This window comes from Herbaspirillum seropedicae (assembly GCF_001040945.1).
GTDB lineage: Bacteria > Pseudomonadota > Gammaproteobacteria > Burkholderiales > Burkholderiaceae_D > Herbaspirillum > Herbaspirillum seropedicae.
Genome location: NZ_CP011930.1, coordinates 4,735,271 through 4,963,446 on the forward strand (window position 1 = coordinate 4,735,271; position 228,176 = coordinate 4,963,446).

Below are 228,176 nucleotides of genomic sequence, written 5' to 3' on the forward strand. Positions count from 1 at the left end.
CGATGGCAAGCTCAACCAGGACAGCCGCCGCAAGTTGAAGCAGGTCTATCACCTCTACCAGTTCATCGAACCGCTGCTGCAGGAAGTGCTGGAGCAGCATCCCGATGTGAGCCTGGTGGACCATGGCGCGGGCAAGTCCTATCTCGGCTTCATCCTCTACGACCTGTTCTTCAAGGGACTGCCCGGCGCGCCGCACATCTATGGCATCGAGACCCGCGAAGAGCTGGTGCGCAAGTCCGAGGAACTGGCCTCGCGCCTGGGCTTTGGCGGCATGTCCTTCCTCAATCTGTCGGTGGCCGATTCGATCAGCTCGCCCAGCCTGCCGGAAAAGATCGATGTGGTCACCGCCCTGCATGCGTGCGATACCGCCACCGATGACGCCATCCATTTCGCCCTGGCCAAAGAGGCGCGCTTCATCGTCCTGGTGCCCTGCTGCCAGGCCGAGGTCGCTTCGGTCCTGAACCGCAACAAGGGCAAGTCGCTGGCCAACTCGCTCACCGAGATCTGGCGTCATCCGCTGCACACGCGTGAATTCGGCAGCCAGGTCACCAATGTGCTGCGCTGCCTGCAACTGGAAGCGCACGGCTACAAGGTCAGCGTGACCGAGCTGGTGGGCTGGGAGCATTCGATGAAGAACGAGTTGATCATTGCACAATATCGCGACCTGCCGCGCCGCCGTCCGGCCGAGCGTCTGCAGGAAGTGTTGCGCACGCTGGGGCTGGAAGAAATGGGCCAGCGCTTCTTTGCCTCGCAGGCCGCCTGAGGCGCGTCCACGGGGCTGGGAACGTTTCTTGCAAGGAACATGGCAGGCAGACGCGGCGCACGCGGCTTCAAGCTCGCGCCATTGCTGCCGATATAGTCGCATTGCAGTCCGGTTGCGCCTGAGCAAGACGCAACCGCAGGGAGACCGGTACCACCGGTTTGGGCGAGGGGCCGGCCATACGCCGGAAAATGCACAAGACACATGAGATCCGCCATCGATAGTGAAGCACTGATTGCCGACAACGAGCAGCTACGCGCCGAATTGCAGGACCTGCTGCAGCAGGCCCATATCAACCAGTCCATCATCGAACGCCACCAGGCCTTTGACCTCAAGCTGATCGGCGCAAGCGAATTCCGCGAACTCATCGAGGTCATGCTCACCGTCATGCCGGGGGTGTTCAGCCTGGAGACGGTGACGCTCTCGCTCATCGATGGCGACTACGCCATCCAGCGCATCCTGCGTGACCTGCAGATCGGCATCAACGAATTTCCCAAGCTGCTCTTCCTCAAGCAGGCGCTGGCCTTCCCCGACGACGACCTGACGCGGGCCGACGAAAAGCCGCGCCTGGGGCCCTATGTCGCGGCCTTGCACGGGCCGCTGTTTCCGCATTACGAGCCGGTGAGCGTGGCGGTGCTGCCGCTGGTGCGCCAGCATCGGCTGCTGGGCTACCTGGCGCTGGGCAGCGCCTATGGCGAGCGCTTCACGCGCAGCCTGGCCACCGATTTCATCGAACGCCTGGCGACCATCGCGGCGGTCTGCCTGGAAAACGTCATCAACAACGAGCGCCTCAAGCACATCGGCCTGACCGATCCGCTCACCGGCGTGAACAACCGTCGCTACATCGAGCAACGCATGCAGGAAGAAGTGGCGCGCAGCCAGCGCGATCGCTCGGCGCTGTCCTGCCTGTTCATCGACATCGACCACTTCAAGCGCGTCAACGACCAGTTCGGCCACCAGAGCGGCGACGATGTGCTGCGCGAAGTGGCTGCGCGCATCAAGAAGGAACTGCGCCTGTCGGATGCGCTGGGGCGCTTTGGGGGAGAGGAATTCGTGGTCCTGCTCACGCACGCCACCCGCGAAGATGCGGCCCGCATCGCCGAGCGCATTCGCGCCGGCGTCTGCAGCCGGGGGGTGATGATCGAGGGCTCACGCGATCCGCTCAAGATCACCGCCTCCATTGGCGCCGCCGCGCTCACCCCGCCGGATCGCAGCCGTCCTGCGGCCGAGGTCAAGCAGGCCATGCTCAAGGCCGCCGACCAGGCGCTGTACCAGGCCAAGGAAGCCGGCCGCAACCGCGTGATGCTGGCGGCGGGCGACTAGAACCCATTTCATCAATAGGCGTGAGATGCGTTCCAATCAGGCGCTCTGCGCTACCGGGCGGGAATCGCGCACCAGCCAGGGCGCGGCGATGATGAGGATGCCGCCGATGAGGTCCTGCGGCCGCAGTTCAGCCGCGCCGAACCACCACGCCGACAGGCTGGCCACCAGGATTTCGGCCAGCATGATCACCGAGGTGATGGTCGCCGGCAGACGCGCCACGCCATATTGCAGGCACAGGTTGGACACCAGGAACAGCAAGGCCCACACCCCCACCAGCGGCCAGGCCGTGGCCGGCACATGCAGCGGCCAGGCAATCGCCCCGGCCAACGCCAGCATCACCCCCAGGACGCCCGCCAGCAAGCCGCTGCCGGCCAGCATGGCGACGGCGCGGGCGCTGTCGGAGAGGCCCTGCAAGCGGCGCAGCAAGACATTGGTGATGGCAAAGAGCAGCCCGGCGGCCACGGCCATCCAGTCCGGCAGGCTCTGCGGCAGCGGCAGCCCCAGCCGAGGCTGGTAGAGCACGATGAAGGCGCCGCTCAAGCCCAGCGCTACGCGCGTGAGCGAACGCGGCGTGATGGCTTCGTGCAAGACCAGGCGCGCCAGGATCACGGTCCAGACCGGCATCAGGTAGAACAGCAGGATCACCCGCACCACATCGCCATAGGCGACCGCGACGTTGAAGGTGGAGTTGGTCAGGCCCGTGGCCAGTCCCACCCACAGCAGCGCCGGATGCCGCCACAGTTGCGGCAGGTCGCGGTAGCGCAGCGCCACCAGCAGCAGAGTGCACAGGCCGAAGATGGCGGCCGTGGTCCAGACCGGATGCAGGCCCATGCCTTCCAGGGCGCGGGTAGCGGTCCAGGAGAGGCCCCAGATGGTGGTATTGACGAGCAGTGCGGCGACGGCGGACTTGGGCAGGACTTGCATGTTCTTCCGTTACAAATGCAAGATGCCGTCCGGCAGGGCGCCGGACGGCATCGGGACGGGGTGGGGCCGGGCCGGCCTCAAGAGCGCTTGGCCTCGGCTTGCAGGCGTTCGTACTTTTCCATCAACTGCTCGCGGCTTTCGCGCCAGGCCGGGTTGAAGGGGATGCAGGCCACCGGGCAGACCTGCTGGCACTGGGGCTCCTCGAAGTGGCCGACGCACTCGGTGCACTTGTCAGGATCGATCTCGTAGATCTGCGGCCCCATGTAGATGGCCTCGTTGGGGCATTCCGGCTCGCAGACGTCGCAGTTGATGCAATCGTCGGTAATCATCAGCGCCATACGCCACCCTCACTTGCTTGAAACATCATGTTTTCCGCCTGGCCTCACTGCTTGGCGATTTTTTCCTTCAGCCACTTCTCGACCGAGGGAAACACGAACTTGGACACATCGCCGCCCAGTTGGGCGATTTCGCGCACGATGGTGCCCGAGATGAATTGATACTGGTCGGACGGGGTCAGGAACAGCGTCTCCACGTCCGGCAACAGATAGCGGTTCATGCCGGCCATCTGGAATTCGTATTCGAAGTCGGACACGGCGCGCAGGCCGCGCACGATGACGCGGGCATTGTTCTGGCGCACGAAGTCCTTCAACAGGCCGGAAAAGCTCTCCACCTGGACATTGGGATAGTGACCCAGCACTTCGTTGGCGATCGACAGACGCTCTTCGAGCGAAAAGAAGGGCTTCTTGTTCTTGCTGTCGGCTACGCCCACGACCAGCTTGTCGAACAATCCGGAAGCGCGGCGGACCAGGTCCTCGTGCCCACGCGTCAGCGGATCGAATGTCCCCGGATATACAGCTGTGACCATGGTGTCTCCTCACCGGCTATTCAATCAGAAGCCGCATTATGCCTCAATTCCTGCGCCGCTTTTGCGTTGCAATAAATGATAGAAGACCATGCCGGCCTTGTCGGCGCGCACCACTTCCCAGGCTTGCATCCATGCGGGGGCGTCGGCGCCGTCGAGGGCGAACTCGGCTTCGGCATAGACCAGGCCTGTGGGCGCCAGCAGTTGCTGGCAGGCCGGCAGCACCTTTTCCAGCCAGCCCTGGTGATAGGGCGGATCGATGAAGACCAGCTGGAAGCCGCCCGGCTCGCGTTGTGCTGCGTTCTGCGCCGCCGCCAAGGCGTCGCCGCGCAGGATGGCCAGGGTGGCGGCCTTGAGCTTGTCGCGGTTGGCTTCGAGCTGGCGCACGGCGGGGCCGCTGTGCTCGACCATGACCACGCGGCGCGCGCCCCGACTGGCAGCTTCGAAGCCGAGTGCGCCGGAACCGGCGAAGAGGTCCAGGCAGGACACCTCTTCCCAGTTGCCATCGATGAGATGGGTGATCCAGTTGAAGACGGTCTCGCGCACCCGATCCGGTGTGGGCCGCAGGCCTTCGGCGTCCAGCACCGGCAAGGGGGTGCGCTTCCACTGGCCGCCGATGATGCGCACCTGGTGCGGGCCGCCATTGGCGGGCTTGCTGGGCTTGCCGGGCTTGGCCGGCTTGCCGCCGGGACGGGAGGGACTGCTCTTGCTCATGGAATTCCTTGCTGCCTGCAACTTGGGGGATTAGGGGATGAAGGGTCTAGGGGGCGCTTTCGCCGACGATGATGGTGGACAATTCTTCCGGATGCACATGCTTGCGGAAGGCTGCGCGCACGTCCTGCACGCTCACGGCGCGGATGCGTTCGATCCAGTGATCCAGGTAATCCAGCGGCAGGCCATAGAAGCCGATCACCGAGAGGTTCTCCAGCAGCTTGGCATTGCTGTCGATGCGCAGGGCGAAGCCGCCGGCCAGGTTGTCCTTGGCCGCCTTGAGCTCGGCGGCAGTGGGGCCCTCCTGCATGAATTTGTCCAGCGTGACGCGGGTCACGCGCAGGGCTTCGGCGGTCTGTTCCTTCTTGGTCTGCAGGCCGATCTGGAAGGGCCCGGGCTGGGCCAGTGGCGAGAAGCCGCTGTAGACGCTGTAGCTCAGGCCGCGTTTTTCCCGCACTTCATCGGTCAGGCGCGAGACGAAGCCGCCGCCGCCCAGCACGTAGTTACCCACCGTGAGCGCGAAGAAATCCGGGTCGCCGCGCTGGATGGCCGGCGCGCCGATGAGGATGTGCGATTGCGAGGCGGGATGGGCAATGCGCTCTTCGCTGCCCTTGGGCGCCACCACCGGCGGCAGCGCGGGCAAGGCCGCGCCCTGCGGCAGCTCGCGCGTGAGGGCGCTGGCAATGGCGCGCGCCTGCTCGAGATTGATATCCCCGATCAGGGCGATGACCGCGCGATTGGCCACGTAGTGCGCCCGGTGGAAGGCCTGCAGATCCTCGCGGGTGATGGCCTGCATGCTGGCTTCGCTGGCGTCCATCGCATACGGGTGGCTGCCGTAGGCGGCATGCATGAAGGCCTTTTCGGCGATGACTTCAGGCTTGGTCAGTTCTTCCTTGATATTGGCAATGGCCAGCGCGCGGTCGCGTTCCAGGCTGGCCTGCGGGAAGCTGGGATGGGCCAGCATGCGCGCCAGCAGCGTCAAGGCGGCCTCCCGTTCGGCCGGCGAAGACAGCGTGCGCAGGCTCACCCCGGCGCGGTCCTGCCCGGCACCGTCGTGCTGCTGGGCGGCGACGTCGGCAAAGCCGTCCAGGATCTGCGCTTCGGTCAGCGTACCGCTGGCGTCGGTCACGCCGCGGGTGAGGCTGGCCACCGTCAGTTCGGCCAGGCCGGCCTTGCCGGCCGGGTCGCGGCGCTGGCCGGCGTCGAACTGCACGCTCACATCCAGCATGGGAATGGCGTGATTGGGAACGAACAGCACGCGCGCACCGTCGGGCTGGGTCCAGGACTGGATGGCCAGGGCGGCGGCGGCCGGCAGGCTGGCCAGCAGGCCCAGGGGCAGGATCAGGAGACAGAGAAATTTTTTCATGGAGATCGAGGATTGGACGGGCGCTTCAGTCGCCCTTGGAGTCAGCCTTGGGGCCGCCCTTGGTCTGGCCCACCCAGTCCAGCACCGGCTGCCACTGGTCGAGGTCGCGCTGCACGCGCGATGGGGCCACGTCCCAGAGCGTGAGGCCATGCGCGGCCAGTTGCACGTAGTTCTGCGTATCGCGCAGGTAGCCCAGCACCGGCAGCTTGAGGCCCTCGATGAAACGCTGCAGCTGCTCGGCCGAACGGGTGCGCGCATCCACGCGCATGCCGACGATGCCGACATCGATCTCGCCGGCGCGCACCGCCTTTTCATCGGCCAGACGGCGCAGGAAATCCTGGGTGGCGAGGATGTCGAAGATGGAGGGTTGCAGCGGTACCAGAATCTTGTCGGCCATCTTGAGGGCGTCGTTGAGTCGCCAGCCGTGCAGGCCGGCGGGCGTGTCGAGCACCACATGGGTAGTGCCCTTGGGCGGCTTGGCGACGTAGTCTTCGTTGATGTCCCAGGTGGCGATGGGGCGCGCCTGCTCGGGCCGGATGGACAGCCAGGCGCGCGAGGACTGCTGGCGGTCGATATCGCCCAGCAGCGCGCCGTGGCCCTGGCTGGCGAAGTAACCGGCCAGGTTGGTGGCCAGGGTGGTCTTGCCCACGCCCCCTTTGGGGTTGGCGATGACGATGACAGGCATGGTTCTCTCCGGAAACGTTAATGCAGCAGCCCGGCCGGCGGCGGCGCGGGCTTCTTGCCCGCCAGCGGCAGCGGCACCAGGGTGGCGACAGTGAGGGTGTCGTCCTGGAAGTACTGTTGCGCGACGGCCTGCACCTGGGCTGCCGTGACGCTCTTCAAGCGTTCGATGATGCGGTCGATGTTCTGCTGGCCCAGGCCGGCGGTTTCCATCATGCCGATTTCCATGGCCTGGCCGAAGACCGAGTCGCGCTTGTAGACCTGGGAGGCGATCAGTTGCGTCTTGACCCGCTGCAGCTCCTGCTCGGACACGCCTTCGCGGGCGATGCGCTCGACCTCGCCGCGCAGCAGGCCCTCGAGCTGCGCGGTCGTGACGCCCTCGGCGGGACTACCTTCCAGGGTGAACAGCACCGGCCCGCGCGCCACGCCGCTGTAGCTGGCGCCCACTGCAGTGGCCTTGCCGCCGGTGCGCACCAGGCTGGCGCTCAGGCGGGCGTTGTCATAGCCGTCCAGCACGGCCGAGAGCACGTCCAGGGCGTAGACGTCCTGGTCCTGCTCAACCTGGCGCAGGGCCGGCGTCTTCCAGGCCATCACCACATAGGGATTCTCGGCCGGGGCCTTGACGGTGACGCGGCGCATGCCCAGCTGCTGCGGCTCGTTCTGGGGCTTGCCTGCGGGCAAGCGGCGGGCGGGAATCTTGCCAAAATACTTGCGCGCCAGCGCCAGCACGCGCTGGGCGTCGACATCACCGGCCACCACCAGGGTGGCGTTGTTGGGGGCGTACCATTGACGGTACCAGGCGGCGATGTCCTGCACGCTCATGTGCTGCAGGTCGTCCATCCAGCCCACGACCGGGTGGTGGTAGGGGTGGGCGGTCCAGGCGGCGGCGTTCAGGGCTTCGTTCAGCAGGCCCATGGGCTGGTCGTCGGTGCGCCAGCGGCGCTCTTCCATGATGACGCGGATTTCCTTGGCGAACTCGGCGGCGTCGAACTGCAGGTTGGCCATGCGGTCAGCTTCCAGCGCCATCACCTTTTCCAGGTGGCTCTTCTCGATCTGCTGGAAGTAGGCGGTGAAGTCATTGGCGGTGAAGGCGTTTTCCTGGCCGCCCAGTTCGGCCACCAGGCGGCTGAACTCGCCGACCTTGTGGTTCCTGGTGCCCTTGAACATCATGTGTTCCAGCGCATGGGAGACGCCGGTCAGACCGTTGACTTCATCGATGCCGCCCACCTTGTACCAGACCATCTGCACCGCCGTGGGGGCGCGCCGGTCTTCCTTGACGATCACCTTCATGCCATTGCCCAGCACGAACTGGCGCGCCGGCTCGGCCTGGGCCAGCATCGGGCTGCTGGCGAAAAGGCCCAGCAGCGCGCTGGCCAGGAGGGCTCTGATCTTCAATTTCATGGGCTGTGCTCTGATAAAATGCTGGATTCATTGACCCTGGCGGCCACGCGCGGGTCTTGGGGATGGGGCATTGTAACCTGTCCCCTGCGGTTGTCAGGGTAGCCACGCCCGCCCCCATCCCGCCTTTCCGCCCGGCCGCAGCCCGAATCCAGCCTATCGCCACCCGATGTTCAGTTTCTTCAAGAGAAAACCCAAACCGGAAGCGCAGCCAGCGCTGCCGCCCCAATCCGAACCGGCGCCGCCAGCCGCGCCCCAACCTGCCGCCCCGGCGGCGCCGGCCCCTGCTGCTGCCGCACCGGCGGTGACGCCTCCGGCGGCGCCTGTCGCGCCTGTTGCTCCTACGCCTGCTGCTCCGGTTGCCCCGGTTGCCCCGGTCGCCGCCGTCGAGCCTGTGGCCGAGGTGACCGAACAAGCCGAGGAAGCCGAGATCGTCCCCGCCCCGGCCCCGGCGCCCGAAGCCAAGCGTTCCTGGCTGTCGCGCCTGAAGGCGGGCCTGTCCAAGACCTCCAGCAACCTGACCACGCTCTTCGTCGGCGCGCGCATCGACGAGGATCTCTACGAAGAGCTGGAATCGGCCCTGCTGGTCTCCGACGCCGGCGTCGAGGCCACCCAGTGGCTGCTGGACGAACTGAAGAAGAAGGTCAAGGCTGAACGCCTGACCGAAGCCGCCCAGGTGCGCACGGCCCTGCGCACCCTGCTCATCGAACTGCTGCAGCCGCTGCAGCGTCCGCTGGTGCTGGGCCGCGACAAACCGCTGGTGATGATGATCGCCGGCGTCAACGGCGCCGGCAAGACCACCACCATCGGCAAGCTGGCGCTGCATCTGCAGGCGCATGGCCAGTCGGTGCTGCTGGCCGCAGGCGACACCTTCCGCGCCGCCGCCCGCGAACAGTTGGCGGTCTGGGGCGAACGCAACAATGTCCAGGTGATTGCCCAGGAGTCCGGTGACCCGGCTGCGGTGGCCTATGACTCGGTGCATTCGGCGCAGGCGCGCGGCACCCATGTGGTGATGGTCGATACCGCCGGCCGTCTGCCTACGCAATTGCACCTGATGGATGAACTCAAGAAGATCAAACGGGTCATTGGCAAGGCGATGCACTCAGCGCCCCACGAAGTGCTGCTGGTCATCGACGGCAACACCGGCCAGAATGCCCTGGCCCAGGTGAAGGCCTTCGATGATGCGCTGGGACTGACCGGCCTGGTGGTGACCAAGCTGGACGGCACGGCCAAGGGCGGCATCCTGGCCGCCATCGCCAAGACCCGTCCGGTGCCGCTGTACTTCATCGGCGTGGGTGAACAGATCGAAGACCTGCAGGCCTTCAACGCCACCGAATTCGTCGACGCCCTCCTGAGTTGAAACGATGATTGAATTTACCCGGGTTTCCAAGCAATACGCGCGCGAGGTCTATGCCCTGCGCGACATCACGCTGTCGGTCAGGAAGGGCGAGCTGATCTTCCTGGCCGGTCCCTCGGGCGCGGGTAAATCGACGCTGCTGAAGATGATCGCCGCCATCGAGCGTCCGACCGCGGGCAAGCTCGCGGTGAACGGCACCGACATCGGCGGACTCAAGGCGTCCGGCCTGCCCTACCTGCGGCGCAACCTGGGGCTGATCTTCCAGCAACAGAAACTCTTGCTGGACCGCAATCTTCTGTCCAACGTGATGCTGCCGCTGATCGTCACCGGTTCCTCGCGCCAGGACGCCGAAAGGCGCGCCCGCGCCGCGCTGGACAAGGTGGACCTGCTGGGCAAGGCCATGTGCGAGCCGATGGAGCTGTCCGGCGGCGAACAGCAGCGCGTGGCCATCGCCCGCGCCATCGTCAACCGTCCGCAGATCATCCTGGCCGACGAGCCCACCGCCAACCTGGACCGGGCCAATGCCAACAAGGTGCTGGCGGCCTTGAAATCCTTCCATGGCGTAGGCGTGACCTGCCTGATCTCCACCCATGACGAACAATTCCTGACCGGCGCCGATCGCATCATCTACCTGGACCGTGGCCGCATCGTCGATGGCTGGCACAACGGCGTGGCCAATCCCGTGGAGGTGTCGCCATGAACTGGCTCCGACAGCATTTCGCCGCCATCGGCGACGCCCTGCGCCACCTGCTGCGCTCGCCCGGCAATTTCCTGCTGAACGTGCTGGTGGTGTCGATTGCGCTGGCCCTGCCCTTTGCCGGGCTGTCGGCGCTGGAGAATGTGCGTCCGATCTCGGACCAGATGTCGGTGGAACCCGAGATCAGCATCTTCATGAAGCCCGACGCCAGCCGCGAAGCCGCACAGGCCCTGGGCAAGACCATCAGCCAGGTGCTCAAGGACAGCAATACCGTGGGCAAGGTCGAATTCATCCCGCGCGAAAAGGCCTTTGATGCCTTGAAGAGCAAGACCGGGCTGGCCGATGTGCTCAACACGCTGGGCAGCAACCCGCTGCCGGACAGCTATGTGCTGCGCCTGCCGGGCTTCCAGAACGCCATGGATGCGGGCCGGGTGGATCAGATCGCCCAGCAGTTGCAGAAGCAGGCCGGCGTGGATACGGTGCAGATCGATTCCGAATGGGTCAAGCGGCTGGCGGCGCTGCTGCGCATCCTGCGGCTGGTGCTGCTGTTCCTGGGCATCACGCTGGGTGCGGTGGTGGTGGCGGTGGTGTTCAACACCATCCGCCTGCAGGTGATGACGCAACGCGATGAGATCGAGGTCTCGCGCCTGTTCGGGGCGACCAATTCCTTCATCTATCGTCCCTTCTACTACACCGGCGCCCTGCTGGGCGTGTGCGCCGGGCTGGTGGCGCTGGGGCTGGTGGTGGCGGCGCAGCAGCCGCTCAATGCGGCCATCCTGGATTTCGCCCATCTGTATGCCTCCGAATTCCAGCTGGCCCTGCCCAGCCCGATGGCCATCGGACTGCTGCTGGCAGTGAGCGCATTGCTGGGCTTGTTCGGGGCCATGTTGTCGGTGCGCAGGCAGATGGCGCGTGGGGCTTGAGCGTAACTACCCGCATCCCCATCAGAAATAGTAACGGTCGACAATTCGCCGTTTGTGCCGTTTGTGCCGTGTGCGCAGCGTAGGCATGGTTCCATTGGCCGGTGTGCGGGTCGCCTCCAGAAGACGGCGGTAAGTGCCAACTGCGCCCCCAAGCACGCGATAAGTTGCCAGCGCCTGCCGTTGAAGCAGGACCTGCAGTGACCACCAGTGGTCATTGTTTTGCATATAAGCCGAGATGCCCGGATCGATCCAGCCGCCAAACCAGGAGAGCTTTTCCGCAAACTTGCGCAGGCTGTTCACGGTGTGCCGGGGCCGGCGGGGGATGTGTCCCAGTACACCGAACACATTGAACTCCGGTGTGCTCCACAATGCCTCGTGATGACCGATGCGGTTGCGGATGTCGCGGATTCTCTTGAGCAGCTTGACCAACCGCATCCTGAAATCCTGACTGCCGTAGGGCGTAGTCGCCGTGTCAGCCGCGTAGGGAAAAGCCGCGGCCAGAATTGCCGCCTGCAACCCGGGCGGCTGGGACCGATGGGCCAGCCCGGCAATGAGCACTTCCCAGAAACCAAAGGGCAAGGCTGCGACGACATCATCCGGGCTCACGAGGTAGCCAGCCGGCTTGCGAGCCTTGATCTTTCCCATTGCCGAAACCACATCTTCGCGCGCCTTGGGCGTGAGCTTGTGGACAGGCGGCAACTGAACAGGAGCCGCAGGATTGATGCCGTGGGCCGGATTGGGCCGGGGCATCATCCAGTCTGATGAGTCGACCGCGTGAAAATACTGGGATAAAGCACGATGCAAAGCGTTTCGCAGAGAAACCTCGACATCAGCCAGAAGTGGCAGAAAGCCAGCGCTGACCGCCTGGTTCCAGGCATAGCATCCCAGCGCGTCGCGGTGCGAAGTGGTGACAAAGAAGCTATCGAGGGCCGCCAGACGCGGCGTCGAGAAGTGTTTCTGCATATGGGTTGAAAGCGCAAAACGCAGAGTGCTATACTTCGACGCATAGAGACAGGGGTTTTCCGGGCAACCGGTCGTGCCCCTGTAAATTGAGGACAAAGCCCGCAGCAGCGGGCTTTGGACTTTCTGGCGGGAAATTTTAGCGTTCGAACTGCGCTGCAACAATAATTCGCCTGCCCGACCGTCTTCTTCGCAGGGATATTCTCGTCTGTTGACGAGTCTGCTTGCTGACTGTGGGTGGCAGACATGGCCTCGCCACCCCTCATCCCCGCCCGTCCTTTTCCGCCACAAAATTTGTTACAAGTTTCTGGGCCGCGGTTGACCCGGATCGCAACTTTTGTCGCCCGAACACGACTAATATGGAGGGGAAAGAATGCAATGGTCATCGGAAGAGCAATAGCTTGTCGCTATTGAACCTTCACTTTCATGCTATTAGCACTCCTGGGTGACGAGTGCTAGAATACCTTATCGAAATGCTCCACTTTTGGGGTCATGCATCAAATCGCGTCGCAGCACAGACCAGTCTGGCTCTGGTGCGCGACTCTACCGCTTCACACTGTTTCCGTTAGGAACCAAGGAGAATCCATGAAAACTGCGTCTGCACAAACTGCACTCATGCCTGCCGAGTCCAATGCACTCGCGCTGGGTTTTTCCGGCAGCCTGGGCAACATCGACGCGTATATCTCGGCAGTGAACCGCCTGCCCATGCTGACCCACGAGGAAGAGGTCAAGCTGGCCCGCGACCTGCGCGAAAAGAACGATCTGGGCGCCGCCCAGAAGATGGTGTTGTCGCACCTGCGCCTGGTGGTCTCGATCGCCCGTGGCTACCTGGGCTACGGCCTGCCGCACGCCGACCTGATCCAGGAAGGCAATATCGGCCTGATGAAGGCCGTCAAGCGCTTCGACCCGGCCCAGAACGTGCGCCTGGTGTCCTATGCCATGCATTGGATCAAGGCCGAGATCCACGAGTACATCCTGAAGAACTGGCGCCTGGTCAAGGTGGCGACCACCAAGGCCCAACGCAAGCTGTTCTTCAACCTGCGCAGCCACAAGGAAGGTCTGGACGCGATGACGCCGGCCCAGGTCGAGGCCCTGGCCAAGACCCTGGACGTCAAGCGCGAGGAAGTGATCGAGATGGAAACCCGTCTGTCCGGTCGCGACATCGCCCTGGAATCGCCCACCGATGATGAAGATGACAAGTTCGCGCCCATCGCCTACCTGTCGTCGGACAATTCGGAGCCGACCCGCGTGATCGAGGCCAAGCAGTACGACCGCCTGCAGTCCGAAGGCCTGGAAGCCGCACTGTCCAAGCTGGATGAGCGCTCGCGCCGCATTGTCGAGGCCCGCTGGCTGGCCAATGACGATGGCTCCGGGGCGACGCTGCACGAGCTGGCTGACGAGTTCGGCGTCTCGGCCGAGCGTATCCGCCAGATCGAGGCGGTGGCGCTGAAGAAGATGAAGACCTCGCTTCAGGCCTATTCCTGATCGGCTCCTGGCGGCTCAGTACGAGTCGGCAGTACCAACAACAAAGGCGCCCGAGGGCGCCTTTCTTGTTATCCAGACCAACCAGACGATTGATATCGTTTCAAGCCATCAGGACAGCAACAGCTTGATGTCATGCGCCAGCGTCTGCGGCCCCTGGCCGTGCTTGACGAAGAGGCGGATACGGCCCTGCGGATCGAACACGTAGCTGCCCGCGGTGTGGTCCATGGTATAGCTGCCCGGCTGCTTGCCCGGGACCTTCTGGTAGAACACCTTGAATTCCTTGGCGACCTTCTCGGTCTGCTGCTGGTCGCCGCGCAGGCCGAGGAAACGCTTGTCGAAGGCTGGCACGTATTGCGACAGCACTTCCTGGGTATCGCGCTCGGGGTCGACGGTCACGAACAGCACCTGCACCTTGTCCGCATCCGGCCCCAGTTCCTTCATCACATTGGACATCTCGACCATGGTGGTCGGGCAGACATCCGGGCATTGCGTGTAGCCGAAGAACATCACCACCACCTTGCCCTTGAAATCGGCCAGGGTGCGCGGCTTGCCGGTGTGGTCGGTCAGGGCGAAGTCCTTGGCATAGTCCAGCCCGGTGACATCGGTATTGTTGAACTTCAGCTCAGGCTTGGACGGCCCGCAGGCGGCCAGCAAGGTCGCGCATCCGGCCAGCAGCAGGGCCGAGAGGAATCTTTTCATGGGTTCAGAAGCTACGGAACAGGAAATAGTGGTCCACCAGCAGCACCGCGAACAGGATGGACAGGTAGACGATGGAATAGGCAAAGGCCTTGCGCGCGATCAGGTCGGTGTAGCGACGGTACATCTGCCACGAATACCAGAAGAAGATCGCTCCCAGCACGACCGCCGTGCCCAGATAGATCAGCCCGCTCATGCCGATGGCAAAGGGCAGCAGGCTCACCGCGAAGAGCGCGATGGTGTACATGAGCACGTGCAGCTTGGTCACGTCCATGCCATGGGTGATGGGCAGCATGGGCAGGCCGGACTTGGCGTAGTCATCGCGGCGATACATGGCCAGCGCCCAGAAGTGCGGCGGGGTCCAGATGAAGATGATCATCACCAGCACCCAGGCTTGCATGGGCACGTCGTTGGCCATCGCCGCCCAGCCCAGCGCCGGCGGCATCGCGCCGGCCAGGCCGCCGATGACGATGTTCTGCGAGGTGGCGGGCTTGAGGACGATGGTGTAGATGATGGCGTAGCCGACGAAGGTGGCGAAGGTCAGCCACATGGTCAGCGGGTTGACCAGGTTGTACAGCACCCACATGCCCAGGCCGCCGAGCACACCCGAGAACACCAGGGTCTGGCCTACCGTGATCTCGCCCCGCGCCATGGGGCGGCGGGCGGTACGGGCCATGCGCGAATCGATCTCGCGCTCGACCAGGCAGTTGATGGCGAAGGCCGCGCCGGCCAGCAACCAGATGCCCAGCGTGCCGAAGATGACCTTGTGCCAGTCCGGCAGATCAGGCGTGGAAAGGAACATGCCGATCACGGCACAGAACACCGCCAGCTGCGTCACGCGCGGCTTGGTCAGTGCCCAGTACTGGGCGATGCGGTTGGGTTGGGCGGTCAATGTGGTCATGGCGTGACGGGCCGGGCGGTGGCTGGTGGAGCAGCGATGGCCTGGCCGGAGGGTGCGTAACGGACCTTGTAGTTTAACATGACCATCAGGATCACCAGCAGCGCCGCGCCGCCGTTGTGGACCACGGCAATGGCCAGGGGCCAGTTCAGATAGATGGTCGCCAGCCCAGTACAGAGCTGCAAACCCAGCACGGTCAGGAGCCAGCGGCCGGTCTTGCGCAGCCCTTCTTCACGCAGGGCGCGGTGTGCCAGCCATACAACATACAAGATGACGACAAAGGCAAAGCTGCGATGCACCCAGTGGATCGCCGTCAGCGCCTGGAAAGGCAGGTAGTCGCCGCCGGAAGTCATGCCCAGGTGGCGCCAGAGCGTAAAGCCATGCGCAAAATCCATGTCCGGCACCAGCTTGCCGTCGCACAAGGGAAAGTCGGTACAGGCCAGCGCGGCGTAATTGGTGCTGACCCAGCCGCCCAGCGCGATCTGCAAGCCCAGCAGCGCAGCGCCCAGGGTGGCCGGCACGATCAGCGCGCGGCCGGCCGGGGACACCGGCAGGTGCGGCTCCTGCCGCGCGGCCAGCCAGGTCAGCATGGCCAGCAGGTTCAGGCCCAGCAGCAGATGCAGCGTGACGATGATGGGCTGCAGCTTCATCGTCACGGTCCACGCGCCAAACGCGCCCTGCAGGCAAACAAAGCCCAGCAGCGCTGTCGGGAACCAGGGCCGGAACTGCAACTCGGTCTTGCCCGATCTGATCCAGCGCCACCACGCCGCCACCATCAGCACGATGATCAGGAAGCCCACGGCCATGGCGAAATAGCGGTGGGTCATTTCGATCCAGGCCTTGGCCCAGGTGACCGGCCCGGTGGGCATGGCTTCCTGGGCGGCATTGATGTGTTCATGCGCCAGCAGGGGATTGGCGTGGCTGTAGCAGCCCGGCCAGTCGGGACAGCCCAGGCCGGAGTCGGTCAGGCGCGTGAAAGCGCCGAACATGATCAGGTCGAAGGTAAAGAACAGCGTCACCCACACCAGCTTGCGGTATTTGTTGGCCGCGCCCTGGGCGCGCCACACCACGGCCAGCGGAATGAGGGCCACCACGAGCCCGGTCAGGCCCAGTTGTATCAGCATCGTTGCAGTCATCTTGAATCAAACTTACGTCATCGCACAGCGCCCGCTGCGGCCCTCATCCTATCGACGAGGCCCGCAGCAGCTTGGAAATGTCTTTCTTCATCTTGCCGGGATCAGGGTCCTTGGGAAAACGCATCATCAGGTTGCCCAGCGGATCGATCAGGTAGATATGGTCCTCTACCGAGGTCCCGGCATCCACCGGCAACCAGGACCTGAGCTTGCCGGCATCGACCCTAAGGATATCGGTTCCGTCGTATTCGCGCAGGAGCAGCGTCTCGATGGGCTGGCGATCCGTCACCAGCCAGACCCGCTCGATGCGCTCCATCTCCTTACCTTGCATCAGCCGCAGCTGGCGCAGGGTGAACAGTTTCTGCCGACAGGGTTCAGCACAGTCACCGCCATCGACCTGCAGCATCACCCACTTGCCCCGGTAATCGGCCAGCGTGGCCGGGCTGCCATCGATGGCGCGGCTGCCCAGGTCGGGGATCGGATACTGGCGCGGATCGATCAGCGCGCCATAGTTGTTGCGGCTCTGCGGCTTGATGACGTAATAGGTGAGATAGGACGCGATCATCGGCGCGGCACAGACCGCCACCACGGCCAGCATCTTCCAGCGGCCCATGCGGCGGCGGCGAGCGGCCTCGCCCGGATCGGTCTTGCTGGGGGCATCAGGTTTTGTCGTTACGGCCACGTCTGAATCCTGTCACGATGAAAAAGAGAACAGCCATCGCCGCCAGTGCATACCACTGCACGGCATAGCCTCGGTGCCGGTCGATGCCCAGCGAGGGCGCGGGCCAGTCGCGCAGCAACCCGTCGCTCACGTCCCCGCCCTGCTCGATCACAAAGCCCGACAGCGGCATCCCGGACGCCTGCGCCAAGGCCGCCAGGTCGAGATTCTGCAGGATGGCGCCGGGCCTGGGTGCATCGGCCTGTCCCAGTTGCAGGACATGTCCGGCATCCCGGCGCAGCAGGCCTTGCACTTCGGTCGTCCCCTGGGCCGGCGGCGACTGTGGCACCCGGGTGCGATCAACGGCGTCACGCGGCGCCCATCCACGCGCCACTACCACGGCCTGCGCGCTGCCCTCCGGCTTGAACAGGGTCAGGACATGGAAGCCGACGGCGCCCTGGTGGGGACGATTTTCCAGATAGAGCGTCCATTGCGGGATGAACTGACCACGCAAGCTGACCTGGCGGAATTCATCCTGCAGCGATTGATCATCAGGAGGCAGTGCAGACAAGGGCGCCTCGGCGGCGCGGGCTTGCATGCGCGCTTGCAGGGCCTGCTTTTCCTGCGCCCGATGGGTCTGCCATTGCCCCAGTGCGATGCCGGCGGCGGCCACGATGAGCATGGCGCAGAAAGGAATGATCCGGAAACGGAATCTGGTTGGCATTAGTTAGTTTGGACTTACAATGAACTAAGAAAACGCACTACAAAAACTAAGAAATCCAGGCAATCCACCGCAGCATACCGCAAGCTGCGCTACCGAGACAGGAAATCTGCCGCCATGAAAATCGTCGTCGCCATCGCCTTCATCCTGATCCTGGCCAGCCTGGCCTCGGCGCTGATCTTCCTCATGCGCGACAAGGGCAAGAGCAACCGCACCGTACAGGCGCTGACCTTGCGGGTAGGCTTTTCGGTGGCGCTGTTCCTGTTCATCCTGCTGAGCTACAAGCTGGGCTGGATACAGCCCACCGGCATCCGCTGAGCCCCCTCCCCGGCCAGGCCGCATGAAAAAGCCGCACCTCGGTGCGGCTTTTTCGCGGGACGGCAACGCCGGCAGCGGCAGCCTTACAGCCAGTACACCACCACATACAGGCCCAGCCACACCACGTCCACGAAGTGCCAGTACCAGGCCGCGCCTTCGAAGGCGAAGTGATGGGTGGGCGTGAAGTGCCCGCGCAGCACGCGATAGAGCACCACCGACAGCATGATGGCGCCCATGGTCACATGGAAGCCGTGGAAGCCGGTCAGCATGAAGAAGGTCGAGCCATAGATGCCCGAGCTCAACTTGAGGTTCAGCTCGCTGTAGGCGTGGATATATTCATAGGCCTGGAAGCCCATGAAGACCGCCCCCAGCAGGATGGTCAGGAACAGCCACACTGCCGTCTGCGTGCGATGGCCGGCGCGCATGGCGTGGTGCGAGATGGTCAGCGTCACGCCCGAGGTCAGCAGCAGCAGCGTGTTGATGGTGGGGATGGGGAACGGTCCCATGGTGGTGAAGTTTTCCACCGTGCCGGCCGGGCCGACATTGCCCCACTGGCCAGCGAAGTCCGGCCAGATCAGCTTGTGGTCCAGATCGGCCAGCCAGGGCATGGTGATGCTGCGGGCGTAGAACAGCGCACCGAAGAAGGCCGCGAAGAACATCACCTCCGAAAAGATGAACCAGCTCATGCTCCAGCGGTAGGACAGATCGATGCGCTCGCTGTAGAGGCCGGACTCGGACTCGCGGATGGCGTCACCGAACCAGTAGTACAAGACCACCAGCACCATCAGGATGCCGAGGATGTTGACATAAGGGGCCCACGACACACCATTGACCCAGGCCGAGGCCCCGATCATGGTGATGAGCATGGAAATGCCCGCCATCATCGGCCAGCGTGACGGGCCTGGAACGAAATAGTGGGGCGCCTTGGCTTGCTGAGAACTCATGTTCTTCTCCCGGTACGAAATCCGATGGTTGTGGCCTGGTCCTGCACGCTTTGGCTTTCCTTAGTTTTTGGAAAGACAAAACTAACTTCCAGGTCTTCAATGACTAAATAAATTGCTACTCGATCAAGCTGATCATCTATCCGGCCAAGCGCGCTGATCATTGCCCTGTTGCGCTGCCCACCACCAGCTTGACGATGATCACCAGCACCGCCACGAACAAGGCAGCGCCCAGGATGCCGGCGATGATCACGTGGACCGGATTCAACCTGGCCGCATCCGATTCATAATCCTTGCGCTTGCGCACGCCGAAGAAGGACCAGAACACCGCCTTCATCGTCGCCCCAAACGAGGCCCTGCGCTGCGCGGCCTGCTTCAGTTCATCTGTCAAACTGCCTCCTTGCAGAGCACTCCTGCTCAGCCTGCGGTCTTGTCCTTGCCATTGATCTCGAAGAAGGTATAGGACAGCGTGATAGTGGTCACGTCCTTGGGCAGCTTCGGATCGATATAGAACACCACCGGCATCTGCTTGGCCTGGTTGGGCCCCAGCGTCTGCTGGGTAAAGCAGAAGCACTCCACCTTCTTGAAGAACGCCGCCGATTGCTGCGGCGCGTAGCTCGGAATGGCCTGGGCATCGACGTTGCGCGATTGCGTGTTGACCACTTCGTAGGTCACCTGGGTCATCTCGCCGGGATGGACCTGCATGCTCGTCACCGTGGGGCGGAAACGCCACGGCCCCTGGGCATTGCCGTCGAACTCCACGGTGATGGTGCGCGACTTGTCGATCTGGGTATTGGCGGGCGCTTCCACCGTCACGTCCTTGGGCGTGAGGAAGTTCACGCCGGTCACTTCGCAGATCTTGCGATAGACCGGGATGAGCGCGTAGCCAAAGCCGAACATCAACACCGCCACCACCAGCAGCTTGCGCAGCATCACGCGGTTCAGGCCGCGTTCTTCCTGGTCCTGCAGCGGATCATCGTGTTGGCTCATTGGGCAAACCAGATGCGGTTGATGAAGATGCCGATGAAGAAGGCCAGCGCCACCAGCCCCAGCAGCAGGCCGGTGCGCAGGTTGTTGGGTTTCTTGCGTGCAGTCATGGCGTCGGCCTTTGCTTCACGAGTGCTTGCTTGTCTATCTTATCCACAGCGGATCACTTCACCACCGGCGGTTCTTCGAAGGTGTGGAAGGGGGCCGGGCTGGGCACGGTCCATTCCAGGCCTTCGGCGCCTTCCCAGGGCTTGGCCTCGGCCTGCTTGCCGCCCTTGATCGACGGGATCACGACGAAGAACAGGAAGTACACCTGCGACAGCCCGAACCCGAAGGCGCCGATGGAGGCGATCATGTTGAAGTCGGTGAACTGCGCCGGGTAGTCCGCATAGCGGCGCGGCATGCCCGCCAGACCCAGGAAGTGCATCGGGAAGAAGGTGATGTTGAAGGTGATCAGCGAAGCCCAGAAGTGGAACTTGCCGCGCCATTCGTTGTACATGAAGCCGGTCCACTTCGGGCCCCAGTAGTAGTAACCGGCGAAGAGCGCAAACAGGGAGCCGGCCACCAGCACGTAGTGGAAGTGGGCCACCACGTAGTAGGTATCCTGCATCTGGATGTCGATGGGGGTGACGGCCAGGATCAGGCCGGTAAAGCCGCCCATGGTGAAGACGAAGATGAAGCCCACCGAGAACAGCATCGGCGTCTCGAAGGTCATGGAGCCGCGCCACATGGTGGCGATCCAGTTGAAGATCTTCACGCCGGTCGGCACCGCAATCAACATGGTGGCGTACATGAAGAACAGCTGCGCGGTCACCGGCATGCCGGTGGTGAACATGTGGTGCGCCCAGACGATGAAGGACAGGATCGCAATCGAGGCGGTGGCGTACACCATCGAGGCATAGCCGAACAGCGGCTTGCGCGCGAAGGCCGGGATGATCTGCGAGACGATGCCGAAGGCCGGCAGGATCATGATGTAGACCTCGGGGTGGCCGAAGAACCAGAAGATGTGCTGGTACATCACCGGGTCCCCGCCGCCGGCAGCGTTGAAGAAGGAGGTGCCGAAGTGGCGGTCGGTCAGCGTCATGGTGATGGCGCCGGCCAGCACCGGCATCACGGCGATGAGCAGATAGGCGGTGATGAGCCAGGTCCAGCAGAACATGGGCATCTTCATCAGCGTCATGCCAGGGGCGCGCATGTTCAAGATGGTGACGATGATGTTGATCGAGCCCATGATGGACGACGCGCCCATGATGTGCATGGCGAAGATGCCCATGTCCATGCCCGGTCCCATCTGGGTGGACAGCGGTGCATACAGCGTCCAGCCGGCGGCTGTGGCGCCGCCCGGCACCAGGAAGGAGCCGGCCAGCAGCAACGCGGCCGGTGGCAGCAGCCAGAACGAGAAGTTGTTCATGCGCGCAAAGGCCATGTCGGAGGCGCCGATCTGCAGCGGGATCATCCAGTTGGCGAAGCCCACGAAGGCCGGCATGATCGCGCCGAACACCATCACCAGGCCGTGCATGGTGGTCAACTGGTTGAAGAATTCGGGGCGGAAGAACTGCAGGCCCGGCTGGAACAGCTCGGCCCGGATCAACAGCGCCAGCACGCCACCCGAGAGCAGCATGGTGAACGAGAACCACAGGTAGAGCGTGCCGATGTCCTTGTGGTTGGTGGCGAAGAGCCAGCGGCGCCAGCCATGCGGATGATCGTGCGCGTGGTCGTCATGTGCATGCCCATGCCCGTGATCGTGCGAATGATCGGGGGCGTGATCGACAGTGGTAGTCATGTCCGGTTCTCCAAACGATTACTTGCGGGCGGCCAGCACTTCGGCGGGCTGCACGATGTTTTCCTGGGCCTTGTTGGACCAGCTGTTGCGCGTGTAGGTGATCACGGCGGCGATCTCGGTGTCGTTCAACACACCCTTCCAGGGCGGCATGGCGTTCTTGCCGTTGAGCACAAGGTGGATCTGGCCATCCTTGGGACCGTTGACCACGGGGCTGCCGTCCAGCGCCGGGAATGCCCCCGGCACACCCTTGCCGTTGGCCTGGTGGCAGGTCACGCAATTGGCCGCATAGACCTTCTCGCCGCGTTGCTTCAACTCGTCCACGGTCCAGGTCTTGTTGGGATCATCAGCCTTGGCGGCCATTTCCTTTTTCTTGCCATCGACCCACTGCTTGTAATCGTCTTCGCTGACCACGTTGACCACGATGGGCATGAAGGCGTGGTCCTTGCCGCACAGCTCCACGCACTGGCCGCGATAGGTGCCAATCTTCTCGGCGCGGAACCAGGTGTCGCGCACGAAGCCGGGAATGGCGTCCTGCTTCACGCCGAAGGCGGGAATGGTCCAGGAGTGGATGACGTCATTGGCGGTGGTAACAATGCGTACCTTCTTGTTAACCGGTACGACCACCGGGTTATCCACTTCGATGAGGTAGTTGTCGTTCTTCTTCAGCGAGGGATCGGTGACCTGCTCGCGCGGCGTGGCCAGGTTGGAGAGGAAGGAGATGCCCTCGCCTTCGCCCTTGAGATAGTCATAGCCCCACTTCCACTGCATGCCGGTGACCTTGATGGTGAGGTCGGCATTGGAGGTGTCCTTCATCGCCACCACCGTCTTGGTGGCCGGCAGGGCCATGCCGATGACGATCAGGAACGGCACCACGGTCCAGGCGATCTCGACCGCCGTGCTTTCATGGAAGGTGGAGGCCTTGTGGCCAACCGACTTGCGGTGCTTGATGATGGAGTAGAACATCACGCCGAACACGGCCACGAAGATGACCAGGCAGATGATGAGCATGAGGATGTGCAGGTCATAGATCTGCTCGGCGATCTTGGTCACCGGGGGCTGGAAATTCATCTGCAACACGGCCGGTCCCCCCGGACTGTCCACCACTGCCCAGGCCGGCAAGCCGGCCGCCAGCAGCGAGGCACCAAGGATCAAGGATTGAAGGCGCTTCGCAAGTTTCATGGATTTCCTCTAAAGCCCAAAATTATAAGAATGAGACTGCAGCCATTGCGCCGGTCCTGGCCGAGAGTTCGCGCTGGAGTTCGCGGGCGAACTCGCGGCGCTGGCCTTCGTTCATGAACCGCCCCACTTCCACGCGCTGCCCCCGGCTCTCCAGGGCCACCAGCGCCTGGCGGCCCACAGGATAGTCAATGCGCATGCCCTGCCAGTGCAGCGTGCTGCGGCTGGACCGACTACCCTGCGTCACCTCGACGACCAGGCCCTCGTCGGCCAGCCTTACCACTTCGCGATCCGTGGCGTGACGGGCGTAGACCAGCATGGCCGCGCCCACCGCCGTTGACTCAATGAATGAAAAAACCAGAATGATCCAGGCGCCGTGCAGCGTGAAGCCCAGTGCGACTGTCAGTGAAACCGTACAAAGGATTGCGAAGACCCACGCCAACTGGCGTGGCGCAATCGAACAATTGCGCTTCAATATCCATTCCCGCGTCTCCATAGCACCTCGCCACCTGGATTGGGTCGAGCGTGTCTCTCTTTCGATCCGCAGCGGGATTCACTGGATGCGGCAATCGGTCCTGTACGGCTGGCTCGATCTGCCCGACAGGGGCGCTATCCGTGGCTATCCGTTTTGCGGTTTTTATTTATTCTTGCTATTTGTTCTTGCTGGAATTTCTTGCAGTGTATTTTTTTCCTGATTTGAGTATAAGGGCTAACGTCGACATGGATCAAGCACGCACCGCCGCATTGCCCATAGAGGCGTGGGCAGAGCCGCCCCTGGCGGTCCGCCTGAGTCCACCAACGGCCAGGGGGGCGGCCTTGCGAGGCGCGCGGGGCGGCGCTGGAGGGCCGGGAAGCGTCACGATGACGCAACGCCAGGGCGGGCTGGTCAGCTTCCTGACCATCTGACTAGCGCGGCGGACGATCGAAGCGGATGATGCTCTCGCCGGCTGCCGTGGTCTTGGGCACCGGACGGAAGGCATGACCATAGATGATCTCGAAGGTCAGCGGGATCTTGCCATCGGGCTTGCGCATGGCTTCGAAGGCGGCCAAAAGGCGCTGGTACTGGTCGCGGCTCATCATGCTGCGCCGCCGCGTCTCCAGCGGGTTGCCGCCCCAGGCACGCACATCTTCCAGCAGCCTTTGCGGAGTGTCATAGGTGACGGTGATGGTCTCCATATCCATGACTGGCGTGGAAAAGCCGGCATTGACCAGCATGTCGCCGAAGTCGTGCATGTCCACGAAGGGCAAGGTGTGCGGTGCAAGATCAATGCGTTCGAAAGCGCTGCGTACTTCGCGCAGCGTATCGGGACCGAAGCAGGAAAACATCAGCAAGCCCTCTACCCGCAAGACACGACGCCATTCAGCGAAGACGCGGTCTGGCTGGGGGTGCCAGTGCAGGGCCAGGTTGGACCAGACCAGGTCCAGCGCGTTGGCCGCCAGCGGCAGCCGTGCAAAGTCGGCGCAGGCCAGCTCGGGACCGCTCAGTGCAGGACCGGAACCCAGCCACTTGTTGATCGAGCCGAACAGGCGGTTCATCGCCGACTGCGCCCCGCGTTGATGCTCGGCGGCCACGGCCAGCATGCCATAGGCGCCATCCAGGCCGACCACCTGGGCTTCCGGGTAGCGCTTCTGCAAGACCGGCAGGTCCGCACCTTCGCCACAGCCGGCGTCGAGCACTTCACGCGGATGGATCTTCACCAGCGCCAAGCGCTCCTGCATGCGCGCCGATACCTCGCGCCGCAGGAAATCGGACTCGGCCACGCGCTGCGGATGGGCAAAGCGGCGGCGTACCAGGGGGAGGTCGATGGGAGCGCTCAGCTTGGCGCTGGCGGAAGGCGGCGGCAGGGACATGGGAGACAGACGGGTAGAAGGACCGGTGGGAACCGTTTGAACCAAAACGCAGCAACTCCACCGGAGCTGATGCGATAATGCGCGTAGTTTAGTCGAAATCCATTTTTACCGGGCGCACCACGCATGGATCGCACATCGCCGAAACCGGCCTCGTCACAGGCCTCGTCACAGGCCACTTCGCCGGCCAAGCCTGCCACCGCGGCGGCGGCGGCCGCCAAAGGCACCAGCAGCGCCGGCTATCGCCGTGCAGCCGCGCCTGCGCCCAAGAAGAACAGCGGTCCCCACTGGCTAAAGCGCCTGCTGGCGCGGGTGCCGCCCCTGCTGCCGAGCGCCTGCGCACTATGCGGAGCCGAAGGCCGCGAGATTCTCTGCGCGCCCTGCCACAAGCGTTTTTATACCCGCCAGCACCGCCGCTGCATCCAGTGCGCCATGCCCATGCCGGTCACCGGCAAGGAATTGCGCTGCGGCGCTTGTCTCAAGGACCGCCCGGCCTTCGACGCCACCATCGTCGCCACCGACTATTTCGCCCCGTCCGACCAGTTGGCGCTGGCCCTCAAGTTCGGCGGCGACCTGCGCCTGGCGCCGTTGCTGGCGCGGTTGATCCATGATGCCTCGCGCCGCAACCCGGTGCCGGGCAGCGATGTGGCGTTGCCCATGCCCAGCTTGCTGGCCCCGGTGCCATTGGGGCGCACGCGCTTGCAGGAGCGCGGCTTCAACCAGGCCCTGGAAATCGCCAAGCCGCTGTCGCAACTGATGGGCCTGCCCTTGCAGCCACAACTGCTGGAGCGCAAGAAGGAAACCGAAGCGCAATCAGCCCTGCCGGTGGGTGCGCGTGCGCGCAACGTGCGCTCCGCCTTTGCCCTGCCCTTCGCGACCATGGACCAGGTACGCGGCCTGCATGTGGGCATCGTCGATGACGTCATGACCACCGGCGCCACCCTGAATGAAGTGGCCATCGTGCTCAAGCGGCACGGCGCCCGGCGCGTGACCAACCTGGTCTTTGCGCGCACCCTGCCGGTCTGAATCGGGCCGGCCATCCTTTTTCTGCAGGAGATTTTTTTTGTTCCACGTCGTCCTGGTCGAGCCGGAGATCCCTCCCAATACCGGCAACATCATCCGCCTGTGCGCCAATACCGGCGCGCAACTGCATCTGGTGGAGCCGCTCGGCTTTCCGCTGGATGACGCCAAGATGCGGCGTGCCGGACTGGATTATCACGAATACGCCAACATGCAGGTCCACCAGGACTGGGACCAGTTCCTGGCGCACCGTCGCCAGGAACCGCTCTTCGACGAAGCGCGCATGTTCGCCATGACCACCCATGGCTCCACGCCCTTTGCGGGCCTGGCCTTCCGGCCGGGCGACACCTTCGTGTTCGGCTCCGAAACCCGCGGCCTGGCCCCGGAGCGGCGCGAATCCTTCCCCACGAGCCAGCGCATCCGCCTGCCGATGCGGCCGGGCAATCGCAGCATCAACCTGTCCAATACGGTGGCGGTGGTGGTGTATGAGGCATGGCGGCAGAATGGCTATGAGGGTGGTAGCTGAAGAGCAGTTGCGCCCATGAAAAAACGGCTCCCGAGGGAGCCGTTTTCGTTGGCAGGGCCGATCAGCCCAGCAGCAGGGCGTCGTCCGAAAGCTTCTCGCCGCGCGTCTGCTCGAACATCTTGAGCAAGTCCGGCACATCCAGCCCGGCGCGTTCCGGGCCGGACACATCCAGCACCACGCGGCCCTGGTGCAGCATCACGGTGCGGTCGCCATAGTCCAGCGCCTGGCGCATGCTGTGGGTCACCATCATGGTGGTCAGCTTGCTCTCGGAGACGATCTTGGCCGTCAGCTCCAGCACGAAGGCAGCGGTCTTGGGATCCAGTGCGGCGGTGTGCTCATCCAGCAGCAGGATGCGCGAAGGCTGCAGCGAAGCCATCAACAGGCTCACCGCCTGGCGCTGGCCACCGGAGAGCAGGCCGATGCGGTCGGTGAGGCGGTTTTCCAGCCCCAGGTTGAGGATGGAGAGCTTTTCGCGGAACAGCTCGCGCATCTTGCCGCGAATGGCGAAGTTGAAGCCGCGGCGACGGCCCCGCGCCATCGCCAGCGCCATGTTCTCTTCGATGGTCAGCGCCTCGCAGGTGCCGGCCATCGGATCCTGGAACACACGGGCCACCATGCCGGCGCGATCCCAGGCCTGCTTGCGGGTGACATCGGTGCTGTCGATCTCGATCTTGCCGGTGTCGACCAGCAGGTCACCGGAGATGGCGTTGAGGAAGGTGGACTTGCCCGCACCGTTGGAGCCGATCACGGCCACGAACTGGCCGGTCGGGATTTCCAGCGAGAGGCCGCGCAGGGCCGGGTTCTCGATGGGGGTGCCGGGATTGAAGGTGATCTTGAGATCGGTGGCTTTCAACATCTCAGGCTCCCTTCTTCAGCAGTTTCAGCTTGCGCTTGCCCATGGGCAGCACCAGCGCCAGCATCACCAGCACGGCCGTGACCAGGTTCAGGTCCTGCGCCTGCAGGCCGATGAAGTCGCTGTTGAGCGCCAGGGCAATGAAGAAGCGATACAGGATCGCGCCCAGGATCACCGCCAGCGTGGTCCACACCAGGCGACGCGCCGGCAGGATGTTCTCGCCGATGATGACGGCGGCCAGGCCGATGACGATGGTGCCGATGCCCATGGAGATGTCGGAGCCGCCCTGGGTCTGCGCAAACAGCGCACCGGCCAGGGCCACCAGCGAATTGGCCAGGGCCATGCCAGCCAGGGTGGCGCGGCCGGTGGCGATGCCCTGGGCGCGCGCCATGCGGGCATTGGCGCCGGTGGCGCGCATGGCCAGGCCGATCTCGGACGAGAAGAACCAGTCCAGCAGCAGCTTGGCGCCAATCACCACCACCAGCAGGATCAGCGGCCGGGCCACGTAGTCGGGGATCGCGTCGGGCTGCAGGATGGTGAAGATGGTCGGCTCCGAGATCAGCGGCACGTTGGGCTTGCCCATGACGCGCAGGTTGATCGAGTACAGCGCGATCATCATCAGGATACTGGCCAGCAGGTCCATGATCTTCAGGCGCACGTTCAGCCAGGCGGTGGTGAAACCGGCCAGGGCGCCGGCCAGCAGCGCGATGAAGGTGGACAGGAAGGGATTGTAGCCAGCGGCGATCATGGTCGCGGCGACGGCGCCGCCCAGCGGGAAGCTGCCATCGACGGTCAAGTCAGGGAAGACCAGAATGCGGAAGGAGATCAGCACTCCGAGGGCTACCAGGCTGAAAATCAGGCCGATTTCCAGGGCGCCCAAGAGGGTATACAGCGACATAAAAGGACTTTCTTAAAAAACACATTCGGCACGGCGCGGTACGCCAATGCCGAATGTCTTCTGCGTTGCGCCGGCCCTCCCACGGGTGATGGAAAAGCCGGCGGTGCACGTCTGCCGGGGCGACCCAGGCCTTAGTTGAGGACCTTGGTCGCCGACTTCAGGAATTCAGGCGAGAGCGTCACGCCCTGCTTCTGCGCGGCCGACGTGTTGACGTACAGTTCCAGGTTCTTGACCGGCGAGGAAGGGATATCGCCCGCCTTCTCGCCCTTCAGGATACGCACCACCAGCTTGCCGGTCTGGCGGCCCATGTCGTAGAAGTTCACCCCCAGGGCTGCGACTGCGCCACGCTTGACACTGCCGGTATCGGAAGCGATCAGCGGCAGCTTGGCATCGTTGCAGACCTTGGCCAGCGATTCGAAAACCGAGACCACATTGTTGTCGGTGGTGGTGTACATCACATCGATCTTGCCGATCAGGCTCTTGGCGGCCGGAGCCACGTCCACCGAACGGGGCGCGGCCGCTTCCACCAGGGTCAGGCCAGCCTTCTGCAGCTCGCCCTTGAGGTTGTTCAGGGCCGACACGGAATTGGCTTCGCCCGGATTGTAAACCACTCCGACCCGCTTGGCCTCAGGCACGACGCGCTTGATGACCTCGACCTGCTTGACCGGGTCCAGCATGTGCGACATGCCGGTCACGTTGGTGCCGGACGGCTTCCAGTCCTTCACCAGCTGGGCGGCCATCGGATCGGCGATGGCCGAATAGACGATGGGGATGGTCTTGGTAGCCGCCACCATGGGCTGGGCCGACGGGGTGCCGATGGCCACGATGACGTCGGGATTGTCGCCCACGAACTTCTTGGCGATCTGCCCGGCGGTGCCGGCATTGGCCTGGGCGCTCTGGAATTCCCACTTCAGGTTCTTGCCCGGCTCGAAGCCGGCGGCGACCAGTTCATCCTTGGTGCCGTCGCGCACCGCGTCCAGCGCAGGATGCTCGACGTAGGATGTCACTGCGACCACCTTCTCGGCGGCCAGCGCCGAGGCGCACACAGCGCTCAGCGCCAGCGCACCGGCGATGGCGCGCAGGGATTTGGATAGGGCCAGCATGTTCATCTCCTCATTCATGGGTGGTCGGCGCCTCGGCCTGGTGGTCGCCGGGCAGCCTGTTTATAGTGGGCGCGCTGGGGGCGGCGCCAGATGCGCCGATCCCGCCTGAAAGCGGGATCGACGCGGGTATCGCTTATTGCTTGATGACGGTCTTGGCCGAATTCACCAGTTCCGGCGACAGGGTCACGCCCTGCTTCTGGGCGGCGGCGGTATTGACGAACAGTTCCAGCTTGCTGCTGGTGGCCGAGGGGATGTCGCCCGGCTTTTCACCCTTGAGGATGCGGCCGACCACCTTGCCGGTCTGGCGGCCCAGGTCGTAGTAGTTCACGCCCAGGGCGGCGATGGCGCCACGCTTGACGCTGTCGGTATCGGAGGCCACCAGCGGGATCTTGGCGTCGTTGCCGACCTTGACCAGCGCTTCATAGGCCGAGACCACGTTGTTGTCGGTGTTGGTGTAGATCACGTCGACCTTGCCGATCAGGCTCTTGGCGGCCGAACCGACGTCCACCGAACGGGGCGCGGCGGCTTCCACCAGGGTCATGTTGGACTTGGCCAGCAGTTCCTTCAAGGCCTTGACCACCACGGCGGAGTTGGCTTCACCCGGGTTGTAGACCATGCCCACGCGCTTGGCGTTGGGGACCACGCGCTTGATCAGGTCCACCTGCTTGTCCAGTTCCAGCAGGTCCGACACGCCGGTGACGTTGGTGCCGGAAGCCTTCCAGTCCTTCACCAGCTGGGCGGCGACCGGATCGGTCACACCGGAGTAGACCACCGGGATGCTCTTGGTGGCGGCCACCAGGGCCTGGGCCGAGGGAGTGGCGATGGCCACGATGGCGTCGGGCTTGTCACCCACGAACTTGCGGGCGATCTGGGCGGCGGTGCCAGTATTGCCCTGGGCGCTCTGGTATTCCCACTTCAGGTTCTTGCCGGCTTCGAAGCCTTCTTCCTTCAACTCGTCCTTGACGCCATCCCGCACAGCGTCCAGGGCCGGATGTTCAACGATGGCGGTCACCGCGACCGACTTGTCCGCGGCCATGGCCGGGGCGGAGCAGACAGCTGCCAGGGACAGGGCGGCCACCATGGCGCGCAGTGTCAGCTTATTGTTGTAGGACATGCAGTCTTCTCCCTTGGAAAAAATGAATGGAATACCCGAAAAGACGCTAAGTCTAGCCTAGCGCTCCTGAACAATCAATTTGCATGGCGCCATTACCCGGCCGGCCAATGGCGAGCGCCGGTGCGGCTTTCCGGAACGCAAGGACGGTGTGGCGGGACGCTCGCATTTGTTCCTGTACAGAGCAGGGAGGCAGGTCAATGAGCCTGACGATCCCGGTTGCTATAATCAGGCCCCATGTCTTCCCGCCCTTCCCTGCGCCGCCTTACCGTCCGCCGCCCCTGGCTGCAGGTGTGGCTGGGCCTGTCGCTGATGCTGGCCATGGCCGCCGCGCCTTGGTGGCAACAGGCGCTGGCGCGCACGGTGCGCGACGTTCCGGCCATGGCCATCTGCAGCGTGGGCAATGGCTTGCCCGGCAATGCACCGCTGCACCTGGCCAGCGGCCACTGCCCCCTGTGCTGCGGCAGCCTGGGCGTGGGTGTGGCCAGCGATGCCTCGCAGGCGCGGCTGGCCGCGGTGACGGATGGCACCAGCTATCCACTGGTGCGCCCCGCCGGGCCGCTGCGCTCGGCCAGTCTTGCCCCGGGCAGTGCGCGGGCGCGCGCGCCACCGGCCTGATCCTGCTGCGCCATTCCCTCCGCATACGGGCCATCCCGGCCTGAACGATCAGCACGGGTCGCTGCACCCGCACCAAAAGGATACACAAGATGAAACTGCACCACTTCTTCCAACGCGCTGCCGGCGCCGCCCTGGCCACCGCTCTGCTGGCGGCCGCGCCCCTGTCGCAGGCACATGAATACAAGCTGGGCCAGTTGGAGATCGGCCATCCCTACGCACGCGCCACCGTGCCCGGCCAACCGGCTGCCGGCGCCTACCTGAGCATCGAGAACAAGGGCGCTACGGCCGATCGCCTGGTGGGCGTGTCCTCGCCGGCAGCCAAGTCCGGTGAAATCCACACCATGGCCATGGAAGGCAATGTGATGAAGATGCGCGAAGTCGATGGCGGCCTCGAGGTCAAGCCCGGCCAGAAGATCGCCATGCAACCGGGCAATGGCTACCACATCATGCTCATGGGCCTGTCCAAGCCGCTGCAGGCAGGCGACAAGGTGCCGGCCACGCTGACCTTCGAGAAGGCCGGCAAGGTCGAGGTGACCTTCAACGTCGAAGACGGCAAGGCGGCTGCCGCCGGCAAGGATGGCATGAAGGACATGAAGGAGCATATGCACCACTGAACAGGCCCGGCTGCCGCAGCCGCTTCCTGAAACGCCAAGGCCGGCAGCGAGCGATGCTCCTGCCGGCCTTGTTCTTTGCGGCTCCTGCGTCCTGCGATCAGCCGGCCAGCTTGCGCACCTTGGCCAGCAGCTTGGTGGTGGAGCGATCGTGCTCGAAGGCGATCGACAGCACCTGGCCGCCATAGGCCGCCACGGCCTGGCCTTCGGGGATGGCGTGCATGTCATAGTCGCCGCCCTTGACGTAGATCTCCGGACGCGCCTGCTGCACGGCTTCCAGCGCCGTATCTTCATCGAAGGGAACCACCAGCGCCACCGATTCCAGCGCCGCCAGCACTGCCATGCGATCGTCGCAGGTATTGATGGGACGGTCGTCGCCCTTGCCCAGGCGCTTGACGGAAGCGTCGGTATTGACCGCCACCACCAGCGCAGCGCCCTGGGCGCGGGCCTGCGCCAGGTAGGTCACGTGGCCGCGATGGAGGATGTCGAACACGCCATTGGTCATCACCACCGGCTTGGGCAGTTGGGCCACGCGCTGCTGGAGTTCGTCGCGGGTGCAGAGTTTGGATTCGAAGTCAGCCATCTTGATCGGGATCGGGTCGGGAAAACGGGGAATTGCAGGATGAAAAAAGCCGCAACCTCAGGTTGCGGCTTTGGTGATTGTACTGCCTTACTGCCTTAATGCCGGTGCAGGACGCTTCCCTCTCAGGCTGCGGCGGCGCCCGACGGCAGGATGCGCTGGGTCACTTCCTTGCGGTAGCGGTTCAGTTCCTGGACGTTGCTGAAGGTGCGTTCGAACAACAGCGACATATTGTGCAGGATGCGGTCGACGACCTTCTTTTCCCACTCGCCATCGAACTTGATCTGGTTGTCCAGCCAGCGTTCCAGCCATTCCGGGTCCGGCAGGCGGCTTTGCACGGTGTCGTTGGGGAACAGCGCCTGATTCACGTGCAGGTTGGTCGGGTGCAACGGCTTTTCGGTGCGACGCGCCGAGGCCATCAGCACGCCGATCTTGGCAAAGGCGGCGCGGGCCTTGTCGCCCACTTCGTTCAGGGCCTTCTTCATGTAGCGCAGGTAGGCGCCGCCGTGGCGGGCTTCATCCTGGCTGATGATCTTGTAGATCTGCTTGATGACCGGCTCGGTGTGCCAGTCGGCGGCGCAACGGTACCAGTGGTTCAGGCGGATCTCGCCGCAGAAGTGCAGCATCAGGGTTTCCAGCGGCGGCGCCGGATCGAACTCGAAGCGCACGTTGTGCAGCTCTTCTTCGGTCGGGCACATGTCCGGGCGGAAGCGGCGCAGGTATTCCATCAGCACCAGCGAGTGCTTCTGCTCTTCGAAGAACCATACCGACATGAATGCCGAAAAATCGCTGTCCCCGCGATTGTCGCGCAGGAACATCTCGGTCGCCGGCAGCGCGGACCATTCCGTGATCGCGTTCATGCGAATGGTCTGGGCCTGTTCGTCGGTGAGCAAGGAAGCGTCGAACTTGTCCCAGGGAATATCCTTATCCATATTCCAACGGACCTGCTCTAGCGATTTGAACAATTCTGGGTACAGCATCTCAGTATGGGCCTATATGCGTTAAGTGTTTGATTTTAACAAGATTTTCCCTGAGCATCCTAAAACCGCCAGGTTTCGGCAGTGTGACAAGACCCCGGCGCGAACGCGCCCGGGGGCCAGGCTCTGCCGTGGCGATGATCAGGGGGAGGTTGGCTTGCGGGAGGCTGGCTTCTTGTTTTGCCGGGATTGTACAACAGCCGTCCGGCCCGGCGCGCTCGTATTTGCGGCGCTGCGCGGCGCTTTCTTGACCGGTGGCTTCTTGGGCGCCGGCTTGGCTGCCTTGCCTGCCTTGGGAGCGCCTGCCGGCCTGACTTTGGGCGCGGCCTTGGGCTTGGCGGCGACTGTCTTATTTTCGCTACGCTTGGGGGCCTTGGGCGGCTTGGCCGGCTTGAGCAGCGGTTCCTGCTCAGGCTGACCGCCGGCCAGGGCATTGCCAACGGCCTGCTTGAACTGGTCCTGCAGGAGATTCCACCAGGCATTGGGATTGGCCATGGCGGCCTGCAGGTCGGGCGCCTCAGCGGCAGGCGCATCGGCCTCTCCGGCTGGGGCGGCGGCCTCTTCCTGCAGCTCGTCCTGCGGCTCTTCTTGCTCCTCAGCAACATCCTGGGCGCCAGCCGGCTCCTCGTCGGCCGCCTGCGACGCTCCTGCTCCCGGCCACATCGGGAAGCCGAACGGGAAGGGCGACGCGGCCTTGCCCTCCTCAGGGGCGGCGTCGTCGGCCGGCGCCTGCTGGCTGGCCATGATGGCGCTCATGGCTTGCAGGGTGGACAAGGTCGCGCTTTGCACCTCCAGCGTCTGGATGGTGGCCTTGAGCATGTTCAGGTTCAGCTCCAGCCAGGAGGCCACTGTCTTGAGGTCGCCGATCTTCTTGTTGATGTCCTCCACCGACAGCGAGGGCGTGGCCATGGCAGGTGCGCCCATGCTGCTCCACATGTTCTTCATGAATTCGAGGGTGTCGCCCACCGAGCCTGCGCCCGGCATCTTGTCCTGGTTCAGCATTGATCGCTCCTGTTGTTGTGTCCTGCAAATCTGTGCGCCGGCCCTCAGCGCGGCGGCCGCTGCATCCGGCAACTGCTGGGCAGCGCAGTCTGCTCGGCCGGGATGAAGCGCTCGGTGCGGAAACCGTAGCCGCTGCCTTCATTGTCGAAGCGGATGCCGCCGCTGTCGGCGCGCTGCATCTGCATCAGGTAGAGCGGCTGGATCAGCTGGTGGTCCTGGGCGCGCATCGTGGCCGAGTGGAAGGCGCTCTGATATTGCGCGCCTTCCAGGGCATATGCAACCGCCTTGGGATCGGCGCTGCCGGCTTTTTCGATGGCCTTTGCCAGCATGTCGATCATGACCTGCATGCGCAGGTAGAGATAATCATCCTTGGGCTGGGGATAGCGCTGACGGAAGGCCTGGTAATAGGCATCGCTGGGCGAGCCCGGATTGCCGCCGGCATTGGGATGCCATTCGGCCACGGCCCGCACCACGCCCACGCCGGCCTCACCAATGGCGGCCGGCGCTCCCAGGCTGTTGGCATAGAAGGTGTAGAACTTGGCCTTGAAGCCCGCATCGCGGGCGGCCTTCACCAGCAGCGTCAGGTCATTGCCCCAGTTGCCGGTGATGACAGCGTCGGCCCCGGCGCTGCGCATCTTGGCGATGTAGGGAGCGAAGTCCTTGATCTTGCCGATGGGGTGCAACTCGTCACCGACGATGGCGATGTCGGGGCGCTTGGCCGCCAGTTGCTCGCGCGCCGCCTTGGCGACCTGGCGACCGAAGCTGTAGTCCTGGCCGATCAGGTAGACCTTCCTGGTGGCGGTATCGGCCTTGATCGCTTCGGTCAGCGCCTGCATGCGCATGTCCGCGCTGGCGTCGAAGCGGAAGTGCCAGAAGCTGCACTTCTCATTGGTCAGCGTCGGGTCCACTGCCGAATAGTTCAGGAACAACACGCGGCGATCCGGCTCGCGCTGGTTGTGCTTGTTGACGGCATCGATGAGGGCGGCGGCAACGGCCGAACTGTTGCCCTCGATCAGGAAGGGGATGCGCTCATCGGTGAGCTGGCGGAACTGCACCAGCGAATCTTCCACGCCCAGCTTGTTATCGAAAGTGGAGAGTTGCAGCAAGTGCTTGCCATCGGGCAGCGTCACGCCACCGCGTGCGTTGACGCGCTCGATGGCATAGCTGATGTTGCGCACCACGGCTTCGCCGGCATTGGCGAAGGGGCCGGAGAGGCCATCGATCATGCCGATGCGGATCGGCGCCAGAGGCGCAGCGGCGCGGGCCGGTGACAGCGCGAGGGGTAGCGTGATGGCAAGAGCCAGGGACAGAAGACGGGAGGACAGGCGTAATTTCATCGTTGCGTCAGCAGGTGCAGCACAAAAGCCGCATTGTACGTTGTTTGGAAACCCCGCCCCGGTACGCGCGGCCACGCCACACTGCCGGATTGATCCGATACACTGCCGGCATGACCGATGTTTCCCACCCACCCCGGCGCTGGCCGCGCCTGCTGGTCCTGATCACGCTGACCCTGCTGCTGCACGCCCTGCTGGTAGGCTGGGGGCGGCGGCACATCATCGCCATGAACACCCCAGCGTCGGAAAACGTCCTCACGGTGCAACTCCAGACGCCGCCCCCAGCCTACCAGCAGGGGGAGGTATATAAGGGGCGCACACGCCCGGCACGCGCACCACGGCCCGCCCCCGAGCCGAGCATCGATCCGCCCGACGAACCCATCCGCGAGACCGTCGAACCCCTCTACACCGCCGCCCCCGAGGCGCCCCATGCCATGCCAGCCGCGCCCGGCGCCGCTGGTGAGGCAAGCGCAGCAGGCGAGGCTGCTCGCGCCAGCGCTGCCGACAAGAGCGAACCTGTTCTCGCCGATACCACCGGCAAGCAATACCGTACCGATGCGCCACCCAGCGCCGTGCTGGACTACGACGTCACCGGCACCATCGACCAGAAGCCCAGCTATGGATCGGCCAGCCTGGACTGGCGCAACAGCGGCCAGCATTACCGGCTGGAGGGCGAAGTCACCGCCATCTGGGTGACCTGGCTGAAGTTCTCCAGCGAAGGAGAACTGGACGCCTGGGGCGTATCGCCCACGCTCTACACGGAGAAGAAGAAATTCCGCTCCGCCACCAATACCCACTTCAACCGCAACGGCGACAGCATCAGCTTTTCCGCCTCCGAGACGCGCTATCCGCGCCGTGGCGGCGAACAGGACCGCGGCAGCCTGATCTGGCAACTGGCGGCCATCGGTCGGGGCGATCCGGCGCAATTCCAGCCGGGCGCGGTGATCGACCTGTTCGTGGCCGGCGTGCGTGATGGCGAGGTCTGGCGCATGCAGGTCATCGGCGAGGAAGCCATCAAGCTCCCCATCGGCACCTTGCAGACCTGGCACGTGGTGCGCGTACCCAAGCCCGGCGCCTATGAAGACCGCATCGATATCTGGCTGGCGCCCCAGCACGAGTGGTATCCGGCGCGGCTGCGCTATACCGATCCCCGGCCCAATGGCGATGTCACGGAACTGAGCCTGTCGGAACTGCGCCGGTGAGGCCTGCCGTATCTGGCAGGCGCTGTCAAAATCGGAAACAATTACGCACAATTACGTGAGCACGCAGCAGAACCGCCGGGCCGGGCACTTGTCGCACCAGCAATATGGCGCCGTGATGGCTGCCTCTAACTTATCCACAGAGACTTTTAAAAAAGACCGCCATGAACCGTTTCTCCCCTGCTTCCCTTCCCGCGCTGGCGCTGGCCGCGCTGACCGCCTGCGCGCCCGCCTGGGCCACCGATGGCCCGCACCCGGTAGACAAGCGCGCCTACAACCTGCCGCCTTCGGCTGAACTGAACTATTCCATCCAGGCCAAGCAGAGCGGCCTGGACGTCAAGGGCCAAGGCCTGGTGAAGTGGACCCAGAGCAAGACCAGCTACAGCGTCACCAGCGAGACCCGGGCAATGCTGCTGGGCAAGATCCTGGAAGCCACCAGCGAAGGCGCGGTGGATGCCTATGGCCTGGCACCGGACCGCTTCGTGGAAAAACGCCTGCGCCGCGAGCCCTCCACCACCACCTTCAACCGCGAACAGAACAAGATCACCTTCACCCAGTCCGCCGAGAGCTATCCGCTGCAGGGCGGCGAACAAGACCGCACCAGCATCACCTGGCAATTCGTCGCCATCGCCCGCGCCAACGCGGCCAAGATGAAGCCGGGTTCGGAGTGGAATTTCTTCGTGGCCGGCCAGCGCGACGCCGAGCAGTGGACCTTCAAGGTGGTGGGCCGCGAAAAGATCCGCACGCCCCAGGGCGAGACCGAAGCGCTGCACCTCTTCCGCGCCCCGCCGCCGGACGACCAGGGCCAGAAGCTCGATATCTGGCTGGCGCCCAAGATGGAGTGGTACCCGGTGCGCCTGAAGTTCACCGATCCGGATGGCGACTATATCGAGCAGACGCTGGATTCGCTCAAGAAAACCAACTAAGCTTGCCAACAGCCCGCACGGGGCCTGGACGGTAGCGATGCCGTCCAGGCCCCGTGCGCTTGCCCTTCTGGTTCACCGTTCTTCTCTTTGCCGCCATGTCCACCTCCTCCCCATCCCCTTCGCTGGCCCCTACCCTGAACACGCAGAGCGCCCTGGTGCTGTTTTCCGGCGGCCAGGATTCCACCACCTGCCTGGCCTGGGCCCTGTCGCGCTACCAGCGGGTGGAGACCATCGGCTTCGACTACGGCCAGCGCCACGCCATTGAACTGGCGGTGCGCCCGGCCCTGCTGGAAAGGATGCGCGCCTTCTCTCCCGACTGGCAGACCCGCCTGGGCGAGGATCACATGATCGACCTGTCGCTGATCGGCAAGATTTCCGACACCGCCCTCACCCGCGATGTCGAGATCGCCATGCAGGACAACGGCCTGCCCAATACCTTCGTGCCGGGCCGCAACCTGCTGTTCATGACGGTCGCCGCCACCCTGGCCTACCGGCGCGGCCTGAACGTGTTGGTGGGAGGCATGTGCGAAACCGATTTTTCCGGCTACCCGGATTGCCGCGATGACACCATGAAGGCCCTGCAGGTAGCGCTGAACCTGGGCATGGCCACCCAGCTGAAGGTGGAGACGCCGCTGATGTGGATCGACAAGGCCGGCACCTGGGCGCTGGCCGAATTGCTGGGTGGCGCGCCGCTGGTCGACCTGATCCGCACCGATACGCATACCTGCTACCTGGGTGAGCGCGGCGCATTGCACGACTGGGGACACGGCTGCGGGAAGTGCCCCGCCTGCGAACTGCGCGCCCGTGGCTATCAACAATACGCAGCGCGCAAAAGCCCCGCCTGATCGGGCACAATAGGCTCACCACGACAAGAACGAGCCTCATGCCCCACGCCCGCACCACCACCCTGCTCACCCGCAGCGCCGCCGCGCTGCTGGTGCTGCTGGCCGGCGCCGAAATCGGCCGGCGCATCGCCGACCTGCCCAGCCTGCCGGCCCTGGTCGACCTGCAATTCGACATCACTCCGCGCAGCCAGAGCTACAAGGTGTTCGAGGCCAATCGCATCGCCCGCTCGACGCATCCGCGCCCATGGCCCATGGCCTTGCGTGCGCTGGAGATCAGCGTTCCCTGGAAGGATGGCAGCCAGTTGCCGGTGATCGACTTCCTCAAGACCACCTCCGCCCACGCCTTCGTGGTGATCCAGGACGGCAAGATCGTCTATGAGCGTTACATCGACGGCTATGACGCCAACTCGCGCTTCACCTCCTTCTCGGTCGCCAAATCCTTCGTCTCGGCGCTGACCGGCGTGGCCCTACAGCAAGGCAAGATCCGCTCGCTGGACGAGCCCATTGGTCATTATCTGAACAGCGATGAGATCGCGCCGGCCTACGCCGGCATCACCATCGGCCAGTTGCTGGACATGCGCTCGGGCATCGATGTCGATGAGAACTACGGCGGCTCGCTGGCCTCGCCGGTGGTGCGCATGTTCGTCAGCACCGACCTGCACCGCTTCATCGCCCGCCGCAGCGGCCTGCGCTTTGCGCCGGGCTCGCGCTTCGAATACCGCAGCGTCGACACGCTGGTGCTCTCGCGCGTACTGGCGCACGCGACCGGCATGCGCCTGTCCGACTTCGCCCAGCAGGTCCTGTGGGAACCGCTGGGCATGGAGCAGGATGCCAGCTGGAGCGTCGACAGCGGCCAGCACGGCGTGGAAAAGGCCTTCTGCTGTCTCAACACCACGGCCCGCGACTTCGCCCGCCTGGGCTTGCTGTATCTGGACGGCGGACGCGTCGGCGACCAGCAGGTCGTCAGTCCCTCATGGGCTCACGAGCCGCGCCAGCCGGTCAACCATGGCGAGGTGCTGGACTACCGCGACGGCTGGTGGATTCCGCCCGGCAATGCCGATGACCGCGACTTCTCGGCTATCGGCGTGTTCGGCCAGTACATCTACGTCAACCCAGCCACGCGCACGGTCATCGTCAAGCTGAGCGACTACGGCGTGGAGCAGGATGAAGTGCTGACCATGCTGGCCATGCGCAGCATCAGCCATTACGTGGCGGGAAAGAACCAGGGCCTGTTCATGAACAGGCCCTGAATCGCACTGACGCGTGCGCAGCGCCCAAGAAAAAACCGCCGGTCTTGCAAGCGGCGGTTTTTCATGAAGTGCAGGCAGAGGGAAATAATATAAATCGTTTCCTTCTGGCGGCCATTCGGCCGTGGCAGATCAAATCAGATCAGATCAAATCAGAACAGCTCGTTCTTCATCTGCGTCTTGGCCTTCTCTTCCTCTGGCGTCAGGCCACTGCGGTCGCCCATGCCCAGGTCGCGCACCATGGCGCTGGGCGGGAACTCGGCATAGTAGTATTCGCCGCCCGACTCGATCAGGCCATCCGGCACCTTGCGATCCACGTTGGGCACATCCTTGAGCGCCTTGGACATGTAGCTGATCCACACCGGCAGGGCCAGGCCGCCACCGGTTTCGCGGTCGCCCAGGCTCTTGGGCTGGTCGTAGCCGATCCAGGCGATGGCGGTGAGCCCCGGCTGGTAGCCGGCGAACCAGGCATCCATGGAATCATTGGTGGTGCCGGTCTTGCCGGCCAGGTCGGTGCGCTTCAGGGACAGCGCCTTGACCGCCGTGCCATGGCGCACCACGTCACGCAGCATGCTGTCCATGATGAAGGCGTTGCGGGCGTCGATGACGCGGTTGGATTCATCATCGGCGGTGGCCGGCTTGGCCTGCGAGAGTACCTCGCCATTGCTGTCGGTGACCTTGGTGATCAGGTAGGGATTGATCTTGTAGCCGCCGTTGGCAAACACCGAGTACGCGCCCACCATCTGCAAGGGCGTGACATTGCCGGCCCCCAGCGCCAGGGTCAGGTAGGGCGGGTTCTTGTCGGCATCAAAACCGAAGCGGGTGATGTATTCCTGCGCATACTTCACACCCACGCGCTCCAGGATGCGAATGGAGACCAGGTTGATCGACTTCTGCAAGGCCCGGCGCATCGAGATCGGACCTTCGAACTTGCCGCCGTAGTTCTTGGGCTGCCAGACTTGGCCGCCGGTCTGGGTGAAGGTCAGCGGCGCATCATTGATGATGGTGGCCGGCGACAGTCCCTTTTCCAGCGACGACGAATAGATGAAGGGCTTGAAGGACGAGCCCGGCTGGCGCCACGCCTGGGTGACGTGGTTGAACTTGTTGCGGTTGAAGTCGAAGCCGCCCACCAGGGAGCGGATCGCGCCATCCTGCGAATTCACCGAGACGAAGGCCGATTCCACTTCAGGCATCTGGGTGATGATCCAGTTGTTGCCATCCTGGAAGACGCGGATGATGGCGCCGCGACGGATCTTCTTCTGCGGCGGCGCCTTGTCGGAGAGCAGGTTGGCGCCAAAGCCCAGGCCGGCGCCGGAAATGCTGATCTCTTCGCCGGTGGAGAGCATGGCGGTGATTTCCTTGGGCTTGGCTTCCAGCACCACGGCCGAGACCATGTCGTCGCTATCGGGGTGATCGGCCAGCTCCACTTCCACTGCATCTTCCACGGCATCCTTGGTGGCGTTCTCGGGCAGGTCCATGTAGCCCTCCGGTCCGCGATAGCCGTGCCGGCGCTCGTAGTCGATGATGCCGCGACGCAGGGCGATGTAGGCCGCATCCTGGTCGGTCTTGGTGATGGTGGTGAAGACATTCAGGCCGCGGGTATAGGTCTCGTCCTTGTACTGCGCATAGACCAGCTGGCGGGCCATTTCAGCCACGTATTCGGCATGCATGCCGAAGGCCGAGCTGTCGCCCTTGACCCGCAGCTCCTCATCCTTGGCGGCCTGGTATTGCGCGTCGGTGATGTAACCCAGCTGGCGCATGCGCAAGAGGATGTACTGCTGGCGTGCGTGCGCCCGCTTGGGATTGACCACCGGGTTGTAGGCCGAGGGCGCCTTGGGCAGGCCGGCCAGCATCGCCGCCTCGGCGATGGTGAGGTCCTTCAACTGCTTGCCGAAATAGATCTGGGCGGCCGAGGCAAAGCCATAGGCGCGCTGGCCCAGATAGATCTGGTTCATGTAGACCTCGAGGATCTGGTCCTTGGTGAGGTTGTTCTCGATCTTCCAGGCCAGCGGGATTTCATAGAAGAACTTGCGCGTGGCCTTCTGCAGGAAGGTCGGCTCGTTGCTGGTCAGGAAGAAGTTGCGCGCCACCTGCTGGGTGATGGTCGAGGCACCGCCGCCGCCGCCGGAAAGGTTGGAGAAGGTGGCGCGGGCAATGCCCTGGTAATCGACGCCGCCGTGTTCATAGAAACGGTCGTCCTCGATGGCCAGCACGGCCTTCTTCATGATCTCGGGGATGTCCTTGAAATGCACCAGGTTGCGCCGTTCCTCGCCGAACTCGCCGATGAGCACGCCGTCAGCCGAGAAGATGCGCAGCGGGATCTTGGGACGATAGTCGGTCAGGGTATCGAGGTCGGGCAGCTTGGGATAGGTCAGGGCGACGATGAAGGTCACGCCCAGCAGCACCATCACGGCCAGGCCGAAGATCGTGCCGACCAAGCCCAGGAGGATGCGCAGCGACCAGTGCATACGCTTGCGCGGTGCTTTCTGGGCTGCCTGATCGACCGGGGAATCGGCCGCGGAATCGGCTTGGGATTTGGCAGCCGGGCCCGGTTTGCGTGGACCGCCGCCGTTGGAAGGTGAAGACATTCGAAATAAGCGTTAAAGCAGGCCGGAGCCGGATTGGAAGAAACAAGCCCGCATTATAGCGGCTCGCCCCTGTGGGCCGCGTGGGCGGGTGTTGCAAATAGACCAAACCCGCTCAGGCCGGGTTCCGGGCCGCCCTGGCGGAATAGGCCGTACTGCCGTGATTTGGGCCGCTTTCTCAAGTTTTGGCGATTCCCGCATCGGCTTGCCCATCTGACAATCCCCCTTCCTTCCCACGATGAGGTCAGCGCCATGACCTGGACTCCCCTTCGCTGCCTGCGCCCGCGCTTGTGCATCGGCCTCGACCTGGCCCCGCAGCGGCTGCGGCTGGCACTGGCGCGCCGCCGTGGACGTCAGCGCGAAGTGCTGCGGCTGGCGCAGGCTGCGTTGCCCGACGGGTTGCTGCAGGACGGCCAGATCACCGATCTCGACGCAGTGGTGCAAGCCTGTCGTCCGCTGCTGGACCCAGCCTGTCCCGCCCAGGCAGCGCTGGTGCTGGGCATGCCGCGCACCTGCCTGAGCGTGCAGCGGCTGGTCCTGCCCGCCGGCTCGAGCGATTGGGAAAGGCTGGCGCAGGTCCGCGCCGAAATGAGCGCCTACGGCCTGGCCCCCGCCGACCACGTGATGGACTATCGCGTCGCCCCTGCCCGGGCCGGCCAGGATGTGAGCCTATGGGCCTGGGCCGCCTCCTCGCTGGCGGTGGAAGACCGGCTGGCGCTGGCCGCAGCGCTGCACCGGCCACTGGCCGCGCTGCCGCCCGAGGATGAATGCCTGGGCGACTTCCTGCGGCCAGCCGCCAGCGCAGCCCACGACGCCCTGCTGCATCTGGATCCCGATGACAGCTGGCTGATCTACGGCGACACACCCGCCCAGGGATTGCGCTGGCGTCCTGCCGTCGCCGGCCCGACTGCGCTGCTCGCCGAACTCGCCCCCTTGCTCAGGCCCAAGCCGCAACGGCTGCTGCTGGACTGCCATCCTGCCGCACTCCCGACCCATGACGCCCTGCCCATGCTGCGCGCTGCATTCGCACGCTATGCCGGCTTGCGCGCCCTGCCTGCGCCGCTCCCGGCTGACCTGATCCTGGCGCCATCGGCGCGACTGCCAGGGGCAAACCCAGTAGGCAGTTTCCACCTGGCCATTGCGCTGGCCTGGAGAGGGCTGGCATGAACAGCGTAATCGACTTTGCCCATCCGCCGGCGCTGCGTCGGCGCAGGCGCGAACAGCGCTTCCATGGCTGGCTGTGCGCCGCCGCCCTGCTGGGCGTGCTGCTGGCGATGGCGCCGGGTCTGCGCATCCATCTGCACCAGGGCCGGCTGGCAGCGGCCAACGCCTTGCTGCTGCAGGAAGCGCAAGCCCTGGCGTCGGCCACCAGACAGGCGGCAGAACTGCAGACACGCATCAGCGCATTGCAGCAACGACTGGCGCAACAGCAGCAGCTGGCGCGCCGCCGCACCCAGGCCGGTCTGCTGCTCAGGGGCGTCGCCCGGGCCAGCCTTCCGCTCGTCCACCTGGAACGACTGACGCTGCAGAAGGATCATGCCGAACTGCGTGGCCGGGCCGGCAGCATGGCGGCGATCCAGGAGCTGCAGGGGGCGCTGGCCGCCGCCGGCCTGGAGGGGGCGCATCTGCTGGACCTGCGCACCCAGGCCAGCGCGGCCGCCGAGGGCTATTCCTGGAGCCTGTCCATTCCGCTGCTGGCTGCCGGCGCGGCGTCGCCCCCATGAGGCGGCCCCTGTTACGCGGGCATCCGGCGCACTGGCCGCAGTGGGCCCAGGTGCTGCTATTGCTGGCAATCACCCTGCTGTGCGCCGGCAGCGGCCTGCTGCTGGCCGTCCAGGACCTGGAGGATCTCCGCCTGCAAGAACGCCAGCGCCAGCAGGCCCTGCGCATCCAGTTGCAGGCAGCCCTGCGGCAATCGGCCCAACTGGCCGGCCTGATCGCCCAGCAGCGTACGCTGGAGATGCAACTGCACCAGGGCCAGGAACAAGGCTGGAGCGCCGCCCAGGCCGAGGGTGACCTGCTGCACGCCAAGCTGGCGCGCCGCGCCGCCGAATGCGCGCTGGCGCTGGAAAGCTTCCAGCCCAATCCCGACCGGCAACGCGCCGCCATCAGCCTGCGCGGCCAGTACGCGGGACTGCTGTGCTTCGTCGAACTGGTCAGCCAGCCGCCGTTGCCCTTGCTGCTGGAAAGCCTGGAGATCGTCATCGATGCCCGCCCCGCTGACACGGCGCTCAGGATGAACGCCCAGGTCTTCCTCCCCCCTGTCGTCCCCTCCAAGGAGAATCCTCATGACACTGCTGTCGCTGCTCCTGCCCCTCCTGATCCTGGCCGCGCTGGGCCTCGCTTACCTCCTGCGTCCTCTGCCCGATGAACTGGCGAGCACCCGCCAGTGGCTGGCCGGTGCGCGCCAGTTGAGCAGCCAGGCTGGTGCTGCTCCCCCAGCGTCACTGGTCCAAGCCGCCAGCGAGACGCCCGCCCCGCCACTGCCCGACGTGGAGATCGTCGATCCCTTCCGGCTACGGCAAGACGCGGCCGCGCCGCCTGCCACCGCTGTCGAGCGCCCGCCACAGCGCGTGCGCCGCGACGCCAGCGAGGAGGAAGACGATGAGCCCGTCCCCTCGCCCCGGCCCACCGCGCCCTTGCCGAGGTTGCTGGGTACGCTACGCCAGCAGGATCTGATGCTGGCCCTGATCGACATCGGCGGCGCCACCCACCGCCTGCAAGCCGGCCAGCAACTGCCCGACGGACAGGGCCAACTGCTGACCATCAGCGAGACACATATCGAGATCGCCGATCCCCAGGGGACAAGGCAGACTCTCTCGCTGGAAAGCCCGGCACCACAGCTGGAGCCCTTAGCTGCCAGACGTGGCGCGCCACGGCGGGGAGCGAGACGATGAGAAGCCACTTGCTCCTGATGGGCGTGCTGATACTGAGCGCCCCCGCCCTCGCCGGTCCCCGCCTGCATGCGCTGGACATCGAGGCGCGCGACGAAGCCACCACCCTCACCCTGCGCCTGGACCAGACACTTCCGCTATCGCAGATTCATCATTTCCAGCTGCTCGACCCGCCACAACTGGTGCTGGACCTGCCCGACACCACGCTGGCCGCAGGCATGGCCCGCCAGTTTGCCGCCAGCGGCCTGCTCAAGCGTGTCACCCTGGCCAGCGATGGTGAGCGCCTGCGCCTGCTGGCCACGCTGAAACGACCGCTGCATTACCAGTTGCAGGTGCAGGATGAGCAAGTGCAGGTAGCGCTGTCGCCGCTGCCGCCGCAAGCGCCCACGGCGCTGGGCGGCATCGGTTTCCAGCGCGGCAGCGCCGGGGAAGGCCGGCTGGACATAGACCTGGGCAGCACCGCCCCGGTGGTCCAGGTCCGCCAGCAAGGGCAACGGCTGATCGTCGACATCGGCGGAACCACCTTGCCCACCGGCTCAGCCCGCCAGGTCGAGGTGGGAGATTTCGCCACGCCGGTCACGCAGTACCAGGCCTATCCCTACGAAAATGGCGTGCGGCTGGCCATCCACGCGCAAGGCCTGTGGCGCTACCAGGCCGTGCAGCGCGGCCAGCAGTTGCGCATCGATGTGCTGCCGGTCAGCGCCGATCCGCACCGGATCGCGCCGGACAAGGACTACCAGGGCGCCAGGCTGTCGCTGAACTTCCAGAACATCGAGGTGCGCACCGCCCTGCAGGTGCTGGCCGATTTCACGGGACTGAACATCATCGCCAGCGACGCCGTGACCGGGCAGTTGAGCCTGCGTCTCAAGGACGTGCCCTGGGAGCAGGCGCTGGAAATGATCCTGCAGGCGCGCGGACTGGCGCTGCAGCGCAGTGGCGGGGTCTTGTGGATCGCTCCGCGTGAAGAGATGGCTGCGCGCGAACGCCAGGAACTGGAACAGAAGGCGCTGTTGGCCGACCTCGAACCCCTGCATGCCGAGACCTTCCAGCTTAACTACCAGCGCGCCGACAACCTGCGCCGCGCCCTCGGGCTGGGCGAAGATGGCACGCCCCAGGCCAACCGGCGTGCTTCGCTGCTGTCGCGGCGGGGCAGCGCCATGATCGACAGCCACACCAACCAGTTGCTGGTCACCGATACCCTGGCCGCACTGGCCAATGTGCGCAAGCTGATCGAGCGTATCGACATCGCCGCCCGCCAGGTCATGATCGAGGCGCGCATCGTCGAGGCCGACGACAGCTTTGCCCGCAACCTGGGCGTCAAGCTGGGACTGGCCGCCCGCACCCAGGGCGCGGCGCTCGGCAACAGCTATGCGAGCGTAGGCGAACTGAGCGGCCAGACCCCGCCGGCGGCCGGCACCTACCTGCGCGAACCGGCGCTGGGCCTGGGCGCAGGAGCCCTTGCCGGCAGCGCGCCGGGCAGCTTTGCCTTCACCCTCTTCAACGCCGCCGCCCAGCGCTTCCTCAACGTCGAACTGTCTGCGCTGGAAGCGGAGGGACGCGGCAAAATCGTCTCCAGCCCGCGCCTGGTCACGGCCGACCAGCAGGCCGCCCTGATCGAGCAGGGCGAGGAAATTCCCTACCAGCAATCGATAGGCAGCGGCGCGACCGCCACCGCTTTCAAGAAGGCCAACCTGAAACTGGAAGTCACGCCCCAGATCACCCCGGACGGCAACGTGATCCTGGACGTCGATGTCAACAAGGACAGCCGTGGCAGCGCCACGCCGGGCGGGCTGGCCATCAATACCAAGCACATCAAGACCAAGGTGCAGGTGGAAGACGGCGGCACGGTGGTCATCGGCGGCATCTATACCCAGACCGACAACGAGCATGAGACACGGGTGCCGCTGCTGGGCGAGATTCCCCTCTTGGGAGCGCTCTTCCGCAGCCGCAACAAGGTGCGCGACAAGACCGAACTGCTGATCTTCCTCACCCCGCGCATCGTCGCCCCGCCGCGCCCATATTGAGCCCCGCGCGGGGGGCGGCCGGGATTTTTTCCCCGGCAGCCGGGCAAGGACGGTAAAATCGCTGTTCCAGGCCAGTGCTGGCGGGCGGCAAGTCCGCCGGCCAGCGGCCCGGACCTCGCCCGCCGGGCTCGGGTGACTGCGCCGGCAGATGCGCAGCACCATGGACATTTGCCAGTGGCGCACAGCGCACAATTCTGAGATATGACTGGAAGCATCTTCCTTGTCGGCCTGATGGGAGCCGGCAAGACCACCATAGGCCGGGCCCTGGCCAAGAAGCTGAACAAGCGTTTCATCGACTCGGACCACGAGATCGAAGCACGCACCGGGGCGACCATTCCGGTGATCTTCGAGATCGAGGGCGAGGAGAACTTCCGCCGCCGCGAGGCCGAGGTGATCCGCGAACTGACCGCCCTGCCCGATATCGTGCTGGCCACCGGCGGTGGCGCGATCCTGCGTGCCGAGAATCGCGACAATCTCAAGAAGGGCGGCACGGTGGTCTACCTGCGCGCCAGCATCAATCAGATCCTGCAGCGCACCGGTCGCGACAAGAACCGCCCGCTGCTGCAGACCGCCGATCCGCGCCGCAAGCTCGAAGAGCTCTCCCGCCAGCGCGACCCGCTGTACCGCGATGTGGCGGATTTCGTCATCGAGACCAACCGGCCCAACGTGCAATTCCTGGTGCAGACCATCATCAGCCATCTCGAGCTGTCGCCTCCGGAAAGCAGCTGGCAGAGCGCGCCGGCCGCCGACGAAACCATCGTCATCGAACGCAGCAGCGCACTGGTGACCAGCGCTGCCGATGGCGCGGTGGTGGTATCGACCAGCCACACCTCCCAGACTTTCCATGGCGCGGCCAGCGCCGAACCGACTCTTGCCCGCATGAACCAGAACACCGCTTCCGCCCCCGCGCCCATCACCCTCAACGTCGACCTGGGCGAGCGCAGCTATCCCATCCACATCGGCCGCGGCCTGCTGGACGACGCCGGCCTGCTGCCGCAATACGTCAAGGGCAAGCGCGTGGCCATCGTCACCAATGACAAGGTCGGGCCGCTCTACCTGGACAAGGTCGCCCAGCCGCTGCGCGCCGCCGGCAAACTGGTGACCGAGATCGTGCTGCCCGATGGCGAGGAAGAAAAGAACTGGGCCAGCCTGATGAAGATCTTCGATCGCCTGCTGGCCGACAAGTGTGATCGCAAGACCACGCTCATCGCCCTGGGCGGCGGCGTCATCGGCGACCTGACCGGCTTTGCGGCGGCCTCCTACATGCGCGGCGTGCCCTTCGTGCAAGTCCCCACGACCCTGCTGTCGCAGGTGGATTCGTCGGTGGGCGGCAAGACCGGCATCAATCATCCGCTGGGCAAGAACATGATCGGCGCGTTCTACCAGCCGCAGGCCGTCATCGCCGACACCGCCACCCTGCACACCCTGCCGCCGCGCGAGCTGTCGGCCGGCATCGCCGAAGTGATCAAGCACGGCGCCATCATCGATGCCCCCTTCTTCGACTGGATCGAAACCAATATCGCCCAGTTGGTCTCCAAGGATGACGCCGCCCTGGCCTACGCCATCCAGCGCTCCTGCGAGATCAAGGCCGAGGTGGTGCGCCAGGACGAGCGCGAAGGCGGCCTGCGCGCCATCCTCAACTTCGGCCACACCTTCGGCCACGCCATCGAGAACGGCCTGGGCTATGGCCAATGGCTGCACGGCGAAGCCGTCGGCTGCGGCATGGTGATGGCGGCCGACCTGTCGCATCGCCTTGGCTACATCGACGCCGGCGCGCGTGATCGCGTGCGTGCGTTGACGGCTGCGGCCGGCCTGCCCACGGTGGCGCCGGACCTGGGCGTGGCGCGCTGGCTGGAACTGATGGAAGTGGACAAGAAGAACGAAGGCGGCCAGATCAAGTTCATCCTGATCCGGCCGCTGGGCAGCCCCCTGATCACCAACGTGCCGCAGGACTTGCTATTGCAAACCCTGGCGGCCTGCACTGGAGAATGACATGCACACTGAAGCGCCCGACCATCTCGCTCCCTATGCCGCCCACTCGGCAAGTTCGCGGGGCCGGCGCTTCAGTGAAACCCCACCCGGATCGCGCAGCGAGTTCCAGCGCGACCGCGACCGCATCGTCCATTCCACGGCCTTCCGCCGGCTCGAATACAAGACCCAGGTCTTCGTCAATCACGAAGGCGACCTGTTCCGCACCCGCCTCACCCATAGCATCGAAGTCGCGCAGATCGCCCGCTCCTGCGCGCGCAACCTGCAACTGAACGAAGACCTGGTCGAAGCCATCTCGCTGGCCCATGACCTCGGCCACACGCCCTTCGGCCACGCCGGCCAGGATGAGCTGAACCACTGCATGAAGCATCACGGCGGCTTCGAACACAATCTGCAGAGCCTGCGCGTGGTCGATGAGCTGGAACAGCACTACGGTGCGTTCGATGGCCTGAACCTGAGCTTCGAGACACGCGAAGGCATCCTCAAGCACTGCTCGCTGCACAATGCCCGCCAGCTCGGCGAGATCGGCCTGCGCTTCCTGGAGAAAAAGCAGCCCTCGCTGGAAGCCCAGCTGGCCAACCTGGCCGACGAAATCGCCTACAACAACCACGACATCGACGACGGCCTGCGCTCGGGACTGCTGACCATGGAACTGATGAGCGAGGTGGATTTCTTTGCGCGCCATCTGCGCGAGGTGGAGCAAGCCTATCCCGGCATCACCGGTCGTCGCGTCATCCATGAGACGGTCCGACGCATGATCAATGCACTCATCGTCGACCTGATCCAGACTTCGCGCAGCCGCATTGCCGAAATCGCCCCGCGCGATATCGAGGATGTACGCAATGCACCGCAGCTCATCGCCTTCTCCGATCCGATGGCGGCAGAGGCGGCCGTCCTGAAGAAATTCCTGCGCGAGAAGCTCTACCGTCACTATCAGGTCAACCGCATGACGGCCAAGGCGCGCCGCATCATCGCCGAGATGTTCGAGGCCTTCGTCGGCCAGCCCAACCTGCTGCCGCCGGACTACCAGGTCCACGGCATTGTCGACGACGCCTTGCGTAGCGACAAGCAGGCGCGCAAGGTGGCCGACTACATCGCCGGCATGACCGACCGCTACGCCATCCGCGAGCACCGCCGCTTGTTCGTGATGGAATGAGCCGCCGCGTGCGCCAGCTCTCCCGGCGGCACTGAACGCAGCGTTCCGATACGCTGCGTTTTCCGCAAGCCGCTTTCGTTGCAGGCATGCAATGTAATGCGCTCATCCTTCGCCGCACCGACATTTCGTTACATTTTTTCTGAAAATTATTTTCTCGTCGCCAGCGACGAGACGGTGCGCACCGCATCGCCGCAAAGCCTTTCTGGCAAAGGCTTTTCGGCCGATTGCACAGATGCAATGGCAGGACGGCAAGACCCGCCACGGCGAAACTGGCAGATGTAAATTTCTGTCAATATCAAGTCGGCTTCGCAGCCGCCGTAATGCAGGAATGGCGTGAACGTCATGCGACGCTGCCGCGCCAGCGGACCCTTCTTCCCCCTTTTGCTGCCCGGGTCCTCTTTCTTTCCAGGAGATCGTCATGGCTATCGGCAACAACAACGGCGTGGACACCAAGTCCCTGCTGCCCAGCACCAAGCTCCCCAGCGTCAACGCTGGCTCCACCAGCGAGTCCGACAGGCAGTCGGCCAATGCTGCCAGCCCGGCCGTGAGCGACAAGATCGCCGAGGCCAAGAAGGCCAACCTGCTCACCGAAGCCGGCGCCAAGGCGCAGTTCAACCTGTCCATCGTGCAGGCCTCGCTGGAGGTCTCGCTGCAGACGCAGAATGATCCGCTCTCGCTGGTCTACAAGACCGCCATCGAGAACATCAACGATGTGCTGCGCCCGCAACTGGGCGACAACGCCATCCAGAATACGGCCTCGCAGGACAATACCCCCGAGGCGACGGCGGGCCGCATCGTCTCCTTCATCACCAACATGTTCGACCTGTTCAAGAAAAACAATCCGGACAAGGATGACAGCAGCAACATCGACGACTACATGAAGCTCATCTTCAAGGGCGTCGATCAAGGCTTCAAGGAAGCGCGCGGCATCCTGGAGAGCCTCAGCGTGCTGCAAGGCGATATCGCCGACAACATCGACAAGACCTATGACCTGGTGCAGAAGTCCCTGAACGACTTCATCAACAAGGTCAAGGGCGCCAAGCCGGACACGGAAGAAGGTCAGGGCCAGAACGATGGCCAGGGTGGGACCGTGGTGGCCAGCGAGACGACGGTCAGCATCTCGATCTCGGTGAGCCAGACGCGCATCAGCACCAGCGCTTGATGCGCGCCGGCGCATGGCTGGACGTCAATGCTGCCAACGGCCGCCCACGGGCGGCCGATTTTTATTTGTCCTTGAGAACGCCATCGAGACATTCGACGGATTCGCTGGACCCACTGTTCTCCCTATGGACGTTGGACGCCCTGAACATCAGGTAGTGAATGACAAGAGAGAGGATCTCGGCACCGAAGAACAACAGCCAAGTTCCCGGCCCACTGGAAAACTGGAATTCCGGCTCGAAGACAAGAAAGAGCTGGACCGCACTGACCACGCCTTGGACCACGCTCAGCAGCTTCATCACCTTGGCGCCGATGCCGCTGGGATACAGATAATGAACCCACGGTATAAGGGCAGTTACGACGAGCACCAGAAGTTCAACACCTATCGACGCGCCGTACGAACTGGCAATCAGGCGCACTATGGAATTGAAGGTGCCGATGGTAATGAGGGCGAGCAAGGCCTTCAGCAGGCGGCGATGAGTAAGTTGATACACGGGTGTTGATTCCAAATCAGGCTCCTGTAATGAATTGATACTTGCCATCAATATGGCCGTAGCCGCCATCTCGTTCGAGAGAAAGGAAATATTGATATGCCGGTGCAGAGAGGGGCACATAGTGTGCTCAAGGCTTACTGTTCTCTTCGACCATGCTTTGCTCGGTCACGCGTTTGACATGAAAAGAAACAAGAAGGAGTCCATGAAAGACCAACAGGGCCATGATGATGGCGATAAATTGAATCGATAGTAGGCTATTAGACGAGCTCGAAGAAAACAGCAAGGTGACCAGCACGAACGAACCGATGAGCAATAACAAAGACAACACAACGAGCACCTGAAGAACAATGGCGCCGGGGCGAGTGGGGAATCGGTAATGCAGGAAAACGGCGATGTCAGTCAGAAGGGAAATGGCCAGCGATGTCAACTTTTCTTCCCACCAGTAGACGCTCTGACCGAAGAGCGCAACCAAGAGCTGCAGTGATATTGATACCACAAGGCAGGCCAGGAGCAGCGACGGATATTTCAGTTGGTAATTCGTCCGAAAACGCATTGCATTTTCCTTTCCATGATCTGGATCGCTGCCACGAAGATGCAATCGAGGGAGGCCTCTTCTTGTCATCCGGGGTGGACCCGAAAGGCAGCTATCGTAATGAAACAAGCTGCAAGCGCATGGAAATGACGCGCTTTAACTAGAACAACTAAAAATAGTTTGAGAACAGGAATGCACGAGAATTGAGCTTGTGAACGGGAGCAAAAAAAAATGGCCGCTCCGCAAGGAGCAGCCATCTTCATGTCACCTCAATTCGCTGCAGCATCCGCAGGGCGGATACCGCGATAAAACCGGTCACCCGATCAAATCATCCACGCAACTTCGCAAACGCCGCCGCCATCGCATTGTTGGCCGGGGCCTGCTCGCGGCCGCGCTGGTTCTGGTGCTGCGACAGGCGACGCGAATCAGTGCGGTCGCCGCGCTGTTCGTTGCGCGCGCCCGGCGCCGGGGCGGTGTCGTTCAGGCGCATGGTCAGGGCGATACGCTTGCGCTTCTCGTCCACTTCCAGCACCTTGACCTTGACCACCTGGCCGGCCTTGACCACGGTGTGCGGATCCTTCACGTAGGTGTTGGACAGCGCCGAGATGTGCACCAGGCCATCCTGGTGCACGCCAATATCGACGAAGGCGCCAAAGGCCGCCACGTTGGTGACCACGCCTTCGAGGATCATGTCGGGGCGCAGGTCCTTGATCTCTTCCACGCCTTCCTTGAAGGTGGCGGTGGTGAATTCAGGACGCGGGTCGCGGCCGGGCTTGTCCAGTTCCTTGAGGATGTCGGTGACGGTGGGTACGCCGAACTTCTCATCGGCGTACTTGGCCGGCGACAGGCCCTTCAACAGCGAGGTCTGGCCCAGCACGCTCTTGACGTCCTTCTTGATGTCGGCCAGGATCTTTTCCACCAGCGGATAGGATTCGGGGTGGACCGCCGAGGCATCCAGGGGGTTCTCGCCATTCATCACGCGCAGGAAGCCGGCGGCCTGCTCGAAGGTCTTCTCACCCAGGCGCGGCACTTCGCGCAGCGCCGCGCGCGAACTGAACATGCCCTTCATGTCGCGGTACGAGACGATACTCTGCGCCACGCTCGCATTCAGACCCGACACGCGCGCCAGCAGCGGCGCGGAAGCGGTGTTGACATCCACGCCCACGGCGTTGACGCAGTCTTCGACGACGGCGTCGAGCGAACGCGCCAGCTGCGACTGGCTCACATCGTGCTGGTACTGGCCCACGCCGATGGACTTGGGATCGATCTTGACCAGCTCGGCCAGCGGATCCTGCAGGCGCCGCGCAATCGAGACCGCGCCACGCAGCGACACGTCCAGGTCCGGCAATTCCTTGGAAGCGAATTCGGAAGCGGAATACACCGACGCACCGGCTTCGGAGACCACGATCTTGGTGAGCTTCAATTCCGGACGCAGCTTGATCAGGTCTTGCGCCAGCTTGTCGGTTTCACGCGAGGCGGTGCCGTTGCCGATCGAGATCAGCGAGACATTATGCTTCTCGGCCAGTTGCGAGAGCGTGTGCAGCGAACCGTTCCAGTCATTGCGCGGCTGGTGCGGATAGATGGTGTCGGTGGCCACGACCTTGCCGGTGGCGTCGACGATGGCGACCTTGACGCCGGTACGCAGGCCCGGGTCCAGGCCCATGGTGGCGCGCGGGCCGGCCGGCGCGGCCAGCAGCAGGTCCTTCAGGTTGCGGGCGAAGACGTTGATGGCCTCAGCTTCAGCCTTCTCGCGCAGGTTGGTCATCAGCTCCGTTTCCAGGTGCATGAAGACCTTCACGCGCCAGGCCCAGCGCACGGTGTCGGAGAGCCACTTGTCGGCGGCACGGCCCTTGTTCGAGACGCCAAAGCGCGAGGCGATGCGACCTTCGCAGGGGTTGTGCGGGGCGTCCCACTTGGGCTTTTCTTCTTCGCTGTCCAGACGCAGGATGACGTTGAGCATCTCTTCGCGGCGACCACGGAACAGCGCCAGTGCGCGGTGCGAGGGGATGGTGGAATAGGTCTCGGAGTAATCGAAGTAGTCGGCGAACTTCTCACCGGCATCCTGCTTGCCCTCGATTACCTTGGATTCGACCACGCCATGCTCGGTCAGGTATTCGCGCAGGCTCTGCAGCAGTTCGGCGTCTTCCGAGAAGCGCTCCATGAGGATCTGGCGGGCGCCGTCCAGCGCAGCCTTAGTATCGGGCACACCGGGGTTGTCGCCGTTGTCGGTGGTGAAGGCGGGCTTGATGAACTTGGCCGCTTCTTCTTCCGGGTTCAGGGTCGGATCGTTCAAGAGCGCATCGGCCAGTTCGGTCAGGCCGGCTTCGGCGGCGATCTGGGCCTTGGTGCGGCGCTTGGGCTTGTAGGGCAGGTAGAGGTCTTCCAGGCGGGTCTTGTCTTCCGCGTGAGTGATGGCGTCCAGCAGCACGGGCGTCATCTTGCCCTGCTCTTCGATGGAGGCGATGATCGCGGCGCGGCGGCTTTCCAGCTCGCGCAGGTAACGCAGGCGTTCTTCCAGCAGGCGCAGTTGGACATCGTCGAGGCCGCCGGTGACTTCCTTGCGGTAGCGGGCGATGAAGGGAACGGTGGCACCTTCGTCCAGCAAGGCGATGGCGGCAGCGACCTGAACCGGCTTGGCGGCGAGTTCAAGGGCGAGTCGTTGTTCGATAGAAGGCAGCATGGTGAAACCCAGTCAACAGTTAAGCAATTACGCAGTGATGCGGTGAGGAAAAACAAGCGATGGATGATACGCAATTCAGCCACCCGCGCCAATCTTGACATTGCCAGATTACACGGGAAGGCCGTCGGAGCAGGCGCCATCGGGCCCGGCGGGGATTGGACGGCAGCCGCCAAAGCCGCGATAATCGCCGCTTCAGCCTCGCGCGTCCCCTCATTGTTGCATTATGTCCATCCGTCTCATCGTCGGCCTCGGCAATCCCGGCCCCGAATACGAACAAACCCGCCACAACGCCGGCTTCTGGCTGGTCGACAACCTCGCCGGCCCGGTGCGCCTGGCGCGCGAGCAGCGCTTCAATGCGCTGGCCGGCAAGACCAGCATTGCCGGCAGCGAAGTCTGGCTGCTCGAACCCCAGACCTACATGAACCGCTCCGGTCAGTCGGTGGGCGCGCTGGCGCGCTTCTACAAGATCAATCCGGACGAAGTGCTGGTGGTGCACGACGAGCTGGACCTGCCGCCGGGTGCGGCCAAGATCAAGAAAGGCGGCTCCTCGGGCGGCCACAATGGCTTGAAGGACATCACCGCCGCCCTCGGCACCCAGGATTACTGGCGCCTGCGCCTGGGCATCGGCCATCCGCGCACGCTGGGCTTGCAGCAGCCGGTGGCCGACTTCGTGCTGCACCGGCCGCGCAAGGAAGAACAGAACCTGATCAACGAAGCACTGGACCAGAGTCTCAACGTCATTCCCCTGCTGGTGCAAGGCAAGTTCGAACAGGCCATGATGGAACTGCATACCGGAAAGTGAGTACCTACCCACGGCGGTCACGCAGATAGACGAAGGGCGCCCGCCATGCGAGCGCCCTTTTTTCTTGATTCGCTTACTTCAGCGAAGACAGCTTCTGTTCCAGCGACTTGGCGTCGACCGCCCCGGGGATACGCGAGCCATCGGTGAAGAAGATGGTCGGCGTGCCAGTGACCTTGAGCTTCTGGCCCAGCGCCAGCACGTCTTCATGCGGCGCATTGCAGGAGGTGGCGGCAGCCGGCGCTTCCTTGCCGTTGACCATCCACTCGCTCCACGCGCGGCTTGGATTGGGCGCGCACCAGATGTTGCGCGACTTCACGATGGAGTCCGGCGAGAGGATGTTGTACTGGAAGGTGTAATAGGTGATGTTGTCCACTTCCTGCAGCGTCTTGTGGAGGCGCTTGCAATAGATGCAGTTGGGATCCTCGAAGATGGCGATCACCCGCTTGCCATTGCCCTTGACGGTCTTGATGGCCTTGTCCAGCGGCAGCCCCGAGAACGGGATCTGGTTCAGCGACTCGATCTTTTCCTTGGTGTAGTCGCGGTAGGTCTGCGAATCGACCACGCGGCCGATGAAGAGATACTGGGCCTTGGCATCGGTATAGATGACGTCGCCATCGATCTGGATTTCATAGAGGCCGGCATAGGGCGTCTTGGTGACGGCGTCGACCTTGGCATCCTTGCCCAGGCGCGGCTCGATCAGCTTCTTGATGGTGGCCTCGGTGCTCTCAGCGGCCTCGGCTTGCGCATGGGCGCTCACGCCCACGACGGTGGAGGCCAGCAGCAATGCTGCCATGCTCAGATGGCGCAAGGAGCTCGCACCTGCGGTCAAAAAATTTTTCATACTCGTCCTGATTCAAATCAAACGCGCATCCAATCTTTCAGGCATCGGCCGCAAAGCCGCTCCAGCACTGGACTTGCAGATGTCTTTCAACAATGTAGGGGGAGGTGTTTTCCGGCCAAGCCGGGCATCGATGCCATCCCGATGCCCTCTTGCTTGGCCAGGAGCCCTACCTTACCTGAAATCGCCGCGGCTTACTGCCCCAACGCATGGGCAATCAGCCGGCGTTTCAGGACGGGCAGGCGGTTGAGCAGGCTCATCCCGAGATTACGCACCAGGCGCACCGGTTCGGCCTCGGTCGAGAAGATCCGGTGCAGGCCATCGGTGGCGATCTGCATGAGCAGCACTTCTTCCTTGCGGGCGCGGGCGTAGCGGCGCAGCAAGCGCTCATCGCCGCAGTCGTACTGGGGCTCGCGCTTGAGCAGGATATCGATGAGCGCGGCCACATCCCCAAAGCCCAGGTTCATGCCATGGCCGGCCATGGGGTGGACGACATGGGCAGCATCGCCGATGAGGGCCACCCGCGGCGCAATCATTGCATGCGGCTTGATCAGCCGCAGCGGGAAGGCCTTGGCCACCTCCGGCTGCAGCGGCGTGAGCGCGCCCAGCACCGGTGCGGCCCACTGGGCCAGGCGCTCGGCCAGGGCCGAGAGCGGGAGCTTGAGCAGTTGATCCGCCAGCGCCTGCGGCGCCGACCAGACCAGAGAGACGCGATTGCCCGGCAGCGGCAAGAGCGCGATCACCCCTTCGGTCGGGCTGAACCACTGATAGGCCACGCCCCGATGGGGCAATTCGCAGGAGAAATTGGTGACGATGGCGTTCTGGCCGTAGGCGCGGTAATCCAGGCCGATATCGCATTGGCCACGCACCCAGGAATTGGCGCCATCAGCCCCAATCACCAGGGAGGCCGACAGCGACTGGCCGGATTCCAGCGTCAGGGTCGCGGTTTCACCAAGCACTGCCAGCGCGGTGGCGCGGCCCTGGACCACGCGGATGTTGGGCGCGAAGCGCAGCGCCGCGTCCAGGGCCTGGTCGAGGTTGCGATCCTCGACGATCCAGGCCAGGGCATCGGTACGCGCCGCGTAGGCATCGAAACTGAGCAGGCCTGGGCGGGCCTTGTCGGGTACACCGTCGCCGTGGACGGTCATGTTGTCGACCGCAGCAATACGTTCGCCCTCCATGGCATCCCAGACGCGCACCGACGACAGCAGCCGCTGGGCGGTATGGTTCAGGGCGTAGACGCGCACATCCCAGCTGGCCGTATCGGGCGGCGCAGCCTTGGGCGGCGGCGCCAGCAGCGTCACCTTGAAGCCAGCCTGCGCCAGCCCCAGCGCCGCCGTCTTGCCGACCGCGCCGTCGCCGACGATGCAGATATCAGTGCCGGCCCCGGCCGACGAAGAGGAATTGGGGTGTGCGTGGGTAGTCATGCTGGCGATTATAAACGGGGTGGCGAAAACTATTTTTCAAAAAGGACTTGCATAATTTTTTAAAGCGTCTATACTTGTCCGTCTTGGCCTGGTAGCTCAGTTGGTAGAGCAGAGGATTGAAAATCCTTGTGTCGGTGGTTCGATTCCGCCCCGGGCCACCAAGATCCGAAAGCCCGACCTGAAGAGGTCGGGCTTTTTGCTTTGGGCGCAGATATTTTAAGTTGGCGTAATGCTTCAAAGGCCAATGCGAAGGATTAGGAGTTGCAAGCGTATCAACCGCCGGAAATGCACATTAAATTCTCATTGGGCGAGTTTTAAAACCCGCATTAAATGTGGCACAATCTAGCCCGTCTCAAAAGACACTACGCTTGATCAGCTTCCATTGGAACGCTGCCCTACTTGTGAGGCCCACCCATCGCGCTTGCTGACCGCACCACAGCACTGCGGTAGCCTGCCCGGAGCACTAGCACTCTGCTCTCGCTGTCGAATCAAAAGCCTGGTCGCACCGCAACTAGCTCTCCGGTTAGCAAAGGCTGGCCGGGATGGCAGCCTCACGAGTCCCTACGCATCAATCTCGACCTTTCAAGCCTGGCCGCACCGCTCCAAGAGACGTCTGGGGCTTGATTTTCTCGAACTGAAAAAGACGACAGTTCTCATGACTTCTGCAAATATCAAGTTGGCCGTCATCGGCCTTGGTTACGTTGGCCTCCCGCTTGCGGTCGAATTCGGCCGAAAGCGCCCGGTGATCGGCTTCGACATTAATCAGCGCCGCATTGATGAACTAAAGAGCGGAAATGACTTTACTCTGGAAACAACTCCGGAAGAACTCTCCGCCGCGACAAAACTTTCCTTTACTACCAGTCTTGAGGACTTGCGGACATGCAGCTGCTACATCGTCACGGTCCCAACCCCTATTGACGAATATAAGCGTCCCGATCTACCCCCCCTGATAAAGGCCAGTGAAACAGTTGGCAAGGTATTGAAAAAGGGGGACATCGTGATCTACGAGTCCACCGTTTACCCTGGATGTACCGAAGAGGACTGCGTACCGGTACTGGAACTGCACTCCGGCCTGAAGTTCAATGAGGACTTCTTCTGCGGATACAGCCCTGAACGCATCAACCCTGGCGACAAGGAGCATCGGGTCACCACGATCAAGAAGGTAACATCGGGATCCACGCCGGCAGTAGCCGATATAGTCGACGCTCTGTATAACGAAATCATTGTCGCTGGCACACACAAGGCTGAAAGCATCAGGGTCGCGGAGGCCGCCAAGGTCATCGAAAATACCCAACGCGATCTCAACATCGCACTCATTAACGAACTTGCCCTGATCTTCAACAAGATGGGGATCGATACGGAGGCCGTCCTGAAGGCTGCCGGCAGCAAGTGGAATTTCTTGCCGTTCCGCCCCGGCCTGGTGGGCGGCCATTGCATCGGTGTCGATCCTTATTACCTCACGCACAAAGCCCAGGCAATTGGCTATCACCCCGAAATCATCCTCGCAGGACGGCGACTCAACGACAGCATGGGGACCTATGTCGTAGCGCAACTGGTCAAGGCGATGACCAAGAAGCGCATACAGGTCGAGGGCGCCAAGGTGCTGGTGATGGGCTTTACCTTCAAGGAAAACTGTCCGGATCTGCGCAACACCAGAGTCGTCGACATTGTTGCCGAGCTCAAGGACTATAACTGTGAGGTCGACGTCTACGATCCTTGGGTCACAACGGAAGAAGCCGAGCATGAGTACGGCATCACTCCGATCGCTGCCCCTCACCCCAGAAGCTACGATGCCATCATCCTTGCAGTGGCTCACCAGCAATTCAAGGAAATGGGTGCGCAAGCGATCCGCGCCCTCGGCAAGACCAGCACTGTCCTATACGACCTGAAATATGTGCTCAGCACGACTGAATCAGATTTGAGGCTGTAATGACAAGCGCTTACGAGACGTTGCAGCAAGAACTTCCCCTGACCCCGCGAACCTGGCTGGTCACGGGTGTGGCTGGATTCATTGGCAGCAACCTGCTGGAGACGCTGCTCAAGCTGAACCAGCGCGTCGTTGGCCTGGACAACTTCAGTACCGGTTTCCAACACAACCTTGATGAAGTCAAAGCGCTGGTGACTCCTGAGCAGTGGGCAAATTTCCGCTTTGTGGAGGGCGACATCCGCAAGCTGGACGATTGCCGCGCAGCCATGCACCACGAGGCTCTGGGCAGCAATATCGTTGAATACGTACTGCATCAGGCCGCCCTAGGTTCCGTTCCGCGCAGTATTGAAGACCCGATCACCACCAATCAGAACAATATCGACGGTTTCCTGAATATGCTGGTTGCTGCGAGAGATGCACGCGTCAAGCGCTTCGTGTACGCCGCCAGCAGCTCGACCTACGGTGACCATCCTGGTCTGCCCAAGGTAGAAGACCGGATCGGCAAGCCACTCTCCCCCTATGCGGTTACGAAGTTCGTCAACGAGCTCTACGCCGACGTGTTCGCGCGGACCTATGGCTTGCAAACCATAGGTTTGCGCTACTTCAATATCTTTGGACGCCGGCAAAACCCTGATGGCGCCTACGCGGCGGTGATTCCCAAGTGGATCGCCGCCGCCATCAAGGGCGAGCAGATTTACATTAACGGCGACGGCGAAACAAGTCGGGATTTCTGCTACGTCGACAATGCAGTCCAGGCCAATCTGCTGGCTGCATGCACGCTCCAGGATGAGGCGGCCAATCAAGTCTACAACGTGGCTGTGGGTGATCGCACGACGCTCAAGGAGCTCTACCAGTTCCTGCGAGACAATCTCAGTGCCACCTTCCCTCATCTCAGGGACGCTCAGCCCATCTTCCGGGAGTTCAGAGCAGGAGACGTCCGACATTCCCTAGCCGACATCGGCAAGGGCCGGCGCCTGTTGGGCTATGAACCTAGCCACAGGATCGGACGTGGCCTGAAGGAATCCATGAACTGGTACGTACAGCAACTGCGCAATCAAAGCGTAGAAAACCGATAGGCGGAGAAAAAGTTAATGAATAATTATCCCAAGATTACAGACCGGAAAATCAGGATCGGTATCGTCGGCTGCGGTCGCATATCGAAGAACCATTTTGGTTCGATCGAGAAACACGCTGATGAGATGGAGTTGATTGCTATCTGCGATATCGATCCGGTCACCTTGGCCGAACATGCGGAAAAGTACAATGTTCCGGCTTATAGCACCATGGAAGAAATGCTCGAAAAAGAGCAACTTGATCTGGTAGCGCTGTGCACCCCGAGCGGAAGCCATCCGGAACAGACCGTGCTGGCGGCCAAGCATCGTATCCACGTCATGACTGAAAAGCCCATGGCCACACGCTGGAAAGATGGCGTGAGAATGGTAAAGGCATGTGATGAGGCCGGCGTTCACCTGTTTGTGGTCAAACAGAACCGTCGCAATACGACGCTTCAGTTGCTCAAGCGCGCCGTCACCGAGAAGCGCTTCGGCAAGATTCATATGGTCCACCTGAACGTCTTCTGGACACGCCCGCAGTCATATTACGACCAGGGCAACGGCTGGCGCGGAACCTGGGAGTTCGATGGCGGAGCGTTCATGAACCAGGCGAGCCACTATGTAGACTTGCTGGACTGGCTTATCGGCCCAGTAGAGAAAGTCCAGGCCATGATGAGCACCACCCGGGACATCGAGGTCGAGGACACCGGGGTACTCAACGTCAAATGGCGCAACGGGGCACTGGGTTCCATGAGCGTCACCATGCTGACCTACCCAAAAAACCTGGAGGGCAGCATCACCATCCTGGGCGAGAAAGGTACCGTACGGGTAGGCGGCGTGGCAGTCAATGACATACAGCTGTGGCAATTCGAAGAACCCAGAGACTATGATCATCAGATCCAGGAGGCGAACTACGAGACCACCTCGGTCTACGGGTTCGGTCATCCTCTTTATTACAAGAACGTCATCGACGTCATGCGCGGATTGGCTGCCCCCGAAACCGACGGCCGTGAAGGGCTGAAGTCACTGGAGTTGCTCATCGCTGCTTACTTGTCGGCACGCGATGGAACAACGGTATCCCTTCCACTGGAATATTGATCTATGACCTATCACGCTCATGAAACTGCGCTCGTTGATGAGGGCGCGCAGATCGGTGAAGCAACACGAATATGGCACTGGGCGCACATCTGTTCCGGGGCTCGCATCGGAGAGCGCTGTTCGTTCGGCCAGAACGTCTTTGTCGGCAATGACGTGCTGATCGGCAACAATGTCAAAGTACAGAACAACGTTTCCATCTATGATGCAGTCACCCTGGAAGATGACGTTTTCTGCGGGCCCAGCATGGTCTTTACCAACGTCAATAATCCGCGCTCGGCAGTCAGCCGCAAGCACGAGTATCGTCGCACACTGGTAAGGCGCGGGGCATCCATCGGTGCCAATGCCACCATCGTCTGCGGGCACGAGATAGGCGAATATGCGTTCATCGGCGCCGGCGCGGTGGTAACGCGTGACGTGCCAGCCTATGCGCTGATGGTCGGAACGCCAGCACGACGCATCGGCTGGATGTGCCGTTGCGGCGAACGCCTATCCACCGCGGAGAGCGTGACCATCTGCACCGAATGCAATTCCCGATATCAAATCAGCGATTCCTTCTGCGAGCCACTATGAGCCAAAAGATCGACTTCATCGACCTTAAATCCCAATATCGCGCCCTGAAGGATGCGATCAATTCGCGCATTCAGAAAGTGCTGGATCACGGTCAGTACATCATGGGGCCAGAAGTTCGAGAGCTGGAAGCTGCGCTGGAAGCATATACCGGGGCTAAACATTGCATTACCGTTGCAAGCGGTACAGAGGCGCTCCTGATTAGCCTGATGGCGCTCGACATCAAGCCCGGCGATGAAATCATCACCACTCCTTTCACCTTCGTTGCCACCGCTGAAGTCATGGTGCTCTTGGGCGCCAAGCCGGTGTTCGTGGATGTGGAGCCGGATACGGGCAATATCGACGTCCGCCTGATCGAAGCCAGGATCACCTCCAAGACAAAAGCAATCATGCCCGTAAGCCTGTACGGCCAGGCTGCGGATATGGACGAAATCAACGCCATTGCGGCGCGCCACGGCAATCTCCCCGTCATCGAGGATGCCGCGCAGAGCTTCGGAGCGACCTACAAGGGACGCAAGAGCGGGAATCTGTCCAGCATAGGATGCACCAGTTTCTTCCCAAGCAAGCCGTTGGGATGCTATGGAGACGGCGGAGCGATTTTTACCAATGACGATGCAATCGCCCTCGCTTGCCGTCAAATCCGCGTCCACGGGCAGAGTCAGCGCTACGTCCATACGCGCGTTGGCGTAGGTGGTCGCATGGATACCCTGCAATGTGCCATTGTACTAGCCAAACTCGAACGTTTTGACTGGGAGATTGAACAACGCCTTGCCCTGGGCAGCCGCTACAATTCGCTCCTCGATGCGGCAGGAATCGCGCGCATCCAACAGCGCCCGGACCGCGACAGCGTATTTGCTCAATACACTGTGCTGCTCGACAATCGTGAAGCAGTGCAGGCAGCGTTGCAGAATGCAGGAATTCCAACCGCGGTGCATTACCCGGTCCCGCTGAACCGACAACCAGCGTACAGGCATCTCGGCGATCCCGACCAGACTCCAGTAGCGGATCAACTTGCCGCCCGGGTAATGTCGCTGCCGATGTCACCGGATCTTGAGCACACCGCGCAAGATTCCATCGTTGCTGCGCTGCGCAGCATATAAATTCGGCCGGATGCAGTTCAGCCTTCTCTGGCGCGCTGTGAGTAGCGCCAACTTCGTGATCACACTTTATTGAAGGGATACGTCAAATGGATTTGACTGGTAAGAAAATCGTTGTTATCGGCGGAGCAGGCCTCATCGGCTCCCACACGGTGGATCACCTGGTAAAAGAAGATGTCAAGGAAATCCTGATTTATGACAACTTCCTGCGCGGCAGCCGCGAAAATCTGCAAAACGCGCTGAAAGACCCGCGCGTCAAGATCTACGATGTGGGTGGTGACATCATGCAGACTGACATCCTGCAATCCGCCCTGGAAGGCGCGGACGGCGTCTTCCATCTTGCAGCGCTTTGGCTGTTGCAATGCCACGAATACCCACGCAGCGCTTTCGATGTCAACGTACGCGGCACCTTCAATGTCATGGAAGCATGCGTGGCAAAGGGCGTCAAGCGACTGGTCTATTCCTCGTCTGCCTCGGTCTATGGCGACGCAGTACGCGAACCCATGGACGAAGACCACCCGTACAACAACAAGAATTTCTATGGCGCAACCAAGATCGCCGGCGAGACCATGTTGCGTTCGTTCCATCATCGCTATGGCCTGAACTACGTTGGCCTGCGCTACATGAATGTCTACGGCCCACGCCAGGATTACCACGGCGCCTACATCGCTGTGATCATGAAAATGCTGGACGCTATCGACAAAGGGGAAAGCCCGACCATCATGGGTGACGGATCGGAAGCGTTCGACTTCGTCGCAGTGGAAGACTGTGGCCTTGCCAACGTATGCGCCATGAAGGCAGAAACTGCTGACCAGTATTACAACGTCGGCACCGGCAAGCGCACCTCGCTCAAGGAACTGGCCGAGTTGCTCCTGGAAATCACTGGTTGCGACAAGCCCATCACTTTCGCCCCGCGTAGCCAGGCCACCCTTGTGCGTAACCGCATCGGCTGCCCCAAGAAGGCCTCGTCCGAAATTGGCTTCACGGCTACCATCGACCTGCGCGAAGGCCTCAAACGCCTTATTGAATGGCGCGCGAATCACAAGGCAGAAGTCGCCGTACGTCGCCAAGCAGTGGGGTTGCCCGCATGAGTACTCCTACCAAGATGAATGTCCCTATCGCACGTACCAGTCTGACCGAGGCCGAGATCCAGAGTGTATTGGCGCCGCTGTCCAACGGTTGGCTGGTCCAGGGGCCCAAGGTCCGCGAATTCGAAGAAAAATGGTCGGCCTTCACCGGCGCACGCCACTCCATCGCCGTCACGTCCTGTACAACTGCCCTGCACCTGTCGCTGGCTGCGCTGGGTTTCGGTCCGGGAGACGAGGCCATCGTTCCCGCCTTCACCTGGATCGCGACAGCCAATGTGATCGAACACCTGGGTGGCAAGGTCGTTTTCTGCGACATTGACCTCAATACGTTCAATCTGGATGTCGCAGCCTTGCGCTCGAAGATCACCTCCCGCACCAAGGCGATCCTGCCCGTCCATCTGTTCGGCCTGGCTGCAGAGATGGATCAGATCAACGATGTGGCCAAGCAACATGGCCTGTGGGTCGTGGAAGACGCAGCATGCGGCTTCGGCAGCCGCTACCACGGCAAGCACGTCGGCGTACTGGGCGATACCGGATGCTTCAGCTTCCATCCCCGCAAAGCCATCACCACCGGGGAAGGCGGCATGATCACGACCGACAATGACGCCCTGGCCGAGAAGCTGCGTCGCCTGCGTGACCACGGCGCCGCCATGACCGATCTCCAGCGGCATCTGGGCGCTCGCCCCTATCTGCTGGCAGACCACCCTGACGCTGGCTACAACCAGCGCATGACTGATATCCAGGCGGCACTGGGCGCAGCCCAGATGGAACGGGCCGACGACATCATCGCAGAGCGCCGTCGCCTGGCCGAGCGCTATGATGCAGCGTTCGCAGACCTCTCCTGGCTCCGTACGCCAGCGCATGTGGATGGCTTGGAACACGGCTACCAGAGCTATCCCTGCCTGTTCCAGCCCGAACCCGTCAACACCGATTCCATCGAACGCATCAATGCCGCGCGCAATGCCTGGATGGATTCGCTTCAGCAAGCAGGTATTTCGACCCGACCTGCAACGCACGCGGTTCACATGTTGACCTTCTATCGCGAGAAGTACGCACTCAAGCCCGCTGACTTCCCAAACGCCTGGGCCGCCAATGATTGCAGCATCTCGCTTCCGCTGTTCCATGGCATGACGCAGGCGGAACAGGACTTCGTGATCGAGCAGGTACGGGGCCGTCAAATCTGATGTGCGGCATCACTGGCCTGATCAATTTCGACGGCAGCCCCGTCGCGCCCGAGGTGCTGAAGCGCATGACCAACGCGATCATGCATCGCGGCCCCGATGGCGAAGGACATTGGATTGAGGGCAATGTCGGGCTGGGGCATCGAAGGCTGTCCATCATCGACCTGTCCTCGGCCGGGCATCAACCGATGATCAGCACCGATCATCGGTTTCTGCTGACCTACAACGGGGAAATCTACAACTATCGCGAGCTGCGCACCGAACTGGAAGCCTTGGGCTACTGGTTCCGTTCGCAGACCGACACAGAAGTGGTCCTGCATGCATTAGAGTGCTGGGGACGTGACGCTCTGCTTCGTTTTAACGGCATGTTCGCCCTGGCGCTCTGGGACCGCAAAGAGCGCGAGCTCCTGTTGGCGCGAGATCGTTATGGTATCAAGCCGCTCTACTATGCGCGTCAGGCAGGCTGCCTGGCTTTCGGATCAGAACAGAAAGCCATCACAGCGGTACCAGCATTCCAGCGCAAACTGGATCTGCCGGCGCTGCTCGAGTATTTCACGTTCCAGAACATCTTCACTGATCGTACGCTGCTGGAAGATGTACGCATTCTCCCCGCCGGCCATTATGCAGTTCTCAAGCAAGGCCAGAACGATCTGAAACTATTCAGGTATTGGGACTACCGCTTCCGCGAACCAGAGGTTGCAGCTGATAAGCAAGCCTATCTGGAGGAACTGGACCGCCTTTTCAAGCAGGCAGTCAACCGACAACTGGTCAGTGACGTCGAATTGGGCGCATATCTTAGCGGTGGGATGGACAGCGGATCGATCACCGCAATCGCAGCAAAGTCCTTCCCGAATCTGAAGACCTTCACGTGCGGCTTCGATCTGAGTTCCGCCTCGGGCATCGAGCTGGCCTTTGATGAGCGTACCAAGGCCGAAGCCATGTCTGCACGGTTCAAGACTGAGCACTATGAGATGGTGCTCAAGGCCGGCGATATGGAGCGCTGTCTCCCACGACTTGCATGGCACCTGGAGGAACCGCGGGTAGGACAGAGCTATCCCAATTACTACGCGGCAAAACTGGCTGGCAAGTTCGTCAAAGTGGTCTTGTCTGGTAGCGGCGGGGACGAGCTCTTTGGCGGCTATCCGTGGCGCTATTACCGCGCTGCCATGAGCCAGGACTTCGAACATTATATTGATCAGTATTATCTTTACTGGCAGCGACTGGTAGATAACCGGCACCTGAAGCAGATGTTTGCTCCGGTGAAGCAGCAGGTCGACGGAGTATGGACGCGCGACATCTTCCGTGACGTGTTCGCCACTCACGACAATGCGCTGGATCGCCCCGAAGACTATATCAACCATTCACTCTACTTCGAAGCGAAGACATTCCTGCACGGACTGTTCGTGGTGGAAGACAAGCTTTCCATGGCGCACGGGCTGGAGAGCCGTGTTCCATTCATGGATAACGATCTGGTTGATTTTGCGATGCAATGCCCTGTGAACCTCAAGCTCAATAATCTCGCAGAGGTATTGCGCATCAACGAAAACGATGTCGGCGACAAGCAAACGGCCTTCTTCCAGAAGACCAACGACGGCAAGCAGCTGCTGCGGGACATGATGGCCCGCTATATACCCGACGACGTCACCAAGGCGGAGAAACAAGGTTTCTCCTCGCCAGACGCCAGCTGGTTCAAGGGCGACAGCATTGAATTCGTGAAACGCACACTGCTCAACGAAAACTCCGATATCTATGGGGTGCTTGACTATGGCGCCGTCAGACCCTTGGTCGAGCAGCATCTGAAGGGCGAGCAAAATCGTAGACTACTGATCTGGTCTCTACTGAACGTGGATGAGTGGATGAAAGCCTCTTTATGAGCACCTCAAACACCCCCGCAGACTCATCAACGCCATCTGCTCCCGATATGGGCCAGCCGTCAGATCTCATTTCTGATTTACGGGCTTTGTTCACCCGCGAAATGGAGGTAGTACGGAACCAGTGGAATCGGGCCCTGCCTTTCGCCGACTATATCGTAGACCGCTGGGAAAAAGCCCGCCTTCTTGGATTCGGTGAGGGGAGCAGCGTCTATGACAGCGCGCTGATCCTGGGAAATGTAAAGGTAGGAGCCCATACCTGGATCGGCCCATTTACCGTACTTGACGGATCAGGTGGCCTGGAAATCGGAGCATACTGCTCTGTCAGCGCGGGGGTACAGATATACACCCACGATACTGTACAGTGGGCTGTCAGCGGTGGGAAACGGGGACCTGAGCGCGCAACTGTTCGCATCGGAAACCGCTGCTATATCGGCCCCAACGTAATCATCAGCAAGGGAGTATCTATTGGTGACGGTTGCGTGATAGGCGCCAATAGCTTCGTCAATCGGGATATTCCCTCAGGTATGAAGGCATGGGGCAGCCCGGCCCGCTTGCGTGGGCCGGTCCCTCATCCAGAAGAAAGTTGAACGTGCTGCAAAATCCTGATATCAGCCAAGTCGATCTTAAAATCTGCTCTCGCTGCATCTACGATGAGCGGGTACCTGCCATCCACTTCGATGATCAAGGCGTATGCAACTATTGCCGCCAGGTAGAGAGCCTGATCAATCAGTACGGTACGGGCCGTCCGAAAGGTGAAGCCGAGTTTGCCCGCATTCTCGATGATATTCGCCGCGATGGGCGAGGCAAGCAATATGATTGCATCGTCGGCGTGAGCGGTGGTACAGACTCATCCTACCTTGTCCACCTCGCCAAGCAATGGGGCTTGCGACCGCTTGCGGTGCACTATGACAATACATGGAACTCCGCCATTGCCACCATGAATATCCACAAGGTCCTCGACGGCCTGGGTGTGGATTTATATACCCACGTGGTGGCCAACAAGGAGGCAGATGACATCTTCCGGTCGTTCTTTCTCTCCGGCGTCGCAGAAATTGAGGCATCAACCGACCTGGGTTATGCCTATCTGCTGCGCAAGGTGGCGGCCAAGTATTCGATCAAGTACATTCTGGAGGGCCACTCGTTCGTTGAAGAGGGCATCACTCCTCTGGGACGAAACTATTTTGACGGACGCTATATCCAGGCTATTCACCAGCAGTTCGGATCCATGCCGATGAAGACATATCCGCTGATGACGTTTTCGCGCTTCCTGAAGTCGGCATTGTTCAATCAGGTGAAATTCATCCGGCCGCTTTGGTATCTAAATTACTCCAAGGAAGACGCAAAGAAATTTCTCTCCGAAACATTCGGATGGCGCTACTACGGTGGACATCATCTGGAGAACCGTATGACCGCCTTCTATCACAGCGTCTACCTGCCGCAAAAATTCGGTGGCGACATGCGCAACAATACGCTTTCGGCGCGTGCGCGAAACGGCAACATGTCGCGAGAGCAAGCATGGGCCGAATATAACTCGCCGCCGTTGGTCGAAGATGAACTGGTCAGCTATTTCAAAAAGCGTCTCGGCCTGAGCGATAAGGTGTATGAACAGATCATGCAAGCGCCAGCCAAGAACTGGACACAATATCCCACCTATAAGAAACGGTTCGAGCGCCTGCGACCGCTCTTCTACATGCTTGCCAAGGCGAATCTCGTCCCGATGAGCTTCTATCTCAAGTACTGTTTCCCGGCCAAAGCTCCCACATGATTACCATCGTCAACTACGGAATGGGAAATCTTGGCTCCTTGCTGAACATGTTCAAGCGTATCGGGGTCAAGGCGCGTATCGAATCCGATCCCGAGGCCGTCCGGGATGCGGAGAAGCTGGTGCTCCCGGGTGTCGGCGCCTTTGATGCGGCCATGCATCGAATCAATGAGACTCCAGGGCTGCGTGCAGCACTGGACCACAAAGCGCTGATAGAGCGTGTTCCTGTGATAGGCGTTTGCCTGGGGATGCAGTTGCTCACGCGCTCCAGCGAGGAAGGCAAGTTGCCCGGCCTTGGCTGGATTGACGGGGAGGCTATACGCTTCCCACGAATTGATGGTCTCAAAGTGCCCCATATGGGCTGGAATGTAGCGCATCCCGCCACGCCAAGTGCGCTCACCAACGATATAGGCATCGAGCCACGCTACTACTTCGTGCACTCTTATTTCGTGAAGGTCGACAATCCTGTGCATTCGCTGATGCGTACGCAGTATGGAGTCGAGTTCGATTCGGCGATTGGCCGTGACAATATTTATGGCGCGCAATTTCACCCGGAAAAGAGCCATCGCTTTGGCATGAAAATCCTACAGAATTTCGCGGAGCTCTGAATATGCTGCGTACCCGAGTTATTCCAGCGCTGCTGTTGCAACATGAGAGTCTAGTGAAGACCCAGAGGTTTTCTACGTTTGATTATGTGGGAGACCCCTGCAATACGGTCCGAATCTTTAACGAACTCGAAGTGGACGAACTCTTTTTCCTCGACATCGCAGCTTCGCGCGAAAAGAAAGGGCCAAACCTTCAACTGCTCGCTGATATTGCCAATGAGTGTTTCATGCCACTCGGCTATGGCGGAGGGATCCGGAGCCTGGACGATGCTCGTTCAGTCTTCAGTATCGGGTTCGAGAAAGTGGCAGTGAATACCCACGCCCTGGAAAATCCGAGCCTCATCAGCGAGATCGCTACCGAATACGGCAGTCAGGCCGTGGTCGTATCCGTCGACGTAAAGGGCGGCGTGCTCGGGGGCCAGACGGTGCGTAGCCACAGCGGCCGGCATAATACCGGGCGCGACCCCGTCGCCTGGGCGCAAGAAGCGGAACGGCTGGGCGCTGGTGAACTCTTTTTGACAGCCATTGACCGCGAGGGAACGTGGTCCGGTTTTGACATAGACCTGGTCAAGAAAGTCACCGATGCGGTCAGCATTCCGGTGATCGCGCATGGCGGAGCCGGCAGCCTCTCCGATATCCGCAAGGTGGTCAAGCAAGCTGGGGCGTCGGCGGTGGCACTTGGCAGTATGGTGGTTTACCAGAAGCAGGGGAATGGCATCCTGGTGCATTTCCCCGAAACAAAAGAGCTAGAGGCTACCCTGGCATGAAGGCGGAATTCGAATTTACATTTGCCAAGCTCGAAGCCCAATACCGGCAAGCTCTCGATGCTGGCTATGCATTCCTCACTTGTGAGCAATATGCCCGCGAGAAGGACTTGCTTCCTCCACTGACAGTGGTCAATAGAGTAGACATCGATTTTTCGGCGAAAAAGGCGCATCGTCTTAGGGACATATATGACCGTCTTGGCATAAAGGCCTCGTTCTTTGTTCGCCTGCATGCGCCCGAATACAATCCATTCTCCTTTGAAAACTACCGCGTACTCAAGGCGATCCGTGATAGCGGCCACGAAATCGGCTACCACAGCGAAATCGTAGATCAGTCGGCCATCTGGAATGAAGACGCATCGGCGTGCCTGCGGCGTGATATCGATATCCTCAATCGCATGCTGGACATCGACATTCAAGGCGTCGCCAGCCACGGTGGGATGACCGGGCTGAACAACCTTGATTTCTGGAAGAATCACACACCCGATGAGTTTGGGCTGAAGTACGAAGCCTACGACAACGGTGAACGATTCAATCTTTTCAATCGCTCACTTTATGTCAGCGACTCTGAATGGACGCGCTGGAAATGTTATGAGAACGGAATTCTCCGGGACGGCGACCGTCGCAGCTTCGGCGAACATGTTACCGAGCGGCCTCCACTGATTTATCTGCTGATCCACTCCGACACCTATTTCGACAAGCACTTCTATGAATGAATTGCGCGCGTCTGATATTGCCCGCGCTCTCGGCGTCGCGCTGAGCGGGCCGGATCTGGTCATCAGGGGGGTCTCGTCCCTGTCAATTCCTCGTGCCGGCACCCTCAGCTTCCGTATCAACGCTTGGGATGCTCGACATCTACCCCGTCCGATATTGGTACTGGCGTCTGCAACACCTTCCGGCGAGGCAGAGGGGATCAGTGTCATCATCACCCCCCATCCGCGCCAGGCTTACGCGCACATCGTGGAGCAACTGCTGGCGCCAACTGTGCCCGGCATCGCATCAAGCGCCCTGATAGGAAACTCGGTGACCATCGCTCCAGGAGTAAGCATAGGCGAGGGCGTCATCATCGAAGATGACGTGCAGATCGGTGAGAACACGCGTATCGAGACCGGAGCATTAATTGGCCGTGGCTCACGTATCGGGGCCCGCAGCCGCATCGGCGCCCGCACCGTGATCGGCAATGAAGGCTTGGGCAGTTTCGAGACGGCCGATGGACAATTGCGCAATGTGCGCCATCTCGGCAATGTGCGCATTGGCGATGACGTGGAGATCGGCGCCTTGTGCGCAGTGGGACGTGGCACCATAGACGATACTGTCATCGGCAACAACACCCATATCGGTCCGCAGGTCAACATCGGGCACAACAGCGTGATTGGCATGCGTTGCCAGATCGCTGGGCGCAGCCACCTAAGTGGAAGCGTCGTTATCGAAGATGAGGCTAAGCTATGGGCGAACTGCACGCTCAAGGACGGAGTACGTATCGGAGCCGGCGCAACGGTAGGTATGGGGGCTCTCGTCAATCATGATGTACTTCCGGGCCAGACAGTCGCTACGCTACCAGCGATCAGGCTGCAGAAGCTGGCGCAATTCGTACACAATTTCAAATGGGGACGCTAATGAGCATCCAACGATACCCACTCACGCTGTCCTTCAAAGGTGAGCGTGATTATATTCAGGGACCCGACATATTCGACGCGGTAATTCAAGCGCTGTGCGCAGGTGCGGAAACGACCCGAGTTGCGCAGATTGATGTCGCGTTTCATCGACTGGCCCGTCGCGCAGTGGAACTGATCAATGACGATCAGGGGAGCGCCATGGATCCTGTGGCGATATGTCAGTACAGTATCGACGGCGTACGCCGCCAGGCTTTCGTGGTCGAGACAGGGACAGAGATTGTCGAGCGCCATCCTTATCCTGAAGAAGACATCATCGAGCGGATGAGTATTGATACTGACCAGCGGACCTGTGCTCTCGACATCGATCTGCCTTTTACGGACATGGAGCTGTGGGTCTCCATGACCAAGGCGCTGCACAAAGCGCTCTTTCCAGAGCTCAACGGCAAATGGCTATTCGTCCGCGCCCGCTTCGAGCACTATGCCCCGGATGCAAAAGGTTTTCGCACACTGGCATTCAAGTCCAACTTCAACAATAAACTGACGCGCTGCGAAGCAATGCGCGATGGGGCCAAGGTTGGTGAAATCTACTTCAGCATCGTGTGACGCCATGGCTATCGGAATCAAGGACATCGCGGTATATCTGCCTTCCGGACGGGAATCCAATCTCGATCTTGCAAGCCGGTTCGACGTAACAGAAGATTTCCTCGCCAACAAGATCGGTGTGCTCCATCGTACAACGCGCTCGCCGGGTCAAGAAACCAGCGACATGGCCTTTGAGGCCCTGGAACAGTTGCTGCGCCAAGGCAAGGTAGTGCGCGATGAAATCCAGGTCATGATCGTCGTGACCCAGAATCCAGATTCCCGCCTGCCCCACGTCTCTGGCTTGCTGCATGCGCGTGCAGCGCTGCCAAAACAGTGCGCGACCTTCGACCTCTCGCTTGGCTGCTCCGGATATGTCTATGGTCTTTCGGTATTGACCTCGTTCATGCAAGCCAACGGACTGGAGAAGGGTGTGCTGATCACCTGCGATCCCTACAGCAAGATCGTCGACCCCGAAGACAAGAACACCGTCCTGCTTTTTGGCGACGCGGCCACCGCTACCTTGGTGGGAGCCGACCCGGTGCTGGTACCAGCCTCGTTCGACTTCGGATCACAAGGCGACGCCACCGGGTCACTTCACGAGCGCGATGGCCGCCTGCACATGAATGGCCGCGACGTATTCAACTTCGCAGCAACTGTGGTCCCGGGGAGCGTCACGGCCACACTTGAGAAGGCGGGGCTGGACCGTGAAGATATCGACGTCTATCTATTCCATCAAGGCAGTCGCTACATTGTTGAAACACTGACCAAGCGACTCAAACTGGATTCGGCAAAGGTCCGCATCGACATCAACGACACCGGCAATACGGTGTCGTCATCGATTCCCTTGCTATTAGCTAAAGAACTGCATAACACCATCGCACAGCGCATCCTGCTGTGCGGTTTCGGCGTAGGCCTGTCGTGGGCCAGCTGCATTTGCCAAAGAACGGAGAAAACTCATGGTAACCACTGAAACCATCATCAACATCATCAAAGAGTCGGGCCTGGCCCAGGATATTTCGGCCTTTGATCCCGAAAAGACGTTCAAGCAGAACGGCATTGATTCCCTCGATGTATTCACGGTGCTGCTGACGATCGAGGAACAATTGAACGTCAAGTTCTCCGAACAAGAGTCCAACGAAATCCGTAGCGCGGCCGATATCGTCAAACTCATCAACTCGCGTTGATACTGTTGAAGCCGGCTCTCGGCATCAACGCGAATTACGAAACATATCCTCGCAGTCCTTGAACGATGTTGCCGGCCTCCTCGCGCCGGCATCTTCGTTGTCTGAGCATCCCCCCTTGAAAATCATCAATCCCGCCAAGCTTGCCCAACACGAACGTCTCTCCTTCCTGTTCAAGGATTCCGTCGTCTATGGCGGAGCCATGGCCGTCAGTCGCGCGTTCTCTCTGATCACGTTTCCTTTGGTTGCGCGCCACTTGTCGGTGGCCGAATACGGCACGCTGGACCTGTTCCTTGTGCTCGCGGGCTTCCTGGTAACCACACTGATCTTCGGACAGGATTCGGCGGTCGGACGTTTCTTCTATGAATATGAAGACCTGGAGCAGCGCAAGCAGGTCATCTCGCAATCTCTGGTGATCCAGGCTGTCGTCTGTCTCGGCGCCGTCGTGATTCTATTCTTGCTGTCCGGTCGGGTCGCGGCACTGGTCTCGACTGCCGACGGCTCAACACGCTACTTCAATATCGTCCTCGCGCAGGTGCCATTCACGTTGGCGGTCAACTTCGCTCAAAACCTGTTGAAGTGGACTTTTTCGCGACGGGCCTTCCTGATCATGTCGATCGGATATTCAGCGGCGCAGGCAAGTGGCCTGGCGATCGCCGTCTTCCTGTTCGATGTCAGCACGGAGACGGTATTGGTAGTCAACCTGATCACCAACATGCTATTCGGCGTGCTAGGGTTGTTCATGGTCCGCACTTGGCTGGTGCGGCCAAGGAGTCTGTATCTTGCCAGGGATTTGCTACGCTTCGCGCTTCCTATCGGCATCATCTGCATGCTGGGTGCAGCGGTTCCTATGCTGGAACGTCAATCGGTGGAAAAGCTGCTGGGTGTGGAAGGACTTGGACTGTATGCGGCCGGTTCCAAACTGGCGATGTTGCTGACCCTCGTCATTGGCTCCTTCCAGACGGCCTGGGCCCCTTTCTCAACAGCGATTCATCGCGAGCAGGATGCCGCACAGACCTACAACCTCGTCCTGGGCTTCTTCTCGCTGCTGGTCTGCGTCTTGACCATGATGCTTGATAGCGTGGCTACGCCCCTGCTGACCCTGCTGGCCTCGCAACGTTATGCTGGCGCTACCGTGGTGGTGTTTCCACTGGCCATGGCAACCGCAGTACAGTCAATCAGCTGGGTGACGGAGATCGGCATCGGGCTGTCGAAACGAACCTCGCGTAGCGTATATCCCCACCTGATCTATATCGCCGCCATCGCCGGTGCGATGTTGCTTCTGGTTCCATTGCTGGGATTGGCCGGTGCAGCGCTGTCAATGATGGTGGCGCAGATCCTGCGTTCCGTTACAGCCAGTTGGCTGGCACAGCGCGTCTATCCGCTGCCCTGGATTTATGACTGGGTCGTCAAAGTGGTTGCCTGTACATTTATCACTGGCCTTGTCGCGCACGGCATCCTGGCAAGATGGATAGGATCGTGGAGTGTCGCGCCGCTCTACCTGCTTGCCAGCACGGCGTTGTGTGTCTACTTTTGGCGCAGGCAACTGAGCTCTTCGGCAAAGATGCGCATCGCCTCCATGCTGTCACGCGCCGACAAATAAAACTCCATCTAGTAAAGTACATCCCTCCGAATGAAAATCGGTCTTATTGGAAACATGAACAATAACAACTTCGCGTTGTTGCGCCACCTGCTGGATCTGGGTGCAGACGCTGAGTTGCTGCTCATGGCCGATGATGGGATCGGCGCCCTGGCACATTTTTCACCTGAAAGCGACACCTGGGACCTCAGCCGCTGGGCTGCGCGCATTCGACAGCTTGATGCTCCCAACCGGTTCATCTCGGCAATCGGAAGCGAGTTTCCCTGGAACCTCATGTTCTGGGCGAAGCACATGCTGTCCGTAGCGCGCGGCAATCCCCACCCCAAACTAACCCGCCCGCTCTCTGCTTCCCGCCTGGATAGAACGCTGCGCCCCTATGATCGCCTGGTCGGCTCCGGAATAGCACCTGCGTTGCTGATGTCGGCAGGGCGCCGTCTGGACGTGTTCTACCCATATTCTTCTGGTGTCGAATGGGTCGGCGACCCTGACGTGACTGCATTGATGAAGGGGCAAGACCGGCTCAAGCGCGCTGGCGCTCTCCGTGTGCGCGACAAACAGATCGCTGGCATACGGGCCTCCAGGCATGTCGTTTCCAGCGACATCGGCTACACGGCGCAGGTCTTCGCAGAAATGGGAATCTCCCCCCTTCTCATGCAATTGCCGATGCTCTACAAGGAAGCGTCACCGGCGACCTACCCTCCGCAACTGTCTGCGCTGCTGGACCAATTGAGTCATTACGACCTGCGCTTCATCTCGCATGCTCGACATCGCTGGTGCAATACCGGGGATTTCCAGGACGACGAATGGGAATTCAGGTACTCGAAGCATAACAACTGGATCATTCATGCCTTCGCGCAGTTCCAGCGACAGCGTCCGCATGTGCGCTCAGTACTTGTCCTGCTGGACTATGGTACCGACGCAACCAATTCAAGACTGCTCTGCCAGGAGCTGGGGATCTCGGAGAGCGTACTGTGGATAGAACGTATGCCGCGCATGCAACTGCTGGAAGTCATCAATGCCTGCGACGTAGGAATCGGAGAATTTTATTCCATGCCTCGCATGATCTGGGGCGGCACAGCCCTCGAGATCATGGCGTGTGCAAAGCCTCTGGTGCAGGGCTTTGTTTTTGACGACGGTGAATTCCAGTCTCTTTACGGCTCGGCACCACCACCAATGTGTGCCGTCCGCACGCAGGAAGATCTGACACGCTGGCTGCTGCAACTTGGAGACAGTCCCTTGTTGCGATCCAGGCTAGGCGAAGAAGGACTCCGTTGGTTCGATAGCTATAACGGCCGCGGACTGGCGCGTCAATGGCTTGATCTGATCGCGGCTTAACCACGGTCAACGCGCACAACAATCAACAAGTATGAGAAAGATTCACTTATGTGTGGAATAGCAGGCATCCTGATGAACCAGGCTGCATTGCCCGACGTATCGGTACTGCGCGCCATGGCTGCCTCCATGGCATTCCGTGGCCCGGACGACGAAGGCATTCACGTCGCACCATCCATTGGCCTGGTGCATCGGCGTCTGTCAATCCGCGACCTCAGTTCTGCCGGCCACTGCCCCATGAGCACCGCCGATGGTCGTTATACCTTGGTCTTCAACGGCGAAATCTACAACTGGCGCGAACTGCGTGCTGAACTCGAGTCCATGGGACAGGTGTTCCATAGTCAGTCCGACACGGAAGTAGTGCTACAGGCTTATAACGCTTGGGGAACCGACGTAATAGCCAGGCTGGAGGGCATGTTCGCCCTCGCGGTCTGGGATGACCAGGCAGGCAGCTTGTTCCTGGCGCGTGATCGCATGGGCGAGAAGCCGCTGTACTATGCCCGGACTGACCAAGGGTTGGCCTTCAGCTCCTCGCCATCGGCCGTCTTGCACGCAACGGGGCCATTGCCGCTTGATCCGATGGGTATTGCCTGCCATCTTTCCCACACCTTCATACCGGCCACGCATACAGGCTGGGCCGGCCTGCGTGTGCTTGCTCCGGCCACCTGGCTGCTGGCGCATGCTGATGGACGTATCGAAGAGCGCCGCTACTGGGATTTCCCCCGGACGTCGCCCAAGCCGATCGCCTGGGCAGATGCGCTATCCGAAGTCGAGTCTATTCTGGACGACAGTGTCCAGCGCACATTGGACGCTGATGTCGAGGTCGGCGTATTCCTTAGCGGCGGTGTCGATTCATCACTGATCGCTGCCCTGGCCGCTCGGCACAATAAGCGGGTCAAGGCTTTTTCGATTGGATTCGCTGAAGTCCAGTACAACGAATTGCCTTACTCGGAGGCCGTCGCAAAGCATCTGGGTATCGAGCAGCACGTCCATATTGTCACTTGCGACGATATCATCGACGCCTTGCCTCATCTGGTCCGCCAATATGGACAACCTTTCGGCGACGCATCGGCATTACCGACCTATCTGGTATCGCGGCTGGCGCGCCAGCATGCCAAGGTCTGCCTTAGTGGCGATGGCGGCGATGAACTGTTCGGCGGCTACTGGCGCCTGCAGGCAGGCGTCTATGCCGCGCGTTATGGCGCCTTGGTTCCCACGTGGCTGAGGCGCCATGCCGTGCCGGCCGTGGCTTCCCGTCTAGGCCGGCTCGGACGGCGCCTGGACGCGATGAACACCTTGTCCTTGGCCGAAGCCGGATCGGGATATACGAATTCGGAAAGCTGGTTCAATCATCTCCAGCAGGTCGCAGGTCCGAACCTGCTGCCGGCCCTCGACATGGAGAAACTGGTCGCCGCACGTGTCGGCAAGGCGACAAATCGTCCCGAGGCCAGCATCGTGCAACGCCTGCTTTACGATGATATCCAGATTCAGTTCCCCGACGCCCTGCTGGCAAAAGTGGATGTCGCCAGTATGGCGGCATCGCTGGAAGTACGCGAACCCTTCCTCACTCCGCGCCTGCTGGAATTCGCCTGGGGTCTGCCCGATCACACCAAGCTGAAGTGGGGAAACCGCAAAGCATTGCTCAAGGAAATCGCCGCCCGGCACGTACCAAGGGATGTCGTCTATCGCCCGAAGATGGGTTTCGCAAGCCCTCTGGACAAATGGTTCAAAGGGGAGCTGGGGGAGTACGGTGCCAGTCTGTTCGAACACAGCGTGGCAGTTGCGTCCGGATATGTGGCCCCCGGCATATTTGAAACAACGCTGGCCCGGCACCGCCAGAGTGGAAAGGAAGCAACGCGGCTTTGGCTGCTGCTCTGGCTGGAGCTATGGTTCCGCACCCAACAGGCAGAGGCTGACGTGAAGGAAGCTCTGTGACCTCTCGGCATCAGCGTCTTATCTATGTCGGCAATCTCGACTCCGTCCTGTTTCGCCAACGGGTCGCCCGTATCCAGGAGTTGCTCGGCGAGCCGTCGCATACAGTGCTCGATACTGGTCGTCGCAAACGGATTGATACGTTGCGATTCCTGATTGCCTGCGCCTGTGTGATGATCAGGATCCTGCTATCTCCAGCGCCAGCAAAGATTCTCCTGCATGGCGCTTACAGTCCAGTACTGTGGTTGCTACTGCTGCTGCGCAGAGTACACGCGGTTTCCATCTTGCAAGGCTCTGAACTCAATGTCGATTTCACCGGCCTGCGCGTCCGGCTCATTACCCTTATCTTGCGGCGCTCTGCCCTGGTGGTCTGCCGCAATGAGGCTCAGCGCAAGCTCGCTGTCGAGCTAGGTCAAGCTCAACCCGGGCGCTGTGTAATCGTGAACTGGGGCCTGAAAGATGAGCTGTTCACCGTTCCTTTCCCGCCTCGCCAGGCTGAGCCGGTTCTCATTTCCCCGCGCGCAACACAGCGTGAATACAATATTCAGGCCATCTTCGCCGCTGTCGCCAGACTCAAGAAGGAAGGTCAACGCTTCCGCTTCATCTACGTACGCTTCAATCCTACCTTTACGCTGGACGACCTCAGTGCCGCAGACGAGGTTCTGGAAGCGCCGCCGCAGAATCTTCTGTGGGAGAAAATAGCTCAAGCCGATCTATGCATCAGCGTACCGGACTATGACGGCCTATCCAATACGGTTCTGGAAACCCTGGCGCTTGGCACGATGCCACTCTACAGTGAGCTTCCTCCCTACGCGTTTTTGAAGCAAGATGCCCGCCTGGGCATCAGCGCAGGACTGGGCGACTCATTCGAACAGAATGTGCAGCGCTTAGAGGAAACGATCAAACACGCGCTCTCACAACTTGAAGAAATCCGATCCGGCTCTCAGTTTCGACGCGACTTTGCTGAGACGCACTTCAGGAACGGCTCTGGGGTAGAACATATCATCGGAGCATTACGTGCTTGAACAGCGCAAAAAAAATTTCTGGCTGATGTTATGCCTGGCCATGCTCGGCCTGGCATACGCCTTCTATTCGTCGCTACCCATCCGGGATCCGTCCTCCGCGCTCTTCAGCAATGACGAGGGACTGTATCTTTCCTATGGTGCACGCGGTGCCATCATGGCGGAACTGAGGTACGGTCTGTTCTCACTGCTGGTGCGGATCTACTTCCTCATTGTGAGCGATCCATTCTGGGTGGCGGTGCTTCACAAGTCGCTCTCTCTGGCAGCATTCCTGCTCTTCCAACCCATGTTGGTGCGAAAGCATGGATATCGGCCCTTTGTACTCCTCTATCTCGCCTTCACCTTTCTGAACGGGCATTTCTTGCGCGATGGAATGATTTTCCTTTTTGTCCTGCTGGCGGTGGCCTATGCTGATTCCGGCAGCCTGATTCGCAGGTATCTCGCCCAGTTTCCGCTCGTACTGATTCGTCCCCAGGCACTGCTGCTCTTTTTCCCGCTTAGGATCTCCGTCATACTGGTGGCGTATTTCTTCCTGTTCATGCGCCATTTGTATGCGACCGAGCATCCCGGAATCGACATGGCACTATCAGAGGGCAACATTCATTTAATAAAAACAAGCACCCCTCTCACGCTGATCACCCTAGCCAATATCAATCCGCTGGCAAGCCTGAATTTTCATCTCAACAACGGAAGTTATCTGGAGGCCTGCCTGACGATATTTGGCTCGTTCTCCATGTTCCTTGTCTTCTCACAGATGACATTGGCTCTGCATTGGCCGCAATATCGCCACACCTACATTCCTCGCTTGTGGATGGGCGTGATTGGGCTGTTGATCATGTACGCTTCAATTGAACAGACTATCGATAAGCGCGTTTTTATTTCGTTGTTCTCACCCTTTATTATCTTCGTCAATCCAACACTGATGCGTGGACGCACCTTCGTCTGGCTGATAGGTGTATGGGTCGCCATGCTGATCATCCGCATGCTCTTCGGAAATACCGGATAATTGCGGCCCGCGAAAACAACTGAACTCGACTATTTATGTGCGGCATAGCTGGCAGTTTCTGGAAAAACTCCGACCTACAGTCCAACATCAGGATGGAGCGCGCCTTGCAGATCATGCGGGAGCGCGGCCCCAATCATCAGGATTACCACCGTCACGATACCGCCGGCGGCAGCGCTCTGCTTGGCCAGACTCGCCTGTCGGTCATCGATCTGTCTGAACAGGCAAGCCAGCCGATGTACTCGCCAGATGGCCGCTACGGGCTGATCTTCAACGGCGAAATATACAACTACATTGAATTGCGGGAAGAACTGGCACGTGCCGGCAGGAATTTCCATACTCAGTCCGACACCGAGGTCCTGCTTGCTGCATGGGAGGCATGGGGAGAGGCGGCGCTACGACGTCTTACCGGCATGTTCGCCTTTGCCGTGTTCGACTTCCAGCTCCGGACCTGCACGCTGGTGCGCGATGCATTCGGCATCAAGCCGTTATTTTACGCGTCCACGGGAGAAGGCTTCTACTTTGCATCGGACACCCGTGCCATGCGTGCGCTGGCCCCATGCTCGCCGGCACTGAACTGGCAGCGTGCCTACGATTATCTGGTGCACGGCGAATACGATTTCGGCAACGAAACGTTCTTCAGCGAATTCTCCAGTCTCAGTCCGGGGCACATGATCGAAGTGCCTCTGGACCAGGCTCGCACCATGTTGCCGCGATGCTGGTGGAAACCCTCAATCATCAAGGATTCCACAAGCTCCTTCGAAGAAGCCAGCATGCAGTTGCGCGAGCTGTTGTTGGAGAGTGTGAAACTTCATCTGCGCAGCGACGTCCCTTTGGGCGCGGCATTATCGGGAGGTATTGACTCGTCAGTCATCGTGTGCGCCATGCGGCAGATCGAACCCGATCTGCCGATCCATACGTTCAGTTTCGTCGCCAGCGAAAGCGCCGTATCTGAAGAACACTGGGTGGACCTGGTCAATAAGCATGTTGGCGCAATAGCGCACAAAGTACACGTAACACCAGAGGAGCTTGCCCATGATCTGGAGAGTCTCATCGACACTCAGGGCGAGCCCTTCGGCAGCACCAGCATCTATGCGCAATATCGCGTTTTCAAGCTGGCACAGCAAAACGGCGTCACTGTCACGCTGGATGGTCAGGGGGCCGACGAGATGATGGGCGGCTATAACGGCTATCCAGGACAGCGGATGCTGAGTCTGCTGGATAAAGGTGCTTATGTCCAGGCGTTGACGTTCCTGCGCAATTGGGCCGCCTGGCCTGGAAGAAGCCCGATTGAGGGTCTCAAACGCCTGGTCGGCGCAGGCAGTTCGGGGCAATTCAACAGCATTCTGCGCCGCCTCAACGGAATGCAGAACATCCCTGACTGGATCCGCCCTGGGCCATTGCGCGAAGCAGGTGTACGCCTGAGCTATCCGCAAGCCCAGCCAATTGCACCCGATCACGGGCGCAGGATGATGGCATTCCTGGCGCAATCCTTGACCGAGCGTGGACTGCTGGGACTTCTAAGGCACGGTGACCGCAATTCGATGCGTTTCTCCGTCGAAAGTCGCGTCCCCTTCCTCACGACCGGACTGGTTGAATTCATGCTGCGCCAACCTGAAGAATATCTTGTCTCCCCCAGCGGAGAAACCAAGGCCCTGTTACGCGCGTCAATGCGCGGCATCGTTCCTGACGCAGTGCTGGACCGCCGGGACAAAATCGGTTTTGCCACTCCCGAAAAAGCCTGGATGTTCAGTATGGCAGACACCGTCCGCCAGTGGCTGGCCGACGATACGGGATTGCCTTTTCTTGATCAAGCGGCGATATGCGAACACTTCGAGCAGATCCTCGCTGGCAAACGTCCCTACACCTGGCAAGTGTGGCGCTGGATCAATTTCATTCGTTGGTACAAAGGCCTGAACTAGGTCTCTTTGCTTAGGGTTTTCCTTGCGCGTTCTTTATCTCCACCCCGCGGGCGCCTATGGCGGCGCCTCCAAGAGCCTCATCGAACTATTCAGCCTGATGCGTCAATCCGCGATTGACGGCACCGTACTGACTCCCGGCGGCAGCGCAGCTAGTGCATTCGCCGATGCTGGCATGTCAGTGGTTCCGGTTCGCGGTCTAAGCCAGTTTGACAATACTCGATACGGACATTATCGCCGTCTACGCTGGATCATCCTCTTGCGCGAGCTGCTGTTCCTGCCAGGATCGCTATGGACGCTATGGCGCATGCGCGGGGAGCAGTTCGATGTCATTCACGTCAATGAAATAACCCTGCTGCCTCTTGGAATCATCGCCAAGAAGATCTTCAGGCGGCCTATGGTGATACACGTGCGCTCGCTGCAATGCGCCCCTCCCGGTAACTGGCGTACGCGGCTCGTCAACGGTTGGTTAGCACGTCATGCCGACGCGGTCGTTCCAATCGATCATACCGTAGCGGCAACACTTGGTCGCGATCTGTCCCTGGAGATCGTTCACAACGGATTGCGTGTCGATGCTGGCAAGCACCTCGACGGAGCAGCACAAGGCGCCCGCGGCACAGTCAGGGTGGGATTCATGGGCGTTCTGATCGCCCTTAAGGGAATTTACGAGCTGCTTGAGGCCATGCGTATCCTGAAGAATCGGGGCGTTGCCATCGAATGTGTCATAGCGGGAGAAAATGCCCGGAACCTGAAAGGCCTGCGGGCCTGGGTCCTGCGCAAGCTCGGTTTTGCAAGAAACGTAAGGGCGGACCTTGAACAAATGATCCACGACTACGGTTTGGAAAAACATGTCCAGCTACTCGGATTCGTCAAGGACGTACGTTCTCTTTATCCGACGCTGGATATTCTCTGCTTCCCGTCGCACCTGGATGCTGCGGGCCGCCCCGTCTTCGAGGCAGCGTTCTATTCCATCCCCAGTGTCGTGGCCGTCAAAGACCCGTTGCCTGACGCCGTGTTGCACGAACATACCGGTCTTGCCATCCCTTCTCCCGAACCCGAGCTAATTGCCGATGCACTGCAACGGCTTGCCGAGGACCATGTCTTGCGTCAGACACTGGGCCGCCAGGCGCGCGACTGGGCGATTAGTAATTTTTCCATTGAAAGCAGCGCCAGCACCATGGTGGCGATTTATCGGCGACTGCGATCAAAAGACGAAAGAAAGCAGTAAAACAGTTATGCGTGTCCTGATCGTCTCTCAATATTTCTGGCCTGAAGGCTTTCGCATCAACGAGCTGGCAGAGTCGCTCGTCCAACGTGGCATTGATGTCGATGTACTCACCGGCAAACCCAATTATCCCGAAGGCAAGATATACGAAGGATATAAGGCCAGAGGCTGCGTACGGGAATCCTGGCAAGGTGCGAATATTTTCCGGGTTCCGTTGTTTCCGCGTGGGTTCAGAAGCGCAAGTCGCCTAGCCCTCAACTATCTGTCGTTCATATTGTCGGCCGCAATCGCAGGTACCTGGCAACTCCGCCGTATCAAGAGCGACGTCATCTTCGTGTATGCTCCCTCCCCGTTGCTGCAAGCGCTTCCGGCTTTGCTCATCGGCTGGTTCAAACGCATCCCGGTGGTACTCTATGTTCAGGACCTATGGCCGGAGAGCCTCGAGGCCACGGGCTATGTCCGCAACCGCCTTGCCATCCGCATGGTCGAGTGGGTGGTGAAGCTGATCTATCGCCGCTCCGATCTGATCCTGGTATCTTCGCTACCGTTCAGAGGCTCCATACAACGATTTTCACCTTCGGCGGAGATTGTTTATTATCCCAACTCCGTGGATGCTTCCTTCTGCGACCCGCAGAGCGGACTCAAGCCGGATGTTCCCGCCCTGGATGAAGGCTTTCGCGTGATCTTCGCAGGCAATGTGGGCGCGGCACAGGCGGTACACGTCATCGTCGACGCAGCGCAACGCCTGAAGGAACATCGCGACATCCGGCTGGTGGTGCTGGGTTCGGGAAGCGAGCTCGAATGGATGCGTACACAGATCCAAGAGCGGGAACTGGACAATCTGTTCCTGGCGGGGCGCTTCCCTGTCCAGGCGATGCCAAACCTGTTGTCCCGTGCCGACGCCCTGCTGGTTACGCTAGCCGACCGGAAGATTTTTGCTGAAACCGTTCCCAACAAGATCCAGGCATATATGGCCGTGGGTCGTCCGATCATCGCATCAATGAACGGAGAGGGAGCAAGGATCGTGCAGGAAGCCAACGCGGGAATCGCGGTTGCAGCCGAAGACGGGGCCGCTATGGCGGACGCGGTCCTGAGACTGCATGCGATGTCTCAAGCTGATCGTGATCAACTTGGCGAAAACGGCAAGCGATACTACCGTCAGAATTTCGACCATGAGCAATTAGTGGATGACTTAGTTGGTCATTTGACCAAGATGATGAAAGTAAAAAAATGAAAGTACTGGTTCTCGGCGCCAGCGGCATGATCGGCCGCACCATGTTCCACGTCCTATCGCAACGTCCCGGATGGGAAGTCTGTGCAATCGTGCGCGCAAAGACATTTGAGGTTGGGGCACCGGTTGTGACAGGCATCGACCTGAGCAACCAAGATCATATGGAACGTCTCTTTGCCCAGAGGCGCCCGGATGTCGTGGTGAACTGCGCGGGCCTGACGAAGCATTTGCCCGAGGGCAATGCCCACATCCCAGCCCTTACCATGAATGCCCTGCTCCCGCATCGTCTTGCTCAACTGTGCGACATCGCCGATGCGCGGCTGATCCACGTGAGCACGGACTGCGTGTTTTCAGGCGACGCTGGCAACTACAAGGAGCAGGACACGCCCGACGCCACTGACGTATATGGCAGGACCAAAGCGCTGGGCGAAGTGACAGCTGGCAATGCGCTCACCCTGCGCACTTCCACCATCGGACACGAGCATGGCACTCAATTCGGCCTGCTGGAATGGTTCCTGGCCCAGACCCAGTGCAAGGGATTCCGGCATGCCATCTTCTCAGGATTGCCAACGGTAGAATTCGCGCGCGTGGTGAGGGATATCGTCATCCCGGATTCCTCACTGAAGGGGCTATATCATGTTGGCGCCAGCCCCATCGATAAACTCAGCCTGTTACAGACAATCGCACGCGTTTACAAGAGGGACATTGCCATCACAGTCGATGAAGAGTTCCGGATTGACCGGAGCCTGAATGCCGACAAATTTGCGGCAGCGACTGGATATCGGGCACCAGCCTGGCCGGTACTGATAGAGGCAATGTACGAAGACCACACTTCCAGGAAGCAATCCAATGTTTGACGACAGTGTTTTGATGATCACCGGGGGCACTGGCTCCTTCGGACAGACCGTGCTCAATCGTTTCCTTAACACCGGCGTCCGTGAAATCCGCGTGTTCAGCCGCGACGAGAAAAAACAAGAGGACCTCCGCATCGCCCTCAACAACGAGAAACTGCGCTTCTATATCGGCGATGTCCGCGACCCGGACAGCCTCCGTGCCGCCATGAAGGGGGTTGATTATGTTTTTCACGCAGCTGCGCTGAAACAGGTGCCTTCGTGCGAGTTCTATCCAATGGAGGCGGTCAAGACCAACGTGATCGGCACCGAAAACGTCCTGAGAGTTTCCTCTGAATGCGGAGTACGCAGAGTCGTAGTGCTCAGCACCGATAAGGCGGTCTATCCGATCAATGCCATGGGAATCTCAAAAGCCATGGCTGAAAAAGTCATGGTCGCAGCAGCACGAACGCAGCGGCAAGGCGAGACTGTATTTTGCGCTACCCGTTATGGCAACGTCATGGCTTCCCGCGGCTCGGTCATTCCCCTGTTCGTCTCACAGATCAAGGCTGAGAAGCCCATCACGATCACCGATCCGAACATGACGCGCTTCCTCATGTCACTCGAAGATTCGGTGGACCTGGTGTTATATGCGTTCCAGCACGGTCAGCAAGGAGATATCTTCGTCCAGAAAGCGCCCGCCTCCACTGTTGCAGATCTGGCATCGGCGCTCAAGGAACTGTTTTCCAGCGATACCGTGGTCAAGACCATTGGCACCCGCCACGGAGAGAAGCTTTACGAATCGCTCATCTCACGCGAAGAAATGGCACATGCACAAGATATGGGCGACTACTACCGTATCCCTGCCGACAACCGAGACCTCAACTATGCGAAGTATTTCAGCGAGGGAGATCAGGATATTTCCTTGTTTGATGACTACACTTCGCACAACACCCGCCGCCTCAATGTAGAACAAATCAAGCAACTGTTACTGGGGCTGGATTTTATCAAGGAAGAACTCAATGCTTAAAGTCATGACCATTGTTGGAACGCGCCCTGAACTCATCAAGATGAGCAGAGTGATCGCGGAACTGGATCAGCACACCCAACATATTCTGGTTCATACCGGACAAAACTACGACTACGAACTCAATCAGCTGTTCTTTGAAGATCTGGCGATCCGCAAGCCTGACCATTTTCTGGAAGCTGTAGGCGTTAACGCGGCACAGACCATTGCCCGCGTCATCGAAAAATCCGATGAAGTCATGGAAAAGGAGAAGCCAGATGCCGTGCTGCTTTATGGAGACACCAATTCATGCTTGGCGGTCATCTCTGCGAAACGGCGCAAGATTCCTGTTTTCCACATGGAAGCGGGCAATCGCTGCTTCGACCAGCGCGTTCCCGAAGAGCTCAATCGCAAGGTACTGGACCATCTCAGCGACATCAACCTGGTACTGACCGAACATGCTCGCCGTTACTTGATTGCCGAAGGTGTTCGCCCCGAGACCATCATCAAGACTGGCTCGCACATGCGTGAAGTACTGGACCACTACATGCCGAAGATCCAGTCCTCTGACATCCTGTCGCGCATGGGACTGGAACAGGGCCGCTACTTCATCGTCAGCGCTCACCGGGAAGAAAACGTGGACACGCCCGAGAATCTCATCGACATGGTGGAGACCCTCAACGCCCTGGCACAGCAATACCAGGTCCCGGTCATCGTTTCCACGCATCCGCGCACCCAAAAGCGTCTGGACGCACTCAATATCGGCAATCTCGATAGCCGCATCCAGTTCCTCAAACCATTCGGATTCTGCGATTACGTCAAGCTGCAGATGGAAGCGCTGTGTGTTGTCTCAGACAGCGGCACCATCACTGAAGAAGGTTCCCTGCTGAACCTTCCCGCCGTCACTATTCGCAACGCACATGAGCGCCCGGAAGGCATGGACGTTGGCACCCTGATCATGGCTGGCCTCAAGAAAGACCGCGTTCTGGATGCCGTAGCCGTGATCATCGCACAGCACCAGCGCGGTTCGCGCGTGGTTGCTGCCGTCGAGGATTACGAAGCGCTGGCGGTATCGAAGAAGATTCTGCGTATCGTGCTCAGCTACACCGACTACGTCAATCGCACTGTCTGGCGCAAGCCTTCCTGAACCATGAGTTCCTTTGCAACCAGTTCCCTGCTGAGCGGTAGGAAAGGTGGCTGCAAACGCAGCCCTTGGGCACCGGGGATTCAGAGATGAAACGTCTGTTCGACTTTGCAGTGGCCCTGGTTGCCTCGGTATTGCTTGCCATTCCCATTGTCATGGTGATGTTGGCTGTGCGCCTGACCTCCCCAGGTCCGGCGCTCTACTGGAGTGAGCGCGTCGGGCGCCACAACCGCATATTCAAGATGCCGAAATTCCGTAGTATGCGCATTGATACGCCGGCTGTGGCGACCCACCTGCTTGAGGATCCAGCGCAATGGCTGACACCGATTGGATCATTCCTGCGCAAGTCAAGCCTGGATGAGCTGCCCCAATTGTGGAGCATCCTCCGCGGCGACATGAGCCTGGTCGGTCCTCGTCCAGCATTATTTAATCAAGACGATCTGATCACGTTGAGAACCAGCCAAGGTGTGCACGAGCTGGTTCCAGGACTGACTGGCTGGGCGCAGATCAATGGCCGCGATGAGTTGCCCATCCCAGATAAAGTGCGGCTCGATGCCGAATATCTTCAGCGACGGTCGTTTCTGTTCGACCTGAAGATTCTCTGGATGACAGCCTTGAAAGTATTGGCACGGCACGGTGTGTCACATTAAAAATAAATCGACAACTTCGACGGCTCAGGACTCTGTGAACAGCACGCCATGAAACAACCTCTCTTCAAACTGGCCATACCCATACTGGCATTGCCCCGGGCCACAAAGCGCTTGGTCGCCGTATCAGTAGATATGGGCCTGTGTGTATTGACCGTCTGGCTGGCCTACTACCTCCGCCTGGGCGAATTCGTGGCGTTGTCAGGCACTGCCCTGTGGGCAGCCGGCGCCTCGGTCATGCTGGCCTTGCCCATCTTCATCGTCTCCGGGCTGTACCGCGCCATCTTTCGCTACAGCGGCTGGCCAGCCCTGCTGGCAGTGGCGCGGGCGGTGGGCATCTACGGTCTGCTGTATGCCTCCATCTTCACCTCCATCAGCGTGCCGGGTGTGCCGCGCACGGTGGGCATCATCCAGCCTATCCTGCTGTTGCTGTTCGTGGGTGCATCGCGTGCCCTGGCGCGCGTATGGCTGGGTGACCAGTACCTGAGCATCCTCAAGCAAGCCAGCCGCCCCAAGGTACTCATCTACGGCGCCGGCAGCACCGGACGCCAGCTGGTCGCCGCCATGGCCAGCAGCCATGAGATGCAGGTGGTCGGCTTCCTCGATGATGACGACAGGCTGCACGGCCATGTCCTCAATGGACAGCCCATCTACAACCCCGCCGACCTGTCCAGCCTGGCCTCCACCCTGAGCATCAGTAACGTACTGCTGGCCATGCCCAGCCTGAGCCGCAAGCGCCGCAATGAAATCCTGGCGCAGATCCGCACCGCCCGGGTGGCCGTACGCACGCTGCCCAGCGTGACCGATCTGGCCCAGGGACGCGTGAACGTCTCCGATCTGCGCGAGCTGGATATCGATGACCTGCTCGGCCGCGAACCCGTCATGCCCAACCACATCCTGCTGGCCATGAACGTACGCAGCAAGGTGGTCATGGTCACCGGTGCAGGCGGCTCCATCGGCAGTGAACTGTGCCGCCAGATCCTGGCGGTCGGTCCGAGCAAGCTGCTGCTGATCGAGCAGAGCGAGTTCGCGCTCTACGCCATCCACCAGCAGCTCGAAGAAAAACTGGCCGACCGTGACATCGTGCTGGTCCCCCTGCTGGCGTCGGTGCAGGACAGCGAACGCATCCGCGAGATCATGTCGACCTGGCATCCGGATACCGTCTATCATGCTGCGGCCTACAAGCACGTGCCGCTGGTGGAGCACAACCCGGCCGAAGGCATCAAGAACAATGTCCTCGGTACGCTGCGCACGGCCCAGGCTGCCACCGAGAATGGCGTGGCCGACTTCGTGCTCATCAGCACCGACAAGGCGGTGCGCCCCACCAATATCATGGGCGCCAGCAAGCGCCTGGCCGAGATGGTGCTGCAGGCCATCGCGGCCACCAGCCCTGGCACCAAGTTCAGCATGGTGCGCTTCGGCAATGTGCTGGGCTCTTCCGGCTCGGTGGTGCCCAAGTTCCGGCAGCAGATCCGGGATGGCGGTCCGATCACGCTGACCCACGCCGACATCACCCGCTACTTCATGACCATTCCCGAGGCTTCGCAGTTGGTGATCCAGGCCGGTGCGATGGCCAAGGGTGGCGACGTCTTTGTCCTGGACATGGGCCAGGCAGTCAGGATCATGGACCTGGCGCGGCGCATGATCGAGCTGTCCGGCCTGACGGTCAAGGATGAGCTCAATCCGGAAGGCGATATCGCCATCGAGATCACCGGATTGCGCCCGGGTGAAAAACTGTATGAAGAACTGCTGATCGGCGACAACCCCAAGCCTACCTCGCACTCGCGGATCATGAAGGCGCACGAGGAGTTCATCCCCTGGGCCGAGCTGGAAGCCAGGCTCAGTGCGCTGGAAATGGCGCTCAATGTGAATGACGTAGGAGTCATCCGCCTGATGATGGAAAAGCTGGTCACCGGCTATACGCCCTCCGACGAAATCGTCGACTGGGTCTACCTGGAACAGGAAGCAGAAGCACAAGCGCTGGGCCTGGCCAGTTGAATCGGCAACATCTGCGGCAGTCACGAAAACGCCAACCCTCGGGTTGGCGTTTTTTTTGGGTGTTTCATTGGCGATGAAGATCGCCGGACACCCCAGCGCTAGGGTTTCTGCGCACCACTGACAAACCTCACCTCCACCCGCCGGTTGCGCTCGTCACTGGCCGCCAGCCCCGGCAAGGGCTGCGAATCGCCATAGCCGGCCACGATCACGCGGCGCGCCGCCTCCGGGCTGCTGCGCCCCACCAGCAGCAGACGCGCCTGACGGGCGCGGGCAGCGGATAAGGTGATGTTGTCGTCGTAGACCGTGCAGAAGGCGCGTACGTCCGTGACCGGAGCCTTGACGGGCTTGTCGTCAGTGTGACCTTCGACGTAGATGCGACCAGCCGGGTTCTGTTGCAGATACTCGGCAATGCGCTCCTCGACCTGGGCAAAGGCGGCCTTGGCCTCGGATTCGACACAGGCGCTGCCGCGCCGGAACGCGCCTTCCTTCAACGTGATCTTGCCGGCCTCGGTATCCACCGCCACCAGACTGGCAGCCCCCTGTTGCGCAAACACCGTCTGCACCTGGCGCAACACCACTGTCAGGCCCGGCCCCTGTGTGCTCTCCTGCGGCGCTGATGCAGCCGGGGCCGGCGCGCGCGCAGCTGCGGGCGCGACCGCAGCCGGTGCCAGCGGCGGCGGCTGCGACGGTACCGGGGCAGCTGCGGCAGCCTGGGGCCGCGCCTGGACTGCGCCCGCTTGCGCAGCAGCCGGACCACCTGCCCGGGCGACCACCAGCAACACCGTCAGCACGGCCGCTACAGCGGCCATCAGGTTGGCCACGACTACCCATTCGCCCTGCGTGTCCTTCATCGCGCGACCTGCCGCTGCAAGGCATCCACCAGCTCTGCATGGCGCACGTGGGCGCGTTGCGCCTCGGCCTGTTGCGCCGCCAGCAGGGCCTGGCCGTTGTGACTGATGGCCTCGATCAGGCGCTGCTGCTGCGCCTGCTCCTGCTGCACCTGGCGCTGCACCGCCTGCGCGGCCAAGGCGCCCAAGGCGGCGGCGCTCCAGGCCAGCCTGGCCTGCTCATGCGCGCTGGCCGCCCACCAGAGCCTGAGGATCAGATAACTGAGAATGCCCCAGGCGGCAATGCGGAACTTGGCCCCCAGCGTGTCGAGCACGGCGGCCAGCGCCGTCGGCGCCTGGGCGCCATCGAGTGCGCCGGAAGCTTCGCCCAGCGCCAGCCCCAGGCCGATGAAGGTCCCCAGCAGGCCGGCCATGAGCAACAGCCCAGGCACCAGCCGCGCCCAGCGTTCGGGGCCGGTGGCCACGATCTGGCTCAGTTGCTCGGGCGTGATCGATGAGGGCAGGCTTTGCGGGTCCGCGCTCAGGGCGGCCCATCGCTGTTGCCACTGCGCCGGTGTCGCTGCGCGGCGCACGAGCCAGGGCATGAGGATCAGCGCCAGCACGAACAGCAGCGCAAACACCAGTTGCAGCCCGCCCTCTCCTGCGGCTTGCCATTGCGGCAGCAGGAAACCCAGTACCGATCTATCCATGACGTGCTCCCGCCTCCATTCCGATCTGCAACATCTCATCCCCTTTGTCAGCACCTGCGCCTTGCGCGCTGGCGAAGGATGAAGATTATCAGAAAGACCACAGCATCGGCCCCGGCAGAAAGGCCTGTCGGCATCAAAATGCGAAAACATCAAAAAAAACGCCAGGCGCGAGACCTGGCGTTTTGATCGCTTGCAAGCCACTTGTGGCTTGCTGCGTGGGGCTGCTGCTTACAGCGCCATATCGGCTGATGCGTTGGCCTTGGGCTTTTCCATGCTGCCCTTGGCGGCGTCCTTGCCGGTCGCCTTGGGTGCGATCACCGGCGGCGGGGCCAGTTGCAGCACTTCGCTGGTATAGGCCCATTCCTTGGCGACCTGGTCAGGATGGTCATTGAGCTTGGTGCCATAGCTGGGAACGATCTGGCGCACCTTCTGCTGCCATTCGGGTGTGGCCAGCTTGTCCTTGAAGACCTTCTGCAGCACCGACAGCATGATGGGCGCAGCCGTCGACGCGCCCGGCGAGGCACCCAGCAGGCCAGCCATGCTGCCATCGGCGGAGGCAACGATCTCGGTGCCCAGCTTCAGCACGCCACCCTTGACGTCGTCACGCTTGATGATCTGCACGCGCTGGCCGGCTTGCCACAGGCGCCAGTCTTCCTTCTTGGCATTGGGGAAGTATTCCTTCAGGGCCGCGAAGCGCTCGTCGTCGGACAGCATCAGCTGGCCGGCAAGGTATTCCACCAGCGGGTATTCATCGATACCGACGCGGGCCATCGGCCAGACGTTATGGGTGGTGGTGGCCGAGAACAGGTCCCACAGCGAGCCTTGCTTGAGGAACTTGGTCGAGAAGGTCGCGAAGGGGCCGAACAGGATCACGCGCTTGCCGTCCAGCACGCGGGTGTCGAGGTGCGGCACCGACATCGGCGGCGCGCCCACGGAGGCCTTGCCATAGGCCTTGGCCAGGTGGCGCTCGGCGATGGCGGGGTTGTCGGTGATCAGGAAGGAACCGCCGACCGGGAAGGCCGCGTAGTCGCGCGCCTCGGGGATGCCGGACTTCTGCAGCAGCTTGAGGGCGCCGCCGCCCGCGCCGATGAAGACGAACTTGGCGTCGGTCTCGGTGGTGCTGCCATCCTTGAGGTTCTTGTAGCCGATGCGCCAGGTGCCGTCAGCGTTGCGGGTGATGTCGCGCACTTCGCTGGAGAGCTTGAGCGCGAAGTTGGGACGAGCTTGCAGGTAGGCGGCGAACTGGCGGGTGATCTCGCCGAAGTTGACGTCGGTGCCCAGCGGGGTCCAGGTGGCGGCCAGCTTCTGCTGTGGGTCGCGGCCTTCCATCATCAGCGGCACCCACTTCTTGATCTGCTCGTGGTCTTCCGAATACTGCATGCCGGCGAACAGCGGGCTGGCCTGCAGGGCTTGGTAGCGCTTCTTCAGGTAGGTGACGTTGTCATCGCCCCAGATGAAGCTCATGTGCGGGGTGGTGTTGATGAAGGAACGCGGGTTCTTCAGCACGCCGCTCTTGACCTGCCACGACCAGAACTGGCGCGAGATCTGGAAGGCTTCGTTGATCTCGATGGCCTTGGCGATCTGGATCTTGCCATCCTTGTCTTCGGGGGTGTAGTTCAACTCGGCCAGGGCGGAGTGGCCGGTGCCGGCGTTGTTCCAGCCATTGGAGCTTTCTTCGGCCACGCCATCGAGGCGTTCGATCATTTCCATCGACCAGCCCGGTTCCAGCTCATTGAGCCAGACGGCCAGGGTGGTGCTCATGATGCCGCCGCCGACCAGCAGCACGTCGACCTTCTTGACGTCGGCCGCCTGCGAGGCTGGCGCGGTGGCCAGCGCAACTACGAATCCCAGCAAGGCCAGGAAGGTTTTTTTCAACATTGTCTAATCCGTTTGTGATGGAGAGAGGGCTGCCTCCCCTGCATCAGCGGGGAGTCGGACAACCGGTGCGAGACGCATCGGACCACGCCTGCTGGTGGAGAGCAGGCGCGAGACGAGACGCCGCGTGCCTTGCCTGCGCGCAACACGCGCCGCAAGGACGACCGGGCGTGGCCGCGCGGGGCCACGGCGCACGGGCCAGGTCGTTTGCCTGGGCCATGCCTGCCGGATTCAACTGCCTGTCCGATACCTGTCTCCGGCATTTGGGGAATGCCTGTACAAATCGTCTCCGTCAGAGCGGACCGGGATCGGGTCATGTCGAGGGGGCGCAGCGTACCATGCGAGGATATCGGTGACGATTGCGGATATCCCTCATTCACGCCCGCCGGCGCGCCTGTTTCCGGCTAGGGAATTCCCCGATAGCCACAAAGCGATGGCGGGCTGACAATGCCCCTGGACATAACAATCACCGTCTCTCACAGGGACGCAGACCAGAACCGTCAGGGGCGCACCATGCAGACCGTTGTCAACAAGCCGGAAAACTTCGCATCCTACGTCTATCACGACCGGGCCTTCGACTGCGCGACCGCCAAGATCCTGCCAGGCGAGTATTTCTATACCGGCGAGGACATGATGATCGTCACCGTGCTGGGCTCCTGTGTCTCGGCCTGCCTGCGCGACCGCGTCAGCGGCGTAGGCGGGATGAACCACTTCATGCTGCCCGACGGCGGCGGCGAGGCCGACAGTCCGGTATCGGCATCGATGCGCTATGGCACCTATGCGATGGAAGTGCTGATCAACGACGTCCTGAAGGCCGGCGCACGACGCGAGAACCTGGAATGCAAGGTCTTTGGCGGCGGCGCGGTGCTGCGCGGCATGAATGCAATGAACGTGGGCGAGCGCAACGCCGCCTTCGTGAGGAGTTTCCTCTCGGCAGAGAAGATCCGTGTGGTGGCCGAAGACCTCAATGACATCTGGCCGCGCAAGGTGCACTTCTTCCCGCGCACCGGCAAGGTGCTGGTCAAGAAGATCAAGGAGGCCGGCGCCGACCTGACCAGCCGTGAGCGTGAATATGCTTCCAGGCTGCAGGCCAAGCCGGTGGGTGGGGAGATTGATCTGTTCTGAGCTTGCCTGACGCGCTCTACCACGGCAAGCACTCCCTCTTTGCATCTTCGTCATCCGACGATGTTGGGCTTCGGAAATCAGCTCACCCATAACCATCCGTATCTAACTAGATACAATGGCGAGAGATATCGGGCCGGGATATCGGGTCTACTTCGCACGCGAAGGAGGAACCACTTATCTCTTGCTTTGCGGCGGAAACAAATCTACCCAGGCACGTGACATCAAGATGGCCAGAGAACTCTGGCAGCAACTCAAGAGACCATCCCTTTGAATGGAAATTTAGGGAGCCACCATGACAGCCCGAAAATTCAGCACCAAGGATCTGCAGGTTTCGGCATTTGATCCTGTGACGTATCTGGACAGTGACGAAGCGATAGCCGCCTATCTGGAAATAGCCCTTGCCGAAAACGATCCGGTCTTTCTGATGGCCGCCCTCAATGATGTCATCCGCGCACGCGGCGTCGCCGACATCGCCAGCAAGGCAGGATTGGGCCGCGAGAGTCTGTACAAGACCTTGAAGCCGGGCGCACACCCCCGGTTGAGCACCGTCTTGCAACTGCTGGGAGCGCTTGATATCCGGCTGAGCATCACTCCTGCAAAGTCTGCACGTACGGCAAAAAAAACTGCATCGAAAAAGTCTGCCGCCACGAAGAGGGCAAGGATGACTTCCACGCCCGGCCGTCCCGTCCAGGCCAAGATGGCGCCGAAACCGCCTGTAACGACCAAACGGACGACCAAGACCGCAGCGACGCGCAGTCGGCTCCCGGGCTGATCATCTGCGCATAAAAAATGCCACCCGGCTCTACACCGGGTGGCATTGTCATGCGTCCGCCTGCGCCCGCTTGAGCGCGGCATGGCCTTCACTTCTTCAGCGTCGTCAAACCCTGCTCCGCCAGCGCCCTCAACCACCCCAGCCCAGCCGAGGTGGCGCCGGCCGGGTTGTACTCGCAACCAATCCATCCCTGGTAACCCAGGGTATCGATCAGCTTCAACAGATACGGATAGTTCAGCTCACCCACGTCCGGCTCATGGCGCTCGGGCACACCGGCGATCTGGATGTGACCGATGCCGGGCATGTCGCGCTTGAGCTTCACGGCCACGTCGCCTTCGACGATCTGGCAGTGGTAGCAATCGAATTGCACCTTCAGGTTGGGCGCACCCACTTCGGCGCAGATGGCTTGCGCATCATCCTGGCGATTGAGGAAGAAGCCGGGAATGTTGCGCGTGTTGATCGGCTCGATCACCACGGTCAGGCCAGCGGACTCGGCCTGGTGGGCGGCATAGGACAGGTTGTCCAGATAGACCGCGCGATGCTGGGCGCGATCCTGGCCCGGCTTGATCAGGCCGGCCATCACGTGCAGGGTCTGGTTGCCGATCACTGCGGCGTACTTCAGCGCGGTCTCGATGCTGCGCTTGAATTCGTCCTGGCGACCCGGCAGCGATGCGATACCGCGCTCACCGGCGGCCCAGTCGCCCGGGGGCGCGTTGAACAGCGCCTGGGTCAGGCCGTTGGCCTCCAGGCGCGACTTGATCTCTTCAGGCGCGTAGTCATAGGGGAACAGGAACTCGACGCCGGAGAAGCCATCCTTGGCGGCGGCGGCGAAGCGGTCCAGGAAATCGTGTTCCACATACATCATGCTCAGGTTAGCGGCAAAACGCAGCATCGGGTTCTCCTTGGTAACGAGGGGACCAGTGTAGCGCGAACCCGCTCGGGCGCGTCCACACCGGCCGTGGTGCAGAAAACGTCAAAGCCCGCAGGCACAGGCATGCGGGCTTTGGACGGGACATCGACTTACTTGTTGACCATGCCAGGCTTGGTCGCCAGCGTGGCAATGGAACCCACCACCAGCATCACCGCCAGCATGTACATGCCGGTGGCGTTATTGTGGGTCAGGTCCTTGAGGTAGCCAATCAGGTAGGGACTGACGAAGCCGGCCAGGTTGCCCACCGAGTTGATGGCGGCAATACCGACGGCAGCAGCCGCACCCGAGAGGAAGGCGGTGGGCAGCGACCAGAACAGTGGTGCGCAGGTCAGCACGCCAGCGGCAGCCAGCGACAGCGAGGCGATCGAGACTGCGGTATTGTCGGCAAACAGCGCCGCACCGACGAAGCCCACGCCGCCCATCAGGGCCGGGATCACCAGGTGCCAGCGGCGCTCACGCATGCGGTCGGCGCTGCGGCCGATCAGGTTCATGGCGATGATGGCGCAGCCGAACGGGATGGCCGACAGCAGACCGATTTCCAGATTGCCCTTCACGCCGGTGGCCTTGACCAGGGTCGGCATCCACAGCGTCAGACCGTACTGCCCCATGACGAAGGAGAAGTAGATCAGGCACATCAGCCAGACACGCGCATCCTTCACGATGGCGCCAAAGCCGTGCTTGCTTTCCTTGCCCTTGGCGTCGCCGTCGATGTCGGCTTGCAGGCTGGCCTTTTCTTCGTCATTGAGCCACTTGGCGCTCTTGACGTCGTTGTCCAGGTACAGGACCGTCGCCACGCCGATCAGCACGGCCGGAATGGCTTCGATCAGGAACATCCATTGCCAGCCTTCCAGACCGCCGTTCTGGTGGAAGGCGTCCATGATCCAGCCCGACAGCGGGTTGCCCAGGATGCCGGCGACCGGAATACCGGACATGAAGACCGCGATCACCTTGGCGCGGCGGTGCGAGGGGAACCAGTAGGTCAGGTAGAGGATGATGCCGGGATAGAAACCGGCCTCGGCCAGGCCCAGCAGGAAACGCAGGATGTAGAACTGGGTGGCGTTCTGGACGAACATGAAGGCCGCCGAGAGGATGCCCCAGGTGATCATGATGCGGGCGATCCAGATGCGCGCGCCGACCTTGTGCATCAGGATGTTGCTGGGCACTTCGAAGAGGAAGTAGCCGATGAAGAACAGGCCCGCACCCAGACCGAAGACGGTCTCGGAAAAGCCCAGGTCCTGCGACATCTGCAGCTTGGCGAAGCCGACGTTGACGCGATCCAGGTAAGCGATCACGTAGCACAGCATCAGGAAGGGCATGATGCGCCAGAAGACTTTCTTGTACAGCCCGTCCTTGGATTTGTCGTTGACGTCGAGGCCGACGCCGGTAGTGCTTGCGGTGGTCATGGTGTTACATCTCCCTAAGAGTGGCGCGGCTGTTGGTACAGCCACTGGTTGCTTGGCGCCCGTGGTCTGACGGGCAATTTGTGGATTCAATCGCAGCGTCCGCGCCTTTTCCTGGAAGAGGCGAACGCAGGGCATTGACGGGCCGGTCTGCTGCCGGCTTGGGTGCCGCCTGCGCCCACCACCTTCCGTTGGGCGCAAGCGGGGCATGGCGGTCTGTATGCGACCGCCATGACGCGTTGTTGCTGGGGCTTGCTAGGGTTGCTGAAGCTGCCTGGTTGGCGCCGTTGCTGCTACCAGCGCGCCTTGAAGGTGGCGCGCAAGTCCTCCAGCGCGGGCTCTTCCAGCGGCGTGGCGCGACCACCGGCGAGGTGCCAGAGCTTGGCGGTTTCTTCCAGCTCTTCCAATGCAAAGGCGGCCTTGGAGACCGAGCTTTCCCACACCACCGGGCCGAGCCGCTCCAGCAGCACGCCGCGCACCTGGGTGGCGATCTTGGCTACCTGCTCGGCCACTTCCGGTGCGCCCGGGCGGGCATAGCGGATCAGCGGGATGTGGCCGACCTTCATCACGTAATAGGGCGTAATTGGCGGTAACACGTCCTGCTCGCTGTAGACGCCATTGATGGTCAACGACACCAGATGCGTAGAGTGCGTATGCACCACCGCATGCATCTCGGGATTGTTGTCGTAGATGGCGCGATGCAGGACCAGGGTCTTGGAGGGCTTGTCGCCCGAGACCCATTCACCTGCCGCATTGACCTTGGCGATGGCGGCCGGATCGAGGAAACCGAGGCAGGCGTCCGTCGGCGTGATCAGCCAGCCATCCTCCAGGCGGGCGCTGATGTTGCCCGCCGATCCGACCGTGTAGCCGCGCTGGTAGAGCGAGGCGCCGATGCGGCAGATCTCTTCGCGCAATGCGCTTTCGTTGGTGTTGCGGCTCATGCGGTCTTCCCGTCAAGATAGCGCAGCGCCTTCTCGAAGAAGTCCACGCTGCCGAAGTTGCCCGACTTCAGCGCCAGGGCCACCGGCTGGTCATCCAGGGTGGCGGTTGCCGGCACGCCCGGATCGATCTGCGGGCCGATGCGCAGGGCGCGCACCTCCAGGGCCTGCACCACCGCGCCGGAGGTCTCGCCACCAGCCACCACGAACTGGCGTACACCGCGTTGCCTGAGACCGGCGGCAATCGACGCCAGGGCCTGTTCGACCAGATGGCCGGCCTTGGCCACGCCCAGTTCCTTTTGCACCGCCTTGACTTCATCGGGGGTGGCGGTGGCGTAGATCAGCACCGGTTCGTTCTTGATGCGTTCATCGGCAAAGGCCAGTGCCTGCGCCACCACGTCTTCGCCACGGGCCAGCGCCAGCGGGTCGATGCGGAAGGCAGGACGCTTGGCCTTCCACTCGGCCACCTGGGCATTGGTGGCCTTGGAGGCCGAACCGGCCAGCACCACCGAGAGGCCATCGACCTTAGGCAGTTGCGCGGCTTCACCCACGGCCGTGAGCAGGCCGGCGCGGCGGAAGTTCTCCGGCAGACCCAGGGCCACGCCGGAACCGCCGGTGATGAGTTTCAACTCGGCGCAGGCTTCGCCCAGGGTGAACAGGTCCTTGTCGGAGACGGCGTCGGCGATGGCCATCTTCACCCCTTCGCTACGCAGCGCAGTGAAGCGCTCTTGCGTGGCGGCAGCGCCGCGCGCCACGGTGTCATAGCGCACCAGGCCGACCTTGGACTCGGTCTGGCGTTGCAGCACACGCACCAGGTTGGCGTCGGTCATGGGCGTGAGCGGATGGTTTTCCATGCCCGATTCGTTCAACAGCGCATCGGCCACGAACAGGTAGCCGCGATAGATCGTGCGGCCATTTTCCGGGAAGGCCGGGCAGGCAATGGTGAAGTCCACGCCCAGTTCCTTCATCAGCGCATCGGTGACCGGACCGATGTTGCCGGCGTCGGTGGAGTCGAAGGTGGAGCAGTACTTGAAGAAGAACTGCGTGCAGCCCTGCTGTTGCAACCAGCGCAGCGCGGCCAGCGATTGCGCGATGGCCTCGGCAGCCGGGACGGTGCGCGACTTCAACGCAATCACCAAGGCGTCGGCAGCCACGGCAGGCATCTCGGCGGGCACGCCGATGGTCTGCACGGTGCGCATGCCGCCGCGCACCAGCATATTGGCCAGGTCGGTGGCGCCGGTGAAGTCGTCGGCGATACAGCCGAGCAAGGGACGGGATGTGGACATGGAAACTCCTCGATTCAGATGCAGGGACGACGCTGTTACTTTGCCTTGGCCGGCGGCAGGTCGATGCCGGGGAAGATCTTGATGACGGCCGAATCATCCTCGCCGCCATGACCGGCGGTGGACGCCATCATGAACATCTGATGGGCAGCCGCCGACAGCGGCAGCGGGAACTTGCTGCGGCGGGCGGTATCGAGCACCAGGCCCAGGTCCTTGACGAAGATGTCCACGGCCGACAGCGGGGTGTAGTCGCCGCTGAGGATGTGCGGCACGCGGTTCTCGAACATCCAGGAGTTGCCGGCGCTGTGGGTGATGACTTCGTAGAGCGCATCCGGATTGACGCCTTCGCGCAGGCCCAGGGCCATGGCTTCGGCGGAAGCGGCGATGTGCACACCGGCCAGCAGCTGGTTGATGATCTTGACCTTGGAGCCGATGCCGTGCGTATCGCCCAGGCGGTAGACCTTGCCGGCCATGCCGGCCAGCACGTCTTCGATCTTGGCGTAGACCTCGGCGGGGCCGGAAGTCATCATGGTCATCTCGCCGGAAGCGGCGCGGGCGGCGCCACCGGAGACCGGGGCATCCAGCAGCAGCAGACCCTTCTCGACCAGGCGCTTGCCCAGTTCGATGGCGAAGTCCGGCGCCACGGTGGCGCTGGAGATGACGACGCTGCCCGGCTTCATCGCAGACACCGCACCGTTGTCACCGAAGAGCACCGTCTCGGTCTGGGCGGCGTTGACCACCAGGGTGATCACCACATCGACCTTGCCAGCCAGTTCGGCCGGATTGGCGCAGGCCACGCCACCGGCGGCGGCGAACTTGTCCAGGACTTCCTTGCGCACGTCGCAGGCATGCACGTTGAAGCCGGCACGCAACAGCGAGCTGGCCACGCCATAACCCATGGCACCCAAACCGATCACACCTACATTCCTGGACATAATTGCCTCCGCATTGATGGCGCCGCTGCCCGATGGTGATGGCAGGACCTTGCGCCGGGTTGATGATGCAACGCCGGCAGGGGCCGGCGTCGGAATTTCAAGTTACGTAAATCGCTTAAATCTTCTAAATTTTCCAAATCTTCAAAATCTGAAAAATCATTTATATCATTTAGATCATTTACTGCCGTTCAATCCTGGGCCGATCCTGTTCAGAATTGCCCCTGGCTCAAACGCCGCGCTGCATTGAACATGTGCGTCTGGGCTGCATTGCGCGCCGCCATCTCATCGCCGGCGCGGATGGCCTCGACGATGGCCTCATGTTCTTCACGGACCTGGCGCGAGAAATCCTCATAGCGCGCTTCATTGCCGCGCGTCACCGCCGTGGCCGCTTCCAGATACTGGGAAAGAAACTCCAGCGTCTTGATGAAGTAGGGATTGCGCGTAGCCTGGGCCAATGCGCGGTGGAAGGCCACATCGGCCGCCACCCCATCCCCGCCTGCCGCGACATCCACACCGATCTGCGCCAGCGCCGCCTCGATGGCCTGCAGGTCTTCAGCGCTGCGACGCTTGGCCGCCTGCGCCGCGACTTCGGCTTCGATGGCGCGACGCAGCTCGACGATCTGCAACACGGCCTCGGGTGAACTGACCTCGGTGTAATCGATGCGCAAAGGCTTGATGCCTGCCTGCTCGGTCACGAACACACCGCTGCCCTGGCGCGGTTCGACCACGCCTTCATGCTTCAGTCGGGCGATGGCTTCGCGCACTACCGTGCGGCTCACTCCGAATTGCTGGGCCAGCACCGCTTCGGTGGGAAGCTTGCTGCCTCGGGGGAAAGCACCGGCATCGATGTTCTCCAGCAATTGCCTGGCTACAGTGTCGCTGAGCGCCTGTGCGGGGATCTTCTGAAACATGCTGTCTCGCGGTCGTTATCGTAAAGTTATCCGGTCATCATACAAATTTATTTTGAGGCCGGCAATCCGATTTTTTGTCTTTACGCGGAGTAACAGCCTCATTTGATAAAAATTGGAAGCAGATGAATGCATTTGGAGTGATATATCGTCTGATTCGCTGCAGACATCAAGAATGCGAATATCTGCGGCAAGGCTGCGCCAGCGTGCCGGGGGCTCTACAATCATGGCTTTCCTGCCATGGATGTGCCGCATGCCCTACGATCTCTCCGACAAGCTGGTCATCGGGATTTCTTCCCGCGCCCTGTTCGACCTCGAAGTCGAGAACGCCATCTACGACCAGCAAGGCGTGGACGCGTATGCGCAATACCAGCGCGACCACGAGAACGATCCGCTGCAGCCCGGCACGGCCTTTCCGCTGGTCAAGGCGCTGCTGCAGCTCAATGAGCTGATTGCGGATCGCCGCCTGGTGGAAGTGGTGGTGATCTCGCGCAACACGCCCGACACCGGGCTGCGCGCCTTCAACGCCATTGCCGCCCACAAGCTCGACATCAGCCGCGCCGCCTTCACCGGTGGCGGGCCCACCGCGCCCTATCTGCAAGCCTTCAAGATCGACCTGTTCCTCTCCCGCGATACCGGCGACGTGCAGGAAGCCATCGACGCCGGCGTGGCCGCTGCGCAGCTGTACGCCGCCCCGCTGGACTACAGCGCGCCGGACAAGCAGATCCGCATCGCCTTCGACGGCGACGCCGTGCTGTTCTCGGCGGAGTCCGAGCGCATCTTTGCGGAGAAGGGACTGGAAGCGTTTGCCCGCCACGAACAGCGGCACCGCAAGAAGGCCATGAAGGAAGGCCCGTTCGCCAAGCTGCTGCTGGCCTTGTCGGCGATCCAGAAACAGTTTCCGCCGGCGCAATGTCCGGTGCGCATTGCCATCGTCACGGCGCGCAACAGCCCGGCGCACCAGCGTGTGATCCATACCTTGCGGACCTGGAATGTGACCGTCGATGAGGCCTTCTTCCTGGGTGGTCTGAACAAGGCCGAAGTGCTGCAGGCCTTTGGCGCGCACATGTTCTTCGATGACCAGGAAGGTCATGTGCAGAAGGCGGCCGTGGTGGTGCCGTCGGGGCGGGTGCCTTACAAGGGCGGCACGCTCGAAGGCGCGCGCGTGGCGCGCGTGCGGGCCGGCAAGTCCGGCACGCCATGATGCGACATGGGCGTCATCCTTTCTCGCCGCCGGACTGCTGCAATGGCTGCAGATTCACGATGAACGCCCGTGTGGTGAGATAGAGCACGATGCTGTTGGAGAGATGCCAGAACATGTGGGTGCCGATACTGACGTAGTGGCACACCGCCATATCCGCCGAGCGGAACGCCAGCGAAAGCGTGAACACGCCCAAGGCCAGCAACAATGTCATCGGCTCATGCTTGTCTGGGCGCCAGTGATACACCCCAAGGCCGGCGATGAACAGCCAGGCCGAACCATAGGACGACAGCGAACCATTGAGCCATTGATCAGGCAGCGCCCCGATCCCGTACGAGGTCGCAAAGAAGGCCAGGAGCCACGCCGCCACCACCGGCAAGGACAGCCGCGCCACCTGGCGCAGATAGAACGCCAGGAACAGCACCTGATAGAGGGAAATCGGAATGACATCGGCCAGCAATGCCCAGCGCACGGCCACGGTATGAAAGAGGAAACTGCCGATGCCGATCACGGCGATCATCAGCGCCAGAATCCCGGCCGTCGAGGAAGTCCGCATTCCCCGCGACTTCAGCAGACGCCACGCGCAATAGGCCGCGACAATGAATCCCAGGTTCGACAAGGCATTGACGGGCTCAGCCCAGAACGCGGGGCTGAGCCGTTCGCAGTAGAGATCCACCGGGGCGAACAGCGAGTCATTCATGATGGGCGGTCAAGGTGTGGTCAAGGGTGGCGGAAAGCCTCCCATGATCCGACAGCCCGGCTTTTTTTACCAGCACTGCCGCGCCCCTCGACTGCGCGAGCTACGCCTGTTCAGCGAAGATGGCTGCGCACCATGAATCACCTCACTTTCGTCACTTGGCCGACGCCCCGATCACCCGCCCCGGCCGCCCGGCCAGCCATCCCAGCCATCCCATCAGCACCGCCCCGCCGGCGCACAAGGCCAGCACCGGCGTCCATCCCCCATTGGCGTCATGCAAGCGACCCATCACGATGGGCCCGGTAGCGGCCAGCAGATATCCCACGCTCTGCGCCATGGCCGACAGCGCTGCGGCCTGCGGTGGCGTCGACACGCGCGTGCCGACGAAGGCCAGACCCAGGATCAGCACCGCGCCGGTGCCGAAGCCAAACAGCGGCACCCACACGAGGGATGCCTGCGGCCAGGCGATCAGGCCGACCAGGCTCAGCACGGTGGCGGCCGACATGCTGACCGCGACCGGTCGGTGATCGCGGATGCGCGGGCCCAGCGGCACCAGCAGCAGGCCCGGCAAGGCCGAGGCCAATTGCATCAAGCCATGCAGGTTGCCGGCCTGCACGGCGCTATAGCCATTGGCGGCGAGGATGGAAGGCAGCCAGGCCGTGACCACGTAGTACACCAGGGAATTGGTCCCGAGGAAGAAGGTCACCTGCCAGGCCAGCGGCTGCCGCCATATCGACGCTGCCCGCGCAGGGACGTTGGCCGGACGGGTATCACGCTGCAACTGCGGCAACCAGGCCAGCATCGCCACCAGCGGCAGGGCGATAAAGGCCGCCAACGCCCAGGCCCAGCCCAGGCGGGTCGCCAGGGGCACGGCGCAGACCGACCCCAGGGCTGACACGCTGTTCATGGTCAGGGCGTAAATGGCCGTCATGCGGGTGAGGTCGTCGGCAAAGTCGCGCTTGAGCAGGCTGGGCAACAGCACATTGCCGCCGGCGATACCGCAGCCGATGATGCAGGTCCCTGCCAGCAAGCCCGCCACCGTGCCGGACGAACGCAACAGGATGCCGGCACCGATCAACAGCAGGGCCAGCAGCAGGGTGCGCTCCAGCCCCAGGCTGCGGGCCGTGCGCGCGGCCAGCGGCGAGACCAGCGCGAAGCACAGCAGCGGCAAGGTCAGCATCAGTCCGGCCGCGCCGGCCGACAATGCAAAGGTCTGTTGCAGCACGCCCATCACCGGGCCCACCGCGGTGACCGGGGCGCGCAGGTTGGCGGCAATGAGCAGGATGCCGGCGATCAGCCAGAGGCTGCGAGGGACAGGGCTGACCCCATGGGGATGGGTGGCGGGCGTGGGAAGCGTCATCTGGGCGGAGTTTGATCTGGGACGATAAGCCCCCAGCTTAGCCAGTCGCGGCCTGCGCGTATTTGGCTACAATGCCAGGATATTGCTAAAAACGGTCAACCCGGACCCTCTATGGCCACTCTCTACGCCAGCCTGGTCGAACACGATCCGGACCGCCTCGACGCCGCGGTCACGGCCTTGCGCGTCCACACCAGCCAGGACGAGCGCGAAACGCCCTTGCACAGCCATCGCAAGGGCCAGCTGGTGGTGGCCTTGCGCGGCGCGGTCACCTGCGAGACGGCGCAAGGCATGTGGATCGTGCCACCGCAGTCGGCGGTGTGGATTCCGCCGGGGGTGCCGCACAGCAACCGCGTCACGCTGGATGGCCAGTTGTGCTTCCTCTTCATCGCCCCACAGGCGGCCAGCATGCCGGAGCAGTGCTGCACCCTGGCGCTGTCGCCCCTGCTGGTGCAGATGATCTGCCACCTGGCCGAGCAGCGCCAGGACTACGCCCCGCACGAACGCACCGCGCGGCTGGCGGCGGTGCTGGTGGAGGAACTGGAACACAGCCAGCGCCACGCCCTGCCCTTGCACCTGCCGGCGCCGCAGCATTCGCGCCTGCGCGCCATCGCGCGCCACCTGGCCGAGCATCCGGCTGATCGCAGAACGGTGGCGCAATGGGGGCAGCGTCACGCGATGAGCGAACGCAGCTTTGCACGCTTCGTGCAGGCCGAGACCGGTATGAGCTTCGGCCGTTGGCGGCGTCAGATCCACCTGATGCTGGCATTGCAGCGGCTGGCCTCGGGCAGCTCGGTGCAACGCGTCTCGCAAGACCTGGGCTATGACTCGGTGAGCGCCTTCATCACCATGTTCAGGAAGACCCTGGGCAAGCCGCCCGCGCGCTATATGGCGCAACGGCAGGCACAACGGCAGGCGCCCCCTGCGGTTCCTCCCCCCTCCGTGCCGCCTGCCCACGCAGCGGCGCCCTACTTCCAACCGACACGGCAAGCCTCATGGAAACCGAACTGAAACTGCTGATCGCCCCGGCCCACACCCAGGCCTTCATCCGCCATCCACTGATCAAGCGCTATGCGCTGGCCGCACCGCGCATCAAGGACCAGATCGGCACCTACTTCGACACGCCCGACCTGCTCCTGCGCGGTAACGATGCCGGCCTGCGCGTGCGCCGCACCGGCAAGGAATACATCCAGACCCTCAAGGCCGGCGGCGGTGTCAGCGGCGGCCTGCACCAGCGCCATGAATGGGAGTCGCTGGTGGAAGGCGAACAGCCTGACCTGGCGGTACTGCGCGAACTGGTCGACAGTGACGCGCCCTGGGCCAGGAAGGTGTTTTCCAGACAGACCGCCGCCCGCCTCACGCCCATCTTCAGCACCCGCATCCAGCGCATGGTGTGGGACCTGAAGCTGGACGATGGCGCCGAAGTGGAGTGCGTGCTGGACCGGGGAACGGTGGAGCACGGCGCCTTGCAGACGGAGGTCTGCGAGATCGAGCTGGAACTCAAGAGTGGCGAGGCCACCTCGCTGTTGGGCTTCGCCTTGCGGCTGCTGCAGGACCTGCCCCTGCGCATCGGCATCCAGAGCAAGGCCCAGCGCGGTTACACGCTGTTCCATCAGGCGCGCCAAGGCGACGCGGCAGCAAGCTCCTCGGCCACGCGCGCCCAGCCCCTGCAACTGACCCGCAAGATGCCGCTGGAGCAAGCCTTCCTGGCCGTCATCGGCAACTGCGTTGCGCAGATCCAGGCCAACGATATCGCCGACCAGGACAGCGGCGACATCGAGCGTCTACACCAGATGCGCGTGGGTCTGCGCCGTTTGCGTTCGGCCTTCACCCTGTTTGGTCAGGTGATCACCCTGCCCGCTGCGCTGGAGAGCGAATTCGAGTGGATCGCCGAAGCCATCGGCACTGCCCGCGACTGGGATGTGCTGGCCACAGAGACCTTGCCGCTGCTGGAAATGCCCACGGCGGCCGGCGTCGATCTGGACGCGGTGCGCAAGGCCGCCCTGATCCAGGCTGGCAAGGAACATGCGCTGGCGGTGCATGCAGTAGCATCACCGCGCTATACCGTGCTGGTGCTGCAATTCAATCGCTGGCTGCTGCAGCGCGGATGGCGCGAAAATCAAGGCCAGGAGCAGGACCAGGCCGCCCCGTCAGCGCTGGCGCAGCCACTGGCGCGCTTTGCCCGCCAGATGCTGCAACGGGACCAGAAACGCCTGAGCAAGCGCGGCGCGCATCTGGAAGAGAGTGACCGCGCCCGCCATCGCACCCGCATCGCCGCCAAGAAGATGCGCTACGACGTCGAGTTCTTCCAGGCCCTCTATGGAGAGAAGAACAGCCGCGCCTACCTCAAGGCGCTGGCCCGCCTGCAAGACCATCTGGGCCAGCAGAACGACCTGGTGGTGGCCGATGCGCTGCTGCAGCAACTCCAGCAAGGACAGACGCGACAAGCCCCCAGCATCGCCTGGGTGCGCGGCTTCCTGGCGGGCCAGACGCGCGATGGCCATGCGCACACGCGGCGCCTGTGGAAGAAGTGGCAGTCGCAGGAACTGCCCCGATAAGAAAGGGCAAGGCTGGACAAGGCAGGAGCAGGCCGCTGCGCGGCGGCGCTCACTGCAGCATGAAGGTCTCGTATTCCAGCAATTCCAGCTTGCGCGAGAGCAGCACGCAGCCCGCCAGCACCACCACGAACACCGCCAGCGCAAAACCGAAACCGTAGAAGGTCGGCCCCAGTTGCAGCGAGATGGCGGTGAAGGCGACGTTGAGCACCACGAAGGCCGTACACAGGCCCAGCACGATGCGGCGCTTGTCCAGGTAGAAGAACACATTGAGCACGCCCAGCAGCACCACCTGCAGGCTGGCGGCGATGACGTCGATGTACAGCAGCGGCAGGTATAGCGTGGAAATACCCAGCCACTTGAGCAGGGACTCCCCCGCCACCATCACCACCAGGGTGGCGATGGCCTGGATCTTGATGATCTCGAACAGGCCCAGGCGCACCGTTTCCACCATGCCGTTGCGATGCTTCTCGATGGTTTCCAGCGAGGCGCCGCTGCGCACCGCTTCGTAGAAGGCGTCATAGTCTTCGACGAAGTCGGTCTCCATGCGCAAGAGGAAGATCGCCATCCCCGGAATGATCGAAAGGTAGGCCAGGAACACCGGCAAGTCATAGATCACCGAAGCGCGCAGCGGACCGATGATGGCCTGGCTGGTCTCGGCGGTGTACCAGAACATGGCCTTGTCGATCCAGATCGCCAGGTTGTACAGCAGGCCAATGGCCATGAGCGAAGGATAGAGCTTGCGCCGGTCGAAGAATTCGTAGGAGATGAACCGGTCCGAGGGGAAATTGCGCAGGATCAGCGCCATCATCGCCATGAGCAGCACCGCCTGCCCGATCACGAATCCCCCCATCAAGCCTTCCAGCCCCAGCGGACGCAACAGCAGCGCCGCTGCCACGGTGATGGTATAGCCCAGCGCATAGATCCAGAAGATGGCCTGGTATTGCTTCATCCCCGAGAGGAAGATGGTGGCAATCCAGATATTGCACATGATGATGAAGGCCGCCAGCAGCAACAACCGGTACAGGGCGCTCTGGTGCGGGAACAGGAAGGCCACCGCCGCCAGCCCGAGCACGCCGCCGACCACCGTCACGGTCAGCGAGACGGCATGGAAGTTGGGCAGGATGGCATGGTTGTCCTTGACGAACAGACGGTCGGCGGCGAAGCGGGTCAGCGCCAGCTGGAACACGCCAGTGAAGATCAGCGACAGCGAAATCACATAGGTGATGCTGACCTGGAACTGCACGATCACGTTCTTGGGCGTGATCACCGTATAGCTCAGCATGCCGATGACCAGAATGCCGACGATGGACATGATCCAGGGGCCGGAGCTGATCAGCGCCGCATAGGAATAGGCCTGCATCAACGAGAGCAGGCTGTCGCGCTTCAATATCTTGCGCAGTTCGAAACCGATACCGGCCATGTTCTTCCTTGTCAGTGCTCAGTGCTGCACCGGGCAACGCAGCGCAGTGGCAGCAGCACCCGTGGCCGCCGCGCCCTGCTCTGCCAGTGCATTGTCATACAGTTCGCGGTAGGCGCCGAACATCATCTCCTGGGTGTAGTAGCGCTCCACCCGGGCGATGCCGGCGGCCTGCGCGGCATACCAGCGCTGCGGATCGGTCAGCAGCTTCAGGGCCGCCTGCGCCAGCGCCTGCGGTTCGGCGATGCCCACCACGTCGCCCGCCGCGCCCAGCGCCTGGTCTTCTTCGGACAGGCCGTAGATCAACTGGCGGCATGAACCGACATCGGTGGCCACACCCGGCACGCCCGCGGCAAATCCCTCCAGCAGCACCAGCGGCAACGCCTCGCTGATGCTGGAGAGCACGACCAGGCCGATCTTGGGCATCAACTCATCGATCTTCTGGTAGCCCAGGAACTTGACCTTGTCGAGCAGGCCCAGCCCCTCGGCGATGGCGTGGCATTCTGCGGCGTAGGAAGGATCTTCATCCTCGGGGCCGGCGATCCATGCTTCGGCTTCGGGATATTGATTGACCACCGTGCGCATGGCGCGGATGAAGGTCTTCACATCCTTGATCGGCACCACCCGACCCAGCAGGCAAAGGACCGGCGGAATCTTCTCGCTGCGCTGCGCGCGCAGCGCCGACAGGCGCGGCAGGTCGATGCCATTGGGGATATTGCGGGTGCGCTCCGGCGGCGCGCCGTCGATGACCTGGCGCAGGCGGTTGGTCTCGTAGAGCGCCACGATCTGGTTAGAGGCCTGATAGCACATCCGTCCCAGGGCCTCGAAGAAGCGTATCCACATTTCGCGGAAGTAGGGAATCTGCGAGGCGTCCTTTTCAAAGACATTGCGGTTGTCGCGAATCCACTCGCTCTGGAACAGGTCGATCTTGCGTTCCTTGGTGTAGATGCCGTGCTCGGAGAGGATCAGCGGACGGCCCGTCTGCATCTTCATGAGACTCCCCAGGAAGCCCGCATAACCGGTCGAGACGGTGTGATAGCAGCGTGCCGGAATCAGCTGGCGCGCCACCCGCGCCAGCGTCCAGACTGGCTGGTGCATGATGCGCACGGTCCAGAAATAATCGACGAAGGAGGGATCGGTGCAGAAGGTGCGGTATTGCGCGGTCAGGTAGTCCCATGACTGCTTGCTGAACAGGAAGGCGTCCTGGTCCAGCTTGCCGCCGTCGGCCATCATCGGGATCAGCTCGGCCAGTTGGGCCGCCAGCGCCGAATGCGAAGTACTGTCGCTGCGATCATAGGCGCGCAACATGCCGTGCAGCTGGTCCATCATGGCGAAGGCCTGGGCGTCGCCGCGCGAGCGCACGACCTGCGTGGCGGACAGGTTCTCGTGGATGTAGTGGGTTTCCAGATGCACCACATTGTCCGGCAACGCATACTTGGGCGCGCCATAGTCCTGGCGCCGGCTGCCGATGAAGCACAGGCCAAAGCGGAGATGCGGGAAACCGCGGATGATCTGGTTGACCCAGCTGGAGACACCGCCGCTGACATAGGGAAACGTGCCCTCCAGCAGCAGCATGACATCGCAGGAGTCGGCGCGGCGCTGGTAGCGATCGGCATCGGCCGGGGCCGGGGAAGAAAAAGTGACTGGGCTCATGAACGGGCTCGCGGCAAGGAGTCGGACCGGTTGGCAATGGTGCGCCGGCCATGCCGCCAATAGCGGTGCAGTTGCGGCTGCGAAGAGACACTGGGGTCGTACTGCATCTCGATGAAGAGCTTGCGCACCTGGTCGTAGTCATGTTCCAGGAAACTGAGCTCGGCCAGGTAGGGCAGCAGGCGCACGCGCGAGAAGCCATGCTCGTGGGCCTGCCGCAAGGCCTCGGCGGCGCCGGGTGCATTGCCGCTCATCAGCTCCAGCCGCACCAGCATGAACCAAAGGCCAGGCTGCCCTTCATCGATGGCCAGGGCGGCGCGCGCGTGCTCGCGCATCTGCGTGCAGGCATACTGCAGCAGGTCGCCCTGCACCAGATTCTGGTAGATCAGTTCCTGATACAGCTCGGCCACTTGCTGGTGCAGCACGGCCAGGGTCTCGGGATCGGAGACGGTCTTGAGATGGTGGCGGATATCGACGATGCGCTGGGTGATCTTCTTTTCCTTGCTGTCCAGGATGCCATAGGCCAGCAGGCGCACGTCATCGGCCGGGTCGGCCAGCAGGTTGCGCAGCGAGGCGCCGCTGGCGCGCGTGGGCGTGCTCTGGATGGCCACCAGGGCATTGAGGCGCTTGTCCAGGGGCGTGGCCACATTGCCCAGCTGGGCGCGCACACGATTGCCGGAAAAGCCGCTGCCCTCGCGCCGGCGCACCGTCACGAAGGCGGGGGCTTGGGCCGTGTCGAAGTAATCCTCGGTCTGGTCCTTGGGCCAGAACATGGCCACCAGCAAGGCCGAGAGCATGCACAGCGCACCGCCCACCGGAATGAAGAAATTGAAGCAGAACAGATAGCCCAGCAAGCCCGCGCGCGGCCGCTGGTAGCGCTGCGGCGCCACCAGCGCGATGGCCAGCGCGAACAGGGCCGAAGAAGCCATATGCAGCAGCAGATAGCCGCCCAGCACGGCCAGGCCGTTGCCGCCATTGAGCAGCAAGGCAATGGAGGCGACCTCGAAGCTCAGGCCGGCAAGGGAGAATTTAAGCAGCACAGCGTTCCACCAGGTTGGGCAGCAATCGCGACGGCTCGTCGCCGCCGATGGCTGCGGTATGGATGGCCGCATAGTTGGCCAGCGACTTGGCGCCGAACTGCGCCTGCGAGGCCGCCTCCACCCGCATCAGGTAGCCGTCCACGGCGGCCGCGCCGGCCAGCGGCAAGAGCGTCATCAACACATTGCGCCCCCCGGCCTTGTAGGTCCAGACCACATCGGCGGCACGCTTGAGGCGACGGATCTGGTCGAACATGTCGCGCGAGATTTCGTCGTCGCCAAACACCAGCGCCACCAGGGACGAATCGATGTCGGTGCTGCGCTTCAAGCGATGCAGACGCACCACGTCCACCGCCAGCTCCGGCGGGCAGGTCGGCAGTTGCTGCAGGATGGAACGGGCGGTGCCGCCGACCTCGATGCCGTCGGCGTAGTAGTCGATGAGCACCGACATGAGCTGCAGCGTATCTTCGTTGAGCGCCACGAACGGCAACTGTTCCACCACCAGCAAGCCGAACAGGCGGCCATCGAAATTGAGCAGCGGTGCGCACACCAGATAGCGGCTCTGGTTGCGCAGGTTCTGGTTCAGGCTCTCGGTCTGGATATGCCCGAGCTTGCGCTGCGCCAGGCAGTAGCGCACCAGTGCATCGTCGGCGGCCAGTTCGCTGACCTTGCCTACGCTGGCGGCCGGCTCAGGGGTGATGTGACCGGCGGCGTCACACACATAGACCGCTGCCGAGGCGACCTGGCAGCTTTGCGCCAGGATCTGCAGGAAGGCGTCTGGCGCGGGCATGCGCGACGGGTCCAGCAGGATCTGCGTGAGCGTGAGCGCGCGCATGCGGTCCAGCGACTCGCGCAGGGTCAGCGGCTTGGACAGCAGATCCTGCTCCAGCCGCTCATGCGACAGGCGCAGCAGGAAGTGGTTCTTGGTGAGCATGGTCAGGCGCTCATCCAGGTAGGCATTGATGGCGCGCAAGCGCCGGCTGCGGGCGTTCCAGACTTCGGCAAACTGGCCGCACAGCAGGGTCAGCACCAGCCCGCCCAGGAAATAGGACTGCGGGAAGGCCTGGGCGGCGGCCGCCACGGCGTCGGCTTCGCTGGCCTGGTGGCCATGCACCAGCAGATACCAGCCCGCCATCATGGTCGCCACCGCCACCACCCCGAGGGTGCTGCCGTAGCGCATGGCCAGGATGGCCGGCACCAGCCACAGCCAGGGAAACTGGGCACGAATGCCCATGGGGTCCTCGGGCGCCACCCAATGGGCGAACAGCAGCGCGGCCAGCACCAGCGCTACGGTCTCGATGATGCGCAAGACAGCCTTGCGCGGAGAGCCGCTATCGGTATCGAAGCGCGTGAAAAAGCGCGACCAGAATTTCTGCCGCTTCTGGCCGGCCGTCAGGGCGGTGCTCATGCCAGCGGCCCAGGGGCGCTGGGGCCCGGCGCCGCGGCCCTGCCTTGGAGTATCGCTCACGTCATCATCCTCATCGCTGGCCCATCAGGCCCCGCCGTTGAAGGTCGCGGGCGCACCGGTCGCCGGGACGGCAGGCGTGGTATCGGAGATCGTAGCACTCAGCGGCGCCAGCAGCGTGCGCGCCAGCTTCTGCGCAACCGCCGAGAGCGCCTCGCGGCTCCAGCCGCTCTTGGCGCCAGCGGCGGCCCACACCACCTTGCCGGTGGCCACTTCGATCAATTGCAAGGTCATGCCCACGGCCGGCTCGCCATCGATGCCGACCTTGTAGCGCCATTCATCGACGCTGCCGCTCAGGGCATAGGCGATGTTTTCGCTGCGCGCCCATTGCAGGGCGGCGTCGAGCTGCTTGCGGTCCATCGGCTCGAACAGGGTTTCATTGTTCAGCGAGGCCGGATAGTGCTGCAGCTCGGTCATGCCGTTGGTGCGCAGGATGGTTTCGGCAATCGCCTCGGCGCGCAGGCCGGCCTGCGGCGTCTCGGTATGATTGGCGAAGGGCAGCAGGCCCCAGCGCGCATTGGCCGGCAGCGTGGGAGCGTTGCCGATGTCGGTGGTGGAGCAGGCGGCCAGGCCCAGGGCCAGGAGGGCAGCCGCGCCCAGGCGCAGCAGGCAGGAGAAGGTCAGTTTTTTCATCTTGGTCACCGTGTCATGCAATGGTTAGCGATAAGGTAAAGAGGTCTTGCTGCGATTCATGTTGAAGGCTAGTAGAACCATCGGTACAGCACATTCAATTCAAACCCGCGCTGCGGATTGTTGGGCGTGGCGGCGGTGCTCTGCGCGCCGATGGACAACACATCCTGCCCGACCACGCTGCCGGCGATGCCGGCGCGCAGGTTGCGGCCCCAGCCGATGTCGGAGGTGCGCGTCATGCCAAACTCGGCATAGGGCCGCCAGGCCCGCGTATAGGCGTTTTCCACCACCGTGCCCGCGCCCAGCGCTGCACCCCAGGAACGCGAATCCAGCGGCATGTAGCGGAAACTGGCCGGGTCCGTTCCCACCGGCACCAGCCGCGCGATCAGGCTGTCGCTGTTGCCGTAGTCGGTGAACTTGGCATCGTTGACGAAAGCGCGCAGGGTCAGGTTGGGATACTCCACCCGGAAGTGCGTGCCGACCTCGGCATTGAGGGTGCGGCCCCGGCCCAGCGAGGTGCCGGACTGGCTGGCGTAGTGTTGCAGACCACCGCCCAGGCGCAGGTATTCGGTGCGGCTCAGTTGCACATTCAGGTTGAGCTCACCGCCATCGCGCTTGGCGCCCACGCGCATGAAGGCCGAGTCGGTCGCGCTCAGGTTGATGCCGCCATTGCCCGACAAGGTCAGCTTGGGCGTGAGCTGGCGCGAGAATTCCAGGCGCAGGCCATTGAAGCTGGTCATCGCCTGGCGATGCTGCAAGGCGGCGCTGACGAAGCCCTCCTCGATGCGACGACGCAGGGTAAAGGAATACAGCCGGTCCACCGCCGGCACATCGCCCAGCAAGGTGCTGTCGTCGACACTCTGGCGTCGTTCGATGTAACCGAAGTCGAGGCGCGTGCCAGGCGTGAGGTTCACGCCACTGCTGAGCGTAAAGAGCTTGGTGGCCAGCGGGAACTCGCGGGTGGCGGTGTAGCCGGCGCTGAACTTGGCCGGGTCATCGGTGACCAGGCCGGTGAGGCGGGCATGCAACTCGTCGTCGCCCGGCAGGCGTTGCAGCTGGTCGAAGGCCAGCGTCTGCGCCAACGGCACCCGGCCGGCCACGCGAGCGGCTTCGATGCGGTCATACATGGGCAGCCAGTCGGCCAGGTTGTCGAGCAGGCGGTTCAGGCCCTGGCGGTCATCATTGCCCAGCGCCATGGCCAGCTCGCCCCACAAGGGCTTGTCCAGCTGGGTGGCAAAGCGCGTGGCCAGCCAGGTGCGCGCCAGGTCGGAGTCGCCTTGGTTCATCGCATAGGCCAAGGCCAGCTCGCGCGCACTGGCCGAGAGCCGGGCGTCGTCGCGCGGGCGCTGGCCGGTGTCGCCAGTGGGGGCGAACAGCGCCGCCGGTCCGTCCATGAGGCGCGCCGACACGTCCTGGTCCTGGGCGTGCTGGCGGGCGTCGCTGCGGGCAGCGGCCTGCATGTCCTTGAGCAGGGCCGGACCATCGGCCGGCGGCGGCGCCGCATCAGAGCGCACCAGGCGCGTCACGTCGCTGTCGAGCAGGGCGCGCATGACCTTGTTGCTGGCGTCGGCCGGCATGAACAGCGGCGCCAGCGCGGCCAGGCGATCGCGCCATTCGCGCAGCTGGGCCGGCGGGATATTGCGCAGCCGCGCCGGATCGCGCAACTCGATCCAGGCGCGGCGACGGATGCGCCACGCCAGGTCAGGCTGGCCGCTGGCGTCCAGCGCCTCGGCATAGCTGAGCAGCCACAGGTAATCGTTCTGGGGAAAGCCCGACTTGCGGAACCAGTGCAACGCCACGTTCTGCCGGTTCAGCGAGATGTTGGCCGCGGCAAACGGCCCCCATAGTTGCGGCGCATTCTCGGCGTCGGCAGCCCACAGGGTCAGCGCGCGGTTGAGCAGTTCGGTATCACGGGTGGCGATAAGGATCCAGATCATCTCGGCGCGTACCTCGGCCGAGCGCGGACTGAGCGACAAGGCCAGGCGCATGTCGGCGCGCGCGCCGGCATAGTCGTGCTTCATCTGGCGGAAGGCCGAGCGCACGCTCAGGTAAGGGACGTACTTTTCCAGCGCCGCATTCTGCTGCGGGGTGATGCTGTCGAGGAAGCGCTGGCCGCCGTCCAGGTCATTGAGACGCATGCGGTAGGTCAGCGCCTGCACCGCGAAGTTGGCCACGCTGGTACGGCGGAAACCGAACTCGGCCAGCTCGGCGGCGGCGCGCGGTTCGTGCTCCTGGATCACCACCATCAGGTTGCTCATGTCGCCTTCGGCGGCCTGGTTGGTGGCCAGGAGCTGGTCATAGCCCCGGCGCGCCTCTTCATCCAGGCCCAGGTAGCGCGCCAGTTCTGCATAGGTGCGCCAGAAGTCGGCGTTGCCGGGCGGCGCCACCGGCGCGGCCTGGCGCAGCAGTTCCAGCGCCTGCTCGCCGCGCCCGCGCAGGTAGAGCAGGTTGGCGGCCATCAGGGCATTGGCGGCCGAGGGGCCGAATTCCTGGCGTTGGCGCACCAGCACAGCGTTGGCGTCATCATCGCGGCCCATGCGCAGGTACAGCTTGGCCAGTGCATCCATCTCGCCATTGCGTTCGGTGGCGGCGTTGGCATTAGCGTTGGCGGCGGCTGTCCGGTTCTGGCGCAGGCGCGCTTCCAGCAGTGCGGCGGCGCGCTCGGGCTGGCCGACGTTTTCGTACTGCGCCACCAGCAGGTTGACCCACTTGGGGTCGCCCGGCTCCACCTGCATCTTGTGCTGCAAGGCTTCGGTGAGGATGTCTTGTTCGAAGGTGCCAGCGGCGATGCGCATGACATTGTCCCAGGCCGCCTCGTCATTGGTCAGGCGCGCATAGGCCAGCCAGTGCGGGGTAGCCTGTTCCGGCACGCCGCTCCATTCCGACACCTCGGCCAGGCGCTTGCGCCAAGCCGCGTCATCGGGACGCTGGCGCACCGCCGATTGTGCCAACAGACGCGCATCGGTGAGGTTGCGATTGCCCAGGAAGACGTTGTAGGCCAGGGTGTAGATCTCGTCATCGAAGGGCAGGCGCGCCAGTTCGCGGCTGGCGTTGACCTCTGCCGCTGGCGGCTGCGAGGGATCGGCGGCGGCCACGCGGATGACGCGCGCCTGGCGCATCGCCATCTGCATGCGCTGCTGCAATTGATGCGGCTGCTGCGGCTGCTGCAGCAAGGCCCGGGTCAGGCGCAGCGAACGGGTGAATTCACTCATCTGCTGGAAATGCACAGTGGCCAGCGCGGCGCTCCCCTGCCCTGCCCGCGCCAGCGTGGCGGCGGCGCGTCCCATGGACAACTGCAGCAACTGGCGCACATAGCGCTCGGCCGCCTCGGGCCGGTTGGCCGCCTGCGCCAGCCGGGTCAGGAACAGCAACGTGGCCTTGTCGTTGGCCAATGGGCCCAGGTTGGCGTCGGCCACCTCCAGCGCTTCCTGGTACAGGCCACCGGCCTGCAGGTTGCGCAAGGCGGTGATGAAATTGTCGCGGCGCGCTTCCAGCGAGCCGGCATGCTGCATCGCCAGCAGGTAGAAGGAGGCGCTGCTGCGGTAATCGCCCATGCCCAGGCTCTGCTGGCCCAGGCGCACCGCTTCGCCATAGGGCAAGTCGCGGGTGGAGCGCTCGGCCAGCAGGCGCTCAAACGCCACCCGCGCCGCTTCCACGTCACCCAGCGCCAGGGCGTCCTGGGACAGGCCCAGCCACTGCTGTGCGCTCAGGGGATAGGTCATGAGCTGCTGCAACTGGATGCGCAGCTCGGCCAGCAGGCGGGTGCGCTCGGGCGACGTCGCCGGCAAGGCAAAGGCTTCCTGCTGGCGGATGCGGTATTCCAGCCAGGCCGCCGCCAGCCGTGCAGCCGGGTCGGTCCCCATCTGCAGGAAGGCCAGTTGCTGGCGCGCCTCGGCGAACTGGCCCAGGTCGATCATCTGCTTGACCAGTTCGGCGCGCAGCGCGGTATTGCCCGGCTTGGCCTTGAGGAAGACCTTCAGGTACTCGATGGTCAACTGGTCACCACGGCCGCTGGCATTGGCCACTTCCAGGCGCTGCTGCAGCGAGACCTTGGGATAGACCAGGGCGAACACGGTCCCGACCGCCAGCGCAAAACCGGCGATCGTCCACGGCGAAAACAGCCTCAGTCGTTCATAAGGTGCATTGAACGAGTACCAGGTGCCGTGTTGTCGCGAGTTTGGCGGTTGAGGAGCCGATGTCATATTGGTGAACTGCAGACTTTGCGGTGAAATTCTTGAACCAGGATTGGCCAGTGATGCTGACCGACTTGCCCGCAGGCAGGGCCGCGCCATCGGCCGAGGCGCTGCAGCTGCGTGCACCGGCCACGCTGAAGGTGGAAGGCCCGTTGGCCAGCAGGCTGAAGCGCAGCTCGACCTGGTTGCCATTGACGCTGCGCTGGAAGTCGCCGACCTGGCCGCCGGCTTCCAGCAGCATCGGCAAGGCCTGCGCGGCAGGCTGTGCCGGCGGCTTGAGGCGCACTTCGGCGGCCGAGGTGATCAGGTAGCGTCCGCTCGGCCCCGGGGCGATGCCGGCGATGCCGGGCGCACTGAGGTCATAGTCGGGCGTGCCAGGCGGCAGGCGCAAGGTGCGCAGGTGTGCGCCGGTGCGATAGACCAGGGCGCCGTCAGCGGTGCGGGCGATGCTGGTGTTTTCGAAATCGATCACCTTGCGGATGTATTGCGAGACATACAGCCGCGTGAACGGCTGCGCCTGCGCCCAGCGGTGGATCTTGTGCAGCGCCGCCACCGAGGCGGGCTTGGTGCCGGCGTAGAAGTGGTAGTAGATATCGACCGCCTTGAAGCGGACCGGCTCACCGGTCAGCTCATAGCTTTCGATGGCGCGCTCGAAGCCGTAGAAGGGGCCGGTCCAGTTGCCGGTATAGACATTCTCGTCCTGGTTGGGCGCGAACACCTGGTACCAGCCCTGCTTGCGCACGCCCTGGGCGGCAATGTCGGTCCAGGTGTTGCGGCTCTTGGTGATCATGGTGTCGCCGCCGTTCATGTTCAGGTAACCGTCCAGGTAGGTCTGAGCGATGGCCTCGGGCGGCGGCACACAGTTGCCGGTCCACAGGAAGACTTCGGCCTTCTTGCCGGGCGGCAGCAGGGTGTTGTTGATGTAATCCATCGACCCCTTGATCTCGCGCTGCAGATTGAACTTGTAGTTCGGAATCTCCAGCGTACGCGAGGCATCGCCATCCATCTGGGTGATGTCGGCGGTGCGGGTGTCATGCATGGCGTCGGCCCAGTTGAACGGATGCGAGAAGGAATGGCTGGCCGGTTCGATATAGGGCAGCGTGAACATCTTGCGCGCCAGCGCCGTGGTCTGGGCCGAGAGCTGCGGATAGACACCCTGCGGGCTCAGCTCGCCCTCCACCACCGAGACCGTGACGGGGAAGCGGTAACGGTCCCAGATCTCGCGTTGCAGGACTTCCACCGCGAAGGGCGAGCCCGGATATTCGGCCTTGGAGGGAAAGCCATCGCCATCGAGGTGGCTGGTCTGGATGCGGCGGCCGCCTTCAGTGGTGACATCGGGGACGGCCATATCGGGCAGGCGCAGCGCGCGCTTGAGGAAGAGCATAGGCTGCAGCACCCAGCGCGGCGGGTCGATCACCGGCGCCGTGGTGATGGCGAAGGGCGCCAGGGCGAAGCCGCCCCAGGGGGTGATGGCGGCGGCGTCATAGGTGTTGTCGCGGCCATCCTTCATGCGCAGCAGGACCGGCGCGGCGGGATCGCTCAGGCGCACGTTCTCCAGCTGGGTGCGGTCCACGCGCGGACGCGTCTCGAAACCCATCAATTCGGGATCGTAGTGAGTCACATCCAGTTGCTCCGGCACTGGCGCGGAAAAACTGGTCAGGCCCAGCATGCCCGCGCTGAGCTTGGTCATCTGGAAGCCGAAGGCGCTGAAGATGGCCACCGGCACGCCCTCCTTGATGCGCTGGCCTATCCATGGTCCCAGCCGCTGATGGTTGGTGCCGCTGCGGAACCAGGTCACCACCCCCGCGTAACGCCCGGCCAGCGGCTCGGTGGGCAGGCCTTCGCGACCGACATCGCGGAACTCGTAGCGCAGGCCCAGGTGATTGAGCTGGATGCCCAGGAAGCGCTGCGCCTCAGTGGTATGCAAGTCGTCGCCCTCGGCCACGTCCAGCAGCACCAGGACATTGCGCGGCACCAGCTCGACGCTGGACACGCCCATGGACACCAGGCCGCCATCGGCCACCCAGGGAATGAAACCGTCGGCGCTGATCTTCTGCGCCGTCTCGCGAGCCAGCGCACGCGCGCCGCTCTGCTGGGGATCGACGTAATCGATGGCGATGACAGGGAGGTGATAGCGCTCACGCGCCGTCTGCATCTGGCCCATCAGCCAGGCGCGGTCATTGTCCTTGACCGGGCCATAGCTGCGACGGCCAGCGTCATAGCCGCGATACAGCGATTCGGCCGCCACCGCATAGGTCAGCGGCGCGATCTCGGGCAGGAGTTCGAAGCCGCGATTGAGGATCAGCTTGGCCTCGGGATAACGGCGCTTGAACTCGCGCAGGGTCGCGATCATGGCCTGGGTCTGCACGGCGCGTTCGGCGTCGGTCTTGGCAAAGAGCTGGTAGGAATCCAGGGTATCGAGGAAGAAGCCGCGCCAGCCCTGCGCCCACAGCGGGGCAATGATCTTGTCGAGGAAGAAGTCACGCCAGCCCGGGGCGTTCTGGTCGATCACCCGGCTACCCCAGGCGGCATTGTCGCCGCGCAGCAGGCCCGGCGGCAGTTGCTTGTAATAAGGACGGGAGGGCTGGACTTCGCCCAGCGACACATAGGCGAACAGCTGGTGCATGCCATCGGCCGCCGCACGGGTGCGTGCAGCGGGATTGCGGACGAACTCCGGTTCCACCACGGCCACGTCGAACGCCTGCAAGTCGGCCAGCGGCGGATTGACGCCGTAATAGAAGGCCGCCGAAGTGGGTGCCGGCGCTGTCGCCGCCGTGCCCTGGGCGGGGGCCGAGCCGGTCAGCAGCGCAGCGGCCGCCGCCGCCAGGGTCCAGACGAAAGTGCGCACCATGCGCCAGGCCGAGCTTGGCCGGATGACTGTTTTCTTGTTGCCCATCGCCGCCGCCATGCGCGCTCCTTGATGACTGATCGCCAAGCCGCATGAAACCACGGGGCCTGCAGGACCGGTATCCGGCGTTCCCCTGGCAAAAGAAAGAGGAAAAAACAGGCCAGATACCGCTTAAAGAGAAGTGTTAGCAATTTGTATCAAATTCTAACGAGATTCACTGGGTAAAGTTTTCCTTTGCCCAATTTTTTGCACATTCTGACAACTTTGAGTGAGTTAGAGTCATCTAGAGTGAGTTCGCGTGAGTTTATATAGTTGACAAAACAATAACAACCAATTCACCGCAATGAACGAGCCCAGTGTCGGCATCTGACCACAATTTTTCATACTTCGCACAAAACAGGTGCATGAACGTCCGCCCCGGTCTGCACCAAAAGGCCACAGGCAGCGCCCCAGCCCGGGGCCACCCGCCCGTTTGCAGCGCCGCATGCGAGCTCCGCCTGGCCCGCGCAAGCCTTGCCAGACAAGGCCTGGGCCGCCAATAATCGTTGCCAGATGTTGTATGCCAATCTTGTATATCAGCGTGGCACACAACTTGCTGATGAGAGGCCATGAGCACCAATCCTTCCCTCAAGTCGTCGTCGCAGATCGCCGTGCGCATCACCGAGGCCATCCTCGCCAAGCAATTGGCGCCGGGAACCCGCCTGGGCGAGCAGCAGCTGGCCGATCTCTTCAAGGTTTCGCGCACCCAGGTGCGCGAAGCCCTGACGCACCTGATGGCGCGCGGCATCGTCACCGTCAGCGCGCGGCGCGGCTGGTTCGTCATCGAGCCCACCCCGGCGCAGGCGCGCGAAGCCTTCGAGGCGCGCCGGGTGATCGAGCTGGGGCTGTTGCGCCAGGCGCGCCTGCGTCCGGTGGGCGATACCGCCATCGGCCAGCTGCGCGAGCACATCGCCCGGGAAGAAGCGGCCATTGCCGGAGCCGATGTGGGGGCGCGCAGCTACCTGCTGGGCGACTTCCATGTCTGCCTGGCCGAATGCCTGGGCAACTCGCTGCTGGCCGAGACGCTGCGTGACCTGACCGCGCGCACCACCCTCACGGCGATGCTGCACCAGTCCTCGGAGCAGGCAGAGGATTCTTGTTCGGAACATGTCCTGATCGTCGAGGCGCTGGAACGCGGCGATCTGGAACAGGCAGAGCAACTGATGCATGACCACCTGCAACATGTGGAATCAGGGCTCAACCAAGTGCGCAGCAGCGATCCGCTGGAACCGCTGCGACAGGCGCTGGCCTCGGTATCGCGGCAGGGGGCTGCGAGCGATGCCAAGACCGTGCGCCCGCCAGGCAAAGGGCCGTTGTAAGCGCCGGCAGCATGCGCAAGCCCACTCATCAACGTCGTCAACCCAAGGGAAACTGCTATGAAACTGACCAAACTCCTGCTCGGCCTGATGGCCGGCGCCATGATGTTCTCTGCTTCGGTCGCCCGCGCCGACGCCCTGGACGATATCCAGAAACACGGCACGCTGCGCGTGGCGGTGCCGGCGGACTTCCCGCCGTTCGGCTCGGTCGACGCCGACCTCAAGCCCCAGGGCCTGGACATCGACGTCGCCACCCTGATCGCCAAGAAGCTGGGCGTGAAGGTGGAACTGATCCCGGTCTCCAGCGCCAACCGCATCCCCTACCTGACCACCAAGAAGGTCGACCTGGTCATCTCCAGCATGGGCAAGAATGCCGAGCGTGAAAAGGTGATCGACTTCTCCGCCGCCTATGCGCCCTTCTTCAATGGCGTGTTCGGTCCGGCTGACCTGTCGGTCAAGAGCGCCGCCGACCTGGCCGGCAAGACCATTGCCGTGACCCGTGGCTCCGTGGAAGATCTGGAACTGACCAAGATCGTGCCGGCCTCGGCCACCGTGAAGCGCTACGAAGACAACAACAGCACCATCAGCTCCTTCCTCTCCGGCCAGGTGCAACTGGTCGCCACCGGCAACGTGGTGGCAGCCGCCATCATCGCCCGCAACCCGCCCAAGAAGCCCGAGACCAAGTTCCTCATCAAGGATTCGCCTTGCTTCATCGGCCTGAACAAGGGCGAGAAGAAGCTGCAGGACAAGGTCGACGCCATCCTGGCCGAATCCAAGAAGGATGGCAGCCTCAGCGCCATCTCGCAGAAGTGGCTGGGCATGCCGCTGCCGGCTGGCCTGTAAATTGCTGCAGTGACCGCACACCTGCAAGGGTGTGCGGCAATACAGTGACAGGCGTATTCCAATACGGTCGCAAGCTGGCCCCGATCACTGGCATGACGGTAGCAATACAGTAGCAACACAGCAGCAATACAGTTTCACCAAGGCGGCACGCAGGCGGACACCCGGCAAACGCAGCATTTCCAAGGCAGGGCAGACACGACATCATGGCTTATCAATTCGATTTCCTTTCCACCTTCGACTACACCGACGTCATCGTCAAAGGTGTAGCGACCACCATCGAGCTCATCGCCATCGGCGGCGTGCTCGGCGTGGCCGTGGGTATCTTCGGCGCCTGGGCGCGCACCCAGGGGCCGGGCTGGCTCAAGCCGGTGGTGAGCGGCTATGTGGAGATCATCCGCAATACGCCCTTCCTGGTGCAGCTGTTCTTCATCTTCTTCGGCCTGCCCTCGCTGGACATCCACATCAGCGAGATCACCGCCGCCATCGTGGCCATGGTGATCAACCTGGGCGCCTACAGCACCGAGATCATCCGCGCTGGCGTGCAGGCCATTCCGCGCGGGCAGATCGAGGCCGCGCAATCGCTGTCGATGTCGCGCATGCAGATCTTCCGCCACATCATCCTGCGGCCGGCGCTGCAGAAGATCTGGCCGGCGCTGTCCTCGCAGGTGGTCATCGTCATGCTGGGTTCGGCGGTGTGTTCGCAGATCGCCGTGGAAGAACTGTCCTTCGCCGCCAACTTCATCCAGGGCCGCAACTTCCGCGCCTTCGAAGCCTACATCGTCGCCACCGCCATCTACCTGGTGCTGGCCATCCTGCTGCGCCAGGTGCTGCGCCTGATCGGCCACTACTTCATCACCGCCCGGAGGACCGCATGATCTCTTTCACCACCTGGGACATCGTCCGCAACCTCATGCTGGCCTGGCGCTGGACCATCGTCCTGTCGCTGGTCACCTTCGTGCTCGGCGGCGCGCTCGGCCTGGTCATCCTGTTCATGCGCACCTCGCGCCAGAACTGGCTGCGCCAGGTAGCACGCCTGTACATCGAACTGTTCCAGGGCACGCCCTTGCTGATGCAATTGTTCCTGGTCTTCTTCGGCATTGCGCTGTTCGGCATCGAAGTGCCAGCGTGGCTGGCGGCAGGCCTGGCGCTGATGTGCTGGAGCGCCTCCTACCTGGCCGAGATCTGGCGCGGCTGCGTGGAAGCCATTCCCAAGGGGCAGTGGGAAGCCTCCTCGGTGCTGGCCATGGGTTACTTCCAGCAGATGCGCTACATCGTGCTGCCGCAGGCTTTGCGTATCGCCATTGCACCGACGGTGGGATTTGGCGTGCAGATCATCAAGTCGACTGCGGTGACCTCCATCATCGGCTTCATCGAATTGTCCAAGGCCGGCACCGTCATCACCAACGCCACCTTCCGCCCCTTCACGGTGTTCGCCATCGTGGGCGCCTTCTACTTCGTGCTTTGCTGGCCGCTGTCCAAGTACAGCCAGTCTCTAGAAAGGAAATACAATGCCGCTCATCGCCATTGACAACGTCAAGAAACGCTTCGGCGACAACGAAGTCCTCAAGGGCATCAGCCTGGACGTCGAACCCGGAGAAGTGATCGCCATCATCGGCAAGAGCGGCTCGGGCAAGTCCACGCTGCTACGCTGCATCAACGGCCTGGAGAGCATCGACGAAGGCAACATCAGCGTGGCCGGCGCCAAGCTGGGCGCCAGCGAACTGGAACTGCGCAACCTGCGCCTGAAGGTCGGCATGATCTTCCAGCAGTTCAACCTGTTCCCGCATCTCTCGGTGGGGCGCAACGTGATGATCGCGCCGATGATCGTCAAGGGCGTCAGCGAAGCCGAGGCCATGAAGACGGCCAAGGCCAACCTGGAAAAAGTCGGCCTGGGCCACAAGTTCGACGCCTACCCCGACCAGCTCTCCGGCGGCCAGCAGCAGCGCGTAGCCATCGCCCGCGCGCTGTCGATGAGTCCGCAGGCATTGCTGTGCGACGAGATCACCTCGGCGCTGGACCCCGAGCTGGTCAACGAAGTGCTGACCGTCATGCGCGGGCTGGCCAAGGAAGGCATGACGCTGCTGATGGTCACCCACGAAATGCGTTTTGCCCGCGAGGTCTGCAATCGGCTGGTGTTCATGCACCAGGGCAAGGTCCATGAGATCGGCCCGCCGGAGGAACTGTTCGGCAATCCCAAGACGCCGGAATTGCAGCAGTTCATTGGGATGACGCAGGGGGCTTGAGGATATTGCTGACAGCGCTCCTGTCATGCTGTGGTTCTGCAGTGCTGTGGCGGGATGACACCCCAGGTCTGGAAGATTTTCCGGGCCTGGGGTGTTTTTTTTGGCGGGTGTGCATTGCGTGGGGGGGCGGCTGTTATGGTGCTTGCGCCGTGGGACGCTGTGCTTATTCTTTTAATGCAGATGGCTTCCCGGTTCGATGCACAGACGATTCAGGGAGAAGATCATGGAGATCAAGCCAATCAAGAGCGACGCCGATTATCGCGCCACGCTCGCGGAGATCGATACGCTGATGTACGCCACGCTGGACACGCCGGAGGGAGATCGGCTGGATGCACTGGTGAGGCTGGTCGAAGTCTACGAAGGCAACCGCCTCAGCGATTTATCTCACACACCTTCCGATCATTCTCATAGAACACCACCGGCCCAGTCGTATACCGATCCTTGGGAATGGACACCATCAGGTAATCCTTGATCCGATAAGAAGCCCCCGAAGCCGGGGCGCGATAGAGGTAGTTCAGCCGCAGCGTGCCGTCGCGCAGGCGCACCGACAGCGGCGTGAAGACGTGGGGACGTTCGGCGGCATCCGGGGCGGTCATGGTGCGCGCTACCAACAGGTATTGCTTGCGCTCGAAGTGATCGGACGAGGGACCGGTGGGGCGGCGGTCGCCCATGGTGGGGGCCGGCTGCATCCACTCGTCCCACTCGGCGCGGCTGCGGATCAGGGTGCAGAAGACCGGCTGGCGCTGGTCGTCCCAGTTCTTCACGAACCCTTGGTAGGAACCGCTGAGCACGGTCTTGAACGGGATCACCGTGGGATCTTCCTGCTCGCTCCACGGCATCATCGAACAACCGCCAGCACTGACCATCGTGGCGGCCGCCAGCATCCACTGCATTGAAACCCTGATCGTCTTGCGCATGTATTTCCCCCAAGAAGCTTGGCATTTAATCATGCCTTTGCGGCTAGCAGCGAAAAATCATCGAATCTTTACCTTCCTCCCATCTGGCGGGATGCTCTCCGGCCGGGCTGTAGCTCAGAGCGCAATGCGCCTCAATGGTTCAGCCTGGCGGCGCGCGCTGGAGGGGCGGGCCCGAATTGCGGGATAATGCCGGGTCCGGGAGGGGTGCGATGCGCCAAGGCAGTCGGCCTGCCTCCCTTGTCTTTACCGTTCTCGCCAATATTGAAGGGTCGTCGCCATGAACACTGCTGTCACTCCCTCCTCCGCATCCGGCGCTGCGCTGGATGCCTTCATCGCCGGCATGCCCAAGACCGAATTGCACCTGCACATCGAAGGCACGCTGGAGCCCGAACTGATGTTCGCGCTGGCCCAGCGCAACCAGATCGCCCTGCCCTACGCCTCGGTGGAAGCCTTGCGCGCTGCCTACAACTTCAGCGACCTGCAATCCTTCCTCGACCTCTACTACGCTGGCGCCAATGTGCTGCGCACCGAGCAGGACTTCTATGACATGACGGCCGCCTACATCGCCCGCGCGCAGGCCGACCAGGTGCGTCATGCCGAGATCTTCTTCGATCCGCAGACCCACACCGAACGCGGCATTCCGATTGCCACCGTGTTCGCCGGCATCGCCGCTGCCCTGCGCGATGCGCGCCGCCGCGATGGCTTTGGCAGCGTGATGATCATGTCCTTCCTGCGCCATCTCTCCGAAGAAGACGCCTTCGCCACGCTGGAAGCGGCCCTGCCGCTGCGCGAGCAATACGCCGACCTGTGGCTGGGCATCGGACTGGATTCGTCCGAACGCGGCAACCCGCCGGAAAAGTTCGAGCGCGTCTATGCCCGCTGCCGCGAACTGGGCTTCCGCCTGGTGGCCCACGCCGGCGAGGAAGGCCCGGCGGCCTACGTCATCGGGGCGCTCGACACCTTGCACGTGGAACGCATCGACCACGGCGTGCGCAGCGAGGAAGACCCGGCCCTGATGCAGCGGCTGGCGCAACAGCGCACGCCCCTGACGGTGTGCCCGCTGTCCAACCTCAAGCTGTGCGTGGTCAAGGACATGGCCGAGCACAACCTGGCCCGCCTGCTCGACGCCGGCCTGGCTGTCACGGTCAATTCCGACGACCCGGCCTATTTCGGCGGCTACATGAACGCCAACTACCACGCCGTGGCCCGTGCGCTGGACCTCTCCCGCGAGCAGGTGCTGCAACTGGCCCGCAATGGCATCGACGCCTGCTTCCTCGCCGATGAAGACAAGGCCACCCTGCACCAGGAACTGGAGCAGTACGCTGCCGCGCACTGAAGCGCCCACGTCCTACGCTGCACCCAAGACGCCCGGCCCACCCGGGCGTTTTGCTTTTCCGTCAACCATCCCCCCAAGCACGTTTCTTGCATGATGCAATGGCAGGATTGCCAACGCGCCACCCAACCGGGCAAGACGACAAACCTCGGCGCAGATTGACGACAATTTCTGGAAATAAGATTACGCAACGCAACAGCCTGCCGTCTATTGGCAAAACGGGCGATACCCCAGGAAGGACGCTGCATTGCAGCACCGAAACCTGGGGAGACGGTGACCCAAAGCGGGACACGCCCCTTCTTTTTGGTGCAGAATGAGCCCCATTTTGTTGCAAATCGCTTTCCGGATTGTCGACGATCCATGCAGTCGCTTGTTGACCAGTCATGCCTCTTCCAACCTGAATCCGTAGAGCACGAGCCTCATGAACAAAGCCAGCAAAGCCAGCCGCCCCGCCACTCCTGCCCGCGCGCCTGCGCGTGAGCGCGACAACGCCGTGGCGGTGGAGGAAAGGATGTATCAGGACATCTATGACGCCATCATGGAACACCGGCTGCCGCCGCGTACCAAGCTGACCGAACAGACCCTGTGCCAGATCTACGACACGGCCCGTCATACCGTGCGCAAGGTGCTGGCGCGGCTGGCCGCCGAAGGGATGGTGGACCTGGAAGCCAATCGCGGCGCCTTCATCGCCAGCCCCTCGCCGGCCGAGGTGCGTGACATGTTCGAGTTGCGCAACATCCTCGAACATGCGGTGCTGGAGAAGCTGGGCCACACCGCCGGTACGCGCCAGATCGCGGGCTTGCGGCGCATGGTGGAAGAAGAGCGGGACTGCTACCTCAATGGCGACCGGCCGCGCTGGATCAGGCTGTCCGCGCAGTTCCACCTGGCCCTGGCCGAGCTGACCGGCAATGCCCTGTTGGTGGAGACGCTGCGCAAGCTGGTATCGCGCACCACCCTGATGATCGCCAAGACGGAGGCGCCGGGCCACAACGCCTGCTCCTTCGACGAACACGAAACCGTGCTGGAAGCCCTGGAAAAAGGCGATATCAAGGCCGCCCAGGCGCATATGGCACACCACTTGCATTTGTGCGAGGACCGGGTACGGCCGGATGCGGATGACCAATTCGATCTGCGTGCCGTGCTTGGCAAGGGACTGTAACCACAGGCCGGCGCGCACGCTGACTTTTCGCCACCGGGAAAGTCAGGAGATAGAAAGAAACTGGAAACAGAAGGGCTATGTCGCGCGGCTCGCAGCAGTACCGACCGTGTGACCACCACCATGCCGCCAAGAGCATGCAGGAAGTCCATCGAACTGCCCGGCTGCCGCCGGATGCGGTTCGCTTCACCCAACCTCTCTCTCTGATGGAGACCGGCCATGACTACCGACTCTTCCCCCGCAGCCAGCAGCTACCTGGCCGGCGCCGATGACGCCCGCCTCACCAATGAAGACCTTGCCCCGCTCAAAAAACAGACCTGGGGTTCCTACAACATCTTTGCCTTCTGGATGTCCGACGTGCACAGCGTGGGCGGCTACGTCTTCGCTGGCAGCCTGTTCGCGCTGGGCCTGACCAGCTGGCAGGTGCTGATCTCGCTGCTGATCGGCATCAGCATCGTCTACCTGCTGTGCAACCTGGTGGCGCGTCCCAGCCAGGCGCATGGCGTGCCTTATCCGGTGATGAGCCGGCTGTCCTTTGGCGTCCTGGGCGCGAACGTGCCGGCCATGATCCGCGGCCTCATCGCGGTGGCCTGGTATGGCATCCAGACCTACCTGGCCTCGGCCGCCTTCGTGGTGGTGGTGCTGAAGTTCTTCCCTGAATTGAAGCCCTATGCCGATGTCCACGTGCATTCCTTCGCGGGCCTGTCCGCGCTGGGCTGGGGCGGCTTCCTGCTGCTGTGGGTATTGCAGGCGCTGGTGTTCTGGAACGGCATGGAGACCATCAAGAAGTTCATCGACTTCGCCGGTCCTGCGGTCTACGTGGTCATGTTCATCCTGGCGGGCTGGATGATCTACAAGGCCGGCTGGCAGAACGTCGGCCTGAACCTGGGCGAGATCAAGTACAGCGGCTGGGCAGCGGTATCGGTGATGATCACGGCCATCTCGCTGGTGGTGTCCTACTTCTCCGGGCCGATGCTCAACTTCGGCGACTTCTCGCGTTACTGCCACACCTTTGCCGATGTGAAGCGTGGCAACTTCTGGGGCCTGCCGGTCAACTTCCTGGCCTTCTCGATTGTCACCGTGGTGACCACCTCCGCCACCATTGCGGTCTTTGGTGAGCTGATCACCGATCCGGTGGAAACCGTCTCGCGCATCGACAGCACCACCGCCGCGGTGATCGGCGCGCTGACCTTCCTGACGGCGACCATCGGCATCAACATCGTGGCCAACTTCGTCTCGGCCGCGTTCGACTTTTCCAACCTCTCGCCCAGCCGCATCAGCTGGCGCGCTGGCGGCATGATGGCCGCGACCGCGTCGATCTTCATCACGCCCTGGAACCTGTTCGGCAATCCCGAAGTGATCCACTACACGCTGGATGTGCTGGGGGGCTTCATCGGTCCCTTGTATGGCATCCTGCTGGCCGACTACTACCTGATCAAACGTCGCGAGGTCAAGGTGGAAGACCTCTACACCATGCGACCCGAAGGCCGTTACTGGTACACCAACGGCGTCAACCGCGACGCGGTCAAGGCGCTGGTGCTGGCCGCTGCGGTCTGCGTGGCCTGCGTGATGCTGCCGCAGTTGCGCGCCGCCGCCGACTTCTCGTGGTTCATCGGCGCCGCGCTGGGCGCGCTGTTCTATCTGATGTTTGCGCGCAAGGGCTGAGGCTGAGCGCGGCGGCATCGTATTAAAGGAAAAGACATGCGTATCAAGCTCATCAATCCCAACACCACCTGGTCCATGACCGAAGCCATGACTGCCTGCGCCCGCCAGGTCGCAGCAGCGGGAACCGAGGTTACCGGCGTCAGTCCCGAGATGGGGCCGGCCTCCATCGAAAGCCACTACGACGAAGCGCTGGCCGTTCCCGGCCTGTTGCAGGAGATCGAACGTGGGGAGCGGGATGGTTACGACGCCTACGTCATCGCCTGCTTCGGCGACCCCGGCCTGTCGGCCGCGCGGGAGCTGGCGCAGGGGCCGGTGATCGGGATTGCCGAAGCGGCCATGCACATGGCCAGCCTGATCGCTCCGTCCTTCTCGGTGGTGACGACGCTGGCGCGCACCAGCGGCATGGCCTGGCATCTGGCCGAGCGTTACGGGATGCAGCGTTTCTGCCGCAATGTGCGCGCTTGCGAGATTGCCGTACTGGAGCTGGAAGACCCCGCCTCCGACGCCCGCGCGCGCATCACCGACGAATGCCGGCGCGCGCTGGCCGAGGATGGCGCCGAGGCCATCGTACTGGGTTGTGCTGGCATGGCCGAGCTCTGTGCCGCGATCGGGCGCGACATTGGCGCGCCGGTGATCGATGGTGTGACCGCTGCGGTCAAGCTGGCCGAATCGCTGGTGGCGCTGGGGTTGGGCACGGCCAAGCGGGGCGAGCTGGCAAGGCCTTTGCCAAAGGCTTACCATGGCTTGCTGCGCGAGTTTGCGCGCAGTTGATTTCCGATGCAGCGCCGGGCGCAGGCGCTGCGTATTTTATTCTTGACCGCTTATTGGGCCTATTGAGGCTATTGAAGACCCTATGTCACAGCAACAGAGCTATCCACGCGACCTGGCCGGCTATGGCCGCAATCCCCCGCACGCACGCTGGCCCGGGCAGGCCAGGGTGGCGTTGCAGTTTGTCCTGAACTATGAAGAAGGCGGCGAGAACTGCGTGCTGCATGGCGATGCGGCGTCCGAGCAGTTCCTTTCCGAGATCGTGGGGGCTGCGGCTTATCCGGCGCGGCACATGTCGATGGAATCGATCTACGAATATGGTTCACGCGTGGGCGTGTGGCGCATCCTGCGCGAGTTCGAGAAGCGTGGCTTGCCGTTGACGGTGTTTGGTGTGGCGATGGCCTTGCAGCGCTCTCCCGAGGTGACCCAGGCGTTTGTGGAGCTGGGGCATGAGATCGCTTGTCATGGCTTGCGCTGGATTCATTACCAGAGCATGGATATCGAGACCGAGCGCGCTCACATGCGCGAGGCGGTGCAGATCTTCCGTGAGCTGACGGGGAGCGCGCCACTGGGCTGGTACACGGGGCGGGATTCACCCAATACGCGGCAGCTGGTGGTGGAGCATGGCGGCTTTGTCTATGACTCTGATTACTACGGGGATGATCTGCCTTTCTGGACGGAGGTGGAAACGGCTGCGGGGGTGAAGGCGCCGCATCTGGTGGTGCCTTATACGCTGGATTCCAACGATATGCGCTTTGCTACGCCACAGGGGTTCAATACCAGTGAGCACTTCTTCCAGTACCTGAAGGATAGCTTCGATGTGCTGTACGAGGAGGGAGAAGAGGCGCCCAAGATGCTTTCCATCGGGATGCACTGCCGCTTGCTGGGACGGCCTGGGCGGTTCCGGGCTCTGCAACGTTTCCTCGATTATGTGCAGTCGCATGACAAGGTCTGGATCTGTCGGCGCATTGATATCGCTGAGCACTGGAGGAAGGTGCATCCTTATTCGGAGCGCTGATTTTGTTTTCGGTTACGGTAGGAGATGGGGGTGGGCTCCTTTGGGTAGTCTGCACGGAATTTCTTCCTGCGCTCTAGCTTAATTATTTTCTTTCTCCGGTCGGGAGAACGCGCCGGGAGCGGCCCGGCAGCCGCTCACTTTTCTTGTCTCGCCAAGAAAAGTAAGCAAAAGAAGGCGACCGCTACTGCCCCGCCCTCCTTCGGAGGGTCCCCGCGTCAGCGCACATAAAAACGGGAAAAATAGAGTCGCTTCGCTCCGACTATTTTTCTGATCCGTTTTTATGCGCGCTGACGCGGCGGGTCAGAAGCGGACGGCTGGTCCGGCTCGCCTTCGGCTTCGCCGGGGGCTCGCTGGCGCTTCGGCTTTCTTCGATCACATACTTTCCGTACTTTTCAGTTTTGTATTTCTCTTTCGCTTTCTCTTTCGCTTTCCTACCTTTGCTTTTCTTCTAAATAATTTCCCCCCGTTCGGACTGAGTAGGCGCGCAGCGACGTATCGAAGGCGCACCGTCCCAAGCCGAAGCCGAAGGCGAGTAGGAGAAGTGCGAGGCCGAAGGCGAGCCCGTTCAGGTTTTTCCCCTTAGAGCCAGCCGCCGCAGTGGAGCGAAAAGTGGATCAGAAAAATAGTCGGAGCGAAGCGACTCTATTTTTCCCACTTTTTGCTCCACTGTGGCGGGGACCCTCCGAAGGAGGGCTGGATCTTAGGGGTCGCCTTCTTTTGCTTACTTTTCTTGGCGAGACAAGAAAAGTGAGCGGCTGCCGGGCCGCCCCCGGCGCGTCCTTCCGACCGGAGAAAGATAAGAATTAAGCTAGAGCGCAGGAAGAAATCCCGTGCAGACTACCCAGGAGCGCAACAAAAAAACCCAAGCCCAAATAGCCCACCCCAAGCAAAACAACAAACCAGAAAATAATTAGATAAATAATTATTTAACAGCAGCCCCAGCCTCGAACCATTTCCCGATAACAGCCCGTTCCTCCTCGGTAATATGGGTCATATTCCCTAGAGGCATAGCTTTCTGCACAACAGCCTGTTGATAGATTTGCTGAGCATGTTGAGAGATATGTTCAGGCGAATCGAGCAGAACGCCTTTACCTGGCACAGGCATCAAGGTAGGTTGGGCCGCGTGACACTGGATGCAGCGCGCCTGAATGACCTGCTGCACCTGAGCAAACGCCCCTCCCTCGGAGGAAGAAGAGGAAGAGGAAGAGGAAGAGGAAGCAGCAACCACAACCGGCCTAGCCTGCATCAAAGGACTCATCCAGACAATCACCGCCAGCAGCAAGCCCACAGCAATCCCCGGATACCACCAGTTATAGACCCCCTTGTGCCGCAACACAAAGAACTGCCGGATCAACGCCCCCGCCGCCATGATGACCAACAGCACCACCCAGTTATGCGGCGCGTTATAGGTCATGCTGTAGTGATTGGACAGCATCGCAAAGAGCACCGGCAACGTAAAGTAAGTGTTATGGACACTACGCTGCTTGCCCCGCTTGCCATGAATCGGATCCGGCGCCTGCCCCGCCCGCATCGACGCCACCATCTTGCGCTGCCCAGGAATGATCCACACCAGCACATTGGCGCTCATGATCGTCGCCAGCGACGCCCCACTGATCAGGAAAGCCGCCCGCCCCGAAAACAGATGACAGGCCGCCCACACCGACACCACCACCTGCAAGCCCACCAGCAGATTGACCAGCCGATCCGCCCCCGGCCGATCGCCAATGGTGCTGCAGATCGCGTCATAGATCAGCCAGTTGAAGATCAGGAAGGCAATCGCCGCCCCACCCGCCATCGACGCCGACATATCGAACACATTGCAGGAACACATTGGCATTGAACAGATACAAGAGCGAAAACAAGGCAAAGCCCGACAGCCAGGTGCTATAGGACTCCCAATAGAACCAGTGCAGATGCTCCGGCAAGACCTTGGGCGCCAGCAGATACTTCTGCGGATTGTAGAAGCCCCCGCCATGCACCGCCCACAACTCCCCGCCCACCCCCTTCTCCTTCAACTCCGGATCAGTGGGCGCCACCAGGCTGTTGTCCAGCCAGACGAAATAGAAGGAAGAGCCGATCCAGGCGATGGCCGTAATGACGTGCAGCCACCGCAGCAGCAAATTGAGCCAATCAAGAATATAGGCTTCCATGTCCGAAATACGTCCTCTAGGTTGTTGTCTGGTGATGAAACGGGTTCTAGCATAAATGATGCCGGGTGAGGCTCCTTCTGCGCATGCAAGCTCGCCAGCCACGCACAGCCGATCGAGCACAATACCAACAAAGCCTGTCAACAATATTCGCCAACGCTGATACCCGACAGTGGCCCGGCCAGATAAGCCACAAGCCGCCACTGGCACGGCCCGCCGGCCGGCATCGCTTTTAGTGCAGGCGGCCAATTCAGTGCAGACCAGCACCAACTTGTCGCAAATGCGCAGAAATCATTGTCAACAAAATGAGCTGACGTTGGCGACATGCAACGCCCCTCGATTGTCGAAGCCCGGCCGCCCCGCCCTATCTCCCACCACCACCGCCAGCCGGCAGCACCGCCCATGCCGCCCGCAAAGCCGCACCAGCACTGGCATTGCCCGGCATCCCGAAGAACCGCGCCAGGCCTTGCCTGCAATGCTGCGACCCACCAGCCCACCCTGCGCACTCACGCCACGGAACAACACGGACAAAACCTTTTATTCGCCAGGATGGCATTGGCACGATATCTGCTAAACATGCTGCCTGAATTCGCATGGCCAGCGGCACGGGAGAGCAGCAACACCGCCAGCCATGCGAAACATGGTGAACCGCCGGGCAGTCCGCCCGGCGCCCATTTTTCTCAACAGGGGAGCGTAATGAAGAAAACTCGTTTGGCACTGGCCTTGGCGTCCTGCATGGTGGCGGGCAGCGCAATGGCGCAATCGTCGGTCACCGTCAGCGGCCTGGTGGACGCCTACGTCGGCAGCATGAAGAACAGCGGCGACACCGGCAGCAAGGCCACGGTCGGCTCCGGCGGCATGACCACCTCGTGGATCGGCTTCAAGGGAATTGAAGACCTCGGCGGCGGGCTCCGGGCCGAATTCGCCCTGACCTCGTTCTTCCAGGCCGATACCGGCGCCTATGGCCGCTTCGGCGGAGACAACCTGTTCTCGCGCGACGCCAACGTCGGCCTGGCCGGCGACTTCGGTCGTGTCTCGCTGGGCCGTGGCCTGGCGCCCAGCTTCCTGCCCACCGTGCTGTTCAACCCCTTCGGCGATTCCTTTACCTTCTCGCCGCTGGTGCTGCACGTCTACACCCCGTCGGGCAACTTCGGCTCGCGCACCTGGACCCAGGCCAACGCTGCCGACAGCGGCTGGAGCAATCAAGTCATCTACACCACGCCCAAGTTCGGCGGCCTGCAAGCCAACGTCCACTACCAGTTCGGCGAAGTCGCTGGCCAGAGCGGCAAGAAGAACATTGGCGTCAACGCCCTCTACTTCAACGGCGGCCTGGCCCTGACCGGCCTGTACTTCGATGCCCAGGTCAGCAACCCGAACTCGGGCGCGGCCATCATCGACGCCACCTCGCCGTTCTCCAGCATCACCCGCCAGAAGACCTGGATGCTGGGCGCGACCTACGACTTCCAGGTGGTCAAGCTGTACGGCACCTACCAGAACAGCAAGGACACCACCGCCGGCAATCCGCAAGCCAAGGACAAGCTGTTCAGCCTGGGCCTGTCGGCGCCGGTGGGCAATGGCTCCATCCTGGCCGGCTTTGCCCGCACCAAGCGCACCGGCGACCTGCTGGCCGGTGGCGATGTGTCGCGCAATACCACCTCGGTGGGCTACGACTATTTCATGTCCAAGCGTACCGACCTGTACGCCATCGTCATGAACGACAAGATCTCCACCCAGAGCAACGCCGTTTCCTTCGGCCTGGGCATGCGTCATCGCTTCTGATCGCATGAGATCGGCTTGCGCGCTGCGCCCCCGGGCCAGCGCCCAAGCGCAGGCCGGCGCGCCCATCCGGGCGCTGGCCTGCGCGCACCGGCTGCTGTAGCCGGTCTGTATCACCCGCTGTACGCGGCCCGGCGACTCCTTCTAGCCGGGACGTGGTCTTGAGTCTGTGTTCGGTGGGAACCGCCTTACCGGAATGCGCCGCATGCGCGATGGCGCCATCGGCCTGGCATGTGCGCATTGCGGTTTCCACCCTCTTTTTAAATCAAATCGCTTTTCGGGAGATCTCCCCATGCGTTCTTTCCGCTTCCTCGGCTGCTCGGCGGCACTGCTGCTGGGCCTGGTATCGGCTTCGTCCACCTTCGCCCAGGACACCCGCATCAAGTTCCAGCTGGACTGGCGTTTCGAAGGTCCGGCGGCCCTCTTCCTGGTGGCCAAGTCCAAGGGCTACTTCGCCCAGGAAAAACTGGATGTCACCATCGATGCCGGCAATGGCTCGGGCAATGCGGTCAATCGCGTGGCCTCGGGCACCTATGACATGGGCTTTGCCGACATGGCCGCGCTCATGGAATTCACGGCCAACAATCCCGATGCACCGGGCAAGCCGGTGGCGGTGATGATGGTCTACAACGACACGCCGGCCGCCGTGTTCTCGCTCAAGAAATCCGGCATCAAGAAACCGGCCGACCTGGCCGGCAAGAAGCTGGGCGCGCCGGTGTTCGACGCTGGCCGCCGCGCCTATCCCATCTTTGCCAAGGCCAATGGACTGGATGCCTCCAAGGCGCAATGGACCAGCATGGACCCGCCGCTGCGCGAAACCATGCTGGCGCGCGGCGATGTGGACGCCATCACCGGCTTCTATTTCACCTCGCTCTTGAACCTCAATGCGCGCGGCATCAAGGATGAAGACATCAACGTGATGATGTATCCGGACTATGGCGTGCGCCTGTACGGCAATACCATCATCGCGTCGGACACCATGGTCAAGAACAAGCCGGAGGCCATCAAGGGGTTCCTGCGCGCCTTCGCCAAGGCCAGCCGCGATGTGATGGCCCATCCGGAAGCGGCGATCAAGGTGCTGAAGGAACGTGATGGCCTCATCGACGAGAAGCTGGAACTGCGCCGCCTGAAGCTGGCCATCGCCAGCGCCATCGCCACGCCCCACGCCAAGTCGGAAGGCTATGGCCAGGTCTACGGTCCGCGCCTCACGCTCATGGCCTCGCAGGTCTCGGACGCCTATGGCACCAAGACCCGCGTGAATGCCGACAAGATCTGGAACGGCAGCTTCCTGCCGACCAAGGCCGAGCTGGACGTGTTCCCCAAGTAAATCCTTTATTTCATTTATATCGTTTATACCTATCCATCCCCGGCAGGCCGGAAGCAGCGCGGCCAGCCGGGGCCGGTAGCCCCAACCTGAATGCATTCATGAGCGAACCCTTCGTCGATTTCCGCCACGTCTACCTGGCCTATGATGGCGCCGCCGAGTTTGCGGTGGAAGACATCGACCTGCAGACCCGCGCAGGCGAATTCATCGCCATCGTCGGCCCGTCCGGCTGCGGCAAGTCCACCTTCATGAAGCTGGCCACGGGCCTGAAGCAGCCCAATCGCGGCAGTGTCGTCATCGATGGCCAGACCGTCACCGGACCGCTCAAGTTCGTCGGCATGGCCTTCCAGGCGCCGACCCTGCTGCCCTGGCGCACGACGCTGGACAATGTGCTGCTGCCGCTGGAGATCGTCGAGCCCTACCGGCGCGACTTCAAGCAAAAGAAGGCCGAGTACACCGAACGCGCCCTCAGTCTCTTGAAGACCGTGGGCCTGGACGGCTATGCCGACAAGTTCCCTTGGCAGCTCTCGGGCGGCATGCAGCAACGCGCCTCGATCTGCCGCGCGCTGATCCACGAACCCAAGATGCTGCTGCTGGACGAGCCCTTCGGCGCGCTCGATGCCTTTACCCGTGAAGAGCTGTGGTGCGTGCTGCGCGACCTGTGGGCGGAGCGCCGCTTCAATGTCATCCTGGTCACGCACGACCTGCGCGAAGCCGCCTTCCTGGCCGACACCATCTACGTGATGAGCAAGCGCCCCGGCCGCATCGTGGTGCGGCGGGAAAATCCGCTGCCGCGCCCCTGCCCGCTGGAGACCACCTATACCGACGGCTTCAATGCGCTGGTGCACGAACTGCGCGAGCACATCGGCCACGTGCGCAATACCTGAAGACCGCAGCCCGATCAAGGAAACTCATGAAAACTCCCTTCCAAGGCAAACTCAACCGCGCTGCGACCACGCTGGCGCCCTGGTTCCTGCTGCTGGTCATCCTGGGCGTGTGGCAATTCATCTGCAGCGTGTGGCAGGTCTCGGACTTCATCTTCCCCAGCCCGGGCTCCATCCTGCAGGCCATGGTGGACTATGCCGGCCCGATCACCGAACATGCGCTCTCGACCTTCTGGGTCACCATGGTGGGCTTTGCCATTGCCGTGGTGGTGGGCGTGACGCTGGGCTTCGTGATCGGCTCGTCGCCCATGCTGTACGCCGCCGCCTATCCGCTGATGACCGCCTTCAACGCCTTGCCCAAGGCGGCGTTCGTGCCGGTGCTGGTGGTCTGGTTCGGCATCGGCGCGGGGCCGGCGATCCTCACGGCCTTCCTGATCTCCTTCTTTCCCATCATGGTCAACATCGCCACCGGCCTGGCCACGCTGGAACCTGAGCTGGAAGACGTATTGCGCGTGCTGGGCGCGCGCCGCATGGATATCCTGCTCAAGGTGGGCCTGCCGCGCTCCATGCCCTATTTCTTTGCCTCGCTGAAAGTGGCCATCACGCTGGCCTTCGTGGGCTCGACTGTGTCCGAGATGAATGCCTCCAACCAGGGTATTGGCTACCTGCTGGTGTCGGCCGGTTCCTCGATGAAGATGCCGCTGGCCTTTGCCGGACTGGTGGTGATCGGTGCGATGGCCATGGCCATGTACGAGCTCTTCGCCATCATCGAGAAGCGCACCACCGGCTGGGCGCACCGTGGAAAATGAGATAAATCGGTCTTTGCGCCACAGTGGCGGCGGAAAACCCTGCAAAAGCGGTATGCGGCGCGGCCCAATTTGACTATCATGTCGCGCGTGCAAGCCGCCTGGGGTGCGCTTCTGGCGGCAGGCCAGCGCCGGCGCAGACCGCCTTGCAATCCGACATGACGATACATCACACCACAGGGAAATCACGTGAGCGCAGTTCCACTCCGTCTTGAAATCAGCCATGTGCGCAAGGCCTATCCAGGCGTGCTGGCCAACGACGATGTCAGCCTGGCGGTGGCGCCCGGCGAGATCCACGCCGTGCTCGGGGAGAACGGCGCGGGCAAGTCCACCCTGATGAAGATCATCTTCGGCGCGGTCAAGCCCGATGCCGGCGAGATCCGCTGGAACGGCGAGGCGGTGCAGATCGCCAACCCGCAGGTGGCGCGCAAGCTGGGCATTGCCATGGTGTTCCAGCATTTCTCGCTGTTCGACACGCTCACCGTGACCGAAAACATCGCCCTGGGCCTGGACGCCAAGACCGATCTGAAGGAACTGGCCGAGCGCATCACCCGCACCGGTGAGAAATACGGCCTGGAGCTGGAACCGCAGCGGCACGTGCATACGCTGTCGGTGGGCGAGCGCCAGCGCGTGGAAATCGTGCGCGCCCTGCTGACCGAACCACAGTTGCTGATCCTGGATGAACCGACCTCGGTACTGACACCACAGGCGGTGGAAAAACTCTTTGTCACCCTGCGTCGCCTGGCCGACGAGGGTTGCAGCATTCTCTACATCAGCCACAAGCTCGACGAGATCCGCGCGCTGTGCCACAGCGCCACCGTCATGCGCGGTGGCCGTGTGACCGGCAACTGCGATCCGCGCAATGAAAGCAGCGCCAGCCTGTCGCGCATGATGATCGGCGACGAACTGGTGCGCCTGCAACGCGAACGCAATCCGGAGTCCATGCGCAATGAGCGCAAGCTGCACGTCAATCGTCTCTCGCTGCCCAAGGCGCATCTGTTTGCCACCGAACTCAAGGACATCGAATGCGAAGTGCGGGCCGGGGAAATCGTCGGCATCGCCGGCGTCTCGGGCAATGGCCAGCAGGAGCTGCTGGCGGCGCTGTCCGGGGAAGACCAGCGTGCCGCCCCTCACATGATCATGCTGGGCAGCAAGGCCGTGGGCGACCTCTCGCCCAACCCGCGCCGCGCGGCGGGCCTGGGCCTGGTGCCGGAAGAACGCCTGGGACGCGGCGCGGTGCCGACCCTGTCGCTCACCGCCAATATGCTGCTGTCGCACCAGAAGGCGCCTTATGTGAAGCGCGGCATGATCGATTTCGGATTTACCCGTCGTGCGGCGGCCTCCATCATCGAGCGTTTCAAGGTCAAGGCCGCCGGTCCCGATGCGCCGGCCAAGAGCCTCTCGGGCGGCAATCTGCAGAAGTTCATCGTTGGCCGCGAAATGGAACGCAAACCCGCCGTCTTCGTGGTGGCCCAGCCGACCTGGGGGGTGGACGTGGGCGCGGCCGCGCAGATCCACGGCGAAATATTGAAACTGAAACAGGAAGGTTGTGCCGTGCTGGTGATCTCGGAAGAACTTGACGAATTATTCGCATTATGTGATCGCCTGCATGTCATCGCCAAGGGGCGTTTGTCGCCTTCCATTCCCATCGAGCAGGCCACGCGCGAGCAGGTCGGTGTGTGGATGAGTGGCTTGTGGGATGAACCGGCGGCATTGGACAAGGGTACGGAGGTGGGCAATGGCTGAGCGCTTGAGCTTCCCCTTGCGTCTGGAACTGCGCGGTGCGCCGTCCCGGACCATGACCTATCTGTCACCGGTGATCGCCATCGTCGCCACGCTGTTGCTCGGTGCGCTCTTGTTCCTGGCGCTGGGCAAGGATCCGCTGGCGGGGCTGAAGGTGTTCCTGATCGATCCCTTCAATGGCAAGCGCGCCATCAGCGAACTGCTGCTGAAATCGGTGCCGCTGATCCTGTGTGCGCTGGGGCTGGCGGTGTGTTTCCGCGCCAGCATCTGGAACATCGGCGCGGAGGGTCAATTCACCGTCGGCGCGCTGTGCTCGGGGGCCATGCTGGTGTGGCTGGATGTGCCGGGCCATGGCGTCTCCGGCGGCATGGGACTGGTGCTGATGATCGTGGCCGGCGTGATCGGCGGCGCGCTGTGGGCGGCCATCACGGCCTTCCTGCGCGACCAGTTCAATGCCAATGAAATCCTGGTCTCGCTGATGCTGACCTACGTAGCGCAGCTGCTGCTGATGTGGGCCGTCAACGGCCCGCTGAAGGATCCCAATGGCATGAACTTCCCGCAGTCCAAGGTGTTCTCCAGCGAGTTCATGCTGCCCACGCTGATATCGGGCACGCGCCTGCACATCGGCTTTGCGGTGGCCATCGTGGCGGCGGTGCTGATGGCCATCTTCATGATGCGCAGCCTGCGTGGATTCTCCCTCATGGTCGGTGGCGTGGCCCCGCATGCGGCGCGTTACGCGGGCTTCTCGGCGCGCTCGGCCTTGTGGGTGTCGCTCTTGATCTCGGGGGCCTTTGCCGGACTGGCCGGAGCCTTCGAGATCGCCGGTCCGATCGGCCAGCTGTTGCCCTCGGTGTCGCCGGGCTATGGCTTTGCGGCCATCATCGTGGCCTTCATCGGCCGCCTGCATCCCATCGGCGCGATCCTGGGCGGACTGATCATGTCGCTGCTGTACCTGGGCGGCGAGCTGGCGCAGTCGCGCCTGGGGCTGCCCTCGGCGATCACGGGTGTGTTCCAGGGCATGCTGCTGTTCCTGCTGCTGGCCTGCGATACGCTCATCGATTACCGCCTGGCGTGGAACAAGAAAGTCTAAGGAATCAGGACAGGACATGGAACAACTCGCTCCTCTCATCGCAGCCTCCATCAATGCCGGCACGCCCCTGCTGCTGGCGGCCATCGGGCTGTTGATCAACGAACGTTCCGGCGTGCTCAACCTGGGCGCCGAGGGCATGATGCTGGTGGCCGCCATCGCTGGCTTTGCGGTCGGCTATACCACCAAGAGCCCGCTGCTGGGCTTCATGGCGGGCGCGGTCTGCGGCATGCTGATGGCTACGCTGTTCGCCTGGCTGGCGCTGCGCCTGGCCACCAACCAGGTCGCCACGGGGCTGGCGCTGTCGATCTTCGGCGCGGGGCTGTCGGCCTTCGTGGGTCAGCGCTTCGTCGGGCTGGCGCTGCCGGCGCAGTCGACGTCAGTGCCGCTGCTGGGCGATCTTCCCTTCCTCGGCCAGGCGCTGTTCCACCAGCACTGGATGAGCTATGTCGCCTTCGCGCTGTGCCTGGCCAGCATCTGGTTCCTCTATCGCACGCGCGCCGGACTGGTCTTGCGCGCCGTGGGCGAGTCGCCCGAATCGGCGCATGCACTGGGCTATTCGGTGCGCGGCATCCGCTATCTGGCGCTGCTGTTCGGCGGCGCCTGCTGCGGCCTGGCGGGGGCCTACATGTCGCTGGTCTATACCCCCATGTGGGTCGAGGGCCTGGTGGCCGGACGCGGCTGGATCGCACTGGCCCTGACGGCCTTTGCCACCTGGCGTCCGGCACGGGTCTTGCTGGGCTCGCTGCTGTTCGGCGGCGTCACCATCGCCCAGTTCTACCTGCAAGGCATGGGTGTGACGGTACCCTCGCAGATCCTGTCGATGGCGCCGTATCTGGCCACCATCGTGGTGCTGGCGCTGATCTCGCGCAACCCCGACTGGATCCGCCTGAACATGCCGGCCTCGCTGGGCAAGCCCTTCCGTCCGGGCGCATCCTGACATTCTGGATGTGATCGCATCGTTTTCTGTAGCAGCAACTGCATTTATCCACTGACCTTGAGGGAGAACACAATGAAGATTTCGCGCAGGGCATCCTTGACGATGCTCGCCACCCTGGCCGCAGCAACCCTGATCGGTTGCGGCAAGAAGGAAGAACCTGCGGCCGCCGCGCCCGCTGCTGCGCCGGCTGCCGCTGCACCTGCCGCCGATCCGCTGAAGGTCGCCTTCGTCTACATCGGCCCGGTCGGCGACGCCGGCTGGACCTTCGCGCATGACAAGGGCCGCAAGGCAGTCGAAGAGAAATTCGGCGACAAGGTCAAGACCACCTTCGTGGAAAACATCCCCGAGTCGGCAGCGGACGCCGAGCGCGTGTTCCGCCAGCTGGCCACCGATGGCAACAAGCTGATCTTCGGCACCACCTTCGGCTACATGGAAGCCATGCTCAAGGTCGCCAAGGAATTCCCGGACGTGAAGTTCGAACACGCCACCGGCTTCAAGACCGCCGACAACCTGGCGCAATACGACGTGCGCACCTATGAGGGCGCTTACCTGGCCGGCGTGGTCGCGGGCAAGATGAGCAAGTCCGGCAAGCTGGGCGTGGTGGCCTCGGTGCCGATTCCGGAAGTGATCCGCAACATCGACTCCTTCACCCTGGGCGCGCGTTCGGTCAACCCCAAGGCCACCACCGCCGTGGTGTGGGTCAACAAGTGGTTCGATCCGGGCAAGGAACGTGAAGCCGCCACCACCCTGATCGGCCAAGGCGTGGACGTGCTGATGCAGAACACCGACTCGGCCGCCGTGGTGCAGACCGCGCAGGAAAAGGGTGTCTACGCCTTCGGCTGGGACAGCGACATGACCAGCTTCGGCCCCAAGGCCCACCTGGCCGCCTCTGTGATCAACTGGGGCGTGTACTACACCGCGCGCGTGCAGGCGGTGCTGGATGGCTCGTGGAAGAGCAGCACCAGCTGGATCGGCCTGAAGGAAAACGGCATCGACCTGGCCGCCTTCAATCCGGAACTGCCGGCTGACGTGAAGACCTTGGTGGAAGAGCGCAAGAAGGGCATCGTCGATGGCTCCGCGCCGATCTGGAAGGGTCCGATCAAGGACAATGCCGGCAAGGAAGTGCTGGGCAAGGACGCCGTGGCTGATGACGGCTTCCTGCATGGCATCAAGTTCTACGTCGAGGGCGTGGATGGCAAGGTGCCGGGCTGATCTCCGGCTGCTTGCGGGCGCGGCTTGGCGCGCCTGATGCATGAATGGATGTTGGTTGAAGACCGCCGGCGCGTTGCAGCGTCGGCGGTTTTTTGTTGTGCTCAGGCAGTGATGCGCTCGATGGGTGGGCGCTCCAGCTTGCTGGCGGCATGCAGATCGTATTGCAGCTGCATCCCGGCCCACAGTTCGGGACTGGTGCCAAAGGCAGCCGCCAGGCGATAGGCCATATCCGGCGAGATGCCAGCTGCGCCGTTGACGATGCGTTGCAGGGTGACGCGACTGACGCCAAGCCGCATGGCGGCTTCGGTCACGGTCATTTCACCCAGGTATTCCCTCAACACCTCGCCAGGGTGAGGTGGGTTGAACATGCGATTCACGTTGGACCTCCATTGATTGTCAGTGATAGTCGCGGTAATCCACCAGTACCGCGTCCTTCCCCTCGAAAGCGAATATCAGCCGCCAATTGCCGTTGACGGTGATCGCCCATAGCCCCTTGAGCTCACCTTTTAGTGGATGCAGCGCCCATGCGGGCGCAGAAAGATCTTCCGGTTGGGTGGCTTGGTCCAGCGCGGCCAGCTGCAGCCTGAGCTTGCCCGCATGAGCAGCCTGAATGCCAGCCTTGCTGCCCGTCTCAAAGAAACGTTGCAGCCCTTTGTGTCGGAAATTCTTGATCATTGCCCAAATGTATCGCGTAGCGATACTATTTACAATAAATTTTTCCGGTTGCCTTGCTTGCAACACTGCAATATTCCAACAAACGCCGCGGCTGCGTCGAAACAAGCCTGATCCGAGCACGCCGAAAACCCCGCTCCAGCGCTATCACAGCCGCATCCTGCCTGTATAATGCACAGCCAAACCGGGCGGAGGAATGGCGTTTTCGTTCACTTTCCGCCGCATTGAACTACAGGATTTATGCAAAAAGCGCGCAAACCGATCGAAATAAAAATTTCCACAGTGGTTGCCATTTCGGCAATTCTGCATGAAACCGATCCGACTTCGCTGGAACAGGCCCTGAAGGAAATGACGGGCGGGGTGGCGGATTTCTTCGAGGACGAATTCGCCGTGCTCGACATCGGCACGCTGGAGGCCGACGCTGCCGCAGGCATCGACTGGAGCGCCGTGGTGGCGCTGTTCAAGCGCTTCCGCTTGAATACCGTGGCCGTGCGCAATGCTCCGCAAGCGTTGCACGAGGGCATCGTCGCCCATGGCCTGGCCATCGATACCTCGGCCGTGGCCGGGGCTGGCGCGGCCAATGCCCGCGCCCAGCAAGCCGCCGCCCAGGAAGCGGAACCGGCGCCGGTCCAGGCCGCCGCCCCGACGCCCGCCCCTGCCACTGCGGCAGCCCAGCCCGCTGCTGCGGCACCGGCCGCCAATACGGTGGTCATCGACACCCCGGTGCGCGCCGGCCAGCGCATCTATGCGCGCGGCGCTGACCTGGTGGTGTTGGCGGTGGTCAACAATGGCGCCGAACTGATCGCCGACGGCTGCATCCACGTCTACGCGCCGCTGCGCGGGCGTGCGCTGGCCGGCGCTTCGGGCAATACCGCGGCGCGCATCTTCGCCGCATCGCTGGAAGCGGAACTGGTTTCCATTGCCGGGGTCTATCGGACCTTCGAGAACGGTCATGCTCCGGAGCTGGCGGGCAAGCAGGTGCAGGTGCGCCTGCAAGGCGAACGTATCGACGTGCTGCCGATGTCGTCGTGGTAAGACTCTGGTGTAAATCATTTAAAGCATTCAAACGAATCCAGCCGGACCAAGCCGGCGTACTGTTCTTCTTAAGGAGTTTTTCGTGGCAAAAATCATCGTTGTGACTTCGGGTAAGGGCGGCGTCGGCAAAACGACGTCCAGCGCCAGTTTCGCATCGGGCCTGGCCATGCGCGGCCACAAGACGGCCGTGATCGACTTCGACGTCGGTCTGCGCAACCTGGACCTGATCATGGGCTGCGAACGCCGCGTGGTCTACGACCTGATCAACGTGATCAACAAGGAAGCCACGCTGAACCAGGCCCTGATCAAGGACAAGCACTGCGACAACCTGTTCATCCTGCCGGCCTCGCAGACCCGCGACAAGGACGCCCTGACCGAAGAAGGCGTGGAGCGCGTGCTGAACGACCTCTCCAAGATGGACTTCGACTACATCATCTGCGACTCCCCCGCCGGCATCGAGCATGGCGCCGTGATGGCCCTGACCTTTGCTGACGAAGCGGTGGTGGTGACCAACCCGGAAGTGTCCTCGGTGCGCGACTCCGACCGCATCCTCGGCATCATCCAGGCCAAGTCGCGCCGCGCTTCCGCCGGCGGCGAGCCGGTCAAGGAACACTTGCTCATTACCCGCTACTCGCCCAAGCGCGTGGAAGACGGTGAGATGCTGTCCTATACCGACGTCCAGGAAATCCTGCGCATTCCGCTCATCGGCATCATCCCGGAGTCGGAATCGGTGCTGCAGGCGTCCAACCAGGGCTCTCCGGCCATCCACCTGAAGGATACCGACGTGGCCCAGGCCTACCAGGACGTGGTGTCGCGCTTCCTCGGCGAGACCGTCGAACTGCGTTTCACCACCTACGAAAAGCCGGGTCTGTTGCAGCGCATCTTCGGAGGTAAGTGACATGTCCCTGCTTTCTTTCCTGTTCCCCAGCAAGCCCAAGAGCGCGGTGGCGGCGAAGGAGCGGCTGCAGATCATCATCGCCCGCGAACGATCCAATGGTCGCCAGGGGCCGGACTTCCTGCCGGCGCTGCACAAGGAACTCATCGAGGTGATCTCCAAGTACACCAAGGTCAACGCCGACGACATCAAGATCTCGCTGGACCGCCAGGGCAACCTGGAGGTGCTGGACGTGAACGTGGTGCTGCCCGACAGCGACGTCCCGGCCGCCTGAGGCTGCCTGCGCGGTGGCGTGATCTCTGGCAAGGGCAGCCCCGGCTGCCCTTTGCTTTGTCTGCCGCTATTGACCTTACTCCGGTGATTTCCGTTATTGCTCCTCTCCCTTGCCCGCGCCTGCCGCCATGAAGATAGGCCTGCTCAGTTCCGATGCCGATACCGTGAGCCTGGTCAGCCAGTTGGGCTATCCACATGACTGCACGCACTGCACCAGCCTTGAGGAGCTGACCTCGCTGAGCGCCGACGGGGCGCAATTGCTGGTGCTGGATCTGGATGACCTGCTGCCGCAGGCCGATGAACTGGTCGAACTGGTACGCCGCCTACGCCCGCCACTGGCGACGGGGCCGGCACCGGCGGTGCTGCTGCTGGCCACGCCGGCGCACCAGGACTGGCTGTGGGCGTTGCGCCAGGCGGGCGCGCAGGAACTGCTGGTCAAGCCGCTGCGACGCCAGGAACTGGCCCTGCGGATGGATCTGCTCATGCGCACCGCCGAGCCGGCAGAGGCCCAGACACGGGTCATCGCGGCCGGCGGCTTCCTGCTGGACCTGGCGCGACTGCGCGTAACGCATCCGCAGCGCCCGGAGCTGGAGGCCAGCCTGACCCGCAAGGAGGCCGAGCTGGCGCTGCTGTTCCTGCAGAACCTGGGCCGGCCATTGTCGCGCGCCTTCCTGCAGGAAAAGGTGTGGGGCGCCGAGCCCGAACTGCCCACCCGCACCATCGACACCCATGTCTCGCGGGTGCGCACCAAGCTCGGCCTGCAACCTGGCCACGGCTACCGGCTGGCGACCGTCTATGGTTATGGCTACCAGCTTGAACGGCTGGACTGAGGCCCCGCAGGGTGTTGCAGCAGCGCCATGACGCGGGGGGCAACACTGATCCATATCAGGGACCACGATGCTTTCTCCCGCACCGGCCCCAACCGGAAATCGGGCAAAGAGTATAATTGTTCCCAAAACCGGGGCTGAATCTGTCCATTTTTCCGCCCGAATCTGCACCATCCCTGCTCAACGGCCCTGCTGCCGCGTACTCCATGCATTTGCTTGCCGTCGGACTCAACCACACTACCGCGCCGGTCTCGCTGCGCGAGAAAGTGGCTTTCCCCGCTGACCAGATCGGCCAGGCGGTGGCGTCGGCGCGCGCATGGTTTGGCGGCCACGACAAGATCGTGGCCTCGGGCGAAGCCGCCATCCTGTCCACCTGCAACCGCACCGAGCTGTATGCGGCTGCGGCAGCCGGCAAGGATGGCGTAGAGTTCGCCATCGACCGCACCGCGCAGTTCCTGGCCGATTATCACCACATCCCCTACGCCGATCTGCGTCCCTACCTGTATTCCCTGCCCCAGGACAACGCCGTGCGCCACGCCTTCCGCGTGGCCTCCGGACTGGACTCGATGGTGCTGGGCGAGCCGCAGATCCTGGGCCAGATGAAGGACGCCGTGCGCCAGGCCGATGCCGCCGGCGGCCTGGGCACCTACCTGCACCAGCTGTTCCAGCGCACCTTCGCGGTGGCCAAGGAAGTGCGCAGCACCACCGAGATCGGCGCGCACAGCGTGTCCATGGCGGCGGCAGCGGTGCGGCTGTCGCAACGCATCTTCGATTCGATCTCGGGCCAGAACGTGCTCTTCATCGGCGCAGGTGAAATGATCGAGCTGTGCGCGACCCACTTCGCGGCGCAGAATCCCAAGACCCTGACCGTGGCCAACCGCACCATGGAGCGCGGCGAAACCCTGGCCCATCGCTTCAACGGCAAGGCCATCCGCCTGGCCGACCTGCCGGCGCAGCTGGCGCAGTTCGACATCGTGGTCTCCTGTACGGCCTCGTCGCTGCCCATCATTGGCCTGGGGCTGGTGGAGCGGGCGGTGAAGGCGCGTCGCCACAAACCCATCTTCATGGTGGACCTGGCGGTGCCGCGCGACATCGAGGCCGAAGTCGGCCGTCTGGACGACGTCTTCCTCTATACCGTGGACGATCTGGCCTCGGTGGTGCAGACCGGCGTGGAAAACCGCCAGGCGGCGGTGGCCCAGGCCGAAGCCATCATCGAGACGCGGGTGCAGTCCTTCATGCACTGGATCGACAGCCGCGCCATGGTGCCGCTGATCCAGGACCTCAACGAAACCGGCGAGGCCCTGCGCCTGGCCGAACTGGAACGCGCCCGCCGCATGCTGGCCAAGGGCGAGGATGTGGAAGCGGTGCTGGATGCGCTCTCGCGCGGCCTGACCGCCAAGTTCCTGCACGGCCCGCAACAGGCCCTGCACCACGCCCAGGGCGAGCAGCGCAGCCAGCTGGCGGCGCTGCTGCCGCAGCTGTTCCGCGCCAAGCGTTAGCGATTCCCCCTCTCGTCGGCCACCGCGCGTGGCCGGCCCCCTGCGCCGCAACTTGCCGGCCGCCGCTGTCCTCCCTTGTCCTTCCCTTGTTACCGGATTCGAATAGCCATGAAACCATCGATGCTCGCCAAACTCGACCAGCTCGCCGAGCGGCTGGAAGAGCTCAACAGCCTGCTGGCCCAGGAAGACGCCACTGCCAGCATGGACAACTTCCGCAAGATGACCCGCGAACATGCCGAACTCGGCCCGCTGGTGGCGCTGTATCACGAATATGTGCAGGCCGCCGAAGACATCCGCACGGCCCAGGAACTGCTGGCCGATCCCGACATGAAGGCCTTCGCCCAGGAAGAGATCGACGGCGCCAAGGCGCGCATGGAAGGCCTGGAGCTGGACCTGCAAAAGATGCTGCTGCCCAAGGACCCCAACGACGAGCGCAACATCTTCCTGGAAATCCGCGCGGGCACGGGCGGCGACGAGTCAGCGCTGTTCGCTGGCGATCTGCTGCGCATGTACACCCGCTATGCCGAGCGTCAGCGCTGGCAGGTCGAGATCGTGTCGGCGTCCGAATCCGAACTGGGCGGCTACAAGGAAGTGATCGCCCGCATCGTGGGCCTGGGTGCGTACTCGCGCCTGAAGTTCGAGTCGGGCGGCCACCGCGTGCAGCGCGTGCCGGCCACCGAGACCCAGGGCCGCATCCATACCTCGGCCTGCACGGTGGCGGTGATGCCCGAGGCCGACGAGGTCGGTGACGTGGAAATCAACCCGGCCGACATCCGCATCGATACCTACCGCGCCTCCGGGGCCGGCGGGCAGCACATCAACAAGACCGATTCGGCCGTGCGCATCACCCACCTGCCCACCGGCATCGTGGTGGAATGCCAGGATGATCGCAGCCAGCACAAGAACAAGGCCCAGGCCATGAAGGTGCTGGCCGCGCGCATCAAGGACGTGCAATTGCGTCAACAGCAATCCGAGGAAGCGGCCACGCGCAAGTCGCTGATCGGCTCGGGCGACCGCAGCGAGCGCATCCGCACCTACAATTTCCCGCAGGGACGCATGACCGATCACCGCATCAACCTGACGCTCTACAAGCTGGACTTCATCATGGATGGCGACCTCGATGAACTGACCAATGCCCTGATCACCGAGCACCAGGCCGAGCTGCTGGCGCAACTGGGCGACGACTGAAGCCAGGAACCAAGGGGGGGACAGCGGTTCAGAGACTCGTACGCGGACCCAGCGGTACTGCCTGAGGGGGCAAGATGCAGCCGGGACGGGTGTCTACTACAATCCCGTCATGGCCTGGCTGGCGGTCGGGGCTATTCCATTGACGAAAAAGACAGAGAAAGAACATGAAATCATCCAAACCGGTTTTCCTGCTGGTCGCCCTGGTCTGCATCGCCCTGCTGGGCTTTGCCATGTACCTGCAGATCGTGGAAGAAATGCAGCCCTGCCCGCTGTGCGTGATCCAGCGCTACATGTTCGTGCTGGTAGCGGCCTTTGCGCTGATCGGCGCCTTCCTGCCGGAAGCGGCGCGGCGCGCCAGCGCGGCCCTGGCCGCCCTGGCGGCGCTGGGCGGCGCGGGCACGGCGATCTGGCATCTATATGTGAAGGCGCATCCGGGCGTCTCCTGCACCACCGATCCGCTGGAAACGGCGTTGAACCAGCTGCCCACGGCCAAGCTGTGGCCGCAGATGTTTACCGCTGACGGCTTTTGCTCGGCGCCCTGGCCGCCGGTCTTCGGATTGCAGATCCCGACCTGGTCGCTGATCTGGTTCGCGGTGCTGGCGCTGGTGCTGATCGTGCAGATGCTGCGCCGGGCGCCGCGCACCACGATCTGGAAGTAATGCCCATCCTGCCCTCCTATGCGGGCTGCACGCTGGCCACGGTGCTCAAGACCGCCCCGCTGGACCCGCTGGAAAACCGCATCCTGCTATGCCACGCCCTGCGCCTGACGCGGGTGCAGCTCATCACCCAGTCCGAGCGCCAGCTCAGCGCCGCCGAAGCCGAGACGCTCGCAGCGCTGCTGGCGCGGCGTCTGCGCGGCGAGCCCATCGCCTACATCGTCGGACAGCGTGAATTCTATGGACTGGATTTGCGCGTCTCGCCGGACGTGCTGATCCCGCGCCCGGATACCGAACTGCTGGTGGAGCTGGCGCTGGAACGGCTGCCCCAGGGCGGTAGCGCCCTCGATATGGGGACCGGCTCCGGCGCCATCGCCGTGGCAATCGCCCATACGCGCCCGGACGCCCAGGTCACGGCGCTGGACGCCAGCCCCGCCGCGTTGGCCATCGCAAGAGAAAACGCCAGCACGCACCAGGTGCGCGTGCGGCTGCTGGAAAGTGACTGGTATGGCGCGCTCGACGCAGACCAAGCATTCGACCTGATCGTCTCCAACCCACCCTACATCGTCGCCGGCGACATCCACCTCTCGCAAGGCGACCTGCGCTTCGAACCCGTCGATGCGCTCACCGACCATGCCGATGGCCTGTCGGACCTGCGCACCATCATCGAAGGCGCACCGGCCCATCTCAAGGCCGGCGGCTGGCTGCTGATGGAGCACGGCTACGACCAGGCTGCCGCCGTACGCGCCCTGCTCACCGGCGGTGGCTGGCGCGAAGTACAAAGCTGGCGCGACCTGGCCGGCATCGAGCGGGTCAGCGGCGCCCGCCTGGGCTGACCCGCCGGCTGCGTTCAGGCAGCTTGCTGGCCGCCTCCTGGCGGTGATTGCGGCTGAGTTTGTGCCGCTGCCTGGCCGAGTTGCGCCAGCAGGGCTGCCTGCTTTTCCATGGCGGCCTTCAGATGGCGCTCCTTGACGTGACCATAGCCGCGGATCTCTTCCGGAATGCGGGCCACGGCGGTGATCTGCTCCAGGTTCTCGGGCGTGAGCCGATCCAGCAAGCGCGAGAGCGTCGCACGATACTCGGTGATCAGCGCACGCTCCTGCCGGCGCTCCTCGGTATAAGCAAAGGGATCCAAGGCCGTGCCGCGCAGGAAGCGCAGCCTGGCCAGCACGCCAAAGACCGGCATCATCCAGCTGCCGAAGGCCTGCTTGCGCAGATGGCCCTTGTCATCGCGCTTGGCCAACAGCGGTGGGGCAAGGTGGAAGCGTAACTTGTAGTCACCTTCGAACATGCCGGCGATCTTGGCCCGGAAGGCCGGATCGGCATGCAGGCGGGCGACTTCGTATTCATCCTTGTAGGCCATGAGCTTGAAGAGATAACTGGCCACCGCACGACTGAGCTTGAGGCCACGGCCTGCTTCGCCTAAGGCGCTTTCCCGCGCCCGCACCTGCTCGACGAAATCGCGATAGCTGCGCGCATAGGCGGCGTTCAGGTAGTCGGTCAGGAAGGCCACGCGGCGCTCCACCAGTTCATCCAGGGTGGGCGTGCGCTTGAACTCGATCACCTGCGCGCTCATGCCATTGCGGCCAGCTGCGGCCAGCACGAACGCCACGTCATGGGCGGCAGCCCGGCCCCAGGCGAAGGCTTGCTTGTTGAACTCGACCTGCAATGCGTTGAGTTCGATGGCGCGCAGCAGCGCTGCTTCCGACAGCGGCACCCAGCCCTTTTGCCAGGCATAGCCCAGCATGAACATGTTGGTCGCGATGGCGTCGCCCATCAGCGCCGTGGCGATGCGACCGGCATCGACCAGCGACAGGTTGTCACGCCCGCAGGCGCGCGCAATCTCGCCCTCGCTGGAGGCGGTGGGGAATTGCCAGTCCGGATTGCGCACGAAGGCCGCTGTCGGCATCTGGGTCGAATTGACGGCTGCGTGCGTGCGTCCTTCACCCATGCGTGAGAGTGCATCGCGGCTGGCGGTGACGATCACGTCGCAGCCGATGACCAGATCGGCCATGCCGGTTCCCACCCGGGTCGAATGGATGTGCGCCGCATCCTCGGCCACGCGTACGTGCGACATCACCGGGCCGCCCTTCTGCGCCAGGCCGCTCATGTCCAGCACCGAACAGGCGCGTCCTTCGACGTGGGCGGCCATGGCGATGATCTGGCCAATGGTGATGACACCGGTACCGCCCACGCCGGTGACCAGAATGCCATAGGGCTGCGCCAAGCCCGGCAGCACCGGCTCGGGCAGGCTGGGCAGGGCCGGGCCGACGTCAGCCTGGGCGCGGGCCGGCTTCTTCAGTTGCCCGCCTTCCACCGTCACGAAGCTGGGGCAGAAACCATTGACGCAGGAATAATCCTTGTTGCAGGACGACTGGTTGATCTGGCGCTTGCGACCGAATTCGGTTTCCAGCGGTTCTACCGAAAGGCAGTTCGATTGCACGCTGCAATCGCCGCAGCCTTCGCACACGGCCTCATTGATGACGGCGCGCTTGGCGGGATCGGGATAGGCATTGCGTTTGCGGCGACGACGCTTTTCGGAGGCGCAGGTCTGGTCATAGATCATGGCGGACACGCCCGGCTGTTCGCGCAGCTCGCGCTGCACGGCGTCGAGTTCGCTGCGATGGCGGATGGTGACGCCTTCGGCCCATTGGGTCCCCACTGGATACTTGTCCGGTTCGTCGGTGACCACGATGATGGGACGCACGTTTTCCGCCGCCAGCTGGCGCGAGATCATGGCCGGGTCGAGCGGTCCATCGAACTCCTGCCCGCCGGTCATCGCCACGGCGTCGTTGTAGAGGATCTTGTAGGTGATGTTGACCTTGGCCGCGACCGAGGCGCGCACCGCCAGCAAACCCGAGTGGAAGTAGGTGCCATCGCCCAGATTGGCGAAGACATGCTTTTCATCCGTGAAGGGCGCCTGGCCGACCCAGGTCACGCCTTCGCCGCCCATGTGGGTGAACAGCTTGGTCTCGCGGTCCATCCAGGTCACCATGTAATGGCAACCGATGCCGGCCAGGCCACGGCTGCCCTCGGGCAACTTGGTGGAGGTATTGTGCGGGCAGCCGGAGCAGAAATGCGGGATGCGGTCCTTGTCGGGATCAGGCTTGCTGCTGATGTTGAGCGTGGCTTCCTTGGCTTCCAGGTAGGCCACGCGGGCGCGCACCTGCTGCTCCACCGGGTGTCCCGCGAAGTAGCGCGAGATGCGGGTAGCGATGGCGCGGGCGATCTGCGCCGGGTTCAATTCATAGGTCGCGGGCAGCAGCCAGTTGCCGTGGCCTTCGCGCTGCGAACCGCTCCACTCGCCGGTGTCATCGAACTTGCCGACCACGCGGGGACGCACGTCGTCGCGCCAGTTGTAGAGTTCTTCCTTCAACTGGTATTCGAGGATCTGGCGCTTCTCCTCGACCACCAGGATTTCATCCAGGCCCTGGGCGAATTCACGCACGCCCTCGGCTTCCAGCGGCCAGGTCATGCCGACCTTGTAGAGGCGGATGCCGATGTCGCGTGCAGCCTGTTCATCGATGCCCAGGTCTTCCAGCGCCTGGCGCGTATCGAGGTAGGACTTGCCGGCGGTGATGATGCCGATGCGTGCGCGGGGACTGTCCCAGATGATGCGGTTCAGTTTGTTGGCGCGCGCGTAGGCCAGCGCGGCATACCACTTGTAGTTGATCATCCGTGCTTCCTGACCTAGCACGGTATCCGGTTGGCGGATGTTGAGGCCATCGGGTGGCAGTTCGAAATCTGCCGGCAGCTGGATCTGCACGCGCTCCGGATCGATCATCACCGACATGCCCGACTCGACCAGGTCAGTCACGCACTTCATCGCCACCCACAAGCCGGTATAACGGCTCATGGCCCAGCCATGCAGGCCGTAGTCGAGATACTCCTGCACCGAGGATGGATAGAGCACCGGAATACCGCAGGCCTTGAGGATGTGTTCGCTCTGGTGAGCCGCGGTGGAGGATTTGGCAGCGTGGTCATCGCCGGCAATCACCAGCACGCCGCCATGCCTGGAGGTGCCGGCCATGTTGGCGTGCTTGAAGACATCGCCGCAGCGGTCCACGCCGGGCCCCTTGCCATACCATAGCGAGAACACGCCATCGTATTGCGCGCCCTTGAACAGATTGACCTGCTGCGTGCCCCATACGCTGGTGGCGGCCAGGTCTTCGTTCATGCCGGGGTGGAACTTGATCTGCTTCGCTTCCAGGTATTTGCGCGCCTTTTCGGCGGTCTGGTCGACCGCGCCCAAGGGTGAGCCGCGGTAGCCGGTGATGAAGCCGGCGGTGTTGAGGCCGGCGCGTTGGTCGTATTGACGTTGCAGCATCGGCAGGCGCACCAGCGCCTGGATGCCGGTCATGAAGACACGGCCGCGTTCTAGGGTGTACTTGTCGTCCAGGGAAACATCGTCCAGCAGCAGGCGCTGCCCGGCGGGTAGGGGTGCGTTCATGTGGTCTCCGTGCCAAAAATCTTGTTTTTGCCTGCACATGCTCCCGGCAGACTTTTCTGTCGGGATGGGGAACACCTCAGCCTTGTGGGCCGGGTCTTCTTCAGGTTGTACTTCAAGTTAGCACAAGGGTGAGCCACCTGCTACGCGCGCCGCAGCAGGGTTTTCGGGTTTTTTTGGCATGCAGGAAACACTTTCCGCAAGTCCTGCGGCGTTGATGCCCGGGTAGAGAAGAAAATGCCGGAAAGACAAAAACAACAATATTTCCGGCTGAAAAAAAAGAGCTGCAGCCAGCTCAAGTGTTACAAGCAAGACGTGAATGTAACATCCAGTAAAAGCCATTGGACCAGCTTCGGCACTGACGTTTAATAGACCTCACTTGAACAGCGATTGATTGGTATCCGTTACTGTGCAAGGTTCCTCCCCTCTAGTGTTGAAAGCACCACTAGCTCGCGGATCTGGCTCCCCCTGTCAGATCCGCTTTTTTTTTGCCGGCGACTTTTCAGGGATGATCGAAGGGTTGCGGCCGCAGTGTCTTCTCCGAAGAGGGCGGCAACACCGGTAACTGCAAACGCGGCTGCTTGCCGGTCAGCGTCTTGAGGAAGGCGACCACCTTGGCGTTCTCGTCGGCGCTGAACTGCCGGCCCAACTGGATGCGCGCCATGGTATCGACCGCTTCGGCCAGAGTGGCGGCGCCGCCATCGTGGAAGTACGGATAGGTCAGCTCGACGTTACGCAGGGTCGGCACCTTGAAGTGGAAACGATCGGCCTCCTTGCCGGTCACGTCGGCGCGTCCCTGCGCCGGATTGCTGGTCTGGTAGGGCGCCACCAACCCCATCTTCTGGAAAGAATTGCCGCCCACGGCGGGGCCATTGTGGCAGGCGATGCAACCGGACTCCTTGAAGAGCCGGTAGCCTTCCTGCTCCTTGCGCGTGAGCGCGCGCCGGTCGCCCTTGAGCCATTTGTCGAAGCGGGAATCGGGCGTGACCAGGGTTTCCTCGAAGGCCGCAATGGCCTGCGTCACTTCTTCCATGCCCAGCTTTTGGTTGCCAAAGGCTTGCTTGAACGCCGCGACGTAGCCCGGAATGGACTGCAATACCTCCACCGCCAGCGCATGCGAAAACGCCATCTCCTTGGGATTGGCGACCGGACCACCGGCCTGGGCCTTCAGATCAGCAGCGCGGCCATCCCAGAACTGGGCGGCATTGAATTTTGCATTGAGCACCGTGGGCGAATTGATCGGCCCCTGCTGCCAGTTGTGGCCGATGGAGCTCCTCAGGTTGTCCGTTCCCCCCATGGAAAGGTTATGGCAGGAATTGCAGGAGATGAAACCGGATTTGGACAGGCGCGGATCGAAAAACAGCTGCTTACCCAATTCCACCATGGCGGGATTACGGACCTGGGCCGGTTGGATAGGGGTAATCGGCTCGGGGCCAGCGGCACTGGCGGGCGAGGTGAACTGAGCGCTGGCGGCGAACAACAGAATGCTGAGGATGGGCTTGCATGACATGGCGGGCTCCTGGGTGGCGGACAATGAAGCGTTTCATTGTCCGCAGGCCCATAGGCAGCCTTCTTGACTTGCGTCACCCCTGTCGTTGGAAGTCAGCAAACTGATTGCCGATCTAGAGATTATTCGATGCAGCCGCCAGGTGGTGCGGGTTCAGACCAGGTGGTTGGCTGCGAGATTCGTTTCGCCCGCCAGCAGGGCGTTGGCGGGCAAGGGCTCCTGCTGTTTCAGGCGTTCATAGAAGGGGGTGAAGTCGGGCGCCGTATCGTTGAATAGTTGCTCGAAGTCGCGGATGACGAAATAGGTCTCCTGGTAGGTATCGATCTTGTAGAGCGTGCGCATGATGCGCTCGACCTGGAACGGCACGCGGCGCGGCTTGTCGCTGGAGAGGCAATACTCCACTTCGCCGCCGGAGGACAGGATGCCCGCGCCATAGATGCGCAGGCCAGCCTCGCTCTGGATCAGGCCAAACTCGATGGTGTACCAGTACAAGCGCGCCAGGTAGGCCAGGCCGTCGAGCTTGAGGGCCTTCAGGCCGCCCTTGCCGTATTCCTGCAGGTGATTGGCGAAGACCGGATTGAACAAGAGCGGTACGTGGCCGAAGAAGTCGTGGAACAGGTCGGGCTCGACGATGTAGTCGAACTCATGCTCCTCGCGCAGCCATACGGTGACCGGGAAACGGCGGTTGGCCAGGTGTTCGAAGAAGGTCTGGTCCGGCACCAGACCCGGCACGGCGACCAGCTGCCAGCCGGTGGCCTTGTAGAGGGCGTCGGTGGTGCGGTCGAAGCGCGGGATGCCTTGCGAGACGTCGAGGGCCTTCAGGCTCTCGATGAAGACATCGCAGGCGCGCCCCGGAATCAGCCTGGCCTGGCGCTCGTACAGACGCCGCCACAGCGCGTGCTGGGCCGGCGTGTAGCCTTCCCAGTTCTGGGCCACGACGTAGTTGGCGTCGGCCTGGCTGTAGTCGCCGCGCAAGGCTCCGCTATCGGACTTGGTGGCGACGGTGGCGAAGAAATCATCGGTGTTGGGATTGGTGCTCATGGCATACCCGTTATCAAAGTGAGGCGCATATTATGCGCCCCCTCGCCCGGATGGTCATGTGCGCTTGCGCAAGAAGCGCGTCAGGCGGCCGGAGGCGGTGCGCCGTCGTCCTTCTTTCTGGCGCCGATGCCGGTCACGCGTGCGCCCCATTTGAGCAAGGCCTTGAAGTTGGCCTTGACGATGTAGTCCAGCATGGCGACCTGCTCTTCCAGGGCTTCCTGAAAGACCGTGGCCGAATTGGCGGGCTTGATCTTGAGGTAGGCGTCGGCCTCGCCATAGTCGCGGTGGATTTCCATGCCCGCCTTCTTGGCGATGTGCATCATCACCTTGTTGGACGAGAGGCAGTGCATGTACAGCGTATCGACGTCGGCATTGCGACAGTGCATCGCGGCGCGCATGAACAGGCGCGTGCCTACACCCAGTCCGCGCGCCGCCGCCGAGACCGACACGCCGAACTCGGCCACCACCGGCTTGATGGTCGCACCGCTGATGCGCGTGGCTTCCTTGGGCGCAAAGGCCAGATGTCCCACGCCCAAGAGGCGCAGGCGACGGTCGTAGACGCCAAAGACGGTATCGCGCTCGAAATTGATGCCCTCGACGTAGCGCGTGACCATGTCGTCGGAGAGCTTGGAACCGAAGCGCAGCAGACGATCCTTTTCTTCCAGCGCCAGGAAGTGGCGCAGCAGGTGGCGGCGCGAGCGTGGCGACAATTCCTTGACGAACACGTGCGGCTTTTCCTGTCGCTCGTCCTGCTCCGTTTTGCTGCCGCGCAGGCGTTTGAGCAGCCGGGCCAGAGGATTACTCATCGTCGCTCCTTGCTCATGGCTGCTGCGCACCGTGCTGGGCGACGAAGGCCGCTACCTGCTCGGTACGTGCCGCCTGGATGGCCTCGGGAATGCGTTGCGGCTGCGACTGCGCCTGGGCGATCGCGCCAGCATCGATCTGCTGCGCCGCCTGCAGCGCGCCTTCGAGGTAGGCGGCCTGCGGGAAGGGCTGCTGCTCAAGGCCAGTGCGACCGCGATGATCGCATTCGGCCGCGCGCAGCATGTCGATGAAGCGCTGCGGCTTGCGGAAGGCGTCGCAGCGCGAGAAGAACTTGACCAGCGTATCCGGGCGCATCTCGAAGGCGCGGCCGACGTTGCCGTGCTCGCGGGCGGTCATCAGGGCGAGATCGCGGCATTCGCCGGGCACCTTCAGGCGCGCGCAGACCTGTTCGGCCAGGCGCTCGCTGCGCGCTTCGTGGCCATGGTGACGCGGCCACATCTCGGGTGGCGTGGTCCCCTTGCCCAGATCATGCATCAAGGCGGCAAAACGGATCGGCAAGGTAAAGCCCTGCGCCGCCGCCCAGTCCACCACCAGCATCACGTGAACGCCGGTATCGATTTCCGGATGCCACTTCTCCGGCTGCGGTACGCCCCACAGCGCATCCAGCTCAGGCAGGATGCGCTGCAGTGCGCCGCAGGCGCGCAAGACCTCGAACATGCGCGAAGGCTTCTGCTCCATCAGACCGCGCGAGAGCTCTTGCCAGACGCGCTCCGGCACCAAGGCATCGACCTCGCCTTGCTCGACCATGCGCTGCATGAGCGCATTGGTCTCGGGGGCCACCGTGAAATCGGCGAAGCGCGCCGCAAAGCGGGCCACGCGCAGGATGCGCACCGGGTCCTCGATGAAGGCGTCGGAGACATGGCGGAACACGCGCGCGGCGATATCGGCGCGTCCGTGATAGGGATCGACCAGCGTGCCATCTTCATCCTGCGCAATGGCGTTGATGGTCAAGTCGCGGCGCGCGAGGTCGTCTTCCAGGGTCACATCGGGGGCCGCATGGAAGGCGAAGCCCTTGTAGCCCGGCGCGGTCTTGCGCTCGGTACGGGCCAGGGCATATTCCTCCTGGGTGTGCGGATGGAGGAACACCGGAAAATCCTTGCCCACCGGGCGGAAACCCAGCGCCAGCAATTGCTCCGGCGTCGCGCCCACCACCACGTGGTCGCGGTCCTTCACCGGCAGGCCCAGCAAGCCGTCGCGCACTGCGCCGCCGACGGTGTAGGTCTTCATCGGCGGCGCCTCACTTGTGGTCCGGAAGGATTTCCTTCTCGGCCAGCGCTTCGGCGATCCAGCGCGCCACGGCCGGGTGTTCGCGCACGCGGTCGGCATAGGCCTGCAGCGCCGGGGCCAGCGGCACCTGATAGCTGATGAAGCGCATCACCACCGGGGCGTAGAAGGCGTCGGCGATGGAGAAATCACCGAAGAGGAAATCATGGTGGCCGAATTGCGAGAGGCACTCTTCCCAGATCTCGCAGACGCGGGCGATATCGGCCTGCGCCTCGGCCGTACGGCCCTGGCCCGGGTAGCGCCCGCGGATGTCCATGCTCATGGCGCTGCGCAGGCCGGTGAAGCCGGAATGCATCTCGGCGCAGATGCTGCGCGCAATGGCGCGCGCATCGGTGCGCGCCGGCCACAGGTGGCGGTCAGGGAATTGCTCGGCCAGGTATTCACAGATGGACAGCGAATCCCAGATGGCGATGTCGCCATCGAGCAGCACCGGCACCCGGCCCGAGCCGGTGTAGCGGGCGATCTCGGCGGCGGTGTCGGCCTGGTCCAGCAACAGTCGCACTTCCTTGAAGGGAATGTCGAAGGCCACCATGGCGACCCATGGGCGCATGGACCAGGACGAGTAGTTCTTGTTGGCGATCACCAGCGTGGGCAGATGGCGGCCGGCTTTTTGCAGCGTTTCGGACAATACCGGATCAAGTTCAGTATCTTGCATGTGGGCTCGTTTCTTGAGGATCGGAAGGCGCGGCGAGGGAGATAGCCGTCAGCGCCGCGCGGTGCTGCGGAAGAGATCAAACTGCTGTTGCGGACTGCGCGGGCAGAGGTAGCCAGGCACCACCTCTTCCACCGACTTGGGCGTGAGCCGCAGTTCGGCGGCCAGGGGGGCGTGCAGCACATTGTCCACCTGCATGGAAGCGACGTTGTCGCGGCTCATCAGCTTGCCCGGCAGGTGTTCCAGGGCGAAGGCCTGCAGCCAGCCCAGCGCATCAGGCAGGCCGACGATGGGACGCGGATGGCCGCTGTACCAGCCGGACAGGCGCACCAGTTCGCGCAGCGTATATTGCTTGGGCCCGCCCAGTTCGAAGACCTTGCCGCCCAGGCGCGGCAGCGCCAGGGCATTGACGAAGGCCTGCGCCACATCGCCCACGTAGACCGGCTGGAAGCGCGCATCGGGGCTGCCCAGCGGGATCACCGGGAACATGCGGTTCAGGCCGGCGAACATGTTGAGGAAATTGTCGCCCTCGCCGAACACCACCGAGGGCCGGAAGATGGCCACGTCCAGCGATGGCGCCGACAAGGCTTCCTGCTCACCGGCCGCCTTGGAGCGCAGGTACATCGACGGTCCCTTGGCATCGGCGCACAGCGCGCTCATGTGCAGGTAACGCTTCACCCCCTGCTGCACGCAGGCGGCGACGATGCGGCGCGGCAGCAGCACATGCTGGCGCTCGAAATCCGGACCATAGGCTGCGCCGCCGCGTGCCGGGCGCGACTGCAGGATGCCGACCAGGTTGATGACCACGTCGGCTTCGGCGACCAGACGCGCCAGGGCCGCATCATCGTGGATATTGGCCTGCACCACCGTGACCACGGGCGATACCAGCAAGTGCTTGGCGCGCTCGTAGCGGCGCGTGGGGACCATCACACGGTAATCGGTGCTGCTGCCCAGCAGCTCCACCAGGCGCGTGCCGATGAAGCCGGAACCACCGATGACGAGGATCTTCTTGAATGCCATTTGTCACTCTCCGATTTCCGCCTGGTCGCCATGCGAGAGGCGCGGCCAGGCGGGCATGGGAATCAGGGCAGGTCGGTGGCGACGTTGGAATTGGGCGCCACGGTCCCCATGCGTTGCTTCAGCGATTGCGGACGGTTCTCGAACATGGCCGCATAGTAAGTCGCATTGGACATCACGTTCTTGACATAGCCCCGGGTTTCATTGAAAGGAATGATCTCCGCAAAGATCGCTCCTTCCACCGTCCTGGGCAGGGTTGCACGCCAGGTGCGCGGACGGCCGGGGCCGGCATTGTAGCCGGCGGTGGCCAGGGTCTCCGAACCTTCCAGGTTGTTCAGCACCATGTCGAGATAGCTGGTGCCCAGCAGCAGGTTGGTGTTGATGTCGTTGACCTGGTCGGCGGTGAATTCGCTCATGCCGATCTTGCGGGCGACGAACTTGGCGGTGGCCGGCATCAACTGCATCAGCCCGGACGCGCCCACATGCGAGCGGGCCGACTTGATGAAGCGCGATTCCTGGCGGATCAGGCCATAGACCCAGGCGTTCTCCATGCCCAGCGGCTTGGTGGCGGCGTTCATCTCCGGCAGGTGCGGCGCGGGGAAGCGCTGGGTGAAATCGAACTCGCTCTTGGTGCGGTCGGAGGTGTTGACCATGCGGTCCAGCACATCATTCTGGCGGGCGTATTCGGCCGCGGCCAGCAGCTGACGGTCGGTCATGTTGCGCAGTTCCCAGTTCCATTCGCGGATGGCTTCGAAGCGCAGGTTCAATTGGTAGAACTTGAGCGAACGCTTGAAGCCGGCATTCTGCGAATACAGGGCCACTTCGCCCGCACCGGGCGGGGTCGGGCCGGGTGGAATGGTGATCTTCTGGCCCAGCTCTTCCAGCGCCAGCTGGCCATAGAAGCTGAAGTTGGGCGCGATGGATTCGAACAGGCGACGGGCGGCGTCATGCTGGCCGTCTTCCTTGAGTGCGCGGCCCAGCCAGTAGACCCAGGCGGTATCGCTGCGCAGCGGCGCGGGCATGGCTTCGATGGTCCTGCGCACGGTCTTCCAGTCGCCATCACGCAGGGCCATGCGGACCTTCCACTGCATGGCGTCTTGCGTGAGCGGCGTATCCTTGGCGCGGCGCCAGTAATCCGAGGCTTCCGGCGCCAGCTTGTAGGAAGCCGCCAGGGCGATCTGCGCCCAGGCCTGGGCGGCTTCCTGCGAGGTGAGGTTGCGCCCGGCGTCGTTGAGATAGGTGGCGGCCTGGGCCGGATTGCTCTTGGCGATGCGGCCCAGCGCGATGATGTAGAGCTGGTGGTTGGCCACGCCCTTGCCTGGCCCCTTGGCCAGCATCAGCGCCGGACGGTCCATCACCTGGGTCACGCTGACATCGCCGCTATCGACCAGCACGGCGGCGCGACGGGCTACGGTGGCGTTGCCGTTCTCGGCGGCCTGGCGGATCTGGAACCACACATCGGCCTGGCTGAACTGCCCGTTCTGCGCCAGGGTGGCGATGAGGTCGCTGCAGCCCTGGCCGTAATCCTTGGGATTGGTGAGCAGGGCGCGCGCTTCCTCGGCCACGTTCTCGCCCTTGAGGGCGCGCGAATTCAGCGCGAAGCACTTGACCTGGGTATCGTCGTTGAGCACGAACTTGGGATATTGCTCATCGAAGACGGCCCAGTTACCGGTCTTGCCCAAGGCCAGCAGCCAGTCATTGCGCAGGCGATCGACGATGGCCTGGCCGTCCCAGCGGGCCAGGAAATCACGGATCTCCTGCTCGCTGGCGCTGTAGTCGCGCACGCGCGGCTTGAGGCGGTAGTAATCGACATAGGACGCCAGTTCATAGCCCGACAGGCGCGACGCCAGGTCTTGCGCCAGCGCTGCATTGTCGGTGGCGGCGGCCTGGCGCAAGGCCAGGAAGATGTCGTCGGGTGCGGCGTCCGCAGCCAGACGCTTCTGCGCCTGGGCAGCGGGTGCGAGGGCGAACGCGGCCACGCCTGCCAGGGCCAGGGGGAGCGCCATGGAGGCGACCAGCGCGCGCAGGCGCTGCTTGAACGGATGATTCTTCGGACGCATACTCATGCAAGCTTCTTCATACAGATTGATGAAACAGATAATGAACCCAAGCATAGCACGCGACACCCCTGCCCCGTCGTCGGAAACAGCCAGTCTTGTGCTGCACAAGCAGCAGTTGCGCACAGCGCTGCTGGCGCGCCGCAAAGCCTTGGACGTCCAGGAGCGCGAGCTTGCCGATGCCCGCATCGGCCAACGCGTGCTGGAGTGGACGATGCGGGCCGGCGTGAGCAGTCTGGCGGTCTATCAGCCGATCCGGGGCGAGCCCGACCTGGCTGCAGCCTATAACGCACTGGCCGCGCGCGGCGTGCACCTGTGCCTGCCGGTGGTGGTGGAAAAGGACGCGCCGCTGCTGTTTCGCGCCTGGCAGCCGGGCGATGCGCTGCAAAAGGATGCGCTGGGCACCTTGGCGCCCCTACCCTCGGCGCCGGAGATCCGGCCGCAGGCCCTGCTGATTCCTTGCGTGGGGTTCAATGCCGCCGGTTTCCGGCTGGGGTATGGCGGCGGCTTCTATGACCGTACCCTGGCGGGCCTACCCCGCCCCCGGGCGGTGGGTGTGTGCTACCGCTTCGGCCTGGCGGCCTTTGAGGCGCAGGCGCATGACGTGCCGATGGAGGCCATCCTGACCGATGCTGACTGAACAATAAAAAAAGCCGGACCACGTGTGAGTCCGGCTTCCTGGAGGCTTGCCTGCCCTGTCTCTTTACTTCACCAGTTGCTGCCAGATGGCCTGGGTCGGCCCGGCCTGGTTGAGTGAATAGAAATGCAAGCCCGGTGCGCCGCCGGCCAGCAGCCGTTCGCACAGCTGGGTGACCACGTCCAGGCCAAAGGCGCGGATCGATTCGGTATCGTCGCCATAGCTGGCCAGCTTCAGGCGGATCCAGCGGGGAATCTCGGTGCCGCACATGTCCGAGAAACGCATCAGCTGCGAGTAGTTGGTGATGGGCATGATGCCGGCGATCACCGGAACGGTCGCGCCCAGCCGGGCCGCCTCGTCCACGAAGCGAAAGTAGGCGTCGGCATTGTAGAAATACTGGGTGATGGCGGAGTTGGCGCCGGCCTTGACCTTGCGCGCGAAATTCTGCGCATCGTCCTGGGGCGAGCGGGCCTGCGGGTGCATTTCCGGATAGGCCGCCACTTCGATGTGGAACCAGTCGCCGGTCTCGGCGCGGACGAACTCGACCAGCTCGTTGGCATAGCGGAATTCGCTGGAGGCCTGGTCCATCGCGCCATAGCCGCTGGGCAGGTCGCCGCGCAGCGCCACCAGGCGCTTGATGCCATTGGCGCGATAGTCTTCCAGGATGGCGCGCAGGCTGGCGCGGGAGCTGCCGATGCAGGACAGGTGCGGCGCGGCTTCATGGCCTTCGCTGACGATTTCCAGCACGGTGTCGCGCGTGCCTTGCTGGGTGGAACCACCCGCGCCGAAGGTCACCGAGAAATACTTGGGTTGCAGCGCGGCCAGCCGGGCCCGGGTGGCGCGCAGTTTTTCCGCGCCTTCGGCGGTCTTGGGCGGGAAGAATTCGATACTGAAATTATGTGTACTTGTACTCATTGATTCGGACCCGATTTCAGCAACAGCGTCGAGAGCGCCCAGGAGACGATGCTATAGAGCAGCGCGCCGCCTACAGCCGACCAGAATCCGGCCACATGGAAACCACCCACCAGTTGCGCGACCACCCAGAACATCAGGCCATTGATGACCAGGATGAACAGGCCCAGCGTCACCACCGTCACCGGCAGGGTCAGCACGACCAGCACCGGGCGCACGATGGTATTGACGAAACCCAGGATGAGCGCGGCCAGCAGGGCCGAGCCGAAGCTGTCGACCTGCACCGAGTGCATCAGGTAGGGAACGGCCAGCAAGGCCAGGGCATTGATGAGCCAGGTCAGCAGCAGACGCACGGAAAATCCTTTCGACCCCGTCGGGGAATGATGACGCCACCCGCAGAGCTTGCATCACCGGCAACGGCAATGCAAGTGCATAAGTGCACAAGTGCACGGGCGGCGGACGATGCTGAAACTGCCGGGCCGGCACAGGGCCGGCCCGCACAGGGATCAGTAACGGTAATGCTCAGGCTTGTAGGGGCCTTCGACCTTCACGCCGATGTAGGCAGCCTGTTCTGCGGTCAGTTCGCTCAGTTGCGCGTTGAGCTTCTTGAGCTGCAGACGGGCGACCTTTTCATCCAGATGCTTGGGCAAGGTGTAGACGCCGACCGGGTAGTCCTTGGTGTTGACGAACAGTTCGATCTGCGCAATGGTCTGGTTGGCGAAGGACGAGCTCATCACGTAGGACGGATGGCCGGTGGCGCAACCCAGGTTGACCAGGCGGCCTTCGGCCAGCAGGATGATGCGCTTGCCATCGGGGAAGATCACGTGATCGACCTGCGGCTTGATGTTTTCCCAGGTGTACTGCTTCAGGGCGGCGACTTCGATTTCATTGTCGAAGTGGCCGATGTTGCAGACGATGGCCTGGTCCTTCATCTTCTTCATGTGCTCATGGGTGATCACATGGTAGTTGCCGGTGCAGGTGACGAAGATGTCGCCGTGTTCGGCGGCGTAATCCATGGTCACCACGCGATAGCCTTCCATGGCGGCCTGCAGGGCGCAGATCGGATCGATCTCGGTGACCCACACCTGTGCCGAGAGGGCGCGCAGGGCCTGGGCCGAACCCTTGCCGACGTCACCGTAACCGGCCACGATGGCGACCTTGCCGGCGATCATCACGTCGGTGGCGCGCTTGATGCCATCCACCAGCGATTCGCGGCAGCCGTAGAGGTTATCGAACTTGGACTTGGTGACCGAGTCGTTGACGTTGATGGCCGGGAAGGCCAGCTTGCCTTCCTTGTGCATCTGGTACAGGCGGTGCACGCCGGTGGTGGTCTCTTCGGTCACACCCTTGATTTCCTTCAGACGCTTGGAGTACCAGCTGGCGTCCTTGGCCAGGTAACGCTTGATGGCGTTGAAGAGGCACACGGCTTCTTCGGAGTCCGGCTTGTCCAGCACCGAGATGTCGGCCTCGGCGCGCGAACCCAGATGCAGCAGCAGGGTGGCGTCGCCGCCGTCGTCCAGGATCATGTTGGAATAGCCACCGTCGGTCCATTCGAAGATGCGGTGAGTGTATTCCCAGTATTCATCCAGGGTTTCGCCCTTGATGGCGAAGACCGGGGTGCCGTTAGCGGCGATGGCGGCAGCGGCGTGGTCCTGGGTCGAGTAGATGTTGCAGGACGCCCAACGCACCTGTGCGCCCAGTGCTTCCAGGGTCTGGATCAGCACGGCGGTCTGGATGGTCATGTGCAGCGAACCGGTGATGCGCGCGCCCTTGAGCGGCTGGGATGCGGCGAATTCCTCGCGGATCGCCATCAGGCCCGGCATTTCGGTTTCGGCGATCTTGATTTCCTTGTGGCCCCAGTCGGCCAGCTTGATGTCGGCGACGATGTAGTCTTGGGTAGGATTGGTAGTCATGGCAATGGCGCTGTTCACGCCCTCCTTTCATGAAAAAGCCAGAAAAAAAGTAACGTGAGCGCGGTTGCCAGGCGACGTGCGCCTGTTCACCGCTTCAAGCCTGGCAGGGGATGTCCCTGTCGCAACGCTCCTTGCAGCGGTGAGGCATTGTGAGATTCATGTACCAGACGCAACGCCAACGTCGATACGGTGCGTGGCCCTGAAGCCACGGGAACAGCATTGTAGCGCGGGATAGGCGTTAGTCAATCCTCCGAACAGGCGGGGAAATCGGGTTTCCCTCGCCCATCACCGGCCCGCGCCGGATGGCCCTGATTACAGACCGGCCGAAGCGCGCAGGGCGGCGACCTTGTCGGTGCGCTCCCAGGTGAATTCCGGCTCTTCGCGGCCAAAGTGGCCGTAGGCGGCGGTCTTGGCGTAGATCGGGCGCAGCAGGTCCAGCATCTGGACGATGCCCTTGGGGCGCAGGTCGAAGTGTTCCTGCACCAGTTGGGCCAGCTTTTCATCGCTGATCTTGCCGGTGCCGAAGGTGGTCACCATGACCGAGGTCGGCTTGGCGATGCCGATGGCGTAGGACACCTGGATCTGGCAGCGCTCGGCCAGGCCGGCGGCGACGATGTTCTTGGCCACGTAACGACCGGCGTAGGCGGCCGAACGGTCGACCTTGGACGGGTCCTTGCCGGAGAAGGCGCCGCCACCGTGGGGCGCAGCGCCGCCGTAGGTGTCGACGATGATCTTGCGACCGGTCAGGCCGCAATCGCCCTGCGGGCCGCCAATGACGAAGCGGCCGGTGGGGTTGATCAGGTAGCGGGTGTTCTTGAGCCATTCGGCCGGCAGCACCGGTTTGATGATTTCTTCGATGGCGGCTTCGTGGATGTCCTTCTGGTCCATCTCCGGGGAGTGCTGGGTCGACAGCACCACGGTATCGATGGCCACCGGCTTGCCATCCACGTACTTCAGCGTGACCTGGGACTTGGCGTCCGGACGCAGCCAGGGCAGGCGGCCATCCTTGCGCAGTTGCGACTGGCGCTCGACGATGCGGTGCGCGTAGTAGATCGCGGCTGGCATCAGTTCCGGGGTTTCATTGCAGGCGTAGCCGAACATCAGGCCCTGGTCGCCGGCGCCTTGTTCGAGGTCCACGCCACGGCCTTCATCCACGCCCTGGGCGATGTCGGGCGATTGCTTGTCGTAGGCCACCAGCACGGCGCAGCTCTTGTGGTCGATGCCGAAGTCGGCATTGTCGTAACCGATGCGCTTGATGGTCTCGCGGGCCACATCGATGTAGTCGACGTTGGCGCGGGTGGTAATTTCACCGGCCAGCACCACCAGACCGGTGTTGCACAGGGTCTCGGCGGCGACGCGGGATTGGGGGTCCTGGGTGAAGATGGCATCCAGGATGGCGTCCGAGATCTGGTCGGCAACCTTGTCGGGATGGCCTTCAGAGACGGATTCGGAGGTAAAGAGATATTCGCTGGACATTGCAAGCCTCTGACTGAAAACGATTTAGCAAATGTCGCGGCCCATCGTTAGTCGTGCCTGCGACGCTTTAGCGATATTTGTACCCCGTCTCGCAAGTTGTCATTAACTCGACGGCTTGTGCTATTTTACGCCTCTTGCAATTTTCTGCAATTTGGCGGCGGACGCACCCCGCCCAACCGTTATCGGCAAGTATGCTCGTTTCTTTATTCCGCCTGCTCTCTTTCCTGCCCTTGCCAGCCTTGCATGCCATCGGCGTGGTGGTGGGCTGGCTGGTGTTCCTGCTCTCGCCCTCCTATCGACGACGCCTGCGCAGCAATATCACGCTGGCCGGGCATGGCGCCAGCCTGTACCGGGCCGTGGGCGAGGCGGGCAAGGGCATGTTCGAGCTGCCCTTCATCTGGTGTGCAAGTCCCCGCCGGGTGCTGCGTACTGCGCGCATCGTCAATTGGGAGCTGGTCCAGCAGGCGCTGGCGACCAAGAGCGGGGTCATCTTCCTGACACCTCACCTGGGTTGCTTCGAGATCGCGGCCCAGGTCGTGGCCCGCCACACCAGCCTGAGCGTGCTCTACCGTCCGCCGCGCAAGGCCGCCCTCAAGCCCCTGATCGAAGGCGCCCGCGCGCGCGCCAACCTGCATCTGGCCCCGGCCAACCTGGCGGGCGTGCGCATCCTGTTGAAAGCCCTCAAGACCGGCCAGGCCATCGGCCTGTTGCCCGACCAGGTGCCGCAGAACGGCGAAGGCGTCTGGGCCGGCTTCTTCGGCAAGCCGGCCTACACCATGACGCTGTCGGCCAAGCTGCAGCAGATGAGCGGCGCGCCCCTCCTGCTGACCTATGCGCAACGACTGTCCTGGGGGCGCGGCTATGCCATCCACTTCGTTCCCTTCGAGGGAGCGCTGGACGGTACCCCCGAGCAACAGGCCCAGGCCATCAATGCCGCCATGGAAGCCCTGATCGCGCGCTGCCCGGCCCAGTACATCTGGAGCTACAACCGCTACAAGACCCCGCCGGGGGTCAGCCGTCCGGGGGAGGCCGCGGCATGAGACTCTTGCTGGCCATCATGTGGCTGCTGCACTGGCTGCCCCTGCCCATTCTGGGCCGACTGGGAGAGGGCATCGGTTCGCTGCTCTATCTCTATATGCGGCCCCGGCGTCACATCGCGCTGACCAACCTGCGGCTGTGTTTTCCCGAGAAGACCGAAGAAGAGCGCGTAAGCATTGCCCGTGAGCACTTCCGCCTGTTCGCCCGCAGCGCCCTGGAACGCGGCATCCTCTGGTGGGCGCCGATCTCGCGCCTGCGCCGGCTCATCCAGGTCGAACCGGGCATGCCGCTGGACACCTTTGCCAAGGGCCCCACCATCCTGCTGGCCCCGCACTTTGTCTGCCTGGAAATCCCCGGAGCGACCCTGGGCGTGTTTTCGGAATATTCGGCCTGCACCATCTATACAAAGCAGCGCAACGACGTCATCGACCGCGCCCTGCTCAAAGGCCGCCTGCGTTTCCGCCCGGCAACGCTGCTGGCGCGCGAGCAAGGCGTCAAGCCCATCATCCGCGCCATGCGCAAGGGCCTGCCTTTCCTGATGCTGCCCGACATGGACTTCGGCATCCGCGATGCCGAGTTCGTCCCCTTCTTCGGCGTGCCTGCCGCCACCCTCACTGCCACCGCCCGCATCGCTGCGGCCACCGGCGCTGCCGTAGTGCCGGTGGTATGCACTTTCCTGCCCGACTACAAGGGCTGGAAGGCCACCTACTACCCGGCCTGGACCGACTATCCGGGCGAGGACATCGTCGCTGCGACCCGCCGCATGAACGCTTTCATCGAAGACCGCGTGCGCGAACATCCGGCCGAATACTTCTGGGCGCACAAGCGCTTCAAGACCCGCCCGCCCGGCGAACCCGACGTCTACGGCCGCGACGACGCCTGAGCCCGTGGGTCCGGCGCCTCTCTTATAATGTGTCCATGAAAATCAAATTCACCAAGATGCATGGCGCGGGCAACGACTTTGTCGTCCTCGACGCCATCAATCAATCGATCTCCCTCAGCCCGGCGCAATGGCAATTCATTGCGGATCGCCGCTTCGGCATTGGCGCCGACCAGATGCTGGTGGTGGAGAAGGCGCGTGGCGAAGGTGTCGATTTCCGTTATCGCATCTACAACGCCGATGGCGGCGAAGTGGAACAGTGCGGCAATGGCGCACGCGCCTTCGTCAAGTTCGTCACCGACAAGGGCTTGACCAGCAAGCGCGCCATCCGTGTGGAAACCATGTCGGGCGTGATCGAACCGCGCCTGGAAGACGATGGCCAGATCACGGTGGACATGGGCGCTCCCATCCTCACCCCGGCCGACGTCCCCTTCGACAGCCACGGCCTGCAACACCGCAACGAAGCCGAGGACACGCTGTGGCCGCTGGATGTAGCCGGCAAGACCACCTGGATCTCGGTCGTCTCGATGGGCAACCCGCACGCAGTACAGGTGGTGGAGGACAGCGAAGCAGCCCCGGTGCTGAGCGAGGGGCCGCTGATCGAGCGTCATGAACGCTTTCCCAAGCGCGTCAATGCCGGTTTCATGCAGGTGGTGGATCGCCACCATGTGAACCTGCGGGTCTATGAACGCGGCGCCGGCGAAACCCTGGCCTGCGGCACCGGCGCCTGCGCCGCCGTGGTGGCGGGCATCCGCCGGGGCCTGCTGGATTCGCCGGTGGCCGTACAGACCCATGGGGGCGTACTGAACATCGCCTGGGCCGGCCCCGGCGAAGCGGTCATGATGACCGGCCCGGCGGTCTCGGTGTACGAAGGCGAGATCGAGCTGCCTGATCAGCTCTGAAGCGCCCTTGCAGGCGCAATAAGAAACGGCTTGCTGGTCGGATGACCGAGCAAGCCGTTTTTCTTTCCGGCAGCCTTCGGACTCAGGCGGCCAGATCCTGCCGTTCTTCGCGCTCTTCTTCCTCGTCCGACTGCGGCAGGACCGTCTTGAGGCGATACAGGCGCTGCCGATAGTTGCCTTCGGGGCCACTGGGCCCGCAGTCCACGTCTTCGAACAGGCGGCCGATGCGATTGAGGGCGCCACGCTGCTCGCCGTTCTCGACCATGATCAGGCGACGCTTGCTGCGTGCGTACTGGCTGCGGATATCCACCATCAGGCAATGACCGCGATCGGCCTGCTTGAGGTCGATCAGCAGAGCCTCAGGACGGGTGAGACCGAACAGCGTCGCCAGTTCGATGCGCGCGGCCAGGAAGGGATGGGCATTGACCTGTTCACGGGTGAGCTGGGCACGCGCCAGCACCGCCCAGGCAGCCGCCTGCGGACGGTCGGCCACTTTGTCCAGCAAGGCCTGCGCCTGCTCGTCGCCCTGGCTGGCGGCCTTCTGCAACCAGTACAAGGCGCGCACATCGTTGCCGGCCTCGTCCCGGCGATTGCGCCAGGCGCCGATGCCGCATTCCAGCTGGGCGGCGACATGGCCCATCTCGGCCGCCCGTTCCAGGTAATGCTGCACATCGGCCAGGTTGCGCTGGGAAAACTCGGGCTTGAGATAGATGCGCGAGAGTACGTACCAGGCCGCCGCCATCCCCTGCTCGCCAGCCAGGGTCAGCCAGCGGATGGCCTTCTTGTAATTGGCCGAACCCAGGCCGGGGAAGCAGCGCACGCCCTGTTCGTCCACGCGTCCATACAACAGGCCCAGCGCCAGTTGCGCATCGCGGTCGCAGGCCAGCGCGGCCAGCTCCAGCAATTGCTGGGCCTGTTGCAGGTCGGCGCGCTTCTCACCCAGGTGAACCTGGGCCAGGCGGCGCAACAGGACGATATTCTGCGGCCCCAGGGCAGTGGCCAGCGCCTCGGCCGGCCCATTCAGTTGCGCCACCAGCGCTTCGTACTGGCGTAGCAGCTTGTCGGCCAGCGGCTGCGCGCGCTGCCGGAACTGGATCAGGTCGGCTTGCTGCCAGGCAGCGTCGGCCAGCGCGTGTTGCGCCTGCTCGATCCCCGCGTCAGCGGCCTTCTGCGTCCATTGCTGCAGATCCTCGGGCGGCAGGTCCGGCGCGGGCGCGGGCGCCGCCACAGCGGCACTGGCGGCGGGCTCGGCAGGCTGGCTGCCCTGGCGCGCCAGCAGCCACTGCGCATCGGGATCACCCTCGCGCGCCACTACCTGCAGCACACGTATCGCTCGCGCCTTCAGTTCGGCGCCGGGCTCGCCTGCACTTTCCAGCACCAGGCGAGCGAACGCCAGCCCCGCCTTGGTCATGCCGCCCTCAAAAGCGCGCTCATACCATTGCGCCGCTTCCTGCGGACGGGTGAGCGTGACGACAACTTCATAGGGAATATGCTCGGCAATGAGCATCCAGGCATCCGCCAGTTCCTGGCGCGCAGCGCGCTCCAGCCAGTGGAATGCCGTGCTCAGGCTTTGCGGCAAACCATTGCCGCCAAACAGGTAACGCTTGCCCAGGGTGAGTTGCGCGGCGGCTTGTCCGGCTCGCGCGGCGCGGATGATTGCGAGGTCTTCGCGATTGGCCATCAGCTCTCCACGATCGGTCAGAAAGCCAAAATTATGCCCCACAATCGACATTTTTTTAAAATTGTCTCGAAATCCAACGAAATGCATCGTTTTAACAACAAATGCATTGACGAGACGCGTCGGATCAAGTTTCTGCAGTTGCAGCCGATAATAAGTGACGGGTTGCAAGCCTGATTTCCCTTCAGGGACCGATGCGCCCTCGAAAACGTTTGAAAAAAACAACACTAGCTGTGCTGTTTGACGCTTTCAACCAAATTTCCCGCCTCCACGTGACCAATCTACGGCCACGCCAAATGAGAACCCTTAATGTCTCACCATCCGACCAGAAGTACGGATCCTCAAGACTATTTTTATAGAAGGATGTCAAATGAAAAAATCTCTGCTGGCACTGGCCGTCCTCGGCGCGTTCGCAGGTGCTGCTCAAGCACAAAGCTCCGTTACTATCTACGGTATCGTTGATACCGGTATCGCATACTCCAGCAAGGTTGGTTACACCGATGCAAACGGTAACGCTGCTACCGGTAGCAAGTTCGGCATCAACTCTGGCGTGATCCAAGGTTCCCGTATCGGTTTCAAGGGCGTTGAAGATCTGGGCGGCGGTCTGTCCGCAGTCTTCAATCTGGAAACCGGCTTCACCAGCGATGACGGCGGCCTGCAAGGCTCCGACGCCGTGACCTCGTCCAACCTGTTCCGCCGCAAGTCGGTGGTCGGTCTGTCCGGTGGCTTCGGTACCGTGCTGCTGGGTCGTCAAACCGACTTCGCTGACACCATCTCCGCTTACACCGCTGTTGCTGACTTCGGCGGCGTGGTTGCCAACTCCGGTTCGTCCCTGAACCGTCTGCAAGGCACCCGCACCAACAACTCCGTGAGCTACACCACCGCCAACCTGAGCGGCTTCACCGGTAACCTGATCTACGGTTTCGGCGAACAAGCTGGCAAGACCTCTGCTGGTCAAGCCTACGGCATCGGTGGTAAGTACGACAACGGTCCCCTGGGTCTGGGCATCAACTACTACCAATCCAAGGCCGGTTCGACCCCGTCCGACACCAGCCTGATCCCGGCTGCTGGCGCTACCAACGCCAACACCGCCCTGGGCGTCGCTGGCAACACCGCTCTGAAGAGCCTGAACGTGGTGGCTTCCTACCAGTTCGGCCCGGCCCGCGTGTACGCCAACTACTCGCGCGTCAAGCAAGACCTGAAGGGTACTCCGACCGTTGCTACCGCAACCCTGGCCAACGCTCAGAAGGCTGACACCTACGAAATCGGTACCGCTTACAGCCTGTCGCCTTCCCTGAAGCTGCTGGCTGCCGTGGATCACTCCCGTGCAACCTTCAACGGCGTGAACACCAAGGGCAAGCTGACCCAGATCAGCCTGGGTGCTGACTACTTCCTGTCCAAGCGTACTGACCTGTACGCCTTCGTGTCGAACATGCGCGCTAGCGACATCCAGAACCCGGGTGTCACCGGCGGCGCAACCGGCTCCGATGCTAGCCAGACCGCTATCATCACCGGTATCCGTCACAAGTTCTAATTCCAGGACCTGAAGCCGGTATGCAAATACCGGCAACAACCTGAATTGAACCGATCCGGGCTTGCATGAGCAATCATGCAAGCCCGTTTCTCTTTCCGGACTGCAACAGCGATTGTCAGCCTGTCCGATAGCGAGGATAATCTCGCCCAACTTCCGGCCTGCCAGCCAGGCGCTGTGCCGGCCCGCACTTTTTTCCTCGACAATTTCAAGATGACCACCGAACTGGATTCCGACCTGATCGCCGAATACCTGCTGGAACACCCTCACTTCTTCGAGGAACACGCAGAACTGCTTTCGACCGTCAAGTTGACCAGCCCGGTCATGGGCCGCGCCGTCTCCCTGCAGGAACGGCAGATGGAAATCCTGCGCGAGAAGATCCGCGTACAGGAATTGCGCATGGCAGAGCTCATGCGCATCGCCCAGGAAAACGACGAAATCACCAACAAGTTCCAGGCCTGGAGCCGCGCCCTGCTGCTGACCCGCGATGCCGAAGATCTGCCGGCCGTGCTGGTGAAGCAATTGCAGGACATCTTCCACGTCCCGCAAGTGACGGTGCGCCTGTGGAACCTGGGCGCCGCCCATGCGGACAACTGGGCCGTGCAGGAAGTCACGGACGATGCGCGCATCTTCGCCAATGGCCTGTCGGCGCCCTTCTGCGGTCCCAACAAGGATTTCGAGGCCGCTACCTGGCTGGACGACGCCGCCACCGTCAAGTCGGTGGCCATGCTGCCGCTGCGCGTGGGCGCTGCACCGGAAGCCTTCGGCCTGCTGGTGCTGGGCTCCCCCGATCCCAACCGCTTCACCTCCGACATGGGCACCGACTTCCTGACCCGCATCGGCGAAACCGGCAGCGCTGCGCTGGCCTGCCTGCTGCGCTGAAACGCAACCGGGCCTGCCCTCGTTCCGCGCGTCCCGTCTCATGGAGCACAACGTGGAAAACGCGACCACAGGCCTGATCGGACAATATCTCTCCTTCCTGCGCACGCAGCGCAAGCTCTCGGACCATACCGTCGAACACTACGGGCGCGACCTGCAGGAGCTGCGCTCCCTGCTGGCCCCGGCCGGCGAGGAACATGCCGACATCGACCTGCGCAAGACGACCCAGGTACAGATCCGCAAATGCGCCGCCCGCCTGCATGCGCGTGGCCTCAACGCCCGCTCCATTGCACGCAAGCTGTCGGCCTGGCGGGGATTTTTCGGCTGGCTGTCGATGCAGATGGACCTCGCGGCCAACCCGGTCGATGGCGTCAAGGCCCCCAAGAAAAGCAAACCCCTGCCCAAGGCCCTGGCCGCCGATGACGCTATCCGGCTGGTCTCCCAGCCCGATCCCGTGCGCGATCCCGATTCCACCCTGGCGGCCTGCAACCGGGCCATGTTCGAACTGCTGTATTCGAGTGGCCTGCGGGTCTCGGAGCTGGTGGGAATCGATGTGGCCGATGTGCGCGAGGGCGGCTACGAATCTGCCGGCTGGGTCGACCTGGAAGAAGCCGAAGTGACCGTGACCGGCAAGGGCGGCAAGAAGCGCAAGGTCCCGGTGGGCCAGGCCGCCCGCGCTGCCCTGGCCGACTGGCTGCCCTTGCGGGCCAGGCTGCGCAAGGCCGACGGCGGGCCCGACAGCCACGCCCTGTTCCTCAATGAACGCGGCGCGCGCATCTCGCCGCGGGTGGCGCAGTTGCGGCTCAAGGCCCACGGCCGGGCGCTGGAAATGGCCAGCGACGTCCATCCCCATATGCTGCGTCACTCCTTTGCCTCGCATGTACTGCAAAGCTCGGGCGACCTGCGCGCCGTGCAGGAAATGCTGGGCCACGCTTCCATCACCGCTACCCAGGTCTATACGGCGCTGGATTTCCAACGCCTGGCCCAGGTCTACGACCAGGCCCATCCGAGGGCGCGCAAGAACGGCGGCAAGTAGAGGGCCTGGGCAAGCGCGGCGCGAAAGCAAGGACGGCATGGGCTAAAATAGGACGTCCCGCTATCCTAGGAAGCGCAAGCCACCGCCCTTCCCCCTGAATGCCCCAGCCCATGCCCACCATGAAAGCCAAAGCCACCGCCACTCCCGCCAGCAGCAATGCCCAGGCCGCCGCCATGGCCGCCCTGGCCGAGGCACAACTGCGGGAAGCCGGCGTGCGCGTGACCCAGGCGCGGGTCAATGTGCTCGGGGCCTTGCTGGAAACGCGCAGCGCGGCCTCGCACCAGGACATCCAGGACCGTTTTGCTGACATGGACCGGGTAACCCTCTACCGCGCCCTGGACTGCCTGACCGAAGCCGGACTGGCGCACAAGATTTCCAGCGACGACCGCATCTTCCGCTACAGCGCCGGCGCTGACCATGCCGAGCATGGCCTGCATGATCACAGCCATGGCAAGCAGCACCAGCACGGCCATTTCAAATGCACCCGCTGCAACCGCGTGTTCTGCCTGGATGCCAGCGACGGCACCGACTTCCTGGCCACCGTCCTTCCCCCTGCCGAAGGCCACCACTCCACTGCCGCCCAGTTGCAATCGGCGCTGCGCAGGACGCTGGGCAAGGGTTTCCAGAGCCACGAAGTGGAACTGACCATCAAGGGCTGGTGCGCCGACTGCGCTGACTGAGCTGACCGAGCGCTTACCTTACCGCCCCGAGCGCCGCCAGCCGGCGCGGCAACTGCCGTACCGAGCGCACCTTCACATCGACGAACGCGGGCCGGCGGCTCAACACGCGCTGCCCACCGATGTGGCCCAACAAGGCTTGGCTACCGCGCAGATATTGCGTGACCCAGGCCGTGCGCACCCCCAGCTCCCGTGCGGTCTTCAGGTTGTCCACCGTATCCTCGACCAGGATGCAACGGCGTGGCGTGGCCTTGTGGCGCGCCAGCAGCTTGCGCAGCATCAGGCGCGAGGGCTTGGGCCGCAACTGGCGATGCACATGCATGGATTCGATGGCGATGTGATGCGAGAAATGCCTGTGCAATCCCAGATGGCGCACCAGCTCGCGGGAGTAGCGGCGCGGTGCATTGGTCAGCAGGATCTTCTGGCCCGGCAAGCGCGCCAGCCACCGGCCGATGCCGCGCTCAGCGCGCACCATGCCGGTCAGATCGTCGAACAGGTGCGCCTCATGCAGGAACTCATCCACGCCCACGCCGTGATGGCGCACCAATCCCAGCAGGGTCGCGCCATAGAGTTTCCAGTAATGCCGCCGCATATGGTTGACCGCGGCCTCGTCGCTGGGCAGTCCATCCTTCTCCAGCACGCGCTGGATGATGCGGTTCATGTTGGCGTTGATGGCCGGAAAGATCGCGTGTGAGGCGTTGTGCAGGGTATTGTCGAGGTCGAACAGCCAGAGCGGTGTAGTATTGGACGCCATAAATCGAAGGTGCGCACAGCGATGCTGTCGCTGGGCGCATGAGCAAGCAAGGAATGAAAGGCCAGCAGTGACCGGATTGATGCAACGACTGATTATAGTGAGTTTGACCTGGCTGTCCTGCCTGAACTGGCTTTCTCCGGCGCAGGCTGCCGAGACCACCACAGAGGCCCCGCCGCGCGGAGCGCTCTATGAAGTCTCCGATGGCCGCCACACGCTGCTGCTGTTCGGCACCATCCATGTGGGCGCGCCCGATTTCTATCCGCTCGAACCCCGGCTGCGCCAGGCACTGGCCGCCGCCCCGGTGCTGGCGCTGGAGCTGGATCCGCAGAATGCCGCGGCCATGCAGGAAGCGGCCCAGCGCCATGGCCTCTATCCGCCCGGCCAGCATCTGCTGGACCAGCTGGCGCCCCCGCTGCGCCAGCGCACCATGGCGACCCTGCAGCGCCTGGGTCTGCCGGAGCAAGGCGTGCAGAACTTGCGTCCGTGGATGCTGGCCCTGGCCCTGACCGTGCAGGAATATGCCCGCCACGGCTACCAGAGCGCACTGGCGGTGGACAGCCACCTGGCTGCCAGCGTGCGCGCCCATGGCGGCCAGATACTGGAACTGGAGAGTGCAGAACGCCAGATGCGCCTGTTCAGCCAGCTCAGCGACGCCCAGCAGGCGCAGTTCCTGGACGATACCTTGAAAGAGCTGCAGGACAGCCACCTGAACCGCCGCATCGATACATTGGTAGACGCCTGGCGGCATGCCGACAGCGCCGGCCTCGCCAGCGCGCTGCGTGAGCTGCAGGAAGACGACAGCTTCACCAGCCGTTTCACCCTGAAGAACCTGCTGCGGGATCGCAACCCAGGCTTGGCCACCGGCATCGCCGCCCTGCTGCGACGGCAAGACAAGGCCGTGGCTGGCATCGGCATCCTTCATCTGACGGGGCCCGACAGCGTACCGGCCTTGCTGGCCAAACAAGGCTTGCAGGTCCGGCAACTCTACTGATCGGTCGCGCCAGCGCGCGCTAAGCGTGTGCTCCCCCCATGCAAAAAGGGATGAGCATGCTCATCCCTTTTTGCTTGTCCTGCCGGTCTGGATGGATCAGTGCGAACGGATCATGGTGCCGAAGGCCTGCTCGGTCAGCACTTCCAGCAGCAGCGAGTGCTCGATGCGGCCATCGATGATGTGCACCGTGTTCACGCCCGACTTGGCCGCATCCAGCGCCGAGGAGATCTTGGGCAGCATGCCGCCGGAGATGGTGCCGTCGGCGAACATCTCGTCGATCTCGCGGGCCGACAGGTCGGTCAGCAGATTGCCCGCCTTGTCTTGCACGCCGGCGATGTTGGTCATCATGATCAGCTTTTCGGCATGCAGGATCTCGGCGATCTTGCCGGCCACCACGTCGGCATTGATGTTGTAGGCCTGGCCGTCGTCGCCAAAGCCGATGGGCGAGATGATGGGAATGAAGGCGTCGTCCTGCAGCGCCTTGACCACCGCCGGGTTGATCGCCTCGATCTCGCCCACGTAGCCGATGTCCAGGAAGGCGCCGGGATGTTCCTTGTCCGGCATCTGCATCTTGCGCGCGCGGATCAGGCCGCCATCCTTGCCGGTCAGGCCCACCGCCTGGCCGCCATAGTGATTGATCAGCATCACGATGTCCTGCTGCACTTCACCGCCCAGCACCCATTCCACCACTTCCATGGTTTCTTCATCGGTAATGCGCATGCCCTGCACGAAGGTCCCCTGCTTGCCGATCTTCTTGAGCGCGGCGTCGATCTGCGGGCCGCCACCGTGGACCACCACCGGGTTCATGCCCACCAGCTTCAACAGGATCACGTCACGGGCGAAGCCGTGCTTGAGGCTTTCCTCGGTCATCGCATTGCCACCGTACTTGACCACGATGGTCTTGCCGTGGAATTTGCGGATATACGGCAGCGCCTCGGCCAGGATTTCGGCTTTGATCTGGGGGGCTACGTTGGTCAGGTCGGTGGTCATGGCAATGTCCTGTGGGTCGATGGGATGGGGATGCGTTTAGGGACGGGATTTTACATGGAAAGCCGCCCGGCTTCGCAGCGCAACATGCGGCGTGTGCGATCCAGGCAACGTCGCCGCGCTCAGGCGCTGCAGGCGCGGATTTCCTGATCGGGGAAGGCGCTCTTGATGTTGTCCAGGGCGGTGCGCGCTTCCGGGCTCAGGTCGCGCAGCTGGAACACCTGCTTGCCAGCGCCGGAACGCCGCGCAATGATGCGCGCGCTGCGCACCCCGCGCGAGATCAGCTGGCCCACGTAGGCCTTGGCCGCCTCTTCGGTGCGGAAGATACCCAGCGAGATGCCCGAACGCAGCGCCGGATTGGGGAAGCTGTCAGGAAGGACATAGAAATCACCGATACCCAGCCGGCGCAGTTCGGCAATGCGCCGCTCGGCGCCCTCGCGGCCATCCTGGGGAGGGATGTAGACCATATGGCTGGTCACGTCCTGGGTCAGCTTCTGCGCCACACGGTCACCCAGATTGAGGCTGGCCAGTTGTTCCGAGAAGCGCTTGGCATCGGCGACGGTGAAATTGCCCACCTCCGTACAGGAAGGCGTGACCGCCGCCACCTGGGCGGCAGGCGGCTGGGTCGCCGGCGCGGCGGCATTGGCGGCGGCCGCCGGGTCGGCGCCAGCGGGCGCGGCAGCGGAGGCAGAGGGAGCAGCGGCGGGCGCCTGCGAGCGCGTCTGTGAGGCCAGCTTCTCGCTATTGGCCGGCAGCACGCTGAGCAGTTCCGGATGCAATTGCTCGGCCAGGCGCTGCGGTTCGCGGCGCTCGGTGGCATTGGCGCCAAAATAGCCGCGCGGCAATCCGAACAGGATCACATTACCCACCAGCAACAGCCAAAAAAGCAGTTTCAGCTTCATCCGCGCCTTGTCTTTCCTTGCCTGTGTTGATTCTCTTGCATCGATGGACCTGCGTCAGCCCGCATGGTTCATGGCCGTATGCAAGCCGATGAGCACCAGATTATCCACTTTTTCCAGCGGCGTTTCGCCCAGCACCAGATAGGGCGCCAGCACCAGCCCCGCGCCTCCGGCCAGCAGGCAGCGGCGCGCAGTATGGGGATGGGCGCGCTCACGCGCCGCCAGCGCATGTTCGATCGCGCCCACCTGGGCGGCGATGCAGCCCGAGACGATCGCCTCTACCGTATTGTCGGCAAAGATCCCGGCCAGCGGCGTGACCTCATCGATCTGCGGCAACTGGGCGGTATTGAGCGCCAGCGAGGTCGCCATGGTGCCAAACCCGGGCAGGATCATCCCGCCCTCGAAGACACCCTGGGCGCTGACCACGTCGATGGTGGTGGCCGTGCCACAGGTGGCGACCAGCAGTTCCTCGTCGGGGTAGAGTGCGCGCGCGCCGATGGCGGCGGCAAAGCGGTCGCAGCCCAGCCTGGCGGGATCACGATAGCCATTGCGCAACCCGGCGCGCTCCAGGGTGGAAGCAAACCATTCGATCACCGGGCCGCTACCGAAGACCTGCTGCAGGAGCTGCTGCAGGCTCTCCCGCAAGGCCGGCCCGGCCACATTGGAGACGCAGATGCGCTGCGGCCTGTCCAGCGCGGCCCAGGCCTGCGCCAGCGACTGCAGTTCTCCCCGCGCCACCGCCCCCTGTTGCCGCCAACGGCCCTCGCGCTGGGGATGGTCCGACGGCACAGCCCACTTGATGCGGGTGTTGCCGGCATCGATGAGCAGCATCATCCGTCCTGCAGGCGCAAGGACAGGTCGCCGACCATCACCGCGACCTGCCCGGCCTCGGTATCGAGCAGGAAGCGGCCCATCATATCCACCCCCACCGCCCTGCCTTCATGCAAGAGACGGCCGTTGTCGACGATCTTCACCGCCTGGCCGGCATAGGCATGGAAGGCTTCCCAGCGGCGGACGAATGCACCAAAGCCGCGCTGTTCGAATTCGGTCAACACCTCGGCCAGCGCGCTGGCGATGATGGCCAGCACGGTCTCGCGCGGCGGCTTGCGCAGTTCGGGGACAGCGGCGATGGCGCGCTGCAGCTCCTGCTCCAGCCCTTGCGGCACGCCCAGGTTCAGCCCGATCCCGATCACGGCCCAGGTGGCATCGCCACGGCGGCCATCGGACGCCGTCTCGATCAGGATGCCGGCCAGCTTGGCGCCCTCGCGCAGCACATCGTTGGGCCATTTCAACTGGGGCCGCACGCCGAACACTTCCAGCGCTTCGGCCAGCGCCACGCCCACTGCCAACGGCAAGCCCAGCAGGGCATGCATGGGCCGTTCGAAGCGCCAGGCCAGGGAAAACGTCAGCGAATCCTCGGGCGCAGCACGCCAGGGACGGCCAGCACGGCCACGGCCTGCGGTCTGGCGGTCGGCCACCAGCAACAGCGGACGGGTCAGCGACGTCACGCGCTGCATCAGGTCGACATTGGTGGAGCCGGTGCAGGCCACCGCCTCGACATCGATGCGTTGCTGGCCCTGGCTGTCGGAACCGGCCAGCAGCATGCCGATGCGTTCGGGACGCACCAGCGGGGTATGTTCATCGGCCATCGCGGCAAAGTCGTCCAGCGAGGGGAGCGGCCCGGTGGGCGAGGGAGAAGTCATGGTCATAGCGCGCATTGTAAGGCAGGCAGCGCGCTGCGGGCGGCCTGAGTGCGCCCTGGGTGCGCCCGATTCGCTCCGCCCACCGGCAACCATGGGCGAAATCGGTTACCCTCTGGCCCATGCCAGCCCCGCCAGACTCCCCCACCGCCGCCCCTGCCGCCGCGCCGCCCGGCGCCAGCACGGGCTCGGCCTTTGCGCGCGTGAGCCTGCTGGTCTATGCACTGCTGATCGTCTATGCCAGTTGGTATCCCTTCTCCGGCTGGCGCGACCTGGGCATCAAGCCCTTCGACTACCTGTGGGCGCGCCTGCCCTATTACTGGACCGGTTTCGACGTCTGGACCAATGTGGCCGGCTATGCGCCGCTGGGCCTGCTGCTGGTGCTGGCCATGCATCCGCACATCCGCCCATGGTGGGCGGTGCTGCCGGCCACGCTGGCCGGGGTGCTGCTGTCGGCCTGCATGGAGGCTGGCCAGACCTACCTGCCCACGCGCGTGCCCTCCAACCTGGACCTGCTCACCAATGCCGTCGGCGTGACGCTGGGCGCCTTGCTGGGAGCGGCCTGCAGCCGCACCTTCCTGCACGAGAGCCGCTTCCTGCTGGCGCGGCAGCGCTGGTTTCCCGCTGAAGCCAGCCGTGGCCTGGCCGTGGCCGGGCTGTGGCCGCTGGCGCTGATCTATCCGCAGAACCACCTGTTCGGGCTGGGCAACCTGGTGCCGCCGCTGTCGGGATTCTTTTCGGACCTGCTCGACACGCCCATCGACCTGGCCACGACCTGGCTCAACAATGCCCAGTTGAGCGCCGAGCAATACTGGCTGGCCGACGTCATCGTCACGGCCTGCGGCCTGACCGGCGCAGCCTTGCTGGTGCTGCAGCTCCTGCGCCGCCAGGCGCCGCGCCGGCGGCTGGTGGCGCTCTACCTGCTGGCCTGCATCGCGGCCAAGTCGCTGGCCTGTGCGCTCTTCTTCGCTCCGCAGAATGCCTTCGTCTGGATCTCGCCCAGCGCCGTGGGCGGCATCATGCTGGGGACCATGATGATTGCCGGCCTGTCCTGGGCGCCGCCCACGGCGCAGCGGCGCGTAGCCGGGCTGGCGCTGTTCCTGAGCCTGGTGGTCACCAACGCAGTGCCGGCCAATCCCTATTACCTCTCCACGCTGGAGACCTGGGTGCAGGGCAAGTTCCTCAACTTCGATGGCGCCGCGCAGTTCCTCTCGGTGATCTGGCCCTTCCTGGCGCTCTGGGTGCTCTACCGGAAACAAAGCTGACCGGGGTGTATCATTGACGCTTTGCCGGCCAGCCCCGGCCGGCGTGTCGCCAACCTCCACCGGTCATCCCCATGAGCGATCAACCCTACTACGAACACCACGTCTTCTTCTGCCTGAACCAGCGCCAGCCGGGCGAACGCACCTGCTGCGCCGACAAGGGCGCACAGGCCGCCCAGGAACACGCCAAGAAACGCATCAAGCAACTGGGCCTGTCCGCGCCCGGCAAGGTCCGCATCAACAAGGCCGGCTGCCTGGAGCGCTGCGAGGAAGGCCCGGTCGTGGTCATCTACCCGCAAGGCACCTGGTACACCTACGTGGACAAGGAAGATATCGACGAGATCATCGACAGCCACATCGTCGGTGGCAAGGTCGTGGATCGCCTCAAGATCTGAGTTTCCAGCTTCTCCCCTCTTCCCAGTACATGTTTCGCAAGCCATGAATGCACACACCCAGAATTTCATGATCACCGGCGCCGTCGGCGCGCTCGAATGCGCGCTCGACCTGCCCGATCCCGAGACCTTTTCCACGCCCGTCGGCCTGGCCCTGGTGGCCCATCCGCATCCGCTCTTCGGCGGCACCATGGACAACAAGGTGGCCCAGACCCTGGCCCGCACCTTCCTGGCGCTGGGCTATGTGGCGGTACGCATGAATTTCCGCGGGGTGGGCAAGTCCGAGGGCGTGCATGATCATGGCGCCGGCGAGACCGACGACATGGCCCTGCTGCTGCAGCACATGCGCAGCCAGTATCCCGACCTGCCGCTGGCGCTGGCCGGTTTTTCCTTCGGCACCTTCGTGCAGGCCCAGCTGCAACAACGCCTGCTGCAACAGGACCCCGCCAGCGCCGCCGAACGCCTGGTGCTGGTGGGCACGGCCGCCGGCAAGTGGCCCATGCCGCCGGCCCCGGCCGATACCATCCTGATCCACGGCGAGCAGGACGACACCATTCCGCTTTCCGCCGTGCTCGACTGGGCGCGTCCGCAGGAGCTGCCGGTGGTGGTGATTCCAGGCTCGGATCACTTTTTCCATCGCAAACTGCAACATATCAAGAACGTCGTGGTCCAAAGCTGGCATCGCCGCCCGGCCCAGTTGCCAGCCTGAATACGGCAACCGGCAGGTGACGACGCAAACGCCGGCATGCCGGCTTCGTGAGGGGATTTTCCTGGGGTGAAGATCCATTCAATTGGGAACGAAGCCGCATGACGTTTATAATTCAGGGCGAGCAGCAGCCAGGCCCCTTGCGCGCCTGCGCCACGCTGTCCTCACAGACTGACCCGCCCGGCCTCGATCTCTTTTCAAACCCACAGCAACGATGTTCCCCCGTGCTGGCAATTTTTCTTAGGCACCGATGAAAAAGCTTCTCGCGGCGCTCGCCGCAACCGTCCTTTCCATTTCCACCCTCACCGCTTCCGCCCAGAGCCTGCCGCCGCCGACCGTGGCCGCCAAGAGCTGGCTGCTGCTCGATGCCTCGGCCAACCAGGTGATCGCCTCGAGCGACCCTGACACGCGCGTGGAACCGGCCTCGCTGACCAAGCTGATGACGGCCTACCTGGCCTTCGCCGCCCTGCGCGACAAGCGCCTGAGCCTGGAGCAGGAAGTCAGCGTCTCGGTCAACGCCTGGAAGGTCGATCCGAGCAGCTCCAAGATGTTCATCGAACCCAACAAGCCGGTCTCCATCGACAACCTGCTCTACGGCCTGATCTCGGTCTCGGGCAACGATGCCGCCGTGGCCGTGGCCGAAGCCGTCTCGGGTACCGAAGACGCCTTCGTGCAGTTGATGAATCGCGAAGCGCAGCGCCAGGGCCTCACCAATACCCACTTCAGCAACCCGCACGGCCTGCCCAGCCCGGACACCTATACCACCGCGCGTGACCTGTCCATCCTGTGCCGCAACCTGATCAACGATTTCCCCGAGTACTACAAGCGTTATTACTCGGTGAAGAAGTTCACCTACAACAACATCACCCAGCCCAACCGCAACCGCCTGCTGTGGCTGGACCCGACGGTCGATGGCATGAAGACCGGCCACACCTCCAGCGCCGGCTACTCGCTGATCACCTCGGCCCACCGCCCGGTGCCCAACGGCGAGCGCCGCCTGATCTCGGTGGTGATCGGCACCGTGTCCGACCAGGTCCGCACGCAGGAAAGCCAGAAGCTGCTGAACTGGGGCTTCCAGAACTTCGACGCCGTCAAGCTCTACGCCAAGGGCCAGCCGGTCGATACGCCTGATGTCTGGAAGGGTTCGCAGGGCAAGATCAAGGTGGGCTTCAAGAACGACGTCTACATCACCATCCCCAAGGGCACGGCTGACAAGGTCAAGACCAAGCTGGACCGCAATGATCCGCTGATCGCCCCGATCGCCGAAGGCGCCAAGGTCGGCACCCTGAAGGTGACCATCGACGACAAGACCGTGACCGAGCTGCCGGTAGTGGCGCTGGAGTCCGTCGGCCCGGCCGGCTTCATCGGACGCGCCTGGGATTCGCTGCGCTTGATGTTCAAGTAAGCTGCCAGCGGTACTGCTTCAAGGAAACGCCATCGGGATCAACCGATGGCGTTTTTTTATGCCCCGCGCTGGTCTGGCCAGCGGCAAGCGCCTCACAAGAAAAGGATATAAACAAAAACGCCACCGGCTGATTCAACCGGTGGCGTTTTTTGTTTCTTGCTACTAGTGCGGCTGGCGTATGGCTCAGGCGGCCACTGCTTCCTTGGCCGCAGCCGGCGCCACGTCATCAGCCGACGAGCGGATCAGGTGATCGAAGGCCGACAGCGCCGCCGTCGCACCTGCGCCCACGGCGATGACGATCTGCTTGTAAGGCACGGTGGTCACGTCGCCAGCGGCGAAGACACCCGGAATCGAGGTCTGGCCCTTGGCGTCGATCTCGATCTCGCCGTGCTTGGACAAGGCCAGCGTCCCCTTGAGCCATTCGGTGTTGGGCACCAGGCCGATCTGGACGAACACACCTTCCAGCGGTACGTGCTTGATCTCGCCGGTCTCGCGTTCCTTGTAACTGATGCCATTGACGCGCTGGCCGTCGCCAGTGATCTCGGTCGTCTGCGCCGAGGTCACGATGGTCACATTGGGCAGGCTCTTCAACTTGCGCACCAGCACCGCGTCGGCCTTCAGTTCGGCAGCGAATTCGATCAGGGTCACATGGGCGACGATGCCGGCCAGGTCGATGGCCGCTTCCACGCCCGAGTTGCCGCCACCGATCACCGACACGCGCTTGCCCTTGAACAGCGGACCATCGCAGTGCGGGCAATAGGCCACGCCCTTGTTCTTGTATTCCTGCTCACCCGGGACGTTGACATTGCGCCAGCGCGCACCGGTGGACAGGATCACGGTCTTGCCCTTCAACACGCCGCCATTGGCCAGCTTCACTTCGATCAGCTTGTCGCCCGGCACCAGTGCTTCGGCGCGCTGCACGTTCATGATGTCGACGTCATAGGCCTTCACGTGCTGTTCCAGCGCGGTCGCGAATTGCGGGCCTTCGGTTTCCTGCACCGAAATGAAGTTCTCGATGGCCAGGGTATCGAGCACCTGGCCGCCGAAACGCTCAGCCACCACGCCAGTACGGATGCCCTTGCGAGCGGCGTAGATGGCGGCCGCCGCGCCGGCGGGCCCCCCGCCGACGATCAGCACGTCATACGGCTCCTTGGCGCTCAGTTCCTCACCCTTGCGGGCAGCGGCGCCGGTATCGAGCTTGGCGAGGATCTCTTCCACGCCGGTGCGGCCCTGGCCGAACACCTCGCCATTCATGTAGACGGTCGGCACGGCCATGATCTGGCGTTGCTCGACTTCGCCCTGGAACAGCGCGCCATCGATGGTCACCGACTGGATGCGCGGGTTGATGATGGACATCACATTGAGCGCCTGCACGACTTCCGGGCAGTTCTGGCAGGTCAGCGAGACGTAGGTCTCGAAGCGATAGTCGCCGTCCAGGTTCTTGATCTGCTCGATGACCTTGTCGTCGAGCTTGACCGGGTGCCCGCCCACTTGCAGCAGCGCCAGCACCAGGGAGGTAAATTCGTGGCCCATCGGGATCGCGGCGAATTCGACGCTGATATCGGTCCCGGGGCGGTTCAGTTTGAAGGACGGGGTACGTCCCTGGGCATCGGCGCCGCGTTGCTCGACCAGCTTGATGCGGTCCGACAGCAGCACGATGTCTTGCAGGAGTTCCTGCATCTCCCGCGACTTGGCGCCATCATCGAGCGACGCGACGATCTCGATCGGGTGGCTGACCTTTTCCAGATAGGCCTTCAGTTGGGTCTTGAGATTGGCATCCAGCATGATGATTACTTCCTCGTTGAGAGATTCAAAGTCGTCCTGACCACGGCCTAGCCCTTGTGAGGGTCGGCCGCTTGCCCGGGGGAGAGCCGGTCGGGACGGGTACTACAGGGGGATCGTTGCAGTCGCGCCGGGTTGCCGGCGCGACGTCTTGCTTGCTCGGGCTTAGATCTTGCCGACCAGGTCCAGCGACGGCTTCAGGGTGGCGGCGCCTTCTTCCCACTTGGCGGGGCAGACTTCGCCCGGGTGCGATGCGACGTACTGGGCAGCCTTGACCTTGCGCAGCAGTTCCGAAGCGTCACGGCCGATGCCGTTGTCGTGGATTTCCAGGACCTTGATCTGGCCTTCCGGATTGATCACGAAGGTACCGCGCAGGGCCAGGCCTTCTTCTTCGATCAGCACTTCGAAGTTGCGCGCCAGGGTAGCGGTCGGGTCGCCCACCAGCGGGTATTGCACCTTCTTGATGGCTTCCGAGGTGTCGTGCCATGCCTTGTGAGCGAAGTGGGTGTCGGTGGACACGCCGTAGATCTCAACGCCCAGCTTCTTGAATTCAGCGTAGTTGTCGGCCAGATCTTCCAGCTCGGTCGGGCACACGAAAGTGAAGTCGGCCGGGTAGAACACGAAGACGGACCACTTGCCCTTCAGGGTGGCTTCGGTGATGTCGACGAACTTGCCATCGTGGTAAGCGGTTGCCTTGAACGGCTTGATAGTGGTGTTGATCAGGGACATTGTCGATTTCCTTTAAAAGGGGGGTTGAGTGAAGCGATGGGTTGAATAGTAGAACGCCAAACAAAATAGATCAATTTTATTTAATCAATGTTTTTGATTGGAATTAACTATCGATCTTGAGGATCAGGCTATCGGCAGCGCCGGTGACCGCAAAACGGCGCGGTCACCCGGAGTACATGGCGTCGGCTGGCGCGGATGCAAGCACGGCGCTGGCCAACATCTGACCGTGATCGCTTAAGATGGAACACTTCCGGCCACGCCACGGCGGGCGCGATCGGAAGTGGGAGCAATGTTACTGCAAGCAAGCCGTTCTTGTGCAGGCGCACAAGCCGATCCATCTTGACTTCGATGACCCGATGAGCGAACCCCGTCCCCAACCCGGCCGTCGCGCCGATTTCCTGCATTTCCACGCCATCCCGACGCGCTGGATGGACAACGACGTCTATGGCCACGTCAACAACGTCGTCTACTACAGCTGGTTCGATACCGCCGTGAACCACTACCTGGTGCAGCAGGGCGCACTGGATATCGAACACGGGGAAGTGATCGGGCTGGTCATCGAAACGCAGTGCAACTATTTCGCCTCGGTGGCCTTCCCCGACCTGATCGAGGTCGGCGTGCGCGTGGCGCATCTGGGGCGCAGCAGCGTGCGCTACGAGCTGGGCATCTTCAAGGCCGGGGAAGAGAGCGCTGCCGCGCGGGGCCACTTCGTGCATGTGTACGTGGACCGCGCCAGCCGCCGTCCGGTGGCGCTGCCTGAAGCGCTGCGCGCGGCGCTCATGCCGCTGACCTTGCTGATGCCGGGTTGAGAGCTCACCCGCAGCGCAAACGAAAACGCCTGCCGCATCGCTGCGGCAGGCGCTTCTGTCTACTCCGAACCGGTCAGCTTAGGCTGCCAGCTTCTTCTCCAGCTTGTCCTTCACGCCCTGCAGTTCGGCCGGCAGCTTGTGCTTGAGCTTGTCGAACAGTTCGGCATGCAGCTCCAGTTCCTTGAGCCAGGCGGCCTTGTCAATGGAGGTGATGGTGGCGAACTGGTCGGCGCTGAAATCCAGGCCTTCCCATTGCAGGTCCTCGAAACGCGGAGTGATGCCGAACAGGTGCTCGACACCGCCGCTCTTGACGCCTTGCGGGTCTTCGATGCGGTCCAGCATCCACTTCAGCACGCGCATGTTGTCGCCGAAGCCGGGCCAGACGAACTTGCCATCGGCATCGGTACGGAACCAGTTCACGCAGTAGATCTTGGGCAGCTCGGCGGGCGAGGCGGCGATCTTCTTGCCGATGTCCAGCCAGTGCTGGAAGTATTCGCTCATGTTGTAGCCGGCGAAGGGCAGCATGGCGAACGGGTCACGACGCACCACGCCCTGCTGGCCAACGGCCGCAGCGGTGGTTTCCGAACCCATGGTGGCCGCCATGTAGACGCCTTCGACCCAGTTGCGGGCTTCGGTCACCAGCGGCACGGTGGTGGAACGGCGGCCGCCGAAGATGAAGGCCGAGATCGGCACGCCGGCCGGATCATCCCAGGCCGGGTCGATGACCGGGTTCTGGGTCGCGGCCACGGTGAAGCGGGCGTTCGGGTGCGCCGCCTTGCGGCCGGTTTCCTTGCCGATCTCCGGCGTCCAGTCCTTGCCCTGCCAGTCGATCAGGTGCGCCGGGGCTTCCTTGGTCATGCCCTCCCACCAGACGTCGCCATCATCGGTCAGCGCCACGTTGGTGAAGATGGTGTTGGCCGAGACCGAGGCCATGCAGTTGTAGTTGCTCTTTTCGTTGGTGCCCGGGGCCACGCCGAAGTAGCCGGCTTCCGGGTTGATCGCGTACAGGCGGCCGTCGGCGCCCGGCTTGATCCAGGCGATGTCGTCGCCGATGGTGGTGACCTTCCAGCCGCCGAAGGCCTTGGGCGGGATCAGCATGGCGAAGTTGGTCTTGCCGCAGGCCGAGGGGAAGGCTGCGGCCACATAGTGCTTCTTGCCTTCGGGCGATTCCACGCCCAGGATCAGCATGTGCTCGGCCAGCCAGCCTTGGGCGCGGCCCATGGTGGAGGCGATGCGCAGGGCGAAGCACTTCTTGCCCAGCAGCGCGTTGCCGCCATAGCCGGAACCATAGGACCAGATTTCGCGGGTTTCCGGATAGTGGACGATGTACTTGGTGGCGTTGCACGGCCAGGCCACATCCTTCTGGCCAGCGGCCAGGGGTGCGCCCACGGTATGCACGCAAGGCACGAACTCGCCATCAGTGCCCAGCACGTCATAGACGGCCTTGCCCATGCGGGTCATGATGCGCATGTTGACCGCCACATAAGGCGAATCCGACAGTTCCACGCCGATGTGGGCGATGGGCGAACCCAGCGGACCCATCGAGAACGGCACCACGTACAGGGTGCGGCCGGCCATGCAGCCGTCGAAGAGACCGTTGAGGGTCTGGCGCATCTCGGCCGGATCGGTCCAGTTGTTGGTCGGGCCGGCGTCTTCCTTGTTCTGCGAGCAGATGAAGGTGCGGTCTTCCACGCGCGCCACGTCGGACGGATCAGAGCAGGCCAGGTAGCTGTTGGGACGCTTTTCCGGGTTCAGCTTCTTCATGGTGCCAGCGGCGACCATCTCGGCGCACAGGCGATCATATTCTTCCTGGGAACCATCGCACCAGTAAATGCGAGCCGGCTTGGTCAGCGCGGCAATTTCGGCGACCCAGTTGATCAGTTTCTGGTGTTTGACGTGGGCGGGAGCATTCACTGCGGGAATGCCTGCCATGAGGGGTTGGTTCATATGCTACCTCCAATGCCACAAGTTGATGAATTCGGTTGGCACGGCAGGATCGTCGTTGCTTGGAACCGGCGGGATAAACACGCCACCAGCCAGCAATACGGCGGTCTTGTCGATGGCGGCGACCTCGCAGAGGCCTTGCCGCCCTGCCCGTCACCGATGCTGGCGGCGGGCATTACGCACTCTTCGACAGGCGAGAGTGCAGGAAAGTGGCAGGGATTGTACCCCCATTGCCGGGAATTTACTAAAATTTGTAGCGAAAAATACCCGACTTATGTAGTAGGTAATTACAAATCAAAAAAAATCTGTTTTTTCATTACCATGGCGCATAACAGCATTTCCAGCGAAAACCGCATCGATACTGGATCTGCGCGGCATAGCGGGGTTTTCGTCATTCACCATATGAATATCACTGACAAAAATCGAACAGAATTTTTCATCTGGCCCGCTCAGCAACAAGGGTTGTCATTCTGCTGACATCGTCTGACAGCGGACGGCGCATTCATTGCCCTCCACTCCTCCTACAGATGCGAGTGCCATGTCATTTCATGACGCCGGCGCGCCACCCGTCCACAATCGATTTATGATGACGCCGATGCGTCGCCGACCTACCCGGACGACGCCCGGCCCCCTACCCGCCACGGAGACCCAGATGAAGATCGCCATCCTCGACGACTACCAGGACGCAGTGCGTCACCTCGATTGCTTCCGCCTGCTCGACGGCCACGACGTCAAGGTATTCAACAACACCATCCGCGGCGTCGGCCAGCTGGCGGCGCGGCTGTCGCCCTTCGACGCCGTGGTGCTGATCCGCGAACGCACTGCCCTGACCCGTCCCTTGCTGGAAAAGCTGCCGTTGCTCAAGCTGGTGTCGCAGACCGGCAAGGTCAGCGGCCATGTCGACGTGGCCGCCTGCACCGAGCGCGGCATCGCCATCGTCGAAGGCGTGGGTGACCCGACGGCGCCGGCCGAGCTGACCTGGGCGCTGATCATGGCGGCCATGCGGCGCGTGCCGCAATACTGCAGCGCCCTGCGCGCCGGCGCCTGGCAACAGGTCTCGCCCACGCCCCACCACAACCTGATCGGCACGGCGCTCAAGGGCCGCACGCTGGGCATCTGGGGCTATGGCAAGATCGGCCGGCTGGTGGCCGGCTATGGCCGGGCCTTTGGCATGCAGGTGCTGGTCTGGGGCCGTGACTCCAGCCGCGAGCAAGCCATCAAGGATGGCTACCAGGCCGCCGCCAGCAAGGAAGAATTCTTCGCCCAGGCCGACGTGCTGAGCCTGCATCTGCGGCTCAATGACGCCACCCGCGGCATCGTCAAGGCCAGCGACCTGGCGCGGATGAAAGCGACCGCCTGCTTCGTCAACACCAGCCGCGCCGAGCTGGTCGAGCCTGACGCGCTGGAAGCCGCGCTCATCGCAGGCCGCCCCGGCCTGGCTGCGCTGGACGTCTACGAGCGCGAACCGCTGCCGGTGGAGTCTGCGCTATTGCAGATGGATAATGTGGTGGCTGCCCCGCACCTGGGCTATGTGGAGAAGGATGGCTATGAGCTGTACTTCCGCGCCGCCTTCCAGAACATCGTGGCCTACGCGGCCGGCGCGCCCACCCATGTCCTCAATCCTGAGGCTCTGGGGTGATGCGGTGGATGGTGCGCACAGGCGGGTTGTAGGCCTGCTGGGGCATCGGCCCCGCGCCCTTCCACAGTTGCCGCCATCCGGGCGGCCAGGGTAATGGCGGCCCGGCATAGTCAGGCACATTGCGCCGCACCGGGATCACCGGCAGGTGCTCCGGCATGGCGCCGTTGTAGTGCCAGCCCAGGCTGAAGGCATAGTCGGGCAGCAGCGTGGCGCAGACCAGCTCGAACCAGTTGGCGTGCTCCTGGTCTTCGCCCAGCGCCTGCGCCAGTCCCTGCGGATCGAACTGCGCCAGCAGACGCGCCAGCTCCTGCGGCGACGAGGAAGGCACATCGCCCCAGCCCATGACCGGATTGAAGTTGTAGTCCGCTCCCGAGCCATACCAGCCCTCGCGCCATGGGCGCTCAATCCAGTTGCGCGGACCGCCGAAGAGATGCCAGCGCCAGTGCAGTCCGGACGGTTTGGGCCAACTGTACAGGTAAAGTTTCTGGTAACCGGCCCGGTGCAGCTCGCGCACCATCTCCATCAGGCGTGCATGCGGCATGCGATCAGGTGGCGTGCGACGGAACAGGATGGGTGTACCGTCGGCGTGCTGGACTTCATCCGAGGACAGGTTCAGGTCCAGGGTGCGCACTTCGCTGCCGAAGCGCGCAGAAATCCATCCCGTCAACAAGTTGACGAGCACGATCACGCCATAGCCGCGATGACGATGAAAGATGACGGTGCCGGGTGCCAGTGGTTTCATATGCGCACCATTATAAGCGGCCCGATGAAATTGCATTTCCCGCCCCGGGAACAGCTCGTGGTATGACCAGTTACCCCACTGCAATCGATACGCACCGAATTGTTCCCTGACTGGTCAGCCCCCCTGCCCCTCCGCCAAGCTCCCGGCACCGAAATAGTATAAAAATTTAGTCTGCCGACCACCCGACAGAGAATCATTCGCCGCAAAGGCTTGCGCACACTGGCATGCAACTTGCTGATCAAAAATCGCAACAAAAAAATATAACAAACCATAACAAGCAACCGATGGCGGAAATTCCAACATCGAGCTGCGTTGAACCTGCGACAAATCAGAGGGATGCCAACCATGACCACGCACAACGCCACAGACAAAGACAGAATCCTCCCCCCCGAAACCCATACCGAAACCTTCCTGCCCTACATGCGCGACGTTGCCCGCTGCGAACAGTCGCTCCAGGAGCTGAACCAGATGTGGCGCATCATCGAGGCCTCGGCCAAGATGAATTGCCCCGCCGAAGCCAAGAGCATCCTGCCGACCATGGCCGCCACCCGCTCCGGCTTCTCACGCCTGGAGCGGGAACTGGTCAGCAGTCTCGCCCACGAAAAGGTGCGCAACGTGCTGGCCGAGATCGGCACCAAGGCGCGCTACGTGATCGACATCGTGGTGCGCAACCTCTTCGAACGCACCGCCGATGTGGGCTTCCTGGCGACCGACCGGGAACTGTGCAACTTCGTGGCCGGCCTCACCGACTCGGTGGAAGCCACGCGTTATCGCCTGCGCGAGTATCGCAACAAGTACACCGTCTATGACGAGATCATCCTGCTCGATACCGAGGGCAACGTGCTGGTGCAGATCGACCCGACCACGCCCCTGGAACACAGCGCCGATCCGCTGATCCGGCAAACCCTGGAGTCCGACACGTATGTCGAGACCTTCCGCGCCACCGACCTGCGGCCGGCCAAGGAACGTGCGCTGGTGTATTCGCGCCGCATGCACCATCCCCAAACTGGTGCAGTCATTGGCGTGCTCTGCCTGTGCTTCCACTTCGAAGAGGAGATGGCCGGCATCTTCGCCGCCCACGGCGATCCGCAAGGGCGCAGCAACATGTTGCTGCTCGATGGCGAGAACCGCGTCATTGCCAGCGCCGATGCGCTATGGATCCCGCCCGGCAGCGAGGTCCCGGTCAACATCGATGGCCAGCCGCGCCTGATGATGCACAGCGGCCGCCAGTATCTGGTGCGCACCTTCGCTTCGGAAGGCTACCAGGGCTATCCCGGCCCGACCGGCTGGCAGGGGCAGGTGATGATCCCGGTGGACGTGGCCTTCAACGACAGCGCCAGCGACACCCTTTCGCAACTCGCTCCCGAGGTCGCCGAAGGACTGCTTGCGCACGCGCACTCCTTCTGTCCGCCTCTGCACGACATCATGACCGCCGCCAAGACCATCCAGCGCATCGTCTGGAATGGCCAGGTCATGACCGCCGGCCAGCGTGGTGAAATGATCAAGCTCAAGACCATCCTCGACCAGATCAGCGAGACCGGCAATCGCAGCAACGAACTGTTCGCGCAGTCGATCCACGATCTCTACCAGACCGTACTGGTGTCGAGCATGCGCGATGCCGAGTTCACCACCAGCCTGATGGTGGACCTGCTGGATCGCAATCTCTACGAACGCTCCGATGACTGCCGCTGGTGGGCGCTCACGCCGGAGCTGCGCAGCATGCTGGCGCAAGACCAGGTCAGCGCCGATGACAGCGCCAAGATCAGCAGCATCCTGGCCGCCATCAACAGGCTCTATACGGTCTATACGCGCCTCTTTGTCTATGACCGCCACGGCCGCATCGTGGCCAGCACCGGCGATGCGCTGGAGAGCGTGCTTGGCAGCCACATCGATCAGACCACACTGGAGGCGGTCAGCACGCTGCGCAGCGCGCAGCAATACCATGTCAGCCCGTTCGGCCCAAGCAATTTGTATGACGGCCGTCACACCTACATCTATCACGCCGCCATCCGCGCGCTGGACCAGGATGCAGTGGTGGGCGGCATTGGCATCGTCTTCGATGCTGAACCGGAATTGCGCAACATGCTGGTCGCGGGCCTGTCGGGCAAGCAGCGCATGAGCGCCTTCTATGTCAGCCGTGATGGGCGCATCCTGTCCAGCACCGACGCCGCCCGTCCGGTCGGGGGCACTCTGGAGATCGATGCGACCATGCTGCAACTGGACCATGGCGCGCACCGCTCCGGCGTCACCTTGCATGACGGTCAGTACGCCATCGTCGCCACCAGCGCCTCCAGCGGTTACCGCGAATTCAAGACCAGTGATGGCTATCAGGAAGACGTGATTGCCGTGGTGTTCCAATGCTTCGGTGCGATCAACGAAGGCGGTACGTCCAACAGCAGCAGCGCCTTCCAGCTGGAACAGGACGTCGCCGTGAACCGCAACGGCGAGGATCTCGAATACGCCACCTTCTTCTCCGACCACAGTCTCTTTGCCATCGCCGCAGTTCACGTGATGGAAGCGGTTCCCTATAGCGAGGTACTGCCCACCTCCATGGGCAGCCGCCCCGAACAGATCGGCATACTGGGACTGGAGCGCGAGGGCCAGCACCGCGACTTCATCTGGGTCTTCGACCTGGGCTTCCTGATCCGTGGCACCCGCTCGGCCATCACCAGCAGCAGCCAGGTCATGATCGTGCAGCATGGTGCGCACACCATCGGCCTGCTGGCCGATGAACTGCACGCCGTGCCGCAATTCGGCCAGGCCCAGATCATCCATACGCCCTTTGCACTGCAAGGGGAATCCATGCTGGTCTCGCACGTGATCAAGGCCAATGGCGGCCAGCTGCTGATCCAGGCCATTGCAGTCGATCGGCTGTTTGCCTGGGTGGTCGATGGCAGCGTGCCTCACGCCAACGCACTGGAACTGGTGCCGCAAGACACTGGGGCTGCACCGCCCCCGCAGGTGGAGGCCCTGCTGGCCGCCTGATCCTGCCATCCTGCGCAGCAAGACCGCATGCCGTCCGTGTAAGATAGCGGACGGTATTTTTATTCCAGGAAACGGAACCACCATGAGCCTGCGCATCATCGCCACCGGCGGCACCTTCGACAAGCACTACGACGAAATCGCAGGGCAGCTTGGCTTTGGCGAAAGCCACCTGCCCGACGTCATCGCCCGCGCCCGTATTACCGCGGAGGTATCCCTGGAAATCCTGCCCCTGCTCGATTCGCTGGAAATGCAGGACGGCGATCGCCAGCGCGTGCTCGCCGCCTGCCAGGCCTCGTCACAGCAAGCCATCGTCATCGTCCACGGCACCGACACCATGCAGCAGACCGCCCAGGTGCTGGGCCAGGCGTTGACCGGCAAGACCGTGGTGCTGACCGGTGCGATGATCCCTTATGAAATCGCCAACTCGGATGCGCTGTTCAACTTCGGCTTCGCCTGTGGCGTGGCGCAGGTCTTGCCTGCGGGCGTCTATGTGGCGATGAATGGACGCATCTTTGCCTGGAACAAGGTCGCCAAGAACCGCAGCGCGGGCGTGTTCGAGCCGCTCTGACGAACGCTGGAACGCCCTCTCAACCCGGCTGCTGGCGCTGCGCCCAGGCGCGACAGAAACCCAGCAGCGCGCCCAGGCTGGGCGAAGGGGCACGGTGGCGGCTGACCACCATGTAGAAATGCCGGCGCAGGGTCGGCAGCGGCGTATCGAGCTCGACCAGCTTGCGCGACTCGATCATGTCCTCGACCACCGCGCGCGAGAGGCAGCTGATCCCCAAGCCTTCGGCCGTGGCGCGCTTGATCGCCTCGGAATTGCCGAACTCGAAGGACGAGGGCAGATGGTGCAGATAGGGAATGAGCGCATGCTCGACCGCCTCGCGCGTGCCGGAGCCGGCCTCGCGCAGCAGCCACTCGGCTTCGCGCAGCCGCTTCAGGGTGATCTTGCGGCCCGACTTCACCAGCGGATGACGGGGTGCCGCCACGACGATCAGTTCATCCATCATCCACGGCTCCACCTCGACATCATCGGCGTGGCAAGGCCCCTCGATCAAACCCGCATCGACCTCGAAATTGACCACCGCATCGACGATGTCAGCCGTATTGGCCACCAGCGCGCGCACCCGCGCACCCGCGTGATCCTTGCGGTAGGCCGCGATCATGGCCGGCAGCATGTAGCTGCCGATGGTGGTGGAGGCGCCGATATGCAATTCACTGCCCGCCTCCGGATCACTGAACTGGCGCTCGATGGTCTGCGCGGCGTCGAGCATGTGGCGCGCCTGCGGCAACAGCTGGCGGCCGCTGTCATTGAGCACCAGGCGCTTGCCGACGCGATCGAACAACTGCACCCCCAGCAGATGCTCCAGCTCATTGAGCGCCGCACTGGCAGCCGATTGCGACAAGGCCACCAGGTCCGCCGCCGCGGTGGTCGAGCCGGACTGCGCCACGGCCAGGAAGATCTGCAACTGCCTCAATGTGATTTTCATGTCCTGCGCTCCGGGAAGACAACACGATCTACCAATTAAACAGGTAGATATTATCAAAATAACGCGTTTTTCTTTTATAGCCGCCACGCGTACAGTGCAGCCATCGACAGCACCTCATCGCGTGGAGAGTAAGATGCGCACGGCAACCCAAACATCCCCCCTGCATCCGGCCCTGGCCGGCCTGGCCCTGTCCGGCGCTCTCGCCTGGGCCGCCATGAGCCTGGGCAACATCGGCTGGCTGCAGGACCACGGCTTCTCGGCCCTGACGGTGGCCATCGTGCTGGGCATCGTCCTGGGCAATACGATCTACCCGCGCCTGGGCGCCTCCTGCGGCGAGGGCGTGCGCTTTTCCAAGCAGACCCTGCTGCGCGCCGGCATCATCCTCTACGGTTTTCGCCTGACCTTCCAGGACATCGCCCACGTCGGCCTGGCTGGCGTGGTGATCGACGCGGCCATGCTGCTGTCGACCTTCGGGCTGGCCTGGCTGGTCGGCACCAAGGTCTTGAAGCTGGACCGCGATGCGGCCCTGCTGATCGGCGCCGGCAGCTCGATCTGCGGTGCAGCGGCGGTGATGGCCACCGAACCCGTGCTGCGTGCGCGCAGCGAGCAGGTCACCGTGGCGGTCTCCACCGTGGTCATCTTCGGTTCGCTGGCGATCTTCCTCTACCCGCTGCTGCATACGCTGCAGGCCGAACCGGCCTGGGGCCTGCGCCTGCCGGACTTTGGCGTCTATATCGGTTCCACCGTCCATGAAGTGGCCCAGGTGCTGGCGGCAGCCCGCTCCATCGACCAGCATACGGCCGACGTGGCGGTGATCACCAAGATGGTCCGCGTGATGATGCTGGCGCCCTTCCTGCTGATGCTGTCGATGAAGGCCGCGCCCACCACCTCGGGTCACCAGCACCAGCACAACAAGCTGTCGATTCCCTGGTTCGCCTTCGCCTTCATCGGTGTGGTGGTGTTCAACTCCTTCTTCCCCCTGCCCGCTGCGCTGAACCAGCTGCTGCTGCAGGCCGACACCCTGATGCTGGCCATGGCCATGGCCGCGCTGGGCTTGTCCACCCACCTCTCGGCGCTGCGCAGCGCCGGCATCAAGCCGATGATCCTGGGCGCGGTGCTGTTTGCCTGGCTGGTGGTGGGCGGAGCGCTGGTCAATGGCGCGCTGGGGCGGCTGCTGGCCTGATGTTCCCTCCATAACGAAAAAGCGCGGACCAGATGGCCCGCGCTTTTTTACGTGAGGACAACGCCTGTCGGACTCAATGCAGCTCGCCGCGCTGGGTCAGTTCGCGGATGATGCGCACCGTATCGATATCAGCTTCCTGGTAGGCCGAGCGGCGGAAGTTGTCATAGAAGGCCTCTTCGCCAGTGACATCCTCAGGCTGCCCATCGTCGTACTCGAAGCGCACGAACAACACCTCGGCCTGCGGCTCCTCGATGGTCATGCTCATGCGCGAGGGCGGGATCTCGCCCTGCGCCGGCACTTCGTAGAGCACCTGGATCTGCGGCAGGTAAGTCACCTTGTCGATGATGACCAGCTCGCCATAACGCAGTTCGCGGCGCACGCTGTCCAGGCTCTTCTCGGACAGGCGGCAGTCGTCCAGGTGCGGCATGAACAGGCCCGGCGACTCGGCGCGCATGACCAGGCCGCGCCACAGTTGTTCGCGGGTCAGGGAATCGATCAGCGGGTTGAGCGGATCGTTGATCTGGATGAGGTGATTGAATTTCATGATTGCACTCGCTTAGTCCGGCCGCCCCAGGCGGCCCCATGCGCGCATTGTCCCACAGGGCCTCCGGTGGGTGGGGCCGGGCTGCTACAATGACGCCTCTTTCCTTCCCCTGCCGCCGCCGATCCCATCCGTATGTCCGCCCCCTCCTTCGGCCTGAACAAGCCGCAAAGCGAAGCCGTCCACTATATGGCCGGGCCCTGCCTGGTACTGGCCGGCGCCGGTTCGGGCAAGACCCGCGTGATCACGCAGAAGATCGCCCACCTGATCGAGAACTGCGGTTACGAATCGCGCAACATCGCCGCGCTGACCTTCACCAACAAGGCCGCGCTGGAAATGCAGGAACGCATCGCCAAGCTGCTCAAGGACCCCAAGCAGGCCAAGCACCTCACGGTCTCGACCTTCCATTCGCTGGGCGTGAAGATATTGCGGCAGGAGTCCCAGCATCTGGGGCTGAAGGACCGCTTTTCAATCATGGACAGCGACGATTGTTTTTCCCTCGTGCAAGAACTGGCGGTGACCACCGACAAGGCCATCATCCGGGGTGTACAGAATTCGATTTCGCTATGGAAGAACGGCCTGGTCGATCCTGACCTGGCCGAAAAGAACGCCCGCACCGAGGACGAAGCCCAGGCCGCGCGCATCTATCGCAGCTATGTGGCGACCTTGAAGGCTTACCAGGCGGTCGATTTCGATGACCTGATCCGCCTGCCGGTGGAGCTCTTCCGCAGCAACGAGGAAGTGCGCGACCGCTGGCAGCGCAAGCTGCGCTACCTGTTGATCGACGAATACCAGGACACCAACACCTGCCAGTACGAACTGGTCAAGCTGCTGGTCACCGGCATCGGCAAGAAACCCATGTTCACCGCCGTGGGTGATGACGACCAGGCCATCTATGCCTGGCGCGGCGCGACCATCGAGAACCTGAAACTCCTGGGGGTGGATTTCCCCAACCTGCACCTGATCAAGCTGGAACAGAACTACCGCTCCAGCACGCGCATCCTGCAGGCGGCCAACGCGGTGATCTCCAACAATCCCAAGCTGTTCGACAAGACCCTGTGGTCCGAGCACGGCCTGGGCGATCCGATCACGGTCATGGCCATGGATGACGAAGAAGCCGAAGCCGACCAGATCGCCATCACGCTCTCGGCGCACCGCTTCGAGCGGCGCGCCAAGTTTGCCGACTACGCCATCCTCTATCGCGGCAACCACCAGGCGCGCATCCTGGAAAAATCGCTGCGGCGCGAACGTATTCCCTACGTGATGTCGGGCGGCCAGAGCTACTTCGACCGCGCCGAGATCAAGGACATCATTGCCTACCTGCGCCTGATCGCCAACCAGGACGACGACCCTGCCTTCATCCGCGCCGTCACCACGCCGCGCCGGGGTGTGGGCCAGGCCACGCTGGAGGTGCTGGGCACGCTGGCCGGGCAATGGCAGTGTTCGCTGTTCGAGGCGGTCTACAAGGGCGGCCTGGAAGACAAGCTGACCGACCGCCAGCTGCTGCCGCTGCGCAAGTTCTGCGATTTCATCAACGCCCTGGAGTCGCGCGCCACCCGGCCCGGCCCGTCGGGCAGCGGCGAGAACGCCGGCAAGGTGCTGGACGACATGATGGAAGCGATCAACTACGAGTTCTACCTCTACGACAGCTTCGAGGAACGCGCCGCCCAGGCGCGCTGGCAGAACGTGGTGGACTTCATCAACTGGTTGAAGGAACGCGCCTGCGGTGGCCGCGATGGCGAAGGCGAAGAAAAGAACCTGCTGGAAATCACCCAGATGGTGGCGCTGATGAGCATGCTCGAAGGGCGCGACGAAGAGCAGGATGCGGTGCGCATGTCCACCCTGCATGCCTCCAAGGGGCTGGAGTTTCCGCATGTGTTCCTGGTGGGCGTGGAAGAAGGCATCCTCCCGCACAAGGGCGACCCCGATACGCCGCCCGAAGAAGCCGCTGCACGGGTGGAAGAAGAGCGCCGCCTGATGTACGTGGGCATCACCCGGGCGCAGCGCTCGCTGCACCTGTCCTGGTGCAAGCGCCGCAAGCGCGCCAAGGAAGTGATCGAGTGCCAGATCTCGCGCTTCGTCAAGGAGATGCGCCTGGACGAAGGCGAGGCCGTGCCGCAGGAAAGCGAGAAGATCACGCCGCAGGCGCGCCTGGCCAATCTCAAGGCGCTGCTGCAGAAACCGCGCAATACGCCGGAACAAAGTTAGCACCCGCCGTATCGGGGACTGACAGGGCGGCCTCCTTTACCCCGCTGTATCCATCCGTTTGATCGTCATTGCTTCACAACGGGTGGGCTGCCACTCGACACTGCCAAAATAATTTGGCGGAAAAAATAGAAGTTCTTCCATTGAGAAAGCGCCTCGTGCATCGGAGACTGTCGCCTTCGTCGCCCGAGGCTTCTGCTGCACCGATGAACTCAAAGGCATTGGCCGCATCCGGGGCTTCCTCCTTCAAGCCGGGCACGCGCACTTCGCAAGAAGTCCTGCGCTTTTCTCCTGTTTGTTCACTGGCATGGTCCGGACTGCGCGAATTCTCTCTGGAAGCCGCATCGCATGCCCTCCCCCTCGCCGAATGATTCACGACGCTCCCAAGCGCGCATCACGCAGCATCGCCGGCTGCTCCAGCTGGACTCGTCACTCGGGCCAGATATCCTGCTGCCACAACGGCTCGTCGCCACCGAGCGACTCAATGACGGCTACGAAGTCACCATCGATCTGCTGGCCACGCACACCGGTATCGCGTTGGAGCAGTTGATTGCGCAGCCAGTCACTCTGTGGATCAGGCAGCATGACGGCGACACCCTCCCCCTGCATGGCTACGTGCATACCGCAAAGCGCCTGGGCAGTGACGGCGAGCTCGATTTCTGCCAGCTCTCGCTTTCTCCGTGGCTGCATTTCCTGCGCTTTCGCAAAGACGCGCGGATCTGGCAGGACAAGAGGACCGAGGACATTCTCGCCGACGTCTTCAACAACCATCCGCAAGCGCGTGGCCATTACCGTTTCCAGTTGGAGCGCCCTTATACGCCCCGACCCTATTGCACCCAGTACGAAACCGACTGGCATTTCGTCCAGCGCCTGATGGAAGAAGAAGGCTGGTTCGCCCATCACGAGCAGCGGGAAGATGGCAGCGGCCATGTTCTGGTCATCACCGACAATACGTGGAACCTGCCCGGCTTGCCGCAGCAAGGAATTGCCTTCCACGGTGCGGCCCCTCGCGACGAACTCGACAAGATCCTGCATTGGAGCGCAAGCCGCACGCTCTCCTCCAAAGGGTGGCGGGGCCGCAGCGACGACTACAAATCGCCCGGCATGAAGAAAGAGGCCGAAGAACAGGTGATGCCCGAATACGGCCAGCTTCCCGCACAGCTGGAGATGTATGAGTACACCGGCGCCTACAGTTTCAGGCTGCAGGAACAGGGCAATCGCCAGGCCGACCTGCAAGTGGAACAGTGGGAGTCTTCCATGCAGCGCTACTCTGCCGTCTCTGGCGTGCGCAATCTGGCGTGCGGGCGCTGGTTCAGGCTGGAAGAACATCCCCAGCATCGGGCAGAGCCCGACAGGGAACGCCAGTTCGTCATCCTGGCCATCGACTGGTTCGTCGAGAACAACCTTCCCCTGTCACATCAGGCGCTGGATTTTCCGGGCAGCCTGAAAGGCGCGCTGATGGCCTTCAAGGAGTCAATCCGGCGCGAACGGCAGGTTGCCGAGACGGACAACGAGCACACGGGCCATTGCTTCAATCGCTTCGAAGTACAGCGCCGCAAGCTGCCGTTTCGCCCTGCGCGGGCGCATGCCAGGCCGGTCATGCTGCCGCAGACGGCCATCGTCGTGGGGCCTGCCAGTGAAGAGGTCTATACCGATCACCTCGATCGCATCAAGGTCCAGTTCCGCTGGGACCGGATCAATCCCGGCAACGAGGCGGCGTCCTGCTGGGTGCGTGTGAGCTATCCCAATGCGGGCCAGTACTGGGGCGCCATCCAGGTGCCGCGCATCGGGCAGGAAGTCATTGTCTCCTTCCTTAATGGCGACCCGGATCGCCCGGTCGTGACAGGACGCTTGTTCAATGCGGAACAGCGTCCGCAGTGGCATACCAACGGGCGGCTCTCGGGTGTGAAGTCCAAGGAATTCGGCGGTACCGGCTTCAACCAGATGGTGATGGACGACACCCCTGAGCAGAACCGGATTCATCTCTACAGCACCAATACCCATGCGCAATTGAATCTCGGGCATCTGGTCAGCCAGACGGGCAATGAGCGTCGCAGCTTCTTTGGCAGCGGCTTCGCGCTCAGCACCGATGCCTACGGCGCCATCGTCACACACAAGGGCTTGTACATCAGCACCTATGGAAGGCCAGGCGCACAGGGAACGCAACTCGATGCCCGCGAGGCTACCGGCCAGTTGAAGTCCGGCGCCAACCTCAGCCGGACCCTGTCGGAGACGGCAGCGAAAGCTGGTGCAGAACCCTTGGCAGGGCAGGAAGCATTGCGCGATTTCATCGATGCCACGCAGGCAGATTACGAGGATCCGTCGCAGGCGCAGGCCAATCGTTTCCAGCAGGCCATTCTGCTGGCGGCCTCGCCGGACGGCATCGGCCTGACGACACCCAAAGGCGTGCATACGCATGCTGGTGGCGAGATTACGTTGTCATCGGGAGCGGATACCAGCATCGCTGTCGGCAAAAGCCTGCTGGCCAGCGTGGCCGAGAAGATCAGCCTGTTCGCCTTCAAGGCCGGGATCAAGCTGTTTTCCGCCAAGGGCAAGGTGGAGGTGCAGGCGCAGAGCGACGATCTGGAACTGATTGCCGAGAAGGTGGCGCGGCTGCTGTCGGCGAGCGGGCGGGTGGAGATTCGCGCCAAAGAAGAAGTGCTCATTACGGCAGGAGGCTCCTTCATCCGGCTCAACGCATCGGGAATCACACAAGGGACATCAGGAGCATGGGAGGCCAAGGCGGGTACCCATGCAATGCCGGGCCCCACAACCTTGGCCTACGAAATGAACAAGTCGTCGGCAGCACTGCCATTCGACGAAGAGTTCGTCCTGAGGTGGCCGTATGACCAATCTCCTGTCAAGAACAGGCGCTTTGAAATCGTCCGCGGCGATGGTACCAAAGTACGCGGCGTGACCGACGCACAAGGTAAGACCGGCCTGCAGAAAAGCCTGTTCGTCGAGAACACTTCCCTGCGCATCCTTCCAGAAGGACAACCTCCATCATGAGCAAAAACAAGAGTGAACGCTTGCTGACAGCGACCTTTGACAAGAAGGGCAATCCTGAATGGAAGTCCACGCTCAGCAGTCCTGATGACTCCTATGCGGTCTGCCACATGATTCCGGATCGTGTCATTCCGGTGATCTTTGTGCCGGGTGTGATGGGTAGTAATTTGAAGGGGATTGGAGACGCGGACGGGGTTCGGTGGCGGCTGGATAGTGAATTCTCCATGTTGATGTGGCTCACTAGAGGACCTGCCAAGCGAAAGCGATATTTGACCCCTAAAAAGATGGTTGTTGACGACGATGGAACAAGACCTAGCGGGACAGCCCAACATGGAGAGGAACTGAAACGGCGCGGCTGGGGCGAAGTCGGGGCAATGAGCTACGGTGACTTTCTGGTCTGGCTTGAGAACGCATTGAACGATTTCACCAATACCAAAGGCGGCCATCGCGATTTGCTGATCGGTAGAACATTGGGGTCAATGAAAAGCGACGAAGCCCTGCTAAAGGCAGAGGTCGCACTCAGCTACCGTTATCGATTCCCTGTACATGCATTTGGCTACAACTGGCTGGACAGCAATGATGCATCAGCCAAGCAGTTACGTGAGCGAATCAACAGTGTAATCGCACGATACAAGAAGGAGAAAAAGCGCTGCGAGAAAGTGATTCTGGTGACCCACTCCATGGGCGGACTTGTGGCGCGCTATTGCTCGGAAGTACTCGGCATGTCGGACAAGATCCTGGGCATCGTCCACGGTGTCATGCCCGCTATCGGTGCAGCCGCTGTCTATCGACGATTCAAATCGGGAACGGAAGGCGGATGGCTGGCGACCAAAGTATTGGGAGAAGATGCGGCGGAAATGACTGCGGTGTTATCCAGTGCACCAGGCCCATTACAGTTGCTGCCAACACCGGAATACGGAAATGGCTGGCTCAGGATTGATGGTGGAAGCACTGTGGTCAGTTTGCCGCGCAATAACGACCCCTACTACGAGATCTACACTGTCCGTGGGCGATGGTGGAGCATGTGCGAGGACCATCTGATCACTCCTCGCACAACGATGCTCTCAGCAAGCCAGAAGCGAGAAATTGATGCCGACTGGGCTGACTTTTCTGACGTCATCAATAGCAAAGTCAAGACATTTCATCAGGAAATCACCGGGGAGTACCACCCTAACACTTATGCATTTTTCGGCAGTGATCGTCACTTCAAGGCTTATGGAACGGTGCAGTGGCGAACAACTTTCCAGTCACCCAGACGTCCGCCTATCCCGCGACCGAATAAAGATGTATTCGATGCCAAACTAAACTTCTACGGTGAATTGGGAGAAACAAGGACCGCACTTTACCCTCACGGAATGAGCGCAGGACAGATAGCACCTAACGAAGTATTTCGAATCAGCGAGCCCGACGAAGACGGTGACGGCACGGTTCCTCATCGTTCTGGCATTGCGCCCAAAGAACATCCTGGCATGAAATCGCTGCTTCGCATTTCAGTTGGGCATGAGTCTGCTTATAAAGATTCAGACATCGCCAGAGAATTTACTCTTCGCGCCATCGTTCAGATCGTCCAGGCGGTTAAAGGCACAACGCTCGACTACGAATAAAAATTTATGAGAAATAAATATCTTGTCTCAACTGGCGTATTACTCGCTTTGATTCTATCTGCTTTTTTTTTATACCACCGTGGAACCCCAGAGCTCACCGCGAAGGAAACTCAGAAAATGAACGCGATTACCGAAAAAATGATTCCGAGATGTTTTGGACGCTATCTGATTGACTTGCCGGAAAGCTTCGTTCTCAACACCGAGGGGGGGCAAGAAATCGACGGGGTCACCATTGATATCAAAGCGCAGTCAGAAACGGAATTCCAACGGGCGCTGGAGGCAAGAAAGAGAGTGCTTGAGTCGGAAACCCTTCTCGTCGAACCCAGGACTGCAACGCTAAAGGAAATAGTTGCACTACCCAATCGACGTGGTGTCATTTTTAATCGCGCCGAAAGCGAATTCAATAACGTCTTCCGTATCCTCGAACTCATGGATTGGCGTGATGGCTATCAGATCAAGATGAAAATTGATGCGCGAGACAGGCATTATTCCAAGGAGAAACTTCCCGCTGGAACTGTGATAAGTACCGTCCCCGAAAGAATGGCCACCCTGCTCAAGGTCTACCACCGCACCCGCCCCCGCGGCAACGAAATCCCTTCTGGCCAAGGCATCTGCATCCTCAATGGCTTTGTCGAGGGCCCCGCTTCAAGCGCCGAAAGCATCCGGTTCTTCTATCATCTGAACGAGGTCGACGATGTGTATTTCACGCTAGCGACCTTATCCGGCCCACGCGACGCCGATACGCTGCTGGACCGGATGAAATTCCTTGCGCCCATCTGGAAGACGGACGGTGGACGCCTCATCAGAAGCGGCAGGATCTACCGCGAGCTCCCCGGACAAGAGGTGCTTTATATGGCCCCGGATGAACATACCAAGATTCCTGCACTCGAATTCCGCTACGAAGATACACGCCGGGGAGATGGCGCCACCAATCCTTCGATCGAGGTGGGAATGAATGTAGGCACGCGCAAACCCGAACCTGATCCCGAGGATCCCGACGAACATGCTTATCCGCCGCCCATCTTCACCCCCAGCCTGAGCGAAGCCGAAGCCATCCACCTGTGGGACAAGGTCCTTCCGACGCTACGCACACGCCCCGGCGCCTTCTGATCGTATCCCCTCCCAAAGAAAGCCACGCATGCCACTGCCCATCATCCGTCTCGGCGACTCCACTTCCCATGGCGGCAAAGTGATCTCCGCCTCTCCTACCCACACCCTCCACGGTATCGGCATCGCCCGTGTTGGTGACCTGGTCAGTTGTCCCAGGGAAGGGCATGGCACCACTCCGATCATCGAGGGTGCGCCGACCTACCTGATCGGTGACCGCATGGTGGCCCTGCAAGGGCATCGTGCGGCCTGCGGGTGCAGCCTCATTTCCAGCCTCGCCACGGCGTCCTATGGCTGACAGTCAGCGCGGCTGTTCGAAACAGGGCAACATTTGCGCATATCCGTCCTGAAAATTGCACAGACGCCACGCTTTCCACCTTTTCCTGCCCCTTTTTGACGCGCCATTGCCCGCCACCACCCCTGGACGGTTTACAATGCGGCCTGCAAAAAAATCCCCGCGTTTCACCGGAGCAATATTGGTCGCCGCACAAGCCGCGTGACCAGGCCTGTTCCGCCCAACCATTCCAGACAAGGAAATCCACAAGATGATCAAGATGTTCACCCGCCACGCCCGCGCGCTGGCGCTGACCGCCGGCTTCGTCGGCATGCTGGGCCTGGCCGCCTGCGGCAAGCAGGAAGACAAGAGCGCCACCGCTGCCGCGCCGCAGGCCGCCGCACCGGCACGCGTGTACGTGGTCGGCGTGGAGTCGGCCTATGCCCCCTTCTCTTCGGAAAACGAACAGAAGGACGTGGTCGGTTTCGACATCGACATCATGAAGGCGCTGGCCAAGAAGATCGGTATCGAAGTCAAGTTCGTGCCGACCCCGTTCGAAGGCTTCTTCAACTTCCTGGCCCAGGGCGACCGCGACCTGCTGATCTCGGCCATCACCATCACCGACGAGCGCAAGAAGTCGGTGGCCTTCTCCGAGCCCTACTTCGTGGCCACCCAGACCATCGCCCTGCCGGCCGCTGACACCAAGGTCAGCAAGATGGAAGACTTGAAGCCCCTGACCGTGGGCACCCAGAGCGCCACCTCCGGCGACGAACTGGTGCAGCAGGTGCTGGGCAAGAACAGCGCCAAGATCAAGCGCTTCGATTCCACCCCGCTGGCCCTGAAGGAACTGGAAAGCGGCGGCGTGGATGCCGTCGTGGCTGATGAGCCGGTGGTGAAGAACTACATCGCCAACAACCCCAACAGCAAGCTGCGCACCGTCACCGACCCCAGCTTCCCGAAGGAAGACTACGGCATCGCCGTGCGCAAGGATGATCCGGAACTGCTGGCCAAGATCAACAAGGGTCTGGCCGAGATGAAGGCCGATGGCAGCTTCGCCGCCATCAGTGCACAATACTTCGGCAAGTAAGCCGGCAGGCAAGCAGAAATAGGCAGGCACCAGGCAGGCCGGGCCACGCGCCCCGCCTGCCACCAGGACGGCGGCGGGATGCCGCCGTCCTGTCTTTGCAGAAACTGATTTTTCCACCCACTCCCACCAATCGAGTCCGACATGGATTTCCGCTGGAGCATCATCCAAGGCTATGCGCCGTTGTTCGCCAAGGGCGTTCTCATGACCTTGCAGGTGTCCCTGATCAGCATCCTGATCGGCACCGTGATCGGCCTGCTGGTGGGAATGCTGCGGCTGGCCGAGGTGCAGCATGGTCCCTGGAAATGGCCGCTCAAGAGCATGCGCTGGCTGGCCGGCTTCTACGTGGCCTTCTTCCGCGGCACGCCCTTGTTCGTGCAGATCATGCTGATCCACTTCGCGGTCATGCCGGTGCTGGTGCAGCAGGAACATGGCCTGCTGATCACGGGCGAACTGGCGCGCACCATCAAGCAGGACTACGGCGCCTTCCTCTCCGGCACTGTGGCGCTGTCGCTCAATGCGGGCGCGTATATCTCTGAGATCTTCCGCGCCGGCATCCAGTCCATCGAGCGCGGCCAATCCTATGCCGCCGCCAGCCTGGGCATGAACTATGGCCTGACGATGCGCTATGTGGTGCTGCCCCAGGCCTTCCGCCGCATGCTGCCGCCGCTGGGCAATGAAGCCATCACGCTGTTGAAGGATTCCTCGCTGGTCTCGGCCATCGGCCTGGCCGAGCTGGCCTATGCCGCGCGGACCGTGGCCGGCACCTATGCGCGTTACTGGGAACCGTATATCACCATCTCCGTGCTGTATTTCTCCATGACCATCTGCCTGGCGCTGGTCGTGGCCCGGCTGGAGAGCAAGTACAGCGCGCCACACCGCCGCTGATCCCATCACCTCGCCCGCCAGCGCAGCTGGCGCGTGCGCTCACCGCAGGCCGGCGGTATCATCCCGCCCATGACACAAATGCAGACCCCTACTCCCTCCGCCACCGACGGCAAGCGCGTGGCCGTGATCGGCGCCGGCCCGGCCGGGCTGATGGCGGCCGAGGTGCTGGCCGCCCATGGCCTGGCCGTGGACGTCTATGACGCCATGCCCTCGGCTGGCCGCAAGTTCCTGCTGGCCGGCAAGGGCGGCATGAACATCACCCATTCCGAACCGCAACCGGATTTCCTGCCGCGCTACGGCAAGCGTCGCGAGCAGGTCGCCCCCTTCGTGCGCCGCTTCGACGCCGACCGCCTGCGCGCATGGATCCATGACCTGGGCATCGAGACCTTCGTAGGCAGCTCCGGCCGCGTCTTTCCGCGCGAGATGAAGGCTGCGCCCTTGCTGCGCGCCTGGCTGCACCGCCTGCGCGAAGCCGGCGTGCGCCTGCACATGCGCCATCGCTGGCTGGGCTGGCAGCAAGACGGGACGCTGCGCCTGGCCCATCCCGACGGTGAAACCAGCGTACGCGCCGATGCAGTCGTGCTGGCCCTGGGCGGCGCCAGCTGGCCGCGCCTGGGTTCGGATGGCAGCTGGGTGCCGCTGCTGCAGGCGCGCCAGGTCGAAGTCGCACCACTGCTGCCGGCCAACTGCGGCTTCGAGCTGGACTGGAGCGAGCATTTCCGCGAGCGCTTTGCCGGTGCGCCGGTCAAGCCGGTGGTAGCCAGCGTGGCGCTGCCCAGTGGCGGCATGCAGAACCGGCGCGGCGAATTCATCATCACCGCGCAGGGGATCGAAGGCGGCCTGGTCTATGCCCTCTCCTCGGCACTGCGCGAGACCATCGCCAGCGAAGGATCGGCGCGCCTGTACCTGGACCTGCTGCCAGACTGGACGCTGGAGAAGGTCAGCGCCGAACTGTCTCATCCTCGCGGGGCGCGCTCGCTCTCCAGCCATCTGCAAAGCCGCCTGCATCTCAAGGGCGTCAAGGCCGGGCTGCTGCGCGAGCTGCTGGACAAGGACACGTTCGCCGACATGGACAAGCTGGCCCGCGCCATCAAGGCGTTGCCGCTGACGGTCCTGCGTCCCCGCCCGATTGCCGAGGCCATCAGCAGCGCTGGCGGCGTGAGCTTCGAAGCCCTCGACGATGCGCTGATGCTGCGCGCCCTGCCCGGCGTATTCTGCGCCGGCGAAATGCTGGACTGGGAAGCCCCCACCGGCGGTTACCTGCTCACCGCCTGCTTCGCCACCGGACATGCCGCCGGCCACGGCGTGGTGCAATGGCTCAAGGCCGAGGGCCAACAGGCTGGCCTGAACGCCTCGCAAGAAGAAAGACAACCATGAACCAAGAAGACCGCCTCATCGACATCGAGATGAAGATCGCCCACCAGGAAGACCTGGTGGAAGAACTGAACCGCACCGTCTATCGCCAGGAAAAGAAGATCGAGGAGCTGGAGATGCTGCTGCATGCGCTGGCCAAGCGCTTCAAGGAATTGTCCGACACCAGCCAGGACCGCGCCGCGGCCAACGAGAAGCCGCCCCACTACTAAGTCCTCACACCCAGCAAGACCATGGCCAACGACCGCCGCATCGCCCACCTCGACATGGACGCCTTCTATGCCTCGGTGGAACTGCTGCGCTATCCCGACCTGCGCGGGCAGGCTGTGGTCATCGGCGGTGGTTCAGCCACCCGTCCGGTGGAGCTGCCCGACGGCACGCGCCAGTATTTCCGCATGCGCGACTATGCCGGGCGCGGCGTGGTCACCACCTCCACCTACGAAGCGCGCGCCCTGGGCGTCTTCTCGGCCATGGGCATCATGAAGGCGGCCCAGCTGGCGCCGGACGCCATCCTGCTGCCGACCGACTTCGAGGCCTATCGCAAATACTCACGGCTGTTCAAGGAAGCGGTGCGCAACATTGCACCGCTGATCGAGGACCGCGGCATCGATGAGATCTACATCGATCTCTCGGCCTGGTCCGACACCGCCCCTGAGGTGGCGCGGCAGATCAAGGACGCCGTGCATGCGGCCACCTCGCTGACCTGCTCCATCGGCGTGGCGCCCAACAAGATGCTGGCCAAGATCTCTTCCGAGCTGGACAAGCCCAACGGCCTGACCATCCTCACCCCCGCCGACATCGAACGCCGCATCTGGCCGCTGCCGGTGCGCAAGATCAATGGCATCGGCCCCAAGGCCGCCGAAAAGCTCAGCGCGCTGGGCATCGACACCGTGGCCGACCTGGCGGGTGCAGCGCCGGACCTGCTGCGCGCCCACTTTGGCCGCAGCTATGCCGAATGGCTGGGCCGCGTGGCGCAGGGCGTCGATGACCGGCCCGTGCAGACCTATTCCGAACCCAAGTCCATCAGCCGCGAGACCACCTTCGAGCGCGACCTGCATGCGCGCGCCGACCGGGCGCAACTGTCGGAGATCTTTACCGCGCTGTGCGTGAAGCTGGCTGCCGACCTGGACCGCAAGGGCTATGTCGGACGCACCATCGGCATCAAGCTCAAGTACGCCGACTTCCGTGGCGTCACCCGTGATGTCACCCTGCCCTCGCCCACCGGCGACGCCGCCGCCATCCGCCAGGCCGCAGGCGAATGCCTCAAGCGCGTGCCACTGGACAAGAAACTGCGCCTGCTGGGCGTGCGCGTGGGTGCGCTGTCGAAGAAGGATGAGCAGGCCGCCGCAAGCCATGCTGTGCAGGCGGAACTGCCCTTTGCTTCCTGAGCAAGTTGCCGTACTGCAGGAGTGGAAAATTTAAGTCCCGGCATGGACAATCCGACATCGCTTGCACAGGAGCGGACGTGTAGAATCTCCCTTTTTGCCCCCTGCCCCGGAAGCTTATGTGGTTTAAGAATCTACAGATCTATCGTCTGCCCGCACCGTGGGCCATCAGCGCCGACGAACTCGAATCCCATCTCGCACCGCAGGCCTTCACCGCCTGCTCCAGCCTGGACATGCAAAGCCAGGGCTGGGTACCGCCGCGCAACAATGAAAAGCTGGTGCACGTGGTCAACCGTCAGCTGTTGATGAAACTCGATACCGAGAAGAAACTGCTGCCCTCGACCGTCATCAACCAGGTCACCAAGGCGCGTGCTGCCGAGCTGGAAGAACAGCAAGGCTTCCCGCCCGGTCGCAAGCAGACCAAGGAATTGAAGGAACAGGTCACCGATGAGCTGTTGCCGCGCGCCTTCTCGGTGGTGCGCAGCACCTGGGTCTGGATCGATCCGGTCAATGGCTGGCTGCTGGTCGACGCCGGCTCGCCCTCCAAGGCCGAGGAAGTGCTGAAGCTGCTGTTCAAGGCCATCCCCAAGTTCCCGCTGGAAACGCTGCGTACCGTCATGTCGCCGGCAGCGGCCATGACCGACTGGCTGGCCAGCGACGAAGCGCCCAACGGTTTTACCGTGGACCAGGATACCGAGCTGCGCTCCACCGCCGAGAGCAAGGCCACCGTGCGCTACGTGCGCCATACGCTGGAGGCCGAGGACATCCGCCGCCACATCGAAGCCGGCAAGCAATGTACGCGCCTGGCGCTGACCTGGGCCGACAAGGTCTCCTTCGTGCTGACCGAAAACCTGTCGGTCAAGCGCATCGCGCCGCTGGATGTGCTCAAGGAAGACAGCGAGATCGCCGGCAAGAACGACGATGAACGCTTCGACGGCGACTTCATGCTGATGACCGGTGAGCTGGCCAAGCTGCTGACCGCCCTGGTCGATGCACTGGGTGGCCAATTGAGGGAAAACGACGGCGCACTGGCGCAGGCTGCCTGAGCGGCGCTGCGCATTCCTGTTGATGCAGGATCAGAACGCCGCGACGGGCCGACCGTCGCGGCGTTTTTTATCGGCTCAATCGCGCCGGATCAGATTGCGCACGATATGTTCGCCGATGGCCAGCGACGACGTAGCGCCCGGTGAGGGTGCGTTGCGGATGTGGGTGACGCGGCTGCTCTGACGGATCACGAAGTCATCCACCAGGCGGCCATTGCTTTCCATGGCCTGGGCACGGATGCCGCGCACGGCCGGCGTAACGCCCACCTCGGCCAGCGCCGGCACATAGCGGGCGGCTTCCCGCACGAAGATGCGCTCGCTGACCACGGTCTTGAGTTCGCGCAAGGTCGCCGGCACGTTGCGGCTGGCGAACTTCCAGAAACCGGGATAGGACAGGTAGTCGGCAATGTCACGCAGGCTGAACCGGTCGCCGTGGTAATTCTCGCGGCCCAGCGAGATGAAGGCGTTGGGACCGATGGTCATCTGGCCGTCGATGCGTTTGGTGAAATGCACGCCCAGGAAGGGGAAGCGCGGATCAGGAACGGGATAGATCAGGCCCTTGACGTGCGACTTGTAGGCCTCGTCGATCACGTAATACTGGCCGAAGAACGGCACGATGCGCGGGGTGGCGGCATCACCCGACTGCTGCGCCAGGCGGTCCGATTGCAGGCCGCTGCAGGCAATGGCCGAATCGAATGCCTCGGGATGCATCTCACCGCTCTGGAGTTCGATATGGACCTGGTCGCCCCGTTCGATGACCCGCCGCACCGACGCATTGAGGCGGATCGTACCACCGCGCTCCTCGATCTCCTGCGCCATACGCTGGGCGATCTGGCCATAGCTGACGATGGCGGTGCGCGGCGAATACAGCGCGCGCAGGCCCACGCAATTGGGCTCGATCTCGCGCAGGCGCGCCGCGTCGATCATCTCCACATCCGGCACGCCATTGGCCAGCGCCTTGCGATAGATGGCCTCCAGGCGCGGCAGTTCTTCCTCACCCAACGCCACGACCACCTTGCCGCACTCGTCATAGGGCAGCGCGTTCTGCTCGCAATAGCGCTTGACCAGCTCCACGCCGCGCCGGCACAAGGTGGCTTTCAGGCCGCCAGGTTCGTAGTACAGCCCGGCATGCACCACGCCGGAATTGTGGCTGGACTGGTGCTGCGCCACCGCCTCTTCCTTTTCGAAGACGGTAACGCGCACGTCGGGATCATCCAGCAGCAGTTGACGGGCCACAGCCAGGCCATTGATGCCGCCGCCGATGACGGCGTAACGCAGAGGTTTCATGTTGTCGGTGGAAGGCCGGAGCCAAAGTGAAAATTACCCGAATGTTGCCGCAAGGCCCAGGTTTGGTAAAGCCGGAGATCAGCGTGCGCCCAGCAGCACACTCTCCAGCGGCAGCATGGCCGGCCCCAGTGTGGCGGCCAGGCGCGCACTGGAGACGCCGTCCTTTGCCCCCAGCGCCAGCCCGTTGAGAAAACTGGTGTAGAAATCCCCCAGGGCGGTGACATCGGCATCGGCCCGGATTTCCCCTTCGCGCTGCGCCTGCAACAACCGGGCGCGGATTTCATTGCGGCGCTTGTGCCGACGTTGCGAGAGGGCGTCGCTATGCTCACTGTTCTCGGGGGCGCAGTTGATGGCTGAAATCACGACCATACACCCCTTTCCAGCCGGCAAGCCTGGCACCGTCGACTTGCCCGAATACATGCGCACGCTGGCGCGCAGCATAGCCTGCAAGTCTTCGCGGATACCCTTGCCGGCCTGCAACAGGCGCAACGGTTCTGCGCTCACGGTGCGGGCATAGACCTCCACGACTTCGCGAAAGAGCGCATCCTTGTCGCCAAAGGCGGCATAGAGGCTGGGCGCCTTCACGCCGATGGCCTCGGTCAGGTCAGCCATGGTGGTGCCTTCGTAGCCCTTGCTCCAGAACACTTGCATGGCTTGTTGCAGCGCCTGGTCGCGGTCGAAGCTGCGCGGGCGGCCGCGGGTTCTTATCATCGGTTTCCTTTGCGGGGTATTACCCCTGGCGGTAATGGTGTCGTCATGCAGTGTAGTTTATTTTAATCAGCGTTACAAAAATAAATCGCCAGCCCTTGAATATTGACGATGACATTCCTATTATCTAATGCTCATTACATAAATAAGAATGTAATGAGCGAAATTGACACTCTGTCATCTGACCAACATATTGAACGCTTGACCCTGAACTGAACCAAGCATTTGACGGCACCCATCGAAAGGACATGCCATGAGCCGCAAGACCCGAATAGAAAACTACCGCAACATCGGTATCAGCGCCCACATCGACGCGGGCAAGACCACGACCACCGAGCGCATTCTTTTTTATACGGGTGTGAACCACAAGATCGGCGAAGTGCACAACGGTGCGGCCACCATGGACTGGATGGAGCAGGAGCAGGAACGCGGCATCACCATCACCTCGGCCGCCACCACGGCCTTCTGGAAGGGCATGGCCGGCAATTACCCCGAGCATCGCATCAACATCATCGACACCCCTGGCCACGTGGACTTCACCATCGAGGTGGAACGCTCCATGCGCGTGCTCGACGGTGCGGTGATGGTGTATGACTCGGTGGGCGGCGTGCAGCCGCAGTCCGAGACCGTCTGGCGCCAGGCCAACAAGTACAAGGTGCCGCGCATTGCCTTCGTCAACAAGATGGACCGCATCGGCGCGGACTTCTTCCGCGTGCAGAAGCAGATCGAGGAACGCCTGAAGGGCAAGGCTGTTCCCATCCAGATTCCGGTAGGCGCGGAAGACCATTTCTCGGGCGTGATCGACCTGGTCAAGATGAAGGCCATCATCTGGGACGAAGCCAGCCAGGGCGTGCTGTTCAAGTATGAAGACATCCCGCTGGAGCTGGAGGACACCGCACGCCACTGGCGCGACCTCATGGTCGAGCAGGCCGCCGAGGCCAATGAGGAATTGCTGGAGAAATACCTCTCCGGCAATCCCCTGACCGAGGACGACATCAAGCGCGGCCTGCGCCTGCGCACGGTGGCCAACGAGATCGTGCCGATGCTGGCCGGTTCCGCCTTCAAGAACAAGGGCGTGCAGGCGATGCTGGATGCGGTGATCGACTACCTGCCCTCACCCGTGGACGTGCCGGCCATTGCCGGGCATGGCGAGGACGACAGCGAGATCGAACGCCATCCCTCGGATGAAGAACCGTTCTCGGCGCTGGCCTTCAAGATCATGACCGATCCCTTCGTGGGCCAGCTGACCTTCTTCCGAGTGTATTCCGGTATCGTCAATTCGGGTGACACGGTCTACAACCCGGTCAAGGGCAAGAAGGAGCGCCTGGGCCGCATCCTGCAGATGCATGCCAACGAGCGCAAGGAGATCAAGGAAGTGTTCGCCGGCGACATCGCCGCCGCCGTGGGCCTGAAGGATGTGACCACTGGCGACACGCTGTCGGACCCGGAGCATCCCATCATCCTGGAACGCATGATCTTCCCCGAGCCGGTGATCTCGCAGGCGGTGGAACCGAAGACCAAGGCCGACCAGGAAAAGATGGGCATCGCCCTGAATCGCCTGGCGCAGGAAGATCCATCCTTCCGCGTGCATACCGACGAGGAATCGGGCCAGACCATCATGTCGGGCATGGGCGAGCTGCACCTGGAAATCCTGGTGGACCGGATGAAGCGCGAGTTCAACGTCGAGGCCACGGTGGGCAAGCCGCAGGTGGCTTATCGCGAAGCCATCCGAAAGGCCGTGGAAGATGTCGAGGGCAAGTTCGTCAAGCAGTCCGGCGGACGGGGGCAGTACGGCCACGTGGTGATCAAGCTGGAACCGCAACCCGCCGGCAAGGGTTATGAATTCGTCGATGCCATCAAGGGTGGCGTGGTGCCGCGCGAATTCATCCCGGCGGTCGACAAGGGTATCCAGGAGTCGTTGAAAGCGGGCGTGCTGGCGGGTTACCCGGTGGTGGACGTGAAGGCCACGCTGACCTTCGGTTCGTACCACGACGTCGACTCCAACGAGAACGCCTTCCGCATGGCCGGCTCCATGGCCTTCAAGGAAGCGATGAAGCGCGCCGGCCCCATGCTGCTGGAGCCGATGATGCAGGTCGAGGTGGAAACGCCCGAGGAATTCATGGGCAACGTGATGGGCGATCTGTCGTCACGGCGCGGGATGGTGCAGGGCATGGAAGACATGGTGGGCGGCGGCAAGCTGGTGCGTGCTGAAGTCCCGTTGTCGGAAATGTTCGGCTATTCGACCACGCTGCGCTCGCTGTCACAGGGGCGCGCGACCTACTCGATGGAGTTCAAGCACTATGCCGAGGCGCCGCGGCAGGTGGTGGAGCAGTTGTCGGGGGGTAAGGGCAAAGGGTGATTGATTGCCCTTGCTGAAAAAGGGCCGATATCTTGCTCGCCTACTCAATCGGACCCCGTTCGGACTGAGTAGGCCCTTTAGGGCCGTATCGAAGACGCGCTGACGGTATGCGCGCCTTCGATACGCGGCGCTGCCGCTACTCAGGACGAACGCAAGCCAAAGCGCAAAAACAAAAACGCCCCATTCTTGCGAATGAGGCGTTTTATTTGGCGGAGCGGACGGGGCTCGAACCCGCGACCCCCGGCGTGACAGGCCGGTATTCTAACCAACTGAACTACCACTCCTAAAACCGCTTCAGCTGTCGTTGCTTGCTGAAAGAACGCTATTATAGGAGAGCCTTTTTCAAAAAGCTAGGCCTTTTTTATAAAACTGCGAAATATTTTACGGCCAGCCGTCACGCCTTGAATTTGCCTTCGAAGGCCAGCTTGGACAGCGGCTCGCGCGGGCTCGGTACTTCGCGGGCTTGCAGGCCTTCCGGCAGGATGGACTTGTCACCCAGCTTGCCAATGACGACCATGGCTTCCACCGAAAACTCGGCCGGCACATTCAGTTCAGTGCGCGCCTTGTCCTTGTCAAAACCGGCCATGCCGTGGGCGTGCCAGCCCGACAGCGAAGCCTGCAGGGCCAGGTAGCCCCAGGCCGAACCGGTGTCGAAGGAGTGCGTCGGCGCAGGAACGACTTCGGTCGCGCCCGGCGGCAGCATCACCGTGCGCGACAGCACGACGATCAGTACCGATGCGTTAGCGCACCAGCTGCGGTTGAATTCGTTCAACAGGCCCAGCAGGCTGTCCCACGCCGGCGTGCCGCGACGGGCGTAGACGAAGCGCCAGGGCTGGGCATTGTAGGCCGACGGCGCCCAGCGCGCGGCTTCCAGGAAGGTCAGCACGGTTTCTTCGGAAATCTCGGCGCCATTGTAGGCGCGCGGGGACCAGCGGTTCAGGAATTGCGGATCGATGGGATAGTCGGCGTTACGCGGATTGGCGGACATGCTCTTTTTCCTGTGAAATAAGTGAAAGGACAGATTCAGGCAGCAGGCATATTAGCAGCGCAGCATGTTTCCTGCAGAGCAGGCCGGAGCCACGCTACCGGCATAAAAAAACCCGCGCACCTTGCGGCGGCGGGTTAAATCCAATTCTCAGGGGTGATGAATTGGAGGGGGAGGACCTTCAGAATAACCATCCCCCGCCGCCACCTCCAAGCTTTTTACACGCTGTAACATCCGTTGCCAATTTGTCGCTTAGTGACGACTTCTTGTCAGGATGCCCCGCGAACTGACGCTTACTTGCCGATACAGAAGCGCGAGAAGATCACGCCCAGCAGGTCATCCGGCGTGAACTTGCCGGTGATGCTGGAGAGGCGCTCTTGTGCCAGCCGCAGCTCTTCGGCAAACAGGTCCAGCGCGTGTTCGCCGGCCTCGTTGTCCAGCGCCGCATGGGCGGCGGCGTGGGCCAGGTGTTCATCGGCCGCCTTGAGCGCCAGCAGATGGCGTTCACGCGCCAGGTAGCGCGACTCCACCGTCTGTTGCCAGCCGGCGATGCGCAGCAGTTCGGCGCGCAGCAGGTCCACGCCCTGCCCTTCGGAGGCCGACAGGTAGACGTGGGTGGCGTCGGGCATCTTGTCCACCGCCGCCTTGTGACCGGAGCGGTCGATCTTGTTCCAGATGCGGATGATGGGCACGCCGTCGGGGAAACGGGAGGTGATCTTTTCATCTTCCAGGGTCGGACCACGGTCGGCGTCGAGCATGTGCAGGATGACGTCGGCCTTGGCCACTTCGGCCCAGGTGCGCTCGATGCCGATGCGCTCGACTTCGTCCGGACCGCTGCCATCGTCACCCGCCTCACGGATGCCGGCAGTGTCGATGATGTTCAGCGGCATGCCTTCGATCTGGATGGTCTGGGTGACCTTGTCGCGGGTAGTGCCGGCGATCGGGGTGACGATGGCGACATCGGAGCCGGCCAGTACGTTCAACAGCGATGACTTGCCCACGTTGGGCTTGCCCGCCAGCACGGCATTGAGGCCGTCACGCAGCAGGGCGCCCTGGGCGGCGTGCTTGAAGACCTCTTCCAGCGTGCTGCGGATGGTGGCCAACTGGCCACGGGCATCGCTTTGCTTGAGGAAGTCGATCTCTTCCTCGGGGAAGTCCAGGGTCGCTTCCACCAGCATGCGCAGCCGCGTGACCTGGTCCACCAGCTCGTGGATGACCTTGGAGAATGCGCCGGAGAGCGACTCCGAGGCCGACTTGGCCGCTGCCTCGGTGGTGGCTTCGATCAGGTCGGCCACGGCCTCGGCCTGGGCCAGGTCGATCTTGTCGTTGAGGAAGGCGCGCTGGGTGAATTCACCCGGCTCGGCCAGGCGCAGGCCGATCTCGCTGCCGGCCTGCACGCAGCGCGCCAGCAGCATCTGCATCACCACCGGGCCGCCGTGGCCCTGCAGTTCCAGTACGTCTTCGCCAGTGTAGGAATGCGGCGCCGGGAAGTGGATCGCAAGGCCCTGGTCGATGGCGCTGCCGTCTTCGTTCAGGAAGGGCAAGTAGGTGGCATGGCGCGGCGCCAGGCTGGCGCGGCCGCACACGGCCTGGATCACCGGCGCCAGGTTCTTGCCGGAAAGGCGGACCACGCCGATGCCGCCGCGTCCCGGGGCGGTGGCGATGGCGGCGATGGGGGAAGAATCGAAAGTCATCTGCGTCTGCTTTTTTGTTGTGATGGAAGCTCGCCGCATCCCCCTTCGGGATGGGCCAGCCTGACAATGGTAAACCTGCCTGCCCGCTACGACCGAAAAAAAACCCGTGGATTCCACGGGTTTTTCCTTTGATGGCAGACCTGTGGGTCTTACTTGGTCTTGCCGCTCTCGATGTTGCGGGTGATCACCCACTGCTGCGCGATCGAGAGGATGTTGTTGGTCACCCAGTACAGCACCAGGCCGGACGGGAAGAAGAAGAACATGAACGAGAACACCAGCGGCATGAACATCATCACCTTGGCCTGCACCGGATCCGGCGGGGTCGGGTTGAGCTTGGTCTGCAGGAACATCGAAGCAGCCATGATGATGGGCAACAGACCGATGGGCATGTTGAAGTACGGGATGGTGCCGAACAGGCGGTCAGGCGCGGTCAGGTCATGCACCCAGCCCAGCCAGGGCGCGCCGCGCATTTCCACCGACGCCAGCAGCACCGAGTACAGCGCGATGAACACCGGGATCTGGATCGCGATGGGCAGGCAGCCGCCCAGCGGATTGATCTTCTCGGTCTTGTAGAGCGTCATCATCTCGCGGTTCATGGCCTGCGGATCGCCCTTGTGGCGCTCGCGGATGGCTTGCATCTTGGGCGAGACCGCCTTCATCTTGGCCATGCTCCGATAGCTGGCCGCCGACAGCGGGAAGAAGATCAGCTTGATCAGCACGGTCAGCAGGATGATGGTCCAGCCCCAGTTGCCGACGATGTTGTGGATATGGGTCATCAGCCAGAAGATGGGCTCGGCGATCACGGTCAGGTGACCATAGTCGCGCACCAGGTCCAGGCCCGGGGCGATCGCCTGCAGGGTCTTGGAGACGGTGGGGCCGGAATACAGCTGGCTGTCCATGGTCACGCTGGCGTTGGGCGCGACCGTGCCCAGCGGCAGGATGGAGCCCACGGCGTACAGGTTGTCGCCCACCTTCTTGCTGAAGACGTCGCGCTGCGCGTTCTGCGGCGGGATGAAGGCCGACACGAAGTAGTGCTGCACCATGGCGATCCAGCCATTGTCGGTCTTGTTGACGTGCTGCTGCTTGCCGTTGGCGATCTTCTCGAAGTCCAGCTTCTCGAAGTGCTCGCTGTTGCTGTAGACGGCCGGACCGGTGAAGGTGCTGTAGAAATGCGATTCGCCGCCCGGCTTGTTGCCGTCGCGCACCAGCTGCAGGTACAGCGAAGGATTGATGGCCGCACCGGTGGTGTTGGTCACGGTGTGCTTGACGTCGATCAGGTAGCTGTCGCGCTTGAAGGTATAGGTCTTGGTCAGCTTCACGCCACCCTGGTCGGCCACCAGCACAAGCTGGATCTCATTGCCATTGTCCAGCGTGCGCGGGCCGGCCTGGGCAGTGAAGATGGTCTTGTGGTTGGGGAAGGGACCGCCGATCAGGCCCGATTCGGCCAGGTACATGTGACCCGGTTCGGAATCGAACAGCACGACGTTCTTGGTCGGATCGACCACGTCGGGTTGCTTGAGCAGCTCCAGGCGCTTCAATTCACCGCCCACGGTATCGATGCTGGCCTTGACCAGATCGGTGGTGATGACGATGGTTTCGCCCTTGGTGGCGGTGGCGGCGACGTCAGCCCCCGGCACGGCGCCCGGCGCCGGCGTGCCTGCCTGCGGAACCGGGGAGCCCGTCGGGCTGGCAGTGGGCGCGGCCGGATTGGCGGCGGCTTGCTCCTGAGTCGGGTTGGCCGACGGGAAGAACATCGACTGATGTCCGTTATGGCGCATCCAGCCATCCCAGAGCAGCAGCAGGGAGAAGGAGAATACAACCCACAGGACGGTACGTTTGATATCCATATGCGTATTGATGAGTTCAGGAGTGGCTGCAACCGTCAGCGGCCACAGGGGGAGAAACCCGCGCAGCAACAGGCTGCGACGAAGGAAGCGGGGATTTGGACGAACCAGACGAATCGGACGAGGAAGCGCCGCCAGACTGGGCCATCGCATGCGCACGCGCCTCCGGCGAACCAGGCACCAGGTCCAGCCCGCCGGGATGCCAGGGATGACACTTGCACAGGCGCTTGCCCGCCAACAGGCTGCCCTTGAGGGCGCCATGCACGCGCACCGCCTCGGCGGCGTAATCGGAACAGCTGGGATAGAAACGGCAATTCTGCCCCAGGAACGGGCTCACTCCCAGCTTGTAGGCACGTAACAGCAGGAGCAAAGGCGTCTTCATCACTTCCTATTTCCTGGCTATTTCCTGGCGAACGCGGGGGCGTTCGGCAAGAAAGCGAACAACTGCCTCAGTTCGGCATGCAACATCGCCTTGAGGGCGGCGCTGCGGGCCGGGTCGCGCCTGGCATTGACCGGCCGCGACAGGCGCACGATGCAGTCCACGGCGGGCAGCTCGGCCTGGCGGAACAGCTCGCGGGTGGCGCGCTTGATCGTGTTGCGGGTCACCGCACGCGGCGCCAGCCGCTTGGCGGCGACCACGCCCAGGCGAGCCTGGGTCAGGCTGTTGCGGCGCGCATACAACACGAAATGCTCGGTACGATGCACCGGGCGCAAACGAAAAACGGATGAAAACTCATCCGTTTTAACGATTCGCCGATCGCGTGGGAAGTCGCCTGCTTGACGTGCTGGAAGCGGTAAACGGACGTCCGTCACACGAAACGGCAGCGCAGATGCGCTGGCTTAAACTGCAGCCAGACGCTTGCGGCCCTTGGCGCGACGGGCGTTGATCACGGCACGGCCGCCACGGGTTGCCATACGGGCGCGGAAACCATGGGTACGCTTGCGACGCACGACGGAAGGTTGGTAAGTACGTTTCATGTTGGACTCGCTAAGTTGGGCTGCCTTGGAGCAAACAGCAAAAATAAATCGGAATTCTGGAACCGCTTTCGGTGTGCCTGTTCCGCATCACCGATGCCCTGCCGCCCAATAAGCCGGCAGCCCCTGCATCGCTGACACCATTTGTTGGCCTCTGCCGCCTCCCGGTGGGATACCTGGGTAATCGACCGGTGAGCAACTGAAACAGCACTGCGTCGGCACCGCGCGCAATTCTTCAGATGGTGAACCCTGAATTAGACTGCATTTTCTACTTAGCTGTCAATGACTTATGCGCTTTACCGGGGCGGCACGGCAGCCCATGGCGGCATTTGAGGCGAGAGCGTGGCGGAATTGCCATGCCGGCCCAAAGGCTGGGCCCGAAAATTGCCATCCAGACATCTTCCGTCCCACCTCTCATCCTGCCCTCACCCGGCACTGCGGCACGACAGGAACAGGCGGCCACGGAAAAGCAAATGCGTAAATCATCTAAAGCATTTTTTCAGCGGCGCTGCACGTTGTTGCGCAAGCAGCCGGCAAGGCAGAGGGATGAGGCAGATCAGCAACACCGCCGCCATCCATAGCGCGCCGTTACAAAATAATTGCGCCATCCCCACGGCGCGAGCAAAGAAGTCATACCGGCCTGGCACGATTCCAGCTATAAGGACATCAGGGCTTGTCCTGCAAGGACGCCGTGCACTGCGCAAGGGACGCCGGGTGCACAGGCCGCAGGACCGGCAGAGAATGGGGGCGCACAGTGTCTGCGGGTTTCAGGGCGGTGTGCATCAGGTTTTTCATGATAGCGCTCTGCGCGAAAATGGCGCACCGTGACGTCAACCGCAACCAGCACCTGCACATTGAACGATCAGGAGGAGGATCAGCTTGTCCCGCTGCGCTGTCTCGAAATGCAGGGTCGGAATGAACCATACTGCAGTTAGGGGCTCACTAAGGTGAAGCAAAGCGGAAGAGAAAAAAGGAATAGAATAAAAACACGATCTGCAAAGATCTCTGCATCGCGCTGTTGATGCTACGGCTTTCAAAGAACACACCGGCAATGACGCAACCCAGAGTCACCGACGCGTTCTTTGATAACCGCAGATGGCAAGTCCAGACATATGAATCTGTTTCGTACTTTTTTGAGAGCGACGGAGGTGGTATGGATATCTACAGCAGCTTTGCAAGCCGGTTCGACAAGACCAGAGAAGAAGAATTATCGCTTGAAGAGTATCTGAATCTTTGCAAGAACGACCCGGCGGTCTACGCATCGGCTGCCGAACGGATGCTGATGGCCATCGGCGAGCCGGAAAAGGTCGATACCCGGGAAGATCCGCGCCTCTCGCGCATCTTCGCCAACAAGGTCATCAAGGTCTATCCCGCCTTCAAGGAATTCTATGGCGCGGAAGAAGTGATCGAACAAGTGGTCTCCTACTTCCGTCACGCCGCCCAGGGCCTGGAAGAGAAGAAGCAGATCCTCTACCTGCTGGGCCCGGTCGGCGGCGGCAAGTCTTCCATTGCCGAGCGGCTCAAGCAGCTCATGGAACAGGTGCCCTTCTATTCCATCAAGGGCTCACCGGTCAACGAATCCCCGCTGGGCCTGTTCGACTACGACGAAGACGGCCCCATCCTGGAAGAGCAGTACGGCATCCCGCGTCGCTATCTCAAACCCATCCTCAGCCCCTGGGCCGTCAAGCGCCTGCACGAGTACAACGGCGACATCCGCCAGTTCCGCGTGGTCAAGCGCTATCCGTCCATCCTGCGCCAGATCGGCATTTCCAAGACCGAGCCGGGCGATGAAAACAATCAGGACATCTCCACCCTGGTGGGCAAGGTCGACATCCGCAAGCTGGAGCAGTATTCCCAGGACGATGCCGACGCCTACAGCTATTCGGGCGGCCTGTGCCTGTCCAACCAGGGCCTGCTGGAATTCGTGGAAATGTTCAAGGCGCCCATCAAGGTGCTGCACCCGCTGTTGACGGCCACGCAGGAAGGCAACTTCAAGGGCACTGAAGGTTTCGGCGCGATCCCCTTCGATGGCGTCATCCTGGCCCACTCCAACGAATCGGAATGGAAGGCCTTCCGCAACAACAAGAACAACGAGGCGCTGCTGGACCGTATCTTCATCGTCAAGGTGCCGTATTGCCTGCGCGTGTCCGAAGAAATCAAGATCTACGAAAAGCTGATCCGCAGTTCGTCGCTGGGCAAGGCCACTTGCGCACCCGGCACGCTGAAGATGATGGCGCAGTTCTCGGTGCTGACGCGCCTGAAGGAGCCGGAAAACTCCAGCCTCTTCTCCAAGATGCAGGTCTATGACGGCGAGAACCTGAAGGATACCGACCCCAAGGCCAAGTCCTATCAGGAATACCGCGACTATGCCGGTGTCGATGAAGGCATGAACGGCATCTCCACGCGCTTCGCCTTCAAGATCCTCTCGCGCGTGTTCAACTTCGACACCACCGAAGTGGCGGCCAATCCGGTGCACCTGATGTATGTGCTGGAACAGCAGATCGAGCGCGAACAGTTCCCGCAGGAGACCGAGCAGAAATACCTCTCCTTCGTGAAGGACACGCTGGCCTCGCGCTACGCCGAGTTCATCGGCAAGGAAATCCAGACGGCCTATCTGGAGTCGTATTCGGAATATGGCCAGAACGTCTTCGACCGTTACGTCACCTACGCCGACTTCTGGATCCAGGATCA

At 62.6% G+C, this 228,176-nt stretch carries 208 protein-coding genes, 2 tRNA genes, 1 pseudogene and 1 riboswitch (2 of these 212 running past the window's edge); of the genes and pseudogenes, 120 read left to right on the top strand and 91 right to left on the bottom strand.

Annotated elements, in window-relative coordinates:
• Together ACP92_RS20620 and ACP92_RS20625 are read left to right on the top strand one after the other, a co-directional pair.
• Positions 1–763: the 3' portion of a class I SAM-dependent methyltransferase gene (locus tag ACP92_RS20620; RefSeq protein WP_013236065.1), read on the top strand. It extends 137 nt beyond the left edge of the window; the window shows 763 of its 900 coding nt (coding positions 138–900); its start codon lies beyond the left edge, outside the window; the stop codon is at positions 761–763.
• Between the two features lie 201 nt (positions 764–964).
• A complete protein-coding gene (locus ACP92_RS20625; protein WP_013236066.1) occupies positions 965–2,083 on the top strand; it encodes a GGDEF domain-containing protein in 1,119 nt (372 codons plus the stop codon).
• Positions 2,084–2,119: 36 nt separating this feature from the next.
• Here ACP92_RS20625 and ACP92_RS20630 read toward each other — a convergent pair whose 3' ends face one another.
• From ACP92_RS20630 to ACP92_RS20660, 7 genes are all read right to left on the bottom strand, one after another.
• Positions 2,120–3,007: a DMT family transporter gene (locus tag ACP92_RS20630; protein WP_013236067.1), complete on the bottom strand. Its 888-nt coding sequence runs from the start codon at positions 3,005–3,007 to the stop codon at positions 2,120–2,122.
• A 77-nt stretch (positions 3,008–3,084) separates the two neighbouring features.
• Complete coding sequence (locus ACP92_RS20635; RefSeq protein WP_013236068.1) at positions 3,085–3,345, bottom strand: YfhL family 4Fe-4S dicluster ferredoxin; 261 nt, start codon at positions 3,343–3,345, stop codon at positions 3,085–3,087.
• Positions 3,346–3,389: 44 nt separating this feature from the next.
• Positions 3,390–3,872 carry a pantetheine-phosphate adenylyltransferase gene (gene coaD / locus ACP92_RS20640; protein WP_006461533.1) on the bottom strand — a complete coding sequence of 161 codons (483 nt, stop codon included), beginning with the start codon at positions 3,870–3,872 and terminating at the stop codon, positions 3,390–3,392.
• Positions 3,873–3,908: 36 nt separating this feature from the next.
• Positions 3,909–4,583, bottom strand: a complete 675-nt coding sequence (rsmD, locus tag ACP92_RS20645) for a 16S rRNA (guanine(966)-N(2))-methyltransferase RsmD (RefSeq protein WP_013236069.1) — start codon at positions 4,581–4,583, stop codon at positions 3,909–3,911.
• Between the two features lie 46 nt (positions 4,584–4,629).
• Positions 4,630–5,946, bottom strand: a complete 1,317-nt coding sequence (locus ACP92_RS20650; protein WP_013236070.1) for a M16 family metallopeptidase — start codon at positions 5,944–5,946, stop codon at positions 4,630–4,632.
• A gap of 25 nt (positions 5,947–5,971) precedes the next feature.
• Positions 5,972–6,631, bottom strand: coding sequence for a ParA family protein (locus ACP92_RS20655; protein ID WP_013236071.1), 660 nt, complete (start codon positions 6,629–6,631; stop codon positions 5,972–5,974).
• A gap of 17 nt (positions 6,632–6,648) precedes the next feature.
• Positions 6,649–8,028, bottom strand: a complete 1,380-nt coding sequence (locus ACP92_RS20660; protein WP_013236072.1) for a M16 family metallopeptidase — start codon at positions 8,026–8,028, stop codon at positions 6,649–6,651.
• Positions 8,029–8,194: 166 nt separating this feature from the next.
• Between ACP92_RS20660 and ftsY the strand changes: the two genes are divergently transcribed.
• The 3 genes from ftsY to ftsX are packed head-to-tail and all read left to right on the top strand — an operon-like array spanning position 8,195 to position 11,002.
• Positions 8,195–9,385 carry a signal recognition particle-docking protein FtsY gene (ftsY, locus tag ACP92_RS20665; protein WP_081441928.1) on the top strand — a complete coding sequence of 397 codons (1,191 nt, stop codon included), beginning with the start codon at positions 8,195–8,197 and terminating at the stop codon, positions 9,383–9,385.
• 4 nt (positions 9,386–9,389) lie between these two features.
• Positions 9,390–10,082: a cell division ATP-binding protein FtsE gene (locus ACP92_RS20670; protein ID WP_013236074.1), complete on the top strand. Its 693-nt coding sequence runs from the start codon at positions 9,390–9,392 to the stop codon at positions 10,080–10,082.
• Entirely contained in the window at positions 10,079–11,002 is a 924-nt protein-coding gene (gene ftsX, locus ACP92_RS20675) for a permease-like cell division protein FtsX (protein ID WP_013236075.1), read from the top strand. Before ACP92_RS20670 ends, ftsX begins: the two co-directional genes overlap by 4 nt.
• A 21-nt stretch (positions 11,003–11,023) precedes the next feature.
• Here ftsX and ACP92_RS20680 read toward each other — a convergent pair whose 3' ends face one another.
• The gene (locus tag ACP92_RS20680) at positions 11,024–12,127 is read right to left on the bottom strand and encodes an Abi family protein (RefSeq protein ID WP_232284875.1); all 1,104 of its coding nucleotides are present in this window, start codon (positions 12,125–12,127) and stop codon (positions 11,024–11,026) included.
• 420 nt (positions 12,128–12,547) lie between these two features.
• On the opposite strand from ACP92_RS20680, the gene rpoH reads away from it, so the two are divergent.
• Entirely contained in the window at positions 12,548–13,447 is a 900-nt protein-coding gene (gene rpoH, locus ACP92_RS20685; protein ID WP_013236077.1) for an RNA polymerase sigma factor RpoH, read from the top strand.
• Positions 13,448–13,555: 108 nt separating this feature from the next.
• Here the strand turns inward: rpoH and ACP92_RS20690 are convergent, their stop codons facing one another.
• The 5 genes from ACP92_RS20690 to ACP92_RS20710 are packed head-to-tail and all read right to left on the bottom strand — an operon-like array spanning position 13,556 to position 17,556.
• The gene (locus tag ACP92_RS20690) at positions 13,556–14,146 is read right to left on the bottom strand and encodes an SCO family protein (protein WP_013236078.1); all 591 of its coding nucleotides are present in this window, start codon (positions 14,144–14,146) and stop codon (positions 13,556–13,558) included.
• Between the two features lie 4 nt (positions 14,147–14,150).
• Positions 14,151–15,044, bottom strand: a complete 894-nt coding sequence (gene cyoE / locus ACP92_RS20695) for a heme o synthase (protein WP_013236079.1) — start codon at positions 15,042–15,044, stop codon at positions 14,151–14,153.
• Positions 15,041–16,177, bottom strand: a complete 1,137-nt coding sequence (locus ACP92_RS20700; protein WP_013236080.1) for a COX15/CtaA family protein — start codon at positions 16,175–16,177, stop codon at positions 15,041–15,043. The genes cyoE and ACP92_RS20700 overlap by 4 nt, the downstream gene beginning before the upstream one ends.
• 43 nt (positions 16,178–16,220) lie before the next feature.
• Positions 16,221–16,787, bottom strand: coding sequence for an SCO family protein (locus ACP92_RS20705; RefSeq protein WP_013236081.1), 567 nt, complete (start codon positions 16,785–16,787; stop codon positions 16,221–16,223).
• Positions 16,788–16,833: 46 nt separating this feature from the next.
• Positions 16,834–17,556: an SURF1 family protein gene (locus ACP92_RS20710; RefSeq protein ID WP_013236082.1), complete on the bottom strand. Its 723-nt coding sequence runs from the start codon at positions 17,554–17,556 to the stop codon at positions 16,834–16,836.
• 114 nt (positions 17,557–17,670) lie between these two features.
• On the opposite strand from ACP92_RS20710, the gene ACP92_RS20715 reads away from it, so the two are divergent.
• A complete protein-coding gene (locus ACP92_RS20715) occupies positions 17,671–17,871 on the top strand; it encodes a twin transmembrane helix small protein (protein WP_013236083.1) in 201 nt (66 codons plus the stop codon).
• A gap of 83 nt (positions 17,872–17,954) precedes the next feature.
• Here the strand turns inward: ACP92_RS20715 and ACP92_RS20720 are convergent, their stop codons facing one another.
• The 7 genes from ACP92_RS20720 to ACP92_RS20745 form a co-directional block, all read right to left on the bottom strand.
• The gene (locus ACP92_RS20720) at positions 17,955–18,815 is read right to left on the bottom strand and encodes a cytochrome c oxidase subunit 3 (RefSeq protein WP_013236084.1); all 861 of its coding nucleotides are present in this window, start codon (positions 18,813–18,815) and stop codon (positions 17,955–17,957) included.
• Positions 18,816–18,972: 157 nt separating this feature from the next.
• Complete coding sequence (locus tag ACP92_RS20725) at positions 18,973–19,149, bottom strand: DUF2970 domain-containing protein (RefSeq protein ID WP_048348747.1); 177 nt, start codon at positions 19,147–19,149, stop codon at positions 18,973–18,975.
• A gap of 80 nt (positions 19,150–19,229) precedes the next feature.
• Entirely contained in the window at positions 19,230–19,802 is a 573-nt protein-coding gene (locus ACP92_RS20730) for a cytochrome c oxidase assembly protein (protein WP_013236086.1), read from the bottom strand.
• On the bottom strand, positions 19,799–19,909 hold the full coding sequence (locus ACP92_RS24990; protein WP_208857376.1) for a cytochrome oxidase small assembly protein: 111 nt from the start codon (positions 19,907–19,909) through the stop codon (positions 19,799–19,801). The genes ACP92_RS20730 and ACP92_RS24990 overlap by 4 nt, the downstream gene beginning before the upstream one ends.
• A 53-nt stretch (positions 19,910–19,962) precedes the next feature.
• The gene (ctaD, locus tag ACP92_RS20735) at positions 19,963–21,582 is read right to left on the bottom strand and encodes a cytochrome c oxidase subunit I (protein ID WP_013236087.1); all 1,620 of its coding nucleotides are present in this window, start codon (positions 21,580–21,582) and stop codon (positions 19,963–19,965) included.
• A gap of 18 nt (positions 21,583–21,600) precedes the next feature.
• Positions 21,601–22,761 (bottom strand): cytochrome c oxidase subunit II, encoded by a 1,161-nt coding sequence (gene coxB / locus ACP92_RS20740; protein ID WP_013236088.1) that lies wholly within the window; start codon positions 22,759–22,761, stop codon positions 21,601–21,603.
• A gap of 22 nt (positions 22,762–22,783) precedes the next feature.
• The gene (locus tag ACP92_RS20745; RefSeq protein ID WP_232284950.1) at positions 22,784–23,182 is read right to left on the bottom strand and encodes a DUF2244 domain-containing protein; all 399 of its coding nucleotides are present in this window, start codon (positions 23,180–23,182) and stop codon (positions 22,784–22,786) included.
• Here ACP92_RS20745 and ACP92_RS25125 point away from each other — a divergent pair.
• Entirely contained in the window at positions 23,076–23,453 is a 378-nt protein-coding gene (locus ACP92_RS25125; protein WP_232284957.1) for a hypothetical protein, read from the top strand. The genes ACP92_RS20745 and ACP92_RS25125 overlap by 107 nt on opposite strands.
• A gap of 211 nt (positions 23,454–23,664) precedes the next feature.
• Here ACP92_RS25125 and ACP92_RS20755 read toward each other — a convergent pair whose 3' ends face one another.
• Positions 23,665–24,609, bottom strand: coding sequence for a methyltransferase domain-containing protein (locus ACP92_RS20755; protein ID WP_041311261.1), 945 nt, complete (start codon positions 24,607–24,609; stop codon positions 23,665–23,667).
• Between the two features lie 123 nt (positions 24,610–24,732).
• On the opposite strand from ACP92_RS20755, the gene ACP92_RS20760 reads away from it, so the two are divergent.
• Positions 24,733–25,632 carry a ComF family protein gene (locus ACP92_RS20760; protein WP_013236091.1) on the top strand — a complete coding sequence of 300 codons (900 nt, stop codon included), beginning with the start codon at positions 24,733–24,735 and terminating at the stop codon, positions 25,630–25,632.
• Between the two features lie 37 nt (positions 25,633–25,669).
• On the top strand, positions 25,670–26,152 hold the full coding sequence (locus ACP92_RS20765) for a tRNA (cytidine(34)-2'-O)-methyltransferase (protein ID WP_013236092.1): 483 nt from the start codon (positions 25,670–25,672) through the stop codon (positions 26,150–26,152).
• A 61-nt stretch (positions 26,153–26,213) separates the two neighbouring features.
• On the opposite strand, the gene ACP92_RS20770 is transcribed toward ACP92_RS20765, so the two are convergent.
• From ACP92_RS20770 to ACP92_RS20785, 4 genes are all read right to left on the bottom strand, one after another.
• Positions 26,214–27,008 (bottom strand): ABC transporter ATP-binding protein, encoded by a 795-nt coding sequence (locus ACP92_RS20770; RefSeq protein ID WP_013236093.1) that lies wholly within the window; start codon positions 27,006–27,008, stop codon positions 26,214–26,216.
• Between the two features lies 1 nt (position 27,009).
• On the bottom strand, positions 27,010–27,903 hold the full coding sequence (locus ACP92_RS20775; protein ID WP_013236094.1) for an ABC transporter permease: 894 nt from the start codon (positions 27,901–27,903) through the stop codon (positions 27,010–27,012).
• Positions 27,904–28,034: 131 nt separating this feature from the next.
• Positions 28,035–29,006 (bottom strand): ABC transporter substrate-binding protein, encoded by a 972-nt coding sequence (locus tag ACP92_RS20780; RefSeq protein WP_041312287.1) that lies wholly within the window; start codon positions 29,004–29,006, stop codon positions 28,035–28,037.
• 133 nt (positions 29,007–29,139) lie between these two features.
• Positions 29,140–30,120, bottom strand: coding sequence for an ABC transporter substrate-binding protein (locus ACP92_RS20785; protein ID WP_013236096.1), 981 nt, complete (start codon positions 30,118–30,120; stop codon positions 29,140–29,142).
• A gap of 234 nt (positions 30,121–30,354) precedes the next feature.
• Between ACP92_RS20785 and ACP92_RS20790 the strand changes: the two genes are divergently transcribed.
• Together ACP92_RS20790 and ACP92_RS20795 are read left to right on the top strand one after the other, a co-directional pair.
• Positions 30,355–30,735 (top strand): DUF2946 family protein, encoded by a 381-nt coding sequence (locus tag ACP92_RS20790; protein WP_048348629.1) that lies wholly within the window; start codon positions 30,355–30,357, stop codon positions 30,733–30,735.
• 95 nt (positions 30,736–30,830) lie between these two features.
• Positions 30,831–31,349 (top strand): copper chaperone PCu(A)C, encoded by a 519-nt coding sequence (locus ACP92_RS20795; protein ID WP_041312293.1) that lies wholly within the window; start codon positions 30,831–30,833, stop codon positions 31,347–31,349.
• Positions 31,350–31,446: 97 nt separating this feature from the next.
• On the opposite strand, the gene rfaE2 is transcribed toward ACP92_RS20795, so the two are convergent.
• From rfaE2 to ACP92_RS20815, 4 genes are all read right to left on the bottom strand, one after another.
• A complete protein-coding gene (gene rfaE2, locus ACP92_RS20800) occupies positions 31,447–31,929 on the bottom strand; it encodes a D-glycero-beta-D-manno-heptose 1-phosphate adenylyltransferase (protein WP_013236098.1) in 483 nt (160 codons plus the stop codon).
• 122 nt (positions 31,930–32,051) lie between these two features.
• Positions 32,052–32,906, bottom strand: coding sequence for a diiron oxygenase (locus ACP92_RS20805; protein ID WP_013236099.1), 855 nt, complete (start codon positions 32,904–32,906; stop codon positions 32,052–32,054).
• Positions 32,907–33,044: 138 nt separating this feature from the next.
• Positions 33,045–33,905 carry a PhaM family polyhydroxyalkanoate granule multifunctional regulatory protein gene (locus ACP92_RS20810; RefSeq protein WP_013236100.1) on the bottom strand — a complete coding sequence of 287 codons (861 nt, stop codon included), beginning with the start codon at positions 33,903–33,905 and terminating at the stop codon, positions 33,045–33,047.
• A 44-nt stretch (positions 33,906–33,949) separates the two neighbouring features.
• Positions 33,950–35,242, bottom strand: coding sequence for a branched-chain amino acid ABC transporter substrate-binding protein (locus ACP92_RS20815; RefSeq protein ID WP_013236101.1), 1,293 nt, complete (start codon positions 35,240–35,242; stop codon positions 33,950–33,952).
• 110 nt (positions 35,243–35,352) lie between these two features.
• On the opposite strand from ACP92_RS20815, the gene ACP92_RS20820 reads away from it, so the two are divergent.
• The 4 genes from ACP92_RS20820 (at position 35,353) to ACP92_RS20835 (ending at position 39,459) form a co-directional block, all read left to right on the top strand.
• Positions 35,353–36,441 carry a DUF3108 domain-containing protein gene (locus tag ACP92_RS20820; protein ID WP_048348630.1) on the top strand — a complete coding sequence of 363 codons (1,089 nt, stop codon included), beginning with the start codon at positions 35,353–35,355 and terminating at the stop codon, positions 36,439–36,441.
• Positions 36,442–36,602: 161 nt separating this feature from the next.
• Positions 36,603–37,364 (top strand): DUF3108 domain-containing protein, encoded by a 762-nt coding sequence (locus ACP92_RS20825; protein WP_013236103.1) that lies wholly within the window; start codon positions 36,603–36,605, stop codon positions 37,362–37,364.
• A 95-nt stretch (positions 37,365–37,459) separates the two neighbouring features.
• Complete coding sequence (gene queC, locus ACP92_RS20830) at positions 37,460–38,209, top strand: 7-cyano-7-deazaguanine synthase QueC (protein ID WP_041311265.1); 750 nt, start codon at positions 37,460–37,462, stop codon at positions 38,207–38,209.
• Between the two features lie 38 nt (positions 38,210–38,247).
• Entirely contained in the window at positions 38,248–39,459 is a 1,212-nt protein-coding gene (locus ACP92_RS20835) for a serine hydrolase domain-containing protein (protein WP_013236105.1), read from the top strand.
• 149 nt (positions 39,460–39,608) lie between these two features.
• Here ACP92_RS20835 and ACP92_RS20840 read toward each other — a convergent pair whose 3' ends face one another.
• Positions 39,609–41,924, bottom strand: a complete 2,316-nt coding sequence (locus ACP92_RS20840) for a penicillin-binding protein 1A (protein WP_013236106.1) — start codon at positions 41,922–41,924, stop codon at positions 39,609–39,611.
• Positions 41,925–42,293: 369 nt separating this feature from the next.
• Here ACP92_RS20840 and ACP92_RS20845 point away from each other — a divergent pair, with 369 nt between their 5' ends.
• From ACP92_RS20845 to ACP92_RS20875, 7 genes are all read left to right on the top strand, one after another.
• Positions 42,294–43,208 (top strand): type IV pilus biogenesis protein PilM, encoded by a 915-nt coding sequence (locus tag ACP92_RS20845; protein ID WP_041311269.1) that lies wholly within the window; start codon positions 42,294–42,296, stop codon positions 43,206–43,208.
• Positions 43,205–43,765, top strand: coding sequence for a hypothetical protein (locus tag ACP92_RS20850; protein WP_013236108.1), 561 nt, complete (start codon positions 43,205–43,207; stop codon positions 43,763–43,765). Before ACP92_RS20845 ends, ACP92_RS20850 begins: the two co-directional genes overlap by 4 nt.
• The gene (locus ACP92_RS25270; protein WP_048348631.1) at positions 43,762–44,412 is read left to right on the top strand and encodes a hypothetical protein; all 651 of its coding nucleotides are present in this window, start codon (positions 43,762–43,764) and stop codon (positions 44,410–44,412) included. The genes ACP92_RS20850 and ACP92_RS25270 overlap by 4 nt, the downstream gene beginning before the upstream one ends.
• Positions 44,330–44,938 carry a hypothetical protein gene (locus ACP92_RS20860; protein WP_013236109.1) on the top strand — a complete coding sequence of 203 codons (609 nt, stop codon included), beginning with the start codon at positions 44,330–44,332 and terminating at the stop codon, positions 44,936–44,938. Before ACP92_RS25270 ends, ACP92_RS20860 begins: the two co-directional genes overlap by 83 nt.
• Positions 44,935–46,959 (top strand): type IV pilus secretin PilQ, encoded by a 2,025-nt coding sequence (locus tag ACP92_RS20865; protein WP_013236110.1) that lies wholly within the window; start codon positions 44,935–44,937, stop codon positions 46,957–46,959. The genes ACP92_RS20860 and ACP92_RS20865 overlap by 4 nt, the downstream gene beginning before the upstream one ends.
• A gap of 201 nt (positions 46,960–47,160) precedes the next feature.
• Positions 47,161–48,951: a bifunctional shikimate kinase/3-dehydroquinate synthase AroKB gene (gene aroKB, locus ACP92_RS20870; RefSeq protein WP_013236111.1), complete on the top strand. Its 1,791-nt coding sequence runs from the start codon at positions 47,161–47,163 to the stop codon at positions 48,949–48,951.
• A gap of 1 nt (position 48,952) precedes the next feature.
• The gene (locus ACP92_RS20875) at positions 48,953–50,104 is read left to right on the top strand and encodes a deoxyguanosinetriphosphate triphosphohydrolase (protein WP_013236112.1); all 1,152 of its coding nucleotides are present in this window, start codon (positions 48,953–48,955) and stop codon (positions 50,102–50,104) included.
• Between the two features lie 146 nt (positions 50,105–50,250).
• Here ACP92_RS20875 and ACP92_RS24755 read toward each other — a convergent pair whose 3' ends face one another.
• Positions 50,251–50,448, bottom strand: a complete 198-nt coding sequence (locus ACP92_RS24755) for a hypothetical protein (RefSeq protein WP_156181816.1) — start codon at positions 50,446–50,448, stop codon at positions 50,251–50,253.
• Positions 50,449–50,522: 74 nt separating this feature from the next.
• Between ACP92_RS24755 and ACP92_RS20880 the strand changes: the two genes are divergently transcribed.
• Positions 50,523–51,266: a DUF5610 domain-containing protein gene (locus tag ACP92_RS20880; protein ID WP_013236113.1), complete on the top strand. Its 744-nt coding sequence runs from the start codon at positions 50,523–50,525 to the stop codon at positions 51,264–51,266.
• 61 nt (positions 51,267–51,327) lie between these two features.
• Here the strand turns inward: ACP92_RS20880 and ACP92_RS20885 are convergent, their stop codons facing one another.
• From ACP92_RS20885 to ACP92_RS20895, 3 genes are all read right to left on the bottom strand, one after another.
• The gene (locus tag ACP92_RS20885; protein ID WP_041311273.1) at positions 51,328–51,876 is read right to left on the bottom strand and encodes a hypothetical protein; all 549 of its coding nucleotides are present in this window, start codon (positions 51,874–51,876) and stop codon (positions 51,328–51,330) included.
• 7 nt (positions 51,877–51,883) lie between these two features.
• Positions 51,884–52,309 carry a hypothetical protein gene (locus ACP92_RS20890; RefSeq protein ID WP_041311277.1) on the bottom strand — a complete coding sequence of 142 codons (426 nt, stop codon included), beginning with the start codon at positions 52,307–52,309 and terminating at the stop codon, positions 51,884–51,886.
• Between the two features lie 307 nt (positions 52,310–52,616).
• The gene (locus tag ACP92_RS20895; RefSeq protein WP_013236114.1) at positions 52,617–54,968 is read right to left on the bottom strand and encodes a Tex family protein; all 2,352 of its coding nucleotides are present in this window, start codon (positions 54,966–54,968) and stop codon (positions 52,617–52,619) included.
• Positions 54,969–55,191: 223 nt separating this feature from the next.
• Between ACP92_RS20895 and pth the strand changes: the two genes are divergently transcribed.
• Positions 55,192–55,770, top strand: coding sequence for an aminoacyl-tRNA hydrolase (pth, locus tag ACP92_RS20900; RefSeq protein ID WP_013236115.1), 579 nt, complete (start codon positions 55,192–55,194; stop codon positions 55,768–55,770).
• Positions 55,771–55,843: 73 nt separating this feature from the next.
• On the opposite strand, the gene ACP92_RS20905 is transcribed toward pth, so the two are convergent.
• Positions 55,844–56,611 carry a DsbC family protein gene (locus ACP92_RS20905; protein ID WP_013236116.1) on the bottom strand — a complete coding sequence of 256 codons (768 nt, stop codon included), beginning with the start codon at positions 56,609–56,611 and terminating at the stop codon, positions 55,844–55,846.
• A 191-nt stretch (positions 56,612–56,802) separates the two neighbouring features.
• Positions 56,803–58,035 carry an FAD-dependent monooxygenase gene (locus ACP92_RS20910; protein ID WP_013236117.1) on the bottom strand — a complete coding sequence of 411 codons (1,233 nt, stop codon included), beginning with the start codon at positions 58,033–58,035 and terminating at the stop codon, positions 56,803–56,805.
• A gap of 85 nt (positions 58,036–58,120) precedes the next feature.
• Here ACP92_RS20910 and ACP92_RS20915 point away from each other — a divergent pair.
• The 31 genes from ACP92_RS20915 to ACP92_RS21060 all read left to right on the top strand — a co-directional run bounded on the left by ACP92_RS20915 (position 58,121) and on the right by ACP92_RS21060 (position 91,318).
• Positions 58,121–58,196, top strand: a tRNA-Phe gene (locus ACP92_RS20915).
• A 494-nt stretch (positions 58,197–58,690) separates the two neighbouring features.
• Positions 58,691–59,965, top strand: a complete 1,275-nt coding sequence (gene tviB / locus ACP92_RS20920; protein WP_013236119.1) for a Vi polysaccharide biosynthesis UDP-N-acetylglucosamine C-6 dehydrogenase TviB — start codon at positions 58,691–58,693, stop codon at positions 59,963–59,965.
• Entirely contained in the window at positions 59,965–61,038 is a 1,074-nt protein-coding gene (locus ACP92_RS20925) for an NAD-dependent epimerase/dehydratase family protein (protein ID WP_013236120.1), read from the top strand. The genes tviB and ACP92_RS20925 overlap by 1 nt, the downstream gene beginning before the upstream one ends.
• A 15-nt stretch (positions 61,039–61,053) precedes the next feature.
• Positions 61,054–62,112, top strand: coding sequence for a Gfo/Idh/MocA family protein (locus tag ACP92_RS20930; RefSeq protein WP_013236121.1), 1,059 nt, complete (start codon positions 61,054–61,056; stop codon positions 62,110–62,112).
• A gap of 3 nt (positions 62,113–62,115) precedes the next feature.
• Positions 62,116–62,682 carry an acyltransferase gene (locus ACP92_RS20935; RefSeq protein ID WP_013236122.1) on the top strand — a complete coding sequence of 189 codons (567 nt, stop codon included), beginning with the start codon at positions 62,116–62,118 and terminating at the stop codon, positions 62,680–62,682.
• Between the two features lie 8 nt (positions 62,683–62,690).
• Positions 62,691–63,779, top strand: coding sequence for a DegT/DnrJ/EryC1/StrS family aminotransferase (locus ACP92_RS20940; protein ID WP_041312302.1), 1,089 nt, complete (start codon positions 62,691–62,693; stop codon positions 63,777–63,779).
• A gap of 86 nt (positions 63,780–63,865) precedes the next feature.
• Positions 63,866–64,867: an NAD-dependent epimerase/dehydratase family protein gene (locus ACP92_RS20945; protein ID WP_013236124.1), complete on the top strand. Its 1,002-nt coding sequence runs from the start codon at positions 63,866–63,868 to the stop codon at positions 64,865–64,867.
• Positions 64,864–66,048: a DegT/DnrJ/EryC1/StrS family aminotransferase gene (locus ACP92_RS20950; protein ID WP_198136710.1), complete on the top strand. Its 1,185-nt coding sequence runs from the start codon at positions 64,864–64,866 to the stop codon at positions 66,046–66,048. Before ACP92_RS20945 ends, ACP92_RS20950 begins: the two co-directional genes overlap by 4 nt.
• Positions 66,048–67,919, top strand: coding sequence for an asparagine synthase (glutamine-hydrolyzing) (asnB, locus tag ACP92_RS20955; RefSeq protein WP_013236126.1), 1,872 nt, complete (start codon positions 66,048–66,050; stop codon positions 67,917–67,919). Before ACP92_RS20950 ends, asnB (ACP92_RS20955) begins: the two co-directional genes overlap by 1 nt.
• Positions 67,916–68,506 (top strand): acyltransferase, encoded by a 591-nt coding sequence (locus tag ACP92_RS24430; protein ID WP_198136711.1) that lies wholly within the window; start codon positions 67,916–67,918, stop codon positions 68,504–68,506. Before asnB (ACP92_RS20955) ends, ACP92_RS24430 begins: the two co-directional genes overlap by 4 nt.
• Before the next feature lie 2 nt (positions 68,507–68,508).
• Complete coding sequence (locus tag ACP92_RS20960) at positions 68,509–69,684, top strand: N-acetyl sugar amidotransferase (RefSeq protein WP_048348748.1); 1,176 nt, start codon at positions 68,509–68,511, stop codon at positions 69,682–69,684.
• The gene (gene hisH / locus ACP92_RS20965) at positions 69,681–70,289 is read left to right on the top strand and encodes an imidazole glycerol phosphate synthase subunit HisH (RefSeq protein ID WP_013236129.1); all 609 of its coding nucleotides are present in this window, start codon (positions 69,681–69,683) and stop codon (positions 70,287–70,289) included. Before ACP92_RS20960 ends, hisH begins: the two co-directional genes overlap by 4 nt.
• A 2-nt stretch (positions 70,290–70,291) precedes the next feature.
• Complete coding sequence (locus ACP92_RS20970; RefSeq protein ID WP_013236130.1) at positions 70,292–71,053, top strand: AglZ/HisF2 family acetamidino modification protein; 762 nt, start codon at positions 70,292–70,294, stop codon at positions 71,051–71,053.
• Positions 71,050–71,766 carry a polysaccharide deacetylase family protein gene (locus tag ACP92_RS20975; RefSeq protein WP_013236131.1) on the top strand — a complete coding sequence of 239 codons (717 nt, stop codon included), beginning with the start codon at positions 71,050–71,052 and terminating at the stop codon, positions 71,764–71,766. Before ACP92_RS20970 ends, ACP92_RS20975 begins: the two co-directional genes overlap by 4 nt.
• Complete coding sequence (locus tag ACP92_RS24085; RefSeq protein ID WP_013236132.1) at positions 71,759–72,667, top strand: DapH/DapD/GlmU-related protein; 909 nt, start codon at positions 71,759–71,761, stop codon at positions 72,665–72,667. The genes ACP92_RS20975 and ACP92_RS24085 overlap by 8 nt, the downstream gene beginning before the upstream one ends.
• Complete coding sequence (locus ACP92_RS20985; RefSeq protein ID WP_013236133.1) at positions 72,667–73,269, top strand: hypothetical protein; 603 nt, start codon at positions 72,667–72,669, stop codon at positions 73,267–73,269. Before ACP92_RS24085 ends, ACP92_RS20985 begins: the two co-directional genes overlap by 1 nt.
• A gap of 4 nt (positions 73,270–73,273) precedes the next feature.
• Complete coding sequence (locus ACP92_RS20990; protein ID WP_013236134.1) at positions 73,274–74,218, top strand: ketoacyl-ACP synthase III; 945 nt, start codon at positions 73,274–73,276, stop codon at positions 74,216–74,218.
• On the top strand, positions 74,205–74,432 hold the full coding sequence (locus ACP92_RS20995) for an acyl carrier protein (protein WP_013236135.1): 228 nt from the start codon (positions 74,205–74,207) through the stop codon (positions 74,430–74,432). Before ACP92_RS20990 ends, ACP92_RS20995 begins: the two co-directional genes overlap by 14 nt.
• 115 nt (positions 74,433–74,547) lie before the next feature.
• The gene (locus ACP92_RS21000) at positions 74,548–76,032 is read left to right on the top strand and encodes a lipopolysaccharide biosynthesis protein (RefSeq protein ID WP_041311283.1); all 1,485 of its coding nucleotides are present in this window, start codon (positions 74,548–74,550) and stop codon (positions 76,030–76,032) included.
• 54 nt (positions 76,033–76,086) lie between these two features.
• The gene (locus ACP92_RS21005; protein WP_041311285.1) at positions 76,087–77,364 is read left to right on the top strand and encodes a glycosyltransferase; all 1,278 of its coding nucleotides are present in this window, start codon (positions 76,087–76,089) and stop codon (positions 77,362–77,364) included.
• Between the two features lie 48 nt (positions 77,365–77,412).
• The gene (asnB, locus tag ACP92_RS21010; protein ID WP_013236138.1) at positions 77,413–79,296 is read left to right on the top strand and encodes an asparagine synthase (glutamine-hydrolyzing); all 1,884 of its coding nucleotides are present in this window, start codon (positions 77,413–77,415) and stop codon (positions 79,294–79,296) included.
• On the top strand, positions 79,293–80,318 hold the full coding sequence (locus ACP92_RS21015) for a glycosyltransferase (RefSeq protein WP_013236139.1): 1,026 nt from the start codon (positions 79,293–79,295) through the stop codon (positions 80,316–80,318). The genes asnB (ACP92_RS21010) and ACP92_RS21015 overlap by 4 nt, the downstream gene beginning before the upstream one ends.
• Positions 80,311–81,321, top strand: coding sequence for a hypothetical protein (locus ACP92_RS21020; protein WP_041311287.1), 1,011 nt, complete (start codon positions 80,311–80,313; stop codon positions 81,319–81,321). The genes ACP92_RS21015 and ACP92_RS21020 overlap by 8 nt, the downstream gene beginning before the upstream one ends.
• 35 nt (positions 81,322–81,356) lie before the next feature.
• Entirely contained in the window at positions 81,357–83,240 is a 1,884-nt protein-coding gene (asnB, locus tag ACP92_RS21025) for an asparagine synthase (glutamine-hydrolyzing) (RefSeq protein WP_013236141.1), read from the top strand.
• Between the two features lie 22 nt (positions 83,241–83,262).
• Entirely contained in the window at positions 83,263–84,465 is a 1,203-nt protein-coding gene (locus tag ACP92_RS21030) for a glycosyltransferase family 4 protein (RefSeq protein ID WP_013236142.1), read from the top strand.
• A gap of 7 nt (positions 84,466–84,472) precedes the next feature.
• Positions 84,473–85,696 (top strand): glycosyltransferase family 4 protein, encoded by a 1,224-nt coding sequence (locus ACP92_RS21035; RefSeq protein ID WP_013236143.1) that lies wholly within the window; start codon positions 84,473–84,475, stop codon positions 85,694–85,696.
• On the top strand, positions 85,693–86,550 hold the full coding sequence (locus ACP92_RS21040) for a dTDP-4-dehydrorhamnose reductase family protein (RefSeq protein ID WP_013236144.1): 858 nt from the start codon (positions 85,693–85,695) through the stop codon (positions 86,548–86,550). Before ACP92_RS21035 ends, ACP92_RS21040 begins: the two co-directional genes overlap by 4 nt.
• Positions 86,543–87,553, top strand: a complete 1,011-nt coding sequence (locus ACP92_RS21045) for a polysaccharide biosynthesis protein (RefSeq protein ID WP_013236145.1) — start codon at positions 86,543–86,545, stop codon at positions 87,551–87,553. Before ACP92_RS21040 ends, ACP92_RS21045 begins: the two co-directional genes overlap by 8 nt.
• Positions 87,546–88,676, top strand: coding sequence for a non-hydrolyzing UDP-N-acetylglucosamine 2-epimerase (gene wecB / locus ACP92_RS21050; protein ID WP_013236146.1), 1,131 nt, complete (start codon positions 87,546–87,548; stop codon positions 88,674–88,676). Before ACP92_RS21045 ends, wecB begins: the two co-directional genes overlap by 8 nt.
• Before the next feature lie 86 nt (positions 88,677–88,762).
• Complete coding sequence (locus ACP92_RS21055; protein ID WP_013236147.1) at positions 88,763–89,323, top strand: sugar transferase; 561 nt, start codon at positions 88,763–88,765, stop codon at positions 89,321–89,323.
• A gap of 48 nt (positions 89,324–89,371) precedes the next feature.
• Positions 89,372–91,318 carry a polysaccharide biosynthesis protein gene (locus tag ACP92_RS21060; protein ID WP_013236148.1) on the top strand — a complete coding sequence of 649 codons (1,947 nt, stop codon included), beginning with the start codon at positions 89,372–89,374 and terminating at the stop codon, positions 91,316–91,318.
• Positions 91,319–91,416: 98 nt separating this feature from the next.
• On the opposite strand, the gene ACP92_RS21065 is transcribed toward ACP92_RS21060, so the two are convergent.
• The 3 genes from ACP92_RS21065 to mqo form a co-directional block, all read right to left on the bottom strand.
• A complete protein-coding gene (locus ACP92_RS21065; protein WP_041311289.1) occupies positions 91,417–92,169 on the bottom strand; it encodes an OmpA/MotB family protein in 753 nt (250 codons plus the stop codon).
• Positions 92,166–92,855, bottom strand: coding sequence for a hypothetical protein (locus tag ACP92_RS21070; RefSeq protein WP_041311292.1), 690 nt, complete (start codon positions 92,853–92,855; stop codon positions 92,166–92,168). The genes ACP92_RS21065 and ACP92_RS21070 overlap by 4 nt, the downstream gene beginning before the upstream one ends.
• A gap of 228 nt (positions 92,856–93,083) precedes the next feature.
• Entirely contained in the window at positions 93,084–94,733 is a 1,650-nt protein-coding gene (mqo, locus tag ACP92_RS21075; protein WP_013236151.1) for a malate dehydrogenase (quinone), read from the bottom strand.
• A 510-nt stretch (positions 94,734–95,243) separates the two neighbouring features.
• Between mqo and cheD the strand changes: the two genes are divergently transcribed.
• Both cheD and ACP92_RS21085 read left to right on the top strand, forming a co-directional pair.
• On the top strand, positions 95,244–95,855 hold the full coding sequence (cheD, locus tag ACP92_RS21080; RefSeq protein WP_013236153.1) for a chemoreceptor glutamine deamidase CheD: 612 nt from the start codon (positions 95,244–95,246) through the stop codon (positions 95,853–95,855).
• A gap of 292 nt (positions 95,856–96,147) precedes the next feature.
• On the top strand, positions 96,148–96,627 hold the full coding sequence (locus ACP92_RS21085; RefSeq protein WP_013236155.1) for an addiction module antidote protein: 480 nt from the start codon (positions 96,148–96,150) through the stop codon (positions 96,625–96,627).
• Between the two features lie 88 nt (positions 96,628–96,715).
• Here ACP92_RS21085 and otnI read toward each other — a convergent pair whose 3' ends face one another.
• The 5 genes from otnI to ltnD all read right to left on the bottom strand — a co-directional run bounded on the left by otnI (position 96,716) and on the right by ltnD (position 102,114).
• Positions 96,716–97,519: a 2-oxo-tetronate isomerase gene (gene otnI / locus ACP92_RS21090; protein WP_013236156.1), complete on the bottom strand. Its 804-nt coding sequence runs from the start codon at positions 97,517–97,519 to the stop codon at positions 96,716–96,718.
• A 128-nt stretch (positions 97,520–97,647) separates the two neighbouring features.
• Positions 97,648–98,961, bottom strand: coding sequence for an MFS transporter (locus tag ACP92_RS21095; RefSeq protein WP_013236157.1), 1,314 nt, complete (start codon positions 98,959–98,961; stop codon positions 97,648–97,650).
• Positions 98,962–99,251: 290 nt separating this feature from the next.
• Entirely contained in the window at positions 99,252–99,899 is a 648-nt protein-coding gene (gene otnC, locus ACP92_RS21100) for a 3-oxo-tetronate 4-phosphate decarboxylase (RefSeq protein ID WP_013236158.1), read from the bottom strand.
• A complete protein-coding gene (otnK, locus tag ACP92_RS21105; RefSeq protein WP_013236159.1) occupies positions 99,896–101,182 on the bottom strand; it encodes a 3-oxo-tetronate kinase in 1,287 nt (428 codons plus the stop codon). The genes otnC and otnK overlap by 4 nt, the downstream gene beginning before the upstream one ends.
• Before the next feature lie 35 nt (positions 101,183–101,217).
• Positions 101,218–102,114: an L-threonate dehydrogenase gene (ltnD, locus tag ACP92_RS21110; protein WP_013236160.1), complete on the bottom strand. Its 897-nt coding sequence runs from the start codon at positions 102,112–102,114 to the stop codon at positions 101,218–101,220.
• Here ltnD and ACP92_RS24925 point away from each other — a divergent pair.
• On the top strand, positions 102,077–102,361 hold the full coding sequence (locus tag ACP92_RS24925; RefSeq protein ID WP_167578370.1) for a hypothetical protein: 285 nt from the start codon (positions 102,077–102,079) through the stop codon (positions 102,359–102,361). The genes ltnD and ACP92_RS24925 overlap by 38 nt on opposite strands.
• Here ACP92_RS24925 and ACP92_RS21115 read toward each other — a convergent pair.
• Positions 102,324–103,025 (bottom strand): FadR/GntR family transcriptional regulator, encoded by a 702-nt coding sequence (locus ACP92_RS21115; protein WP_013236161.1) that lies wholly within the window; start codon positions 103,023–103,025, stop codon positions 102,324–102,326. The two genes, ACP92_RS24925 and ACP92_RS21115, sit on opposite strands and share 38 nt — an antisense overlap.
• A gap of 250 nt (positions 103,026–103,275) precedes the next feature.
• Here ACP92_RS21115 and ACP92_RS21120 point away from each other — a divergent pair, with 250 nt between their 5' ends.
• Positions 103,276–104,226, top strand: coding sequence for a 5'-nucleotidase (locus ACP92_RS21120; RefSeq protein WP_013236163.1), 951 nt, complete (start codon positions 103,276–103,278; stop codon positions 104,224–104,226).
• Between the two features lie 13 nt (positions 104,227–104,239).
• Here ACP92_RS21120 and ACP92_RS21125 read toward each other — a convergent pair whose 3' ends face one another.
• Together ACP92_RS21125 and ACP92_RS21130 are read right to left on the bottom strand one after the other, a co-directional pair.
• Positions 104,240–104,923, bottom strand: coding sequence for a ceramidase domain-containing protein (locus ACP92_RS21125; protein ID WP_013236164.1), 684 nt, complete (start codon positions 104,921–104,923; stop codon positions 104,240–104,242).
• A gap of 151 nt (positions 104,924–105,074) precedes the next feature.
• Positions 105,075–106,280, bottom strand: coding sequence for an MFS transporter (locus ACP92_RS21130; protein WP_013236165.1), 1,206 nt, complete (start codon positions 106,278–106,280; stop codon positions 105,075–105,077).
• A 111-nt stretch (positions 106,281–106,391) separates the two neighbouring features.
• On the opposite strand from ACP92_RS21130, the gene ACP92_RS21135 reads away from it, so the two are divergent.
• Both ACP92_RS21135 and ACP92_RS21140 read left to right on the top strand, forming a co-directional pair.
• Positions 106,392–107,288 carry an AraC family transcriptional regulator gene (locus ACP92_RS21135; protein WP_013236166.1) on the top strand — a complete coding sequence of 299 codons (897 nt, stop codon included), beginning with the start codon at positions 106,392–106,394 and terminating at the stop codon, positions 107,286–107,288.
• Positions 107,273–108,835, top strand: coding sequence for a CYTH and CHAD domain-containing protein (locus ACP92_RS21140; protein ID WP_013236167.1), 1,563 nt, complete (start codon positions 107,273–107,275; stop codon positions 108,833–108,835). Before ACP92_RS21135 ends, ACP92_RS21140 begins: the two co-directional genes overlap by 16 nt.
• Positions 108,836–108,884: 49 nt before the next feature.
• Here the strand turns inward: ACP92_RS21140 and pelG are convergent, their stop codons facing one another.
• The 7 genes from pelG to ACP92_RS21175 all read right to left on the bottom strand — a co-directional run bounded on the left by pelG (position 108,885) and on the right by ACP92_RS21175 (position 122,135).
• A complete protein-coding gene (gene pelG / locus ACP92_RS21145) occupies positions 108,885–110,255 on the bottom strand; it encodes an exopolysaccharide Pel transporter PelG (protein WP_013236168.1) in 1,371 nt (456 codons plus the stop codon).
• 18 nt (positions 110,256–110,273) lie between these two features.
• Positions 110,274–111,905: a GT4 family glycosyltransferase PelF gene (gene pelF, locus ACP92_RS21150; protein WP_013236169.1), complete on the bottom strand. Its 1,632-nt coding sequence runs from the start codon at positions 111,903–111,905 to the stop codon at positions 110,274–110,276.
• Positions 111,902–112,942 carry a tetratricopeptide repeat protein gene (locus tag ACP92_RS21155; RefSeq protein ID WP_013236170.1) on the bottom strand — a complete coding sequence of 347 codons (1,041 nt, stop codon included), beginning with the start codon at positions 112,940–112,942 and terminating at the stop codon, positions 111,902–111,904. Before ACP92_RS21155 ends, pelF begins: the two co-directional genes overlap by 4 nt.
• The gene (locus tag ACP92_RS21160; protein ID WP_013236171.1) at positions 112,932–114,407 is read right to left on the bottom strand and encodes a PelD GGDEF domain-containing protein; all 1,476 of its coding nucleotides are present in this window, start codon (positions 114,405–114,407) and stop codon (positions 112,932–112,934) included. Before ACP92_RS21160 ends, ACP92_RS21155 begins: the two co-directional genes overlap by 11 nt.
• Positions 114,408–114,431: 24 nt before the next feature.
• Entirely contained in the window at positions 114,432–115,037 is a 606-nt protein-coding gene (locus ACP92_RS21165; RefSeq protein WP_013236172.1) for a hypothetical protein, read from the bottom strand.
• Between the two features lie 68 nt (positions 115,038–115,105).
• Entirely contained in the window at positions 115,106–119,107 is a 4,002-nt protein-coding gene (locus tag ACP92_RS21170) for a tetratricopeptide repeat protein (RefSeq protein ID WP_232284877.1), read from the bottom strand.
• Positions 119,108–119,165: 58 nt separating this feature from the next.
• On the bottom strand, positions 119,166–122,135 hold the full coding sequence (locus ACP92_RS21175) for a bifunctional glycoside hydrolase/polysaccharide deacetylase family protein (RefSeq protein ID WP_013236174.1): 2,970 nt from the start codon (positions 122,133–122,135) through the stop codon (positions 119,166–119,168).
• 548 nt (positions 122,136–122,683) lie between these two features.
• On the opposite strand from ACP92_RS21175, the gene ACP92_RS21180 reads away from it, so the two are divergent.
• The 5 genes from ACP92_RS21180 to ACP92_RS21200 all read left to right on the top strand — a co-directional run bounded on the left by ACP92_RS21180 (position 122,684) and on the right by ACP92_RS21200 (position 126,516).
• The gene (locus ACP92_RS21180) at positions 122,684–123,433 is read left to right on the top strand and encodes a GntR family transcriptional regulator (RefSeq protein ID WP_013236175.1); all 750 of its coding nucleotides are present in this window, start codon (positions 122,684–122,686) and stop codon (positions 123,431–123,433) included.
• 57 nt (positions 123,434–123,490) lie between these two features.
• Positions 123,491–124,273 (top strand): transporter substrate-binding domain-containing protein, encoded by a 783-nt coding sequence (locus ACP92_RS21185; RefSeq protein WP_013236176.1) that lies wholly within the window; start codon positions 123,491–123,493, stop codon positions 124,271–124,273.
• A gap of 203 nt (positions 124,274–124,476) precedes the next feature.
• Complete coding sequence (locus ACP92_RS21190; protein WP_013236177.1) at positions 124,477–125,148, top strand: amino acid ABC transporter permease; 672 nt, start codon at positions 124,477–124,479, stop codon at positions 125,146–125,148.
• Positions 125,145–125,801, top strand: a complete 657-nt coding sequence (locus tag ACP92_RS21195) for an amino acid ABC transporter permease (RefSeq protein WP_041311297.1) — start codon at positions 125,145–125,147, stop codon at positions 125,799–125,801. The genes ACP92_RS21190 and ACP92_RS21195 overlap by 4 nt, the downstream gene beginning before the upstream one ends.
• Entirely contained in the window at positions 125,782–126,516 is a 735-nt protein-coding gene (locus tag ACP92_RS21200) for an amino acid ABC transporter ATP-binding protein (protein ID WP_013236178.1), read from the top strand. The genes ACP92_RS21195 and ACP92_RS21200 overlap by 20 nt, the downstream gene beginning before the upstream one ends.
• Positions 126,517–126,887: 371 nt before the next feature.
• Here the strand turns inward: ACP92_RS21200 and ACP92_RS21205 are convergent, their stop codons facing one another.
• Positions 126,888–127,433: a hypothetical protein gene (locus tag ACP92_RS21205; protein WP_013236179.1), complete on the bottom strand. Its 546-nt coding sequence runs from the start codon at positions 127,431–127,433 to the stop codon at positions 126,888–126,890.
• Between the two features lie 277 nt (positions 127,434–127,710).
• Between ACP92_RS21205 and ACP92_RS21210 the strand changes: the two genes are divergently transcribed.
• The 5 genes from ACP92_RS21210 to puuE all read left to right on the top strand — a co-directional run bounded on the left by ACP92_RS21210 (position 127,711) and on the right by puuE (position 133,373).
• Positions 127,711–128,769 carry an adenosine deaminase gene (locus ACP92_RS21210; RefSeq protein ID WP_013236180.1) on the top strand — a complete coding sequence of 353 codons (1,059 nt, stop codon included), beginning with the start codon at positions 127,711–127,713 and terminating at the stop codon, positions 128,767–128,769.
• 418 nt (positions 128,770–129,187) lie between these two features.
• A complete protein-coding gene (locus ACP92_RS21215; RefSeq protein ID WP_013236181.1) occupies positions 129,188–129,925 on the top strand; it encodes a GntR family transcriptional regulator in 738 nt (245 codons plus the stop codon).
• 216 nt (positions 129,926–130,141) lie between these two features.
• Positions 130,142–131,587, top strand: coding sequence for an NCS1 family nucleobase:cation symporter-1 (locus ACP92_RS21220; RefSeq protein WP_013236182.1), 1,446 nt, complete (start codon positions 130,142–130,144; stop codon positions 131,585–131,587).
• A gap of 36 nt (positions 131,588–131,623) precedes the next feature.
• The gene (locus ACP92_RS21225; RefSeq protein WP_013236183.1) at positions 131,624–132,358 is read left to right on the top strand and encodes an aspartate/glutamate racemase family protein; all 735 of its coding nucleotides are present in this window, start codon (positions 131,624–131,626) and stop codon (positions 132,356–132,358) included.
• A gap of 82 nt (positions 132,359–132,440) precedes the next feature.
• Entirely contained in the window at positions 132,441–133,373 is a 933-nt protein-coding gene (gene puuE / locus ACP92_RS21230) for an allantoinase PuuE (protein WP_013236184.1), read from the top strand.
• Between the two features lie 922 nt (positions 133,374–134,295).
• Here the strand turns inward: puuE and ACP92_RS21235 are convergent.
• Positions 134,296–135,523: pseudogene (locus tag ACP92_RS21235) on the bottom strand (urate hydroxylase PuuD).
• Between the two features lie 693 nt (positions 135,524–136,216).
• On the opposite strand from ACP92_RS21235, the gene ACP92_RS21240 reads away from it, so the two are divergent.
• The 8 genes from ACP92_RS21240 to ACP92_RS21275 all read left to right on the top strand — a co-directional run bounded on the left by ACP92_RS21240 (position 136,217) and on the right by ACP92_RS21275 (position 145,292).
• The gene (locus ACP92_RS21240) at positions 136,217–137,299 is read left to right on the top strand and encodes a porin (RefSeq protein WP_013236186.1); all 1,083 of its coding nucleotides are present in this window, start codon (positions 136,217–136,219) and stop codon (positions 137,297–137,299) included.
• Positions 137,300–137,588: 289 nt separating this feature from the next.
• Positions 137,589–138,623, top strand: coding sequence for an ABC transporter substrate-binding protein (locus ACP92_RS21245; RefSeq protein ID WP_041311298.1), 1,035 nt, complete (start codon positions 137,589–137,591; stop codon positions 138,621–138,623).
• A gap of 98 nt (positions 138,624–138,721) precedes the next feature.
• A complete protein-coding gene (locus ACP92_RS21250) occupies positions 138,722–139,507 on the top strand; it encodes an ABC transporter ATP-binding protein (RefSeq protein ID WP_013236188.1) in 786 nt (261 codons plus the stop codon).
• A gap of 26 nt (positions 139,508–139,533) precedes the next feature.
• Positions 139,534–140,313 (top strand): ABC transporter permease, encoded by a 780-nt coding sequence (locus ACP92_RS21255; protein ID WP_013236189.1) that lies wholly within the window; start codon positions 139,534–139,536, stop codon positions 140,311–140,313.
• A gap of 186 nt (positions 140,314–140,499) precedes the next feature.
• Positions 140,500–142,056, top strand: a complete 1,557-nt coding sequence (locus ACP92_RS21260; protein WP_013236190.1) for an ABC transporter ATP-binding protein — start codon at positions 140,500–140,502, stop codon at positions 142,054–142,056.
• Positions 142,049–143,143 (top strand): ABC transporter permease, encoded by a 1,095-nt coding sequence (locus ACP92_RS21265; RefSeq protein WP_013236191.1) that lies wholly within the window; start codon positions 142,049–142,051, stop codon positions 143,141–143,143. The genes ACP92_RS21260 and ACP92_RS21265 overlap by 8 nt, the downstream gene beginning before the upstream one ends.
• Before the next feature lie 16 nt (positions 143,144–143,159).
• On the top strand, positions 143,160–144,080 hold the full coding sequence (locus tag ACP92_RS21270; RefSeq protein ID WP_013236192.1) for an ABC transporter permease: 921 nt from the start codon (positions 143,160–143,162) through the stop codon (positions 144,078–144,080).
• Between the two features lie 72 nt (positions 144,081–144,152).
• Positions 144,153–145,292 carry a BMP family ABC transporter substrate-binding protein gene (locus tag ACP92_RS21275; protein ID WP_013236193.1) on the top strand — a complete coding sequence of 380 codons (1,140 nt, stop codon included), beginning with the start codon at positions 144,153–144,155 and terminating at the stop codon, positions 145,290–145,292.
• A gap of 101 nt (positions 145,293–145,393) precedes the next feature.
• On the opposite strand, the gene ACP92_RS21280 is transcribed toward ACP92_RS21275, so the two are convergent.
• Together ACP92_RS21280 and ACP92_RS21285 are read right to left on the bottom strand one after the other, a co-directional pair.
• A complete protein-coding gene (locus ACP92_RS21280; RefSeq protein ID WP_013236194.1) occupies positions 145,394–145,669 on the bottom strand; it encodes a HigA family addiction module antitoxin in 276 nt (91 codons plus the stop codon).
• A gap of 19 nt (positions 145,670–145,688) precedes the next feature.
• Positions 145,689–145,967, bottom strand: coding sequence for a type II toxin-antitoxin system RelE/ParE family toxin (locus tag ACP92_RS21285; RefSeq protein WP_041312325.1), 279 nt, complete (start codon positions 145,965–145,967; stop codon positions 145,689–145,691).
• A gap of 237 nt (positions 145,968–146,204) precedes the next feature.
• On the opposite strand from ACP92_RS21285, the gene minC reads away from it, so the two are divergent.
• The 8 genes from minC to prmC all read left to right on the top strand — a co-directional run bounded on the left by minC (position 146,205) and on the right by prmC (position 153,173).
• Positions 146,205–146,999, top strand: coding sequence for a septum site-determining protein MinC (gene minC / locus ACP92_RS21290; RefSeq protein WP_048348632.1), 795 nt, complete (start codon positions 146,205–146,207; stop codon positions 146,997–146,999).
• Between the two features lie 82 nt (positions 147,000–147,081).
• Positions 147,082–147,897: a septum site-determining protein MinD gene (gene minD, locus ACP92_RS21295; protein ID WP_013236197.1), complete on the top strand. Its 816-nt coding sequence runs from the start codon at positions 147,082–147,084 to the stop codon at positions 147,895–147,897.
• 1 nt (position 147,898) lies between these two features.
• Complete coding sequence (gene minE, locus ACP92_RS21300; RefSeq protein ID WP_006465131.1) at positions 147,899–148,168, top strand: cell division topological specificity factor MinE; 270 nt, start codon at positions 147,899–147,901, stop codon at positions 148,166–148,168.
• 127 nt (positions 148,169–148,295) lie between these two features.
• The gene (locus ACP92_RS21305; RefSeq protein ID WP_013236198.1) at positions 148,296–148,997 is read left to right on the top strand and encodes a response regulator transcription factor; all 702 of its coding nucleotides are present in this window, start codon (positions 148,296–148,298) and stop codon (positions 148,995–148,997) included.
• 203 nt (positions 148,998–149,200) lie between these two features.
• On the top strand, positions 149,201–150,493 hold the full coding sequence (hemA, locus tag ACP92_RS21310) for a glutamyl-tRNA reductase (protein ID WP_013236199.1): 1,293 nt from the start codon (positions 149,201–149,203) through the stop codon (positions 150,491–150,493).
• Positions 150,494–150,601: 108 nt separating this feature from the next.
• Positions 150,602–151,681, top strand: coding sequence for a peptide chain release factor 1 (prfA, locus tag ACP92_RS21315; RefSeq protein WP_013236200.1), 1,080 nt, complete (start codon positions 150,602–150,604; stop codon positions 151,679–151,681).
• Between the two features lie 164 nt (positions 151,682–151,845).
• Positions 151,846–152,340, top strand: coding sequence for a disulfide bond formation protein B (locus ACP92_RS21320; RefSeq protein WP_013236201.1), 495 nt, complete (start codon positions 151,846–151,848; stop codon positions 152,338–152,340).
• Positions 152,340–153,173: a peptide chain release factor N(5)-glutamine methyltransferase gene (gene prmC / locus ACP92_RS21325; protein ID WP_013236202.1), complete on the top strand. Its 834-nt coding sequence runs from the start codon at positions 152,340–152,342 to the stop codon at positions 153,171–153,173. The genes ACP92_RS21320 and prmC overlap by 1 nt, the downstream gene beginning before the upstream one ends.
• Before the next feature lie 14 nt (positions 153,174–153,187).
• Here the strand turns inward: prmC and ACP92_RS21330 are convergent, their stop codons facing one another.
• From ACP92_RS21330 to ACP92_RS21365, 8 genes are all read right to left on the bottom strand, one after another.
• Positions 153,188–156,787: an indolepyruvate ferredoxin oxidoreductase family protein gene (locus ACP92_RS21330; RefSeq protein ID WP_013236203.1), complete on the bottom strand. Its 3,600-nt coding sequence runs from the start codon at positions 156,785–156,787 to the stop codon at positions 153,188–153,190.
• 499 nt (positions 156,788–157,286) lie between these two features.
• Positions 157,287–158,294: a cytochrome-c peroxidase gene (locus ACP92_RS21335; protein ID WP_013236204.1), complete on the bottom strand. Its 1,008-nt coding sequence runs from the start codon at positions 158,292–158,294 to the stop codon at positions 157,287–157,289.
• 150 nt (positions 158,295–158,444) lie between these two features.
• A complete protein-coding gene (gene phhA / locus ACP92_RS21340) occupies positions 158,445–159,332 on the bottom strand; it encodes a phenylalanine 4-monooxygenase (RefSeq protein WP_013236205.1) in 888 nt (295 codons plus the stop codon).
• 80 nt (positions 159,333–159,412) lie between these two features.
• The gene (locus tag ACP92_RS21345) at positions 159,413–160,138 is read right to left on the bottom strand and encodes a GNAT family N-acetyltransferase (RefSeq protein WP_013236206.1); all 726 of its coding nucleotides are present in this window, start codon (positions 160,136–160,138) and stop codon (positions 159,413–159,415) included.
• A 13-nt stretch (positions 160,139–160,151) separates the two neighbouring features.
• Positions 160,152–161,384 carry a multifunctional CCA addition/repair protein gene (locus ACP92_RS21350; protein ID WP_013236207.1) on the bottom strand — a complete coding sequence of 411 codons (1,233 nt, stop codon included), beginning with the start codon at positions 161,382–161,384 and terminating at the stop codon, positions 160,152–160,154.
• A gap of 10 nt (positions 161,385–161,394) precedes the next feature.
• Positions 161,395–162,096 carry a glutathione S-transferase family protein gene (locus tag ACP92_RS21355; RefSeq protein ID WP_013236208.1) on the bottom strand — a complete coding sequence of 234 codons (702 nt, stop codon included), beginning with the start codon at positions 162,094–162,096 and terminating at the stop codon, positions 161,395–161,397.
• A 48-nt stretch (positions 162,097–162,144) separates the two neighbouring features.
• Positions 162,145–163,113 carry a complex I NDUFA9 subunit family protein gene (locus ACP92_RS21360; protein ID WP_013236209.1) on the bottom strand — a complete coding sequence of 323 codons (969 nt, stop codon included), beginning with the start codon at positions 163,111–163,113 and terminating at the stop codon, positions 162,145–162,147.
• 62 nt (positions 163,114–163,175) lie between these two features.
• The gene (locus ACP92_RS21365; protein WP_013236210.1) at positions 163,176–165,176 is read right to left on the bottom strand and encodes a lytic transglycosylase domain-containing protein; all 2,001 of its coding nucleotides are present in this window, start codon (positions 165,174–165,176) and stop codon (positions 163,176–163,178) included.
• A 34-nt stretch (positions 165,177–165,210) separates the two neighbouring features.
• Between ACP92_RS21365 and ACP92_RS21370 the strand changes: the two genes are divergently transcribed.
• Positions 165,211–165,807 (top strand): 5-formyltetrahydrofolate cyclo-ligase, encoded by a 597-nt coding sequence (locus tag ACP92_RS21370; RefSeq protein WP_231944388.1) that lies wholly within the window; start codon positions 165,211–165,213, stop codon positions 165,805–165,807.
• Positions 165,808–165,870: 63 nt separating this feature from the next.
• Here the strand turns inward: ACP92_RS21370 and metF are convergent, their stop codons facing one another.
• The 4 genes from metF to metK all read right to left on the bottom strand — a co-directional run bounded on the left by metF (position 165,871) and on the right by metK (position 170,105).
• A complete protein-coding gene (gene metF / locus ACP92_RS21375; protein WP_013236212.1) occupies positions 165,871–166,719 on the bottom strand; it encodes a methylenetetrahydrofolate reductase [NAD(P)H] in 849 nt (282 codons plus the stop codon).
• The gene (locus tag ACP92_RS21380) at positions 166,716–167,069 is read right to left on the bottom strand and encodes a phage holin family protein (RefSeq protein WP_013236213.1); all 354 of its coding nucleotides are present in this window, start codon (positions 167,067–167,069) and stop codon (positions 166,716–166,718) included. The genes metF and ACP92_RS21380 overlap by 4 nt, the downstream gene beginning before the upstream one ends.
• Positions 167,070–167,222: 153 nt before the next feature.
• A complete protein-coding gene (ahcY, locus tag ACP92_RS21385; RefSeq protein WP_013236214.1) occupies positions 167,223–168,629 on the bottom strand; it encodes an adenosylhomocysteinase in 1,407 nt (468 codons plus the stop codon).
• A gap of 49 nt (positions 168,630–168,678) precedes the next feature.
• Positions 168,679–168,768, bottom strand: a riboswitch (S-adenosyl-L-homocysteine riboswitch).
• A 173-nt stretch (positions 168,769–168,941) separates the two neighbouring features.
• Positions 168,942–170,105 (bottom strand): methionine adenosyltransferase, encoded by a 1,164-nt coding sequence (gene metK / locus ACP92_RS21390; RefSeq protein WP_013236215.1) that lies wholly within the window; start codon positions 170,103–170,105, stop codon positions 168,942–168,944.
• A gap of 191 nt (positions 170,106–170,296) precedes the next feature.
• Here metK and ACP92_RS21395 point away from each other — a divergent pair, with 191 nt between their 5' ends.
• The 3 genes from ACP92_RS21395 to dapF are packed head-to-tail and all read left to right on the top strand — an operon-like array spanning position 170,297 to position 172,925.
• Positions 170,297–171,145, top strand: coding sequence for a lysophospholipid acyltransferase family protein (locus ACP92_RS21395; RefSeq protein ID WP_013236216.1), 849 nt, complete (start codon positions 170,297–170,299; stop codon positions 171,143–171,145).
• The gene (locus tag ACP92_RS21400) at positions 171,142–172,026 is read left to right on the top strand and encodes an LpxL/LpxP family acyltransferase (protein ID WP_013236217.1); all 885 of its coding nucleotides are present in this window, start codon (positions 171,142–171,144) and stop codon (positions 172,024–172,026) included. The genes ACP92_RS21395 and ACP92_RS21400 overlap by 4 nt, the downstream gene beginning before the upstream one ends.
• 35 nt (positions 172,027–172,061) lie before the next feature.
• Positions 172,062–172,925, top strand: coding sequence for a diaminopimelate epimerase (gene dapF / locus ACP92_RS21405; RefSeq protein WP_013236218.1), 864 nt, complete (start codon positions 172,062–172,064; stop codon positions 172,923–172,925).
• Between the two features lie 82 nt (positions 172,926–173,007).
• Here the strand turns inward: dapF and ACP92_RS21410 are convergent, their stop codons facing one another.
• Positions 173,008–174,606: a tetratricopeptide repeat protein gene (locus tag ACP92_RS21410; protein WP_013236219.1), complete on the bottom strand. Its 1,599-nt coding sequence runs from the start codon at positions 174,604–174,606 to the stop codon at positions 173,008–173,010.
• A gap of 367 nt (positions 174,607–174,973) precedes the next feature.
• Here ACP92_RS21410 and ACP92_RS21415 point away from each other — a divergent pair, with 367 nt between their 5' ends.
• From ACP92_RS21415 to ACP92_RS21430, 4 genes are all read left to right on the top strand, one after another.
• Complete coding sequence (locus ACP92_RS21415; RefSeq protein ID WP_013236220.1) at positions 174,974–176,137, top strand: porin; 1,164 nt, start codon at positions 174,974–174,976, stop codon at positions 176,135–176,137.
• Positions 176,138–176,347: 210 nt separating this feature from the next.
• On the top strand, positions 176,348–177,016 hold the full coding sequence (locus ACP92_RS21420) for a DUF484 family protein (protein ID WP_013236221.1): 669 nt from the start codon (positions 176,348–176,350) through the stop codon (positions 177,014–177,016).
• Positions 177,017–177,056: 40 nt separating this feature from the next.
• Positions 177,057–178,049, top strand: coding sequence for a tyrosine recombinase XerC (locus ACP92_RS21425; RefSeq protein ID WP_013236222.1), 993 nt, complete (start codon positions 177,057–177,059; stop codon positions 178,047–178,049).
• Positions 178,050–178,159: 110 nt separating this feature from the next.
• Entirely contained in the window at positions 178,160–178,729 is a 570-nt protein-coding gene (locus tag ACP92_RS21430) for a Fur family transcriptional regulator (RefSeq protein WP_171941752.1), read from the top strand.
• A 13-nt stretch (positions 178,730–178,742) separates the two neighbouring features.
• Here ACP92_RS21430 and ACP92_RS21435 read toward each other — a convergent pair whose 3' ends face one another.
• On the bottom strand, positions 178,743–179,480 hold the full coding sequence (locus ACP92_RS21435; protein ID WP_013236224.1) for an HAD-IA family hydrolase: 738 nt from the start codon (positions 179,478–179,480) through the stop codon (positions 178,743–178,745).
• Positions 179,481–179,559: 79 nt separating this feature from the next.
• Here ACP92_RS21435 and ACP92_RS21440 point away from each other — a divergent pair, with 79 nt between their 5' ends.
• Complete coding sequence (locus ACP92_RS21440; protein WP_013236225.1) at positions 179,560–180,471, top strand: TraB/GumN family protein; 912 nt, start codon at positions 179,560–179,562, stop codon at positions 180,469–180,471.
• 96 nt (positions 180,472–180,567) lie between these two features.
• On the opposite strand, the gene argB is transcribed toward ACP92_RS21440, so the two are convergent.
• The 4 genes from argB to ACP92_RS21460 all read right to left on the bottom strand — a co-directional run bounded on the left by argB (position 180,568) and on the right by ACP92_RS21460 (position 184,066).
• Positions 180,568–181,461: an acetylglutamate kinase gene (gene argB, locus ACP92_RS21445; RefSeq protein WP_013236226.1), complete on the bottom strand. Its 894-nt coding sequence runs from the start codon at positions 181,459–181,461 to the stop codon at positions 180,568–180,570.
• Between the two features lie 119 nt (positions 181,462–181,580).
• Complete coding sequence (locus tag ACP92_RS21450; protein ID WP_013236227.1) at positions 181,581–182,360, bottom strand: SPOR domain-containing protein; 780 nt, start codon at positions 182,358–182,360, stop codon at positions 181,581–181,583.
• Between the two features lie 54 nt (positions 182,361–182,414).
• A complete protein-coding gene (locus tag ACP92_RS21455; protein WP_013236228.1) occupies positions 182,415–183,191 on the bottom strand; it encodes a type III pantothenate kinase in 777 nt (258 codons plus the stop codon).
• On the bottom strand, positions 183,188–184,066 hold the full coding sequence (locus ACP92_RS21460; RefSeq protein ID WP_414091889.1) for a biotin--[acetyl-CoA-carboxylase] ligase: 879 nt from the start codon (positions 184,064–184,066) through the stop codon (positions 183,188–183,190). The genes ACP92_RS21455 and ACP92_RS21460 overlap by 4 nt, the downstream gene beginning before the upstream one ends.
• Positions 184,067–184,179: 113 nt before the next feature.
• Between ACP92_RS21460 and ACP92_RS21465 the strand changes: the two genes are divergently transcribed.
• The 4 genes from ACP92_RS21465 (at position 184,180) to ACP92_RS21480 (ending at position 187,822) form a co-directional block, all read left to right on the top strand.
• Positions 184,180–185,322, top strand: coding sequence for a VanZ family protein (locus ACP92_RS21465; protein WP_013236230.1), 1,143 nt, complete (start codon positions 184,180–184,182; stop codon positions 185,320–185,322).
• 71 nt (positions 185,323–185,393) lie between these two features.
• Complete coding sequence (locus tag ACP92_RS21470; RefSeq protein ID WP_013236231.1) at positions 185,394–185,714, top strand: (2Fe-2S) ferredoxin domain-containing protein; 321 nt, start codon at positions 185,394–185,396, stop codon at positions 185,712–185,714.
• Between the two features lie 43 nt (positions 185,715–185,757).
• Positions 185,758–186,420: an alpha/beta hydrolase gene (locus ACP92_RS21475; protein WP_013236232.1), complete on the top strand. Its 663-nt coding sequence runs from the start codon at positions 185,758–185,760 to the stop codon at positions 186,418–186,420.
• Between the two features lie 247 nt (positions 186,421–186,667).
• Complete coding sequence (locus ACP92_RS21480; RefSeq protein WP_013236233.1) at positions 186,668–187,822, top strand: D-alanyl-D-alanine carboxypeptidase family protein; 1,155 nt, start codon at positions 186,668–186,670, stop codon at positions 187,820–187,822.
• A gap of 183 nt (positions 187,823–188,005) precedes the next feature.
• Here the strand turns inward: ACP92_RS21480 and ahpF are convergent, their stop codons facing one another.
• Entirely contained in the window at positions 188,006–189,607 is a 1,602-nt protein-coding gene (ahpF, locus tag ACP92_RS21485) for an alkyl hydroperoxide reductase subunit F (RefSeq protein WP_013236234.1), read from the bottom strand.
• Positions 189,608–189,769: 162 nt separating this feature from the next.
• Complete coding sequence (gene ahpC, locus ACP92_RS21490) at positions 189,770–190,333, bottom strand: alkyl hydroperoxide reductase subunit C (protein ID WP_013236235.1); 564 nt, start codon at positions 190,331–190,333, stop codon at positions 189,770–189,772.
• Positions 190,334–190,689: 356 nt separating this feature from the next.
• On the opposite strand from ahpC, the gene ACP92_RS21495 reads away from it, so the two are divergent.
• Positions 190,690–191,142: an acyl-CoA thioesterase gene (locus ACP92_RS21495; protein WP_013236236.1), complete on the top strand. Its 453-nt coding sequence runs from the start codon at positions 190,690–190,692 to the stop codon at positions 191,140–191,142.
• Between the two features lie 78 nt (positions 191,143–191,220).
• Here ACP92_RS21495 and ACP92_RS21500 read toward each other — a convergent pair whose 3' ends face one another.
• Complete coding sequence (locus ACP92_RS21500) at positions 191,221–193,089, bottom strand: phosphoenolpyruvate carboxykinase (GTP) (protein ID WP_013236237.1); 1,869 nt, start codon at positions 193,087–193,089, stop codon at positions 191,221–191,223.
• Positions 193,090–193,101: 12 nt separating this feature from the next.
• Here ACP92_RS21500 and ACP92_RS24760 point away from each other — a divergent pair, with 12 nt between their 5' ends.
• Both ACP92_RS24760 and ACP92_RS21505 read left to right on the top strand, forming a co-directional pair.
• Entirely contained in the window at positions 193,102–193,563 is a 462-nt protein-coding gene (locus ACP92_RS24760; protein ID WP_156181818.1) for a hypothetical protein, read from the top strand.
• Positions 193,564–193,738: 175 nt separating this feature from the next.
• On the top strand, positions 193,739–194,725 hold the full coding sequence (locus ACP92_RS21505; RefSeq protein WP_013236238.1) for a D-2-hydroxyacid dehydrogenase family protein: 987 nt from the start codon (positions 193,739–193,741) through the stop codon (positions 194,723–194,725).
• On the opposite strand, the gene ACP92_RS21510 is transcribed toward ACP92_RS21505, so the two are convergent.
• A complete protein-coding gene (locus ACP92_RS21510) occupies positions 194,703–195,467 on the bottom strand; it encodes a hypothetical protein (protein WP_013236239.1) in 765 nt (254 codons plus the stop codon). The two genes, ACP92_RS21505 and ACP92_RS21510, sit on opposite strands and share 23 nt — an antisense overlap.
• Positions 195,468–195,812: 345 nt before the next feature.
• Between ACP92_RS21510 and ACP92_RS21515 the strand changes: the two genes are divergently transcribed.
• Both ACP92_RS21515 and ACP92_RS21520 read left to right on the top strand, forming a co-directional pair.
• Positions 195,813–198,452, top strand: a complete 2,640-nt coding sequence (locus ACP92_RS21515; protein ID WP_048348633.1) for a chemotaxis protein CheW — start codon at positions 195,813–195,815, stop codon at positions 198,450–198,452.
• 82 nt (positions 198,453–198,534) lie between these two features.
• On the top strand, positions 198,535–199,020 hold the full coding sequence (locus ACP92_RS21520) for an asparaginase domain-containing protein (protein WP_013236241.1): 486 nt from the start codon (positions 198,535–198,537) through the stop codon (positions 199,018–199,020).
• A gap of 19 nt (positions 199,021–199,039) precedes the next feature.
• On the opposite strand, the gene ACP92_RS21525 is transcribed toward ACP92_RS21520, so the two are convergent.
• Positions 199,040–199,942, bottom strand: coding sequence for a LysR family transcriptional regulator (locus tag ACP92_RS21525; protein WP_013236242.1), 903 nt, complete (start codon positions 199,940–199,942; stop codon positions 199,040–199,042).
• A gap of 133 nt (positions 199,943–200,075) precedes the next feature.
• Here ACP92_RS21525 and ACP92_RS21530 point away from each other — a divergent pair, with 133 nt between their 5' ends.
• Positions 200,076–201,125, top strand: a complete 1,050-nt coding sequence (locus ACP92_RS21530) for a YeiH family protein (protein ID WP_013236243.1) — start codon at positions 200,076–200,078, stop codon at positions 201,123–201,125.
• Between the two features lie 73 nt (positions 201,126–201,198).
• Here ACP92_RS21530 and ACP92_RS21535 read toward each other — a convergent pair whose 3' ends face one another.
• A complete protein-coding gene (locus ACP92_RS21535) occupies positions 201,199–201,669 on the bottom strand; it encodes an SRPBCC family protein (RefSeq protein ID WP_013236244.1) in 471 nt (156 codons plus the stop codon).
• Between the two features lie 132 nt (positions 201,670–201,801).
• Here ACP92_RS21535 and ACP92_RS21540 point away from each other — a divergent pair, with 132 nt between their 5' ends.
• The 11 genes from ACP92_RS21540 (at position 201,802) to ACP92_RS21590 (ending at position 215,636) form a co-directional block, all read left to right on the top strand.
• The gene (locus ACP92_RS21540; protein WP_013236245.1) at positions 201,802–203,874 is read left to right on the top strand and encodes a UvrD-helicase domain-containing protein; all 2,073 of its coding nucleotides are present in this window, start codon (positions 201,802–201,804) and stop codon (positions 203,872–203,874) included.
• A 345-nt stretch (positions 203,875–204,219) separates the two neighbouring features.
• Positions 204,220–206,880 (top strand): type VI secretion system Vgr family protein, encoded by a 2,661-nt coding sequence (locus tag ACP92_RS21545; RefSeq protein WP_013236246.1) that lies wholly within the window; start codon positions 204,220–204,222, stop codon positions 206,878–206,880.
• Entirely contained in the window at positions 206,877–208,481 is a 1,605-nt protein-coding gene (locus ACP92_RS21550; RefSeq protein WP_013236247.1) for an esterase/lipase family protein, read from the top strand. The genes ACP92_RS21545 and ACP92_RS21550 overlap by 4 nt, the downstream gene beginning before the upstream one ends.
• Positions 208,482–208,598: 117 nt before the next feature.
• Positions 208,599–209,591 carry a T6SS immunity protein Tli4 family protein gene (locus ACP92_RS21555; protein ID WP_041311307.1) on the top strand — a complete coding sequence of 331 codons (993 nt, stop codon included), beginning with the start codon at positions 208,599–208,601 and terminating at the stop codon, positions 209,589–209,591.
• 28 nt (positions 209,592–209,619) lie between these two features.
• The gene (locus tag ACP92_RS21560) at positions 209,620–209,886 is read left to right on the top strand and encodes a PAAR domain-containing protein (RefSeq protein ID WP_013236249.1); all 267 of its coding nucleotides are present in this window, start codon (positions 209,620–209,622) and stop codon (positions 209,884–209,886) included.
• A 247-nt stretch (positions 209,887–210,133) separates the two neighbouring features.
• A complete protein-coding gene (locus tag ACP92_RS21565; RefSeq protein WP_013236250.1) occupies positions 210,134–210,949 on the top strand; it encodes a basic amino acid ABC transporter substrate-binding protein in 816 nt (271 codons plus the stop codon).
• Between the two features lie 141 nt (positions 210,950–211,090).
• The gene (locus ACP92_RS21570; RefSeq protein ID WP_013236251.1) at positions 211,091–211,834 is read left to right on the top strand and encodes an amino acid ABC transporter permease; all 744 of its coding nucleotides are present in this window, start codon (positions 211,091–211,093) and stop codon (positions 211,832–211,834) included.
• 78 nt (positions 211,835–211,912) lie between these two features.
• Positions 211,913–213,211 (top strand): TIGR03862 family flavoprotein, encoded by a 1,299-nt coding sequence (locus ACP92_RS21575; RefSeq protein ID WP_013236252.1) that lies wholly within the window; start codon positions 211,913–211,915, stop codon positions 213,209–213,211.
• Entirely contained in the window at positions 213,208–213,417 is a 210-nt protein-coding gene (locus ACP92_RS21580; RefSeq protein ID WP_041311309.1) for a SlyX family protein, read from the top strand. Before ACP92_RS21575 ends, ACP92_RS21580 begins: the two co-directional genes overlap by 4 nt.
• A gap of 21 nt (positions 213,418–213,438) precedes the next feature.
• Positions 213,439–214,593 carry a DNA polymerase IV gene (dinB, locus tag ACP92_RS21585; protein WP_013236253.1) on the top strand — a complete coding sequence of 385 codons (1,155 nt, stop codon included), beginning with the start codon at positions 213,439–213,441 and terminating at the stop codon, positions 214,591–214,593.
• A gap of 116 nt (positions 214,594–214,709) precedes the next feature.
• Complete coding sequence (locus ACP92_RS21590; RefSeq protein WP_013236254.1) at positions 214,710–215,636, top strand: recombination-associated protein RdgC; 927 nt, start codon at positions 214,710–214,712, stop codon at positions 215,634–215,636.
• A 75-nt stretch (positions 215,637–215,711) separates the two neighbouring features.
• Here the strand turns inward: ACP92_RS21590 and lhgO are convergent, their stop codons facing one another.
• Together lhgO and ACP92_RS21600 are read right to left on the bottom strand one after the other, a co-directional pair.
• Complete coding sequence (gene lhgO, locus ACP92_RS21595) at positions 215,712–216,920, bottom strand: L-2-hydroxyglutarate oxidase (RefSeq protein ID WP_013236255.1); 1,209 nt, start codon at positions 216,918–216,920, stop codon at positions 215,712–215,714.
• 78 nt (positions 216,921–216,998) lie between these two features.
• Positions 216,999–217,631, bottom strand: a complete 633-nt coding sequence (locus ACP92_RS21600) for a TetR/AcrR family transcriptional regulator (protein ID WP_013236256.1) — start codon at positions 217,629–217,631, stop codon at positions 216,999–217,001.
• Positions 217,632–217,881: 250 nt separating this feature from the next.
• On the opposite strand from ACP92_RS21600, the gene fusA reads away from it, so the two are divergent.
• Positions 217,882–219,987, top strand: a complete 2,106-nt coding sequence (gene fusA / locus ACP92_RS21605) for an elongation factor G (RefSeq protein ID WP_013236257.1) — start codon at positions 217,882–217,884, stop codon at positions 219,985–219,987.
• A gap of 207 nt (positions 219,988–220,194) precedes the next feature.
• Here fusA and ACP92_RS21610 read toward each other — a convergent pair.
• From ACP92_RS21610 to rpmH, 7 genes are all read right to left on the bottom strand, one after another.
• Positions 220,195–220,271, bottom strand: a tRNA-Asp gene (locus tag ACP92_RS21610).
• 110 nt (positions 220,272–220,381) lie between these two features.
• Positions 220,382–220,975, bottom strand: coding sequence for a nitroreductase family protein (locus ACP92_RS21615; RefSeq protein WP_013236258.1), 594 nt, complete (start codon positions 220,973–220,975; stop codon positions 220,382–220,384).
• A gap of 290 nt (positions 220,976–221,265) precedes the next feature.
• A complete protein-coding gene (gene mnmE, locus ACP92_RS21620; protein ID WP_041311311.1) occupies positions 221,266–222,666 on the bottom strand; it encodes a tRNA uridine-5-carboxymethylaminomethyl(34) synthesis GTPase MnmE in 1,401 nt (466 codons plus the stop codon).
• Positions 222,667–222,815: 149 nt separating this feature from the next.
• Positions 222,816–224,513 (bottom strand): membrane protein insertase YidC, encoded by a 1,698-nt coding sequence (gene yidC, locus ACP92_RS21625; protein WP_041311312.1) that lies wholly within the window; start codon positions 224,511–224,513, stop codon positions 222,816–222,818.
• A 16-nt stretch (positions 224,514–224,529) separates the two neighbouring features.
• A complete protein-coding gene (gene yidD / locus ACP92_RS21630; protein ID WP_013236261.1) occupies positions 224,530–224,892 on the bottom strand; it encodes a membrane protein insertion efficiency factor YidD in 363 nt (120 codons plus the stop codon).
• Positions 224,893–224,909: 17 nt separating this feature from the next.
• The gene (gene rnpA, locus ACP92_RS21635; protein WP_013236262.1) at positions 224,910–225,323 is read right to left on the bottom strand and encodes a ribonuclease P protein component; all 414 of its coding nucleotides are present in this window, start codon (positions 225,321–225,323) and stop codon (positions 224,910–224,912) included.
• 27 nt (positions 225,324–225,350) lie between these two features.
• On the bottom strand, positions 225,351–225,488 hold the full coding sequence (gene rpmH, locus ACP92_RS24440; protein ID WP_006461360.1) for a 50S ribosomal protein L34: 138 nt from the start codon (positions 225,486–225,488) through the stop codon (positions 225,351–225,353).
• 1,150 nt (positions 225,489–226,638) lie between these two features.
• Here rpmH and ACP92_RS21640 point away from each other — a divergent pair.
• Positions 226,639–228,176 carry the 5' portion of a PrkA family serine protein kinase gene (locus tag ACP92_RS21640; protein ID WP_013236263.1) on the top strand. The gene runs 385 nt beyond the window's last position, so only the first 1,538 of its 1,923 coding nucleotides appear in the window; its start codon is at positions 226,639–226,641; its stop codon lies off the right edge, out of view.

What these genes read in the sequence shown, in the direction of transcription:
- ACP92_RS20625 (WP_013236066.1), top strand. Translation starts at nt 965, where the DNA reads ATGAGATCCGCCATCGATAGTGAAGCACTGATTGCCGACAACGAGCAG.
- ACP92_RS24430 (WP_198136711.1), top strand. Translation starts at nt 67,916, where the DNA reads ATGAGCACCTCAAACACCCCCGCAGACTCATCAACGCCATCTGCTCCC.
- yidD (WP_013236261.1), bottom strand. Translation starts at nt 224,892, where the DNA reads ATGAAGACGCCTTTGCTCCTGCTGTTACGTGCCTACAAGCTGGGAGTG.
- ACP92_RS21510 (WP_013236239.1), bottom strand. Translation starts at nt 195,467, where the DNA reads ATGAAACCACTGGCACCCGGCACCGTCATCTTTCATCGTCATCGCGGC.
- phhA (WP_013236205.1), bottom strand. Translation starts at nt 159,332, where the DNA reads ATGAGCACCAATCCCAACACCGATGATTTCTTCGCCACCGTCGCCACC.
- ACP92_RS21205 (WP_013236179.1), bottom strand. Translation starts at nt 127,433, where the DNA reads ATGCGCAAGACGATCAGGGTTTCAATGCAGTGGATGCTGGCGGCCGCC.
- hemA (WP_013236199.1), top strand. Translation starts at nt 149,201, where the DNA reads ATGCATTTGCTTGCCGTCGGACTCAACCACACTACCGCGCCGGTCTCG.
- ACP92_RS21215 (WP_013236181.1), top strand. Translation starts at nt 129,188, where the DNA reads ATGAACAAAGCCAGCAAAGCCAGCCGCCCCGCCACTCCTGCCCGCGCG.
- ACP92_RS21590 (WP_013236254.1), top strand. Translation starts at nt 214,710, where the DNA reads ATGTGGTTTAAGAATCTACAGATCTATCGTCTGCCCGCACCGTGGGCC.
- ACP92_RS20785 (WP_013236096.1), bottom strand. Translation starts at nt 30,120, where the DNA reads ATGTCCTACAACAATAAGCTGACACTGCGCGCCATGGTGGCCGCCCTG.
- rpoH (WP_013236077.1), top strand. Translation starts at nt 12,548, where the DNA reads ATGAAAACTGCGTCTGCACAAACTGCACTCATGCCTGCCGAGTCCAAT.
- ACP92_RS21480 (WP_013236233.1), top strand. Translation starts at nt 186,668, where the DNA reads ATGAAAAAGCTTCTCGCGGCGCTCGCCGCAACCGTCCTTTCCATTTCC.
- ACP92_RS20780 (WP_041312287.1), bottom strand. Translation starts at nt 29,006, where the DNA reads ATGCTGGCCCTATCCAAATCCCTGCGCGCCATCGCCGGTGCGCTGGCG.
- otnC (WP_013236158.1), bottom strand. Translation starts at nt 99,899, where the DNA reads ATGAGCCGCAACACCAACGAAAGCGCATTGCGCGAAGAGATCTGCCGC.
- ACP92_RS20755 (WP_041311261.1), bottom strand. Translation starts at nt 24,609, where the DNA reads ATGTCCCTGCCGCCGCCTTCCGCCAGCGCCAAGCTGAGCGCTCCCATC.
- ACP92_RS20810 (WP_013236100.1), bottom strand. Translation starts at nt 33,905, where the DNA reads ATGCTGAACCAGGACAAGATGCCGGGCGCAGGCTCGGTGGGCGACACC.
- ACP92_RS21335 (WP_013236204.1), bottom strand. Translation starts at nt 158,294, where the DNA reads ATGTCATGCAAGCCCATCCTCAGCATTCTGTTGTTCGCCGCCAGCGCT.
- dinB (WP_013236253.1), top strand. Translation starts at nt 213,439, where the DNA reads ATGGCCAACGACCGCCGCATCGCCCACCTCGACATGGACGCCTTCTAT.
- ACP92_RS20775 (WP_013236094.1), bottom strand. Translation starts at nt 27,903, where the DNA reads ATGTCGCTGTATACCCTCTTGGGCGCCCTGGAAATCGGCCTGATTTTC.
- lhgO (WP_013236255.1), bottom strand. Translation starts at nt 216,920, where the DNA reads ATGAAACCTCTGCGTTACGCCGTCATCGGCGGCGGCATCAATGGCCTG.
- ACP92_RS21370 (WP_231944388.1), top strand. Translation starts at nt 165,211, where the DNA reads ATGAACCCAAGCATAGCACGCGACACCCCTGCCCCGTCGTCGGAAACA.
- ltnD (WP_013236160.1), bottom strand. Translation starts at nt 102,114, where the DNA reads ATGTCCAGGAATGTAGGTGTGATCGGTTTGGGTGCCATGGGTTATGGC.
- asnB (WP_013236138.1), top strand. Translation starts at nt 77,413, where the DNA reads ATGTGTGGAATAGCAGGCATCCTGATGAACCAGGCTGCATTGCCCGAC.
- ACP92_RS25270 (WP_048348631.1), top strand. Translation starts at nt 43,762, where the DNA reads ATGAGGCGGCCCCTGTTACGCGGGCATCCGGCGCACTGGCCGCAGTGG.
- ACP92_RS21520 (WP_013236241.1), top strand. Translation starts at nt 198,535, where the DNA reads ATGAGCCTGCGCATCATCGCCACCGGCGGCACCTTCGACAAGCACTAC.
- ACP92_RS20895 (WP_013236114.1), bottom strand. Translation starts at nt 54,968, where the DNA reads ATGCTGCCTTCTATCGAACAACGACTCGCCCTTGAACTCGCCGCCAAG.
- wecB (WP_013236146.1), top strand. Translation starts at nt 87,546, where the DNA reads ATGCTTAAAGTCATGACCATTGTTGGAACGCGCCCTGAACTCATCAAG.
- prmC (WP_013236202.1), top strand. Translation starts at nt 152,340, where the DNA reads ATGCCCATCCTGCCCTCCTATGCGGGCTGCACGCTGGCCACGGTGCTC.
- ACP92_RS21195 (WP_041311297.1), top strand. Translation starts at nt 125,145, where the DNA reads ATGATCTCTTTCACCACCTGGGACATCGTCCGCAACCTCATGCTGGCC.
- ACP92_RS21515 (WP_048348633.1), top strand. Translation starts at nt 195,813, where the DNA reads ATGACCACGCACAACGCCACAGACAAAGACAGAATCCTCCCCCCCGAA.
- ACP92_RS24760 (WP_156181818.1), top strand. Translation starts at nt 193,102, where the DNA reads ATGCCACAAGTTGATGAATTCGGTTGGCACGGCAGGATCGTCGTTGCT.
- ACP92_RS21120 (WP_013236163.1), top strand. Translation starts at nt 103,276, where the DNA reads ATGCCCTACGATCTCTCCGACAAGCTGGTCATCGGGATTTCTTCCCGC.
- ACP92_RS21070 (WP_041311292.1), bottom strand. Translation starts at nt 92,855, where the DNA reads ATGGATAGATCGGTACTGGGTTTCCTGCTGCCGCAATGGCAAGCCGCA.
- ACP92_RS21555 (WP_041311307.1), top strand. Translation starts at nt 208,599, where the DNA reads ATGAACGCGATTACCGAAAAAATGATTCCGAGATGTTTTGGACGCTAT.
- ACP92_RS21220 (WP_013236182.1), top strand. Translation starts at nt 130,142, where the DNA reads ATGACTACCGACTCTTCCCCCGCAGCCAGCAGCTACCTGGCCGGCGCC.
- ACP92_RS21330 (WP_013236203.1), bottom strand. Translation starts at nt 156,787, where the DNA reads ATGAACGCACCCCTACCCGCCGGGCAGCGCCTGCTGCTGGACGATGTT.
- ACP92_RS21450 (WP_013236227.1), bottom strand. Translation starts at nt 182,360, where the DNA reads ATGAAGCTGAAACTGCTTTTTTGGCTGTTGCTGGTGGGTAATGTGATC.
- ACP92_RS21430 (WP_171941752.1), top strand. Translation starts at nt 178,160, where the DNA reads ATGCCCACCATGAAAGCCAAAGCCACCGCCACTCCCGCCAGCAGCAAT.
- ACP92_RS21400 (WP_013236217.1), top strand. Translation starts at nt 171,142, where the DNA reads ATGAGACTCTTGCTGGCCATCATGTGGCTGCTGCACTGGCTGCCCCTG.
- ACP92_RS20945 (WP_013236124.1), top strand. Translation starts at nt 63,866, where the DNA reads ATGGATTTGACTGGTAAGAAAATCGTTGTTATCGGCGGAGCAGGCCTC.
- ACP92_RS21175 (WP_013236174.1), bottom strand. Translation starts at nt 122,135, where the DNA reads ATGGCGGCGGCGATGGGCAACAAGAAAACAGTCATCCGGCCAAGCTCG.
- ACP92_RS21410 (WP_013236219.1), bottom strand. Translation starts at nt 174,606, where the DNA reads ATGGCCAATCGCGAAGACCTCGCAATCATCCGCGCCGCGCGAGCCGGA.
- ahcY (WP_013236214.1), bottom strand. Translation starts at nt 168,629, where the DNA reads ATGACTACCAATCCTACCCAAGACTACATCGTCGCCGACATCAAGCTG.
- ACP92_RS21565 (WP_013236250.1), top strand. Translation starts at nt 210,134, where the DNA reads ATGATCAAGATGTTCACCCGCCACGCCCGCGCGCTGGCGCTGACCGCC.
- ACP92_RS24085 (WP_013236132.1), top strand. Translation starts at nt 71,759, where the DNA reads ATGAATGAATTGCGCGCGTCTGATATTGCCCGCGCTCTCGGCGTCGCG.
- ACP92_RS20925 (WP_013236120.1), top strand. Translation starts at nt 59,965, where the DNA reads ATGACAAGCGCTTACGAGACGTTGCAGCAAGAACTTCCCCTGACCCCG.
- otnI (WP_013236156.1), bottom strand. Translation starts at nt 97,519, where the DNA reads ATGCTGCGTTTTGCCGCTAACCTGAGCATGATGTATGTGGAACACGAT.
- ACP92_RS21540 (WP_013236245.1), top strand. Translation starts at nt 201,802, where the DNA reads ATGTCCGCCCCCTCCTTCGGCCTGAACAAGCCGCAAAGCGAAGCCGTC.
- ACP92_RS20805 (WP_013236099.1), bottom strand. Translation starts at nt 32,906, where the DNA reads ATGCTGTACCCAGAATTGTTCAAATCGCTAGAGCAGGTCCGTTGGAAT.
- ACP92_RS21255 (WP_013236189.1), top strand. Translation starts at nt 139,534, where the DNA reads ATGAAAACTCCCTTCCAAGGCAAACTCAACCGCGCTGCGACCACGCTG.
- prfA (WP_013236200.1), top strand. Translation starts at nt 150,602, where the DNA reads ATGAAACCATCGATGCTCGCCAAACTCGACCAGCTCGCCGAGCGGCTG.
- ACP92_RS20950 (WP_198136710.1), top strand. Translation starts at nt 64,864, where the DNA reads ATGAGTACTCCTACCAAGATGAATGTCCCTATCGCACGTACCAGTCTG.
- ACP92_RS20930 (WP_013236121.1), top strand. Translation starts at nt 61,054, where the DNA reads ATGAATAATTATCCCAAGATTACAGACCGGAAAATCAGGATCGGTATC.
- ACP92_RS21265 (WP_013236191.1), top strand. Translation starts at nt 142,049, where the DNA reads ATGGCTGAGCGCTTGAGCTTCCCCTTGCGTCTGGAACTGCGCGGTGCG.
- ACP92_RS21535 (WP_013236244.1), bottom strand. Translation starts at nt 201,669, where the DNA reads ATGAAATTCAATCACCTCATCCAGATCAACGATCCGCTCAACCCGCTG.
- ACP92_RS21210 (WP_013236180.1), top strand. Translation starts at nt 127,711, where the DNA reads ATGAACACTGCTGTCACTCCCTCCTCCGCATCCGGCGCTGCGCTGGAT.
- ACP92_RS20715 (WP_013236083.1), top strand. Translation starts at nt 17,671, where the DNA reads ATGAAAATCGTCGTCGCCATCGCCTTCATCCTGATCCTGGCCAGCCTG.
- ctaD (WP_013236087.1), bottom strand. Translation starts at nt 21,582, where the DNA reads ATGACTACCACTGTCGATCACGCCCCCGATCATTCGCACGATCACGGG.
- dapF (WP_013236218.1), top strand. Translation starts at nt 172,062, where the DNA reads ATGAAAATCAAATTCACCAAGATGCATGGCGCGGGCAACGACTTTGTC.
- ACP92_RS20710 (WP_013236082.1), bottom strand. Translation starts at nt 17,556, where the DNA reads ATGCCAACCAGATTCCGTTTCCGGATCATTCCTTTCTGCGCCATGCTC.
- queC (WP_041311265.1), top strand. Translation starts at nt 37,460, where the DNA reads ATGTCCACCTCCTCCCCATCCCCTTCGCTGGCCCCTACCCTGAACACG.
- asnB (WP_013236126.1), top strand. Translation starts at nt 66,048, where the DNA reads ATGTGCGGCATCACTGGCCTGATCAATTTCGACGGCAGCCCCGTCGCG.
- ACP92_RS20660 (WP_013236072.1), bottom strand. Translation starts at nt 8,028, where the DNA reads ATGAAATTGAAGATCAGAGCCCTCCTGGCCAGCGCGCTGCTGGGCCTT.
- ACP92_RS21465 (WP_013236230.1), top strand. Translation starts at nt 184,180, where the DNA reads ATGCCAGCCCCGCCAGACTCCCCCACCGCCGCCCCTGCCGCCGCGCCG.
- ACP92_RS20820 (WP_048348630.1), top strand. Translation starts at nt 35,353, where the DNA reads ATGACCGATGTTTCCCACCCACCCCGGCGCTGGCCGCGCCTGCTGGTC.
- tviB (WP_013236119.1), top strand. Translation starts at nt 58,691, where the DNA reads ATGACTTCTGCAAATATCAAGTTGGCCGTCATCGGCCTTGGTTACGTT.
- ACP92_RS21180 (WP_013236175.1), top strand. Translation starts at nt 122,684, where the DNA reads ATGAGCACCAATCCTTCCCTCAAGTCGTCGTCGCAGATCGCCGTGCGC.
- ACP92_RS21580 (WP_041311309.1), top strand. Translation starts at nt 213,208, where the DNA reads ATGAACCAAGAAGACCGCCTCATCGACATCGAGATGAAGATCGCCCAC.
- ftsX (WP_013236075.1), top strand. Translation starts at nt 10,079, where the DNA reads ATGAACTGGCTCCGACAGCATTTCGCCGCCATCGGCGACGCCCTGCGC.
- ACP92_RS21425 (WP_013236222.1), top strand. Translation starts at nt 177,057, where the DNA reads ATGGAGCACAACGTGGAAAACGCGACCACAGGCCTGATCGGACAATAT.
- otnK (WP_013236159.1), bottom strand. Translation starts at nt 101,182, where the DNA reads ATGTCCACATCCCGTCCCTTGCTCGGCTGTATCGCCGACGACTTCACC.
- rfaE2 (WP_013236098.1), bottom strand. Translation starts at nt 31,929, where the DNA reads ATGGCTGACTTCGAATCCAAACTCTGCACCCGCGACGAACTCCAGCAG.
- ACP92_RS21395 (WP_013236216.1), top strand. Translation starts at nt 170,297, where the DNA reads ATGCTCGTTTCTTTATTCCGCCTGCTCTCTTTCCTGCCCTTGCCAGCC.
- ACP92_RS21225 (WP_013236183.1), top strand. Translation starts at nt 131,624, where the DNA reads ATGCGTATCAAGCTCATCAATCCCAACACCACCTGGTCCATGACCGAA.
- ACP92_RS21545 (WP_013236246.1), top strand. Translation starts at nt 204,220, where the DNA reads ATGCCCTCCCCCTCGCCGAATGATTCACGACGCTCCCAAGCGCGCATC.
- ACP92_RS20875 (WP_013236112.1), top strand. Translation starts at nt 48,953, where the DNA reads ATGCACACTGAAGCGCCCGACCATCTCGCTCCCTATGCCGCCCACTCG.
- ACP92_RS20985 (WP_013236133.1), top strand. Translation starts at nt 72,667, where the DNA reads ATGAGCATCCAACGATACCCACTCACGCTGTCCTTCAAAGGTGAGCGT.
- minE (WP_006465131.1), top strand. Translation starts at nt 147,899, where the DNA reads ATGTCCCTGCTTTCTTTCCTGTTCCCCAGCAAGCCCAAGAGCGCGGTG.
- ACP92_RS21305 (WP_013236198.1), top strand. Translation starts at nt 148,296, where the DNA reads ATGAAGATAGGCCTGCTCAGTTCCGATGCCGATACCGTGAGCCTGGTC.
- ACP92_RS20650 (WP_013236070.1), bottom strand. Translation starts at nt 5,946, where the DNA reads ATGAAAAAATTTCTCTGTCTCCTGATCCTGCCCCTGGGCCTGCTGGCC.
- ACP92_RS20835 (WP_013236105.1), top strand. Translation starts at nt 38,248, where the DNA reads ATGCCCCACGCCCGCACCACCACCCTGCTCACCCGCAGCGCCGCCGCG.
- cheD (WP_013236153.1), top strand. Translation starts at nt 95,244, where the DNA reads ATGCAGACCGTTGTCAACAAGCCGGAAAACTTCGCATCCTACGTCTAT.
- ACP92_RS21245 (WP_041311298.1), top strand. Translation starts at nt 137,589, where the DNA reads ATGCGTTCTTTCCGCTTCCTCGGCTGCTCGGCGGCACTGCTGCTGGGC.
- ACP92_RS21190 (WP_013236177.1), top strand. Translation starts at nt 124,477, where the DNA reads ATGGCTTATCAATTCGATTTCCTTTCCACCTTCGACTACACCGACGTC.
- metF (WP_013236212.1), bottom strand. Translation starts at nt 166,719, where the DNA reads ATGAGTACAAGTACACATAATTTCAGTATCGAATTCTTCCCGCCCAAG.
- ACP92_RS21270 (WP_013236192.1), top strand. Translation starts at nt 143,160, where the DNA reads ATGGAACAACTCGCTCCTCTCATCGCAGCCTCCATCAATGCCGGCACG.
- ACP92_RS21165 (WP_013236172.1), bottom strand. Translation starts at nt 115,037, where the DNA reads ATGAAAAAACTGACCTTCTCCTGCCTGCTGCGCCTGGGCGCGGCTGCC.
- ACP92_RS20825 (WP_013236103.1), top strand. Translation starts at nt 36,603, where the DNA reads ATGAACCGTTTCTCCCCTGCTTCCCTTCCCGCGCTGGCGCTGGCCGCG.
- ACP92_RS20905 (WP_013236116.1), bottom strand. Translation starts at nt 56,611, where the DNA reads ATGAAAAATTTTTTGACCGCAGGTGCGAGCTCCTTGCGCCATCTGAGC.
- ACP92_RS20990 (WP_013236134.1), top strand. Translation starts at nt 73,274, where the DNA reads ATGGCTATCGGAATCAAGGACATCGCGGTATATCTGCCTTCCGGACGG.
- ACP92_RS21250 (WP_013236188.1), top strand. Translation starts at nt 138,722, where the DNA reads ATGAGCGAACCCTTCGTCGATTTCCGCCACGTCTACCTGGCCTATGAT.
- ACP92_RS20655 (WP_013236071.1), bottom strand. Translation starts at nt 6,631, where the DNA reads ATGCCTGTCATCGTCATCGCCAACCCCAAAGGGGGCGTGGGCAAGACC.
- ACP92_RS21440 (WP_013236225.1), top strand. Translation starts at nt 179,560, where the DNA reads ATGCAACGACTGATTATAGTGAGTTTGACCTGGCTGTCCTGCCTGAAC.
- ACP92_RS20970 (WP_013236130.1), top strand. Translation starts at nt 70,292, where the DNA reads ATGCTGCGTACCCGAGTTATTCCAGCGCTGCTGTTGCAACATGAGAGT.
- ACP92_RS21355 (WP_013236208.1), bottom strand. Translation starts at nt 162,096, where the DNA reads ATGCAAGATACTGAACTTGATCCGGTATTGTCCGAAACGCTGCAAAAA.
- ACP92_RS21415 (WP_013236220.1), top strand. Translation starts at nt 174,974, where the DNA reads ATGAAAAAATCTCTGCTGGCACTGGCCGTCCTCGGCGCGTTCGCAGGT.
- ACP92_RS21275 (WP_013236193.1), top strand. Translation starts at nt 144,153, where the DNA reads ATGAAGATTTCGCGCAGGGCATCCTTGACGATGCTCGCCACCCTGGCC.
- asnB (WP_013236141.1), top strand. Translation starts at nt 81,357, where the DNA reads ATGTGCGGCATAGCTGGCAGTTTCTGGAAAAACTCCGACCTACAGTCC.
- ACP92_RS21345 (WP_013236206.1), bottom strand. Translation starts at nt 160,138, where the DNA reads ATGAGTAATCCTCTGGCCCGGCTGCTCAAACGCCTGCGCGGCAGCAAA.
- ACP92_RS21055 (WP_013236147.1), top strand. Translation starts at nt 88,763, where the DNA reads ATGAAACGTCTGTTCGACTTTGCAGTGGCCCTGGTTGCCTCGGTATTG.
- ACP92_RS21475 (WP_013236232.1), top strand. Translation starts at nt 185,758, where the DNA reads ATGAATGCACACACCCAGAATTTCATGATCACCGGCGCCGTCGGCGCG.
- ACP92_RS21240 (WP_013236186.1), top strand. Translation starts at nt 136,217, where the DNA reads ATGAAGAAAACTCGTTTGGCACTGGCCTTGGCGTCCTGCATGGTGGCG.
- ACP92_RS21185 (WP_013236176.1), top strand. Translation starts at nt 123,491, where the DNA reads ATGAAACTGACCAAACTCCTGCTCGGCCTGATGGCCGGCGCCATGATG.
- ACP92_RS21560 (WP_013236249.1), top strand. Translation starts at nt 209,620, where the DNA reads ATGCCACTGCCCATCATCCGTCTCGGCGACTCCACTTCCCATGGCGGC.
- pelF (WP_013236169.1), bottom strand. Translation starts at nt 111,905, where the DNA reads ATGAGCCCAGTCACTTTTTCTTCCCCGGCCCCGGCCGATGCCGATCGC.
- ACP92_RS21140 (WP_013236167.1), top strand. Translation starts at nt 107,273, where the DNA reads ATGGAAACCGAACTGAAACTGCTGATCGCCCCGGCCCACACCCAGGCC.
- metK (WP_013236215.1), bottom strand. Translation starts at nt 170,105, where the DNA reads ATGTCCAGCGAATATCTCTTTACCTCCGAATCCGTCTCTGAAGGCCAT.
- ACP92_RS25125 (WP_232284957.1), top strand. Translation starts at nt 23,076, where the DNA reads ATGGCCGCGCCCACCGCCGTTGACTCAATGAATGAAAAAACCAGAATG.
- mnmE (WP_041311311.1), bottom strand. Translation starts at nt 222,666, where the DNA reads ATGACTTTCGATTCTTCCCCCATCGCCGCCATCGCCACCGCCCCGGGA.
- ACP92_RS20845 (WP_041311269.1), top strand. Translation starts at nt 42,294, where the DNA reads ATGACCTGGACTCCCCTTCGCTGCCTGCGCCCGCGCTTGTGCATCGGC.
- ACP92_RS20860 (WP_013236109.1), top strand. Translation starts at nt 44,330, where the DNA reads ATGACACTGCTGTCGCTGCTCCTGCCCCTCCTGATCCTGGCCGCGCTG.
- ACP92_RS24925 (WP_167578370.1), top strand. Translation starts at nt 102,077, where the DNA reads ATGGCACCCAAACCGATCACACCTACATTCCTGGACATAATTGCCTCC.
- ACP92_RS20975 (WP_013236131.1), top strand. Translation starts at nt 71,050, where the DNA reads ATGAAGGCGGAATTCGAATTTACATTTGCCAAGCTCGAAGCCCAATAC.
- yidC (WP_041311312.1), bottom strand. Translation starts at nt 224,513, where the DNA reads ATGGATATCAAACGTACCGTCCTGTGGGTTGTATTCTCCTTCTCCCTG.
- ACP92_RS21435 (WP_013236224.1), bottom strand. Translation starts at nt 179,480, where the DNA reads ATGGCGTCCAATACTACACCGCTCTGGCTGTTCGACCTCGACAATACC.
- ACP92_RS20770 (WP_013236093.1), bottom strand. Translation starts at nt 27,008, where the DNA reads ATGTTGAAAGCCACCGATCTCAAGATCACCTTCAATCCCGGCACCCCC.
- ACP92_RS20760 (WP_013236091.1), top strand. Translation starts at nt 24,733, where the DNA reads ATGGATCGCACATCGCCGAAACCGGCCTCGTCACAGGCCTCGTCACAG.
- ACP92_RS21500 (WP_013236237.1), bottom strand. Translation starts at nt 193,089, where the DNA reads ATGAACCAACCCCTCATGGCAGGCATTCCCGCAGTGAATGCTCCCGCC.
- ACP92_RS21040 (WP_013236144.1), top strand. Translation starts at nt 85,693, where the DNA reads ATGAAAGTACTGGTTCTCGGCGCCAGCGGCATGATCGGCCGCACCATG.
- ACP92_RS20995 (WP_013236135.1), top strand. Translation starts at nt 74,205, where the DNA reads ATGGTAACCACTGAAACCATCATCAACATCATCAAAGAGTCGGGCCTG.
- coxB (WP_013236088.1), bottom strand. Translation starts at nt 22,761, where the DNA reads ATGAAACTTGCGAAGCGCCTTCAATCCTTGATCCTTGGTGCCTCGCTG.
- ACP92_RS21130 (WP_013236165.1), bottom strand. Translation starts at nt 106,280, where the DNA reads ATGACGCTTCCCACGCCCGCCACCCATCCCCATGGGGTCAGCCCTGTC.
- ACP92_RS21115 (WP_013236161.1), bottom strand. Translation starts at nt 103,025, where the DNA reads ATGTTTCAGAAGATCCCCGCACAGGCGCTCAGCGACACTGTAGCCAGG.
- argB (WP_013236226.1), bottom strand. Translation starts at nt 181,461, where the DNA reads ATGACCACCGACCTGACCAACGTAGCCCCCCAGATCAAAGCCGAAATC.
- ACP92_RS20850 (WP_013236108.1), top strand. Translation starts at nt 43,205, where the DNA reads ATGAACAGCGTAATCGACTTTGCCCATCCGCCGGCGCTGCGTCGGCGC.
- ACP92_RS21350 (WP_013236207.1), bottom strand. Translation starts at nt 161,384, where the DNA reads ATGAAGACCTACACCGTCGGCGGCGCAGTGCGCGACGGCTTGCTGGGC.
- coaD (WP_006461533.1), bottom strand. Translation starts at nt 3,872, where the DNA reads ATGGTCACAGCTGTATATCCGGGGACATTCGATCCGCTGACGCGTGGG.
- ACP92_RS21600 (WP_013236256.1), bottom strand. Translation starts at nt 217,631, where the DNA reads ATGATAAGAACCCGCGGCCGCCCGCGCAGCTTCGACCGCGACCAGGCG.
- ACP92_RS21320 (WP_013236201.1), top strand. Translation starts at nt 151,846, where the DNA reads ATGAAATCATCCAAACCGGTTTTCCTGCTGGTCGCCCTGGTCTGCATC.
- ACP92_RS21360 (WP_013236209.1), bottom strand. Translation starts at nt 163,113, where the DNA reads ATGGCATTCAAGAAGATCCTCGTCATCGGTGGTTCCGGCTTCATCGGC.
- ACP92_RS20635 (WP_013236068.1), bottom strand. Translation starts at nt 3,345, where the DNA reads ATGGCGCTGATGATTACCGACGATTGCATCAACTGCGACGTCTGCGAG.
- ACP92_RS20725 (WP_048348747.1), bottom strand. Translation starts at nt 19,149, where the DNA reads ATGAAGGCGGTGTTCTGGTCCTTCTTCGGCGTGCGCAAGCGCAAGGAT.
- ACP92_RS20815 (WP_013236101.1), bottom strand. Translation starts at nt 35,242, where the DNA reads ATGAAATTACGCCTGTCCTCCCGTCTTCTGTCCCTGGCTCTTGCCATC.
- minC (WP_048348632.1), top strand. Translation starts at nt 146,205, where the DNA reads ATGCAAAAAGCGCGCAAACCGATCGAAATAAAAATTTCCACAGTGGTT.
- ACP92_RS21035 (WP_013236143.1), top strand. Translation starts at nt 84,473, where the DNA reads ATGCGTGTCCTGATCGTCTCTCAATATTTCTGGCCTGAAGGCTTTCGC.
- ACP92_RS20730 (WP_013236086.1), bottom strand. Translation starts at nt 19,802, where the DNA reads ATGAGCCAACACGATGATCCGCTGCAGGACCAGGAAGAACGCGGCCTG.
- ACP92_RS24755 (WP_156181816.1), bottom strand. Translation starts at nt 50,448, where the DNA reads ATGACGTTCACGCCATTCCTGCATTACGGCGGCTGCGAAGCCGACTTG.
- ACP92_RS21285 (WP_041312325.1), bottom strand. Translation starts at nt 145,967, where the DNA reads ATGATCAAGAATTTCCGACACAAAGGGCTGCAACGTTTCTTTGAGACG.
- ACP92_RS21495 (WP_013236236.1), top strand. Translation starts at nt 190,690, where the DNA reads ATGAGCGAACCCCGTCCCCAACCCGGCCGTCGCGCCGATTTCCTGCAT.
- aroKB (WP_013236111.1), top strand. Translation starts at nt 47,161, where the DNA reads ATGACTGGAAGCATCTTCCTTGTCGGCCTGATGGGAGCCGGCAAGACC.
- cyoE (WP_013236079.1), bottom strand. Translation starts at nt 15,044, where the DNA reads ATGACCACATTGACCGCCCAACCCAACCGCATCGCCCAGTACTGGGCA.
- ahpC (WP_013236235.1), bottom strand. Translation starts at nt 190,333, where the DNA reads ATGTCCCTGATCAACACCACTATCAAGCCGTTCAAGGCAACCGCTTAC.
- ftsY (WP_081441928.1), top strand. Translation starts at nt 8,195, where the DNA reads ATGTTCAGTTTCTTCAAGAGAAAACCCAAACCGGAAGCGCAGCCAGCG.
- ACP92_RS20700 (WP_013236080.1), bottom strand. Translation starts at nt 16,177, where the DNA reads ATGACTGCAACGATGCTGATACAACTGGGCCTGACCGGGCTCGTGGTG.
- pelG (WP_013236168.1), bottom strand. Translation starts at nt 110,255, where the DNA reads ATGGCCGGTATCGGTTTCGAACTGCGCAAGATATTGAAGCGCGACAGC.
- ACP92_RS21135 (WP_013236166.1), top strand. Translation starts at nt 106,392, where the DNA reads ATGGCCACTCTCTACGCCAGCCTGGTCGAACACGATCCGGACCGCCTC.
- ACP92_RS21060 (WP_013236148.1), top strand. Translation starts at nt 89,372, where the DNA reads ATGAAACAACCTCTCTTCAAACTGGCCATACCCATACTGGCATTGCCC.
- ACP92_RS21125 (WP_013236164.1), bottom strand. Translation starts at nt 104,923, where the DNA reads ATGAATGACTCGCTGTTCGCCCCGGTGGATCTCTACTGCGAACGGCTC.
- ACP92_RS20690 (WP_013236078.1), bottom strand. Translation starts at nt 14,146, where the DNA reads ATGAAAAGATTCCTCTCGGCCCTGCTGCTGGCCGGATGCGCGACCTTG.
- ACP92_RS20840 (WP_013236106.1), bottom strand. Translation starts at nt 41,924, where the DNA reads ATGCACTGGTCGCTGCGCATCCTCCTGGGCTTGGTCGGCACGATCTTC.
- ACP92_RS20910 (WP_013236117.1), bottom strand. Translation starts at nt 58,035, where the DNA reads ATGACTACCCACGCACACCCCAATTCCTCTTCGTCGGCCGGGGCCGGC.
- ACP92_RS20865 (WP_013236110.1), top strand. Translation starts at nt 44,935, where the DNA reads ATGAGAAGCCACTTGCTCCTGATGGGCGTGCTGATACTGAGCGCCCCC.
- ACP92_RS24990 (WP_208857376.1), bottom strand. Translation starts at nt 19,909, where the DNA reads ATGACTGCACGCAAGAAACCCAACAACCTGCGCACCGGCCTGCTGCTG.
- ahpF (WP_013236234.1), bottom strand. Translation starts at nt 189,607, where the DNA reads ATGCTGGATGCCAATCTCAAGACCCAACTGAAGGCCTATCTGGAAAAG.
- ACP92_RS20935 (WP_013236122.1), top strand. Translation starts at nt 62,116, where the DNA reads ATGACCTATCACGCTCATGAAACTGCGCTCGTTGATGAGGGCGCGCAG.
- ACP92_RS21045 (WP_013236145.1), top strand. Translation starts at nt 86,543, where the DNA reads ATGTTTGACGACAGTGTTTTGATGATCACCGGGGGCACTGGCTCCTTC.
- ACP92_RS20880 (WP_013236113.1), top strand. Translation starts at nt 50,523, where the DNA reads ATGGCTATCGGCAACAACAACGGCGTGGACACCAAGTCCCTGCTGCCC.
- ACP92_RS21460 (WP_414091889.1), bottom strand. Translation starts at nt 184,066, where the DNA reads ATGACCATGACTTCTCCCTCGCCCACCGGGCCGCTCCCCTCGCTGGAC.
- ACP92_RS21065 (WP_041311289.1), bottom strand. Translation starts at nt 92,169, where the DNA reads ATGAAGGACACGCAGGGCGAATGGGTAGTCGTGGCCAACCTGATGGCC.
- ACP92_RS21365 (WP_013236210.1), bottom strand. Translation starts at nt 165,176, where the DNA reads ATGAGTATGCGTCCGAAGAATCATCCGTTCAAGCAGCGCCTGCGCGCG.
- ACP92_RS20670 (WP_013236074.1), top strand. Translation starts at nt 9,390, where the DNA reads ATGATTGAATTTACCCGGGTTTCCAAGCAATACGCGCGCGAGGTCTAT.
- ACP92_RS21525 (WP_013236242.1), bottom strand. Translation starts at nt 199,942, where the DNA reads ATGAAAATCACATTGAGGCAGTTGCAGATCTTCCTGGCCGTGGCGCAG.
- ACP92_RS21455 (WP_013236228.1), bottom strand. Translation starts at nt 183,191, where the DNA reads ATGATGCTGCTCATCGATGCCGGCAACACCCGCATCAAGTGGGCTGTG.
- ACP92_RS21505 (WP_013236238.1), top strand. Translation starts at nt 193,739, where the DNA reads ATGAAGATCGCCATCCTCGACGACTACCAGGACGCAGTGCGTCACCTC.
- pth (WP_013236115.1), top strand. Translation starts at nt 55,192, where the DNA reads ATGTCCATCCGTCTCATCGTCGGCCTCGGCAATCCCGGCCCCGAATAC.
- ACP92_RS21550 (WP_013236247.1), top strand. Translation starts at nt 206,877, where the DNA reads ATGAGCAAAAACAAGAGTGAACGCTTGCTGACAGCGACCTTTGACAAG.
- ACP92_RS21085 (WP_013236155.1), top strand. Translation starts at nt 96,148, where the DNA reads ATGACAGCCCGAAAATTCAGCACCAAGGATCTGCAGGTTTCGGCATTT.
- ACP92_RS20630 (WP_013236067.1), bottom strand. Translation starts at nt 3,007, where the DNA reads ATGCAAGTCCTGCCCAAGTCCGCCGTCGCCGCACTGCTCGTCAATACC.
- ACP92_RS21615 (WP_013236258.1), bottom strand. Translation starts at nt 220,975, where the DNA reads ATGTCCGCCAATCCGCGTAACGCCGACTATCCCATCGATCCGCAATTC.
- rpmH (WP_006461360.1), bottom strand. Translation starts at nt 225,488, where the DNA reads ATGAAACGTACTTACCAACCTTCCGTCGTGCGTCGCAAGCGTACCCAT.
- ACP92_RS20705 (WP_013236081.1), bottom strand. Translation starts at nt 16,787, where the DNA reads ATGGGCCGCTGGAAGATGCTGGCCGTGGTGGCGGTCTGTGCCGCGCCG.
- ACP92_RS21005 (WP_041311285.1), top strand. Translation starts at nt 76,087, where the DNA reads ATGAACAATAACAACTTCGCGTTGTTGCGCCACCTGCTGGATCTGGGT.
- ACP92_RS20790 (WP_048348629.1), top strand. Translation starts at nt 30,355, where the DNA reads ATGTCTTCCCGCCCTTCCCTGCGCCGCCTTACCGTCCGCCGCCCCTGG.
- ACP92_RS21095 (WP_013236157.1), bottom strand. Translation starts at nt 98,961, where the DNA reads ATGACCACCGCAAGCACTACCGGCGTCGGCCTCGACGTCAACGACAAA.
- ACP92_RS21420 (WP_013236221.1), top strand. Translation starts at nt 176,348, where the DNA reads ATGACCACCGAACTGGATTCCGACCTGATCGCCGAATACCTGCTGGAA.
- ACP92_RS21200 (WP_013236178.1), top strand. Translation starts at nt 125,782, where the DNA reads ATGCCGCTCATCGCCATTGACAACGTCAAGAAACGCTTCGGCGACAAC.
- ACP92_RS20885 (WP_041311273.1), bottom strand. Translation starts at nt 51,876, where the DNA reads ATGTGCCCCTCTCTGCACCGGCATATCAATATTTCCTTTCTCTCGAAC.
- rsmD (WP_013236069.1), bottom strand. Translation starts at nt 4,583, where the DNA reads ATGAGCAAGAGCAGTCCCTCCCGTCCCGGCGGCAAGCCGGCCAAGCCC.
- ACP92_RS20890 (WP_041311277.1), bottom strand. Translation starts at nt 52,309, where the DNA reads ATGCGTTTTCGGACGAATTACCAACTGAAATATCCGTCGCTGCTCCTG.
- puuE (WP_013236184.1), top strand. Translation starts at nt 132,441, where the DNA reads ATGTCACAGCAACAGAGCTATCCACGCGACCTGGCCGGCTATGGCCGC.
- fusA (WP_013236257.1), top strand. Translation starts at nt 217,882, where the DNA reads ATGAGCCGCAAGACCCGAATAGAAAACTACCGCAACATCGGTATCAGC.
- ACP92_RS20720 (WP_013236084.1), bottom strand. Translation starts at nt 18,815, where the DNA reads ATGAGTTCTCAGCAAGCCAAGGCGCCCCACTATTTCGTTCCAGGCCCG.
- mqo (WP_013236151.1), bottom strand. Translation starts at nt 94,733, where the DNA reads ATGTTGAAAAAAACCTTCCTGGCCTTGCTGGGATTCGTAGTTGCGCTG.
- ACP92_RS21570 (WP_013236251.1), top strand. Translation starts at nt 211,091, where the DNA reads ATGGATTTCCGCTGGAGCATCATCCAAGGCTATGCGCCGTTGTTCGCC.
- ACP92_RS21575 (WP_013236252.1), top strand. Translation starts at nt 211,913, where the DNA reads ATGCAGACCCCTACTCCCTCCGCCACCGACGGCAAGCGCGTGGCCGTG.
- ACP92_RS21470 (WP_013236231.1), top strand. Translation starts at nt 185,394, where the DNA reads ATGAGCGATCAACCCTACTACGAACACCACGTCTTCTTCTGCCTGAAC.
- hisH (WP_013236129.1), top strand. Translation starts at nt 69,681, where the DNA reads ATGATTACCATCGTCAACTACGGAATGGGAAATCTTGGCTCCTTGCTG.
- ACP92_RS21530 (WP_013236243.1), top strand. Translation starts at nt 200,076, where the DNA reads ATGCGCACGGCAACCCAAACATCCCCCCTGCATCCGGCCCTGGCCGGC.